155 protein-coding genes, 3 tRNA genes, 2 rRNA genes, 1 pseudogene and 1 riboswitch (1 of these 162 cut by a window edge) are annotated in these 167,500 nt (G+C 63.3%); of the genes and pseudogenes, 107 read left to right on the top strand and 54 right to left on the bottom strand.

Going from position 1 to position 167,500, the window contains the following annotated elements; genetic code table 11:
- Nucleotides 1–54 precede the first annotated feature (54 nt).
- Genes IVB13_RS25610 through IVB13_RS25620 form a run of 3 tightly spaced genes read left to right on the top strand, consistent with a single transcriptional unit; the run spans nt 55 to nt 3,362 of the window.
- The gene (locus IVB13_RS25610; protein ID WP_018453127.1) at nt 55–2,166 is read left to right on the top strand and encodes a TRAP transporter permease; all 2,112 of its coding nucleotides are present in this window, start codon (nt 55–57) and stop codon (nt 2,164–2,166) included.
- A complete protein-coding gene (locus IVB13_RS25615) occupies nt 2,163–2,540 on the top strand; it encodes a DUF1850 domain-containing protein (RefSeq protein ID WP_198293337.1) in 378 nt (125 codons plus the stop codon). The genes IVB13_RS25610 and IVB13_RS25615 overlap by 4 nt, the downstream gene beginning before the upstream one ends.
- 15 nt (nt 2,541–2,555) lie before the next feature.
- The gene (locus IVB13_RS25620; RefSeq protein ID WP_204512522.1) at nt 2,556–3,362 is read left to right on the top strand and encodes a glucose 1-dehydrogenase; all 807 of its coding nucleotides are present in this window, start codon (nt 2,556–2,558) and stop codon (nt 3,360–3,362) included.
- 159 nt (nt 3,363–3,521) lie between these two features.
- On the opposite strand, the gene IVB13_RS25625 is transcribed toward IVB13_RS25620, so the two are convergent.
- Both IVB13_RS25625 and IVB13_RS25630 read right to left on the bottom strand, forming a co-directional pair.
- Nucleotides 3,522–4,292: a hypothetical protein gene (locus IVB13_RS25625; RefSeq protein WP_018453130.1), complete on the bottom strand. Its 771-nt coding sequence runs from the start codon at nt 4,290–4,292 to the stop codon at nt 3,522–3,524.
- A 78-nt stretch (nt 4,293–4,370) separates the two neighbouring features.
- Nucleotides 4,371–5,948 (bottom strand): sodium:proton antiporter, encoded by a 1,578-nt coding sequence (locus IVB13_RS25630; protein ID WP_018453131.1) that lies wholly within the window; start codon nt 5,946–5,948, stop codon nt 4,371–4,373.
- A gap of 95 nt (nt 5,949–6,043) precedes the next feature.
- On the opposite strand from IVB13_RS25630, the gene IVB13_RS25635 reads away from it, so the two are divergent.
- The 4 genes from IVB13_RS25635 (at nt 6,044) to IVB13_RS25650 (ending at nt 10,812) form a co-directional block, all read left to right on the top strand.
- Complete coding sequence (locus tag IVB13_RS25635) at nt 6,044–6,802, top strand: tetratricopeptide repeat protein (RefSeq protein ID WP_018453132.1); 759 nt, start codon at nt 6,044–6,046, stop codon at nt 6,800–6,802.
- 133 nt (nt 6,803–6,935) lie between these two features.
- Nucleotides 6,936–8,321, top strand: a complete 1,386-nt coding sequence (locus IVB13_RS25640; RefSeq protein WP_018453133.1) for a tetratricopeptide repeat protein — start codon at nt 6,936–6,938, stop codon at nt 8,319–8,321.
- A gap of 143 nt (nt 8,322–8,464) precedes the next feature.
- Complete coding sequence (locus IVB13_RS25645; protein ID WP_018453134.1) at nt 8,465–10,387, top strand: propionyl-CoA synthetase; 1,923 nt, start codon at nt 8,465–8,467, stop codon at nt 10,385–10,387.
- Between the two features lie 164 nt (nt 10,388–10,551).
- On the top strand, nt 10,552–10,812 hold the full coding sequence (locus IVB13_RS25650) for a hypothetical protein (RefSeq protein WP_018453135.1): 261 nt from the start codon (nt 10,552–10,554) through the stop codon (nt 10,810–10,812).
- Nucleotides 10,813–10,931: 119 nt separating this feature from the next.
- On the opposite strand, the gene IVB13_RS25655 is transcribed toward IVB13_RS25650, so the two are convergent.
- Nucleotides 10,932–11,627 carry a cell cycle transcriptional regulator TrcR gene (locus tag IVB13_RS25655; protein ID WP_007597507.1) on the bottom strand — a complete coding sequence of 232 codons (696 nt, stop codon included), beginning with the start codon at nt 11,625–11,627 and terminating at the stop codon, nt 10,932–10,934.
- A 253-nt stretch (nt 11,628–11,880) separates the two neighbouring features.
- On the opposite strand from IVB13_RS25655, the gene ispH reads away from it, so the two are divergent.
- From ispH to rnhA, 3 genes are read left to right on the top strand one after another with little or no spacing between them, the layout of a single operon-like run.
- The gene (gene ispH, locus IVB13_RS25660) at nt 11,881–12,849 is read left to right on the top strand and encodes a 4-hydroxy-3-methylbut-2-enyl diphosphate reductase (RefSeq protein WP_007597506.1); all 969 of its coding nucleotides are present in this window, start codon (nt 11,881–11,883) and stop codon (nt 12,847–12,849) included.
- Nucleotides 12,850–12,855: 6 nt separating this feature from the next.
- A complete protein-coding gene (locus tag IVB13_RS25665; protein WP_018453137.1) occupies nt 12,856–13,839 on the top strand; it encodes a homoserine kinase in 984 nt (327 codons plus the stop codon).
- The gene (gene rnhA, locus IVB13_RS25670) at nt 13,836–14,300 is read left to right on the top strand and encodes a ribonuclease HI (RefSeq protein ID WP_018453138.1); all 465 of its coding nucleotides are present in this window, start codon (nt 13,836–13,838) and stop codon (nt 14,298–14,300) included. Before IVB13_RS25665 ends, rnhA begins: the two co-directional genes overlap by 4 nt.
- Before the next feature lie 169 nt (nt 14,301–14,469).
- Here the strand turns inward: rnhA and IVB13_RS25675 are convergent, their stop codons facing one another.
- The 6 genes from IVB13_RS25675 to IVB13_RS25700 form a co-directional block, all read right to left on the bottom strand.
- Nucleotides 14,470–14,955, bottom strand: coding sequence for a peroxiredoxin (locus IVB13_RS25675; RefSeq protein WP_018453139.1), 486 nt, complete (start codon nt 14,953–14,955; stop codon nt 14,470–14,472).
- Nucleotides 14,956–15,062: 107 nt separating this feature from the next.
- Nucleotides 15,063–15,617, bottom strand: coding sequence for a DUF924 family protein (locus IVB13_RS25680; RefSeq protein ID WP_018453140.1), 555 nt, complete (start codon nt 15,615–15,617; stop codon nt 15,063–15,065).
- Nucleotides 15,618–15,632: 15 nt separating this feature from the next.
- On the bottom strand, nt 15,633–17,318 hold the full coding sequence (locus IVB13_RS25685; RefSeq protein WP_018453141.1) for a long-chain fatty acid--CoA ligase: 1,686 nt from the start codon (nt 17,316–17,318) through the stop codon (nt 15,633–15,635).
- Nucleotides 17,319–17,508: 190 nt separating this feature from the next.
- A complete protein-coding gene (locus tag IVB13_RS25690; RefSeq protein ID WP_085361117.1) occupies nt 17,509–18,954 on the bottom strand; it encodes a D-alanyl-D-alanine carboxypeptidase family protein in 1,446 nt (481 codons plus the stop codon).
- 202 nt (nt 18,955–19,156) lie between these two features.
- Nucleotides 19,157–20,953: a glucan ABC transporter ATP-binding protein/ permease gene (locus IVB13_RS25695; RefSeq protein WP_018453143.1), complete on the bottom strand. Its 1,797-nt coding sequence runs from the start codon at nt 20,951–20,953 to the stop codon at nt 19,157–19,159.
- Between the two features lie 89 nt (nt 20,954–21,042).
- Nucleotides 21,043–22,089 carry an ABC transporter substrate-binding protein gene (locus IVB13_RS25700; RefSeq protein ID WP_018453144.1) on the bottom strand — a complete coding sequence of 349 codons (1,047 nt, stop codon included), beginning with the start codon at nt 22,087–22,089 and terminating at the stop codon, nt 21,043–21,045.
- 227 nt (nt 22,090–22,316) lie between these two features.
- On the opposite strand from IVB13_RS25700, the gene IVB13_RS25705 reads away from it, so the two are divergent.
- The 7 genes from IVB13_RS25705 to IVB13_RS25735 all read left to right on the top strand — a co-directional run bounded on the left by IVB13_RS25705 (nt 22,317) and on the right by IVB13_RS25735 (nt 27,826).
- Nucleotides 22,317–22,688, top strand: coding sequence for a hypothetical protein (locus IVB13_RS25705; RefSeq protein ID WP_018453145.1), 372 nt, complete (start codon nt 22,317–22,319; stop codon nt 22,686–22,688).
- A 121-nt stretch (nt 22,689–22,809) separates the two neighbouring features.
- A complete protein-coding gene (gene hisE, locus IVB13_RS25710) occupies nt 22,810–23,214 on the top strand; it encodes a phosphoribosyl-ATP diphosphatase (protein WP_007597487.1) in 405 nt (134 codons plus the stop codon).
- A gap of 45 nt (nt 23,215–23,259) precedes the next feature.
- A complete protein-coding gene (locus tag IVB13_RS25715; protein ID WP_085385485.1) occupies nt 23,260–23,862 on the top strand; it encodes a YqaA family protein in 603 nt (200 codons plus the stop codon).
- Nucleotides 23,863–23,910: 48 nt separating this feature from the next.
- Nucleotides 23,911–24,447, top strand: coding sequence for a hypothetical protein (locus IVB13_RS25720; protein ID WP_018453147.1), 537 nt, complete (start codon nt 23,911–23,913; stop codon nt 24,445–24,447).
- Nucleotides 24,448–24,477: 30 nt separating this feature from the next.
- Nucleotides 24,478–25,878 (top strand): aspartate ammonia-lyase, encoded by a 1,401-nt coding sequence (locus IVB13_RS25725; protein WP_018453148.1) that lies wholly within the window; start codon nt 24,478–24,480, stop codon nt 25,876–25,878.
- A gap of 150 nt (nt 25,879–26,028) precedes the next feature.
- A complete protein-coding gene (locus IVB13_RS25730; RefSeq protein WP_018453149.1) occupies nt 26,029–26,997 on the top strand; it encodes a nitronate monooxygenase family protein in 969 nt (322 codons plus the stop codon).
- A 55-nt stretch (nt 26,998–27,052) separates the two neighbouring features.
- Nucleotides 27,053–27,826: a thioesterase family protein gene (locus IVB13_RS25735; protein WP_247299252.1), complete on the top strand. Its 774-nt coding sequence runs from the start codon at nt 27,053–27,055 to the stop codon at nt 27,824–27,826.
- Between the two features lie 10 nt (nt 27,827–27,836).
- On the opposite strand, the gene IVB13_RS25740 is transcribed toward IVB13_RS25735, so the two are convergent.
- Entirely contained in the window at nt 27,837–29,399 is a 1,563-nt protein-coding gene (locus IVB13_RS25740; protein ID WP_018453150.1) for an AMP-binding protein, read from the bottom strand.
- Between the two features lie 108 nt (nt 29,400–29,507).
- Between IVB13_RS25740 and IVB13_RS25745 the strand changes: the two genes are divergently transcribed.
- The 4 genes from IVB13_RS25745 to IVB13_RS25760 all read left to right on the top strand — a co-directional run bounded on the left by IVB13_RS25745 (nt 29,508) and on the right by IVB13_RS25760 (nt 32,511).
- The gene (locus tag IVB13_RS25745) at nt 29,508–30,482 is read left to right on the top strand and encodes a nitronate monooxygenase (protein ID WP_018453151.1); all 975 of its coding nucleotides are present in this window, start codon (nt 29,508–29,510) and stop codon (nt 30,480–30,482) included.
- Nucleotides 30,483–30,619: 137 nt separating this feature from the next.
- Nucleotides 30,620–30,868 carry a hypothetical protein gene (locus IVB13_RS25750; protein WP_018453152.1) on the top strand — a complete coding sequence of 83 codons (249 nt, stop codon included), beginning with the start codon at nt 30,620–30,622 and terminating at the stop codon, nt 30,866–30,868.
- A 132-nt stretch (nt 30,869–31,000) separates the two neighbouring features.
- Nucleotides 31,001–31,711: a hypothetical protein gene (locus IVB13_RS25755; RefSeq protein ID WP_018453153.1), complete on the top strand. Its 711-nt coding sequence runs from the start codon at nt 31,001–31,003 to the stop codon at nt 31,709–31,711.
- Nucleotides 31,712–31,797: 86 nt separating this feature from the next.
- A complete protein-coding gene (locus IVB13_RS25760; RefSeq protein ID WP_018453154.1) occupies nt 31,798–32,511 on the top strand; it encodes a hypothetical protein in 714 nt (237 codons plus the stop codon).
- Nucleotides 32,512–32,617: 106 nt separating this feature from the next.
- Here the strand turns inward: IVB13_RS25760 and IVB13_RS25765 are convergent, their stop codons facing one another.
- Nucleotides 32,618–33,007: a hypothetical protein gene (locus IVB13_RS25765; RefSeq protein WP_247490877.1), complete on the bottom strand. Its 390-nt coding sequence runs from the start codon at nt 33,005–33,007 to the stop codon at nt 32,618–32,620.
- A gap of 69 nt (nt 33,008–33,076) precedes the next feature.
- Here IVB13_RS25765 and IVB13_RS25770 point away from each other — a divergent pair, with 69 nt between their 5' ends.
- On the top strand, nt 33,077–33,358 hold the full coding sequence (locus IVB13_RS25770) for a hypothetical protein (RefSeq protein ID WP_026232471.1): 282 nt from the start codon (nt 33,077–33,079) through the stop codon (nt 33,356–33,358).
- A 116-nt stretch (nt 33,359–33,474) separates the two neighbouring features.
- Here the strand turns inward: IVB13_RS25770 and IVB13_RS25775 are convergent, their stop codons facing one another.
- Together IVB13_RS25775 and IVB13_RS25780 are read right to left on the bottom strand one after the other, a co-directional pair.
- Nucleotides 33,475–35,412 carry an ATP-binding protein gene (locus IVB13_RS25775; protein WP_247299254.1) on the bottom strand — a complete coding sequence of 646 codons (1,938 nt, stop codon included), beginning with the start codon at nt 35,410–35,412 and terminating at the stop codon, nt 33,475–33,477.
- Nucleotides 35,409–36,092 carry a response regulator transcription factor gene (locus IVB13_RS25780; RefSeq protein ID WP_018453158.1) on the bottom strand — a complete coding sequence of 228 codons (684 nt, stop codon included), beginning with the start codon at nt 36,090–36,092 and terminating at the stop codon, nt 35,409–35,411. The genes IVB13_RS25775 and IVB13_RS25780 overlap by 4 nt, the downstream gene beginning before the upstream one ends.
- Nucleotides 36,093–36,496: 404 nt before the next feature.
- Between IVB13_RS25780 and IVB13_RS25785 the strand changes: the two genes are divergently transcribed.
- Nucleotides 36,497–37,735 carry a caspase family protein gene (locus IVB13_RS25785; RefSeq protein ID WP_247490879.1) on the top strand — a complete coding sequence of 413 codons (1,239 nt, stop codon included), beginning with the start codon at nt 36,497–36,499 and terminating at the stop codon, nt 37,733–37,735.
- Complete coding sequence (locus IVB13_RS25790) at nt 37,732–38,325, top strand: hypothetical protein (protein WP_247490881.1); 594 nt, start codon at nt 37,732–37,734, stop codon at nt 38,323–38,325. Before IVB13_RS25785 ends, IVB13_RS25790 begins: the two co-directional genes overlap by 4 nt.
- A 65-nt stretch (nt 38,326–38,390) precedes the next feature.
- On the opposite strand, the gene IVB13_RS25795 is transcribed toward IVB13_RS25790, so the two are convergent.
- Nucleotides 38,391–38,624 (bottom strand): hypothetical protein, encoded by a 234-nt coding sequence (locus tag IVB13_RS25795; protein ID WP_026232472.1) that lies wholly within the window; start codon nt 38,622–38,624, stop codon nt 38,391–38,393.
- A 236-nt stretch (nt 38,625–38,860) separates the two neighbouring features.
- Between IVB13_RS25795 and IVB13_RS25800 the strand changes: the two genes are divergently transcribed.
- The 5 genes from IVB13_RS25800 (at nt 38,861) to IVB13_RS25820 (ending at nt 44,562) form a co-directional block, all read left to right on the top strand.
- The gene (locus tag IVB13_RS25800) at nt 38,861–39,526 is read left to right on the top strand and encodes a response regulator transcription factor (protein ID WP_018453161.1); all 666 of its coding nucleotides are present in this window, start codon (nt 38,861–38,863) and stop codon (nt 39,524–39,526) included.
- Nucleotides 39,523–40,944 carry a sensor histidine kinase gene (locus tag IVB13_RS25805; RefSeq protein WP_018453162.1) on the top strand — a complete coding sequence of 474 codons (1,422 nt, stop codon included), beginning with the start codon at nt 39,523–39,525 and terminating at the stop codon, nt 40,942–40,944. Before IVB13_RS25800 ends, IVB13_RS25805 begins: the two co-directional genes overlap by 4 nt.
- Before the next feature lie 87 nt (nt 40,945–41,031).
- On the top strand, nt 41,032–42,108 hold the full coding sequence (locus IVB13_RS25810) for an ABC transporter substrate-binding protein (protein WP_085350789.1): 1,077 nt from the start codon (nt 41,032–41,034) through the stop codon (nt 42,106–42,108).
- Nucleotides 42,109–42,379: 271 nt separating this feature from the next.
- Nucleotides 42,380–43,687, top strand: a complete 1,308-nt coding sequence (locus IVB13_RS25815; protein WP_018453164.1) for an MFS transporter — start codon at nt 42,380–42,382, stop codon at nt 43,685–43,687.
- Between the two features lie 77 nt (nt 43,688–43,764).
- Complete coding sequence (locus tag IVB13_RS25820) at nt 43,765–44,562, top strand: substrate-binding domain-containing protein (RefSeq protein ID WP_018453165.1); 798 nt, start codon at nt 43,765–43,767, stop codon at nt 44,560–44,562.
- 120 nt (nt 44,563–44,682) lie between these two features.
- Here the strand turns inward: IVB13_RS25820 and IVB13_RS25825 are convergent, their stop codons facing one another.
- Nucleotides 44,683–44,862 carry a hypothetical protein gene (locus tag IVB13_RS25825; protein WP_143273402.1) on the bottom strand — a complete coding sequence of 60 codons (180 nt, stop codon included), beginning with the start codon at nt 44,860–44,862 and terminating at the stop codon, nt 44,683–44,685.
- Nucleotides 44,863–44,898: 36 nt separating this feature from the next.
- Here IVB13_RS25825 and IVB13_RS25830 point away from each other — a divergent pair, with 36 nt between their 5' ends.
- The 14 genes from IVB13_RS25830 to gabD all read left to right on the top strand — a co-directional run bounded on the left by IVB13_RS25830 (nt 44,899) and on the right by gabD (nt 61,454).
- Complete coding sequence (locus IVB13_RS25830) at nt 44,899–46,218, top strand: MFS transporter (protein WP_026232474.1); 1,320 nt, start codon at nt 44,899–44,901, stop codon at nt 46,216–46,218.
- Between the two features lie 62 nt (nt 46,219–46,280).
- Nucleotides 46,281–47,318, top strand: a complete 1,038-nt coding sequence (locus tag IVB13_RS25835; protein WP_018453168.1) for an isocitrate/isopropylmalate family dehydrogenase — start codon at nt 46,281–46,283, stop codon at nt 47,316–47,318.
- 4 nt (nt 47,319–47,322) lie between these two features.
- Nucleotides 47,323–48,645: an MFS family transporter gene (locus tag IVB13_RS25840; protein WP_018453169.1), complete on the top strand. Its 1,323-nt coding sequence runs from the start codon at nt 47,323–47,325 to the stop codon at nt 48,643–48,645.
- Between the two features lie 75 nt (nt 48,646–48,720).
- Complete coding sequence (locus IVB13_RS25845; RefSeq protein WP_018453170.1) at nt 48,721–50,379, top strand: acetolactate synthase large subunit; 1,659 nt, start codon at nt 48,721–48,723, stop codon at nt 50,377–50,379.
- Nucleotides 50,380–50,452: 73 nt separating this feature from the next.
- Nucleotides 50,453–50,821 carry a phasin family protein gene (locus IVB13_RS25850; protein WP_143273907.1) on the top strand — a complete coding sequence of 123 codons (369 nt, stop codon included), beginning with the start codon at nt 50,453–50,455 and terminating at the stop codon, nt 50,819–50,821.
- Nucleotides 50,822–50,862: 41 nt separating this feature from the next.
- Nucleotides 50,863–52,917 carry an acetate--CoA ligase gene (gene acs / locus IVB13_RS25855; protein WP_240543312.1) on the top strand — a complete coding sequence of 685 codons (2,055 nt, stop codon included), beginning with the start codon at nt 50,863–50,865 and terminating at the stop codon, nt 52,915–52,917.
- A complete protein-coding gene (gene ppa / locus IVB13_RS25860; protein ID WP_018453173.1) occupies nt 52,914–53,441 on the top strand; it encodes an inorganic diphosphatase in 528 nt (175 codons plus the stop codon). The genes acs and ppa overlap by 4 nt, the downstream gene beginning before the upstream one ends.
- A gap of 21 nt (nt 53,442–53,462) precedes the next feature.
- Nucleotides 53,463–54,077, top strand: a complete 615-nt coding sequence (locus tag IVB13_RS25865) for an adenylate kinase (protein ID WP_026232477.1) — start codon at nt 53,463–53,465, stop codon at nt 54,075–54,077.
- Nucleotides 54,074–55,246 carry an iron-containing alcohol dehydrogenase gene (locus tag IVB13_RS25870; protein ID WP_018453175.1) on the top strand — a complete coding sequence of 391 codons (1,173 nt, stop codon included), beginning with the start codon at nt 54,074–54,076 and terminating at the stop codon, nt 55,244–55,246. Before IVB13_RS25865 ends, IVB13_RS25870 begins: the two co-directional genes overlap by 4 nt.
- 21 nt (nt 55,247–55,267) lie before the next feature.
- Nucleotides 55,268–55,942 (top strand): poly(R)-hydroxyalkanoic acid synthase subunit PhaE, encoded by a 675-nt coding sequence (locus IVB13_RS25875; protein ID WP_039798611.1) that lies wholly within the window; start codon nt 55,268–55,270, stop codon nt 55,940–55,942.
- Entirely contained in the window at nt 55,939–57,060 is a 1,122-nt protein-coding gene (phaC, locus tag IVB13_RS25880) for a class III poly(R)-hydroxyalkanoic acid synthase subunit PhaC (protein WP_247490884.1), read from the top strand. Before IVB13_RS25875 ends, phaC begins: the two co-directional genes overlap by 4 nt.
- Nucleotides 57,060–58,982 carry a CoA-transferase gene (locus IVB13_RS25885; RefSeq protein ID WP_085361112.1) on the top strand — a complete coding sequence of 641 codons (1,923 nt, stop codon included), beginning with the start codon at nt 57,060–57,062 and terminating at the stop codon, nt 58,980–58,982. The genes phaC and IVB13_RS25885 overlap by 1 nt, the downstream gene beginning before the upstream one ends.
- 4 nt (nt 58,983–58,986) lie before the next feature.
- The gene (locus IVB13_RS25890; RefSeq protein WP_085361111.1) at nt 58,987–59,913 is read left to right on the top strand and encodes an alpha/beta hydrolase; all 927 of its coding nucleotides are present in this window, start codon (nt 58,987–58,989) and stop codon (nt 59,911–59,913) included.
- A 62-nt stretch (nt 59,914–59,975) separates the two neighbouring features.
- The gene (gene gabD / locus IVB13_RS25895) at nt 59,976–61,454 is read left to right on the top strand and encodes an NADP-dependent succinate-semialdehyde dehydrogenase (RefSeq protein WP_018453180.1); all 1,479 of its coding nucleotides are present in this window, start codon (nt 59,976–59,978) and stop codon (nt 61,452–61,454) included.
- Nucleotides 61,455–61,693: 239 nt separating this feature from the next.
- Here the strand turns inward: gabD and IVB13_RS25900 are convergent, their stop codons facing one another.
- Complete coding sequence (locus IVB13_RS25900; protein WP_018453181.1) at nt 61,694–62,572, bottom strand: GNAT family N-acetyltransferase; 879 nt, start codon at nt 62,570–62,572, stop codon at nt 61,694–61,696.
- A 271-nt stretch (nt 62,573–62,843) separates the two neighbouring features.
- On the opposite strand from IVB13_RS25900, the gene IVB13_RS25905 reads away from it, so the two are divergent.
- From IVB13_RS25905 to IVB13_RS25915, 3 genes are all read left to right on the top strand, one after another.
- A complete protein-coding gene (locus tag IVB13_RS25905; protein ID WP_018453183.1) occupies nt 62,844–63,767 on the top strand; it encodes a glyoxylate/hydroxypyruvate reductase A in 924 nt (307 codons plus the stop codon).
- Between the two features lie 14 nt (nt 63,768–63,781).
- Nucleotides 63,782–64,138 carry a cupin domain-containing protein gene (locus IVB13_RS25910; protein WP_018453184.1) on the top strand — a complete coding sequence of 119 codons (357 nt, stop codon included), beginning with the start codon at nt 63,782–63,784 and terminating at the stop codon, nt 64,136–64,138.
- Between the two features lie 242 nt (nt 64,139–64,380).
- The gene (locus IVB13_RS25915) at nt 64,381–65,838 is read left to right on the top strand and encodes an NAD-dependent succinate-semialdehyde dehydrogenase (RefSeq protein ID WP_018453185.1); all 1,458 of its coding nucleotides are present in this window, start codon (nt 64,381–64,383) and stop codon (nt 65,836–65,838) included.
- Nucleotides 65,839–66,076: 238 nt separating this feature from the next.
- Here IVB13_RS25915 and IVB13_RS25920 read toward each other — a convergent pair whose 3' ends face one another.
- Nucleotides 66,077–66,766 (bottom strand): haloacid dehalogenase type II, encoded by a 690-nt coding sequence (locus tag IVB13_RS25920; protein ID WP_018453186.1) that lies wholly within the window; start codon nt 66,764–66,766, stop codon nt 66,077–66,079.
- A gap of 316 nt (nt 66,767–67,082) precedes the next feature.
- Between IVB13_RS25920 and IVB13_RS25925 the strand changes: the two genes are divergently transcribed.
- The gene (locus IVB13_RS25925) at nt 67,083–68,459 is read left to right on the top strand and encodes an aspartate aminotransferase family protein (RefSeq protein WP_026232478.1); all 1,377 of its coding nucleotides are present in this window, start codon (nt 67,083–67,085) and stop codon (nt 68,457–68,459) included.
- A gap of 93 nt (nt 68,460–68,552) precedes the next feature.
- Here IVB13_RS25925 and IVB13_RS25930 read toward each other — a convergent pair whose 3' ends face one another.
- Both IVB13_RS25930 and IVB13_RS25935 read right to left on the bottom strand, forming a co-directional pair.
- Entirely contained in the window at nt 68,553–69,029 is a 477-nt protein-coding gene (locus IVB13_RS25930; protein ID WP_018453188.1) for an Lrp/AsnC family transcriptional regulator, read from the bottom strand.
- A gap of 115 nt (nt 69,030–69,144) precedes the next feature.
- Nucleotides 69,145–70,470, bottom strand: coding sequence for an FAD-binding oxidoreductase (locus IVB13_RS25935; RefSeq protein ID WP_247299260.1), 1,326 nt, complete (start codon nt 70,468–70,470; stop codon nt 69,145–69,147).
- Between the two features lie 386 nt (nt 70,471–70,856).
- Here IVB13_RS25935 and IVB13_RS25940 point away from each other — a divergent pair, with 386 nt between their 5' ends.
- From IVB13_RS25940 to IVB13_RS25985, 10 genes are all read left to right on the top strand, one after another.
- Complete coding sequence (locus IVB13_RS25940) at nt 70,857–71,045, top strand: hypothetical protein (RefSeq protein WP_018453189.1); 189 nt, start codon at nt 70,857–70,859, stop codon at nt 71,043–71,045.
- 103 nt (nt 71,046–71,148) lie between these two features.
- The gene (locus IVB13_RS25945) at nt 71,149–72,852 is read left to right on the top strand and encodes an ABC transporter ATP-binding protein (protein ID WP_039798616.1); all 1,704 of its coding nucleotides are present in this window, start codon (nt 71,149–71,151) and stop codon (nt 72,850–72,852) included.
- Nucleotides 72,849–74,513, top strand: a complete 1,665-nt coding sequence (locus IVB13_RS25950) for a peptide ABC transporter substrate-binding protein (RefSeq protein WP_085361104.1) — start codon at nt 72,849–72,851, stop codon at nt 74,511–74,513. Before IVB13_RS25945 ends, IVB13_RS25950 begins: the two co-directional genes overlap by 4 nt.
- A 72-nt stretch (nt 74,514–74,585) precedes the next feature.
- Nucleotides 74,586–75,536: an ABC transporter permease gene (locus IVB13_RS25955; RefSeq protein ID WP_018453192.1), complete on the top strand. Its 951-nt coding sequence runs from the start codon at nt 74,586–74,588 to the stop codon at nt 75,534–75,536.
- 37 nt (nt 75,537–75,573) lie between these two features.
- Nucleotides 75,574–76,452: an ABC transporter permease gene (locus IVB13_RS25960; protein WP_026232479.1), complete on the top strand. Its 879-nt coding sequence runs from the start codon at nt 75,574–75,576 to the stop codon at nt 76,450–76,452.
- A 153-nt stretch (nt 76,453–76,605) separates the two neighbouring features.
- Nucleotides 76,606–77,916 carry an FAD-binding oxidoreductase gene (locus tag IVB13_RS25965; protein WP_026232480.1) on the top strand — a complete coding sequence of 437 codons (1,311 nt, stop codon included), beginning with the start codon at nt 76,606–76,608 and terminating at the stop codon, nt 77,914–77,916.
- A gap of 87 nt (nt 77,917–78,003) precedes the next feature.
- Nucleotides 78,004–79,431, top strand: coding sequence for a threonine synthase (thrC, locus tag IVB13_RS25970; protein WP_247360895.1), 1,428 nt, complete (start codon nt 78,004–78,006; stop codon nt 79,429–79,431).
- 450 nt (nt 79,432–79,881) lie between these two features.
- Nucleotides 79,882–80,667, top strand: coding sequence for a GNAT family N-acetyltransferase (locus IVB13_RS25975; RefSeq protein ID WP_018453197.1), 786 nt, complete (start codon nt 79,882–79,884; stop codon nt 80,665–80,667).
- An 11-nt stretch (nt 80,668–80,678) separates the two neighbouring features.
- Nucleotides 80,679–81,872 (top strand): alanine racemase, encoded by a 1,194-nt coding sequence (locus IVB13_RS25980; protein WP_198293338.1) that lies wholly within the window; start codon nt 80,679–80,681, stop codon nt 81,870–81,872.
- A gap of 83 nt (nt 81,873–81,955) precedes the next feature.
- Entirely contained in the window at nt 81,956–83,413 is a 1,458-nt protein-coding gene (locus IVB13_RS25985) for an aldehyde dehydrogenase family protein (RefSeq protein WP_018453200.1), read from the top strand.
- Between the two features lie 146 nt (nt 83,414–83,559).
- Here IVB13_RS25985 and IVB13_RS25990 read toward each other — a convergent pair whose 3' ends face one another.
- Nucleotides 83,560–84,531, bottom strand: a complete 972-nt coding sequence (locus tag IVB13_RS25990) for a LysR family transcriptional regulator (protein WP_240543311.1) — start codon at nt 84,529–84,531, stop codon at nt 83,560–83,562.
- Between IVB13_RS25990 and IVB13_RS25995 the strand changes: the two genes are divergently transcribed.
- From IVB13_RS25995 to IVB13_RS26020, 5 genes and pseudogenes are all read left to right on the top strand, one after another.
- On the top strand, nt 84,507–85,574 hold the full coding sequence (locus IVB13_RS25995) for a four-carbon acid sugar kinase family protein (protein ID WP_026232484.1): 1,068 nt from the start codon (nt 84,507–84,509) through the stop codon (nt 85,572–85,574). The two genes, IVB13_RS25990 and IVB13_RS25995, sit on opposite strands and share 25 nt — an antisense overlap.
- The gene (pdxA, locus tag IVB13_RS26000) at nt 85,571–86,575 is read left to right on the top strand and encodes a 4-hydroxythreonine-4-phosphate dehydrogenase PdxA (protein ID WP_026232485.1); all 1,005 of its coding nucleotides are present in this window, start codon (nt 85,571–85,573) and stop codon (nt 86,573–86,575) included. The genes IVB13_RS25995 and pdxA overlap by 4 nt, the downstream gene beginning before the upstream one ends.
- The gene (locus IVB13_RS40495) at nt 86,575–87,609 is read left to right on the top strand and encodes a cupin domain-containing protein (RefSeq protein ID WP_345946341.1); all 1,035 of its coding nucleotides are present in this window, start codon (nt 86,575–86,577) and stop codon (nt 87,607–87,609) included. The genes pdxA and IVB13_RS40495 overlap by 1 nt, the downstream gene beginning before the upstream one ends.
- A gap of 73 nt (nt 87,610–87,682) precedes the next feature.
- Nucleotides 87,683–87,922, top strand: a pseudogene (locus IVB13_RS26015) (cupin domain-containing protein); the annotation flags it as partial.
- Nucleotides 87,923–88,267: 345 nt separating this feature from the next.
- Entirely contained in the window at nt 88,268–89,590 is a 1,323-nt protein-coding gene (locus tag IVB13_RS26020; RefSeq protein WP_018453207.1) for an FAD-binding oxidoreductase, read from the top strand.
- Between the two features lie 101 nt (nt 89,591–89,691).
- On the opposite strand, the gene IVB13_RS26025 is transcribed toward IVB13_RS26020, so the two are convergent.
- Nucleotides 89,692–89,776: transfer RNA gene (locus IVB13_RS26025), tRNA-Leu, on the bottom strand.
- Between the two features lie 154 nt (nt 89,777–89,930).
- On the opposite strand from IVB13_RS26025, the gene IVB13_RS26030 reads away from it, so the two are divergent.
- Nucleotides 89,931–90,470, top strand: coding sequence for a disulfide bond formation protein B (locus IVB13_RS26030; protein WP_018453208.1), 540 nt, complete (start codon nt 89,931–89,933; stop codon nt 90,468–90,470).
- A 3-nt stretch (nt 90,471–90,473) separates the two neighbouring features.
- Here the strand turns inward: IVB13_RS26030 and IVB13_RS26035 are convergent, their stop codons facing one another.
- Entirely contained in the window at nt 90,474–91,559 is a 1,086-nt protein-coding gene (locus IVB13_RS26035) for an AbrB family transcriptional regulator (RefSeq protein WP_247490886.1), read from the bottom strand.
- A gap of 98 nt (nt 91,560–91,657) precedes the next feature.
- On the bottom strand, nt 91,658–91,942 hold the full coding sequence (locus tag IVB13_RS26040) for a PsiF family protein (RefSeq protein ID WP_018453210.1): 285 nt from the start codon (nt 91,940–91,942) through the stop codon (nt 91,658–91,660).
- A gap of 202 nt (nt 91,943–92,144) precedes the next feature.
- On the opposite strand from IVB13_RS26040, the gene IVB13_RS26045 reads away from it, so the two are divergent.
- Entirely contained in the window at nt 92,145–92,636 is a 492-nt protein-coding gene (locus IVB13_RS26045; protein WP_085361101.1) for a hypothetical protein, read from the top strand.
- A 47-nt stretch (nt 92,637–92,683) separates the two neighbouring features.
- Here IVB13_RS26045 and IVB13_RS26050 read toward each other — a convergent pair whose 3' ends face one another.
- A complete protein-coding gene (locus tag IVB13_RS26050; protein WP_018453212.1) occupies nt 92,684–93,232 on the bottom strand; it encodes a TetR/AcrR family transcriptional regulator in 549 nt (182 codons plus the stop codon).
- A gap of 109 nt (nt 93,233–93,341) precedes the next feature.
- Here IVB13_RS26050 and IVB13_RS26055 point away from each other — a divergent pair, with 109 nt between their 5' ends.
- From IVB13_RS26055 to IVB13_RS26065, 3 genes are all read left to right on the top strand, one after another.
- On the top strand, nt 93,342–93,770 hold the full coding sequence (locus IVB13_RS26055; RefSeq protein ID WP_018453213.1) for an acyl-CoA thioesterase: 429 nt from the start codon (nt 93,342–93,344) through the stop codon (nt 93,768–93,770).
- A gap of 3 nt (nt 93,771–93,773) precedes the next feature.
- Nucleotides 93,774–94,250 (top strand): PaaI family thioesterase, encoded by a 477-nt coding sequence (locus IVB13_RS26060; RefSeq protein ID WP_018453214.1) that lies wholly within the window; start codon nt 93,774–93,776, stop codon nt 94,248–94,250.
- 98 nt (nt 94,251–94,348) lie between these two features.
- Nucleotides 94,349–95,008 carry a DsbA family protein gene (locus IVB13_RS26065; RefSeq protein WP_026232486.1) on the top strand — a complete coding sequence of 220 codons (660 nt, stop codon included), beginning with the start codon at nt 94,349–94,351 and terminating at the stop codon, nt 95,006–95,008.
- Nucleotides 95,009–95,085: 77 nt separating this feature from the next.
- Here the strand turns inward: IVB13_RS26065 and IVB13_RS26070 are convergent, their stop codons facing one another.
- The 3 genes from IVB13_RS26070 to IVB13_RS26080 form a co-directional block, all read right to left on the bottom strand.
- Entirely contained in the window at nt 95,086–95,292 is a 207-nt protein-coding gene (locus tag IVB13_RS26070; protein ID WP_018453216.1) for a hypothetical protein, read from the bottom strand.
- A gap of 82 nt (nt 95,293–95,374) precedes the next feature.
- Nucleotides 95,375–96,445, bottom strand: a complete 1,071-nt coding sequence (locus IVB13_RS26075) for a phospholipase (RefSeq protein ID WP_018453217.1) — start codon at nt 96,443–96,445, stop codon at nt 95,375–95,377.
- A gap of 28 nt (nt 96,446–96,473) precedes the next feature.
- Nucleotides 96,474–97,445 carry a S1C family serine protease gene (locus IVB13_RS26080; protein ID WP_018453218.1) on the bottom strand — a complete coding sequence of 324 codons (972 nt, stop codon included), beginning with the start codon at nt 97,443–97,445 and terminating at the stop codon, nt 96,474–96,476.
- Nucleotides 97,446–97,728: 283 nt separating this feature from the next.
- Between IVB13_RS26080 and IVB13_RS26085 the strand changes: the two genes are divergently transcribed.
- The 6 genes from IVB13_RS26085 to IVB13_RS26110 all read left to right on the top strand — a co-directional run bounded on the left by IVB13_RS26085 (nt 97,729) and on the right by IVB13_RS26110 (nt 105,030).
- Nucleotides 97,729–99,147 (top strand): M20 family metallopeptidase, encoded by a 1,419-nt coding sequence (locus IVB13_RS26085; RefSeq protein WP_018453219.1) that lies wholly within the window; start codon nt 97,729–97,731, stop codon nt 99,145–99,147.
- Between the two features lie 261 nt (nt 99,148–99,408).
- Nucleotides 99,409–101,199, top strand: coding sequence for a peptide ABC transporter substrate-binding protein (locus IVB13_RS26090; protein ID WP_026232487.1), 1,791 nt, complete (start codon nt 99,409–99,411; stop codon nt 101,197–101,199).
- Between the two features lie 28 nt (nt 101,200–101,227).
- Entirely contained in the window at nt 101,228–102,187 is a 960-nt protein-coding gene (locus IVB13_RS26095) for an ABC transporter permease (RefSeq protein ID WP_007597394.1), read from the top strand.
- Nucleotides 102,153–103,070 (top strand): ABC transporter permease subunit, encoded by a 918-nt coding sequence (locus IVB13_RS26100; protein WP_007597392.1) that lies wholly within the window; start codon nt 102,153–102,155, stop codon nt 103,068–103,070. Before IVB13_RS26095 ends, IVB13_RS26100 begins: the two co-directional genes overlap by 35 nt.
- On the top strand, nt 103,070–104,065 hold the full coding sequence (locus IVB13_RS26105; protein ID WP_085350758.1) for an ABC transporter ATP-binding protein: 996 nt from the start codon (nt 103,070–103,072) through the stop codon (nt 104,063–104,065). Before IVB13_RS26100 ends, IVB13_RS26105 begins: the two co-directional genes overlap by 1 nt.
- Entirely contained in the window at nt 104,062–105,030 is a 969-nt protein-coding gene (locus IVB13_RS26110; RefSeq protein WP_007597389.1) for a dipeptide ABC transporter ATP-binding protein, read from the top strand. The genes IVB13_RS26105 and IVB13_RS26110 overlap by 4 nt, the downstream gene beginning before the upstream one ends.
- A gap of 24 nt (nt 105,031–105,054) precedes the next feature.
- Here the strand turns inward: IVB13_RS26110 and IVB13_RS26115 are convergent, their stop codons facing one another.
- The 3 genes from IVB13_RS26115 to IVB13_RS26125 form a co-directional block, all read right to left on the bottom strand.
- Nucleotides 105,055–105,702, bottom strand: a complete 648-nt coding sequence (locus IVB13_RS26115) for an HAD family phosphatase (protein ID WP_026232488.1) — start codon at nt 105,700–105,702, stop codon at nt 105,055–105,057.
- A gap of 65 nt (nt 105,703–105,767) precedes the next feature.
- A complete protein-coding gene (locus IVB13_RS26120) occupies nt 105,768–107,672 on the bottom strand; it encodes a diguanylate cyclase (protein ID WP_018453223.1) in 1,905 nt (634 codons plus the stop codon).
- 158 nt (nt 107,673–107,830) lie between these two features.
- Nucleotides 107,831–108,052 (bottom strand): dodecin, encoded by a 222-nt coding sequence (locus tag IVB13_RS26125; protein ID WP_018453224.1) that lies wholly within the window; start codon nt 108,050–108,052, stop codon nt 107,831–107,833.
- A gap of 302 nt (nt 108,053–108,354) precedes the next feature.
- Between IVB13_RS26125 and IVB13_RS26130 the strand changes: the two genes are divergently transcribed.
- Nucleotides 108,355–109,356 (top strand): glycoside hydrolase family 16 protein, encoded by a 1,002-nt coding sequence (locus IVB13_RS26130; RefSeq protein WP_018453225.1) that lies wholly within the window; start codon nt 108,355–108,357, stop codon nt 109,354–109,356.
- A gap of 72 nt (nt 109,357–109,428) precedes the next feature.
- Here the strand turns inward: IVB13_RS26130 and IVB13_RS26135 are convergent, their stop codons facing one another.
- From IVB13_RS26135 to IVB13_RS26170, 8 genes are all read right to left on the bottom strand, one after another.
- Nucleotides 109,429–109,986 (bottom strand): HNH endonuclease, encoded by a 558-nt coding sequence (locus tag IVB13_RS26135; protein ID WP_007597381.1) that lies wholly within the window; start codon nt 109,984–109,986, stop codon nt 109,429–109,431.
- A 214-nt stretch (nt 109,987–110,200) separates the two neighbouring features.
- On the bottom strand, nt 110,201–111,178 hold the full coding sequence (locus tag IVB13_RS26140; RefSeq protein WP_018453226.1) for a peptidyl-alpha-hydroxyglycine alpha-amidating lyase family protein: 978 nt from the start codon (nt 111,176–111,178) through the stop codon (nt 110,201–110,203).
- 52 nt (nt 111,179–111,230) lie between these two features.
- Complete coding sequence (locus tag IVB13_RS26145) at nt 111,231–113,018, bottom strand: NAD(P)/FAD-dependent oxidoreductase (RefSeq protein ID WP_247490888.1); 1,788 nt, start codon at nt 113,016–113,018, stop codon at nt 111,231–111,233.
- Nucleotides 113,019–113,271: 253 nt separating this feature from the next.
- The gene (locus tag IVB13_RS26150) at nt 113,272–113,901 is read right to left on the bottom strand and encodes a general stress protein (RefSeq protein WP_018453227.1); all 630 of its coding nucleotides are present in this window, start codon (nt 113,899–113,901) and stop codon (nt 113,272–113,274) included.
- A 12-nt stretch (nt 113,902–113,913) separates the two neighbouring features.
- Nucleotides 113,914–114,234 (bottom strand): hypothetical protein, encoded by a 321-nt coding sequence (locus tag IVB13_RS26155; RefSeq protein WP_026232489.1) that lies wholly within the window; start codon nt 114,232–114,234, stop codon nt 113,914–113,916.
- Between the two features lie 179 nt (nt 114,235–114,413).
- Nucleotides 114,414–115,922 carry an acyl-CoA synthetase gene (locus IVB13_RS26160; protein WP_018453229.1) on the bottom strand — a complete coding sequence of 503 codons (1,509 nt, stop codon included), beginning with the start codon at nt 115,920–115,922 and terminating at the stop codon, nt 114,414–114,416.
- 22 nt (nt 115,923–115,944) lie between these two features.
- On the bottom strand, nt 115,945–117,129 hold the full coding sequence (locus IVB13_RS26165) for an ABC transporter substrate-binding protein (RefSeq protein ID WP_018453230.1): 1,185 nt from the start codon (nt 117,127–117,129) through the stop codon (nt 115,945–115,947).
- A gap of 33 nt (nt 117,130–117,162) precedes the next feature.
- Nucleotides 117,163–118,137 (bottom strand): nitronate monooxygenase family protein, encoded by a 975-nt coding sequence (locus IVB13_RS26170; RefSeq protein WP_018453231.1) that lies wholly within the window; start codon nt 118,135–118,137, stop codon nt 117,163–117,165.
- Nucleotides 118,138–118,314: 177 nt separating this feature from the next.
- Between IVB13_RS26170 and IVB13_RS26175 the strand changes: the two genes are divergently transcribed.
- Nucleotides 118,315–119,202, top strand: coding sequence for a LysR family transcriptional regulator (locus IVB13_RS26175; protein ID WP_018453232.1), 888 nt, complete (start codon nt 118,315–118,317; stop codon nt 119,200–119,202).
- 98 nt (nt 119,203–119,300) lie between these two features.
- Here IVB13_RS26175 and IVB13_RS26180 read toward each other — a convergent pair whose 3' ends face one another.
- Nucleotides 119,301–119,954 carry a DNA-3-methyladenine glycosylase gene (locus IVB13_RS26180; protein ID WP_085361089.1) on the bottom strand — a complete coding sequence of 218 codons (654 nt, stop codon included), beginning with the start codon at nt 119,952–119,954 and terminating at the stop codon, nt 119,301–119,303.
- A 221-nt stretch (nt 119,955–120,175) separates the two neighbouring features.
- Here IVB13_RS26180 and gluQRS point away from each other — a divergent pair, with 221 nt between their 5' ends.
- Nucleotides 120,176–121,048, top strand: coding sequence for a tRNA glutamyl-Q(34) synthetase GluQRS (gene gluQRS / locus IVB13_RS26185; RefSeq protein ID WP_026232490.1), 873 nt, complete (start codon nt 120,176–120,178; stop codon nt 121,046–121,048).
- 104 nt (nt 121,049–121,152) lie between these two features.
- Nucleotides 121,153–122,454 (top strand): ATP-binding protein, encoded by a 1,302-nt coding sequence (locus IVB13_RS26190; RefSeq protein WP_026232491.1) that lies wholly within the window; start codon nt 121,153–121,155, stop codon nt 122,452–122,454.
- Here IVB13_RS26190 and IVB13_RS26195 read toward each other — a convergent pair.
- Complete coding sequence (locus IVB13_RS26195) at nt 122,381–123,274, bottom strand: YihY/virulence factor BrkB family protein (RefSeq protein WP_026232492.1); 894 nt, start codon at nt 123,272–123,274, stop codon at nt 122,381–122,383. The genes IVB13_RS26190 and IVB13_RS26195 overlap by 74 nt on opposite strands.
- A 204-nt stretch (nt 123,275–123,478) precedes the next feature.
- On the opposite strand from IVB13_RS26195, the gene IVB13_RS26200 reads away from it, so the two are divergent.
- The 6 genes from IVB13_RS26200 to IVB13_RS26225 all read left to right on the top strand — a co-directional run bounded on the left by IVB13_RS26200 (nt 123,479) and on the right by IVB13_RS26225 (nt 127,482).
- Nucleotides 123,479–123,673 (top strand): twin transmembrane helix small protein, encoded by a 195-nt coding sequence (locus IVB13_RS26200; RefSeq protein ID WP_018453237.1) that lies wholly within the window; start codon nt 123,479–123,481, stop codon nt 123,671–123,673.
- A 1-nt stretch (nt 123,674) separates the two neighbouring features.
- Nucleotides 123,675–124,247, top strand: coding sequence for a cob(I)yrinic acid a,c-diamide adenosyltransferase (locus IVB13_RS26205; protein WP_018453238.1), 573 nt, complete (start codon nt 123,675–123,677; stop codon nt 124,245–124,247).
- A 124-nt stretch (nt 124,248–124,371) separates the two neighbouring features.
- Nucleotides 124,372–125,121, top strand: a complete 750-nt coding sequence (locus tag IVB13_RS26210) for an electron transfer flavoprotein subunit beta/FixA family protein (RefSeq protein WP_018453239.1) — start codon at nt 124,372–124,374, stop codon at nt 125,119–125,121.
- On the top strand, nt 125,121–126,065 hold the full coding sequence (locus tag IVB13_RS26215) for an FAD-binding protein (RefSeq protein ID WP_018453240.1): 945 nt from the start codon (nt 125,121–125,123) through the stop codon (nt 126,063–126,065). The genes IVB13_RS26210 and IVB13_RS26215 overlap by 1 nt, the downstream gene beginning before the upstream one ends.
- A 192-nt stretch (nt 126,066–126,257) precedes the next feature.
- Complete coding sequence (locus tag IVB13_RS26220; protein ID WP_018453241.1) at nt 126,258–127,139, top strand: 3-hydroxybutyryl-CoA dehydrogenase; 882 nt, start codon at nt 126,258–126,260, stop codon at nt 127,137–127,139.
- Nucleotides 127,140–127,287: 148 nt separating this feature from the next.
- Entirely contained in the window at nt 127,288–127,482 is a 195-nt protein-coding gene (locus IVB13_RS26225; RefSeq protein ID WP_007615312.1) for a hypothetical protein, read from the top strand.
- An 11-nt stretch (nt 127,483–127,493) separates the two neighbouring features.
- On the opposite strand, the gene IVB13_RS26230 is transcribed toward IVB13_RS26225, so the two are convergent.
- Nucleotides 127,494–128,183 (bottom strand): TlpA disulfide reductase family protein, encoded by a 690-nt coding sequence (locus tag IVB13_RS26230; protein ID WP_026232493.1) that lies wholly within the window; start codon nt 128,181–128,183, stop codon nt 127,494–127,496.
- A 106-nt stretch (nt 128,184–128,289) separates the two neighbouring features.
- On the opposite strand from IVB13_RS26230, the gene argH reads away from it, so the two are divergent.
- The 3 genes from argH (at nt 128,290) to lysA (ending at nt 131,361) form a co-directional block, all read left to right on the top strand.
- Nucleotides 128,290–129,687 (top strand): argininosuccinate lyase, encoded by a 1,398-nt coding sequence (gene argH, locus IVB13_RS26235; protein ID WP_018453243.1) that lies wholly within the window; start codon nt 128,290–128,292, stop codon nt 129,685–129,687.
- A 94-nt stretch (nt 129,688–129,781) separates the two neighbouring features.
- On the top strand, nt 129,782–130,072 hold the full coding sequence (locus IVB13_RS26240) for a lipoprotein (protein ID WP_007615309.1): 291 nt from the start codon (nt 129,782–129,784) through the stop codon (nt 130,070–130,072).
- 23 nt (nt 130,073–130,095) lie between these two features.
- The gene (gene lysA / locus IVB13_RS26245; protein WP_018453245.1) at nt 130,096–131,361 is read left to right on the top strand and encodes a diaminopimelate decarboxylase; all 1,266 of its coding nucleotides are present in this window, start codon (nt 130,096–130,098) and stop codon (nt 131,359–131,361) included.
- 56 nt (nt 131,362–131,417) lie between these two features.
- Here lysA and IVB13_RS26250 read toward each other — a convergent pair whose 3' ends face one another.
- Complete coding sequence (locus IVB13_RS26250) at nt 131,418–131,936, bottom strand: SRPBCC family protein (protein ID WP_026232494.1); 519 nt, start codon at nt 131,934–131,936, stop codon at nt 131,418–131,420.
- A gap of 182 nt (nt 131,937–132,118) precedes the next feature.
- Between IVB13_RS26250 and IVB13_RS26255 the strand changes: the two genes are divergently transcribed.
- Nucleotides 132,119–132,817, top strand: a complete 699-nt coding sequence (locus IVB13_RS26255) for a helix-turn-helix domain-containing protein (protein WP_018453247.1) — start codon at nt 132,119–132,121, stop codon at nt 132,815–132,817.
- Between the two features lie 131 nt (nt 132,818–132,948).
- Nucleotides 132,949–133,275 (top strand): DUF1330 domain-containing protein, encoded by a 327-nt coding sequence (locus IVB13_RS26260; protein WP_018453248.1) that lies wholly within the window; start codon nt 132,949–132,951, stop codon nt 133,273–133,275.
- A gap of 400 nt (nt 133,276–133,675) precedes the next feature.
- Here IVB13_RS26260 and IVB13_RS26265 read toward each other — a convergent pair whose 3' ends face one another.
- Nucleotides 133,676–134,572, bottom strand: coding sequence for an NAD(P)-dependent oxidoreductase (locus tag IVB13_RS26265; RefSeq protein ID WP_018453250.1), 897 nt, complete (start codon nt 134,570–134,572; stop codon nt 133,676–133,678).
- Between the two features lie 217 nt (nt 134,573–134,789).
- Nucleotides 134,790–135,173: a carboxymuconolactone decarboxylase family protein gene (locus tag IVB13_RS26270; protein ID WP_007597318.1), complete on the bottom strand. Its 384-nt coding sequence runs from the start codon at nt 135,171–135,173 to the stop codon at nt 134,790–134,792.
- Between the two features lie 166 nt (nt 135,174–135,339).
- On the opposite strand from IVB13_RS26270, the gene IVB13_RS26275 reads away from it, so the two are divergent.
- Both IVB13_RS26275 and IVB13_RS26280 read left to right on the top strand, forming a co-directional pair.
- Nucleotides 135,340–137,286: a TIGR02302 family protein gene (locus IVB13_RS26275; RefSeq protein WP_018453251.1), complete on the top strand. Its 1,947-nt coding sequence runs from the start codon at nt 135,340–135,342 to the stop codon at nt 137,284–137,286.
- On the top strand, nt 137,274–138,437 hold the full coding sequence (locus IVB13_RS26280) for a DUF4175 family protein (protein ID WP_085350740.1): 1,164 nt from the start codon (nt 137,274–137,276) through the stop codon (nt 138,435–138,437). The genes IVB13_RS26275 and IVB13_RS26280 overlap by 13 nt, the downstream gene beginning before the upstream one ends.
- A gap of 135 nt (nt 138,438–138,572) precedes the next feature.
- Here IVB13_RS26280 and IVB13_RS26285 read toward each other — a convergent pair whose 3' ends face one another.
- A complete protein-coding gene (locus IVB13_RS26285; RefSeq protein WP_018453253.1) occupies nt 138,573–138,947 on the bottom strand; it encodes a response regulator in 375 nt (124 codons plus the stop codon).
- Nucleotides 138,948–139,006: 59 nt separating this feature from the next.
- On the bottom strand, nt 139,007–139,879 hold the full coding sequence (locus IVB13_RS26290; RefSeq protein WP_026232495.1) for an MJ0042-type zinc finger domain-containing protein: 873 nt from the start codon (nt 139,877–139,879) through the stop codon (nt 139,007–139,009).
- Between the two features lie 191 nt (nt 139,880–140,070).
- Here IVB13_RS26290 and ftsE point away from each other — a divergent pair, with 191 nt between their 5' ends.
- The 4 genes from ftsE to IVB13_RS26310 all read left to right on the top strand — a co-directional run bounded on the left by ftsE (nt 140,071) and on the right by IVB13_RS26310 (nt 143,480).
- Nucleotides 140,071–140,730 (top strand): cell division ATP-binding protein FtsE, encoded by a 660-nt coding sequence (gene ftsE / locus IVB13_RS26295; RefSeq protein WP_008135325.1) that lies wholly within the window; start codon nt 140,071–140,073, stop codon nt 140,728–140,730.
- A complete protein-coding gene (locus IVB13_RS26300) occupies nt 140,723–141,691 on the top strand; it encodes an ABC transporter permease (protein ID WP_007597308.1) in 969 nt (322 codons plus the stop codon). The genes ftsE and IVB13_RS26300 overlap by 8 nt, the downstream gene beginning before the upstream one ends.
- 277 nt (nt 141,692–141,968) lie before the next feature.
- Nucleotides 141,969–142,673: a YdcF family protein gene (locus IVB13_RS26305; RefSeq protein WP_018453256.1), complete on the top strand. Its 705-nt coding sequence runs from the start codon at nt 141,969–141,971 to the stop codon at nt 142,671–142,673.
- 33 nt (nt 142,674–142,706) lie between these two features.
- Nucleotides 142,707–143,480: a lysophospholipid acyltransferase family protein gene (locus tag IVB13_RS26310; protein WP_247490890.1), complete on the top strand. Its 774-nt coding sequence runs from the start codon at nt 142,707–142,709 to the stop codon at nt 143,478–143,480.
- Here IVB13_RS26310 and IVB13_RS26315 read toward each other — a convergent pair.
- Nucleotides 143,477–144,088: a gamma-glutamylcyclotransferase gene (locus tag IVB13_RS26315; RefSeq protein WP_018453258.1), complete on the bottom strand. Its 612-nt coding sequence runs from the start codon at nt 144,086–144,088 to the stop codon at nt 143,477–143,479. The genes IVB13_RS26310 and IVB13_RS26315 overlap by 4 nt on opposite strands.
- A gap of 110 nt (nt 144,089–144,198) precedes the next feature.
- On the opposite strand from IVB13_RS26315, the gene IVB13_RS26320 reads away from it, so the two are divergent.
- The 5 genes from IVB13_RS26320 to IVB13_RS26340 all read left to right on the top strand — a co-directional run bounded on the left by IVB13_RS26320 (nt 144,199) and on the right by IVB13_RS26340 (nt 149,041).
- Entirely contained in the window at nt 144,199–145,383 is a 1,185-nt protein-coding gene (locus IVB13_RS26320; RefSeq protein ID WP_018453259.1) for a DUF2125 domain-containing protein, read from the top strand.
- Nucleotides 145,384–145,625: 242 nt separating this feature from the next.
- Entirely contained in the window at nt 145,626–146,969 is a 1,344-nt protein-coding gene (locus IVB13_RS26325; protein ID WP_247299294.1) for a GDSL-type esterase/lipase family protein, read from the top strand.
- 190 nt (nt 146,970–147,159) lie between these two features.
- The gene (locus tag IVB13_RS26330; RefSeq protein WP_018453261.1) at nt 147,160–147,387 is read left to right on the top strand and encodes a hypothetical protein; all 228 of its coding nucleotides are present in this window, start codon (nt 147,160–147,162) and stop codon (nt 147,385–147,387) included.
- 299 nt (nt 147,388–147,686) lie between these two features.
- The gene (locus tag IVB13_RS26335; RefSeq protein ID WP_240543318.1) at nt 147,687–148,382 is read left to right on the top strand and encodes a hypothetical protein; all 696 of its coding nucleotides are present in this window, start codon (nt 147,687–147,689) and stop codon (nt 148,380–148,382) included.
- 5 nt (nt 148,383–148,387) lie between these two features.
- Nucleotides 148,388–149,041 (top strand): hypothetical protein, encoded by a 654-nt coding sequence (locus IVB13_RS26340; protein ID WP_245288367.1) that lies wholly within the window; start codon nt 148,388–148,390, stop codon nt 149,039–149,041.
- Between the two features lie 114 nt (nt 149,042–149,155).
- Here IVB13_RS26340 and IVB13_RS26345 read toward each other — a convergent pair whose 3' ends face one another.
- From IVB13_RS26345 to IVB13_RS26355, 3 genes are read right to left on the bottom strand one after another with little or no spacing between them, the layout of a single operon-like run.
- Nucleotides 149,156–150,094: a prephenate/arogenate dehydrogenase family protein gene (locus IVB13_RS26345; protein ID WP_018453262.1), complete on the bottom strand. Its 939-nt coding sequence runs from the start codon at nt 150,092–150,094 to the stop codon at nt 149,156–149,158.
- Nucleotides 150,091–151,185: a histidinol-phosphate transaminase gene (locus tag IVB13_RS26350; protein ID WP_026232497.1), complete on the bottom strand. Its 1,095-nt coding sequence runs from the start codon at nt 151,183–151,185 to the stop codon at nt 150,091–150,093. The genes IVB13_RS26345 and IVB13_RS26350 overlap by 4 nt, the downstream gene beginning before the upstream one ends.
- Nucleotides 151,186–151,220: 35 nt before the next feature.
- Nucleotides 151,221–152,069, bottom strand: a complete 849-nt coding sequence (locus IVB13_RS26355) for a chorismate mutase (protein WP_026232498.1) — start codon at nt 152,067–152,069, stop codon at nt 151,221–151,223.
- A 204-nt stretch (nt 152,070–152,273) separates the two neighbouring features.
- Nucleotides 152,274–152,353: riboswitch (SAM riboswitch) on the top strand.
- 90 nt (nt 152,354–152,443) lie between these two features.
- On the opposite strand from IVB13_RS26355, the gene IVB13_RS26360 reads away from it, so the two are divergent.
- Complete coding sequence (locus tag IVB13_RS26360) at nt 152,444–153,646, top strand: homoserine O-acetyltransferase (RefSeq protein WP_018453265.1); 1,203 nt, start codon at nt 152,444–152,446, stop codon at nt 153,644–153,646.
- Between the two features lie 12 nt (nt 153,647–153,658).
- Entirely contained in the window at nt 153,659–154,321 is a 663-nt protein-coding gene (metW, locus tag IVB13_RS26365) for a methionine biosynthesis protein MetW (RefSeq protein ID WP_018453266.1), read from the top strand.
- 51 nt (nt 154,322–154,372) lie between these two features.
- Here metW and IVB13_RS26370 read toward each other — a convergent pair whose 3' ends face one another.
- Nucleotides 154,373–155,236, bottom strand: coding sequence for an alpha/beta hydrolase (locus IVB13_RS26370; RefSeq protein ID WP_018453267.1), 864 nt, complete (start codon nt 155,234–155,236; stop codon nt 154,373–154,375).
- Nucleotides 155,237–155,435: 199 nt separating this feature from the next.
- Between IVB13_RS26370 and IVB13_RS26375 the strand changes: the two genes are divergently transcribed.
- The gene (locus tag IVB13_RS26375; protein WP_018453268.1) at nt 155,436–156,275 is read left to right on the top strand and encodes a TIGR02594 family protein; all 840 of its coding nucleotides are present in this window, start codon (nt 155,436–155,438) and stop codon (nt 156,273–156,275) included.
- 112 nt (nt 156,276–156,387) lie between these two features.
- Here IVB13_RS26375 and IVB13_RS26380 read toward each other — a convergent pair whose 3' ends face one another.
- Nucleotides 156,388–157,176 carry an MOSC domain-containing protein gene (locus IVB13_RS26380; RefSeq protein WP_018453269.1) on the bottom strand — a complete coding sequence of 263 codons (789 nt, stop codon included), beginning with the start codon at nt 157,174–157,176 and terminating at the stop codon, nt 156,388–156,390.
- A 257-nt stretch (nt 157,177–157,433) separates the two neighbouring features.
- Between IVB13_RS26380 and clpB the strand changes: the two genes are divergently transcribed.
- Entirely contained in the window at nt 157,434–160,073 is a 2,640-nt protein-coding gene (gene clpB, locus IVB13_RS26385; protein ID WP_247490892.1) for an ATP-dependent chaperone ClpB, read from the top strand.
- Nucleotides 160,074–160,173: 100 nt separating this feature from the next.
- Here clpB and IVB13_RS26390 read toward each other — a convergent pair whose 3' ends face one another.
- Together IVB13_RS26390 and IVB13_RS26395 are read right to left on the bottom strand one after the other, a co-directional pair.
- Complete coding sequence (locus tag IVB13_RS26390; protein WP_085350725.1) at nt 160,174–161,793, bottom strand: SMP-30/gluconolactonase/LRE family protein; 1,620 nt, start codon at nt 161,791–161,793, stop codon at nt 160,174–160,176.
- 158 nt (nt 161,794–161,951) lie between these two features.
- A complete protein-coding gene (locus IVB13_RS26395; protein WP_018453272.1) occupies nt 161,952–164,015 on the bottom strand; it encodes a M23 family metallopeptidase in 2,064 nt (687 codons plus the stop codon).
- A gap of 1,030 nt (nt 164,016–165,045) precedes the next feature.
- Here IVB13_RS26395 and IVB13_RS26400 point away from each other — a divergent pair.
- The 4 genes from IVB13_RS26400 to IVB13_RS26415 all read left to right on the top strand — a co-directional run.
- Nucleotides 165,046–166,534, top strand: a 16S ribosomal RNA gene (locus IVB13_RS26400).
- A 188-nt stretch (nt 166,535–166,722) separates the two neighbouring features.
- A tRNA-Ile gene (locus IVB13_RS26405) sits at nt 166,723–166,799 on the top strand.
- Between the two features lie 33 nt (nt 166,800–166,832).
- Nucleotides 166,833–166,908 (top strand) — tRNA-Ala (locus IVB13_RS26410).
- 405 nt (nt 166,909–167,313) lie between these two features.
- A 23S ribosomal RNA gene (locus IVB13_RS26415) occupies nt 167,314–167,500 on the top strand (it continues 2,686 nt past the right edge of the window).
- Together the 16S and 23S rRNA genes with 2 tRNA genes alongside form the textbook arrangement of a ribosomal RNA operon.

Raw genomic sequence — 167,500 nt, forward strand, 5'->3', positions numbered from 1 at the left:
CGCGGATGGACCGTGCCAATGCTATAAGCGCTCGACGATTGGGGATGGGTTGAAATGCTGGAGAAGGCAGAGGGCGCTCAAGAGCCCATCAAGGTCGAGTTCGACAATTTCGAGCACGGTTTTCCGGAAGGCTTTGGCCCGGGCTGGTGGGGCACGCTCGCCTACTGGATCGGCATCGCCTTCGCGATCTTCCAGCTTTATGTCGCGGCCTTCAATTATCTGCCGAGCCAGGTGGTGCGCGGCGTCCATGTCGGCTTCCTCATTCTCCTCACCTTCGGCCTGATCGGCAACTTCACCGCCAAAAGCGATTTCGGCCGCGCGATCGGCTGGCTGATCGGCGGCATGGGCTTTCTGTGCGGGCTCTATCAATGGATCTTCTATGCGGATCTGATCGCACGTGACGGCGATCCGACGCGCCTCGATCTGGTGGTCGGCACGCTGCTCGCCGTCCTGATCTTCGAGGGCACGCGGCGGCTGATGGGCGCAGCGCTCCCGCTGATGTGCGGCGCCTGTCTCGTCTACTGGTTCTTCGGCCAGTATCTGCCGTCACCGCTCAACCATCGCGGCTATGATTTCGACCAGATCGTCACGCATCTGTCGTTCGGCACCGAAGGTTTTTACGGCGTGCCGATCTACGTCTCGGCGACCTACATCTTCCTGTTCATCCTGTTCGGCTCGTTCCTGGAGCGCGCCGGCATGATCCAGCTCTTCACCGACGTTTCTCTTGGGTTATTCGGCAGGACCCGCGGCGGCCCGGCCAAGGTCGCGGTGTTCGCCTCGGGCATGATGGGCACGATCTCCGGCTCCGGCGTCGCCAACGTCGTCACCGTCGGCCAGTTCACGATTCCGCTGATGATCAGGTTCGGCTATCGCCGCGCGTTCGCGGCCGGCGTCGAAGCGACAGCGTCGATGGGTGGGCAGATCATGCCGCCGGTGATGGGCGCGGTCGCCTTCATCATGGCAGAGACGCTCGGCGTCCAATATTCTGAGATCGTGAAGGCGGCCGCGATTCCCGCGATGCTCTATTTCGCCTCCGCCTTCTGGATGGTGCATCTGGAGGCCGGCAAGCACGGGCTCACCGGCATGAAGCGCTCGGAGATTCCGAGCGCCTGGAAGGCCCTGGTGACGCGCTGGTATCTCGTGCTGCCGCTCGCGGCGCTGGTCTACATGCTGTTCGAAGGTTTTACGCCGCTCTATGCCGGCAGCATGGGCCTCGCGCTCACAGTGGCGCTGATCCTTGGCACCGCCATCACGACAGGCGCGTCTTCGATGGCGATCCGCTATGTCTTCTGGATCGGGCTCGCGCTCGTCGTCGCGGCGCTCTCGCGCGACGGCCTTCAGATCGTGCCGGTCGCAGGCGTCGTCGTCGCGCTGATCGTGATCACTGCGTTCGTGCGTGGCGGATTTTCCGCCCTGCGCGCCTGCCGCGATGCCTTGGCTGAAAGCGCCAAATCCGCGATCACCGTCGGCATGGCCTGCGCCATCGTCGGGGTCATCATCGGCATGATGTCGCAGACCGGCGTCGGCACCATCTTCGGCGGCTGGGTGATCGGTCTCGGCGAGAAGAGCCTGTTCCTGGCGCTGATCATGACCATGCTGCTGTCGATCCTGCTCGGCACCGGCATCCCGACCATCCCGACCTACATCATCACGGCAGCGCTCGCGGCGCCCGCGTTGGCCAAACTGGGTGTGCCCCTGATCGCAAGCCACATGTTCGCGTTCTATTACGGCATCATGGCGGACCTCTCGCCGCCGGTGGCGCTGGCCGCGCTTGCCGCAGCACCGATCGCGAAGGAGAATCCGGACAAGATCGGCTGGGAGGCGATGCGCATCGCGCTCGCCGGCTACGTCATCCCCTTCATCTTCGTCTATTCGCCGGCGCTGATGCTGCAGGGCGGCGATCCCATGGCGGCCAAGCTCGGCTTCTACGGCGCGGTGGCATTGGCGACTGTCAAGGCGCTGGTGGCGATCGCGCTGTTCGGCATGGTCGCGATCGGATTCCTGTTCACGCGCCTGACGTTCCTCGAACGTTTGGTCGCGCTCGGTGCCGCGCTGTGCCTGCTCGGCGACTTCCCGTTCAGCGACACCGCGGGCTTCCTGCTCGCCGCTGCGATCGTGCTGTGGCAGTGGCGGCGGCGGCCGCCGGCGCCGGTCGAGGCGGTGTGAGCCTCTGCCTCGTCACAGCCTCAGGCCTGAAGGCGCTGGCGCTGTCCGCGTTCACACTGGTGTGGACGCATTCGATCGCGAAGGTCGACTGGCAGGAAGACTGGCGCGTCACCCCCGCCGGGCTCGAACTGGTGCAGGCACGCGTGAAGGGCACCGGCCCCGGCATGGAGCCGCCGCCCGAGGCGCGCCTCGTCGACGGCTGGTTTCAATGGAGGCCCGCGCGCGCGCCGATGCCGGAGGTCGTGCTGGGCAATTCGGACGCGGCTGGCGAATGGCGGCTATGCCATGACGGCAAGTGCCGGACGTTGTCCGAGATTGTCGGTCATCCCATTGGTGCTAACGTCACAAAGATGATCGTCTGCAAAGAACAATAATAAGGGAGACACGCGATGGGTCGGCTCAAGGGCAAGGTTGCGATGGTGGTGGGTGCCGGCTCGATCGGGCCTGGTTGGGGCAACGGCAAGGCCACCGCGGTCACCTTTGCCCGCCAGGGTGCGCAGGTGTTTTGCGTCGATCGCAACGGCGCGGCCGCCGAGGAGACCGCGAAGATCATCGCGGACGAAGGCGGCCAGGCGAGCGCGTTCACGGCCGACGTCTCGCATGCGCGCGAGGTCGAGGCGATGGTCGCGGCATGCCTCAAGGCCTACGGCCGCATCGACGTGCTCGACAACAATGTCGGCATCGCCGAGATGGGCAGCGTGGTCGAAGTGACCGAGGAAAGCTGGGACCGGGTCTTCAGCGTCAACCTCAAGAGCGCCTATTTCGCCATGAAGCACGTCATCCCCGTGATGGTGAAACAGGGCGGTGGCTCGATCATCAACATCTCCTCGATCGCTTCGATCCGCCACATGGGCATCTCCTACGTCACGTACGGCACCTCGAAGGCGGCGATGAACCAGATGACCCGCACCACCGCGATCGAGTTCGCGCGCCACCATGTCCGCGTCAACGCGATCCTGCCCGGCCTGATGAAGACGCCGATGGTGGAACATTCCGCAGGTCTTGCGAACAGCTATGCCAAGGGCGATGTTGAAGCGATGTGGCGGGCGCGCGATGCGCAAGTGCCGATGGGCCACATGGGCGACGCTTTCGACGTCGCCAACGCCGCGCTGTTCCTGGCCTCGGACGAAGCGAAATATGTGACGGGCATCGAGCTCGTGGTGGACGGCGGGATCACGTGCAAGGCGGGGGCCTAGGCGTCGTTCCGTGTTCGCCGTCGTCCTGGACAAGCGAGCGTAACGAGCGCTGATCTAGGACCCATAACCCCAGGGAGAAGTTTGACGAAGGCTGGCGGCTCCGGCTACTTCAACATTCGGCATTCGGGGTAATGGGTCCTGGCTTTCGCCAGGACGACATCATTGCGCCAGCGCCAGAATCCCGCCGGCGAATGAATGCCATGCCGCCGTTTCGCTGATCGGCCAGTTCAGCACCTTCACCGCCAGCAGCGCGAGCGTGCCGGTGATGTAGACTGGATGCACTCGGCCCGCGGTGCGCCAGTCGCGTACCATGGCGACGACGAGCAGCAGCGAAGCGACCATCGCGGGCGCGATGGTGACGGGCACCGGCGGCGGCCCTGGCGGTCCCGAAGGCGCGAGGAAAGTGAGAAACCAGCGCGCGATCGCGGCATCGAGGATGGAGACCGCCGCGAGCAGCATCAGGCGTTTGTGAATCTCCGGCTTTCGCGTGTTCATGATCGCGAGCACGAATACACCAGCGAAGAACGCGATCCCGCTCATCGGCACGATCGAGAAGGCGATGCCGGCCTCTTTCTGGCCGAGCGCCGCGGAATGCTGCATCACATGGACGGAGGCGAGGAAGCCGAAGATCGTCATCGCGGTCGCGAGCGAAACGCCGGCTATGCCGAGCGCACGGTGATTGACCATGCGGCCTGAGGCGGCGAGCCACGTCTGGATCACGAAATAGAGAGACCAGGTGAAGAACAACAGGCCGTGGAAATGAATGACGGGGCTTGCGGACAATGTCCGGTTCGCGAGCGGCACAAAATAGGTCGGTGCGAAGCCGAGAAAGGCGGTGGCCGCGCAGGCCAGTGCCATGTGGAGATAGAAATATCGTGCGGGCGACGCATCTCGCGCGCGCACACGACGGTCGTCGATCAGGGTCGTCATGAGGGATGAGTCTGGAGAGGCGGCGTTTGGTTCAAACCCCTAGCCACCTGTGCAGGGCGCTTGTCGGGATGACGAAATCTAACCCCCCGCGCTCAGTTCCGCGCGATCGAGCTCCTCCTCGATCCTGTGAAACGCGTCGTCACCGATCACCTCGGTGGCCCGGAGGTCGAAGATCGATTTTCGCGCGGCTTCGATGGCGCGGCGGCGCAGCGGATCGGCGGGCAATTCGCCGTTGGTGATGCCACCATGGGGATCGTCGTCGGCCTGCATCAGGATGGCACGATATTCGAGCCGCAGGATTTCGGCTTCCTCGGACGGATCGTCCTCGATCGCGTCGAGCGCCGCGCGATAGGCGACGGCGCGGGCGCGCGCGACCTCGATGCCGACGGGATTGTCGTCCTTGAGGCCGAACGCCAGGATCAGCGGCCGCAAGGTCAGGCCCTGCACGACCAGCGTGCCGAGCACGACCGCAAACGCCGAGAAGACGATGAAGTCACGATGCGGAAAGTTTTCCGGCAAGGCAAAGGCGGTGGCGAGCGTGACGAGGCCGCGCATGCCACACCAGGAGATGATGAGGCCGCCCTTGGCGGAGGCGACCTGCTTCGGATCCTTGGGGTGATAGATCCCGTGCGCCACCAGCGTGCGCAGCGTCGTGCGGTAGAGCGTGACCCAGGCCAACCGGACCAGGACCACGGTGAGCAGGATCCAGGCGGCGGCCAGGCAATAGTCCCAGCGCACGTCCGCGTCCAGCCGCGTCCAGATCGGTCGCATCTGCATGCCGATCAGCATGAACGCGAGCACGTTGAGCACGAACACCATCGTATCCCACACCGCGTAGGACGGCACCCGCAACCGCGCCGGCATGCGAGCGGGTGCAGCGCGTGCCATCGTGATGGCGTACACGACGATGGTGAGGATGCCGGAGAGGCCGAGATGTTCAGCGCCGATCCAGACCATGAAGGTAGTGGCGAATTGCATGATGATCGAACTGGGAGCCTCCGTGATCCGCACGATCACCAGTGGCATGACTCGCGCGGCGAGATAGCCGGCAACGACGCTGCCGACCAGGGCCAGAGCCATGGTTGGCGCGACCTGGCTCCATGCCAGATGCTCGGTGGCGGTCGCTCCGACGGCGATGCGATAGATCAAGAGCGCGGTCGCGTCGTTGAGCAGGCTCTCGCCTTCCAGGACCTTCACCATGCGGTGAGGCAGCTTCACCTGGCTCAGGATCGCGACCGCGGCGGCCGCGTCCGGCGGGGCCACGATGGCGCCGAGCGCAACCGCGGCGGCCCAGGGCATATCAGGCATCAGCCGGTGCGCGACGTAGGCCACAGCGGCCGTGGTCAAGCCGACCGCGGCGACGACGAGGGTGGAGACCGGAACCCAATTGTTGCGGAGATCGCGCAGCGAGGTGTCGAAGGCGGCATCGAGCAGGACCGGTGCGACAAAAAGAGCCAACGCCAGGTCGGGCTCCAGCGTCCAGGACGGGCTCGACGGCACAAAGGCGATCAGTGCGCCCCCGATTGCGAGAAAGGTCGGGTAGGGGACCTTGATCCGCCGCGCCAGCGCCGATAATGCAACGGCGCCGAGCAGAAGCACGATGATCCATTCGAATGTCGACACGTTGATCCCCGAACCCGATTTGAGCGGCGCCACAAGCTAGCACCAATCCGGTCGTATGATGGATGGTGCAGCCCCAAGGCAAGACCTCAAGGCGGACCTTAACTCAAGACTTTCCAACTGTGGCGAGCATGCGTTTTCTCATTCAATGGTCCGGCGCCGGGTTGCTCTTTGCGCTCTCGTTCGTTGCGGCTCATGCTGCGACCGGCGGCGAGCCGGCCGCGGTGCCGCAGGTCGACATCGCGCCGTGCCTCGCGGCTGCCGCAGCCGACGACATCGACAAGGCCGCCACGGCCTGCGCCGCCGTGATCGACAACGAGAAGACGGCGAAAGGGGACCTGATCAAGGCGCTGATCGCGCGCGGCGGGCTTTATGCGCGGCACGACCAAGTCGACCGCGCGATCGCCGACGACAGCCGCGCGCTGGAGCTCGATTCCGGTCTCGCCGATATCTTCAACGCGCGGGGCGAACTCTGGCTAAGGAAGGGCGACAAGCCCAAGGCGGTGCAGGATTTCGGTGCGGCGTTGAAAATCGATCCGAACCACGAGAAGGCCAAGCCCAATCACAAGGCGATGGCGCGCGAGATCGAGCGGATCGGCGCGCAGATGGCAGTCGCGGGCAAGCCCAGTTTCATTTGCAAGGGTGTGCGCCGTCCCGTCGAGAAGGCGATCTGCGCCAACCGCGAGCTCGCAGATCTCGACCGCGAGATCTTTGCCGCCAACGCGCGCGTGTTGCGCGAAGCCCGCAATGCAGGCGAAGCGAAGGCGCTTCAACGCGAGCAGGACGATTTCATCGCCGGCCGCAACGCCGGGTTCGGCCGGCCGGGGTACGATTTGAAGAAGGCGATGCAGGAGCGGCTGCAGCGGCTCAACGGGGTGGACGGGTATTGAGGCTCCTCGTCTCGCTCGTAAGAGCGGGACGAAGGAGGGAAGGGATCGGTGCGCCGCTGGCACGCCTCGATTTGAACCGATTCTTTGGCTGCCGCGACAATGGTGAAAGCCTGATGTCCCGGAGCCCTATGCCATGTGCGGCACGCATCCTTCCGCGCAAATGCTCTCGTTTGCAAAAATCTCGTTTCGCTCGCTCCTGCTCAGCGCGGCAATGAGCGTCGTTCTCGTCGCCCCTGCTTCGGCCGGCGTCGATTGCGTAATCGGGAGCAAGGCCGCTCCGGCTGAGCTGATCCCGGCCTGCAGCGCCATCATCGACCAGGCCTCGAATCCATCCCTCGATCGCGCCGCGGCATTGCTGGTGCGCGCCGACGCCAATGCGCGAACCTCGGGCGCCCTCACGCAGGCGCTGCGAGATATCGATCGCGCCATCGCACTCGATGGCAAGAACGCAAAAGCCTGGCGCCTGCGCGGTGATCTCCTGCGCGAGGCCGGCGGCGATCTCAACCGCGCCGCGGCGGACCTCAGCAAGGCCATCGAGCTCGATCCGCAGGATTCGGAATCTTACGAGCTGCGCGGCGTCGTCTACACCAACCAGCACCGGCTCGACCGCGCGCTTGCCGATTACGACCAGGCGATCAGGCTGAAGCCTGACAATGCACAGGCCTGGTCCGACCGCGGCGTGACCTATTATCTCGGCGGCGACAACGAGAAGGCGATCCGCGATCTCAGCGAGGCGTTGCGCCTCGATCCGAACCGGCCGCGCAGCTACACCAATCGTGGCGCCGCCTACAAGAAGCTCGGCCAGCTCGACAAGTCGGTTGCCGACGACGGCGAGGCGATCCGGCTCGATCCGAAAGTGCCCGAATATTACGACAATCGCGGGCTGGCGCTGGCCGCGATGGGGGAGTACGACAAGGCGATTGCCGATTACGATCAGGCGCTCCGGCTGGCACCGCGGCCGAATTTCTTCACAAACCGCGGCGATTCCTACCACCTGAAGGGCGAGCTTGGCGCGGCGCTGAGCGATTACGAGGCCGCGCTGAAACTCGATCCGAATTTCGCGCTGACCTACAACAACCGCGCCGTGCTCTACAAGAAGATGGGCGAGCGCAAGAAGGCGCTGGCCGACTACGAGACCGCGCTGCGGCTCGATCCCGGCAACGACAATGCGGCCGGCGGCCGCCGAACCATGATCGCGGAGATCGCGAAATTCGGCGGCGAGCCGCTGCGGCCGCTCGCGGCGAATTCCGGCAATGGCCCGTCGTTCGATTGTGCCACCGCGAAGCGCGAGGTCGAGAAGGTGATTTGTGCCGATCCGCAGCTGGGGGTGCTCGATCGCCAGATCGCCGAGACCTACGAGCGCGTGCTGAAATCGGCCGGGTCCCGCTTCGCCGGCGGCCTCCGTCGCACCCAGCGCGATTTCCTCACCACCCGCAATACGAGCTTCGGCCGCCCCGGCTATGATCTCAGGAAGGTCATGCAGGAGCGGCTGCAGCGGCTGAATGCGATGGATAGCTGAGCATTGTTCTTTTCAGCTTGAACCGCGGCCCGTTCCCGGGAAAATACCCCTCAAACAAGGCCGGTACTTGATCCCTGTCATGGCGGGACGTCTGTCCTGCAACAAGGTCAAGGCCAGGCGAATAAGGGAACGGGAGCGCGGGAATGAACGTCCGAGGAAACATCGACGGAAAAAGTCTCTATCACGAGGTTTATGCGCGCTCGCTGGCTGACCCCAAGGGCTTTTGGGCCGAGGTGGCCAAGGAGATCGACTGGATCGAGCCACCGAAAAAGATCTTCGATCCCTCGCAAGGCGTCTACGGCCGCTGGTTCAGCGGTGGCGTCGTCAACACCTGCTACAACGCGCTTGACCGTCAGGTCGAACGCGGCCGCGCCGACCAGGTCGCGCTGATCCATGATTCGCCGCTGGCAAATAGCGTCACCAAATTCACCTACGCCGAACTGCTGGCCGAAGTGCAGGCGCTTGCCGCCATCATGCAGGATTTTGGTGTCGCCAAGGGCGATCGCGTCATCCTGTATATGCCGATGGTCCCCGAGGCCGTCGTCGCGATGCTCGCCTGCGCGCGCATTGGCGCGGTGCACTCCGTGGTGTTCGGTGGCTTTGCCGCGAAAGAGCTCGCCACCCGCATCGACGATGCGCAGCCAAAGTTGATTCTGTCGGCGAGTTGCGGCATCGAGCCCGGCCGGATCGTGCAGTACAAGCCGCTGCTCGACGAGGCGATCAGGCTTGCGGGGGCAAAGCCGAAGGCCTGCATCGTGCTGCAACGTCCGCAGCTCGTCTGCGCCCTCACGCCCGGCCGCGACTATGATTGGGCGGGCCTGCGCCGCAAGGCGATGAACGACGGCAAGAAGGCGCCTTGTGTGCCCGTCGCCGCTACCGATCCGCTCTACATCCTCTATACGTCAGGCACGACCGGCATTCCCAAGGGTGTCGTGCGCGACAATGGCGGCCATCTCGTCGCGGTGAAATGGTCCATGTTCAACCTTTATGGCGTCAAGCCGGGCGAGGTCTGGTGGTGCGGCTCCGACATCGGCTGGGTGGTCGGCCACAGCTACATCGTCTACGGCCCGCTGCTGCATGGCGCGACCTCGATCATGTATGAGGGCAAGCCGGTCGGCACGCCCGATGCCGGCGCGTTCTGGCGCGTGATCAGCGAGCACAAGGCCGTCGCCTTCTTTACTGCGCCGACCGCGTTCCGCGCGATCCGGAAAGAAGATCCGGAAGGAAAATTCATCCGGCAATACGACCTCTCGACGTTCCGCACGCTGTTCCTGGCCGGCGAGCGCGCCGATCCGCCGACGGTGGAATGGGCGGAGCAGCAGTTGAAAGTGCCTGTGATCGACCATTGGTGGCAGACCGAAACCGGCTGGTGCATCGCCGGCAATCCGGTTGGCTTAGGTCAGCTGCCGGTGAAGCACGGGTCGCCGACGGTGCCGATGCCGGGCTATCAGGTCGACGTGGTCGACGAAGCGGCAAAGCCGGTCGGTCCGAACACCATGGGTTCGATCGTCATCAAGCTTCCGATGCCGCCGGGCTGTCTGCCGACGCTGTGGAATCAGGACGAACGGTTCAAGGAAGCCTATCTCACCGAATTCCCCGGCTACTACAAAACGTCGGATGCCGGCTACAAGGACGACGACGGCTATGTCTTCGTCATGGGCCGCACCGACGACATCATCAACGTCGCCGGCCATCGGCTCTCCACCGGCGGCATGGAGGAGATCCTGGCTTCGCATCCCGATGTCGCTGAATGCGCCGTGCTCGGCGTCAAGGACGCGATCAAGGGCGAGGTGCCCTGCGGCTTCCTGGTGCTCAAGGCGGGTGTGAAACGGGCCCCGGCCGAGATCGAGAAGGAGATCGTCGCGCTGGTGCGCGACAAGCTCGGTCCCGTTGCCGCGTTCAAGCTCGCCATCACCGTCGGCCGCCTGCCCAAGACGCGATCCGGAAAGATCTTGCGCGGCACGATCAAGAAGATCGCAGATGGTGAAGCTTGGACCATGCCGGCGACGATCGAGGACCCCAAGGTGCTGGACGAGATCGGCGATGCGCTGAAGGGGCGGGTGTGAGGTTTGCAATGGGGCTTGAATAGGCCGCATTTTTCCGCTCAATCCTCATCCTGAGGACCTGGCGCGCGTCTCGAAGGATGAAAGGCCCCGCTGCGGCAGCTTGGCCTGCATGGTTCGAGACGCCCGCTGCGCGGGCTCCTCACCATGAGGATGAAGGGCCTGCCATGAATTCGAAGCCGTTTCTAGCGATTGCATTTGCGGGCCTCATTCTCTCCGCCTGCTCCGCGCGCTACCAGACGCCGGTGGCGATGGGCGGCGATGATGACGACGCGGTCTGCCAGAGCCGCGGCTATGCGGCCGGATCGCCCGAATACGTGGCGTGCCGCAAGGACCGCGACGTCCAGCGCAGTTCCGCGACCACCCGCGCCGACCGCCGCCAGCGCGACCTCGGCGAATACATGCTGAACCATCCGGACCGGCCATAAAGGCTGCGCTGCGCCGCTGCGCTCGCAATGACGAGGTTGCTGAAGCTTCTTGCGTCAGACTAAAAACGCGGCGAGTTTCCCCGCCGCGTTTGCATTCGATGACGACTGAAGTGGAAGGATTACTCCTCCTCCTGGTCCTGCTTCTTGCCGCCGAGCGTCTTCAGCTTGGCGAACACAGCATCGACGTTGAGATCGTCGCTGGACCTCTCCGCGGGTTCGTACTCGTCCTTCTTGGTGGTTTCTGAGGCCGGCAGCAAAGTGGCGCCGCCATAGGCTGCGTCGATCGGCTTTTCCTTCGCCGCGCGCGCGACCTCGAAATCGAGCTCGATCTGCGAGCAGAGGCCGAGGGTGACGGGATCGATCGGCGTCAGCTGGGAGGTGTTCCAGTGGGTGCGATCGCGGACACTCGCGATCGTACTCTTGGTCGTGCCGACCAGGCGCATGATCTGGGCGTCCTTGAGCTCGGGATGGTTGCGCAGCAGCCAGAGGATGGCGCTCGGGCGTTCGTGGCGGCGCGAGACCGGGGTGTAGCGCGGGCCCTTGCGCTTGGGCTGCGGCGGCAGCACCACCTTGCTCTCCTGGAGGCGGAGCCGGTAGTCCGGGTTGTTCTCGCCCTTCTCGATTTCCTCGCGGGTCAGCTGGCCATTGGAAAGGGGATCCATGCCCTTGATGCCCTGGGCGGCGTCGCCATCGGCGATCGCGCGCACCTCGAGGGGGTGCATTTTGGTGAAATCGGCGACCTGATCGAAGGTCAGCGCGGTATTGTCGAGCAGCCAGACGGCGGTCGCCTTGGGCATCAGAGGTGCGTTGCTCATGGCAAATCTCCTTTGTGCTTCGCCCACCCCTTTGGAGGCGAAACCGGTGGTCATCAGCGATGACTGGGAATTCGCGCTATATAAGCCCGGAGGGGCTAGCCACGCAATGGTTCTGCTATAGATAGTGCCTTGACAGCGCCCGAAAGGGGGCCCAATTCCCTCTGAAGTCTCTGTAAGACCGTACCCAAGCCCTGTTCATCCATCGACCGCTTCCCGCCCATTTGGCGAGGTGATTCGGTCCCGAGATCGCTCAATGTCAGCCAAACCAGACCTCAAGATCGTGCTTTGTTCTCCCCGTGGCTTCTGCGCCGGGGTGGTCCGGGCGATCGACACCGTGGAACGGGCGCTCGATAAATACGGCGCCCCCGTCTATGTTCGCCACGAGATTGTGCACAATAAATACGTCGTCGATGGGTTGAAGAAGAAGGGCGCGATCTTCGTCGAGGAACTCGCCGAGATCCCGGAAAACACCACCGCGCCGGTGGTGTTCTCGGCCCATGGCGTGCCGAAATCGGTCCCGGCCGACGCCACCTCCCGCAATTTGTTCTCGCTGGATGCGACCTGCCCCCTGGTCACCAAGGTGCACCGCGAGGCCGCGATCCATTTCAAGCGCGGCCGCGAGATCTTCCTGATCGGGCATTCCCATCATCCGGAGGTGGTGGGCACGCTCGGCCAGCTCCCGACCGGCGCCGTGACCCTGATCGAGACTGCCGAGGACGCCAAGACCATCGCCCCGAAGGACCCGAACAACCTCGCCTTCGTGACCCAGACCACGTTGTCGATCGACGACACCGCGGAGATCGTGGCGCTCCTGAAGGAACGCTTCCCGAACATCAACGGGCCGCACAAGGAAGACATCTGCTACGCCACCACCAACCGCCAGCTCGCGGTGAAGAAGGTGGCGCCGGTGGTCGACGCCCTGATCGTGGTCGGTGCGCCGAACTCGTCGAACTCGCAGCGCCTGCGCGAAGTCGCCGAACGCGAGGGTTGCCCGATCGCCGTGCTGGCGCAGCGCGCCACCGAAATCGACTGGAAGCGGTTCGAGAACATCACCAGCCTCGGCATCACCGCGGGTGCCTCGGCACCGGAAGTGATCGTCGAGGAGATCATGGACGCGTTCGCCGAGCGCTTCACGCTGCATGTGGAGACGGTCTCGGCCGCGGAAGAGAACGAGTTCTTCCCGCTGCCGCGCCAGGTGCGCCCCGAAGCCGCCGCCGAGTAGACGTTCATGGCGGTCTACACCGACGTTGCCGCCGACGAGCTTGCGGACTTCCTCAACCAATACGATCTCGGCGAGTTGCTCTCCTACAAGGGCATCGCCGAGGGCGTCGAAAATTCCAACTTCCTGCTGCATACGACCAAGGGGTCGTTCATCCTCACGCTCTATGAGAAGCGCGTGGCGAAGAACGATCTGCCGTTCTTCCTCGCGCTGATGACGCATCTTGCCGAGCACGGCGTCAACTGCCCGCTGCCGGTGAAGGGAACGGACGGCGAGGCGTTGCGCGAGCTGTCGGGCCGGTCGGCCGCGATCATCACCTTTCTCGAAGGCGTCTGGCCGCGCAAGCCGAACGCGGTCCATTGCGCCGGCGTTGGCGAGGGGCTCGCCAGGATGCATCTGGCCGGCGCGAATTTCGCGATCAGGCGTGCGAACGCGCTGTCGGTCCCGGGCTGGCGGCCGCTGTTCGATGCCGCATCACACCGGGCCGACGAGGTGCAGCCCGGCCTGCGCGCGTTCCTGAGCCAAGAGCTCGACTACCTCGAGAGCGGGGTCTGGCCGACGCTTCTGCCCGAAGGCGTGATCCACGCCGACCTCTTCAACGACAACGTCTTCTTTCTCGGCGACAAGTTGTCAGGGATCATCGACTTCACTTTCGCCTGCAATGACTGGCTCGCCTATGATGTCGCGATCTGCCTCAACGCCTGGTGCTTCGAGCCGGATCATTCCTTCAACGTCACCAAGGCGCGGGCCTTCCTCAATGCCTATGGCCGCGTGCGAAAGCTGTCCGAGCCGGAAGAGGCAGCGCTGCCGCTGCTCGCGCGCGGCGCTGCGATGCGCTTCCTGCTGACGCGGCTGGTCGACTGGCTCAACGTTCCGCCCGGCGCGCTGGTTCGGCCGAAGGATCCGCTGGAATATGTCCGCAAGCTGCGCTTCCACCAGAGCGTTTCCAGCGTGCGCGACTACGGGCTGATGCCGTCGGGGCTGGTGGCGTGAGCGAGCTTCCGATTGTCACGATCTACACCGACGGCGCCTGCTCGGGAAATCCGGGGCCCGGCGGCTGGGGCGCGATCCTGAAGTTCGGCGACAAGGAAAAAGAACTGAACGGTGGTGAGCGCCACACCACCAATAACCAGATGGAATTGATGGCGGCGATCTCCGCGTTGGAAGCGCTGAAGAAGCCGTGCACGGTCGATCTCTATACCGACAGCCAATATGTCCGTCAGGGCATTACCGGCTGGATCCACGGCTGGAAGCGCAACGGCTGGCGCACCGCCGACAAGAAGCCGGTGAAGAATGTCGAGCTATGGCAGCGCCTGGATGCCGCGCTGAAGGCCCATGACGTGCGGTGGCACTGGGTCAAAGGTCACGCAGGCCATCCCGAGAACGAACGCGCCGACCAGCTCGCGCGCGACGGGATCGTGAAGGCGCGGTTGCAGCAGAGGCTGGCGGAGTAGGCGCGCGGTCGGCGCTCCTTCCTCATGCTCCGCCGTCATCGCCCGGCTTGACCGGGCGATCCAGTACGCAGCGGCCTCTCGATTCAACAACAACTGCTCTGGAATACTGAATGCCCCGCTTTCGCGGGGCATGACAGAGTCGTTTGTGGCTGAAAGCGGCGTCTAAAGCTTACAGCTGCCCGAGCAGCGTATCGCCGCCGGACACCTCGACCTTGCCGGGCATCGCCTCGAGGTTCAGCTTCTTGACCACGCCGTCCTCGACCAGCATCGAATAGCGCTTGGAGCGGATGCCGAGACCGTTGCCGGAGGCGTCGAGCTCCATGCCGATCGCCTTGGTGAAGTCGGCATTGCCGTCGGCGAGGAAGATGGCCTCGTCGCGCTGGTCGGTATCGCGCTTCCAGGCGTTCATGACGAAGGCGTCGTTGACGGAGACGATGGCGATGGTGTCGACGCCCTTGTCCTTCAGGGCGTAGGCGTTGAGGAAAATGCTCGGCAGATGCATCTTGTGGCAGGTGCCCGTATAGGCGCCGGGCACCGCGAACAGCGCCACTTTCTTGCCCTTGAAGATGTCGTCGGTGGTCTTCACCTGCGGGCCTTCGGCCGTCATCACGCGGAATTTCGCCTCGGGCAGTTTGTCGCCAGTCTGGATCGCCATCGTCAGTCTCCCTGAAAATCGGTCCCGCTTTTTAGACCGTGCGGCGGCGCTGCACAATGTTGCCGGTAGGGCAGGCGGTGAGGGCGGGACCCTTCACCGTTATGTCATCAGCCGGCGAACCCGCCGCCGTCGAGGAAGGCCTGCTCGTCCGGGGTGGTGTCGCGGCCGAGCAGATGGTTGCGGTGGGGGAAGCGGCCAAACCGCCGGATGATGTCGGCGTGCTCACGCGCGTATTTCAGATTTTCGGCATTGTCGGTGTTTTGAAACAGCGCGACGCAGTGCAATTGGTCGGGCAGGTGCTCGGAATGCATGAAGGGCAAATAGAGGAATTCGAGCAGGACCGGATCGATCCTTTGATCTGCGCCCCGCGCAATGGCGCGGCGGGCGACGTCGCGCGCCAGCGCATCGCTGGCAAAGGCCTGCGACGTGCCGCGAAACATGTTGCGCGGAAACTGGTCGAGCACGATGACGAGCGCGAGTGCGCCCTCATCGGTCGCCTCCCATGACGAGAGTTCGCCGGCGACCGCCTTCTGCCACAGCGCGAGAAAGCGGCGCCTGATCTCCGCGTCGAATGCGTCGTTGCGCTCGTACCAGGCATCGCGGCCGGCCTCGCGCCAGAAGGCGAGGATGCCGGCCGGACTGATGTTGCCGTCGTCGGTCATGAACGAAAGAGGCGCTTACGCCGCCTCCGCCTTCTTCTCGTCGCGCAGCTGCCGCCGCAGGATCTTGCCGACATTGGTCTTCGGCAGGTCGGTGCGGAATTCGATGTGCTTGGGCACCTTGTAGCCCGTCAGCTGCTCCTGGCAGAACTTGACCAGGGCCTCCGCCGTGAGGTTCGGGTCCTTCTTGACCACGAACGCCTTCACCGCCTCCCCCGACTTGGAATCGGGAATGCCGATGACGGCGCATTCGAGCACCCCGGGGTTGCTCGCGATCACTTCCTCGATCTCGTTCGGATAGACGTTGAAGCCGGAGACCAGGATCATGTCCTTCTTGCGGTCCACGATCTTGGTGTAGCCCTTCTCGTCCATGATGCCGATGTCGCCGGTGCGGAAATAGCCGTCCGCGGTCATCACCTTGGCCGTCTCCTCCGGCCTGTTCCAGTAGCCCGACATCACCTGCGGGCCCTTGGCGCAGATCTCGCCGGGCTGGCCGAGCGGCATCTCGTTGCCGTCGTCGTCGCGGATCGAGATCCAGGTCGAGGGCACGGGGATGCCGATAGTGCCGTTGAACTCCGGATTGGTCGTGGTGTTGCAGGTCAGCGTCGGAGATGTCTCCGACAGGCCGTAGCCTTCGGCGATGGAGCAGCCCGTGATGGCCTTCCACTGCTCGGCGACGGGGCGCTGCACCGCCATGCCGCCACCGTTCGAGATCTTCAGCTTGGAGAAGTCGAGCTTTTTGAAGTCGGGATGATGCATCAGGCCGTTGTAGAGCGTGTTCACGGCAGGGAAGTTGTTGACCTGGTACTTCGCCAATTCCTTGATGAAGCCCGGGATGTCGCGCGGATTGGGGATCAGGAGATTGCAGCCGCCGGCGCGCACCGCGAGAAGGTAGCAGGCTGTCAGCGCGAAGATGTGATAGAGCGGCAGCGCGCAAACGACCATGAGTTGATCGACATGCGGCGGCGCGGCCATCGCCGGCTGCAGCCAGGCGTCGTTCTGCAGGACGTTGGCGACGATGTTGCGATGAAGCAGGGTGGCGCCCTTGGACACGCCGGTGGTGCCGCCGGTATATTGCAGGAAGGCGACGTCGCCGGGTGACAGCTTCGGCTTGTTGAAGGCCAGAGAGCGGCCGGCGGAGATCGCGTCGTTGAAGGACACCGCGCCCGGCAGCGACCATGCCGGCACCATCTTCTTGACGCGGCGGACGACCAGATTGACGATCACTCCCTTGAAGCCGAGCAGGTCGCCCATGCTGCCGACGATGACGTGCTTGACTTGCGTCTTGGCGATCACCTGCTCGACGGTGTGGGCGAAGTTCTCGAGCACGATGATGGCTTCGGCGCCGGAATCCTTGAGCTGGTGCTCGAGCTCGCGCGGCGTGTAGAGCGGATTGACATTGACCACCGCGAAACCGGCGCGCAGCACGGCTGCGGTCGCGACCGGATATTGCAGCACGTTCGGCATCATGATCGCGACGCGGGCGCCGCGTTGCAGGCCGCGCCCTTGCAGATAGGACGCCATCGCCAGCGACATCTGGTCGAGGTCGCGATAGCTGATCGACTTGTCCATGCAGATGAACGCCTTGCGGTCGGCGAACTTGGCGAAGCTCTCCTCCAGGAGGTCGACCAGCGATGAATATTGCGTCGGCTCGATATCGGCGGGGACGCCGGGCGGATATTGCTTAAGCCAGATGCGCTCCATGGAAACTCCCCTCATTGACCAGAGCCCGTTGTGTCTCGGGCTTGCCTCGTTGCCGTCAGTATCGAGCCTGCCGGAACGGGTGGCAAGCGGTCGAGGCTTAGGACAAACGTCAGGGAGTGGCTACCGGAATCCTTGCAAATGGCGCTGCCGCAACTGCGAAGTGCGGCGCGGTCTCGCCTCGCGTCGGCTGTTAACTGTTGTTGGCGGGCTTGGCGGGCTTGGTCGCGGCCTTGGGCTTGGCGGGCTTGGCCGCCTCGCCGCTCACCGCAGGCTTTGCCACCGCATCGGGCTTGGCTGCGGCATGCTTGGTACCGGCCGGCTTAGCTGCGGACTTGCCGTCGGCCGGCTTTGCGGCCGCCGCCGTCTTGGCATCGGGCTTCGCCGCCGCCGTCTTGGCATCCTTCGGCTTGTCTGCCGCGTCGGGCTTTTTGGCGACGCGCGACTTCTTGCCACGCGGCTTTGGCGTGGCCTGCTGGTCGGCATCGGCCGCGACCGCCGCGATCAGGGCGGTCCCGGTGCGGGTCGGACCGGTATACACCAGCACGGGCTCGGCCGCCGCCGGGGCCGAGGCCATCAGCTCGGAGGCCTTCATCAGAGGCGGCTGAAGCCCGGCCGTGAAGAAGGTGACTTGGGCTTCGCCGCCGGTGGCCGAGGCGGACCCGGACGTGCCGCCATTGGCCGCGATCAGCGCGTCGTCATCGTCGCTGGCCGGCCGCTTGCGATGGCCGCCGCACATGTCGTCACGCAGGTTCGGCGGCGAGGCGTCGACCGGGACCAGCTTGTCAACGGTGCCGAGCGAGGGGCGGAGCCAGGTGAGATTATCTTGCGAGAAGCCGCGCTCCAGCAGCTGCGCCGCCTTCACCGCGCGCGCGGTCCCGGAGTTGGCGCCCAGCACGACGGCGATCAGCCGGCGGCCGTTGCGGGTGGCCGACGCGACGAGATTGTAGCCGGAGGCGCAGATGAAGCCGGTCTTGAAACCGTCGGCGCCGGGATAGCGGCCGATCAGCTTGTTGAAATTGCCGGTGACGCGCTTGCCGAAGCGGATTGCCGGAATGTGCACGAAGTACTCGTACTCGGGCAGGTCGCGCAGGAACGAGCGCGCGAGAATGCCAAGATCCCGCGCGGAGGTGATCTGTCCGTCGGCGGGCAGGCCGTTCGGATTGACGTAGCTCGTCTGCGTCATGCCGAGCTTCTGCGCCGTGTCGTTCATCAGCGCCGAGAAACCATCGATCGAACCGCCAACGCCTTCGGCGAGCACGACGGCCATGTCGTTCGCCGATTTCACCATCATCATCTTGAGCGCGTTGTCGACGGTAAGCTGCGTTCCCGGGCGAAAGCCCATCTTCGAGGGCGACTGCGAGGCTGCCGTCGGCGAAACCGTGAGCAGTGTGTCGAGTGTGAGCTTGCCGTCCTTGACCGCCTTCAGCGTCACATAGGCGGTCATGATCTTGGTGACGGAAGCCGGATACCAGGGAATGGTCGCGTTCTCCGCCTGCAGCACCTTGCCGCTATCGGCCTCGATCAGGAGCAGCGCTTCGGCGCTCGCCGCGCGCGGCGCGAGCAACGCGGCACACGCGAGTGCCGCGGCGAACAGGTTGAACAGGGATTGACGAAGCAGCGGGCGAAGAGCGTGCACTATCCGATTCCGGTCCTTGGAGACCCGCCGGTTCCGGTCGGCTCTCGTGATCTGATGTTCGGTTCTGAAATCCAGCGCCGCCGCTTGCGGCGCCGCAAACCTATACCGGCTGGTGCGTCGGGAATAGGGGCATCAGCCGGGTATTCCGCAATGAAATGGGCCGAATTTCGACGATACGATGGGGAATTGCCAAGGCGGCTTGTTAAGGCGACTTGGCGGCCGTCGCGGCAGCCTCAGCCGCTGTCACGCTGGCCCGTGCGTTCTCCTGAACCATGAATTGAGCCCTGGCGAGGTCGGCGAAATGGCCGCCTTTGGCCACGAGTTCATCGAAAGTTCCGCTTTCGATCACGCGCCCGTTCTCGAACACCAGGATACGCGTGGCATTGCGGATGGTGGAGAGACGGTGGGCGATCACGAAGGTGGTGCGGCCCTTCATCACTTCGTCGAGAGCGGTATTCACCTTGGCCTCGGTGACGGCGTCGAGTGCGCTCGTCGCCTCGTCCAGGATCAGGATCGGCGGATCCTTCAGCAGTGCACGTGCGATCGACAGCCGCTGGCGCTCACCACCCGACAGCATCCGGCCCCGCTCGCCGGCATTGGTCTCGAAGCCGCCGCTGCGCTCGATGAATTCGAGCGCCTGCGCGCGCTCCGCCGCCTTGCGCATCTCGGCCTCGGTGGCGTCCGGCTTGCCGACGCGCAAATTCTCCGCGATCGAGCGGTTGAACAGCAGCGCCTCCTGAAAGACCACGCCGATGTTCCGCCGCAGCGATGTCAGCGTCACCCCGCGCACGTCCATGCCGTCGATCCTGATGAAGCCGGACTGCGGATCGAAGGCGCGATGCAGCAGCGCAATCGCCGTCGACTTGCCGGCGCCCGTCGCGCCGACCAGTGCGATGGTCTGGCTGGGAAGCGCGGTGAAGGAGAGGTCCTCGACCGCCGGCCGCTTGCCGTCATAGGAGAAGGTGACGTCGTTGAATTCGACGAGGCCGGAGAGCCGACCCGCATCGATCGCGTCGTGCCGGTCGTGCACCGCAGGAACCGCATCGAGCACGTTGAAGAACTCGCGCAGGCGCGGGGCTTCCATGAACACGTTGTTGATGAAGCTCACGACCTGCTCCAGCTTCTGGATCAGAAGCGTCGCGAAGCTCACGAACATGACGATCTCGCCGACAGAGGTCAGCCCCTGGTCGTGCAGCGCGATGCCGAAAGTGAAGATCGCGAGCACGGTGATCGTGGTGGAGGCGCGCGTGATGACGGTGACGAGTGCCCACCACGACAGCACCGGCATTTGCGCCGCTAGCAACTCGTCGGCGACGGAGCGCAGGCCCTTCACCTCGGATTCGACGCGGACGAAACTCTGCACCAGCGCGACGTTGCCAAGGGCGTCGGACGCGCGCGCGGAGAGCTCGCTGTAGTGCTCCTCCACCTCCATCTGCATGCCGAAGGTTCTGCGCACCACGAAGGTGGTCAGCGCGGTGAAGACGATGCAGAGCACGAACAGCAGGATTGCAAGCCGCCAGTTCAGGTAGAGCGATAGCGGCAGCAGCACCACGACCGAGAGGATCGCGGCAAAATGCTCTCGAAAGAAGCCGACCCATAACCGCCACAGCGCATCTGTGCCGTTCAGCATCACCTTCATCAACCGGCCCGAATGGGTGCCCGAATGGAAGGTCAGAGGCAGCTGCAGGATGTGCTCGAAATAGTCCGTCAGGACCGCCTGCCGCTGGCGGTGGGAGAGCCGGTCGGCCTGCAACGCTACGACCGCGCTGCAGACGATGGTGAACAGTCCGAACGCGACCCATGCAACCAGGAACGGCCAGGCCGAGTTGGAGCCTGCGACCGTCTTGCCGGAGAGCACATCGACGATCCGGCCGAACAGCACCGGTTCGGCGAATTGCGAGCCCGCAAGCAGGAGATTGACGACCGCAAGCAGCCAGCCCAGCCGTGCCTCCTTACCGAGCAGCTCGAGAACGCGGGTGTAGAGGCGGAGAATGGGCATGGGCGAGGAGCTCGGGCGGCTGGAACGGAGTGAGCGCATACTCTAATCAGGGATCGCCCGTGAGATATAGCGGAAGCTGTCGGTTTTGCTCAGTTGATCAACCGCCCTGCAACTGGCGGCAAGAACCCGCTGTCGAAGATGTCGCCCGCCGCCGGCCGGTTGCGGAATTTGAAATCCTGCCCGATCTGGTCGATCGCGCGATCCATGCGCGCCGGGTCGATGTCGCCGAGGCCGTTGCGACGGACCTCGTCCGTCAGGATGTTGTCGACGAGGACGGTGCGCAGCCGCTCCAGCTCAAGATCGCGATCGCCGCCGTCGATGCGGCTCGCGGCTTCGTCCGCCGCACGCGCCGGGTCCTTGACGGTCGCGTTGATGCCGGCGATCAATGCGCGGACGAATCCCTTCACGGTGTCCGGCTTGGCCGCGGCGAAAGCCGGGTTGACCACGACGGCAAAGCCATAGGCCTCGCAACCATAATCGGCATAGCGAAGCGCGACGAGATCGCCGCCTGGCACGCCGCGGTCGCGCAGGTTCACTGCCGAGAGATAGCTGAAGCCGGCGACGGCATCGACCTGTCCCGCGGAGAGGATCGGCTCGCGCACCGCGGCGCTGATCTTGTGGAATTTCACGTGAGCCGTGTCGATGCCGTTCTGCTGCGCCAGCGCCGGCCACAGCCGCATCGACAGATCGCTATCGGCAACGCCGACGGTTTTGCCGTCCAGGTCGGGCAGGAGGTGGATGCCGCGGCTCCTGCGGGCGACGATCGCGTAGGGCGCGCGGTTGAACAGCACGAATACCGCCTTGACCGGGGTCGCATCCTTGTCGCGGAAGCGGATCAGCTCGTTGATGTCGACGAGCGCGAGCTCGCTGTTGCCCTTGGCGACGCGCGCAAGCGCCTCCGGCGATCCGGCCGCGCTGCTGAAGGAGACGTTGAGACGTTCGGCGCCGAAGCTGCCGTCCTTGGCGGCAAGAAAGAACGGCGCCATGCTCGCATCGATCGGGCGGTCGAAGGTGAAGTGGATCGCAATGGAGGGCACGACGGTCTCGGCCGCGGTAGCATCGCGCGCAGTCAGCACCGCAAGCGAGATTGCAGCGGCCAGCAGACCGCGAAGAGCAATTGTCGTGAATTCGAACATCAGTCGCGCCGGTCCGGTGTTGTTATGGCTTGGTGACGCTCGGAGCGCCGGCTGGCGACAAGCTTGTTCGCGCCAACATGAACGGCGGATGAGCGGCGGTTGCGTCACGATCACGCAACCCCGTTCAGCTTGTGTTGGGGTTGGGGAACCCAACATGGGATGCGGGTGTTTGAGAGACACGAGCCTGTCATCAGGCACCATTCGAGGTCCCAAGGAGGGTCCAGGACATGTTTGACAGATTTTCAGGATTTGCCGGCCGTAAGGCCGTTCTCGCTACCGCCGCGGTGCTGGCGCTGACCGCAATAACCCCGACCGCTTCCTACGCGGGCGGCCGTCATTGGCATGGTGGCGGCGGTGGCGCGGCGGCTGCTGCAGCGTTTGCCGGCATCGTCGGCACCGGTCTTGCGATCGCCGCGACCCGCAACGCCTACGCCTATGACGATGGCCCCTATTATGGCGGCCCCGCCTATTACAGCGGCCCTGCCTATTACGGCGACGGCCCGTATTACGGACCCGGCCCGAACTACCAGTATCAGCGTTACGGCGGCACGGCTCCGTCGGAGCTCTGCGGCCAGGGCCACCGCACCAACTGCTACTAGTTTTGGCCACAACAAAAGGTTGACCACAAACGGGCCGTCGTGCTTGCCGCGGCGGCCCCTTTTTGGGCTCTACTATCGCGCGTTAACGCGCTGGCCATGGGTTTAGAGTAGCGTCGCGTACATGAGTGATTCGCTTGAGCGGCTATATCTGGCTGTGCTCGCGGCCAGGGACCTTGATCCGGCAACATCGCGCACAGCGCGGCTGTTTCAGCGCGGCCCGTCAAAAATGGCGAAGAAGCTGGCTGAAGAGGCCATCGAGGTCGTCATCGACGCGGTCAACGGCGATAGCGAAGCCGTGATCCGGGAAAGCGCAGATCTACTCTACAATCTGACCGTGCTCTGGGCCTCGGCCGGCGTGCGCCCCGAGGACGTCTGGCGCGAGATGACGCGGCGTGAAGACATGCTCGGCATCGCCGAGAAACTGCCGAAGTCGGCTATGAAACTGCCCAAAGTTGCGTCACCGCGTGTCGCCGCCAGGCGGCCAATCGTCGCGCTCGAAGGCCGCACCGCGCGCAAGCGCCACTAGTATTGGCACAAATCGGTCCCATCTCGGCATGGACAAATCCGTCCCATGGTGCTTCATCGCGGCGCCATGCTGAAACGTATTTACGACTGGTGCATCGACGCCGCTCACAAGCCTTACGCGCTCTGGATCATGGGCGCCGTGGCTTTCGCTGAAAGCTCCTTCTTTCCCGTCCCGCCGGACGTGATGCTGATCCCGATGTCACTGGCGCGCCCGCAACGCGCCTGGGTCTATGCGGCGATCTGCACTGCGACGTCGGTGCTGGGTGGCCTTCTGGGCTACGCTATCGGTGCGCTGCTCTTCGACTCGGTCGGCCATTGGCTGATCGAAGTCTATGGCCTCGGCGGCAAGGTCGACGCCTTCCGCGCCTCCTATGCCGAATGGGGCGCCGTGATCATCCTGCTCAAGGGCCTCACGCCGATCCCCTACAAGCTCGTGACCATCACGTCCGGCTTTGCCGGCTACAATCTCGGGCTCTTCATCCTGTGCTCGATCGTGGCGCGTGGCGGGCGCTTCTTTATCGTGGCGATCCTGCTAAACCGCTACGGCGACTGGATCCGGATCAAGATCGAGAAGCATCTCGGATTGGTGGTGGCAATCGGCGCCGCGGTGCTCGTGCTCGGCTTTGTCGTCGCAATCAAATTGATCTAACGCCCAAGGCGCTTTGCCACCGCGCCTCGTTCGGCTACGGTTGCCGCCATGATGCTTCGATCCGGCAATCCGGTCCTGCGACTGGGCACGCTGACATTTGCGGCGCTTTCGGTCCTGCTCGCTGCCGGCGGTACCGGATGGCCGCAATCCGCACCGCCGGCGCTCGGCTTGCAGGAGCAAGGACCGCAGGCCGCACCGGCGCCCTCGACAGCTCCTTCGTCGCCGCCGGCGCACGAGGAAAACCCCGGGCTGATCAACGAAATGGGCAAGCTGTTCGAAAAGCTGCCCTCGATCCTGCCGCCGATCAAAAGCCCGAGCGAGACCATGAACGATTTGTCGCGCCTGGCGAAGCCGTCGACCATGGTGTCGGGACGCGTGGCCTGTCCGGCCTCGTCGAACGGCGCGCCCGACTGCAAGCTCGCCGCCGACAAACTCTGCCAGAGCAAGGGCTACACGGAAGGCAAGAGCCTGAATGCCGACTCCGCGGAAAAGTGCTCGGCCAAGGTTCTGATCCCGGGCAGGCAACGCAAACCGGATGACTGCCGCACTGATACCTTCGTCACCAGCGCGCTGTGCCAGAACTGAGGACGTCGCGCGAGCAAGCAAGGAGCGCCCATGAGCCGCACGGAGCAGGACTTCCTCGGACAGCGTGAGATCGCCGACGACATCTATTACGGCGTCCAGACCATCCGCGGGAAGGAGAACTTCCACATCACCGGCATTCCGATGAACCAGGAGCCTTACTTCGTGAAGGCGCTTGGTTACGTCAAGAAGGCCGCCGCCATGGCCAACCGCGATCTCGGCGCGGTGGACACCAAAGTCGCGGAAGCCATCATCGTGGGCTGCGATCGCGTCATCGCCGGCGATATGATGGACCAGTTCGTCACCGACTTCATCCAGGGCGGGGCCGGCACCTCCACCAACATGAACGCCAACGAGGTGATCGCCAATCTCGCGCTGGAATCGCTCGGCTTTGCCAAGGGCGACTACCAGCACGTCAGCCCCAACGATCACGTCAATTACGGCCAGTCCACCAACGACACCTATCCGACCGCCTTTCGGCTGGCGCTGATCCTGCGGCTCGAGAGCTACATGACGGCGCTGCGTCAGCTCCAGGAGGCGTTCTTCGCCAAGGGCAGGGAGTTCGAGCGCGTGCTGAAGATGGGCCGCACCCATTTGCAGGACGCGGTGCCGATGTCGCTCGGCGCCGAATTCCGCGGCTGGGGCACCACCATGGGCGAGGAGGTCGATCGAATCTCCGAGGCCCGCGCGCTGCTGCGCGAGATCAATCTCGGCGCCACCGCGATCGGCACCTCCGTCACCGCGGCGCACGGCTATCCCAAGCTCGCGGTCCGGCATCTGAGCGCGCTCACCGGCGTCGACTTCATCCTAGCAGGCGATCTCGTGGAGGCGACGTCGGATACAGGCGCCTATGTGCAGCTCTCCGGCGTGCTCAAGCGCACCGCGAGCAAGCTGACCAAGATCTGCAACGACATCCGCCTGCTCGCCTCGGGCCCGCGTGCCGGCTTCAACGAGATCAACCTGCCGCAGCTTCAGCCGGGCTCCTCGATCATGCCCGGCAAGGTCAATCCTGTCATCCCCGAGGTCGTCAACCAGACTAGCTTCCTCGTGATCGGGCTCGACACCACCGTGACGCTCGCGGCGTCCGCGGGTCAGCTCCAGCTCAATGTGATGGAGCCGGTGATCTCGTTCGCGCTGTTCTTCTCGATCCGCACCATGGAGCGCGCGGTCAACAGCCTGCGTGAGAATTGCGTCGTCGGCATCACTGCCAACGAGGAGCACACCCGCAACATGGTGCTGAATTCGCTCGGTATCGTCACGGTGCTGAAGCCGCTGCTCGGCTACAAGGAATGCGCCGAGATCGCGCGCGAGGGCTACAAGAGCGGCAAGTCGCTGCATCAGATCGTCGTCGTCGAGCGCAAGCTGCTGACCCAGGAGAAATGGGACGAGATGTTCTCGTTCGAGCGGCTGATCAATCCGGATTTGCTTGCGTGATGTCGTCGGTCCGCGCTGAATTCCGCGGCTTGGAATTGCGGTAACGGCGTCCCTCCACGGCGCTAAAACGCAATACTTGACAGTGGAAAGATTGCCTTGTTGGTATGGCTCCCAACTTCGATGTGACCGCCAACAGAGGATCGTCTCGCAATGTCCATGCCTGCCTTGTTCAAGGGACGCCTGTCGATCCCCGTGATCGGTTCGCCGCTCTTCATCATCTCGGTGCCCGATCTCGTGATCGCGCAGTGCAAGGCGGGCGTGGTCGGCTCGTTTCCGTCGCTGAACGCGCGGCCGCCGGAGCTGCTTGACGAGTGGCTGGCGCGCATCACCGAAGAGCTCGCGGCCTATGATCGCGCGCATCCCGACAAGCCGTCGGCGCCGTTTGCGGTCAACCAGATCGTGCACAAGTCGAACAACCGGCTCGATCACGACATGCAGCTTTGCGCCAAGTACAAGGTGCCGATGATTATCTCCTCGCTCGGCGCACGCGAGGAGCTCAATCAGGCCGTGCACGGCTGGGGCGGCATCGTCTTCCACGATGTGATCAACCAGAAGTTTGCGCACAAGGCGATCGAGAAGGGCGCCGACGGCCTGATCCTGGTCGCCGCGGGCGCCGGCGGCCATGCCGGCACGATCTCGCCATTGGCGTTCGTCGCCGAGACGCGAAAATGGTTCGACGGCCCGATCGCGCTGTCGGGCGCGATCGGCAACGGCAAGGCGATCCGCGCCGCGCGCATACTTGGCGCCGACTTTGCCTATATCGGCTCGGCCTTCATCGCCACCAAGGAAGCCAATGCCGTCGACAAATACAAGGAGATGATCGCGGGCGCGACGGCTGACGACATCGTCTATTCCAACCTGTTCACCGGCGTGCACGGCAACTATCTGAAGCCGTCGATTCTCGCCGCCGGTATGGATCCGGAGAACCTGCCGACGTCAGATCCCTCCAAGATGAACTTCGGCACCGACGCCTCCGGCGAGCGCGCCAAGCCAAAAGCCTGGAAGGAAATCTGGGGTTCGGGCCAGGGCGTCGGCAGCATCGACGGCATCGTGCCAGCCGCCGAAATGATCGCGCGCTTCAAGAAGGAATACGACGAGGCGGTCGATCCGCCGTTGTGAACTTCGCCGGGACGACAGCTTTTGCTCAGCACCGAATGTGCATCACGGAGAAACGATGCCTCCCATCTACCGCATCGACGGCGACAGCGTCGTCACCAGCCCGGATGCCGCGGGCCCGTGGGACCGGCGTATGCAGCACGGTTCGGCGCCGGCCGCGCTGGTGACGTGGGCGGCTGAGCGCATTCCGACGCCAGTTGCAATGGACATCGCGCGCGTCACCATCGACCTGATGCGCCCGGTGCCGGTGGCACCACTCACGATCGCGACCGAGATCTTGCGCGAGGGCCGCAAGATCCAGCTCTGCGGAGTCAAGCTGCTCGCCGACGGCGTCCAGGTGGTCGGCGCCACCGTGCTCAAGATCAAGCGCCAGGCGCTGACGCTGCCCGAGCACGTCAAGGCGCTGCCGGTTACGCTGCCGTCGCCGGAGGACTCGCTGCTCGAGGACGGTCATGCCGCTACCAGCCCGTTCGTACGTTCAGTCTCGATGCGCGCTGCGCGCGGCCGCTTCGGGCAAGCCGGCGCCGGCGCGATCTGGTTTCGCGTCGACCATCCCCTGATCGCGGGCGAACCGCTCTCCCAGGCGACGCGCGCCGTGGTCGCGGCCGATTTTTCCAACGGCACCGCCTCGTCGCTCGATTTCCGCGCCTGGACCTACATCAACGCTGACCTCACCGTGAGCTTTGCGCGCCAGCCGGTCGGCGAATGGATCCTGCTCGACGGTGATTCCTGGATCGGCCCCGATGGTGCCGGGCTTGCGATGTCGCGGCTCGCCGACCGGCAGGGCTATTTCGGCCGAGCCGTGCAAAGCCTGGTGATCGAGAAGCGGTGAGGCACCTTATCTATCCCACCATCCGGCCCCGCCCGCTCCAAAAGCTCGCGCGCAGCATCTTCTTGTCGACCTTGCCGACGCCGGTCATCGGGAGTTGCTTGACGAACTGGATCTGCTTCGGTGCATGAGCCGAGCCTTTTCGCGTCTTCACCAGATTGATCAGTTCATCGGCGTCAGGTTTTGCGCCTTCGCGCAGGACGACGACAGCGGTCACGGCCTCGCCCCATTTCTCGTCGGGGATGCCGACGACCGCAACCATGGCCACATCGGCGTGCTGTGACAGCACGTCTTCGATTTCCCGCGGAAAGATGTTGAAGCCGCCGGAGACGATCATGTCCTTCTTGCGGTCGAGGATGAACATGTAGCCGCGATCGTCCTTACGAGCGATGTCGCCGGTGTGCACCCAGCCGTTCTTGAGCGTCTCGGCGGTGGTGTCGGGCCGCTTCCAGTACTCCGCCATCGCATGCGGAGCGCGCACGCAGATTTCGCCGGCCTCGCCCGTCTTCACCTCCTGGTCGTTGTCGTCGAGGATCTTGACCTCGCACGCCGCGATCGGGAAGCCACAGGACAGGAACAGTTCGGGCGTTTTGGGATCGTGATCCGCCTTGCGCAGCACCGAGATTGGGTAGCATTCGGTCTGGCCGTAGAGCTGCGAGAACACCGGCCCGATCCGTTCGATGCCCTCGACCAGCCGGCTCGGCGACATCGCGGAGGCGCCGTAGAGCACCAGCTCGAGCGAGGAGAGGTCGGTCCTGCTCAATGCGGGATGATCGAGCAGCACATAGACCATGGTCGGCACGAACAGCGTGAAGTTGATGCGCTCGCGTGCGATAGTCCCCAGCACCGCCTCGGGATCGAAACCCTTCAGCATGTGCACGGTGCCGCCCCGCATCAAGGTCGGTAGCACTTTCGTGCCGGCGACATGGCTGATCGGTGCCACCGCGAGGTAGCGCGCGCCATCGGGAATCTCGAAGTCGGCGAGGATCGCGGCCGCGGCTCCGGCATTTTCGCGGTGGTAGCGCAACGCGCCCTTGGATTTGCCGGTGGTGCCACCGGTGTAATTCAGCGTGGAGAGGTCGTCGGGTCGGGCGAGGCAATGCGCGCTGGCATGGCCTTCGATCTCGATCGCCTGCAAGAGATCGACGCCATAGTTGGCCGGTCCCGTGGTGAACACCGCCTTGAGCCAGGTCGCCTGCGCGGCGAGCTCGCCGCCGCGATCGTGGAAGGCGGCCGCATCGACCACCAGCACCTCGGCCTCGGAATCCTCGAGCTGGAACATCTGGTCTCCCGGCGATCCCAAAGGATGCAGCCAGGTGACGCAGAGCCGCGACAATTGCGCGGCAACGCCGGCGCACCAGGTGTCGGCGCGGTTCGCGGTGAGGAAGGCGACCCGCGCGCCGGGCTGCAATCCAAGCCGCATGAACACGCCCTGGATGCGCCCGATCAGGTCGATGGTGCCCTGATAGCTCAGCGATCCGCCGGGCCACGCGAACGCGGTTCGGCCCGGATAGCGCGACAGCGCCCGCAGCGCCTGCGCGCAAGTCGGGGACGATGCATGGAGCGGATCGGACATATGTTTCCTCGCTGCTTTGTTATCGGCTTCCGGCGTGCCAATGTTTACCGCGACGCTAGCACAGGGAATGCGGGATGGAACGACTAAGCCCGCGCGAGGGAGGCACGCGTGACGTCAGATCGGCTGCAACATTTCCACGGTCGTCTCGCCCTGCCGCTGATTGCCGCGCCGATGTTTCTGGTGTCGGGCGTCGAGCTCATGGTCGCGGCCTGCCGCAACGGCGTGATCGGCAGCTTCCCCACCGCGAATTGCCGTAGCACCGAACAACTCGATGAATGGCTCACCGACATCGAAGCGCGGCTGCGGCGGCATGAAGATCAAACCGGCCGAAAGGCCGCGCCGCTTTGCCCAAACCTGATCGTGCACCGCTCCAATGCACGGCTGGAGCAGGATCTCGCCGTGTTGCTGCACCACAGGCCGGAGATCGTCATCACCTCGGTCGGCTCGCCCACGACGGTGCTCAAGCCGCTGCACGACGTCGGCGCATTGGTGCTTGCGGATGTTGCCTCGATCCGCCACGCCGAACGCGCGGCGGAAGCAGGTGCCGACGGGCTCGTGCTGCTTACCGCCGGCGCGGGCGGGCAAACCGGCTGGCTCAACCCGTTCGCCTTCGTCCGCGCGGTGCGTGCGTTCTACGATGGCATCATCGTGCTCGCGGGGGGCATCAGCGACGGCCACGCATTGCGCGCGGCCGAAGTGCTCGGCTGCGATCTCGGCTACATGGGTACGAAGTTCATCGGGACGCGGGAGAGCATGGCGGATGAGCGTCACAAGCAAATGCTGGTCGACGGCAGCGCGGACGACATCTTGCTGACCACCGCGTTCACGGGCCTGCAGACCAGCATGCTCAAGCCGTCGATCCTGGCAGCCGGTCTCGACCCCGACGATCTGCCGGCGCGCGGTGCAATCGACGTCGGCAAGGACATCGAAGTCAACGCGCGCGAGAGCCGCCCCGAGCGCTGGCGCGATATCTGGAGCGGCGGGCATTCGATATCGGGTGTAACCGAAGTGATGGAGGCCAACGATCTCGTCGCGCGGACGGTCGCGGAGTATCGAGAGGCGGGTGGCCGCCTCTCCCCGTAAAAACCGGAGACCGACAGGGCCCGTCCCCTCCATCACAGTTAGTCGAGCGCTCCTTAGAAGCGGTCACTTAACGGCAGATTAACCATCGATCGCCCAGAATCCCCTCAGGCGCCAATCAGGACCGAGAGGGACAGGCGATGGACTTCGACTTTCTCAACGCCAAGACGGCGGCTTCGCTGGACGAAATTCGCGTTCGCGTGGCCCATGCGCTGGCCCGCCACCCGCTGTGCCGCAATGTTCGCTTCGACATCGTCAGCGTCCCCCGCACCCGCCGGGGCGGCAATTGGACGGTGGCGCTGCAATCGGTCGAGCCGCGTGGAGTCTGGGAGGCCTCGGAGATCGTGGCCGACATCCAGGACGCTTACGATCTGGCGCTAGCTGCTTGATTTTGTTGACCTTTCCAGATCATGTCGCCGCAGTCCGCGCGATTGCCGCCGCGATGGCACGGTTAAGCCTTAATTTTCGCCCAGTTTGCGGGCAGTGATCACGTGGACTTGAAGCCGGTTGCGGAGAGACGTTTGTCGAAAGCCATCACCATCGTCGTGCTGACCTGCTTCCTCGTCCTCGGCGCCGCCACCACCGCCATTCTCGGCCGCGATAGCGTGCCCAGCGTCAGCGCCGAAATGATCACGCAGGCGCCGGCGCCCAAGCTGCTTGCAACCAATCGGGCCGCCAAGGCCGACCGTCTGGTTCCGACGCTGGCGCTAGCCTCGGCCGCCATCGACCCGGTTCAGGTTCCGGCGGACAAGCTCTCGCAAATGCCCGTGCTGACCGAGCCGCTGCGTCAGGCGTTTGCCGCCGCCACGCCATCCGATTTCCCGATGCCCAAGGCGAGCGTGAACGAGGCTCCGGCCGCTGCAGAGATTCCTGCCGTCGAAGTCCCGGCCAAGCCGAAGGTCGTCGCCAAGCCGCAGCCGCAGAAATCCTATTCGCTGTTGTCCGACGTACAGATTGCGGGCATCAGGGACCGTCTGAAGTTGTCGTCGTCGCAGGAATATTACTGGCCGTCGGTCGAGACCGCGCTGCGCAACGTTGTCCGCAAGATCTCGGCAAACAAGCTGTCCAATCCGAACGTGCAGGGCGTGCCGATCGATCCCAATTGCGACGAGGTCCAGCAGTTGAAGTCGGCCGCGATGCCGCTGCTGTTCCAGCTGCGTGACGACCAGAAAGAGGAAGTGCGCAAGCTCGCCCGCATCATTGGGCTCGAGAAGGTGGCGCAGCAGATCTGACGCGCAAGTTCCTTCCGGAACTGCGGCTATATCGGGAACATCCTGCAATTGACAAGCGTTGCCCGCTCCAAAGAGGGAGTGGACCAATGCGCGCCTCGACAGCCTATTTCGTCGGTGCAGGAACCATCGTCGCAGCCATCGCCATTGGTCTCGGCGGCGGCATTGTCGCCGGCAATATCATGAATCCGGTCTCGCCCAAGCAGGGGCCTGATACCAGCAAGATCGCGCAGCGCGCTGACGCCAAGCCCGCCACGACGGAAGCGCCATCCGAGCGCCTGCAATATCTCACCGGCTCGCAAGCCTTCGGCGCCATGGTCGCCGCGCCAGCGCAGGCCGAAGCCAAATCCGACGCCAAGGCCGAGTCCAAGCCTGAGGCAAAGTCCGAAGCGGTGAAGCCCGACACGCAGACCACTCAAGCCAACGCTGAACAGCCAGCGCAACAGCCTTCGCAGGCGGCAGCGGTGGAGCCCCCGAAACCGCCACCGGCGTCGCCTCCGCAAGTCGCAAAGCCTGCCGAGCGGCAAGCATCGACAGAGCCGTCATCCTCATCCGACAACGCCTATGCCAAGGCCAGGGATTCTGACGTCAAGCGCGCCACGTCTGAACGGCGCCGGACGGAGCGCCGTGAGCGCTGGGCCGAGCGCCGCCACTACGATTTCCGCGATCCGCGTGGGATGCGCGACCGCACCGATTGGGACGACGTCGCGCGCAACATCCGCGAAGATGCCGATGCGCGCGAGGTCCCGAGCAGGCCGCGCGGCGGCTTTCCGCAGATCAGGCTATTCGGCGACGACGATTAGCGTCCATCCTCGCCGTCGTGCGCGCGCCCGACCTATGACCGGCGCATCGACGTCTATGGCCTGACGGCTTTGACGCCGCCGAGATTTGTGTTGTGGACGCGAGCACTCACCCGCCGTGTGACTCCACGACCTTGCGGCAGCCGTCCGAAAGCTTCGACTTGTTCTCGCGCAGGCAGGCATTCATCTGTGGCGGCTTGCCATATGTTCGGCGCAGAATTTGTTCGCGTCGCTTCGGCAGGTCATCTGCTCCTGCGGCGTCGGACCGGATTGCGCAGCGGCGGTCTGGGCGGTAGCGGCGAGCAGCAGCACGGCAAGAACCGAGATCTTCATAAAACACCTCCTTGGGAATGTCGTTGGTCCCGCCTGGGATCAAGCGGGCCGGACCATCTCGCGAGCGCCGGGCGCAGGTCCATGCCATGTTCATGGCATCGGCCAGCCCCTCCCGCCGCCGTACCCCCATTTTCATGGCATGTATCAGCGCGCCGTCTTTTGTCATTCAGGCTGCACGTCGGCCGCGAGACCCGGTGATTGCATCGGGACGCCGAACGGGAAGCAGGAGAGCAAGATGTCGAAAAGAGCGGGAGCGCTGAGCGCCGGGCTGACAATTTTGGCGCTGGCAGGTGCGGCGACGGTCTCGCTGGGCACGAGCCCGGCGCAGGCGGTGGTCTATTGCAAGACGGTCGGCATACCCAAGGGCTGCGTGGTGCGGCCGAGAGCGGCAGTGGTCGCTGCGCCGGCCGCCGCAGTCGCGGTTGCGACACCCGGGGTCGGTGCGCCCGGTGTCGGCGTGCGCGCGGGCACGCCGATGAATCGCGGTGGTCCGGTCAATCGCGTCGGCGTGCGCTGAGAAAGACGAAAGAGTTCGGGCGAAGGAGCATTGCGGACGAACCCCCGTCTTCCGCAGGCAAATCATCCGGCCCGTCCCTCTCTCCGCGCGTCCCACACGTTCGGAGAGGGGGCTTTTCAGCCGACGGCGGCACCGCTGTCGGGGAAAATCTGCGGCAATTGCAGCCGCACGCGCGTGCCTGAGGAATCCGAGCTCAGATCGAGCATCGCCCCGCAGCGCGCGGCACGGCTCCTCATGTTGCGAAGCCCCCGCGCGGTCTGGCCCGCGTCGGTGGCTCTGCCGCTGCCGACCGGCGCAGAACCGTTCGCAAAGCCCTTGCCATCATCCGCGACCTTGATCACACCGAACGGCCCCTGACCTTCGTCGACCGTCTCGATGGTGACCGCGATGCGGCGGGCCTGTGCGTGCTTGACCGCATTGGTCACGGCCTCGTCGAGGATGCGCACGATCTGGATGACATGCCATGGCCTGAGCTCGGGATGCAGCGGCAGCCCCTGCGGCGTGGCCACGTGCCAGTCGAGCGCGATGTCGTGCGGTCGCAATTGCGCGGTCGCTCGCTCGCGCCAGGAGCCGAGTGCGAGCATCAGGTCGCCGCCGATGTCGTCCATGGAGTCGATGACGAGGCGGAGGTCCTTCAGCGCCGCACGGGCAGCGTCGGTGATGGTCGCGCCCTCGTGCCCGCGCTCGGACAGTGCCACGATGCTGATGAGCTGGCCGCCGAGGCCGTCATGCAGGTCGCGCATCAGCCGCGTGCGCTCATTGGCGAGCGCGGCTGCCCTTGCGCGCTCCTCCTCGCGGGCAAAGCTCGCCTTCAGCCGCTCCTCGGCCTCACGTACGCGCGTCACGAGCTGGTCGGCAAAGCTGTCGACCTGGTTCAGCGCGCGCGCGAACCGCCAGGTCAAGCCGGCGCCGATCGCGACCAGCATCGCCGAGTAGGACAGGCGCGAGAGGAAGATGCGCTCGTCGGTCACGATCTCGAACACCGACAGCATGTCGTGGACCCAGCAGATCAGCACGATGGTCACCGCGCAGCCGAGCGTGAAGCTTGCCGCGTCCTGCCGCCGCACCACCGCGGCAGCGGTGACGCAGGCCATCAGGAGCAGGCAGAGACCGACGGTAGGAATGCCAAGCAGGAGAAACAGAATGCGCGGCAGCGGCGGGCCGGCGATCAGTCCGACGCCGAACACGACGAGCCCCGGCGCGAACAGCAGCATGCCGTAGCGCGGCCAGCGCCAGCCGAAGAACAGCACGCCGAAGACGACGACCAGGGCGCTCTCGATCGGTGCGGACGCGAGCAATACCGCGGCGAGCCGGGACGTGTTGAGGGGGGGCACCGGTGGCGGCGCAAAGGCCTGCACTACGCCGAGTACCATCGCCACGGCCAGCACGCCGTAAACCGGCTCGCGGCGGCGCATCAGCCACATGATCGCCAGGATGACGGCGAGGATCGACTGCCAGGCGGAGAACACCACGGGCAACGTGACGAACATCAGCGTGCGTGTCTCGTAGGCCGGCCGCAAGGCCGCATCCAGCCCGACATAGACGGTGTCGAGAAAGCCCTTGAGCGGTCCCCAAACCAACAGCCGTACCGCGATCTCGTTCGTGCCCTCGCGCAGCAGCGAGGACGGGATCGCCCCGATTTGCGGAGTGTTGCGGTCGGGTCGGTTGGCGTTGGCATCGCGTCGGGAATCCAGGATGACGACGCCGTTGATTGAGACTTCCACCGCGTTGCTGAAGCGCGGCAGGAATACCGACCATCCCGACGCGACATCGCCGCGGCGGAACGTGAAGGCGCCGGTGTAGAGCGGCGGGTCGGCCAGGGAATAGCGTGACGACGTGAAATGCGGCAGCGTCACGGGACGTGCCACGCCGTCCTCGCGCAGCGAGAATTCGCTCAGCGCAAAGTCGTCGGGGTCGCTGGGCTGGAGCAGCCGCAGCCCGAGGACGGTCGCGACCACTATCAGCGCCTGCAGCAGCAGATAGGGCACGAGACGCGAGACCAGCAGCCGGCGCCGCCCGGGTTTGACCGGTGCCTTGGCCACGATCTCGCTCACAGCTTGATCAGGCCCTGCTGCACCGCTTCGAACACCGCTTCGCTGCGGGTGTGCACTTCGAGCTTGCGATAGATGTTCTTGATGTGGCCGGGCACGGTCTGCCGGGACAGGCCGAGATGGCTTGCGATCTCGGCGTAGCTGAAACCTTTGGCAATGCCCCAGAGGATGTCGATCTCGCGTGGGGTGAGCCTTGCGGTGTTGAGCGCGGGGCCCGGCGGAGGCTCGGCCGCATTCTGCGCGGAACCTTGCGTCCTGCGCACGATGAAGCGGGCGATCGAGGCCGAGATCGGCGAATGGCCGGCGACAAGATCGCGCACGGTGGTGGCGATATCAGTGGGGAACGCATCCTTCAGGAGATAGCCGGTGGCGCCAACCGTGATCGCGGAGATCACACTTTCTTCGTCGCCGAGCGCCGAGATCACCATGATCTCGGTGTCGGGAAAGCGTTGCCTTGTCTCGCGGATCAGCTCGACGCCGTGGCCGTCGGGCAGCCGCAGATCGGTGAGCAGCACGCGCGGCACAGCCGCGCTCAGCGCCGAACGAGCCTCTCCCAGCGTACCGGCGCTTCGCACCTCGTAGCCGGCCTTGACCAGCGCGTCCTGGAGCCGCCAGCAGGTCGGCGCGTCGTCCTCGACGAGGAGGATGGTGATGGCTTCACCCGTCTCGCCCTGTTCGGTCATGATCATCGTCGTCCTGCACCGCGTGTCCCCCGCGGCGCAGGGCCAAGTTTAGCCGCGGTGCGGGCGCCGCGACACCCATAATCATGGGGGCGCAAGGCATCGGTCTGGCGTTCCCGACGCGATGCCTACTGCTTCGTCGCACTGGCTCGTCCGGCGGCATGGGCGGGCCCGGCAGTCGCTGCACCAGATGCGCGGTACCGGCATTGTTCTTGTAGAACTGCTGATACGGCTCCTTGATCAGGTCGAGCTTCGTCGGCCGCAGTCATGCCGCCGGAGGTTTGGCCTGACGCCCACGGCGGCACCGGGAAGTGAGATAGGCCACAGACGGGTTGACTTACGGGAGGAGACCCTCGAAATCATCCCGGAGCCAGCCTAGGGCTCCTTGACGGAATGAAGCCTGCACCATGGTCGGATTGATCCTCCCGGCTCCGATGTCACGCCTGCAGCGTCTGGCCGGCCGTGTTGCGCTGGCGATTGCTCTGATGCTGGCAGCGGCGACGACCGCGCAGGCCGACAAGCGAGTGGCGCTGGTCCTTGGTGTGTCCAACTACCAGAGCGTCGCGCGGCTGGCCAATCCCGACAACGACGCCGCCGCCATCAGCGACGTGTTCAAGCGGATGGGGTTCGATATCGTGGAGCTTCGCCGCGATCTCGGCGTCATCGAGATGCGGCGGGCGGTGCGCGATTTTGCTGCGGTTGCCGCGGATTCCGACATGGCCGTGGTCTATTACGCCGGTCACGGCATCGAGGTGAACGGCGCGAACTTCCTGATTCCGGCAGATGCCAGGCTGCAGAGCGATTTCGACGTCGAGGACGAGGCGGTCCCGCTGGACCGGATTCTCCAGGCGATAAATCCGGCGAAGCGGCTGCGGCTCGTCATCCTCGATGCCTGCCGCGACAATCCGTTTGCAGAGCGGATGACACGCAGTGTCGCCACGCGTTCGATGGGCCGCGGCCTCGCCAAGATCGAGCCCGCCACGGCGGATACGCTGATTGCGTTCGCCGCCAAGGCCGGCGCGGTCGCCGGCGACGGCGACGGTGCGCACAGCCCGTTTGCGACCGCGCTCCTCAATCATTTGGCGACACCGGGCCTCGACCTTCGCCTGACGCTTGGCCGGGTTCGCGACGAGGTGCTCAAGAGCACGGGGCGGCGGCAGGAGCCCTTCGTCTACGGATCGCTCGGCGGCGACACCGTGGCGCTGGTGCCGCCGGTTGCACCGCCGATCGATCCGAACGCGGGAGCCCGGCGGGATTATGAGCTTGCGGCGCAGGCCGGCACCAAGCAGGCCTGGCTTTCCTTTCTCGCCGTTCATGCCACCGGCATCTATGCCAACTTTGCGCATGCGGCGCTCGACAAGCTCGAGGCCGCAGAAAAAATCAGCGAAAACGCCGATGCCGTACAGCGGCAGGCCGAGCAGCAGGTCCGGCAGAAGAGCGACGATTTCAGGAAACAGATCGAGGAGCAGGCGGCGCGTGAGACGGAACGGGCCACGCAGCAGATCTCCGAGCAGGCCCGGCGCGATCTGGAGAAGGAGCGCCAACGCATCGCCGAGCAGGCCAAGCGCGAGCTCGACGATGCCCGGCGGCAGGTTGCGGAGGCGCGCCGGCAGGCGGAGGACGCGGCCCTTCAGGTCAGGCGATGAAGCAGGCCGCGCTGGAGGCGCAGCAACAGATCGAGGCGGCGAAGCGCGAGGCAGACCGGCGCGAGAAGGAGCGCCAGGCTACGCTTGCCGCTCTGACCCCGCCCGCCGCGCCCGCTGCTGCTCTCGCCGTGGCGCCGACTAGCGTGCCAGCGATGGATCCTGCGGACATCGCCCGCTTGCTCCAGGCGCACCTGAAGCGTGTCGGTTGCGATCCCGGTGCGGCCGATGGCGCCTGGACTGCACCGTCGCAAAAGGCGCTCGACAGCTTCAACAGATATGCCGGTACGAAATTCGACGTGAAGGTCGCAAGCCTCGACGCGCTCGATGCGGTGCGCGCCCGGCCCGATCGCATCTGCCCGCTGGTTTGTGCGAGGGGGCAAAAGGCGGTTGGCGACCGCTGCGTCCAGATCGTCTGTGACAACAAATTCGTGCTGGACGCCCAGGGCGTGTGCCAGCGGCGTCCCGATCCGTCGCCCCAGAAACCAAAGGCGGTGTCCCGCCACGAACCGAGCCCGCGCGCGCCGTCTGCTCCGGCCAGCAGCGAGGGCGGCAAATGTCATACCTATGGCGGAAAACAGTACTGCCAGTGATGCGGCGTTGCTCGCCCTGGGTTGACGGGGTGGCGAGATCCTCGCGTCCGTCCAGGATGGCCCCTCTACGAAGCCTCTGCCCGCGGCGGCGGATATCGCCGGGCCAGCGCCGACAACGGCAAGTGTCGCTCGCCCTCAGGTAGCTCGAGATAGGCGAGCACGAGCGGCCGTTTCCAGTCACCGACGCCGAAATCCATCGCCATCCATTTCTGCGGTTCGGGGCCCTCAAGACCGCGCACCCAGACGAAATAGCGGGGGAGATCGTCGGCTTCCGTTTCCGTCACGCGTCTCCTGGCCATCAAAGCTGCTCGCTGTATCGTTACGTGTTGCCACACGATATGGGGACTGGCCTGGCAAAGTCGAACCGTCGAGGGAGGGGATGCCGGGAAGCACGCGGCCCTCTCCTGGCGAAGTGTCCGAAGGATGCGAGCCGTACATCCGCGAGGAAGCTCCGATTTGATCTTTCGATACTGTCCTTCTAGCCTCACGGTGACGTCTCCCGCGCACGGGTGGTGCGAACGCAAGGGTTTGTTCAGTGAGGATTCTGATTGTCGAGGACGATGCCGCCATGGCGCGCGGCCTTGCCGAGCGGCTCAAGCTGTCCGGGTTCGCCGTCGATATCGAGTCTGACGGGGCTTCGGCGGCGCAGACCGCCTTGCTGGAACCCTACAGCCTCATCATTCTGGACATCAACTTGCCGAACGTGTCGGGTTTCGGCGTCCTGCACAAGATACGGCAAGCCGGGTCGACCGTTCCGGTCATGATTCTGACTGCCCGTTACGCGACCGGCGATAAGGTCAGCGGGCTCGATCTCGGCGCCGACGATTATCTCTCCAAGCCATTTGATATCGCCGAATTTGATGCCCGCGTTCGCGCGCTCGTGAGAAGGGGACAGGGGCTTCCAAATCCAACCTTGATCTGTGGCCCGCTCGCGTTCGACCGCGCCGCGGGCACGATTACACTGAGCGGCCGGCCGCTTGAATTGCGACGGCGCGAGTTTGCCGTGCTGGAAGTGCTGATGACCCGCGCCGGCAAAGTCGTCTCCAAGGAGCGCCTGATCGCGGAGGTATTTGGCTTCGACGAGGCGGTAGCGCCGAACGCGGCGGAACTCTATGTTGGTCGCGTTCGCCAGAAACTCGGTCCTGACGGGCCGCGGATCCGAACCGTCCGCGGGCTAGGCTATCTGCTGGAGGTACAGTGATCGCCACCTGGCGGCCGTCGTTGAGGCGAACGCTCCTCACCAATCTGGTGGCGCCCGCCATTGTATTGGCGATGGTGCTTGGAATCGGCGGTATGTTGCTGATCCAGCGCGTTGTGCAGACAGTTCATGACCGGTTGCTCGATGGGTCGGTTCTCGCCATCGCCGAACGCGTCGGCGTGGAAGATGGCGAACTGACGGTCGACTTGCCGCAGGTTGCGCTCGGCATGCTGGAAAGCCAGTCGCACGACAGCATCTATTACAGCGTGACTTACCTCGGCGAATTGATCACCGGTTACAAGGATCTTCCACTATCCGGCTTCGATCGATTGAAGGCTGGCGAAACCGGCCATCGCGATGGCGCGTATCGCGGCAAAACGGTTCGTATCGGCGCGCAGGCGCGGCAGGTCTACGGCAGGCCGGAGCTGGTCCTCGTCGCAGTGGCCGAAACGGTGCAGGCGCGCCGCGTCGTCGAACGTGAAATGCTGATCGGACTGGCGATGCTCGAGGCCGGGTTGATTAGCCTCATCGCTTGCCTCGGCTGGTACGCCGTCGATCGAGGCCTGAGGCCGCTTGGCGAACTCAAGCAAGAAATCGACGCGCGCGGTATTCAGGGCGGTCCAAATCTCAGTCCGCTCGACCTTTCCCGGGTGCCGCAGGAAGCTTTAGCACCGGCGCTCGCGGTAAATTCCCTGCTACAGCGGCTGGATCTGGCCATCGGACTGGTGCGCCGATTCACAGCCGATGCCTCGCATCAGATGCGAACCCCATTGGCGATACTGCGGACGCATCTCGATCTGGTGCGACGCCTGGGGTCGGAAACGCCGGCGGGCCAATCTGCCCTCGACGAGGTCGATAACGCCATCAACCGCCTTGAACGGCTGCTCGGGCAGCTCGTGACACTGGCACGGGCCGACGAGCAGAACATTGCGCAACCGGCCGCGGAGAACGTTGACCTGAATGAGGTCGCCTTCAATGTCCTGTCGGAGCGTGCCCCACAGGCTTTCGCGAACGACATCGACGTCCAGTTCGATCGATCCGACTGTCCCGCGGTCATCGCCGGCAATACGGTCCTGATTGGCGAATTGCTGGCAAACCTGATCGACAATGCGATCCGCTACAACCGCCCCGGGGGGATGGTCCTGGTTCGCGCGGTTGTTGACGCCACGACCGCGCGAATTGAAGTCGAGGATACCGGTCCGGGAATTCCGGAGGCCCATCGGGCCCGCGTTTTCGAGCGTTTTTATCGGATTCCGATGGCGAACGGCCCTGCAGGCAGTGGTCTTGGACTAGCCATCGTGAAAGCCTTGTCGGACCGTCTCGGGGCCCAAATCGTGCTTGCACCTGGCCCGGAAGGCCGGGGTCTGCGGGTTTCCGTGAGCTTTCCTCTTGCCAAGCGTGATGGTGAAAGCTCAAGTTGAGGCCGGATTGTGCGCTGCCGTACGAATGGCTGCGGTCCTGAACAAACTGAAGTCCGCAAAGCGGCTCATGGACGAGGAAACGTCACGATGGCGGCTGCCAAAGCCTTGGCCTTGTGCGTTGGGATCTTGCTGACGTGGCCTGCCATGTCGGAGCAGGCGCAGCTCGGCCCTCTCAAAGGGCAAGCATCCGCTATCGCCGGAGCTCGAGAGCAGCTCAACATCGTATCGACGACCCAGGACGCGGACGTCGCCGACTTGCTTGCCGATTTCCGGGCAAGTCATCCGGACATCGAGATCGTCCATACAAAGATCAACTCGAACGATATCTACAATCAAGTCGTGGATCCCTCGACCTCCAGCGCAGCACCCGGAGACATTGTCTGGAGCTCCGCGATGGATCTGCAGATCAAGCTCGTCAATGACGGCTATGCTCAACCCTATGTCTCGAAGGAAATTGCGCATATCCCGGATTGGGCCATCTGGAAAGACGAAGCCTATGCCATCACGGCGGAGCCGATTGTCATTGTTTATAACAAGAACCTCGTTGCGGAGTCCGATGTACCCCGAACCCGCACTGACCTGAAGAGCCTTCTAAGCCGAAAGCCTGACATCTATCGAGGTAAGATCGCAACCTATGACCCGGAGCAGAGCGGGACCGGTTTCCTGTTCATCACGCGCGATGCCGGAATCACCAGGACAACGTGGGATTTGGTCCGTGCGTTTGGCAGCGCCGGTATCAAGCTCTATTCGACCACCGGAACGGTGCTTGATCGGATTTCATCCGGCGAACATCTGCTCGCCTACAATATGATAGGGTCTTACGCGATCGAACGGGCCAAGGAAGATGCCTCTATCGGAATCGTGTTTCCTGCCGACTACATCACCTTGATGTCGCGAATAGCCTTTATACCCGTCACCGCGCCCCACCCGGAATCCGCGAAATTGTTTCTTGATTACCTGCTTTCAGAACGCGGCCAGAAATTTCTCCTGGCCCGGTCAGTCGGTCCTGTGCGCCTCGGTCTCGGCGCGGAAGGCGTGATACCTGCGGATCGCAGCGGCGCAGTCAAGCCGATCCATATTGGTGCAGAATTGCTCACCTATCTCGATCAATCGAAACGAGCGAGCTTCCTCAAAGAGTGGCGCCGCGCGTTGCAGGATCGATAGAAATCCAGGGATCTGGATTTCAGACGGAATAACATCCGAGAGAAGCCCCCCATATCTGCCGGCTCATCAAGCGCGTCGTCTTCAAACCGATTTTCTTGCGGAGTGCGGCAGCGACAGGTTGGTGACAGGCAGCTGATATACGATGAGGCAGCAATCGTAGCTTGAACGATCGCTCCTCGCGTATCGGTCAATCCGGCCGCGATCAAGTTTGCAACACCTGCAAGACGGGTGAACAAGACAAAAAAACATAAACGATAAAAGGGAGGACGGCATGACGGTTACCACCGGACAGTCGAAGCTTGGCATGGTGCTCCGCGTCACCAGTGGCAACTTTCTTGAGATGTTCGACTTCTTTCTGTCGGGCGTCTACGCGTCGTACATCGCCAAGGCATTCTTCCCACTCGAAAATGAATACGCGTCACTGCTGCTGACCTTCGTTGCGTTTGGCGCAGGCTTTCTGATGCGCCCGCTCGGCGCCATCATCCTCGGCGCCTACGTGGATCGGATCGGCCGGCGCCAAGGCCTGATCGTTACACTGTCGATCATGGCTGCCGGCACGGTGCTCATCGCGTTCGTGCCAAGTTACGCAACCATTGGCATATTGGCCCCGATCCTCGTCTTGATCGGACGCCTGCTGCAAGGCTTCTCGGCTGGCGTCGAGCTTGGTGGGGTTTCCGTCTATCTCTCGGAAATGGCCACACCGGGAAAGAAGGGTTTTTACGCCAGCTGGCAATCGGCAAGTCAACAGGTCGCGATCATCGTCTCGGCCTCGCTGGGTTTCGCTCTCAATGCATGGCTTGCACCGGCGCAGCTTGACGATTGGGGCTGGCGTATTCCGTTCTTCATCGGCTGCCTGATCGTTCCTTTCGTATTCTTCATTCGACGCTCGCTGCAGGAAACCGATGAATTCCTGGCGCGGAAGCATCATCCGACACCCCGCGAGATCTATCGCTCCATCCTCGCAAACTGGAGCATTGTGCTTGCCGGGATGATGATGGTGATCATGACCACGGTGTCGTTCTACCTCATTACCGTCTACACGCCGACATTCGGCAAATCGGTCCTCAAGCTGACCGCGGCCGATGGCCTGATCGTGACGATTTGCGTGGGAATATCGAACTTCATCTGGCTTCCCATCATGGGCTCGTTGTCCGATCGGATTGGTCGTCGGCCGATCCTCATCGCCTTTTCGACTTTGGCATTTCTGACTGCATATCCCGCGCTTTCCTGGTTGGCCGCAGGCCCGACGTTCCCGAAGATGCTGACGGTCCTACTTTGGTTGTCTTTCATCTACGCCAGCTACAACGGCGCGATGATCGTCGCATTGACCGAAGTCATGCCGGTGGGTGTGCGAACGTCGGGATTCTCCCTCGCATATAGTCTGGCAACGACGTTCGGCGGGTTTACGGCAGCGATCTGCACCTGGCTGATCGCTGCCACTGGTGACAATGCGTCGCCGGGATATTGGATGAGCGCGGCAGCGCTCTGTGGTCTGGCCGGGACGTACCTCGTTTACAGGCCGCAACAACGACGCGCGCTATCCGGCGCCAATTCGGTCGAGACGGTGATAGGGACGTGACCACCAAAGTGCTCGATGACGTCGACCGTCATCGAGCAAGCACAGTCCTCGAATAATTGCATCGAAGGAAATTGCCGATGAGCGTGACGATCGTCGTGCGCAGGCGAGTTGCGCTAAGCTTGCTGATTGTCTTGGCGGCCGCGGCTGGAATCGCCAAGGCGTCCGAAGTCAGGGTCATGATCTCGGGAGGCTTGGCGACGCCTTATAAGGAGCTCGTACCGCAATTTGAACGCGCGACGGGAAATACGGTCGTCACGGCCTATGGCCCCTCGATGGGAACGACGGAGAACGCCATCCCCGTGCGACTGGCACGCGGCGAGGCGGCGGACGTGCTCATCATGGTCGGCGACGCGCTTGGCGAGATGATCGAGCAGGGCAGGGCGGTCAGAACCAGCCGCGTCGACCTGGTACGCTCGCCGATCGGGATCGCGGTACGCGCCGGAACGCCAAAGCCTGATATCGGTACTCCTGACGCATTGAAGCAGGCACTGTTGAACGCGAAGTCAGTTGCATACTCCGACAGCGCCAGCGGCGTCTATGTGGGCACCGAGCTGTTCAAGCGTCTCGGGATCGCCGCCGAGATGAAGGACAAGGCCAAAATGATTCCGGCGGAGCCGGTCGCGAGTGTTGTTGCACGCGGTGACGCCGAACTCGGCTTTCAACAGATCAGTGAACTTCTGCCGATCGCTGGAGCCGACCTTGTCGGGCCGCTCCCGCCAGACGTCCAGAAAATCACGATCTTTTCTGCAGGCATAACCTCCGGTGCCAGTCAGCCGGAAGCCGGACGGGCTCTGATTGCCTTCCTCGCTTCCGCTGCTGCTGCTCCGGCCCTGAAAAAAGCGGGTCTCGATCCCTTTGCAGCATCGGAGAAATAGACCGCTTCAGATCTGCGCGAGGCGGACGATTCCAGCGAAGGGGGACTTGATAATGAAGCAGTATCTCAACAGCTTCGGCGCACGCCAGACACTTGTCGTCGGTGCAAAGAGCTACGCCTACTATTCGCTTGCCGCAGCGGAAAAGAATGGCCTTCCCAGCATCTCCAGAAGCTCGCGATCGAGATCCGCGAGTCCGATGGTGCGAATAAGGCCATCATACCCTTGACCTGCCGCATCGATACGCTCGACGAGCTCGAATATTTCCGCAACGGCGGAATTTTTCAATACGTCCTGCGCCAACTCGCTGCCTGACCGTCAACCCGAAACGAGGACGCCATGCCAACGAATTCCGCGCCGCTACCGAGGATCGAAGCGGAAACCATGCGCCGCATTACATGGCGCCTGCTTCCGTTTTTCATGGTGTGCTATTTCATTTCATACGTTGACCGCGTCAATGCCGGGTTTGCGGCCCTGCAAATGAACAAGGATCTGGGCCTGACGCAGGCTGCCTTCGGGGCGGGCGGGGCGCTGTTCTATATCGCCTACATTCTTTTCGAGGTCCCCAGTAATCTGGCGATGCAGAAAGTTGGCGCGCGGATCTGGATCGCGCGCATTATGATCACATGGGGGATAGTCGGTATTCTCTCCGCTTTTGCGGTAGGGCCGATTACTTTTTATCTGAGCCGCTTCTTGTTGGGTGCAGCGGAGGCCGGGTTCTTTCCTGGTGTGATCCTGTATCTGACCTTCTGGTTTCCGGCGGCCTATCGCGCACGGATCGTTGCGGTTTTCATGGTGGCGATACCGCTATCGAGCTTTTTGGGATCGCCAATATCCGGCGCTTTGCTGGCGATGGATGGCGTGCTCGGCCTTCGTGGTTGGCAATGGCTTTTCATCGTTGAAGCCATTCCGGCCGTCCTGCTCGGCCTGGTCTCGTTCTTCGGGCTTCCGAACAAACCCGCTGATGCAAAATGGCTCGAGCCGGAGGCGCGCAATTGGCTCGACGCGCGCCTGCAGTCGGAACGATCGATGGCGAAGCAGGTCGGCCACATGTCGCTGTGGCAAATTCTGACCAACAAATATGTGCTCATCCTCGGTTTGATCTATGCGGGAAGCTCGGCCACGAGCAACGCGTTGTCGCTGTGGCAGCCTCAGATCGTGAAATCGTTCGGGATGTCCAACATGGAGACCGGCTTCCTGAATGCCATCCCATTTGGCATCGCCTCCGTTGCGATGATCTTTTGGGGAAGATATTCGGACAGGTCGAACGCCCATGCCCAAAACACCGCAATACCACTTGCGTTATGCGCAACGGCGCTGCTTGCGACCATGCTCACGAGCTCATTACCCGTGACGCTTGCTATTCTGAGCGTGGTCTTGATCGGTAATTATTCGATCAAGGGACCATTCTGGGCCCTGGCGACTGGGACACTCTCTCCGGCAACTGCTGCGGCCGGAATTGCCGGCATCAATACCCTGTCGCACATCGGCACTTCTGGCGCGGTGTGGCTGCTCGGCGTCATTAAGGAGGCGACGGGTAGCTTCCCCATGGCCTTGATACCGCTGGCTTTGCTTCAAATCGCCGGGATCATCGCGGTGCTTTGGATCAGCAAGCAGGAAACGCTACCCGCCACCTCCGCCGCAAGCCCCGTACATTGAGTGCAAGGCAGCATGTCTGACATTCACAAAACCCCGCGGCTCTCATCTTCGAGGACATAGTAATGCCTGCTCAATCCAAAACGAAGCGGCCCGCTACGCTCATTCCAGGCGATGGTATCGGCCCCGAGATCGTGAAATCGGCCGTCGACATTCTCGAAGCGCTCGGCTCTCCATTCGAATGGGACATCCAGCAGGGTGGCCTGGCCGCGATCGAGGAAAGCCGTGATCCGCTGCCGCAGGCGACGCTGGACAGCATCCGACGTACGCGGCTCGCCCTGAAGGGCCCGCTAACGACGCCGGTGGGGGGAGGATTCCGCTCGATCAATGTTCGTCTGCGCGAAGAATTCGGCCTTTACGCCAATTTGCGGCCGGTTCGAAGCATGGTTCCCGGAGGACGATTCGACGAAATCGATATCGTGCTGGTGCGCGAGAACCTCGGCGGGCTCTATGTCGCTTTCGAACACTATATTCCAATTGGGGAAGATCCGCACGCGGTCGCCATTTCGACCGGGGTCAATACGCGTGAAGGATCGCGCAAGATCATCGAATTCGCATTCGACTACGCGCTCAAGAACGGTCGCAAGAAGGTGACCGTCGTGCACAAGGCCAACGTGCTGAAGGCGCTGACCGGCATCTTTCTCGAGGTCGGTCACGAGGTTGCAAAGAAGTACGAGGGCAGGGTCAAGATGGACGATCGCATCGTCGATGCCACGGCGATGCAGCTCGTCATGAATCCCTGGCAGTTCGACGTCATCGTCACTACCAATTTGTTCGGTGACATCCTGTCGGATCAGCTCGCCGGTCTGGTCGGCGGCCTCGGCATGGCGCCCGGCGCCAACATCGGTCCGGATGCGGCGATCTTCGAGGCCGTGCACGGCTCGGCACCGGATATTGCCGGCAAGGGAATCGCCAATCCGCTCGCTTTATTGCTGGCGGTCGGGCTGATGCTGGAGCACATTGATCAGCCTGATCTCGCAAACCGTCTTAGAACGGCAATTGATCAGGTCTTGCGCGAGGACGGCGTTCGCACGCCCGATCTGGGCGGCAAAGCGTCCACTGGCGACTTCACTCAAAGCATCATCCGTCGATTGGGAGGGTAAGCAAATGACCGCTGTTGCTGCATCGCACCCGGCAATCCCCGCTGACAGCACGGCGCAAAAGCTGTCGCGTATCAAGGCGATTGTGGCTGCGTCGTCCGGAAATCTGGTCGAGTGGTACGACTTCTATGCTTACGCATTTACCTCGATCTATTTCGCGGCGGCGTTCTTCCCGTCTGGCGACCAGACCAGCCAGTTGCTGGCGACGGCCGGCATTTTCGCCGTAGGGTTCTTCATGCGGCCGCTCGGTGGCTGGCTGTTCGGCTGGATCGCCGATGCGCATGGCCGCAAGAATTCGATGGTGCTGTCGGTGCTGCTGATGTGCGCGGGATCGCTGATGATCGGAATGCTCCCCACGTACCAAACAATCGGCGCCGCGGCGCCGGCGCTCCTACTGTTTGCGCGCATGGCACAAGGCCTGTCGGTCGGCGGGGAATATGGAACGGCGGCAACTTATATGAGCGAGATTGCCGGCAAGGGCAACCGCGGGTTCTATTCGTCATTCCAGTATGTCACGCTCATCGGCGGGCAACTTCTCGCACTCCTCGTTGTCGTGGTTCTGCAGCAAACCTTGTCGCTCGACGAGCTGAAGGAATGGGGATGGCGGGTGCCTTTCCTGTTCGGCGCCGTCGCGGCCGTTGTGGCGTTGTATCTCCGCCGCTCGTTGCAGGAGACGGCCTCGGCGGAGACCATGCACCGCAAGGAGGCAGGTTCTCTCTCCGGCCTCTGGCATCATAAGCGCGCGCTGCTGATCGTTCTCGCATTCACGATCGGCGGATCGCTATTTTTCTATACGTTTACGACCTACATGCAGAAATTCCTGGTCAACAGCGTGAAGCTGGATGCCAAGACGGTCAGCTCGATCATGACCGCTGCCCTGATCGCCTTCATGCTGCTGCAACCGGTGTTCGGGGCGCTATCGGACAGGATCGGCCGGCGCAACAACATGATCCTGTTCAGCGCATGCGCTACCCTCGCTGCGGTGCCGCTATTGATGGCATTGTCCAGCACCACCAACGTCTACGCCGTTTTTGGCCTGATCATGATCGGTCTTGTGATTGCGTGCTTCTATACCTCGATCAGTGGCGTCGTGAAGGCCGAACTGTTTCCGCCCGAGGTGCGCGCCCTAGGCGTCGGACTTCCCTACGCGATTGCCAATGCGATGTTCGGCGGAACGGCGGAATATGTTGCATTGTCGCTGAAATCGTCCGGATACGAAACCCTGTTCTTCTGGTACGTCGCGGCGATGGCGCTGGTCGCCCTGGTCGCGTCGCTCTGGATGCCGGATACGCGGACGCGAGGCTATCTCGACGGCGATGGCCGGATCTGAACTGAAACACGACGGCCCCGTCATGCCTGCGACGGCGTCCGGAGAGCATTGAATTCGAATGGGAGAGACGCGCTGATGGCCAAGGGATCAGATTTGTTGGTTGCCGCACTCGAGAACGAGGGCGTCGACCGAATTTTCGGCGTTCCCGGCGAGGAGAACCTCGATGTCGTGGAAAGCTTGCGCAACTCGTCGATCAAGCTGATCCTGACACGCCACGAGCAGGGCGCGGCCTTCATGGCCGCGACTTATGGACGGCTGACCGGCAAGCCCGGCGTGTGCATCACCACGCTTGGCCCTGGCGCATTGAACCTGACGACTGGCGCCGCCTACGCGCTGCTCGGCGCCATGCCCATGATCATGCTCACGGGCCAGAAGGGCATCATGAGCAGCCGACAGGCCAAATTCCAGATCGTCGATGTGGTTAGCGCTTTCAAACCGTTGACCAAGCTGTCGCTCCAGATCGTCAGCACAAGCGGCATTCCGACAATCGTTCGCGATGCCTTCCGGATCGCCATGGAAGAGCGTCCGGGTCCGGTTCTTCTGGAACTGCCCGAGGACATCGCGGGCGAGGAATCCGAAGACGTCGCGATGGTGGCGCCGCATCCGATCGAGATCCCGGTCGCCCATCGTGCCTCGCTGGATCGCGCTGCCGACATGATCCTCAAGGCCAAGCGGCCCTTGATCATGCTCGGCGCCGCCGCGTCCCGGCCGCGCAGCACGGCCGGCATCGGCGGCTTCGTCCGCCGCACGAAAATTCCGTTCTTCACCACACAAATGGGCAAGGGAACGGTACCCGGCGGCAGCAACCTCTACATGGGGACGGCTGCACTCAGCGAGCGCGATTACGTTCATGAAGCGGTCGACCGAGCCGATCTGATTATTGCCATAGGTCACGACACCATCGAAAAGCCGCCCTTCATCATGGGCCCCAAAGGTCCTCAAGTCATCCACGTCAGCTACACGCCGGCCAACGTGGAGCGGGTCTACTTTCCGCAGTGCGAAGTGGTCGGCGATGTTGGACCGAGCCTGGAGTTGCTGGCCGATCGTCTCGAGGGGCGGCTGCATCATGCCGGCGCGCTGTTAAGCCTTCGCGAAAGTATCCTGGCCCGGATCGGCGATCGCGCGACCGAGGACCGTTGGCCCCCGACGCCGCAACGCATCGTGCACGATGTGCGAAAGGTCATCCCTGAAGACGGCGTCGTCGCGCTGGATAACGGGATGTACAAGATCTGGTTCGCCCGCAACTACCGCACCTATGTGGCGAACACGCTGCTGCTGGACAATGCCCTCGCGACAATGGGCGCCGGGCTGCCATCCGCCATGATGGCGGCGATGCTGCATCCGGAACGCCGCGTGCTCGCGGTCTGCGGCGACGGCGGCTTCATGATGAATTCGCAGGAGATGGAAACCGCGGTTCGCCTTAAATTGAATCTCGTCGTGCTGATCCTGGAAGATTCGGCCTATGGCATGATCCGCTGGAAACAGGCGGTCGATAGTTTCCCGGACTTTGGCCTCACGTTCGGGAATCCGGATTTCGTCAAATACGCCGAGAGCTACGGCGCGAAAGGCTCGCGGGTCGAAAGCACGGATTCGTTGATTCCGACGCTCGAAAACGCTTTCAAAGGTGGCGGTGTGCACCTCGTCGTCGTGCCGATCGACTACAGCGAAAATACCCGCGTGCTCGTGGATGAACTTCGCGAGAAGCTGAAGCAGGTTATTGAGCCGACCGTGTGAGCCGTCGGCGAGGGCCGATTGATGAGCTGAGCTGAAATTGGCGTGGTCGCAAGCGCCGGCAATGGAGAGTGCAATGAGTGAGCAGATCAACGAGCAGGCTGAGAAGATGCGGGAAATGGCGCAGACCACGCTGGACAAGGCGAAAGAGGCTGTGTCGAAATACATAACCGAATCCCAGAAGTTGAGAGAGAAGGCCGATTCCAGCGTTCGCTCAACCTATTCGGCGGCGAAGGAGATGAACGAAAGAGCCGTCGCGTTCGCCGAGGAAAATGTGGCTTCGGGCTTCGAGCTTGCGCAACGGCTGTTGCATGCCAAGGACCCGCAGGAAATGGGTGCAGTTTATCAGAGCCATCTCAAGGAGCAGATGGAAAAAATGAACGCGCAGTTTCGCGAGCTTGCAAGTGCAATGAACCAGCCGTCGACTGTTGACCTGAATAAGTAGCGCCGGTCGCCTCAGAGCGAAATCAAATCGCTGATCACAGGATGTTGCCTGCACGCGTTCCGAGCGCGGACGATGCATCATCCGATCAAGACAATCGCATCGCAGTGCGTCGGGGAGGCTCCAAGGTGGGCACGGAAAAGTCAGATACGCTGATCCATGACGTGCCGGCCGGCTGGGCACGGCGGGCTCATGCTGACGCTGCGAAATACAGCAGCATGTATGCTTCGTCGGTGTCGACGCCGGATGCTTTCTGGGCGGAGCATGGCAAGCGGATCGACTGGATCAAACCGTTCACGAAGGTGAAGAATACCTCCTTTGCGCCCGGCAAGGTCTCGATCAAGTGGTTCGAGGACGGCACCACGAATGTGGCGATGAACTGCATCGACCGGCATCTTGCCCGGCGTGCCGGTCAGGTCGCGATCATCTGGGAGGGCGACGATCCCGCCGAATCCAGGCACATCACCTACGCGGAGTTGCACGATCAGGTCTGTCGTTTCGCGAATGTCCTGAAAAGTCACGGTGTGAAGAAAGGCGACACCGTCACGATCTACCTGCCCATGATTCCGGAAGCCGCCTATGCCATGCTCGCCTGCGCGCGAATCGGGGCGGTCCATTCCATCGTGTTCGGCGGGTTCTCGCCGGATGCCCTGGCCGGACGTATCGAGGGCTGCCAGTCCAAAGTCCTGGTCACCGCCGATGAGGGGCTGCGCGGCGGGCGCAAGGTACCGCTGAAGGTCAATGCCGACGATGCGCTGAAGAAGGTGGCCGGCATCGTGAAGACGATGATCGTGGTCAAGCGCACCGGCGGTGGCATCGACTGGGTCGACGGCCGCGACGTCTGGTACGCGGACGAGGTGGCAAAGGCCTCGGCCGACTGCGCGCCGGTCGAAATGAACGCGGAGGATCCGCTATTCCTTCTTTACACGTCGGGTTCAACCGGTGCTCCAAAGGGCGTCGTTCACAGCACGGGTGGCTATCTCGTTTTTGCGTCGATGACGCACCAGTATGTGTTCGACTATCACGACGGCGACATCTACTGGTGCACCGCCGATGTCGGCTGGGTCACCGGCCACAGCTACATCGTCTATGGGCCGCTGGCCAACGGCGCGACCACGCTGATGTTCGAGGGGATCCCGAACTATCCCTCAACATCGCGCTTTTGGCAGGTCGTCGACAAACACAAGGTCAACATCTTCTACACCGCGCCGACCGCGATCCGTTCGTTGATGGGTGCGGGGGAAGAGCCGGTCAAACAGACCAGCCGTGCGTCGCTGCGCTTGCTCGGCTCGGTGGGCGAGCCGATCAATCCGGAAGCGTGGGATTGGTATCACCGCGTGGTCGGCGATGGACGTTGTCCGATCGTCGATACCTGGTGGCAGACCGAGACAGGCGGCATCTTGATCTCGCCGCTTCCCGGCGCGACGGCTTTGAAGCCCGGTTCGGCAACCCTGCCGTTTTTCGGAGTGATGCCGGAAGTGGTGGACGCAAGTGGTGCCGTGCTGACCGGCGCATGCGAAGGCAATCTCGTCATTGCCGATTCCTGGCCAGGCCAGATGCGCACGGTCTACGGCGACCACGAGCGCTTCATGCAGACCTACTTCGCGACCTATCCGGGCAAGTATTTCACCGGCGATGGCTGCCGGCGCGACGCCGACGGCTACTACTGGATCACCGGCCGCGTCGACGACGTCATCAACGTATCCGGTCATCGCATGGGGACAGCCGAAGTCGAAAGCGCGCTCGTCGCACATCAGAAGGTTTCCGAAGCCGCTGTTGTCGGTTTTCCGCACGACATCAAGGGGCAGGGCATCTACGCCTACGTCACCTTGATGTCGGATGCGGAGCCCTCCGGAGAGTTGCGCAAGGAACTAGTGGCCTGGGTCCGCAAGGAGATCGGACCGATCGCCGCACCCGATGTCATTCAGTTTGCGCCGGGCCTGCCCAAGACCCGCTCTGGAAAGATCATGCGTCGTATTCTGCGCAAAATCGCCGAGGACGAAGTCGGCGCGCTCGGGGACACCTCAACCCTGGCGGATCCGGCGGTGGTCGATGATCTCATCAAAAACCGCCATAGCCAAAAGGCGGCGCGGAAATGAATATCGACGCGATTTCGATCGGCGACAATCCCCCGGAGGACGTCAATGTCATCATCGAGGTTCCGATCGGCGGTGAACCGATCAAATACGAAATGAACAAGGCGGCGGGCGCGCTGTTCGTCGACCGCTTCCTGTATACGCCGATGCGCTATCCCGGAAATTACGGCTTCGTTCCGCACACGCTTTCGGACGATGGGGATCCGATCGACGTGCTCGTGGCCAATTCGCGGCCGATCGCTCCTGGCGCCATAATCAATGTGCGGCCGATCGGCGTGCTCAAGATGGATGACGAGGGCGGCGGCGACGAGAAGATCATCGCCGTGCCGATGCCGAAACTGACGATGCGCTACGCACACGTCAACGGGATCGCCGACATGCCGCAGATCGCGATCGAGCAGATCCAGCACTTCTTTGAACACTACAAGGATCTGGAGCCGGGGAAGTGGGTGAAGGTGATCGGATGGGGCGACAGTGCCGAAGCGCGCCGGCTGATCGTCGAGGCCATCGCGCGGGCAAAGAGCTGAAACCGAGATATGGGCAATGATATGAGACTGGTTCTGTTGGGGCCGCCAGGCGCAGGTAAGGGCACGCAGGCGACGAGGATCGTCACTCGATTTGCGATCCCGCAATTGTCGACCGGCGACATGCTGCGCCAGGCGGTTGCGGAAGGCACGGCTGCGGGATTGCGCGTCAAGCACATCATGGATCGGGGTGAACTTGTGCCCGACGACGTCGTGGTATCGGTGATCGCTAATCGTATCGACCATTCCGATGCGGTAAGCGGCTTTATCCTTGACGGCTTCCCGCGCACGGTCGCGCAGGCCGAAGCGCTCGATCAGGAACTCGCCACCCGGGGCATCAAGCTCGATGCGGTGCTTGAGCTCGAGGTCGACGAAGATGCGCTGCTCGACCGCATCAAAGGGCGCGCCGACGATGCGGCAAGCCGAGGCGAGCCGGTGCGCCGCGACGATAATCCCGAGGTCTTCAAGACCCGGCTCGGCGTTTATCGCGAGCAAACCGCGCCGGTCACGGAATACTACCGGTCGCAGGGACTGCTCAACGTCGTCGACGGTTTGCAGCCGATTGACGCCGTGACCGAACAGCTCGCCGCGGCGCTTGCGGCAGTAACGTCCGATCAGATCAGGAGTGATGTCAGATGAAAGCGTTTACCTTCCAGGCACCCCCCAACATCCTGTTCGAGGCAGGCGCATCGAAAAAGCTGGCGGAGTTGGTCGCTGGATACGGGGCAAAACGTGTTCTGCTGGTCACGGATAAGGGCGTACGCAATGCAGGCCTGACCAGAAACGCCGAGGCTGGCCTGGTTGCCGGCGGCTGCGAACTGACGATATTCGAAGATGTGGAGGCGGATCCGCCGTCGCATATCATCGAGCGGGCGGTCGCACTGTGTCGTGACAAGGACATCGAGCTGGTTGCCTCAATCGGCGGCGGCAGCGCGCTCGATACCGCGAAGTTGGTGGCCTATCTGGCCAAAACGCCTGATCGCCTCGAAGATATCTACGGCGTCGGCCTTGCCAAGGGCGAACGCCTTCCGCTGCTGCTGGTGCCGACAACGGCCGGAACGGGCTCGGAGGTGACCCCGATTGCGATCGTCACCACGCCGACGACCGAGAAAAAGGGCGTCGTTGCGCCCCGCCTGCTCCCGGACTGGGCGATCCTCGATCCGGAGCTGACGCTCGGCCTGCCGCCGCATGTCACCGCGGCGACCGGCATCGACGCCATGGTCCATGCGATCGAAGCCTATACCAGCAAGCACCGGAAGAATCCGATGTCGGACCAGTTGGCACGGCAGGCTCTCGCCCTGCTGTCGGCGAATGTCCGGACGGTCTGTGCGGACGGATCTAATCTCGAAGCGCGGTCGCAAATGCTGCTGGGTTCGATGCTGGCCGGCATGGCGTTCGCCAATTCCCCGGTCGCCGCCGTGCACGCGCTGGCCTATCCGATCGGCGCGCTGTTCCACGTGCCGCATGGCCTGTCGAATGCCTTGGTGCTGACCCAGGTGCTGCGGTTCAATTTGCCGGAGGCGGAAGGCCTCTACGCCGAACTGGCGCCGATCGTCGATCCCAAATCGGAAGGAATGAGCGTCAGCCAGCGGGCACGGCTGTTCGTCGATGCGATCGCGGCGATCTGCCGGGATTGCAACGTGCCGGCCTCGCTGGCCGATGTCGGCATTGCGAGGGGCGACCTGAAGAAGCTCGCCGAGGATGCGATGAAGCAGACGCGGCTTCTCGTGAACAATCCGCGGGAATTGAGCTTCGACGATGCGCTGGCGATCTACACCGAGGCGTTCGGCAACCGCGCGGCGGCCTGAGCGGCACAAAGAGTGAGCAGCATGAGCGAGAACGACAAATCGGCTTCCGCTGATTCCGATCCCGGCCTCGAATGGGCGAAGCTGTGGCAGACGATGGCCGAATCCTCGAACCGCATGGTCGAGGCGTGGTCGGGGTCGATGGCACCGTTCATGCTGGCGCGTCTGTCGGAAAAGCCGGGTGGTTTTGGCGACGGCAACGAACTGTCGGCAGCGATCGAGCGGATGGCGCAGGGGCCGCGGCTGGCCGACGTCTGGGACATCGACCGGAAAATGGCGTTGGCCTTTGGGGCCTGGATCGAGATGCGCCAGCGGCTTGCGAGCTACAATGCGGTTGCTGCCGCTCCATGGCCTGAAGCGTCGAAGCGGTTTTACGAGACGATGTCCGCCACCGGTAGCGATGGCTCCCCGCATCCGGAGTGGCGCGAGGCGTTCGCCAAATGGAGCGAAATCTCCAACGAGGAACTGATCCGGAATCAGCGCACCGACGGCTTCTTGCAAGCTCAGAAGGAACTGCTGCAGGCGGGATTGAAGTTACGGAGCCGGCAGGATGATGTCGCTGAGGCCGCGTCAGCCATGTTGGGGCTGCCGACCCGCAAGGATTTCGACGACGTGACGCAGCAATTGACCGAACTCCGCCGAGAAGTCCGTACGCTCGCCCGCCAGATCCGCGACCAGAAGAGCGAAGCCGCACGATGAGCGATCAGGAGAACCAAACCTCGCGCTTCGCCCGGGACATGGCGGCCAACGCCGAGAAGATGTTCAAGGCGACACAGTTGATCGCCAATACGCGGGATGAAGACGTCGCCATCGGCACGACACCGAAGCATCTCATGATGCGCCGCGACAAGGTCGAGCTGTTCCATTATGAGCCGATGGCGGAAGCGACGGCGAAGACGCCCGTCCTTTTGGCCTACGGCCTGATCGGGCGGTATACCATGGCTGATTTACAGCCTGACCGCTCGCTGGTGCGCAGCCTTCTCTCAAAAGGGCTCGATCTCTGGCTGATCGACTGGGGCCAGCCGGGCCGAACCGAGCGATGGCTGAAAATTGATGATTACGTCGATGACTACATCGATGCCGCAGTCGACCGCATCGCGCAGGAAACCGGCCATGACAAGATCACGCTGCTCGGCATCTGCGAAGGCGGCGTCTTTACGACGTGCTACACCGCTCTGCATCCGGAAAAGGTCAAAAATCTCGTCATCACCATTACCCCAATCGACTTCCATGCCGATGTCAAGGACAAGGCCGCGCACCACGGCTTCCTCAACCTTTGGACCCGCAGCCTCGATCCTGATGACATCGACAAGCTGGTCGATTCTTACGGCGTGCTGCCGGGCGAGTTCATGAGCTCGGTGTTCTCGATGATGACGCCGATGCGCTCACTGACGAAATACAATGTCGATCTCATCGACGTCGTCGATGACGAGGCCAAGTTCATGAATTTCCTCCGCATGGAAAAGTGGCTCGCGGACCGTCCGCATCATCCTGGCGGAGCGGCGAAGCAGTGGCTGAAGGATCTCTACCAGGAGAACCGCCTGGTCGATGGCAGCTTTGAACTGTCCGGCCGTCGGGTCGATCTGAAGTCTATCACGGCTCCCGTGCTGAATGTTTTTGCGTTGGATGACCATATCATTCCGCCGGACTGCTCGCGCGCGCTCGGAGCGAAGATAGGCAGCACGGATTACACCGAAATTCCGCTGCCCGGCGGCCATGTCGGCCTGTTCGTCTCCAGCAAATCGCAGGGCAAGCTGAGCCAGAGCATTGCCGACTGGCTGGTCGCCCGCGACGCCAATCCCGGAAGTGAAGCCTGATGCGCAACAAGATCGTCGACGCCGCCGAGGCGGTTGCCATCATCCGTTCCGGTGACACCGTCGCCTCGTCCGGCTTCGTCGGCGTGGGAACGCCCGATGAAATCATCAAGGCGCTGGAGCGGCGTTTCGTGCAGACCGGAGAGCCGCGGGACCTTTCGCTGGTGTTCGCGGCGGCGCCGGGAGACGGCGCCGATCGCGGCCTCAACCGCCTGGCGCATCCCGGCCTGATCAAACGCCTGGTCGGCGGACATTTCGGCCTGGTTCCGAAGCTCGCCCGGATGGCGGTCGACAATCACGTCGAGGCCTATAACTTGCCGCTCGGATGCGTATCGCATCTGTTTCGTGAAATTGCGGGGCGCAAGGCCGGGCTTCTCTCCAAGGTCGGGCTCGGCACCTTCGTCGATCCGGCCAATGGTGGCGGAAAGCTGAATGCGCGCACCACCGAAGAGCTGGTGCGGATGATCGAAATCGACGGCGAACAATGGCTGTTCTACAAGGCATTTCCCATCAACGTTGCGATCATCAGAGGTACCACCGCCGACCACAACGGCAACATCTCGATGGAAAAAGAGGCGTTGACCCTCGACAATCTGGCGCTGGCAACGGCCGCCAAGAACTGCAAGGGATTCGTCATCGCGCAGGTGGAGCGCATCGCCGCCTCCGGCTCGCTCAATCCGCGTCACGTCAAAATTCCGAGCGTCTTGATCGACTGCGTCGTCGTTGCGCAGCCCGAAAACCATGTCCAGACCTATGCCACGGGTTACAACGGAGCATTTTCGGGCGAATTGCGCGCGCCGGCCGATCGCAATGTTCCGATGGCGCTGGATAACCGCAAGATCATTGCGCGCCGCTGCGCCCTGGAATTGCCGATGGGCGGCGTGGTCAATCTCGGCATCGGCATGCCGGAGGGAGTCGCCTCGGTTGCCGCCGAAGAAAAGCTGTTCGACTTTGTGACGCTGACTGCCGAGCCCGGCATCATCGGCGGTATTCCGCAAGGCGGTCTCGATTTCGGTGCTTCGATCAATGCAGAATCGATCATCGACCAGAACCAGATGTTCGATTTCTACGACGGCGGCGGGCTCGATCTGGCCTGTCTCGGCATGGCTCAGGTCAATGGCCGCGGCGACGTCAACGTCAGCCTGTTCAATGGCCGTCTGGCCGGCGCCGGCGGCTTCATCAACATATCCCAGAATGCGCGCCGGCTGATCTTCGCAGGCACCTTCACCACCGGTGGGCTCAAGACGTCGGTCGTGGATGGTCAGCTCAAGATCCTCAGCGAAGGCAAGTCCTCGAAATTCATCGACAAGGTGGATCAGATCACGTTTTCGGGCCAGCTTGCCGCAACCAACAGGCAGCCCGTTCTCTATGTGACGGAGCGATGCGTGTTCCGCCTCACTCCCGAGGGTCTCGAACTGATCGAGATCGCGCCGGGTATCGATATGGAGCGCGACATTCTCGCGCTCATGGGCTTTCGGCCCATCATCCGCGCGCCGAAATCCATGGATGTTTCGCTGTTCAGCGAGGCCCTGATGCAGCTCGACGACCGGCTGCTCAATCGGCCGCTGGCGGAGCGGCTGTCGTACGATGCCGATCGCAACACGCTTTTTCTCGGACTTGACGGCTATCGGGTCCATAGAGATGCCGACGTCGAGGTAATCCGGGCGTCGATCCTCGAACTCTTCCATCGTGTCGGACGCCGGTTTTCCGCAGTCGTCAACTACGATTCGTCTTACATCGCTCCCGACATGACGGAGAAATGGTTTTCAATGGCCGCCGAGGTCGAGCGGACCTGCTACGATCATGCCTCGCGCTACACCACCAGCGCATTCATGCGCCTGAAGCTCGGCGACGCGCTGGCCCGCCGCGACGTCGCGCCGCATATCTTCGAAACCTCGGCCGACGCCCACCGGTTTGTCGAATAGACCGATGGGGCTGAAATCCACCGAGTTGCGCCCCACGGACTGGCCTGAAGGACGGCAGAGGGCGCCCGACCGCACCGGATCGGTGCGCGGGCTGACCCGGCGCAGCTTCCATCGTATCGCATTCACGGATTGGGGGCCCGCGCCCGCGGTGCGGCCGGTGCTCTGCGTCCATGGCTTGACCAGAAACGGCCGGGACTTCGATCACCTCGCCGCAGTTCTCGCAATGGCAGGGCGGCAGGTCGTCTGCCCGGACTTGCCGGGCCGCGGACAAAGCGAACGGCTGCACGACAGCAGCGACTATGCCTTGCCGCAATATTGCAGCGACATGACCGTGTTGATGGCAGCTCTTGGTGCAACGGAGATCGATTGGGTTGGAACGTCGCTGGGCGGCTTGATCGGGATGGTGCTGGCTGCCCTTCCGGGCAGTCCGATCCGTCGCATCGTCATCAACGACATCGGACCCTATCTGCCCTGGACCGGATTGCTTCGTCTCGGTGCCAATCTCAACGAGGCGCCCAAATCGTTTGAGACGATCGAACAGGCCGAAGGCTACTACCGGCGGGTTCTGGCGCCTTTCGGGCGATTGGAGGATGTGCACTGGCGGCATCTGACAACGCATAGCGTGGCCTGGAGCGTGGAGGGGCGCTGCTTCAAGCCGCTGTGCGATGCGAACATCGCTCAGGCCTTTCGAAACCCTTGGCACTACAGCGTCGATCTCTGGAAATACTGGGATGCGATCGATGTCCCCATTCTGGTCATACGCGGGCAGCAATCGGATTTGCTTTCCGAAGGCGTCCTCAAGGACATGATGCGGCGCAATCGCAATGTCCGCGTTCACACCGTCGCGGACTGCGGGCATGCGCCGGCCCTGATCGCTGACGAACAGATCGAGGTCGTGACGCAGTTTCTGAGCGGCCACGACTCCACTTAGCGCTGAATGCTTCATGCCGAACTGCATTATAACGTGTTAATTCCAACCTGGCTGTCTTCATCATGGCTTCGAAACTCACGCTCAAAGATCCGACCCTGTTGCGCGATGCCTGTCCGGTGGCAGGTGCGTGGGTAGCCGCCGATAACGGCGCCACCATCACGGTCGATAATCCCTCGACCGGCGCCGTGGTCGGACATGTCCCCAACATGGGGATGGCCGAGACCCGGCGGGCGATCGAATTCGCCAACGCTGCGCTACCGGCGTGGCGAGCCCGTACCGCGAAAGAGCGCGCCGTGATCCTGCGACGCTGGTTCGATCTGATGATGGCGAACCAGGACGATCTCGGTGCGATCATGACGGCGGAGCAGGGCAAGCCGCTTGCTGAAGCCAAGGGCGAGATCGCCTATGCCGCAAGCTTCGTCGAGTGGTTCGGCGAGGAAGCAAAACGCGTCTATGGCGATACGATCCCGGGGTTCACGGCCGACCGACGCATCATCGTGCTAAAGCAGCCGATCGGCGTTTGTGCCGCAATCACCCCGTGGAATTTTCCGGCCGCGATGATCACGCGCAAGGCGGGCCCGGCCCTGGCGGCGGGTTGCACCATGGTCGTCAAGCCGGCAAGCCAGACACCACTGTCCGCGCTGGCGCTTGCGCTGCTGGCGGAGCGGGCAGGCGTCCCTCAAGGTGTGCTGTCCGTCATCACAGGTTCGGCGTCGGCGATCGGCGGCGAAATGACCTCCAATCCGATCGTACGCAAGGTGACATTCACGGGTTCGACCGAAATCGGCAAGAAGCTGATGGCGCAGAGCGCGTCGACGGTGAAGCGGACATCGATGGAGCTCGGCGGCAACGCGCCGTTCATCGTCTTCGACGATGCGGACATCGATGCCGCGGTCAAGGGCGCGATGGCTTCGAAATACCGCAATGCCGGCCAGACCTGTGTTTGCGTCAATCGCTTCCTTGCGCAGGACAAGATCTACGATTTGTTTGTCTCGCGTCTGGCTGAGGCGGTTAGTGCGTTCAAGATCGGTGACGGGTTCGAGCCCGGCGTCGCGATTGGTCCGCTGATCGACATCGCCGCCGTGGAGAAAGTCGAAGAGCATGTTTCCGATGCGGTTTCCAAGGGAGCGCGCGTCGCCATCGGTGGGAAGCGCCATGCGCTTGGCCGCACGTTCTTTGAACCGACGGTATTGGCGGACGCCACGCCGGACATGTTGATCTTCCGGGAGGAAACTTTTGGCCCGGTCGCGCCCGTATTCCGCTTCAAGACTGAAGAGGAAGCGATCCGCCTTGCGAACGATACCGAGTTCGGACTTGCGGCCTATTTCTACGGCCGCGATATCGGACGGGTCTGGCGCGTTGCCGAAGCGCTCGAGTACGGCATCGTCGGTATCAACGAAGGCCTGATCTCGACCGAGGTTGCACCGTTCGGCGGCGTCAAGGAGAGCGGCAACGGCCGTGAGGGTTCGAAATACGGCATCGAGGACTATCTGGAAATCAAATACCTCTGCATGGGTATCATCCAGAGTTCGGCCACTTGAGCGGCTGCCGGCATCGCGGAACAACGCATGGGCGGAAACCGTTTCGGGCCGTAGCTTGAATGGGGAGGGAGCGGCCACGTAGGGAATAGTCGCAACATTCAGCGGTTTAGTTTTGTTGCTCGGAATATCGAAATTCGCCGCGAAAATTTTTCTGACACTCCGGAATCGAAGTTGCCGAATAAGTGGTCGTTATCATTTATATTCGTGGGACAGGCGCCACTAACAATTCGCTTCACAGCTCAGCTCAACGCGTGAGCGGCCAATCCGTAGACCCACGGCTCGTTTTCCTTTCGGTTGAGGAATCGCCGCCCCTTGGACATGGTTGTGACCGTCTCGCTGATCGCGAGGCGGCTCTGCTGAAGATAGTCAGCAAACAGGCCCGTTTGCTCCCGGGTATCGACGCGGGCGAAACGGCCGGTGAGATCCTTAAGATGCACGGCCGTGAGATGGATCGCGTCATAATCATTGCTGGCGACAATGGGACCGATCACGTGACCACGCCCGAATTCGCGCTTCATGGAGTAGCCGACGGTCTTGCCGTCGCGGCGCAGTACACAGATTGACGCACCTTCCGAAAGCAGAGCAAGCAGCTCCCGGCGGCTCGTGCCGAATGCGCGCTCATCCAGCGCCGCAATCTCATTGAGAGTTTCGGCTGACGCCGACCTCAATTCGCCATCCAGAACTGATGTCGGTGGAAGGGGTGATACGATCTCTCCCTGCCACTGATACACGACCGCTTCCTTGGTGAAGCCCAGCGACAGATAAAGATGATAGGCAGCATCGGTCGAGTTCAGGGCAAGACTCCGATCCTCGCACCGTTCGAACACCTGTTCCATCAGCCATCGGCCGGTACCTTGTGCTTGGGTGCGCGGCGATGTGAGTACCAGGCCGATGGTGGCGAATTCGTGTCCGTGGGGGAACCACATCGCACTTCCGAAAACGCGCCCGATGCCGTCAACAGCGACGATGCCCTGACCGGCGCGGCGCAGGAAATCCCAGTCCTTTGGCCGATGCGGCCAGCCGACGGCAATCGAGAGCGCGTGGAGCAGCTTCACATCAACGTCTCGAATGTCGCGCGCGACCAATTCGAAGGACTTCAGGCGTACGGATCGTCCCATCTCAGTTCATTCCTTCGCGGAATGCCAACGTCTATGGCTTGTCGTGCTTTAGCTGCCCAGTTGCGACAGCAGACGTGTTTGCCGCAGCATTGCACGGAAAGCCAGCAGGTTTCACCTGTTTTGGTGCAAGTGTTCGAAATGTTCGGCATATAGCGCACCGATATTCGGCAGAGAAAGCTTCTGCTTGCCGCTAGGCTGTAGATGCCCGGCGAGCTCGCTGCGCGCCAACAAGTCATCGAGCATCTCGCCGCGTGACACGAAGGGTCCCTAGATGGGGTTTCTTTTCAATTCCGATGCCGCTCGGGGCGCAATTTTCCGCCAGATATTTGCGCGCGAGCTCCCCGATCTTGAATTCTACCAGGGTAGGAAAAGCATCGACCCGGAAAAGGTGCGGTATCTGCTGACCTGGAACGTGCCGGACGACGTCTCGCGTTATCGCAATTTGGAGGTGCTCTTTTCGATCGGTGCCGGAGTCGACCAGTTCGTGCCCGAGATCATACCCGATCATGTGATGCTGGTGCGTATGGTCGAGGATGGCATCATACGCATGATGCAGGAATACGTCGTGCTTGGCGTGCTGGCGCTCCATCGCGAGATGCTCGCATATCGGGAGCAGCAGAGAAGGGGCGAGTGGCAAGATATTGTCACTCCACAGGCGACCGAACGCCGCGTGGGTTTCCTGGGCGTTGGGATGCTGGCGCAAGCGGCAATCGATCGCCTCAAGCCCTTTGGATTTTCTCTTGCCGCATGGAGCCGCAGCAAAAAGGTAGTCGAGGGCGTCACCTGCTTTCATGGCGACGATCGGCTAGGCAGTTTCCTGAGAGGAACGGATATTCTCGTCTGTCTTCTGCCCCTGACGGAGCAAACCCGCGGCCTCCTGAACGCAAAACTCTTCTCGCTTTTGCCGATGGGAGCGCGACTGCTGCATCTCGGCCGCGGCCCGCAGCTCGATCAGGCCGCACTCATCGAGGCGCTCGACAGCGGCCGCCTCGCGGCAGCTATGCTCGATGTCACTGACCCCGAGCCGCTGCCGGAAGGCCATGCGCTCTGGGCACATCCGAAGGTCATGATAACGCCGCACATCGCATCCGTGACGCAACCGCATACGGCGGCACAATCCGTCGTAGAAAACATCAGGCGCCACCGCGCGGGAAAAAATCCGATCGGGCTTGTCGATCGAACACTCGGCTATTAACCAGGGATAATGCCATGTCACTTCTGATTACTATCGATACCAATCCGGACTTCGCACCAAAGAACACCTTGCCTGCTCCGGAACGACTCATTTCGGGCAATCCATCCTTCAAGACCTGGGCGCAGGACGCCTCCAAAGCCGAGAAGGTGCTGACCGGCGTCTGGGAAGCAACGCCCGGCGAGACCCATTCCATCAAAGGCACCACTTACGAGTTCTGCCACATCATCTCGGGTCTCATCGAAATTGAGGAAAAGGGTGGTGAGACCAGGACTTACCGCGGCGGCGACAGCTTCGTGATGAAACCGGGCTTTGTCGGCGTCTGGCGCACGATCGAGACCGTGCGAAAGATCTACGTCAGCGCTTATGACTGAGCGCAATGCTCAGAGCGGTCGAAATCTGGCTTGGCAGAACAATCGACTTTCAAAGTCGCGCCTGACCGGCTTCAGCGCCGTCAGGCAATTCTCGATGAAAAAATGCGGTGTGCGGCCTTTATTGCTCAAATGAGCCGGCTTTGCTCGCCAGTCGCAAATCCAAGAGCGTTCTCGTAGTGCAGACCTGCTCGGTTGGCAAGCAGGAATGGCGGAGTTGGGCCCGAAGGCAAAGGAACATGTAGATGATTGCATTGAAGGACAAGGATCTGTTTCGCCAGCAAGGGCTGATCGGCGGCAATTGGCGAGATGCGAGCGCGAAAGCCACTGCCAATGTCATTGATCCTGCCAGCCAGAACGTCCTTGGTACCATCCCCGATATGGGGCGTAACGAGACTGCGGCTGCAATCAACGCTGCGGCTGATGCGTTCAAAGCTTGGAAGAAGACTACTCATGCAGAACGCGCGGCACTTTTGGAGCGTTGGTATGAGCTGATGCGGCAGCATGAGCAGGATCTGGCGCTCTTGCTGACTCTGGAACAGGGTAAGCCGCTTGCTGAATCGCTCGGAGAAATCCGCTATGGGGCATCCTTCGTAAAATGGTTTGCGGAAGAGACACGCCGGATCAACGGATCGACCATCCCTTCACCCACTGCCGATCGCCGCATTCTGGTGCTGAAAGAGCCGGTAGGCGTCTGCGGGATCATCACCCCCTGGAACTTTCCTAACGCCATGATCACGCGCAAGGTGGCACCTGCGCTTGCTGCGGGCTGCACCGTGGTCATCAAGCCATCTGAATTTACGCCATTTTCGGCGCTCGCGATCGGCGTTCTTGCGCAGCGGGCAGGGATCCCGGCGGGCGTGATTAATATCGTGACGGGCATGCCCGCGGAAATCGGCCAGGAACTGATGGACAATGAAACTGTCCGCAAGATCTCGTTTACCGGGTCGACTCGCGTCGGCGCATTGCTGATGAAAGGCGCCGCCGCCAACATCAAGAAGCTCAGCCTCGAGCTCGGCGGCAACGCGCCGTTCATCGTCTTTGATGATGCCGATGTTGACCGGGCCGTCGAGGGCGCGATTGCGTCGAAGTTTCGTAATGGCGGACAGACCTGCGTTTGCTCCAATCGCATTCTGGTGCAATCCGGCGTTTACGATGCCTTTGCGAAAAGGCTCGCCAGCCGGGTCGCAAAAATGAAGGTCGGTGCCGGCACCGAAGAAGGTGTCGAAATCGGACCAATGATCAATGGCGCGGCGATAGAAAAGATCAAGCGGCACGTCACAGACGCCCTGGACAAAGGCGCGAAGATCATCTCGCAGAGCGAACGTATGCCGGAAGGTCGGCAGTATGCGCGCCCCGTCGTGCTCGGTGAGGCAACGACTGACATGCTCTTGGCCTCAGAAGAGACGTTCGGACCAGTCGCGCCGCTTTTCCGCTTCGAGACGGAGGACGAAGCGATCGCGATCGCGAACGGCACGCCCTTCGGCCTTGCCGCCTACTTCTACACTGAAAACCTCAAGCGCTCGTGGCGCGTTGCCGAGGCGCTGGAATTCGGCATGGTGGGCCTGAACACCGGCCTGATCTCGACCGAGGTCGCGCCGTTCGGCGGTGTAAAGCAGTCCGGGCTGGGGCGCGAAGGATCCCAGCTCGGGATAGATGAATATCTTGAGATCAAAACGCTTCATGTCGGCGGATTGGAATAAGGGGGCGATTCCTGGTTTCAGGAGAGGAATCGAAGGGTTCTCCGATTTTGCGGCGGACCGCATCCGCGCGACAACACCATGATGCCTCGACAGCGAAGTAACACAATTCTGTCGGATGAGTAGTTCGAACACAGAAAAAGGGAGCGGTTGAACCGCCCCCTTTATTCATCACGCAACAGTCTCTACTGAAATTTTCGAAGGTCTACGTGCCGCGAAAGAGCCCGAAAAGGATACGCCTTCACGCACTTCTTCGAAGGGGCTCCAAGCCGACTGCGGCGGCGAGCCCGCCGATGTCAGCGACCTCAGTGTATTCATAGAAGGGATTCGCGGGCTCATGACCGCGGTTCACCCACACCTTGCTCTTGATGCCCAGGTCGTAGGCTGTCATCAGGTCGTAGCGGAAGGAGGATGAGACGTGGGTGATATCTTCCGGACCGCAGCCAAGCTTGTCCAGCATGTATTCAAAGCCTTTCATGTGCGGCTTGTAGGCGCCGGTTTCCTCGGCCGTGATGACCGTGTGGAAGGGCGCGCCGAGCTTCTCGACGTTCGACATGATGAGGTTCTTCATGGAATTCGACAGGATGACCAGCGGAATCTCCCTGGCAACTTTGGCCAGACCCGCCGGGACGTCGGGGTGTGGACCCCATGTGTGGATCTCTTCATTGATGCGCTGGGCATCCTCCGGCCGAAATACGACACCGTTGCGCTTGCACGCGCGCTCTACCGAATTATGCACGACCTCGAAGTATGGCTTCCACGCGCCAAGAACTTCGTCCAGGCGATAGGCGGCGAAATCCTTGATGAAACTTGCCATCGTCGTGGCAGAAAGCTGGGAGCCGTAGACTCGCCTTGCCGCACCGGCCATGTCGAAATTCGTCAGCGTGCCGTAGCAATCGAAAGTGATATATTTCGGTCGGAACTCGGTCATGTCGTGGTATCCTCCAATCCTCTCGGCACCGCGTGCCAGTACGACAAGCATCATAATGAGCATCGCGTAAGATAAAGCGCCGCTTTCGCTGGAGCCGGAAGCAGATTGTGTCGTATCGGCTCGAAGCCTTGGCAGAGAGTTGCGCCAAGCAACCTTTCGAGTTGAACAGCACCGCCACGCGGCGGACGCCGCCGCGGTATAAGATGCGGCGTCGATCAAAAACGAAAGTCAAAACTCCTTTGGCTCAGGCGCAGCTTGGGAGGAACTGCTGTCGTCGATATCCTACTTTGCGTTTCGGGTTGATATGGAGGCCGAAATGTTGAGCAATTCGCTGATCGAGCTGGACCGCGCACATCTGGTTCACCCGGTCTCATCCTATCGCGGTCACGAGGCCTTGGGTGTGCGGGTGTTAAGATCAGCGAAGGGCGCGACCCTGACCGATGCATCGGGACATCAATTGCTCGACGGGTTTGCTGGTCTGTGGTGTGTCAACGTCGGGTACGGACAAGAGAGCATCGTTGAAGCTGCCACGAAGCAGTTGCGCGAGCTGCCTTACGCGACGGGCTATTTCGGGTTGGGCTCCGATCCGGCCATCCGGCTGGCCGCCAGGTTGGCCGAATTGGCGCCTGGCGATCTGAACCATGTTTACTTCACGCTAGGTGGCTCCGATGCCGTCGACAGCACAATCCGATTTATTCGGTACTATTATCATGCCAAGGGTACGCCGCAGAAGGATCAGTTCATTTCCGTCGAGCATGGCTACCACGGATCGTCGACGGCAGGGTCCGGCTTGACCGCGATCCCCGCCTTTCATGCGGGCTTTGGGGTACCTTATAGCTGGCAGCACAAAATTCCGTCGCACTATACCTATCGTAATCCTGTCGGTTCCCATCCTCAGGCTATCATTGCTGCGTCGGTCGCGGCCCTGCGAGCCAAGATCGCCGAACTTGGCGCAGATCGCATTGCGGCTTTTTACGTCGAGCCAATTCAGGGATCAGGGGGTGTCCTCGTGCCACCGCCATCTTGGTTGAAAGCCATGCACGCCGTTTGCAAGGAGAACGATATTTTGTTCGTAGTCGATGAGGTCATCACTGGCTTTGGTCGTGTCGGCCCATTTTTCGCCTGCGAAGAAGACGACGTCGTGCCGGATTTCATGACCACCGCAAAGGGTCTGACGTCGGGCTATGTGCCGATGGGAGCCGTTTTCATGTCCGACCGCGTCTACAACACGATTGCGGACGGAGCCGGCAAGACGGCCGTCGGCCACGGCTACACCTATTCCGCGCATCCCGTCAGTGCAGCGGTCGGGCTCGCGTGCCTGGATCTTTACGAAAATGGCTTGTTGGCAAACGGCCGAAAGGCGGGGCACCGCCTGATGGAAGGCCTTCGCGCGCTTGCCGATCATCCACTTGTCGGCGATGTCCGTGGTCGCGGCATGCTGGCCGCAATCGAGCTCGTCACGGACAAGGAGCGCAAGACGCCCCTGCCGGCGGAAGCTGACGCCGCGCGCCGCATATTCGACCGCGCATGGGACAACGGTCTCGTCATCCGCGCCTTTGCCCAGGGCGTGCTGGGTCTTGCGCCCCCGCTCTGCTGCACGGATGCGGACATCGACGGCATCATCGAACGAACTCGCATGACGCTCGACCAAACCCTCGAAGACAGGGACGTCCGCGCGGCGATGAAAGGATAATCACTGCGCCTGTCATTCCGAGGCCAGAAAAAGCCTGAGCCGTAGCGCCGGCCCGGCGATCTGCCCATGCTCCCCGGGGTGGAGGATTGTTCTTCAGCTATTGAATATGCTTTCGAGAGGCAGATGGGATTTCACGATCGGGGACTTCAGCACGACAAAACTGAAGTATTTGTCGATTCCGATATCCATCTCGACGAGACGTTCCATCAGCGCTTGATATTCGCTGATTCCCGCTGTGATAAACTTCACCAGGTAGTCATATCCGCCCGAAACCAGATGACATTCGACGACCGAATCTATCTTTTCGATGGTCGTGAGAAAGCGCGCGAAATCGATCTGGCGATGATTTTTGAGCGTGATCTCGGCGAACACAGTCAGAGTTTGTCCGAGCTTGGAGACGTCGATCTGGGCGGAATAGCCGGTGATGAAGCCCTCCGTCTGGAGCCTCTTGACGCGCATCAGGCACGGGCTCGGGGAAAGGTTTATCAGCTCTGCGAGCTCGACGTTGGAAGTCCGCCCGTTCTTCTGCAGTTCGCATAAAATCCTGATGTCGATCTTATCGAGCTTCATAGGCAATGCCATGAGATGGGAGCCATAGCGGCGTCAAGGCTTTGAGGCTTCAGCGTCATACGCACTGTCATAGCACCAACCAGCATCCTTTCCCACCGGGCGGAGAGATTGCTTTTCAGAACTCGGCGACCTTGCCCCAGGCACCCGTTTTCAGCCGCTCCGGCCTGTATGGACGCGGGTCGACGATCGGTGCAGTACCAGTAATGATGTCCGCCATCAGGTGCCCTGCGCCGGGACCAATCCCGAAACCGTGTCCGCTGAACCCGGCCGCAAGGATAAAGCCCGGAATCGCCCCCACCTCACCGATGGCGGGAACGCCATCCGGTGTGCTGTCAATATAGCCGGCCCAGACATTGGAGATTGCGACGCGACGGAGTTCAGGCAGCAATTCGCAAGCTCTTTTATGTGTCAGCCGAATCTGCCGCATGTCGGGACGGGGATTAAGTGTCCGGTTCAGCTCCATCGGGGTCGTCTCATCGAGCGCCCACTTCGCCAAGGATTCATGACCTTGGCGCATGCCCTCGAATGCTCCAGGGGCGAGACTGCGCCAGCGGCGAGCAAACATCGGCACGAATTCGCGGGCGAACCTGAATTGCTGCGGCGTTGGATCGACTCGCGCGCGCCCGCTTATCGCCAGCGTGTACCCGCCGCTGCTACGCCGCGTGAGCGACACGACTGCAGTGTGCAGGGCGTCGGGCAGACCCGCCGCGCCAGGAGCCACGGCGAGAATGGACTGGCGCACGGACGCCTGTGGGAAGCGAATGCCGAGCTGGTTGCAGAACGAAGAGGCCCAGGCCCCTCCTGCCATGACCACCGTGTTGGTCCGGATTGTGCCCATTTCGGTCACTACGCCGTTCACCCGGCCGGCACGGAGCTCTATGCCGCGAGCGGCGCAGTGCTGGTGCACCGTGCCGCCCGCCGTCATCATCGCACGCGCGACCACGGGCACAGCCTTCGAAGGGTCTGCCGTTCCGTCGGTTGGAGAGGAGACGCCGCCTTTCCATTTGCGGCCCGTCGCTTTGCCTCTCTCGCTAGCTTCGTTCGTGCTCAACATGTGTGTCGTAACGCCGACCGTCTTTGCAAAATCGCGCCATTTCGCCCAGCAGGTCAGCTCATTCTCGTCATTCGACAGATAGAGAAGCCCGCAGCGGCGGAAGCCCGTGTCTTCCCCGGTCTCCTGTGCTACTCTCTCCCAAAGATCGAGACTCTTGGTGGCGATCGGTAGCTCGCGTGCGTCGCGATTCTGTTGACGGCACCATCCCCAATTGCGACTGGACTGCTCGGCGGCGACACGCCCCTTCTCTAGCAAGGCGACCTTAACGCCGCGGCGGGCGAGATAGTAAGCCGTGAACACGCCCACCACGCCGCCGCCAATGACGACGACGTCAGCCTCTTGAGGCAGAGACGGGCTTGATTCAATATGGATGAGCGGCGCACTCATGAAGCGAGGACTCCCGGCGTTTGACCTATCGTAGCTGAGCATTCGCGGCAGGTGCTCTGCGGGAATTTGTGATTAGACGGAATATTCTGCGGTTTGCCGACTACTGTTCAAGCTATTATTGCGAGAACACGTTGCTCGCGCCCACCTCATTCGCCAAAGCACCAGGGCATCAGGCGTTGAGCGCGTGCAGCCGTGCCGTGCACAAGGCAGGCCGCCTGAGAGTTCTCTCGTCGCGGCGCAGACTGAAATGCCAGATGGCACTTCGTTTTCAGAACTTCCTGCTGCCCATACGGCGCGTTTCGGCGACTCTGGGGTGATTGAAGCAGTCAAACTCGCGAATGCCGGGTCAATGTCGATCAGTGGCAGAAGTTCTAAAGGGACGCTGGATGAGCCTTGTCCAGGAACAGACCTCCACAAGAGCAATCAAGCTGGATGGGACTGTTAGCTCCACGAACTTCGATTCAGTGATCGAGTTGGCCGCTCGTCCGATGTTTTGGCTTGAGCGACAGCTTTTTCCTGTCGAGCACCAAGCTTTGAATCATGTCGCACTCTCCGAACAGGGAATGGCAAAATGAGCGGCGAATTTTCGACCTGTCCGATCGTCGCGGCGGCAACAATGGCCGAAGAGCCAATCCGCAGCAGAATGACCCAACGCCGTTGAAAGGGGAGACTGTTCAAATGGCCTCTGCCTCTCAGGCTGTAGCTTCGGAAGATGTGGCACTCTCGGTGCGCGAACTGACCGTGAGCCTGCCGGCCGGGATGGAGCGGGCTCACGCCGTCGAGAACGTCTCCTTTGATCTGAAGCGGGGTCAGATACTGTGCATCATTGGAGAGTCCGGATCGGGCAAGTCGGTCACAGCCAATGCGATCATGGGGCTTCTGCCCAAGGCGATACGTGTTGCCTCGGGTTCGATCGACCTGAATGGGACCGACATCGTAGCCATCTCGCCCGATAAGCTCCGCAACCTTCGCGGCCGCGTCGTCTCGATGATCTTTCAAGATCCGCTCTCAGCGCTCAATCCGCTGATGACCGTGGGCGCGCAGATCGAGGAAGTGATGGCAGCGCACGACGTTGGGACCGCGAAATCCCGTCGCAGCCGCGCCATAGACTTGTTGGTTGAGGTCGGCCTTCCCGATCCGCAACTCATGTATCACCAGTATCCATTCCGGCTTTCGGGCGGGCAACGGCAGCGGGTGATGATCGCCATGGCTCTGGCTCTTGAGCCCGCGATCCTGATTGCGGACGAGCCGACGACCGCCCTCGACGTGACGACGCAGGCGCAGATCCTCAAACTGATCCGCGACATTCAGCGCCGCAAGGGAATGAGCGTGATGTTCATCACCCATGACTTTGGAGTCGTGGCGGAGATTGCCGATTCCGTTGTGGTGATGGAGAAGGGTCATTGCGTGGAGCAAGGCAGTGCCGAGCAGGTGCTCAAGTCGCCCAGTCACCTCTATACGCGCCGCCTGATCGCGGCCGTGCCGCACCTGACCGGCAAGGACCGCAATCCCTTGGAAGCCGCCGACAGGGCGTCAATCCTGAAGGTCGAGTGTCTGGTCAAGACCTATCGTAGCGGCAGTGCGCTTTTCCGTACGCAGCGCATCGTGCCTGCGGTCAATGGTGTCTCGTTCGATCTCACGCAGGGCCGCACGCTAGGCGTTGTCGGAGAAAGCGGTTCGGGCAAATCGTCGCTCGGGCGGCTGCTGATCAAGCTCATGGAGAGCGACGGTGGCTCGATTTTCTTCGAAGGCCGCGACGTCGCCCGGCTTACCGAGGCCGAGTTTAGGCCGCTAAGGCCAAAAATCCAGATGATCTTCCAGGATCCTTTTGCGTCGCTCAACCCGCGCTCGACGGTCGGGCAAATTCTCACAGTCGGGCCGGTCGCGCATGGCGTGCCGCACAGAGAGGCTGGTGAGCGGGCGCGGGAGCTTCTGTCCCATGTCGGCCTGGATTCAGGCGCCTTCGACCGCTATCCGCACGAATTTTCCGGCGGTCAGCGCCAGCGCGTCGGCATCGCCCGTGCGCTGATGTTCAAACCACAACTGCTGATCGCCGACGAAGCCGTCTCCGCGCTTGATGTCTCGATCCAGGCCCAAATCCTGAAGCTGCTGGATCAGATTCAGCGGGAGACCGGCGTCTCGATGATCTTCATCACGCATGATTTGCGCGTTGCCAGCCAGATTTGCGATGAGATCGCCGTCATGCATCGAGGACAGATCATCGAACGCGGACCGCCGTCGCAGATCTTCCTGGACCCGAAATCCGCCTACACGCGCGAGCTCGTCGCTGCCATCCCCGGCGAGCAGCCAAGGGGCGCTCGCGCGCTCGCGGGAGTCAATGAATACCGGCGGGACACAGCCAAGAACGAGGAGAGGTCATGACGGAAGCCTATTTTGACTCGAGCTATTCACGGCGCAATGCACTTCGATTGATGGTGGCCGGGGCTGCCGGCCTCGCTGCACCAGGCCTGTTGGGTACGCCCGCCTTCGCTCAGAAGGCCCCCGCCAAACCGAGCGGTCGCATCGTCGTCGGACTTGGACAAGAGCCGACCGTCTTCAATCCGCTGATGGCGCACATTGAAGTCGATGATGGTGTGCATTTCTCGGTTTTCGACGCGCTCTTCCGGATCGACCCAAAGGGTGAGATTGAGCCCAACCTTGCCGTCGAAGTACCGAACCAGAAGAACGGCGGCATTTCGGAGGACGGCCTCAAATGGCGCATCCGTCTGCGTGACGGTGTGCGCTGGCACGACGGCAAACCCTTCACGGCCGAGGATGTGAAATTCACCCTCGAACTGATCACCAATCCCGCCTTCCGGAGTTGGCGCACAGCTGGCCATGCCCTCGTGCGCGACATCACGGTGATCTCGCCCACGGAGATCTCGTGGCGAATGGAACAGGTTTTTGCGCCTTATCTTTCGTTCCTGACCGAAACCTTCATCGTGCCCAAGCACATCCTCGAGAAGGAGGCCAATCCAAACAACGCCGCCTTCAACCAGGCGCCGGTCGGCACCGGCGCATTCAAATGGGGTAAGCGGGTTGCAGGCGATCATCTCGAACTCGTGGCTAACCCCGAATATTTCGGAGAAGGCCCACACATCGAGAAGCTGATCTTCAAATACATTCCCGATCTCACCGTCCTCTACACTCAGTTCAAGAGCGGTGATGTGGACCTGATGGGGCAGCCGTACATCACAGCTGATCATTACGAGGAAGCCAAGGCGCTGGCGAACCGAGTGGTGACACTGGTCCCAAAGGCTTCATTCGAGTCCTTTTACCTGAATTTGGAGCGTCCACAGTTCAAGGAACTTGCAGTCCGTGAGGCGCTCTACGCAGCCATCGACAAGGAATCGATCATCCAGGGGCTCTATTACGGCGTGCCGACTCCGACGGAGACCTTCATGCCGAGGCAGTCCACCTACTATAACCCCAATCTTCCGGCACACGCATACAATCTGGACCGCGCGCGCCAGATCCTCGACCAAGCCGGCTGGGCGCCCGGGCGGGATGGCGTTCGTGCCAAAAGCGGCGTCCGTCTGTCCTTTGCCAGCTCGACCACGTCAGGCGATCCGCTTCGCGAGCAGGTGCAGCAGTTCTTGCAGCAGACATTTGCTCAGTTGGGCGTCGAGATGAAGATATCGAACTTGCCCGCCGCGGTGATGTGGGGCGAGTTCTGGCAGCAATCGCAATTCGATTCCGTGATCGTCGGCAGCACGTATCTGATCGGCGCCGACCCGGACGTGACCAATCGCTTGCACTCGCGTGCGATTGCAGCGAAGGGCGGGCGTGGTTCGAATAATGCGCAGTATTCAAATCCAGAGGTCGATGCCTTGCTCGACCAAGGCGCTCGCAGCTTCGATCCGGACGCGCGGCGCTCGATCTACCGTCGCGTACAAGAGCTCGTTCGCCGCGACCTGCCCTTCCTGCCGCTGTACCAGACCAATTCGGTCCAGGGTAACAAGAAGGGCATTTCCGGCGTCGTGCCGAACGTCAACACGCGCACCGAATCCTGGAACGCGCTGGCTTGGTCTTGGGCGAGTTGACGTATCGCCGCCCGAGGCCCGTATAGGCGCAGGGCGGCGCCTAGGCGCTGTCAAGCTAACATGGAGACTCGAATGCCCGGGTTCCTGCTTAATCGCTTTTCGCAAAGCATCGTGCTGTTGGTGATCGTCTCGATCATCGGCTTCACGGTGCTCAACTTCATGCCGGGCGGTCCTCTCGCGCAGTTCGGGCTGGATCCCGGCATGACCCAGAAGGACATTGAGCGACTGGCAGAGCAGCTCGGGCTGAACCGGCCGTTGTGGATTCAGTATTTTGATTGGGCCTGGCGGTTGGTTCAGGGCGACTGGGGTCACTCTTTCCGCGACGGAACGCCGGTGCTGGCGGTGATTGGGCGTCACCTCTTCGCTACGCTGCTGCTGATGGGGACTTCCACGGCACTGGCCATCGCCCTTGGTTCCTGGATCGGGATCCGCGGTGCCACCCACCGCTATTCCCTGTTCGATTATTGCGCGACGATTGGCGCCATGGTCGCGCTGTCGGTCCCGACCTTCTGGTTCGGCCTCGTCGGCATCTATATCTTCACGTTGAAGCTCGGTTGGGTGCCTGCAGGGAACATGTACACGATCGGCGACGGATCGGTGCTGGACTACTTGCATCACCTGATCTTGCCAAGCTTGGTGTTGTCGCTGGTCCATGTCGCGGTCTGGAGCCGCTACATGCGCACCGCGACCCTTGATGCGCTGAGCCAGGATTTCGTCAAGACGGCTCGTGCCAAGGGCCTAAGTGAGCGCCGCATCCTGCTGAAGCATGTCGTCGGCAATGCGCTGTTGCCGATGATCACCCTGGCTGGGGTGCAGTTGCCGAGCATTCTGACCGGCGCGTTGGTCACTGAGACCATCTTTACCTGGCCGGGAATGGGGCGGCTGTTTCTCGACAGCCTCGGCTACAGTGACTATCCGATGGTCATGGGGCTGTTGATATTCTCAGCCATCCTTGTCGTGCTGGGCAATCTCGTCGCAGACATCCTTGTCGCACTCGTCGATCCGCGCATTCGTCTCAGCTGAAGACGCCGGTTCGTGCCGTCAACAGGAGTCCCCCGTTATGACTGACATCTCCGCCCACCTCCCTCCAATTCGCTGGTGGCACAGCCGCGGGGTGCGCCGGTTCATGCGACACCATCTGGCGCTGCTCGGGTTCGCGATGATCGCCCTGCTCGTGTTGGCGTGCGTCGTGGGCCCCTACGCCTTGCCTTACGATTCGCTCTATATAGATCTGCGCGCCCGCTTTGCTCCTCCCTTGAGCGGTCATCATTATTTCGGCACCGACCCGTTGGGGCGAGACTTGGCCGTGCGACTCTTGATGGCCGGGCGTGTCTCGCTACTGGTGGGATTCTCCGCGATGTTGTTGTCAACGCTGATCGGAACGCTCGTCGGCGTGACCGCAGGCTATCGCGGGGGCTGGATCGGAGCCGCGCTGATGCGCACGGTGGATGGCTTTCTTTCCTTCCCCTCGATTTTCCTCGTGCTGGCGTTGGCCGCGACGCTCCGGCCCAGCCCGATGATGATCACTGTCATCATTGCTGTCACGAGCTGGATGGAGGTTGCCAGGATCGTCGAAGCCGAGGTCCGTTCGCTGCGCGAGCGCGAGTTTGTCCAGGCCGCGCGCATGGTCGGTCTGAGCGGCAGGCACATCATGCTTCGCGAAATTCTGCCCAATGCCACGGGTCCGATCATCGTGGCCGCAAGCCTCACCGTCGCCCGTGCGATTCTTCTGGAGGCCTATATCAGTTTCCTTGGTTACGGCATCCAACCACCGCTGCCCAGCTGGGGCAATCTGCTCAACGGCGCCCAGCAATATCTGGCCAGCGCTCCCTGGCTTGCCATCATTCCAGGCGCTGCGATTACGATCGCAGTGACCAGCTTCAACTTCATCGGCGACGGGCTGCGCGATGCGCTTGACGTTAGAGATGACCACATTTGACGGCTTGAGCCCAGGTGGCAGGCAGCGGACAGCGTTGAAGGCTATCCAGCAGAACCTCTTGATAGCGTAGACGTCGCAAGCATCGCGTTGGCTGATCAGAATCCGTCTTGTCAGTAATCCAAGGCCACTTTTAACACACGAGAAGTCAGCGACATGCACGAGCCCAGAGCCGCAGAGAAGGACACGCCCTATTGGTGGGAAGCCGCACCACTTAGGTCGCTGCCTCAACAGACTCTTCCCAAGAAACTTGACGTGCTGATCGTGGGCGCTGGCTATGCCTCTCTTTCGGCCGGGCTGGTGCTGGCGCGCGAGGGACGCTCGGTTGCGGCCTTTGACGCGATGAGTCCGGGCGAGGGAGCCTCGACGCGCAACGGTGGAATAACCAGCGCGAGCATACGGCCGGATTACGCCGCGATCTCCCGACGCTTCGGCGCAGACAAGGCGCTGGCAATCGAGGCGGAAGGCAAGATCGCCCGCGAGTTCCTTTACGATTTCATCAAGACCGAGGGGCTTGCCTGCGATTTCCAGCTGGTCGGGCAGTTCAAGGGCGCGTTCGGATATGAGCAGTACGACACGATGGCGCGTAGCGCGGAAGTATTAGCGAAGAGGCTGCGGATCGAGTCTCACGCCGTACCTTATGCCGAGCAGCACAGCTACATCGGCACCGATGTCTACCGGGGTGGAACAGTCCGGATGGATATCGGAGGGCTACAACCGGCGAAGTTTCACGCTGAACTGCTTCGCGTGGCGCTCGCTTCGGGCGTCGCGGTTCATGCGGATACGCCCGTCATCTCCATCGAGAGAGATGGTTCCGGATTCCGTATCGTGACCTCGGCCGGTTCGGTGCAGGCGCGTCAGGTGCTGGTTTGCACGAATGGCTATACTGATAGCGCCGTTCCCTTCCTGCGCCGCAGGCTGGTCCCGGTTCGCAGCCGGATCATTGCAACCGAGGAGCTCGCACCTGACGTCATGGCGCGGCTGATGCCCAAACGCATGATGATGACCGAGAACCGCCAGGTCGGGTTCTATTACCGCCCATCGCCCGACGGCAAACGTATCCTGTTAGGGGGGCGCGACAGCTCTCGTGTCGGTAACCCGGTGGCTCCAAAGCTCCTGCTGCGCAAGGGGTTGGTGAACCTTTTCCCCGAACTCGAGAATGTTCACCTTTCGCACAGCTGGTTCGGCAATGTGGCGATGAATCGCGACATGCTCCCGCGCATCTTCGAAGAGGACGGTGTGGTTTATGCCACTGGCTTCTGCGGTTCAGGCGTCGTCTGGGCGCCTTGGATCGGGATGCACGCGGCCCACAAGCTGATCGGAAACCACGAACGGGCGCGCACCGCCTTTGACTTCCGTCCGCCGGACTCCATCCCGCTCTATCGTGGCGATCCCTGGTTCATGCCCGCCATGATCTGGGGATATCGGATGCAGGATCGTTTTGCGCTGTGGCGCGACCGCCGCTGACGGCTGGAAACTCCATCGGGCATTCCCAAAGGTACAACTCAGGTCATGGAGCTGGCGGCACTGCCGCCTCTCGAAAGAAGAGCATCGATGCACTACGTATCCACGCGCGGACATTCAGGTCGCAGACAGTTCTGCGAAACATTGCTTGAAGGCCTCGCCGAGGATGGCGGGCTGTACGTACCTGAGACCTACCCGCGTGTGGACGCCGCTACATTGGATGCGTGGCGTGCCTTGTCCTATCCCAGCCTGGCCTTCGAGGTCCTGTCGCTCTACGTCAGCGATATTCCGCCCGCTGACCTGAAGGCAATCTGCGAAAAGACCTACACGCCCGAGATCTTTGGAACCTCGAGCATCGTTCCGCTTCGAAAGCTCGAGACGCGGCTTTACCTCCAGGAATTGTCGAACGGTCCTACGCTGGCGTTCAAGGACGTGGCCATGCAGTTGCTCGGCAATCTGCTCGAGTACGAACTGGCACGGCGGCACGACGAATTGAACATTCTTGGGGCGACCAGTGGCGACACCGGGAGCGCTGCGGAATACGCAATGCGCGGCAAGAAAGGGGTGCGGGTCTTCATGATGTCGCCCCTCGGACGGATGAGCTCCTTTCAGCAAGCTCAGATGTTCAGCCTGCAGGACGACAACATCCACAACATCGCCATAGATGGCGTGTTCGACGACTGCCAAGACATCGTCAAATGTGTGTCCAGCGATCTGGAATTCAAACGACGATATAAGATAGGTGCGGTGAATTCGATCAACTGGGCCCGACTGGTCGCGCAGGTCGTCTATTACTTCTCCGGCTATTTTCAAGTCTCCGAAGGGAGGTCAGCAGGCGTTGACTTTTCCGTGCCTTCAGGAAACTTCGGAAACATCTGCGCTGGTCATGTTGCGCGCATGATGGGACTTCCAATATCCCGTCTCGTCCTTGCGACCAACGAAAACGACGTGCTCGACGAGTTTTTCCGCAGCGGCATTTATCGCGTCAGAAGCCGAGCTGACACGCTTGAAACATCGAGTCCTTCCATGGACATCTCCAAGGCGTCAAATCTCGAGCGTTTCGTGTTCGACTTGCTCGGTCGCGACGCCCGTCGGACGAAATCGCTGTTTGAGAACCAACTTTGGGAATGCGGTTCGTTTGACCTCAGCGGTGATCCCAGCTTCGTAACGGCGGCGGCGCGTTTCGGATTCCGCAGCGGCAGGAGCACTCATGCCGATCGACTGGCGACGATCCGTGACACGTGGGAGCGCTACAACACAATGATCGATCCTCACACTGCGGATGGTGTGACGGTCGGGCGCATGCATGCGAGCCCCGAGACGCCGATGCTTGTGCTCGAAACTGCACAGCCAATCAAATTCGCTACGACGATCAAGGAAGCGTTAGGCCGGCAACCAGATCGTCCGCAACGGTTCGATGGACTAGAAGGGCTGCCGAGGCGAGTCAAAGTCCTTCCCCCGAATGCACAAGCTATAAAGAACTACATTGCGGACATCACGCAGGGTGCAACCTGTTGAAGGGTCGATTCCGGATCGAAGAGTGTTTCAGCCGTGGCTGTATTTACGGTGCTGTCACCCGACGAGGTCGCAGCGTTCGTTCAAGCGCGCTATCGGAGCGATCCGCGGTTGATGCCCGGTATCGTTCCGGGCCATCGGATGCCGGAACGGGATCGCGCTGCGGCGTGGCGAGACGCTGACAGCACATCGTCCCTTCTATCGGATCATCAATGCAATTCCCTGCCGAACTCTGCGTCAGCCTGATCGCGTAATGCTGTCGCAGCCAAGATACGCTGCAATTCGCGGGAACATCGTCAGATGGACCTCGCCGTGTCAGGCACTGACGATTAGTCCGCTAACCCAAGCATGAGACGTCGACGCATCATGGCAACCGAAGCTACCCAAGCCGGAGAACGCGAGATTGAAGACGTGGCCCTAGTCCCTTTCGCGAGAGCGCATCTGAAAGGTGCCTTGAAGCTCTCGCAGGAGATGTCTTGGCCGTATCTGCTCAAGGATTGGGAATTTGCGCTGCAGCTTGGCCGCGGTTTCGTGGTGACGAGTGCGGGTGCTGTGGTGGGGACCGCGCTGTGGTGGCCTTACGGCGACACCCATGCTTCCGCCGGAATGGTCATCGTCTCGAAAGCCGTTCAGGGACGGGGGTACGGGGCCCGGCTGATGGACGCGCTGCTCGCGGCGGCACGACCACGAATCGTCACGCTGAATTCGACCGCCGAAGGCCTTGCGCTTTACGCACGCCGCGGCTTCGCCAGCATCGGCATGCTGCACCAGCATCATGGCGTTCCTGGCCAGGGCCGCGACATGCCGCCGGTCGGAAACGTCAGAGCGATGGTTCCGTCGGACTTCGAGGCCATAGTCGGTCTCGATCACGAGGCCACCGGCTGGATGAGGCGCGAGATGCTGAACCGGCTGATCGAGGTCGGTTGCGGCTATGTCCTGCTGCGTGACGGCATACCCCGCGGCTACGCCATTTCCCGTCTCTTCGGCCGCGGGCATGTCATCGGCCCTGTGATCGCCGAAAGCCCGACCGATGCGCGCGCATTGATCGAGGCCGCGCTCGCGCCCCTCGGGAGTGTTTTCGTCCGGATCGACACCTCCGCCTCCTCGCAACTCGGTGACTGGCTTGGAAACATCGGCCTGCAGAAGGTCAGCGACGCCACCACCATGGTCTTGGGGACGCAGATGCCATGGACCGGGCCGGCGCGCACGTTCGCGGTCGCCAACCAGTCGTTCGGCTAGGAGACCTTGAGATGCAACGCCCCGATATGCGCCGGACGGATAGCCAGAACGCCGCGCCACGCGAGATAACCGCGACGGTCGGCGCACTGGCGACGCCGGCCCTCCTGCTCGACAAAGACCGGCTGGATCGCAATCTCGCCCGTCTGTCCTCTCGTATGGCCGCGGCTGGCGTCGTGCTGCGCCCCCATATGAAAACCGCGAAATCCATCGAGGTTGCCCAGCGCGCCTATCCCTCCGGGCCGGGGCCGATCACGGTCTCCACCTTGGCGGAGGCTGAGTACTTCGCGCAGTACGGTTTCCGTGACGTGACATATGCCGTCGGCGTGGCACCGCACACCGCTGAAAGGGCGATGCGTCTCCGCAAAGCCGGCGTTGACCTTAAGGTGCTGCTCGATTCGCCTGAACAGGCGGCGATGTTGGGCACGGCAGCGCGTGCCGCCGGCGTGACGCCCTCCGCCTTCATCGAGATCGACTGCGACGGCCATCGCGGCGGGCTGACCGCCACCGATCCCAAGCTCATCGCCGTCGCGGCGGCCCTGGCCGAGGCCGGCGTCACGCTCGCCGGCATTCTCACCCATGCCGGCGAATCCTACAGCCTTTGCTCGTCCGATGCCCTCGTCGCGGCCGCAGAGAACGAAAGGGCCGTGGCCGTGGCGGCCGCGGAGACATTGCGGGCGGCGGGGCATGAATGCCCGGTCGTAAGTGTCGGTTCGACGCCGACCGCCCATTTCGCCGAAGGCCTGACCGGCGTCACGGAGATGCGGGCCGGCGTCTACATGTTCTTCGATCTGGTGATGCACGGCGTCGGTGTCTGCACGACCGACGACATCGCGATCTCGGTTCTCGCCACCGTCATCGGCACGAAGCCGGAGAAGGGATGGATTTTGGTCGATGCGGGCTGGATGGCACTGTCACGTGATCGCGGCACCGCGGCGCAGCGGGTCGACCAAGGTTACGGTCTCGTCTGCGATCTGTCCGGCCAACTCTATCCGAATCTGATCGTCGCGCAGGCGAGCCAGGAGCACGGCATCCTCGCCATAAGGTCCAGATCGGCTGCAGCCCTCCCGCATATCCCGATCGGCGCGAAGGTCAGGATTCTGCCCAATCATGCCTGCGCGACGGCGTCACAGCACGAACTTTACAATGTCATCTCGGCGGGAAGTGACGCAATCGAAGCTCAGTGGCCGCGGATGCGCGGCTGGTAGATCTGAAACAGAATCGGGCGGCGATTTGCGCATGCCCAGCTTCCGCTGGTCGGCGTCTATTACCGGATCAAGGATCGCTTCCAATGACCTCGGCCGTTCGACACCTGACGGAAGCCGGCTTCCTCGGCAAATTTTACATCGACGGAGAATGGCGGAAGCCGACAGGGTTGGCGACGGCGATCGTCGTCAATCCGGCGATCGAGCAGCCGGTCGCAGAAATCGCGCTCGGCGATGACGAGGATGTAGACTGCGCGGTCGTAGCCGCGAGAAAAGCCTTTACCGGCTGGTCCCGTAAGCCGGCTGCCGAGCGGGCGGCGCTGCTCGACCGGGTTCACGGTTTGCTTCTCGATAGACTGGAGCTGTTTGCGCAGGCCATCACGTGCGAGATGGGGGCCGCCATCACTTACGCGCGCCGCGCCCAGGTGCCGCTCGCTGCCGAACATATCCGCGTCGCGCGTGACAATCTCGCGACCTATCCGTTCATCGCCACGCGCGGCAGCACCGCGATTATGCGCGAGGCAATCGGCGTCTGTGGTCTTATCACCCCCTGGAATTGGCCCCTCTACCAGATTACGGCCAAGGTCGCTCCGGCGCTGGCAGCTGGCTGCACGGTGGTGTTGAAGCCGAGCGAACTTTCGCCGCTGAGTGCCCTGTTGTTCGCCAAGGTGATGGACGATGCCGGCTGTCCGCCCGGCGTCTTCAACCTCGTCAACGGGACAGGTCCAGTCGTGGGGACCGGTCTGGCGTCGCATCCGCAAGTCGACATGATCTCGATCACCGGCTCGACGCGGGCAGGCGTTCTCGTCGCGCAAGCAGCGGCGCCCACCGTCAAGCGCGTCGCACAGGAGCTCGGCGGCAAGTCACCGAACATCATCTTGCCGGATGCGGATTTGAGCCGGGCTGTTCCGCTCGGTGTCGCCGCCGCCTTCCGCAATCTCGGCCAATCCTGCAGCGCACCGACGCGTATGCTTGTGTCCCGCTCACAGATGGCAAAGGTCGAGATCCTGGCGGCGGCGGCCGCTTCTGAATTGGTGGTCGGCGATCCGCTTGCGGAAAGCACGACCCATGGTCCGATCGCCAACCCGCCGCAGTTCGAGCGTATCCAGGCCATGATCGGCATCGGCCTGGAGGAAGGCGCCAAGCTTGTCATTGGCGGGCCGGGGCGGCCCAACGACCTTCAGGTCGGCCTCTATGCGCGGCCGACCATCTTCTCGAACGTCAATCGCGACATGAGAATTGCGCAGGAGGAGATCTTCGGCCCGGTGCTGTCGATCATTCCCTACGATAGGGTCGACGAGGCGGTCGAGATTGCCAACGATACCGTCTACGGCCTCGGCGCGCATGTGCAGGGCACGGATATTGAAACGATGCAGGCGGTCGCCGGGCAGATCCGGTCTGGTCAAGTTCATCTCAACTATCCCGACTGGGACCCGAACGCACCTTTTGGCGGATACAAGCGTTCCGGAAACGGCAGGGAATACGGCCGCGAGGGCATGGAAGAATATCTCGAGACCAAGGCCGTTCTCGGATTCTATCGATGAAATTCATCTCGGAAAGCGAATCGGCTTCCGCTGACGCGGAAGTGTTTCCGGCGGTGATCGCACACGCGTCGAATCGACGAACACCTTCTCAAGTCGGGTTCAACGCCTGATAGCGCCGAGCCCTTGAGGAGCGCGAAGTTGAATCATTAGATCAGATTGCACTGTTCCTGCAGCCATGAAGCAAGATAGTTCGCTTTCCCAGACAGTTCAGTTTCTCCCGCCCAGATGAGGCCATAGTGGCTTTCGTCCGGATCGAAACCGGCAGGTGCGATGAGCCGCCCTCTATCTACGTCGTCCGTTGCAAGGACCCGCGGGCTGAGGGCAACGCCCAATCCCGCCAATGCTGCTTCGACGATGAGGAAGTGGTGATCGTAGAAGCGTATCTCCGCGGGGCGCCGCACCGACGGGTGGGTGGAAAGCCATCGCGACCAAGCGTCCGCCCGAGTCTTCGAACCTAGGGCGATGTAGTTTCCTGAGGCAAACACCGCTGCGAGCTGAGGGCTCATGACCGGTCCTACCCTTTCAGGAAAAAGGCGCCGGACGTGCCACGCCTCTGGGAGCGCAAAGTCGAGCCGACGTATAGCCAGATCGATCCGATCGCGGCGAAACTCGACGGGGCCGCCGGCGACTGACAGATGTAGAGCGATGTCGGGATGGACGGCCTGAAAGCTTGCAAGCCGTGGAATAAGCCAGCGCATAGCGACTGAAGGCTCGCATGAGAGAACGAGGGAGTTCTGCTGTGCGTTGGCAGCACGCAAGCTCTCAACGGTTGTCGCCAGCTCGGTGAAGAAACGGCCGAGTGTGAGGTTGAGCACTTCTCCAGAGGCAGTGAGACTCAAGCCACGTCCGCTTTTTTCGAAGAGTTTGAAGCCAAGGTCTTCCGACAGTTTGGTGATACGGCGACTCACAGCCCCATGGGTCAAGGCAAGGCTGTTCGCGGCAAGCCGAACCGACCCCAGCCGCGCAGCGGTCTCGAACGCACGCAAGTCGTCCAATGAAGGTATTTCTGATCGCCTCATTGGTGATCTCATATCACCAATGTAGCGCAAAAAATATCGCTTTTTATGTTGAATTTGCTTAGCATAATTGATCCATGCGAACCAATGGCGAATACACAATCGGTATCCTAGCCGACGACCTGACCAGCGCCGCCGATGGGGCCGGTCCGTTTGTCGAGCGCGGTTTGCGAGCCGTTGTCGGCCGACGCCGGCTGCCGCACCAGGAGGCCACGATTGTCGCCGTTGATAGCGGATCTAGATCAGTGCCGGTTTCGCAAGCGGCGCGGCGGCAGTCAGAACTTGCCGAGCAGCTCGCTTCGCGGGTTGTCCTCTACAAGACCGTCGACTCGACTCTTCGCGGGCACGTGACGGCCGAGATGGAAGCGGCCTTCACCGTAAGCGGCCGCAAGATGCTGGTCTTTGCACCTGCGTTCCCTGGCGCTGGGCGTACAACCGTCGACGGCGTTCAGCTTGTGGACGGCATTCCTGTAACGGAGACCGAATACGGTCGCGACCCCGTCCATCCGGCGCGACATTCTCGGCTGGCTGAGCTCGTTCCGGCCTCCATCGGAAGCGTCGTCATCCTTGATGCTGCAACACAGGCCGATCTCGACAAACAAGTTGCGGCCCTGCCGGATCCGGAGTCGATCCTATGGGTGGGCTCTCCGGGCATGGCCCTTGCCCTGGCGAAGCGTCTTGCGCCGCTTGCGGTTGCGTCGGACGTGACCGCCGCGGTTAGTGGCGACATTCTTGTTGCGATCGGCAGCGCCAATCCGCGCAGCCATCGTCAGGCCGACTGCATCGCAATGGAGCCTGGAATCGCTCTGCTGCAGGCTCCGATCGAACGGATGAATGATCCCGGATCCGTCCTGCGCGACATTGCTCAAAATGCGGCTCGACGGCTGGCCGACGAGCGTTTCGATATGGTGATCGCCACAGGCGGGGACACCATGGAGGCGATTCTGGACGGCCTGGACATTTATGAGTTCGAGATCCTGCAAGAGCTCGAGCCAGGCTTTCCGCTTGGCCGCACGTCCCTCGGAGATGGACGAGAGCTGCTGATCGCCATGAAGGCAGGCGGCTTTGGCGACGACGATACGCTGCGTCGTGCGATCACGCGGCTCCGCCTTGGCACCTCGGTATCAGAACTGGTTGTATCATGACCCAATCCGCTCCCCTCGCCGTCACAATGGGCGATGCCTCCGGCATCGGCCCGGAGATCGTGGCGAAGACATTGGCCAAAGCCGGCGAAGGCACGGTCGTATTCGGCAGCTACGTCGTGATGGAGAATATCGTCCATCGTCTGGGTCTCGAGCTGACGGTCAGGCGTATCGCCCGACCTGAAGAGGCGCGCTCTGAGCCGCGGTCCATCGAAGTCGTCGAGGCGACGCAAATCATCGCGCCGCCTCCGCTCGGGAGCGTCAGCGCCATGTCCGGCCAAGCTTCCTTCGATGCCATCGTCGCCGCCGTCGCGGCAGCCAAGGCCGGCAAGGTCAGCGGCATCGTCACCGCACCGATCAACAAGGAAGCGATGGCAAGCGCGGGCATTCGCTATCCCGGGCACACCGAAATCCTCGCCGACTATGGTGGTGCGGAGCGCGTTGCGATGATGCTGGCCAACGATGATATCCGCACGGTTCTCGTCACCATCCACATGTCGCTGCGCAAAGCCATCGACCAAGCGGATTTCGATGCCCAGATGTCGGCGATCCGGCTCGCAAATGAGGGCGGCAAGGCCCTCGGGATCGCGGCGCCGCGCATTGCAGTGGCAGGGCTCAACCCCCATGCCGGCGAAGGTGGTCTCTTCGGCGACGAAGAAATCCAGATCATCCGGCCTGCGATCGAAGCGGCCCGCGCCGAGGGCATCGACGCCAGTGGCCCCTGGCCCGGGGACACTGTCTACATGCAGGCCCGCAAGGGCCGCTTCGATGTGGTCGTGGCCCAATATCACGATCAGGGCCTAATTCCGGTGAAATATCTCGGCCTCGAAAAGGGTGTGAACATCACGCTCGGCCTGCCGTTCGTCCGTACAAGCCCTGATCACGGCACGGCATTCGACATTGCGGGTCGAGGCATCGCCGACACCGGCAGTCTCGAGACCGCGCTGGCTTACGCGCGAAGGCTCGTCGCCGCGCAAATTAAGACCAAAGAAGGGGTAGTCTAATGGGCCTTCGCTTTATCTTCATGCTCACGCGCAACGATCGCACCGTCGGGGACGCCTCTGAACAACTCAAGACCGCCCTGAGGCTTGGCGTTCGCCACATCGGTTTCAAGGACATCGGCCTGCCGATTGATCGACTCAAAGTTCTCAACCGGGTCATCAAGGCAGACGGCGCCACCTCCTATCTCGAAGTCGTCTCACTCGACCGGCAAAGTGAGATCGTTTCGGCGAAAGCGGCGGTTGAAATCGGCGTCAACGTCTTGCTCGGCGGCACACATGTTGACGACGTGTTGCCGATCCTTGCTGGCACCGGCATTCAATACTGCCCCTTCCCGGGTCGCATCACCGGTCATCCGAGCGTGCTCGAAGGGAGCATCGAGGAGATCGTTGAGAGCGCCCAGGCGCTCGCCGTGCGGGAGGGCGTGTATGGCCTCGACCTGCTCGCCTATCGCTCCAAGGAAGACGTCCCGGCCCTCATCAAGGCGGTGTGCGCGGCGGTGCCCAAGCCCGTCTATGTGGCCGGCTCGATTGATACGCCTGAGCGGATCGCCATCCTGAAGGACGCAGGAGCCGCCGGCTTCACTATCGGCACGGCCGCGTTGGACGGCAAGTATCCGGCCGACGACAAGGACGTCGCTCGCCAGCTTGGGGCCATCATCCGTGACGTGGCCGCTCTGAACCGGCATCTCTCGCCGCTCCACAAGAAGAACCTGGCCAGCTCGTTCGGGCAGCTCAAGGAGACTTGGTCTCCGAAGATCGCGGGTCAGATTAACGACATGCAGATCAAGCTCGCCAAGTTCGCGGGCGAGTTCGCCTGGCGCTTTCACAGGAGCGGTGACGAACTCTTCCTGGTGCACAAAGGCCGCCTGCTGATGAAGTTTCGTGATCGGGACGAGATCATCGAGCAAGGCGAGTTCATCGTGGTCCCGCATGGGGTAGAGCATTGCCCTGTCGCGCTGGACGACGTCTGCGAGGTCGTGCTGCTCGAACCCGGCACATCCATGGATGCCGGCACCGCTCACGACCTCGAAGGCTAGACCGTCTGCCTGCGATCGGAGCAAACGCTTGACGCCGTCGACCGGCCTTCGCCGGTCCGGCCTCGATGACCTCAGGACCTGGGAGCAGGACTCCTCCCGCGCCGACTCGGTGAAGACCGGAGTCTGGGAAGCCACGCCTGGCGAGAACCGCTCGATCAAGGGCGAGACCTTTGAGTACTGCCACATCCTTTCCGGCGTGGTGGAGCTGACCGAGGAAGGCAAGGAGCCTCGCATTTTCCGCGCCGGCGACAGCTTTGTGATGAAACCCGGCTATGTCGGCGTATGGAAGACGATCGAGACAGTGCGGAAGATGACTTCGGGCGCCGAAATGGGCTTTGCCGCCGCGCTGGTGCCTTCTCGACGCTCGTGGTTCAGGACATCACTCGTCCCGGTGTCGCCGAGCCAATCGCGACGGTCTGGGTCCATTTTTCTGGGGCATCGAAAAGCGGTCCAGTCTCCGTGGACAAGCAGGTCGCGCCGCCGTTGCGCCGAACTGGGACGATCGCGCTTGAGCAGCTCGTATCGCTCAAGCGCTCAAAAACCCGAACATCTTGCGAAGTCCTAGATGATTTCAGCACATTCTATCGGGCGCCTGATGCGATGAAGGGTTGATCGGAATTTTGCTTCCGCGTTCTTGGCAGCCGAGGTTCGTTGGAACATGTCGCCCCATGTCGAGCGCATTCACAGCGATGAGCGTCTCCCGGCCGAGGCCGATGTCGTCATAGTCGGCGGCGGTATCCTCGGCGCTACGGCCGCCTATTACCTGGCGAAGCGCGGCCTCTCTGTGGCGCTCCTCGAGAAGGGTCACGTCGCCTGTGAACAATCGAGCCGAAACTGGGGTTGGTGCCGGCAGCAGAACCGCGATCGCCGCGAACTGCCACTCTCGGTGATCTCTATGCGGCTGTGGGACGAGCTCACGCGCGATATCAATCGGGACCTCGGATTTCGGCGCTGCGGACTCGTCTATGCGACCCACGACGAGGCTGTGCTCGCCGGCTGGGAAAGGTGGCGCGAGGTCGCCAGGGAGTACGACGTCGACACCCGCGTGCTGAGCCGGGCGGAGGTGGCCGAGCGCGTCCCCGAAGCGCGCGACAAATGGGTCGGCGGGACCTATTCGGCTCGGGACGGCAAGGCCGAACCTGCGCTCGCCGCGCCGGCTATCGCCGAAGGGGCCAGAATTCTGGGCGCCACGATCCACCAGGGATGCGCCGCGCGGGCGCTCGACTTGGCCAATGGCAAGATTGCAGGCGTGCACACGGAGAAGGGCTATATCAGAACCAGCGCGGTGCTTTGCGCCGCCGGCGCCTGGTCCTCGCGCTTCCTTCGGCCGCTCGGGATCAGTTTTCCCCAAGCGAGCATCCGTCAGACCGCGCTGCGTTCCACCCCGACAATCAACATAGGCGAGGCGGTCTCCACACCCTACTGCACGATCACGCGTCGACTGGACGGCAGCTATACGCTTGCGATCAGCGGCAAGGCGAACCTCGAAATCACGCCCCAGGCTATCCGGTACAGCCGGGAATTCATGCCGCAGTTCTTGCGTCGCCTGAAGAACGTCAGGATTGGCGTCGGCCAATCGTTCGTTTCGGGGCCGGATTCAATGACGGCGCTGCTGACCAACGACGATCGGATCTTCGAACAGAATCGCGTGCTGGATCCTCCGCCCTTGAAATGGCTGGTGAGCCAAGTGGTGGCGAGTGTCCGGAAAACCTTCCCCCAACTCGGCGAAATAAAGCTCGGTAGCGCTTGGGGCGGCTTCGTCGATTGCACGCCGGATGCAGTGCCTGTCGTGTCGAAGGTGGACCGGGTGGAAGGCCTCGTCCTCGCAGCGGGCTGCTCGGGTCACGGCTTCGGTTTGGGCCCGGGCCTTGGCTATCTGGCCGCACAGCTTCTCGTCAACGACACTCCTTGCGTCGATCCCGCACCGTTCCGGCTGTCGCGTCTGACCGATGGCTCGAAGCTGGACATCTCGGCCATCTGAAGATCGAGCCGGAAGTCGGGCCTGACGCGTACCGAGCAACGCCAGGTTTGGAGTACTGCGGATGGTTGCGGACGATTTAGAACGGGCTTGAACAGCCTAGTTGGTGCCCCTGGCCGGAATCGAACCAGCACTCCTTGCGGAACTCGATTTTGAGTCGAGCGCGTCTACCAGTTCCGCCACAGGGGCCCTCGGTCGGCCCTAGGCGGGCGTCGCGAAGCCGGCGGACTATAGCCATGGACCAAGCGGGGTCAACCCGCGCCAAAGTGATCCGGGCCGTTCTCGACAGCCGCATGAGCCGGGGTTACAGCCTTGGAAAGCGACCCATCGAAAGGAGGCTGCCGTGACAACCCAGAGTGCCGCAATACCTGCGTTCAAACCGGCGGCCACGACCCCTGCGCTGGCCGCTTCGCTCGCGGTCGCGCTGACGGCAGCCGCGACCATCGCGGGCGCCTGGTTCTTCCAGCTGGTGCTCGGGATTGTGCCCTGTCCGCTCTGCCTGGAGCAGCGCTACGCCTATTACCTCGTGATCCCGCTCGGCCTGCTCATCGCACTCGCGGCGCGGGGCGGTGCGCCGAGACCGCTGCTGCTCGCGGGCCTGGCGATCCTTGCGCTCGCGAGCATCGCCAATGCCGGGCTCGGCACCTATCATTCCGGCGTCGAATGGGGCTTTTGGAAGGGACCGACCGACTGCTCCGGTCCCGTCGTCAATCTCGGCAGCGCCACCGACCTGCTGTCGCGGCTCGACACCGTGAAGGTGGTCCGCTGCGACGAGGTGCAGTGGCGCTTCCTCGGCCTCTCGCTTGCCGGCTACAACGTGCTGATCTCGCTCTTGATGGCTGCGATCGCCGCGTGGGGATTCGTTGCGACGGTGAAGCGCTGAGGCTCAATCATCCACATCGTCCTGCGTCCGGCCGAACAGGTGCACAATGCCCGGCGTCGCGATCGTCACGAAGACGAAGCGCGAGAGGTGATGTGCGCCGACGAAGATCGGATCGATGTGCAGCGTCAGGGCCAGCGCCAGCATGGCGTCCATCGCGCCCGGTGCGTAGGCGACCACGACGTCGGAGAATTTCACCTGCGTGGTGAGCGCCACGATGCCGACGAAGATCGCGGAAACGGCGATGGCGATGGCAAACGAGCCCAGTGCCGCGTTGATGTGGCCGGCGAGCGTCTTGATCCTCATCCGCGCGAAGCGGCTGCCGATCAGGGCGCCGATGCCGACCAGCGCCACGCCGCGTACCCAGTCCGGCAGGCCGCCCTCGACCCAACCGGCGCCATGCAGCACGCTTGAGCCGATCATCGCACCGAACATCCAGCTCGCCGGAAACCTGATCAGCCGCAGGAGGAGTGCCGCGGCCAGCGAGGCCGCGACCAGCTCGACGAGGTCGAGCGGCGAGGCGATCGTCGTCGTCAGCGATGGCGCGACGGAGGGCGCGACGCCGGCGAACGCCAGCACCATCGGCAGGGCCGCGGTGAGGATGATGACGCGCATGGTCTGCACCACCGCGATGCCCGGCAGGTCGGCGCCGCGCTCGACCGCCAAAATCGTGATCTGCGACAGCGCGCCGGGGCTGCCGGCGAGGAAGGCCGAGGTGCGGTCCCAGCCGTGAATGCGCTGGAGATAATAACTGGAGCCGAAGGTCGAGCAGAAGGTCGGGAGCGCGAGCAGCCCGATGGTGAGCGGATAGGCACTGACCTGTTGAAGCAGGTGGCGAGAGACGACTGATCCTAACGAAATGCCGAGCAGCACCAGCACCGTCTGGGTCAGGATCGGCGGCAGCGTCAGCTGGCGACCGGCGATCGCGGCGATCCCTACCGCGATCATGGAGCCCGAGATCAATCCCCCCGGAAGGCCCGCGAGCAGAAACACGAGGCCCCCGGCGGTGCCAATGACGAGCGTTTCCACCGTGCTCAACATCTTGGCACGGCTCGGCCATTCGAACGGCAGGGAGGCGGTGATTTGCTTCACACCACCTTATCGCAAATCAACAAGAGGCGCACAATTGCGGCCACGTCATACCGCAATGCGCGCGCCTCTCGCCGAAGCCGCGAGCAGGGGGGAAGGATTTACTTCTTCTCCGCAGCCGGCGCGGCCATGCCGGCCTTGGCGGTCTTGATGCATTCGGAGCGGAATTTCTTGCGCTCCTTGCCGTGCAGGCCCTTGGCGTCGGCCTGCTTGGAGCATTCGAGCGACTCGGCCGAGTGCTCCTTCGGTGCCTTCTTGTCCATGGGGGCGGCGGTTGTGGTTTTGGTGTCGGTCTTTGCTGCCGGCGCGGCGGTCTGCGCGAAGGCGGTGCCGGTGGCGAGCAGGGAGGCGAGAGCGACGACGGCGAGGCGAGATGTGAGGGTCATGGTGCTGCACTCTTCTTGCGGGAATTGCGAAGGGCGCGAAAGTCGGCTGGCGTTGCTGAACGCGACATGAATAATTGGAACGTGGAGGATCACTATATTTTGGCGGCAGCAGCCATCGCTTCCTTGTCGCGGGCGGGCGGCACGCTAGGATAGCAATCCTCGGTTCACTTCCCTCGGGGGAAGATCAAGGAGGAGACCAAGGATGACCATTCAATCAAAGTTGCTATGTGCAGTTGCGCTGTCGGGCTTTGCCGCGCTGGTGGCAAGTGCGCCGGCGCAGGCGCTGACCTCGCAGGAGTGCAGCGCGAAATACCAGGCCGCCAAGAAGGACGGGTCGCTCGGCACCACGAAGTGGAATGACTTCCGCAAGGCCCAGTGCGGCGCGGACGCGACGCCAGCGGCTGCGCCGACCGCGGCCGCTCCTGCTGCGCCCGCCGCTCCCGCCGAGCCGAAGCAGGCGAAGAAGGAGGCCGCCCCGGCTGCTGCCCCGACCCTGCCGGCCGGCCCCGCGATCTATCCGAACGCGGTCGATCCGAAATACGCCAAGGAGACCCCCGGCAAGGGGCGCCTGCACACCTGCGTCGACCAGTACAACGCCAACAAGGCCACCAACGGCAATGGCGGCATGAAGTGGATCGAGAAGGGCGGCGGCTATTACAGCGAATGCAACAAGAAGCTGAAGGGCGCCGCCTGACGCTTCAAGACGACGCAGAGGCCGGAGCCAAGCTCCGGCCTCTTGCTTTAATCCAGGAGCTTCTCGGCCGATTTTGCCACGAGCTGCGATCGCTTGCGCGGGCCGCGCTCGACGAACAGCAGGCTCTGGCCGAAGATGAAGCAGTAGAACAGGAAGGCCTGCGCTTCGGCTGCCTCGGTATCGAGGCCGGTCGCGCGATAGAGTTCGGCGACGTGCTTCAGCCGCGCGGCGTCCACGTTCGCCACCGCTGCCGCGGCGCCCTCGTCCGAGCGAGCCCATTGCCGGATCGCAAGCTCGATTGCCATCCCGTCCGGATTGAGCCGCTCCGAATAGAGCTGGATCACCGCCCGCAGCCGTTCACGGGGCTCTTGGCCATCGAGACTCGTTTGCTGCGCGATCGCCGTTGAGCGCCCCTCGCGCCAGCGTTCCAGCATGGCACCGAGCAGTGCGGCACGGTCGGCGAAGCGGCGGTAGAAGCCGCCCTTGGTGACGCCCAGATTCTTGGCGAGCACCTCGACCCGAACCCCCTCGACTCCCGATCGGGCGAGCTCGGTGAGCCCTGCCTCGACCCAGACATCGCCTTTGCCGTCACTCATGCAGGCAGCCTCGCCGATTCTTGATACGGTGCCGTATTGCTAACGCGGGAGGAGGTTGATACGCTACCGTATCGACAATCAAAGGCAGAAAAGGCCAGGGAGAATTGCGATGGAGCAGGAGGCGACCTATCGCGGCACGGTCTATCCATGGCAGTGCGATCACGTCGGCCATATGAACATCATGTGGTATGTCGGCAAATTCGACGAGGCCAACTGGAATCTGTTCGCTCGCCTCGGGCTGACGCCGAGCTATCTGCGCGGCTCCGGCCGCGGCATGGCCGCCGTGCAGCAGAACATCACCTATAAGCGCGAGCTGCGCGCCGGCGACATCGTCGAGATCCGCAGCCATCTGCTTGAGATCCGCGACAAATCGATCCGCTTCCGGCACGACATGACCAATGCCGAGACCGGCGAGATCGCCGCGTTCTGCGAGATCACGGGCGTGCACATGGACCGGAGCCAGCGCAAATCGGTGCCGTTCACGGATGCCATCCGCGAGGTGGCCTTGAGGCACCTCGCCGAGAAGGCGGAGGCCTGAGCCATGGCTGCATATGAGCCGAAGAACCCGGGCTATCGCGCGGCTGGCATCGCCATGTTCGACGGCCAGCCGGCGATGCACACGCTCGGTATCGTGATCGTCCGCCTTGCGCCGGGCGAGGCTGAATTAGCCATGCTGCATTCGCCGGCCCTCACACAGCAGAACGGCTTTGTCCACGCCGGCATCATTACCGCAGGCCTCGACAATGCCTGTGGTGTCGCCGCCTTCACCCTGATGCCGCGCGAGGCCGATATCCTCACCGTCGAGTTCAAGACTACGCTGCTCGCGCCGGCACGGGGCGAGCGTTTCGTCTTCAAGGCAGAGGTGGTCAAGCCCGGCCGCACGCTGACCTTTTGCGAGGCCAGGGCGTTTGCCGAGCACGAGGGCAAGGTCACGTTGATCGCCACGATGACCGGCACGCTGATGGCAATGCTGCCCCGCGTTGCCGCTTCCCAAGCGCCGGCCCCGATACCGGCATAGCGTGGCGATGACATCGGCGCCGCGACACTCTATATGACCTGTAACAATTCCCAGTCTCGGACCGTATCCACGGAAATGGGACCGAAATGGAACGAGATATGGCTGGATTCAGGAATAAGAGCCTTGTGCCGACGCGGCGCGCGGCGCTGACGCTGATTGGAGCGGGCGCCCTTGTCGCCGGTGGGATCACCGCGGCGCGGGCGGCAACCGACGAAGACGAGGTGCTGACCGAAGCCAAGGTGCTGCGCGATCCCGACGTTCCCGTGGCCGGCAATCCCGACGGGAATATCAGCATCATCGAATGGTCCGACTATAACTGCCCCTATTGCCGCAAGCTCGAGCCCGAGTTGCGTCAGGTCATCCAGGACGACGGCAAGGTCCGGCTGGTGATGAAGGACTGGCCGATTCTCGGTCCGGTTTCGGTCACGGCCGCGCGGACCGCGCTGGCGGCGAAATTCCAGGACAAATACCACCAGGCCCATGACGCCATGATGGGCGTCAGCTCGCGCCTGACGGAGCCGCGCATCAACGAACTGCTCGCGGCGGCCGGCGTCGACATGGATCGGTTGAAGCGCGATCTCGCCGATCACGCCAAGGACATCGACGCCGTGCTCAAGCGCAACAACGAGCAGGCCGAAGCCTTCGGTTTCCGCGGCACGCCGTCCTTCATCGTCGGCAAATACCGCGTGCCCGGCGTGCTCAGCATGAACGAGTTCGAGCAGGTCATCGCCGACGCCCGCAAGGCCAAGATGAACTGAGCCGAGCGATATTCACCGCGCAATACGAAGGCGCCGCCGCGGACCCGCGACGGCGCCTCATTCATGATACCACATCGTTACTTGGAGGAGATGCGGACCCAGTCCTTGTGCGCGCGATCGCGCAGCGCGTCCCAATCGGCTTTGGCGACATCCCAGTTTACGATGGTGCGATTGGTCGTCGCGACCTCGCCATGAGCAACCGACGACGTCTGCATGGAGTCATAGACATACACGCCGCAGGCAAGCAGCAGCGCGCCCAAAATCATTCCAAGAAACATCCGCATGGCGAAACCTCCGATGACGGGCGATAACGTCGGCCCGGATCGATTGTTCCGCGGCAGTAGGGCGCAGGGAAGGAGAGGTTGTTCATTCTCCATTCAGCCACTGCACCAGCTCCGCGTTGATCTCGCGAGGATAGGTGTGGCTGAGGTCGTCGATCTCGCGATAGGTGACGTCGGCGCCGGCGGCGGCGAGGGCCGCCTGCGTCTGCCGCGCGGTCTGCACCGGAAACATCCAGTCGAGCTTGCCGTGCGCGATGAAGATCGGCAGGCGCTGCAGACGCGCAGCGTCAGCCATTTCGACCCTCAGCGGATGGAAGGTCGCCGACACCGGCGCGAGATGCGTGAAGGGCGAGGCGCCGTCGAGGCCGGTGACATAGCAGAAGGTGCCGCCGTCGCTCATGCCGGTGAGCAGCATGCGCGAGGCGTCGATGGTCCAGCGGCTGCGCACGGTTTCGAGAATGCGCATGAGGTTGGGCGTGTCGGAATCGTCACCCATCAGCGCCCAGGTTGGGCCGGTCGCGGTCGGCGCCACCAGGATCGCACCAAGACTGCGGGCATCGCGCAGCCAGCTCCACAGGAAACCGCGGCCGTTGCCGCTGCCGCCGTGCAACGCCATCACCAGCGGCATGGCGCGATCGGGCGTATAATATTCGGGCACGTAGACCGAAAAGCCACCGCGGCTGCCGGGCTCGTTGTGATCGTGGATGATGCCGGTGTGCGCGTCCGCGCCGGCTTCGAGCCGCGACAACAGGTCGGCATTCTCGCGATTCGCGGCGTTGAGGAAGAAACTGCTGACCGGCGGAAACCGCACGGCCAGCGGATAGAGTGCCTCCTGCGCGCGCGGCACATGACGTAGTGCGCGGAAGACCGCGACGAGGTCGCCATTGCCACGTTCGACCTCGCGCAGGCCGGCAAAGGCGGCGAGCGTCTCGTCGCAGGCACGATCGAGCCGCTCGCGCAGTCCGGTGAACTCCTCCGGCCATTCTCGGATTGCCGCGCGCGCCGTTTGCAACGCCTCGTCGGGAGCGCCAATCGCATTCATCACGGAGCCGAAGGCCGGCGGGTGCAGGTTGCGCTGAAAAAAGGCGAGCGCCTCCAGCGCATTGAGCAGCGGCGGCAGCACGGCCACGATATCGTCAACGACGGCCTCGCTCATCGTCGCTTCCTTGCGTCAGTTCTGATCGTCAGTGCAGCTTCGGCGCCTTCAAGAGCTTGTAGCGATCGGTCGAGGTCACCGTGACGTCGAAGGTGACGCCTTCATGATGTACCGTCAGCGGCACGTCGACGCCGGCAGCGCCGAGGCCCCACAGCTTCTTGTAGAAGCCGGTTTGGCTCGTGACCTTCTCGCCGTCGACCGCGAGGATGACGTCGCCGGTCTTGAGCTCGGCACGGGCGGCGGGACCATTGGCGGAGATCCCGATCACAACCACGCGGTTGTCGATCTCGGTCGAAAACAGTCCGAGCCACGGCCGTGCCGGCTTGTTGACGCGGCCGAATTTGCGCAGATCGTCCAGGATCGGTTTCAACAGGTCGATCGGCACGATCATGTTGACGTGCTCGGCCTTGGCCTCGCGCTCGCGTTCGAGCTGCAGCGAGCCGATGCCGATCAGCTCGCCGCGCTCGTTGAGGAGCGCCGTGCCGCCCCAATTCGGGTGCGCGGGATGGGTGAAGATGGCCTCGTCCAGCAGATATTCCCAGTAGCCGGCGAATTCCTGCTTGGCCACGATCTGGCTCGCGACCGAACGCGTGCGTCCGCCGGCGCCGCCGACCACGACGCGGTCGCCGAGCCGGGTCTCGGCCGAGATCCCGAGCGGCAAGGGGGCGACATCGAGCTGGCCGAGCGCCTGCACCAGGCCAAAGCCGGTGACGGCATCGAAGCCGAGCACATGTCCCTCCACTACGCGCCCGTCTCCGACATGCAGCCACACCGACTCTGCTTCGGTGATGAGGTAGCCGATGGTGAGCACCAGCCCGTCGTCGATCACGACGCCGTTGCCGGCGCGTTCAGTCCCCAGTGTCTCGGCGCTGAAGGCGTCCGGCGGGATGATGGCATGCAGGCCGACGACGGAGGCGAGCGCGCGGTCGAGATCGAAACCGTAATCGCTCGCACGCGGCTGATTGGCCGGTGGCACTCTCCATTCGGTCAGGGCGGGCATGGAGTTCTCCTGGCTGAGAGCATCGCTCCGCCGATTAGCGGAACGACGCGCGAAGCACGGATAATTTAGGCCGGAGGAGGCCGTCTTGAAAGCCTCGTTCCCCAACTATTCCCGAGGCACCGGATGAAATCTTTGAAAGGCGCGGGAAGGCTTGATGCACGGTCGGTCGAGCGGGCCTCCGGCATTGGCCGCATGGCTGCTGTCCGGCGAGGTGCTAGGCGCGGTACAATGAAGCTGCTAACCATTGCCGCTTCGTTTGACCGAGGGATCACGGGGCCGAAGCATGGACAACCGCAGCGACATCTGGCGTGGCATCGACACGATCAAGGCACGTTTCATCGACCTCAGCGACAAGGTCTGGGGCATGCCCGAAGTCTGCTACACCGAGGCGCGATCCGCCGCCGAGCATCTCGCCGAGTTGCGTCATCAGGGTTTCCGCATCACCGAGCAGGTCGCGGGCATTCCGACCGCGGTGATGGGCGAATGGGGCGAGGGCGGACCGGTCATTGCCTTCATGGGGGAATATGACGCGCTCCCGGGCCTGAGCCAGGAGGCCGGCGTCGCGGAGCATCGTCCGGTCGAGACTGGCGGCCACGGCCATGGCTGCGGTCACAATCTGCTGGGTTCCGCAGCTCTCCTCGCCGCGACGGCGGTGAAGGACTGGCTTGCCGAGAACAAGGTGCCGGGCCGCGTGCGCTATTACGGCTGCCCCGCGGAGGAGGGCGGCGCGGCAAAAGCCTTCATGGTGCGCTCCGGTGCATTCGAAGACGCCGACATCGCCATCACCTGGCATCCGCACAGCTTCTGGGAAGTCGCGGTGACGCCGTCACTCGCCAACACCCGCGCCGATTTCATCTTCACCGGCCGTACCTCGCATGCGGCGGCCTCGCCGCATCTCGGCCGCTCCGCGCTCGACGCCGTGGAGCTGATGAATGTCGGCGTGAACTATATGCGCGAGCACATGCCGAGCGACGCGCGCGTGCACTACGCGCTGCTCGACACCGGCGGCATCGCCCCGAACGTGGTGCAGGCGCATGCGCGCGTGCGCTATTCGATCCGCGCCCGTGATCTGCCCGGCATGAACGAGCTGGTCGGACGCGTGAGCAAGATCGCGGACGGCGCGGCGCTGATGACCGAGACCAAGGTCGAGATGAAGATCATCTCCGCGGTCTCCAACATCCTGCCGAACACGCCGCTGGAGCAGGCGCTGCATCGGGTCATGGAAGAGCTCGGACCGCCGCATTTCGACGACGTAGACAAGGGCTTTGCCACGGAGATCCGCGCAACGCTGAGCGACAAGGACATCGAGTCGGTCTATTACGCGATCGGCATGGAGCCGACCGACCGGCCGCTGGCTGACTTCCTGGTGCCACTGGATGCCAAGCGCAATCCGCTGGTCGGCTCGACCGACGTCGGCGACGTGAGCTGGGTGGTGCCGACCGTGCAGGTCCACGCACCCACGGTTGCAATCGGTACGCCCTTCCACACCTGGCAGGTGGTCGCGCAGGGCAAGAGCGCGCATGCGCACAAGGCCATGGTGCAGGCCGCCAAGGCGATGGCCGGCATCGGTATCAAGGCGCTGACGGACCCGGAGCTGATCAAGGCTGCCACGGCTGACCTCCAGAAGCGGACAGCCAAGACGCCTTACGTCTGTCCGCTGCCAGACCACGTCGCGCCGCCGCTCGACATGTCCGTGGCGTAGAATTTCGCCTCGATACTTCGTCTGATGCGGCGATCAAATTTTCTGCAGTGCAGCGCGGAATTCAGCGTGTTTTGATGCTGGATTGCCGATCGGATGGGCTGCGGAATATGGTTTTGCCCAACAGACAGTCAGAAGACCGTTTGCATACACACGGTCGCAGTTGACGCGCACCCCATTCGGTGTGCCATCTACCGCCAGCCAAGCCCGGTGGTCGCCTCGCGCGACCGCCTGCATCCATACGGGAACCAGACGGGGACAACCATGCTGGATAAACAACTGCGTTCGATGATCGGTGACGTGAAGGACGGGCGGATGGATCGCCGCGGCTTCATTCAGCGTCTTGCCGCCGTGGGTCTCACCGCGCCTTTGGCCAACCAGATTCTCGCCCTTGGCGGCGTCGCCATGGCCGAGGGCGCCTCGACCTACAAGCCGACCAAGCGCGGCGGCGGTGGCGCGCTCAAGCTGCTGTGGTGGCAGGGGCCGACCCTGCTCAATCCGCATTTCGCCACCGGCACCAAGGACCAGGACGGCGCGCGTCTGTTCTACGAGCCGCTCGCCTGTTGGGATCCCGACGGCAACATGAAGCTGGTCCTGGCCGCCGAAATTCCCTCGATCCAGAACGGTGGCCTCGCCGCCGACGGCAAGTCGGTGACCTGGAAACTCAAGCCCGGCGTCAAATGGCATGACGGCACGCCGTTCACGGCCGACGACGTCGTCTTCAACTGGGAATATGCCAAGGATCCGGCGACCTCCGCACTGACCATCGCGACGCTCCGCGACATCACCGTCGAGAAGGTGGACGACCTCACGGTCCGCATCCTGTTCAACAAGCCGACGCCGTTCTGGGCCGACGCTTTTGTCGGGGCTCCCAATACCATCATCCCGAAACATCTGTTCAAGGACTATATGGGGTCCAAGTCGCGGGAGGCGCCGACCAACCTCTCGCCGGTCGGTACCGGCCCCTACAAGTTCGTCGAGTTCAAGCCGGGCGATCTTGTCCGCGGCGTGATCAATCCCGATTATCACATGGCCAACCGCCCCTATTTCGATTCGATCGAGATGAAGGGCGGCGGCGACGCCGTCTCTGCCGCGCGCGCGGTGATCCAGACTGGCGAATATGATTTCGGCTGGAACATTCAGGTCGAGGACGACGTGCTGCTGCGCCTGGAGAAGGGCGGCAAGGGAAAAACCGTCTACGCCGTCGGCGGCGACACCGAATTCATCGCGCTGAACTTCACCGATCCCAACACCGAGGTCGATGGCGAACGCTCCTCGATAAAGACCAAGCACCCGCTGTTTTCTGATCCAGCGGTGCGCAAGGCGCTCTCGCTGCTGATCGATCGCGAATCGGTCAAGAAGGCCATCTACGGCCGCGCCGGCCGCACCACCGCCAACTTCCTCAACGGGCCCGAAAAATTCGTGTCCAAGAACACCTCGTGGGAGTTCAGCGTCGAGAAGGCCTCGAAGATCCTCGACGACGCCGGCTGGAAGCCGGGCGCCGACGGCATCCGCGAGAAGGACGGCAAGAAGCTGAAGCTCCTCTACCAGACCGCGATCAACGGGCCGCGCCAGAAGACGCAGGCCATCGTCAAGCAGGCCTGCCAGAAGGCGGGTATCGACGTCGAGCTGAAATCGGTCGTCGCCTCCGTGTTCTTCTCCTCCGACGTCGGCAATCCCGACACCTATTCCAAGTTCTACGCCGACATGGAGATGTTCCAGATCCCGCTGAGCCAGCCCGATCCGTCGCAGCACATGCGTCGTTACCTTTCGAACCTCGTCGCCACCAAGGAGAACAAGTGGCAGGGCACCAACTTCCCGCGCTGGGTCAACAAGGAGTACGACGCGACCATCCTGGCCGCCGACGGCGAAATGGATCCGGTCAAGCGCGCGGCGCTCTACATCAAGGCCAATGATCTCATGTACCACGACATCGTTTTCATCCCGGTGCAGCACCGTCTGAAGGTCGAGGCGGCCGCCAACAATCTGCGCCCGGTCGTTTCCGGCTGGGCCAACGAGACCGACAATTTGTTCGACTGGTACCGCGAAGAATGATCACGCACGCCTAGAGCGGTCCTTCTTCATGAGCCAGTATGTCCTGCGTCGCCTCCTGATCGCGATTCCGAGCCTGCTCGGAATTTCGCTCGTGCTGTTCGTCGTGCTCGCACTCGCCCCGGGCGATCCCTTCTCCGAGCTAGCGACCAATCCGAACGTGCCGCCCGAAGTCGCTCTCGCGCTTCGGGCGAAGTTCGGCCTCGACGATCCGATCTACCTTCGTTACCTGCACTGGCTCAACGCCATGCTGCACGGCGACTGGGGTTTCTCCTTCGTCAGCCGGATGAACGTGGACACGCTCATTCTCCAGCGACTGCCAACGACGCTGTACGTGATCGGCTCGGCGCAGATCCTTGCGCTCCTGATCGCGATCCCGGTCGGGGTCTACGCCGCGACGAAACCTTATTCGCTGTTCGACCAGGTCGCCAACACGCTCGCCTTTGTCGGCTTCTCGCTGCCGACCTTCTTCACCGGCATCCTGTTCATCCTGATCTTCTCGGTCACGCTGGACTGGCTGCCTTTCGTCTACACGACCGACATCAAGGGCACGGGGATTCACTGGGTGCTGGAGATGATCCGTCAGGCGATCATGCCGGTGGCGGTGCTCGGCCTGTTCCAGGCTGCGTCGATGACGCGTTTCGTGCGCTCGGCGATGCTCGACGTGATCCGGCTCGACTACGTCACCACCGCGCGCGCCAAGGGCATCGGCCAGAGGCGGGTGATCATCAAGCATGTGATGCGCAACGCGATGATCCCGGTCGTCACGTTGATTGCGTTGCAAATCCCGGCGGTGTTCGGCGGCGCCATCGTCACCGAGCAGATCTTCCGCATCCCCGGCATCGGCTCGCTGCTGATCTCCTCCATCCTTTCCAACGACACGCCGGTGGTGATGGCCGTCACCTTCGTCTTTGCGTGCCTGGTCGTGCTGTTCAATCTCATCGCGGACGTTCTTTATGGCTGGCTTGACCCTCGCATCTCCCTCCGCTGAGCGGCGCGTCTACTCGCCCTGGCGCGAGACGTGGCGGCGCTATAGCCGCCACAAGCTTGCCGTGGTCAGCGCGTTCCTGCTCCTCGTTCTGATCCTGGCGGTGGTGGTCGGCCCCTTTATCTGGCGGGTCAAGATCGACGACATCGACATCGTGGCGGGCATGCAGGGGCCGTCGCTGGCCCATCCCTTTGGCACCGACGATCTCGGGCAGGATATCCTCGCCCGCATGATCTATGGCGGGCGCATCTCGCTCGCGGTCGGTCTCGCCGCGATGCTGGTCTCGGTCTTTGTCGGTGTGCTGATCGGCGCGCTCGCCGGCATGTCGCGCGGCGCGCTCGGCCATGGGCTGATGTGGCTCACCGATCTCTTTTTGTCGCTGCCGCAATTGCCCCTGCTGCTGCTGCTGATCTATCTCTTCCGCGACGGGCTGAAGGCAGCGTTCGGCCCCGAGGGCGGCATTTTCATCCTGATCGTGCTCGTGATCGGTGGCTTGCGCTGGATGCCGGTCGCCCGCCTCGTTCGCGCCCAGTTCCTGTCGATCCGCGAGAAGGAATTCGTCGAAGCCGCGCGCGCTCTCGGAGCCAGCCCGGTACGGCAGGTGGTGCGCCATATCCTGCCCAATGCGCTCGGTCCGGTGATCATCGCCGGCACCATCGACGTGGCCGCAGCCATCATCGCGGAATCGACGCTGTCCTTCCTCGGCCTCGGCTTCCCGCCGGATACGCCGACCTGGGGCCGGCTGCTTTATGACGCGAAAGACTTTCTCGACATCGGCCCGCACTGGGCGCTGTTCCCGGGCGGCGCGATCTTCATCGCAGTGGTCGCCATCAATTTTATCGGCGACGGCCTGCGTGACGCGCTCGATGCGCGGCGGGTGATCTGATGGCGCCGCTGCTCGAGATCAAGGGACTGAAAACCCACTTCTCCACCGACGACGGCATCCTCCAGGCGGTCGACGGTGTCGACATCTCCATCAACCGCGGCGAGACGCTCTGCGTCGTCGGCGAATCCGGTTGCGGCAAGACCGTCACCGCGATGTCGATCCTGAAGCTGATCGCGATGCCGCCGGGCCGCATCGCGGCAGGCGAGATCATCTTCGAGGGCCGCGATCTCGTGCCGCTGACGAGCAGTCAGCTCGACGAGATCCGCGCCAAGGAGATCGGCTTCATCTTCCAGGAGCCGATGACCTCGCTCAATCCGGTGCTGACCATCGGCGAGCAGATCGCCGAAAGCCTGCGCCGCCATGAGAATGTCACCAGGAAACAGGCGCTCGATCGCACCATCGAGATGCTCAAGCTGGTGCAGATTCCCAACGCCGAAGGCCGCGTGCACAACTATCCGCATCAGTTCTCCGGCGGCATGCGCCAGCGTGTGATGATCGCGATGGCTCTCGCCTGCAAGCCGAAACTGATCATCGCCGACGAGCCCACCACGGCCCTCGACGTCACTATTCAGGCGCAGATCCTCGACCTGCTCCAGGACATGAAGGAACGCTTCGGCATGGCGGTGATGCTGATCACCCATGCCATGGGCGTCGTCGCCGAGACCGCGCAACGCGTCGTCGTGATGTATGCCGGCAAGGTGGTGGAGGAGGCGCCCGTCGACGACCTCTTTGGCAATCCCGGCCATCCCTATACCCAGGGACTGATCCGCTCGATCCCGCGCATCGATCTCGCCAGCGAGCACAAGGTGCGGCTGGAGGCGATCGGCGGCTCGGTGCCGATCCTGATCAATCCGCCGGTCGGCTGCCGCTTCGCTCCGCGCTGCCGCCACGCCATGAGCGTCTGCACCGAGAGGGAGCCGCTGCTGCGCGAGATCGCGCCCGGCCACCGTATGGCCTGTCATCTGGGAGATACGCAGTTGGGAGGCGCAGCATGACCGAGCCCCTGCTCCGCGTCAGCGGCCTGAAGAAATATTTTCCCGTGCATGGCGGCCTGTTGTCGCGCCAGGTCGGCAGCGTTTATGCCGTCGATGGGGTCTCGTTCTCGGTCAACCGCGGCGAGACGCTCGGCCTCGTCGGCGAATCCGGCTGCGGAAAGTCGACGACGGGACGCTGCGTGCTGCGCCTGATCGAACCGACCGACGGCGAGGTCGTGTTCGACGGTCAGGATGTCCGCCAGCTCGGCGGCAACGATTTGCGCGCGATGCGGCGGAACATGCAGCTTGTGTTCCAGGACCCGTTCGCCTCCCTCAATCCGCGCATGACGGTCGGCGCCATCCTCGGCGAAGCCCTCGTCATCCATAAGCTCGGCTCATCCGCCAAGGAGCGTGAGGATCGCGTCGCGAGCCTGCTGGTGAAGGTCGGGCTCAAGGCCGAGCACATGCGCCGCTATCCGCATGAATTCTCCGGCGGTCAGCGCCAGCGCATCGTGATCGCGCGTGCGCTCGCGGTCGAGCCGAAACTGATCGTCTGCGACGAACCGGTGTCTGCGCTCGACGTCTCGATCCAGGCGCAGGTCATCAACTTGCTGGAAGATCTCCAGGCGGAGCTGAACCTCACCTATCTCTTCGTTGCGCACGATTTGTCGGTGGTCGAGCACATCTCCGACCGGGTCGCGGTGATGTATCTTGGCCGTATCGTCGAGCTCGCCAAGGCCAGCGACCTCTACCGCAATCCGCAGCATCCCTACACGAGGGCGCTGTTATCGGCGGTGCCGGTGCCCGATCCCAAGCTCAAGCGCGAGCGCATCCGCCTCAAGGGCGACGTTCCGAGCCCGATGAAGCCGCCGTCGGGCTGCCACTTCCACACCCGCTGTCCTATCGCCCAGCCGCGTTGCGCGGAAAGCGCACCGGAGCTGAAGGAGGGAGCAGGCGGGCACTTTGTGGCGTGCCATCTCGCCTGACGCCGGGAAAAGCGGATCGCGCATTCATGCGTGAAGCAGGCCGTGCTCCGACAGGGCCCGCCTGAAAGCCTCAACCGAGGTGTGGTGATGCGCGAACAGGCCCGCCTCTCGCGCACCGGCGACATTGGCCATGAGATCGTCGACGAACAGGACGTTCTCCGGTTTGACGTCGAGCTCCGACAGACAGAGGCGGAAGCAGCGCGGGTCCGGCTTCGCCGTCTTGAACCGGGCCGAGGCGTAGATTCGCGAGCCGAACAGCGGTGGCAATTCCGGCAGCAGCGCTGCGATATGGTCGGCGACCAGCGTCGTGTTGTTGGTCAGGACGGCAATGTCGACGGTTTGACGCAAGCTGCCGACAATCTCCAGCATGGCACGATCGGCCTGCATTGAACGGCGTCGCGCCTCGATCCACTCGTCCAGTGACAGCGGATAGCCGATGCGGTCGCCGAAACCCCGCAAATAGTCCGCGGCATCGAGTGTGCAGGAATCGCCGAGCAGCTCGAAGCCGCTGTCCCAGATCGCCTTGTGGACGGATTCGCTCGTGGTCCCCGCAACCTTCGCCAGCCATGCGACACGCTTTGCCGTGTCGTAGTCGCAGAGGACATTGTCCATGTCGAAGAGGACGAGTTTGATTTGACCGGTCACCGCAGCACTCTCGGATTGGCCGAACATCCGGCCGTGATCCAAGCCATACCGCGCTGGAGCGCAGGCAACAAATCGGGCCAGCGGTCGATCCGTCACGCGCTCCTGGCGGGCCAGGGAACGACCTGTCCCGACATCACCAGCCGGTCACGGCCGTTGTCCTTGGCGGCGTAGAGCGCGCGGTCGGCGGCGCCGACCAGCGTGCTGCAGTCCGCCGTGGTTTGGGACGGCAGACTCGTCGCGCCGCCAACGCTTGCGGTCACCAGGCGCGAGGGGGGACTTTGCGCATGCGGCATGGCGAGATCGTGCAGAGCCTTGCGAATCCCTTCGCCGACCTCGGCGCAGCCCTCGGGACCGGTGTTCGGCAACAGCACGGCGAATTCTTCGCCACCGTAGCGCGCCGCGACGTCGGCCTGGCGCTTGGTGTGGGTTGATAGGATCCGGCCCAGCGCGCGCAGGCATCCGTCGCCCGCCAGATGCCCGTATTGGTCGTTGAACTTCTTGAAATGATCGACATCGATCAGCAGGAGCGAGAGCTGCGTGCCATCGCGCCGGGCCCGGGCCCATTCCTCGGCGAGGCGCTCGTCGAACGCGCGCCGGTTGACGAGTCCGGTGAGGCCGTCGGTCGTTGCAAGCGAGGCGAGCTTGTCCTGAAGATCCTTCTGCTCGGTGATGTCGCGCACCACCGCGACGACGCCGTCGATCTCACCGCTGTCCGACGCCAGGGTCACGTGCAACGCCGCCTCCGCCCAAATCTCGCCCTTGTCGCGATGACGGTGGCGATAGACGAACCGCGTCTCCTCGGCCTCGCCATTCTTAAGCGCGGCGATAGCCTGCTCGACCCGCTCCATGTCGTCGGCGTGAATGCCGGCCAGGGCCGAGGTGGATAGCAGCTCGTCGGAGGACCAGCCCGTGATGCGTACGCACGAGGGGGAAACGTAGAGCAGCCGGTTGTCCAGCCCGATCCGGGTCACCATGTCGCTGGATTGCTCGGCCAACAGGCGGAAGTTTGCTTCGTTGACGACGAGGGCCTGGGCCGTGCGCTGCCGCTGTACGAGCTGACGGACCAGGTAGAAGCCGATCACCGCGATCAGCAGCACAAGGCCGAGGACGAAGGTGGTGCGCGCAGCCGCGGCTTGCCGCCACGGCGCCAGCACGTCGTCCCGCGACTTGCTCGCCAGCACCATTAGGGGATAGCGGCTGCTGCGTTGGTAATAGCTCAGCCGCTGGACGCCATCGAGCGGCGACTTGAAATAGTAGACTGCTGCGGCGGGGCGACTTTCCCATCCCTTGAACAAGGGCGCATTGGACAGGTCGCGTCCGACAAAGGCGCCACTGTCGTCGCGGCTGCGCGCCAGCATGATGCCGCTATCGTTGAGCAGCGATGCCGAGCCGTTCGTACCGATGTCGAACCGCTCGTAGAACTTGACGAAATAGCCGACGTCGATCGTGAGCAGGGCAACGCCGGCGAAGCCGCCGTCGGCATCGTTGATCCGGCGGGACGCGGTGACGACCCATTGGCCCCCGGCTCGACTCTTCACGGGCGGTCCGATCAGCGTGCCCATCTCCGGCGAGTGCCGATGACGCTGGAAATATTCGCGGTCGCTGTTGTTGAGCTTGGAGAAGTCGAGCCGCTCGGTCGTGGCAAGCCACTGCCCGCTCGCGTCATAAACGAAGATGCCGCGGATCCGGTCCGATGATTTTCGTGTCGGCAGATAGGCCTGAAGCTTGGTGATCGTGTCCGGACCCGTCCCGTCGATTTCGAGCCGGTGGACCAGGCCTACGAGGATTGTATCAACGAGTTCGAAGGTGTCGTCCGCGTGCTGGATCAGCGAATGCGCCAGATTGGCGACGTCGATCTCGGCGTTCTTGAGATCGGCATTGCGTGTTTCCCATTCACGCCAGGCGCTCAAGCCGAGGATGGCGAAGCAGGTCAGGATGACGAAACCCGCTGCCCAGAGCGGAAGGCGCGTCTTTCCGAGTTCGCGGCCCGTGGTCATCAGGCTTGCTCCATTTCGGCGCAAACCTCTCACTTTGGCCTTAACGGGCTGTTGCAACTTCCGTGCGGATTGTGCGCTTCCGGTCGGAACAATCCTCGACAATTGACGGGCTATCGTCGAGCTAACCAGGCTGACCCCGCGCGCCGGGCCTTTCTGCCTCACTCATCCAGCGTGAAGCCGACCCGCAGCGTCACCTGGTAGTGGCGCACGGCACCGTTCTCGATATGGCCGCGCGTTTGCACCACCTCGAACCATTTCATCTCGCGAACGGTCTTTGCGGCCCGGCTGACCGCGTTCTTGATCGCATCCTCGATCGACGTCTCGGACGATCCGACCAGTTCCAGGATCTTGTAGACGTGATCCGTCTCGCTTGTGGCCATGACTATTCTCCCCTCGTGCTGTGGCGGGACCGGATATGTCTGTCGCGGACAACTGGCGCCCGCGCGACATCCGGCCTCGACTCTGAACGGATGCCGGCGCCCCGAGTTCCGTCCCGGCAGGAGCCTGCCGCTCGCCTTCCGAGCGCTGCCTAGGCGTCCCAATTTTTCTAAGTGCACGAAAATCTGGATCGCGTGTGCAAGCGGCGCTCCTGAATTGGCGCGCGGTCGCCGGCCCGCTCTTGCTGGTTCCGATATGAGTAAGCTAACCTTGGCCTTTCCTCTGGCGTCTTCGAAGTGCGGTGATGATCGAGCGTTGGACGAGGGGCGCTCTGGCTGCGATCGGTCTCTGCGTTGTGCCCGCGCCGGCCATCGCGCAGGACGATCTCGACGGTGCCCCGATGAGCATGTCGCTGCAGGTCACGACCGATCCCTCCACCATCGAGTGCCGTCGGCTGGAGAAGGTCAATCCGGCCTCGCTGGTCTTCTTGCCGCTACGCCGGACCTTCAACGAGGATTTTGACGAGCATCCGCTGGCAAACGGACGCTGGGTGCCGCATTACGCCGGCGGCGCGGCCTGGCCGGAGGCGCGTTACTGGGGCGGCGACGGCTCCGACTTCAAGCGCAAGACCAGCGCCAATGGCGAGCAACAGATCTATGTCGATCCGCGCTATGCGGGGCGCAACGCGGCGCCGCTCGGGCTCGATCCGTTCAAGGTCAAGGACGGCGTGCTGTCGATCGTCGCCAGCCGTACCCCGCCGGGGTTGAAGCCGGTGCTGTTCGACAACGAGTACATCTCCGGGATACTGACGACCCAGGGCACGTTCGCGCAGAAGCACGGCTATTTCGAGATCCGCGCCAAGGTGCCGGTCGGGCACGCAGTGTGGCCGGCGTTCTGGATGCTGGCGGATGACGGTGGCTGGCCGCCGGAGGTGGACGTGCTGGAAGGCCGCGGCGAAAAGCCGGGCGATCTCGTGATGACGACGCATTGGCGGATTCCCTCGACCCAGAAGATTCAGTCCTGCGGCTTCGACTTCGCGGTCGGCGACGCGTCGAGCGCATTCCACACTTACGGTGTGCTGTGGGAGGAGGATCGCCTGGTCTATTTCATCGACCGCAGACCGGTGTCCGACATCAAGGTGCCGATCGGTTTCGACGATCCCATGTACATGATCGTCAATCTCGCGATCGGATCCAAATTCTTTCTCGGCGTCGGTCCGGTCGACGCGGAGTCGCCGCCTACCGTCGCATTCGAGATCGACCGGATTTCCGTCTATCAGATCGATCTGGAGCAGGCGCGCAGATAGAAGCTCGCTGATCTCTCCCGGCGTTGGGCGGCGCGAGTCAACGATGGATTGCCGAGGGCCTGCACGCCGACGTTACGGATCCAGCTCCGTATCCCAGTAGAGATAATCCAGCCAACTGTCGTGCAGATAGTTCGGCGGGAACAGGCGGCCGTTACGGTGGAGCTGGTGCACGGTCGGCGCGAAGGCGTGCTGGCGTGGAAACATCTTGGCCTGCACCGGCGTCAGATTGCCCTTGCGCAAATTGCAGGGGGAGCACGCCGCGACCACGTTCTCCCAGGTGGTCTGGCCGCCTTTGCTGCGCGGGATGATGTGGTCGAAGGTGAGGTCTTCGGGCGAGCCGCAATATTGGCAGGCGAAACGATCGCGCAGGAAGACGTTAAATCGGGTGAAGGCAGGGTGGGTGGTCGGCTTGACGAAGGATTTGAGCGAGACGACGCTCGGCAGCTGCATTTGCAGCGTGGGGCTATGGACCGCCTGATCGTAATGCGCGACGATGTTGACGCGGTCGAGGAATACCGCCTTGATCGCGTCCTGCCACGACCACAAAGACAGTGGGTAGTAACTCAGCGGCCGGAAGTCCGCATTCAGCACCAACACCGGCCAATGGCCTTGCGAGACATGTGCGTTCAAGTAACGCTCCTGGCCTCCAATGTACGCTGCGAAGCAGCACGTAACTGACATACTACATGCAGCGTGACGGGATTGTGAAGCCCGTTGAGCGACTTATTCCGGCACAAGCAATGCGGCCGGGGGGTGGCAAAGCGCGCAAAACGCTGTGATTTCCAAGTCCGAGGCCGTTGAGGCAGCGTCATCCTGACAGCGCGACGTGGATGTGCCGAGGCAGCTACTCCCGCACGCGCTCCAGCTTCTGCAAACATCGCGTCGCGCGCACCACGGCCGGCATCTCCTCGTCCGGAAAGCTGGTCTTCCAGTCGGTGACGCCGACCTCGCCGACATAGATGTCGCCCCTGGAATCCAGTGCGATGCCGTGCGGCGCCAGGAACTTGCCGCTCGCAACGCCCGGGCCTTCCTCGCCACCGAGCCGCGCGATGCGGTTGCCCTTGGCGTCCACGATCGAGAGCCGCGGGCCGAGATTGGGCACCTTGCGGTTGACGGCCAGGCCAGGGCCGAGTTCCCCGATGACGAAGGTCGGGCTCTTAGCCCCACCGCAACAGCATAGCGCACAAGGGCGGTGCAGATTGTTCCACTGCGTCTCGTACTTGCCGTTGCCGTCGAACACCTGCACGCGGTGGTTCTCGCGGTCGGCGACATAGACAAAGCCGTCGGCGTCGGTGGCGATGTTGTGCACGATGTTGAACTGGCCGGGATCGGTGCCGGGTTCGCCCCAGCTTGTCATCAGCTTGCCGCCGGGCGTGAATTTGTGCACGCGCGCATTGCCATAGCCGTCGGAGACGTAGATTTCACCCTTCGGCGACAGCGCGGTGTGGGTGCAGCGGTGGAAGGGATCGCCGCTCATGAACGGCGACGGTTTCTCGGGGATGCCGATCGTCAGCAGCACCTTGCCGTCGGTGGTGCACTTGCGCACGGTGTGGTCGCCGTCATCGGTGCAATAGAGATTGTCGTCGGCATCGATGTGCAGGCCGTGGGCGCGCGAGAACAGGCCTTCGCCCCAACTTCGCAAGAAATTGCCCTCGCGGTCCAGCACGACCATCGGATGGGCCCCGCGGTTGAAGACGTAGACGCGGTCCTTGCTGTCGACCGCGACCGAGGCGACGTCGGTGAGCTGCCATCCGTCCGGCAGCTTTGCGAAGTTTTCAACGACGCGGTAGCGGTGCTCGCCGGTGCCGAGAATGGCTGGCATGAATTCTCCTCTTGTTCGTTATCGTGGTGCGACACTGCTTCTACGGTGTTGTTCAAGCGGTGCTCGCCGCTGCCGCTCCAGCCTGCCCCAAAATCCCTTCCTCGATCGCCTTGATCTGCAGCGCCAGATATTTCGAGTTGATCCGGCATTGCGCGAGGCTGCCGGCGATGAACCAGAGGCCGGGCTGCCTGGTGCGCGTATACATGTTACGCAGCTCGAGGCCGTCGCCAAAGCCCCAGATCGGGCCGACCCGGTCGGCGACGGCGTCGCCGAACAGTTTCTGCACCAGATATTCCTGTGTCTTGTAACCGGTCGAGAGCACGATCAGGTCGGCCGAAAGGGTTGTGCCGTCCTTCATGCGAACGCCCTCGGTGACGAAGCTCTCGATGTCGGAAAACTGCCTGAGCTTGATCGCGCCCTCGATGATGAGGTTGGAGCAGCCGACATTGAAATAATAGCCGCCGCCACGGGTGAGATATTTGAACTGCCAGCCGGTGCCGGCCTCGCCGAAATCGAGCTTGAAGCCGACGCGCCGCAACCCGTCGAGCAGTTCCTTGTCGAGCTCCTTCGACTGCTCCGTCAGCATCACATGGGTCTTTTTCGCGAGCGGTGTCGGCATCGAGGTCGCGATCAGATCGTTGTCCTCGAGCGTGCCCTCATTGTAGGTCGCATAAGCGAGTTGGGCCGACGGCTCGATATTGGTGACGAGCGTAGGTGAACGCTGCACCAGCGTCACTTCGGCACCACTGGAGTGAAGATCCTGCGCGATGTCGTGGCCGCTATTGCCGGTGCCGATGACGATGGCGCGTTTTCCTGTCCAGGTCTCGCCGTCCTCGTAGCGGCTCGAATGCAGCAGCGTGCCCTTGAAGTTATCCAGGGTCGGAATGACAGGCACATTGGCGATGCCGCTGACGCCGGTCGCCATCACCACATGGCGCGGGTGCATGATACGCTCACTGCCGTCGGTGTGCCGCAGTGTGACGGTCCAGTGGTCTTTCGCATCGTCGTAGGCGCCGCCCTCGAATTCGGTTCCGGTCCAGAAGTTCAGCTCCATCGCGCCGACGTAAGCTTCGAACCAGTTGGCGAGCTTGTCCTTGGGGATATAGGTCGGCCAGCTCGGCGGAAACGGCATGTAGGGCAAATGATTGACCTGCACCTGGTTATGCAGGGTCAGCGCGTGGTAGCGCTTGCGCCAATTGTCCCCGATCCGTGCCTCGCGATCGACGATCAGGGTGTCGATGTTCAACTGTTTCAGCCGCGCCGCGATCGCGAGCCCGGCCTGGCCGCCGCCGACCACCAGCACGGCGGGATCGCGATCGGCGTAGTCGCGCGAGCCGTTGCGCAAGTCCAGCCAGTTCGGTCCACGGAAGTCGCGCGAATAGGCCTGGCCGCGCGGCCGCGAGGTGCCGAGCTGCTCCTCGAAGCCCTTGAGCTCGTCGAGCGCGGTGAGGAGCGTCCACGCTTTCAGGCGGTCGCCGTCGGTGGCGTCGGGCACAAGCCTGACGATGCCGCTGCCGCGCCCCAGTGCGGTTTCGAAATTGAAGATCACCTCGATAGTGTTGGTCCCGGCACGCGTCACCCAGCGCGGTGGCGCTCGGTTCGGCGCAATCTTGAAGCTGCCCGGCGCAGCCTTTGCCGCGAGCGTTGTCAGCTCCCGCTTGATCGAGTCGCCGCCGCCGATCGTTTGCAGGTTCCAGCTTAGTGCCAGCACATCGCGCCAATAGCTGTCGGCGAGGAAAAGACGATCCAGCGCAGCGCTATCGGCTGCGCCCAGCGTTAGCTCGACCTCATCGAGCCAGGCTTGCGCGGATGCGACAATGTCCTTGGTCCTGTCCAGCATGCGCGACCTCGTGCCGTCTCCGCGGCGTTTCCTCTACGGTCGAAAGCTATACTGTTTCGCAGACGGCCAATAGCCGATTACCCGAGCAGTGAGAACATGTGGCCCTGCTTCAGCGGAATGCGCTCGTTGAGAGAGACCTGCGGCACCCTCGTGGTGTTCGAGGAGGGGCACGCGAAAAAGGCTCCACCTTGGTGGAGCCTCCCTCGCGCTCTTGGGATTCACTGCCGCTGGCGTGGCGGCGAGCGGAACATCCCTACCTCACCCGCGTGCCGGCGCCGTACAGCTCACGCTCACGGCCGACATCGTCGGGTGACAACGGCGGGCTTGCGGCATCGAAGCCGTTCCAGCCGGATTTTTGCCAGGCGGCGCTCCGTTCCTGCAGGTTCACGGCCTTCTCGTGCAGAAGGGCATCGAGACGTGTGCTGTCCTGGTCGGGTACCCGCGCCGATACCAGCGTTCCGCCGCGACGGACGCCCTCCGCGTAGCGCGACGCATCATCCTTGGAGACGCCGGCTTCGGTCAGCGCGCCAACGATGCCGCCCGTCGCGGCGCCGGCCGCGGCACCAACTGCGGTCGAAGCCAGCCATCCGGCGGCAACCACCGGTCCGAGTCCCGGAATGGCCAGCAGGCCGAGTCCGGCAAGCAGGCCGGCCGCGCTTCCGAGGCCTGCGCCGATGCCGGCACCCGTGCCGGCACCTTCGGCGCGATCGTCGACGCCGTCGCGATCACGGTCAACCTTGCCGGTGGAGGAGCCGTACCAGTTATCGGAATTGTTCGCGACGATGCTGATGTCGGAGTGCGGCACGCCCGCGGCCTCCAGACGCCTGACCGCACGTTCCGCATCCGAATAGGTGTCATAGAGTCGAGAAATAGTGGTCGTCATGTTTCATCCTCCTTACTTGGCGGGGTTCACGTTGCCCTGGAAATCGACGCTCACGTCCGCCTTGGTCCCGGCCTTGTCGGCCTTGCCGCGCCAGACGCCGTTGTCGTCCTTTTGCAGTCCGGAAACATTGGAATAACCCGCGCCCTCGATCTTCGACTTCGCCTGGCCCTCGGTGAAGCTGTTGCGGCCCGCGACCGGTGCGTTGGAGTTGTTGTGATCAGAGCTGTTGACGGCGTTGTTGCCCGGCCCGCTCTGCGCAGGCTGTGACTGTGCACTGACAGGCGCTGATCCGAGCAGCAGCAGAGCTGCGGCGAGCATGGTGAGACGAGACATTTTTTATTCTCCGGCTGTTGATTGTGCCGGTCGACAACAGGCGAGATTCGAATTGGTTGCTCTTCCATTTGCGACGGAAGCGCGCGTCTTCAATCTGCCGAATATTGGAGAGGCGCAGGAACGATTGCCACTCGTTCCCGTTTATGCGGTCCCGCACTCTCGGACGGCGTTGCCTGTCCTCACATCGTCCAATAGGGCTCCCGCAGCTTGCGCTTGAGAATCTTTCCCGTGGCCTCGCGCGGCAGCGCGTCACGGAATTCGACGTCCTTTGGCACCTTGAAATTGGCAAGCCGCCCGCGCAGGAACGATCGGACGGCGTCGGCCGAGAGCTCGGCATCCGATTCAGGCTCGACAAAGGCGCACAGCCGTTCGCCGAATTCCGCGTCGGGGATGCCGAACACGGCACAGTCGCGCACGCCGGGCATTCCGATCAGCACGTTCTCGATCTCGGCGGGATAGATGTTGACGCCGCCGGAGATCACCATGTCGCGCTTGCGATCGCACAGGAACAGATAGCCGTCCGCGTCGAGATAACCGACGTCGCCGACGCTGACCAGGCCGTCACGGCCGGCTTCGGCCCTTGCCTGCGACCTGCCGTGATAGTCGAAATCGGGCACTGACGTCTGGCGCATGTAGATTTCGCCGACTTCGTTTGCACCGCACGGGCTGCCGTCATCGCGGAAGATCCTGACGATGCCGCCTTCGATGGGGCGGCCGACCGTGCCAGGCTTCTTCAGTGCTTCCTCGGCCGAGTGCCACACCGGGATCCCGGTCTCGGTGGAGCCGAAATATTCGTTGATGACCGGTCCCCACCAGTCGATCATGGCGCGCTTGACGTCCGGCGGGCAGGGGGCGGCGCCGTGCACGACGAAACGCAGCGACGACAGGTCGTAGCGCTGCCTGACCGCTTCGGGCAACCGCAGCAGCCGGACGAACATGGTCGGTACCATGTGAATGTGCGTGACGCGGTGGCGCTCGATCAGCGCCAGCAGCTCCTCGGCATCGAACCGCGCCTGGAGGATGATGGTGCAAGCGCTGCGGAACGCCAGCATGCCGTAGGAATGCGGCGCCGAGTGATACATCGGGCCGTTGATCAGCACGATTTGGTCTTCCCGCGGCTTGATGCCATAGGCGATCCCGCCCACGCGTTCGGAGGCGGCCGCCTGTTCGGGCTGCATCGGCATGCGCCGCACGCCCTTCGGCATGCCCGTGGTGCCGGATGTATAAATCATCGCTGCGGCCCGCCGCGGCGGCTCCTGCGCTTGCGGATGGTCGTCGCGCCAGCGGTCCCAATCGGTCAGTCCCACCGGGATCTCGGTCAGTTCCCCAGGGATCGAAAAGGTCGCTGCGAGTTCGGGCGGCGTCGCGACGACCAGGAGAAGGACATCCGCCGGTACGCCGTCGCGGATCTGCGGCAGCAAATCCGCGTGGCAGACCAGGATCTTCGCCCCGCTGTCGGCCAGGATGTAACGGACCTCCTCGGCCTTCAAATGCCAGTTGATCGGCACCACCGGACTGCCCAGCGCGGCCGAGGCCGCAACCACCTCGAACAGAGCGAAATCGTTGCGCAGCATCATCGCGACCGGCGCGGCCTCGGCAAGCCCCAGGGCGCGGAAGCCGCTCATCGCCCGCCTGATCCGAGCCCGGATGTCGTCATAGCTGATCTGGCGTTCGCCGCTGATGATCATGGCGTCTCCTCATCCCGCTCGTCTAGCGATCATCCAGCACGTCGCCGAAGCCGACCCAGCTCTTGCCATTGAAGCGCCGGAGCTGAAGCTGCTGGAACGGCAGATAGTCGTCGGGGCCGGTCGTAACCGCCATTCCCGGCAGCAGCAGCGGCAGCTTCACATCCTTCAACGAGGCCGCCTGGCGCATGATGTTGTCGCGGCTGATATCATCCTTGCACCCCTTCAGCACCGTCATCAGCAGCGTGGCATAGTGATAGCCCGCGGCGTAGTTGGAGTTGGAGAGGTCCGCGGCCGGCATGTAGCGCTTCATGAAGGCGAAGTATTCCTTCACGCCGGGATCGTCGACCCATTGCGGGTCCATCGTGTCCTTCTGATTGCTCGACGAGATCAGGCCGACCGCGTTGTCGAGCCCTGCCGGTTCCAGGAAAGAGATCGACGACGCCGAGGTCGGCACGAAGAACAGCTCCGGCTTCCAGCCGATCTCGGCCACGCCCTTGACCATTTGCGAGGTGAACTTGCCGAGCACGACGCCGAACAGCACGTTGGCGCCCGAGGCCTTCAAGGTCGAGAGTTGCGAGCTGATCGTCGGCGCGCTGGTCTCGTAGCTCGCTTCCGCGATGATCATGCTTGCGGCCTTAGGCCCGAGCGCTCGCTTGAAGCCGGCGACATAGTCGCGGCCGAAATCGTCGTTCTGCGAGAGGATCGCGATCCTGGCGTTGGGCTTGGCCTGCAAAATGTATTTGGCATAGACCACGCCCTCGGATTCGTAGGCCGCCATGCCCGGCATGGTCCACGGGTTCTTCTGCGGATCGGCCCATTTGGTGGCGCCGGAGAGCACGAACAGCTGCGGCACTTTCTTGGCGTTGAGATAGCGCTGCACGGCGCTGTTGGTGGCGGTGCCGAGCGAGCCGAACATCATCAGCACCTCTTCTTGCTCCACCAGCTTGCGGGTCTGCTCGACGGTCTTCGGCGGCGAATAGGCGTCGTCCAGCGTGATGAACTTGACCTTGCGGCCGTTGATGCCGCCTTCGGCATTGACCTTCTCGAAGAACGCTTCCTGCGTCCGTCCGATCGCGCCGAAGCCGGAGGCCGGGCCGCTGTAGGGCAGGGTCTGCCCGATGCGGATCTCGTCGCTGCCTTCGGCATGGGCGCTGCCGCCGGCGAGCATCAGCAACGACATCCCGATCAGTGCGGCTGCCAGCTTCATGGTGTCCTCCCGTTTTATTGTCGGTCCGAGACGTCAGGCGCTGACGCGCATCAGGAAATCCTGTCGGGCCTGGTCGAATTCCCGTTTCATCCGGTCGACGAGCTCGGCGACCGGCGGCGCGTCGGCGATCTGGCCGATACCCTGGCCCGAGCCCCAGATGTCGCGCCACGCCTTGGACTTCATGTTGCCGCCGGAGCCGAAATTCATCTTCGTCTTGTCGGCCGCCGGCAGATTGTCCGGATCGAGCCCGGCCGCGGCGATCGAAGGCCCGAGATAGTTGCCGTGCACGCCGGTGAAGAGGTTGGTGTAGACGATGTCATGCGCGGTGTGCTGCGTCAGCGCCGACTTGTAGGCTTCGTCAGCGTTGGCTTCCTTCGTCGCGATGAAGCGCGTGCCCATATAGGCGAGGTCGGCGCCCAGCGTCAGCGCGGAGGCGATCGCGAAGCCGTCGCTGATTGCGCCCGACAGCAGGATCGCACCGTCGAACCATTGTTTGACCTCGCGTACCAGTGCGAAAGGCGAGAGCGTTCCTGCATGTCCTCCAGCGCCGGCGCAGACCAGGATCAGACCGTCGACGCCCTGCTCGGCGGCCTTGCGCGCGTGCTTGACGTTGATGACGTCGTGGAACACGAGGCCGCCGTACGAGTGTGCGGCCTCGACGAGCTCGGCGGGCGGTCGCAGCGAGGTGATGATGATGGGCGCCCTGTGCTTCACACAGGTCTCCATGTCCTTCATCAGCCGGTCGTTGGAGGCGTGGCAGATCTGGTTGACGGCGTAGGGTGCGACCTTCTTGCCGGGATTGCGCGACTTGTATTCGCCGAGTTCGTCCTCGATGCGGCTCAGCCATTCGTCGAGCTTTTCCACCGGACGGGCATTGAGTGCCGGAAACGAGCCGACCACGCCGGCCTTGCACTGGGCGATCACCAGCTCAGGGCCGGAGACGAGGAAGAGCGGCGAGCCGACCACGGGCAGCTCGAGCGAATCCTTCAAGAGAGCGGGCAGCGCCATGATGTCCTCCCGGAAACGCAGCCCGCCGGCAGGCGGATGACGAGGCGTTTCCTTCTTTGATTGTCGCGGGCGAGTTGCCGCCCATGTTTCATTTGACGTCATTATAGGGGTTGGAGTGGGGCCTCTTATCGTTCAATATTGAACGGACGACTTTTCAGATTTGAACAGAGGCCGCTCATGGACTGGGACCTTTGCAAGACCTTCCTCGCGGTCGCCGATACCGGCAGCTTCACCGGCGCGGCGCGCCGGCTGCACAGCAGCCATCCCACCGTCAGCCGCAAGATTGCGGCGCTGGAAGCCCAGCTCGGCACCAGGCTGGTGGCGCGTGCCGCCGACGGCCTTGCGCTGACGGCGGATGGACGGACGCTGCGCGAGCACGCCGAGGTAATGGCGGCGGCCGCGCTGCGGGCGGAGACGGCAGTCTCGGCCGGAGGGCATAAGGCGCGCGGGACCGTCAAGCTATCGATCGGCGCAACGCTGGCCTCGCATTGGCTGATGCCGCGCCTGCCTGCGTTCCTGCGCGCGCACGATCACGTCCAGCTCGAGATCATCACCCATCCGTTTCCGGCGAGCGTGCGCCGGCGCGAGGCGGACGTGGTGTTGCGGCCCTTCGACAGCGGCGAGGAAAATCTGGTCGGCCGCAAGATCGGCCGTCTCGGCACGGGATTCTACGCCTCGCGCGGCTACGCCGGCGGGCGGTCCTTGCCGGAACGGCGCGGCGAGTGGAAGGGGCACAGCGTCATCGGTTTCGCCGATCAGACCTCCAATCTCCAGCTTGCGCGCTGGAGCGACGTCGTCACGCGTCAGGCCTGGGTGGTGATGCGCTGCTCGTCCCAGGGCGACATGCTGGCGGCGGTCCGCGCCGGACTCGGAATCTCCGCCCTGTCGTGCTTTGTCGCCGAAAGCTATCCCGATCTTGTGCGTGTCGCGCCGCAGAAGCTCGCCAGCGTGGCGGACCTGTGGCTGCTCGCCCATCCCGACCTCGTCGAACTGCCGGCGGTGCGGGCCGTCATCGACTTCGTCGCCGATTGCGCCCGGACCGATCGCGTCGGGCTGCGGGGCTAGAGCGTGTTCGAGCGAAGTGGACACCGGTTCGCGTCAAGAAAACGCGTCAAAACAAAACACTAGAGCCCCGTTCCGATTCCATCGGAACGGAACTAGCTCTAGGTTGATCCCGCGATGACGCCTTCGCGTTTTTTCACCGCGCGATAATAGCTCCACCACAGATGTGCCGCCGCTCCGCGCAGGGGGCGCCAGGGTTCGGCGAGCGGCGCCATCTGCTTCTCCGTTGGCCGCGCCTGCAAGCCGAGCCCGATGCGGATGCCTTCCTGCACGGCGAGGTCGCCGGCCGGCCAGGCGTCGCCATGGCCGAGGCAGAACAGCAGATAGACGTCCGCGGTCCAGGGTCCGATGCCGGGCAGTGCGATCAACGTGTGATGCGCGGCATCAGCGTCTTCTTCCGCGAGCACGTCGAGGTTCAGCCGTTCTGCGGTGATCTCGCGCGCGAGATGTTTCAGCGTCTTGATCTTGGCGGCGGACAGGCCGAGCCGCCCCAGCCGGTCGGTGCGGGCGCGGCGGACAGCCTCGTGGTCGAACGGATCGAACGCGGCGGACAACCGTCCCCAGATCGCCGCGGCGCTCGCAGTCGAGAGCTGTTGCCCGCAGACGATGTGGGCAAGCCCCGCAAAACCCGGCTCGCGCCGCCGCAACGCCGGCATGCCGGCAGTCGCCAGCACTGGCTTCAGGCGCGGATCGCGCTTGACCAGCGCGTGGACGGCCTCTTCGAGATCGGATTGGGTTTCGAGGTGGATGGTCATGGCAATCGTCAACTCTCTCCGGCGTCATGGCCGGGCTTCCACCCGGCCATCCACGTCTTTCCAACGTGCATCATTGTTAGCACGGCTGGTGATCATCGCATTCTCGGGGACCTTGACACGCGGTGCGCCGCTCCGAAGAACGTGGATGGCCGGGACACAGGCGAGCGGAAGCGACGCCATCCGTCTAGACGGCTATGCCCGGCCATGATGAGTTCCGAAGCATGTCGCCACCCGTTTTCCGATTTGCCCCCAGCCCGAATGGCTACCTGCATCTCGGCCACGCTTATTCCGCGCTGCTCAATTCCGACCGCGCGCGCGAGACCGGTGGGCGGCTGTTGCTGCGGATCGAGGACATCGACGCGACGCGTTGCCGGCCGGAATATGAGACAGCGATCTACGAAGACCTCGCCTGGCTCGGCATCGCCTGGGAGACGCCGGTGCGGCGGCAGTCGGAGCATCTCGATGCGTATCGGACGGCGCTGGACAGGCTCTTGGCGCTCGGCCTGGTCTATCCAGCCTTCGAAAGCCGCGCCGAGATCGCAAGGCTGGTTAAGGCGCGTGAAGCGGATGGGCCGTGGCCGCGCGATCCCGACGGCGTGCCGCTCTATCCCGGCGCCGCCAGATCGCTGTCCGCGGACGAGCGCGACCGCCTCATCGACACCGGTGCGCCTTACGCGCTTCGGCTCGACATGGCAGCCGCCTGCCGCCGCGCTGTGGGCCTGAGCTGGAACGAACTGGGCGAGGGGCCGGATGGTGAGCGTGGCGTCGTCCCGGCGCGGCCAGAAGCCTGGGGCGACGTCATTGTGGCCCGCAAGAAGACGCCGACGAGCTACCATCTGTCCGTTGTTGTCGACGATGCGCTCCAGGACATCAGCGAGATCGTGCGGGGCCAGGACCTGTTCCACGCCACTTCGGTCCACCGTCTGCTTCAGGTTCTGCTCCACCTGCCCGAACCCGTCTACCGCCACCACGGGCTACTTCGCGACGAGCGCGGCCGGAAGCTGTCGAAATCAACCAGCTCGACCGGCCTTCGTGAACTGCGCGCCGGCGGCGCCACGCCGGCCGGTATCCGCCGGTTGGTGGGATTAGGTTAAGTTTCTCTGGGGGTTAGCCAAACGGCGCCGTGACTCCGGGTGTTCCGCCGTGCCATGCTCGCCTGACAGCGCGGGGTTCGAAGGGGATACTTCGAAGGGGAGTTATGGCGGCGAAAACGCGCGCAGCGCGCACTACGGGGACGTCCAAGCGAGTGGCTCGGAAGCGCTCCGGGCCGACTGCCCGGTTGCGCAAGCGCAGCACCAAGCGGGTCGAGCTGGACGTCGTCCAAGCCGCGCTTGCCGCCTTTGCCCATGAGGTCCGCACCCCCCTGACCGGCATTCTCGCGATCAGCGACCTGCTCGCGACTTCGGATCTCGGGGAACGGGAAAGACGCTGGGCCGACACGATCAAGGCCGGGGCCGAGCATCTGGCGAACCTTGCCACCCTGTTCGTCGATGCCGCCCGAAGTGGCAAGGGGACCGGGAAGGGGGTCGGGGGTGGAAGCTCGCTGCGGCAGGATTTGTTCGACCTGCGGACGCTCGCCCGCAACGCCGGCGATTCGCTGGCCGGTCGCGCCGCGGCCAAGGGTCTCCAGGCTGAGGTCGATATCTCGGAGAAGCTGCCGGGGCTGGTGGTCGGTGATCCCGTCCGCCTGCGCGCCGCGCTCGAGAACCTGATCGACAATGCCGTGAAATTCACCGAGCACGGCGGCGTGGCGCTCACGGTCGCGCCTTGGCGTTCCGTCAAGAGCAAGGACAAGACCAAGAGCAAAGGCAAAGCAAAGGGCAAAGGCAGCGTCGGTGTCGCCTTCGCGGTGTCCGACAGCGGCATCGGCCTCACCATGGCCGAGATCAAACGGCTGTTCCGGCCGTTTACCCAAGCCAATGTCACCATTGCCTCGCGCTTCGGCGGCGCCGGACTGGGCCTGTCGTCGGTGAAGCAACTGGCGCGCGCGATGGGCGGCGACATCACGGTCGCGCCTCGGCCCGGCGGTGGCGCCACCTTCACATTGACGGTGTCGGTGTGTGCCACGGGATCGGGCAAGTCCCGCAAGTCGAAGGGCGAAGCCGAGATGGATGCGGTTCCGGCGCTGCGCTTGCTCAGCGTCGAGGACAATCCGTTCGGCCGCGTTGTGCTCAACACCATCCTGACCGAACTCGGTCATCATGCCGAGTTCATCGGGCGCGGCGAGGACGCGGTGAACCGGCTCGCGCAGGGCGCCTTCGACGCGGTGCTGATGGATATGGTGCTGCCGGGCATCAATGGCGTCGAGGCGATCAGGCGGATCCGCACCATGGCGACGCCGCTGGCTCAGATCCCCATCATCGGGGTGTCAGGTCGGGGCGAAGATGAAGTCGCCTCACGCGAGGCCGGCGCCGACGCCTTTCTGGTCAAGCCTGTGTCTCCGCGGGCGCTAGCGACTGCGCTGCTTGCAGCGACACGCCGTGAGGAAGCCGCGACTTGATGATCGCGGCGTTGAGCTCGCCGCCGTAAACGAAGATCGCGGCGATGAAATACAGGAACACCAGCGCGATGATCACCGAGGCGAGCCCCGCATACATCGTCACGTAATTATTGGCGAAGCGCGCCAGATATTGCCCGAACACGATGCCCGAGATCAGCGACGCCACGATGGTGAAGACGATGCCGGGCAGGATCTGGAGGAACCGGCGCCGTCCCGCCGGCAGCCAGGTATGCAGGATCATCAGCGCCACCACCAACGCGCCAACGGTGATGCCGTAGCGCAGCCAGGTGAGGATCCTCTCGTTGGATTCAACGAACAGCGGGATGTGCGCACGCGCGGCCTCGATGAGCAGCGGCCCGAGCACGATCAGGAATGCCATGGCGAGCGCGGTGAAGGCCGCAATCAGCGTGTAGGCGATCGATTCCAGCCGTAGCCAGTACCAGGGCCGCATCTCCACGACCGCATAGGCGCGGTTCAGTGCGACCCGCAGCGCCTCGACGCCGTTGGAGGCGAAGTAGACCGACAGCACCGCGCCGATGGTGAATAGGCCGGTGCGGGTCGTGGTCAGCACGTCGTGGACTTCCCCCGAGATCGAATCCGCGACCTGCTTGGGCCAGACCTGGAGCATGAGGCTCGCAGCCTGATCGGCGAGTTCCTTGGAGCCGAAGAAGCCGGCGAGCGATGTCAGGACGATCAGGAACGGGAATAGCGCCATCAGCGTCGACAGCGCGATGTGGCTCGCGATCGCCCAGCCGTCATCGGCGAGGAACGTGTAGAACGCGTCCATTACGACAAGGTAGATGGTGCGGATTGCCTTCACGCACCACCTGCACTGCTGTTGCTGCTTCCGCTTCCCGCGCGCGGGAAACGCATTCCGACCTCTCCCCGCAGGCGGGGATAGGTCAAGAGGATAGGCAATTGGCGCAAATCCAGATTCATCCAGCTAGCTTCTGATATTATTGGCTTAAAAGCCAGATCGGGAACGCCATGGCGGACCGGCGCGGAGGGTGTTATTTACCCTCGAATGGCATCTCTCCTGAGTACTTTCATCCTGCCGATTGCGGTCGGCGCCGTGGCGTTGGTGCTGCTGCTCGGTCTCATCAACATGATGCGCGGCGGCTCGCCCAACACCTCGCAGAAGCTGATGCGCTGGCGCGTGCTGCTTCAGTTCGTGGCGATCGTCATCGCGATGGCCGCCGTGTGGGCGATGGGGCGTTAACATGGTCGTGCTCAACCGCATCTATACGAAAACCGGTGACGACGGCACGACAGCGCTCGGCTCGGGCGAGCGCCGGCCGAAATACGATCTGCGCATCGAGGCCTATGGGACTGTCGACGAGACCAATGCTGCGATCGGCGTGGTCCGGCTTCACACCGGGGATGCGCCCGAGCTCGACGCGATGCTTGGCCGCATCCAGAACGATCTGTTCGACCTCGGCGCGGACCTCGCGGTGCCCGAACGTGAGGGCAAGGCGGAGCGGCTGCGGGTGGTGGCAAGCCAGGTCGAGCGGCTCGAGCGCGACATCGACGCGCTCAACGACAAGCTGGCACCTCTGACCTCCTTCGTGCTGCCGGGCGGCACGCCAGCCGCCGCCTACCTCCATGTCGCCCGTACGATTTGCCGCAGGGCGGAACGCGTGATGGTGGAACTGGCGGCCCGGCCGGAAGAACCTGTTGGTGCCGCTGGCATCCAGTATATGAACCGCCTGTCGGACTTCCTGTTCGTGGCCAGCCGCGCGGTCAACGAAGACGGCGCCGGCGACGTGCTCTGGGTTCCGGGCCAGAATCGCTGACCCATTGGGCCGCGCATTTCTGGGCGCCAAAATTAGACCCCTTCGCGCGTTGACCGGGCCGGATCAGGCCTTTAGGTTCCGCGCCAGTTGATAACCCCCTCCCAGATTGAGTGAAAGAGGATCGATGAAGGTCTTGGTGCCGGTAAAGCGGGTGGTCGATTACAACGTCAAGGTCCGCGTCAAGAGCGATGGATCGGGTGTTGAACTCGCCAACGTCAAAATGTCGATGAACCCGTTCGACGAAATTGCGGTCGAAGAAGCGCTGCGCCTGAAGGAAGCCGGCAAGGCGACCGAAGTCGTGGTGGTCTCGATCGGACCGGCGCAGGCGTCGGAAACGATCCGCACCGGTCTCGCCATGGGCGCCGATCGCGGCATCCTGGTGAAGGCCGAGGGTGCGGTCGAGCCGCTCGCGGTCGCCAAGATCCTGAAGAAGATTGCGGACGAAGAGCAGCCGGGCCTCATCATTCTCGGCAAGCAGGCGATCGACGACGACAGCAATCAGACCGGCCAGATGCTGGCCGCGCTGCTCGGCTGGTCGCAGGCGACCTTCGCCTCGAAGCTCGAGGTCGAAGGCAGCGACTTCAAGGTCACCCGCGAAGTCGACGGCGGCTTGCAGACCGTGAAGCTGAAGGGACCGGCGATCGTCACCACCGATCTCCGTCTCAACGAGCCGCGCTACGCCTCGCTGCCGAACATCATGAAGGCCAAAAAGAAGCCGATTGCGGACAAGACTGCCGCCGATTATGGCGTCGATCTCACCGCGCGCCTCGAGGTTCTCAAGACGACCGAGCCGGCGGGCCGCAAGGCGGGCGTCAAGGTCAAGGACGTCGCCGAGCTGGTGTCGAAACTCAAGAACGAAGCCGGGGTGCTCTGATGACGACGCTTCTGATTGCCGAACACGACAATGCGTCGCTCAAGGATGCGACCAACAAGGCCCTGACCGCGGCGGCCGCGCTCGGCGCGGACGTCGAGGTTCTGGTGGCCGGCGAGAACGCCAAGGCCGCGGCGGACGCCGCCGCAAAGCTCGCCGGTGTGAAGAAGGTGCTGCTCGCCGACGGCGCGCTTTACGCGCACGATCTGGCCGAGCCACTGGCCGCGCTGATCGTCTCGCTGGCGCCGTCCTATGACGCCATCGTCGCGCCCGCGACCTCGCGCTTCAAGAACGTGATGCCGCGCGTCGCGGCCCTGCTCGACGTCATGCAGGTCTCGGAGATCACCAAGGTGATCGCCCCCGACACCTATGAGCGCCCGATCTACGCCGGCAACGCCGTCCAGACGGTGAAGTCGAAGGACGCCAAGAAGGTCATCACGGTGCGCACCTCCACCTTCGCCGCAGCGGGTGAAGGCGGCAGCGCGTCGGTCGAGAGCGTCGCGGCGGCGGCCGATCCGGGCCTGTCGTCCTTTGTCGGCGAGGAGGTCGCGAAGAGTGACCGTCCCGAGCTGACCTCGGCCAAGATCATCGTCTCCGGTGGCCGCGCCATGCAGAGCCGCGAGAACTTCGCAAAGTACATCGAGCCGCTCGCCGATAAACTTGGCGCCGGTGTCGGCGCTTCGCGTGCGGCGGTGGATGCGGGCTATGCGCCGAACGACTGGCAGGTCGGCCAGACCGGCAAGGTCGTGGCCCCCGAGCTCTATGTCGCGGTCGGCATTTCCGGCGCGATCCAGCATCTGGCCGGCATGAAGGACTCCAAAGTGATCGTCGCGATCAACAAGGACGAGGACGCGCCGATCTTCCAGGTCGCTGATTACGGCCTGGTCGCCGACCTCTACCAAGCGGTTCCGGAGCTGACGGCCGAACTCGGCAAGCTCGGCAAGTAAAACGCGCTAAACACCGGCCGGAGCTATAAACTCCGGCCGGTGTTGCTTTTTGAGGCGTTTTCTTTGGCGCGGGACACGCCTTCGAAGCGATCCAATCTAGGTTTCGAGGCCGGGTTCTGATTAAATCAGACCTCCCGGCTCAGGGGGATAGGCAGGCGCGGTTGATAGCGCGCCGTTCCGGTGGATGACATTATGGCGGCAGTAATCAAGAAGGTCGGCGTGATCGGCGCGGGGCAGATGGGCAATGGCATCGCGCATGTCGCTGCGTTGGCCGGCTTCGACGTGGTGCTCAACGATATTTCGACCGACCGCCTCAAGTCAGGCATGGCCACGATCAACGGCAATTTGACGCGCCAGGTCTCCAAGAAGGCCGTCAGCGAGGACGACAAAGCCAAGGCGATGGCGCGTATCGTAGCCGGCGAGAAGCTGGACGATCTCGCGGACTGCGATCTCGTGATCGAGACCGCCGTCGAGAAGGAAGAGGTCAAGCGCAAGATTTTTCACGATCTCTGCGCTGTGTTGAAGCCCGAGGCGATCGTCGCTTCCGATACTTCCTCGATCTCGATCACGCGGCTGGCCGCCGCCACTGACCGGCCCGAACGCTTCATCGGCATTCACTTTATGAATCCGGTGCCGTTGATGGAACTGGTGGAGTTGATCCGCGGCATCGCCACCGACGACCAGACCTTCGAGGCGTCAAAGGAATTCGTAGGCAAGCTCGGCAAACAGGTCGCGGTCTCCGAGGATTTCCCGGCCTTCATCGTCAACCGCATCCTGCTGCCGATGATCAACGAGGCGATTTACACGCTGTACGAAGGCGTGGGCAACGTCGAGGCGATCGACGCGGCGATGAAGCTCGGCGCGCACCATCCGATGGGCCCGCTGGAGCTCGCTGATTTCATCGGCCTCGATACCTGCCTGTCGATCATGCAGGTGCTGCATGAGGGCCTCGCCGACTCCAAGTACCGCCCGTGCCCGCTGCTGGTGAAATACGTCGAGGCGGGCTGGCTCGGTCGCAAGACCCAGCGCGGTTTTTACGACTACCGCGGCGCCAAGCCGATTCCGACGAGATAAGGGGTTTCGTGCCGGGACATTGCGCAGCGCGTTAGCGATACGCAGCAGAGCCGGGAGACGGAGAAAGCCTACCTTACGGCGACTCGCGACAATTCATGTCCCGTTAACCGCCCGCCTCTAGGTTACCGCCGGTACGAGGGTTTGCGTAATGGACATGATGGCGATGGTCAGCAGCATGCTGGCCTCTCAGCAAGGCGCGCTGCAGTCGAATATCTCGGCGACGCTGATGAAGCAGAACGCGGATGCGGAGAAATCCACCGTCCTGACGCTGCTCGGCGCCGGACAGCCCTCGCTTGCCAATGTCGGCGCTGGCGTCGGCAGCAACCTCAACGTCACCGCCTAAAACATCATCGCTTAGAACGACGCTGCGGCTTTGCCCGTCGCAGCCCGGATCAGCTTGAGCGCATCCTCGCTCGCCCATTCCGCCGGCCCCGCGATCGTCGCGATCTCGCAGCCTTGAGGATCGACCAGCACCGAGGTGGGCATGCCCAAGGCCCGGCCTATCGCCTTAAGATCCTGAAAAACCTTGGCTTTCTGATCGCTGAAATAGCCGAGCCTGATGAGATTGGCCTCTTTCAGAAACGTCTTGGGCTTCTCGGGGTCGCGGGTGTCGATATTGATCGCCACCACCTCGAAATTCGGGCCCGAAAGTTTGCCCTGGAGCTCGTCCAACGCCGGCATTTCCTTGCGGCAGGGCACGCACCAGGTGGCCCAGAGGTTCACCAGCAGCGTCTTGCCGCGGAAATCCGACAGCTTCTTCGGCCTGCCGTCGGCGTCCTCGAAGGCCAGGTCCGGCAGCTTTAGCGGTGCGGTCGCCATGGTCAGCGCCGCCACCTCGCCATGGGCAAGCGGCGCGATCTTCTGTGCGGTGTTCACCGCGGCCCGGCAGGCGGGATCGCCGGAGGGGGCCCGGCCCAGGCCCAGCCCGTACAGCGCGGCAAAGCCAGCCAGGCCCCCGACCACCACGGTGGCGATGACCACGGGGATACGGCGCGTGGCCGACCGTGCTGTCCTTTGGTCGAGCCTGTCGTTGGGGTCGAGCATATCGTTTGTCATCCGGTCGCAGATATGGCTATCAGAGGCCTCTTAATACGGCTGGCAGCCGTCAGCAAACGTGCGGCGGCCACAGGCAAGGCGTGAGCAGGGGATCATGAGCAACAAGATGTGGGGCGGCCGGTTCTCGGAACGTCCCGACGAGATCATGGAAGAGATCAACGTCTCCATCGACGTCGATCGTCACCTCTTTGCCCAGGACATTGCCGCGTCCAAGGCCCACGCCGCGATGCTGGCCGCGCAGGGCATCATCACGGACTCTGATGCGAAAAATATCGGCAAGGGTCTAGACACGATTTTGTCAGAGATCGGCAAGGGCGCCTTCGAATTCAAGCGCGCGCTCGAGGACATTCACATGAATGTCGAGAGCCGCCTGTCCGAGCTGATCGGCCCTGCCGCCGGCCGCTTGCACACCGCGCGCTCGCGTAACGACCAGGTCGCGACCGATTTCCGTCTCTATGTCCGCGATGTCCTCGATGAGACCGACGCCTCGCTCGCCGCGTTCCAGCAGGCGCTGGTCGAGCGCGCGCTGGAGCACGCCGGAACGGTCATGCCGGGCTTCACGCATCTGCAGACCGCGCAGCCGGTGACCTTCGGCCACCATCTGCTCGCCTATGTCGAGATGGCCGCGCGCGATCGCGGCCGTTTCCAGGACGCGCGCAAGCGGCTGAATGAGTCCCCGCTCGGAGCTGCAGCGCTCGCCGGTACCTCGTTCCCGATCGACCGTCACGCCACGGCGAAGGCGCTCGGTTTTGACCGTCCGATGGCGAACTCGCTCGATGCGGTCTCCGATCGCGACTTCGTGCTGGAGACGCTGTCGGCGGCCTCGATCTGCGCCGTGCACATGTCGCGCTTTGCCGAGGAGATCGTGATCTGGACCTCGCCGCTGGTCGGCATGATCCGCCTCAGCGACAAGTTCACCACGGGATCCTCGATCATGCCGCAGAAGCGCAATCCTGACGCCGCCGAGCTGGTGCGCGCCAAGACCGGCCGCGTCATCGGCGCGCTCAATGGGCTGCTGATCGTCATGAAGGGCCTGCCGCTCGCCTATCAAAAGGACATGCAAGAGGACAAGCAGGGCGCCATGGAAGGCTTCGCCGCGCTGTCGCTCGCGATCCGCGCCATGACCGGCATGGTCCGAGATCTCGTGCCTGATGAAGCGAAGATGAAGCTTGCTGCAGGCGAGGGCTACGCCACCGCGACCGATCTTGCCGACTGGCTGGTGCGGACGCTGAAGATGCCGTTCCGCGAGGCCCATCACGTCACCGGCCGCATCGTCGCGAAAGCCGCCGAGGGCGGCGTGGCGCTGCACGAGCTGCCGCTGAGGGAGATGCAGGCAATCGAAGCGAAGATCACGAAAGACGTGCTTGGCGTGCTCTCGGTCGAATCGTCGGTGAAGAGCCGGACCAGTTTCGGCGGTACCGCGCCGAAGAACGTGGCATCGCAGGCCAAGGCCTGGCTGAAGCGGCTGGAAAAAGAGCGAAAATTGGGTTGAGGAGCAAAATTTCGCTTATGTTTCATGGTCATCCGGGTCTCGCCAGAGCGCGCCAATCTCTGTATGGTGCGCCGCGCGTAGTGGGGATTTCGTCGTGACGTCAAAGTTTCGCCCGGCCGGCTCGGGGTGGGCCATCATTGTCTTGAGCCTGACGGCGCTCGCGCTTGCCGGCTGTGGCCGCAAGGGCCCGCTGGATCTGCCGCCGACCGCCTCCAGCGCGTCAACGGCCAACGTCGCGCCGCCGACCGATACCGAGACCGAAGCCCAGAAGACGCCGAGCGTGTTCAACCCCACCTATGGCGCGGACGCCGCACCGGCGGCGACCAAGGGCAGGAAGAAACCGTTTATCCTCGACCCGCTCCTGGACGAAAGACCCAGCCGATAGGCTGGGGCAACTGAGCCAACGCCATGAATCATTTTGACTATCGCAACGGCGTGCTGCACGCCGAGGCGGTGAACCTGTCCGAGCTGGCTGCAACCGTCGGCACGCCGTTCTATTGCTATTCGACCGCGACGCTCGAGCGGCACTATCGCGTTTTCACCGACGCCTTCGCGGGCGAGAAGGTGCTGGTCTGCTACGCCATGAAGGCAAATTCCAACCAGTCGGTGCTGCGCACGCTGGCCAGGCTCGGCGCCGGCGCGGACGTGGTGTCCGGCGGCGAATTGAAGCGCGCGCTGGCCGCCGGCATTCCAGCAAGCAAGATCCTGTTCTCCGGCGTCGGCAAGACGGAAGCCGAGCTGCGCGCTGCGCTGGCGGCCGACATCCTCTGCCTCAATGTCGAATCCGAGCCCGAGCTCGAGCTGCTGTCGCGCCTTGCGACCGAGACCGGGAAGACCGCGCGGATCTCGATCCGTGTCAATCCTGACGTCGATGCCGGCACGCATGCGAAGATTTCGACCGGCAAGTCCGAGAACAAGTTCGGCATCCCGATCGCGCATGCCCGCGAGGTCTATGCCCGCGCCGCGAAGCTGCCGGGCATCGAGGTCACAGGCACCGACGTGCATATCGGCAGCCAGATCACCGACCTCTCCAAGATGGAGATCGCGTTCCGCATCCTCTCCGAATTCGTGCAGACGCTGCGTGCCGACGGCCACAACATCTCGCATGTCGATTTCGGCGGCGGTCTCGGCATTCCCTATTACATGGACCGCGAGGCGCCGCCGGCGCCCGACGCCTATGCCGCGATGGTCAAGCGCGTCAGCCACAATCTCGGCTGCACGCTGATGTTCGAACCGGGCCGCATGATCGTCGGCAATGCCGGCATCCTGGTCGCCAAGGTGATCTATGTGAAGCACGGTGACGGCAAGAATTTCGTCATCATCGACGCCGCCATGAACGATCTGATCCGCCCGACGCTGTACGAGGCCCATCACGACATTCTGCCGGTGACGCAGCCTGCGACGGGGGCCGCGACCATCATGGCCGACGTCGTCGGCCCGGTCTGCGAGACCGGCGACTATCTCGCACTCGATCGCACGCTACCGACGCCAAAGCCCGGCGACCTCATCGCCATCATGACCGCCGGCGCCTACGGCGCAGTGCAGGCCGGCACCTACAATACGCGGCCGCTGGTGCCCGAAGTGCTGGTGAAGGGCGACCAGTACGCGGTCGTGCGTCCGCGCATCGAGGTCGAGCAATTGATCGCGATGGATACGCCGGCGCCGTGGCTATGAGGCTGTGATTGTCCACGATGAGCGCAGCTAGCGCTGCGCCCATCGCTGCATTGACCCTACTTCTTGAACCGGTCCCTGATTGCGGCGAGGCCGGAATCATAGACGCCGCCGAGGGCATCGACCGCTTCCTTCTCCCGCCCCGGGTCGGGCGTGTAGATGCCGGTCCATGTCACCACCGATGCGCCTTCACCCTTTGCCGTGACCTTGATGGTCGACTTGTACTGGCTCACCGGCAGTGGGCTCGACAGGAACGCGTAGGAATAGCTGTAGTCTTTGTCGTTCCGCGCAGTCTGCGTCTCCACGAACGAGGCCTTGCCGTCCCTGGTGACGAGCGTCCGGGTTGGCGGCGACTTGCCGTCCGCAATGCACTGCCCCACCGGCGGCAGCCAATCCTTGATCGCGCAGAACGGCCCGATGACGGACCACACCTCGGCCGCAGCACTGCTGACCTCGATGCTCCTCGTCAGATTGGCTGCGGACGCCGGCATGACGCCGACGCCCAGGCCGAGGGTGCAAATCGCGGCGCTGCGAACCGAAACGAGCAATCTGGAAGCCGTTGAATCGTATTTCTTCATGGTAATCTCCTGTGTCCGGCGGGCCGCGATTGCGGCGGCCGGCTTGCCAATGCCGGTCGAATAGACGCTCACCACGGTCCGCGGCCAGTTCAGAGAATGAATCGCTGCTGATACAGAAACTGAACTAGGAAGCCGCGCGCCGCGGCCCTAAGGTTGCGCCTTCGCTTGTCACGGAGGCCCGCATGACCATCGGCAGCTACAGGCAGTTCTGTCCGGTCGCGATGGCGGCCGAGATATTGTGCACGCGCTGGACCGTCGTGCTGCTACGTGAACTCGTCGCCGGCTCGACCCGGTTCAACGAGTTGCGCCGCGGCGTTCCCCGCATGTCGCCTGCGCTGCTTTCCCAGCGCCTCAAGGAACTCGAAGCTGCAGGCATCATCATCCGCCAGCCGTCGGCTTCCGAGCGCGGCGTGATCGAGTATCAGCTGACCGCTTCCGGACGCGAACTCGGCCCCATCGTCGAGGCGTTCGGCATCTGGGGCCAGCGCCGCATCGAGTCGGATCTGTCGCTTCAGCATCTCGATGTCCAGCTGTTGATGTGGGACATGCGGCGGAATTTGAACACGACGCCGATGCCGACCCGCCGCAGCGTGCTGCAGTTCGCGTATCCGGAATTACCTTCGACGCAGCGATTGTGGTGGCTGATCGTCGATCCCGACGACAGTGTCGACCTCTGCTCGATTGATCCCGGTTTCGACGTTGACCTTTACGTGTCGGTTGATCTGCGCACCATGACGGCGATCTGGATGGGACTCGATTCCGTGCGGGCGGCCGCCGCAAGCCGGCGGATGCTGCTCACCGGCGATCGGCAGCTTGCCGCGGCCATGCAAAGTTGGCTCGGCCTTAGCCCGTTCGCCAAGGAACGCAAGCTGGCGAGCTGATCCAGGGCGGCGCAATTCAGTATTTGTATCGCCCCGCTACAGTTCCCGTACTGGCAAGTCCGCGCCGTGTTCTGGCACCAAGTGATGCCCGCCCTTCAACGCGGAGCTGAACTCGAGCCAGGAGACACGACATGACAGCGTATCTGATCGCGGACATCAAAGTGACTGACGGAAAGTGGGTGCCGGACTACGCCGCGTCCGTCCACGAGCTGGTGCACAAGCATGGCGGCAAGTATCTTTCCCGCAGCGGCAATGTGAAAACTCTTGAAGGTGCCCCTCTCGACACATCGCTGATCGCGATCATGTCTTTTCCCACGGCGAAAGCGGCGGAGTCCTTCGTTACTGATCCCGCCTACGGCCGATTCGCGGCAGCGCGCAGGGGCGGCAGCGAGAGCCGCTTCCAGTTGATCGACGATACGGACTTGGCCGGCACGATCCCCTATCTCGCCAAGGCTTGAACTGCGTCTTCGTCAAAAACCCGGCCGCAGGCGCAGACGTGCCCGGCCAACACAGGAGATCGAATGAACGATTCACTCGCCGGCGCCGGCCTGCTTCGCATGCTTTTCGTAGCTTGCAGCGTGGCCTTCGTGCTCGGACTCTCCGGCGTCGCGTCGGCCCGGGTCACACGGTGCGACATTACGTGGGTCAGCTGCAACAATACCTCTGCGAAATGCTCGAGCGAGAGACGGTGCATGCGCAGGTGCGACGAGAAGTATATCAAATGCAGCGGGGGCTCGGCCTCCCTGCAACTGGAGCAGCCGATCGACCTTCCGGAACTTGGCAGACGCCGCTCGTAGCAGATCGATCCAAGGAGGACAGCGCAGCGCCGGTCGTCGGCGCTGCGCTGTCGTGTTGGCGCTAGCCGGGTGGCCTGCCGCCCACCACAACGCCCGCCCTCTTCTCGATCGGCTTGATCGCCGCGGTGAAATCGGACTCGGCGCCTTCCGTGCTGATGACCGTCTCCCACAACCGGCAGACCGCCTCCGCGACCTCCATCGACAGGCCGAGCTGCTTCATCTCCTCCAGCGCCAGCCGCACGTCCTTCACCATCAATCCCGTGGCGAAGCCGAAGTCGAAGCTGCGCGGCAGCACCGAGCGCGGAAACTTGTCGCGGCTCGCGGTGTTCATGCCGGAGCCGGCATTGATGACGTCGATCATCACGGCGGGATCGAGCCCCGCCTTGACGCCCATCACCACCGCTTCCGAGGTCGCCACGATCGCGGTGGCCGACAAGAAGTTGTTGGCGAGCTTCATGGTCTGCGCCGCGCCGGGCTTCTCGCCAATGAAGAACACTTTCCCGATGACGTCGAGCGCGGGCTTGAGCAGCTCGAACTCGGTCTTCGGCCCCGAGACCATTACCGCGAGAGTGCCTTTCTCGGCGCCGCCGACGCCGCCGGAAACTGGGCAATCGATCTGCACGATGTCATGCTTGGCGAGCAGGCCGTGAATCTTCACCGCCATCGCTGAGCCGACGGTGGAGAGATCGACGAAGCGTTTGACGCGGCTTCCCTCGATCACGCCGTTCGGCCCCGTCGCAACCGCGAGCGAAGCCTGCAGCGAAGGCAGGCTCGCCATGACGGTCTCGACCTGGTCGGCGACGTCCTTCGGCGACGTCGCCGCAGTGGCGCCGCGCGCCACCAGCTTGTCGACGACCTCCTGGCGCGTGTCGAATACGACGAGCCGGTGGCCGGCCTCGATCAGCCGCCGTGCCATCGGGAAACCCATATTTCCGAGGCCGATGAATCCGATGTCCATGGTGTTTCCTTGTGGTGATTATTCGTTGTTGTTGATCGGCCCGTATCCATCCTCGGTGTCTTCCTGGCGAAAGCCAGGACCCATTACCCCAGGGAGACGTTTTGGCGCGAAGTGGCAACTCCGAGTGCCCGTAACCACACCTGCCAGTGGCTATGGGTCCGGCTTTCGCCAGGACGACATGGGGACGTCGCGTCCCCGTCCTTCACGCCGGCACCCCTCACGCCTTGCCGTCGATCTCCGCGAACACCTCGCGCGCGATTCGAAAACTGTCAACCGCGGCCGGCATGCCGCCATAGATTGCGACCTGCATCAGGATCTCGCGGATCTCGTCGCGGCTGACGCCGTTGGTGAGTGCACCCTTCAGATGCGCGCGGAATTCGTGCTGACGATTGAGGATCGCGATCATCGCGATGTTGAGCATGCTGCGGGTCTTGCGCGGCAGCTCCTCGCGGCCCCACACCGTGCCCCAGCAATATTCGTTGAGCATCTCCTGGAACGGACGGTTGAAGTCGTCGACGGTCTTCAGGGCGTTGTTGACATAGGCCTCGCCCAACACTGCTTTGCGGACTTCCAGGCCCTTGTCGTGCATCTTCTTGTCCATGGTGTTTCCTTTGTTTTCCTTGGCTGTCGGCGCGGAAATTACGGGGTTGCGGCGGGCCAGTCACGTCCTCGTGTTATGCGGGAAAAGGGGTGTCTCCCGTACAGGAACGGATGCCTCAGTGCTGCCGTTGTGGTACGCTTCTCTACCGGGCAACCTGGAGAGTTGATTGAACGGCGTCACCCCCGACCCGTCAGACCCGATCCGCGATGGCGACGCTCTGTCGCGGCTGAAGCTGGCGCAAGCCCTGCAGCGGGCCACTTATGCCATCGCGTGGGAGCGTGCCTGGCCAAATTTGGCGCGGCTTCTCACCGTCGTCGGTCTGTTCCTGGTGGTGTCCTGGGCCGGCCTCTGGCTGGCGCTGCCGTCCATTGCCCGCGCCATCGGTCTCGTCGTTTTCGCCGGCGTCGCGATTGTCACCCTGTTCCCGTTGAGTCGCTTCCGCTGGCCGAGCCGCGAGGAGGCGCTGGCCCGACTCGACCGCGGCTCCGGCATCCGTCACCGGCCGGCCACCACGCTGACGGACACGCTGAGCTCGCAGGACCCGGTTGCGCAGGCCTTGTGGCGGGCGCAGCGTGAGCGCACGCTGGCTTCGATCAAGCGCATCCGCGCCGGTCTGCCGAAGCCCCGGCTCGCTCTGCATGATCCCTGGGCGCTGCGCGCGCTGGTCATGGTGATGCTGGTTGCGACCTTCTTCGCTGCCGGCGACGAGCGTGCGATGCGGCTCGGGGCCGCCTTCCACTGGAACGGCGTGCTGGCCCCGACGAATGTTCGCGTCGATGCCTGGGTCACGCCGCCGCTCTACACCGGCAAGCCGCCGGTCATTCTGTCGGCCGCGAACAAGGAGGCCGCCGCGCTGCCGGCCAGCGGTCCGCTTGCCGTTCCCGCCGGCTCGACCCTGATCGTTCGCTCCTCCGGCGGCAGCCTTGATGTTGTCGTCTCCGGCGGCCTCAAGGAAGTAGCGCCCACCGAAGCCGCGCCCAAGGGCACCAACGAGAAGCATTTTGCCATCAGCGGCGACGGCACCGCGCATGTCCGCGCGCCCTCCGGCCAGCCGCAATGGGCGTTTGCGGCAACGCCGGACCGCGCGCCGACGATCGCGCTGGCCAAGGATCCCGAGCGCCAGGCCCGTGGCGGACTCCAGCTCACCTACAAGATCGAGGACGATTACGGCGTCACCGGCGCCGATGCGCAAATCGGCCTGCGTGCCGCCGATACCAAAGATGGTGTCAAGGATGGCAGCAAGGAGGCCGACACCAAGGCCGCCGCGCGGCCGCTATTCCAGCCGCCGCAATTCCCGCTCGTGCTGCCGAATGCGCGCACCCGCAACGGCGTCGGTCAGACGGTGAAGGACCTCAGCGAGGATCCCTATGCCGGTGCCGATGTCACGCTGACCCTCACCGCCAAGGACGAGGCCGGCAACGAGGCCAAGAGCGAGCCCTTCAACATGCGCCTGCCCGAGCGGCTGTTCACCAACTTGCTCGCGCGCGCGCTGGTCGAGCAGCGCCGCATCCTGGCGCTCGACGCCAACAAGAATTCGGATGTCTACGCCGCCCTCGACGCGCTGATGATCGCACCCGAATTGTTCACGCCGGATGCGGGCTGCTATCTCGGCCTGCGCAGTCTGGCGCTGCAGCTGGAAGCCGCCCGCACCGACGACGCGCTGCGCGATGTAGTGGGAAGCATGTGGGCGTTCGCGGTCACCATCGAGGACGACGGTGTCGCCGGCAGCGTCAACGCCGCGCTGCGCTCGGCTCAGGACGCGCTCAAGCGGGCGCTGGAACGCGGCGCCAGCGAGGACGAGATCAAAGCGCTGACGCAAAAGCTTCGCGAGGCGATGGCCGGCAAGGTGCGCGATCTCGCCCGGCGCGCCGAGCAGAATCCGCTTGGACCCCGGCAGCCTTTCCCGGCAGAGGTTCAGCTCATCCTCGACAAGGCGGTCGAGCTGCGACAGAAGACCCAGCATGCCAAGCCCGAGCAGCTCGAAGAGCTGGCGCAGCAGCAGGACGTCTTGCGCCAGCAGCTGCAGGCCTATCGGAAGTCGGCGAACAGCCGGGCGAAGGGGGGCGAGGACGGCGCCAATCAGTTTACGCGGGACCGGAAATGCGGAAGCTAGCGCGCGTGCCAGTCGTGAAGGCGATCTCGATCGCCTGTCTTGCCCTCCTCCTGGGAGGCTTCCCCGCTGCCGTCTCGGCCCAGCAGGACCAGGATCCCGATGCGCTGCTCGATAGCGCGGAAAAGGCGATGCAGGAGTCCGGCGACAGCCTCAGGCAAAAGGAGTCCGGACGGAGCCTGAACAATCAATCCGATGCGATTCAGAAGCTCGAGGACTACAAGCGCGCGACGGAAAAGAGCCAATCCTCCAATCGCGATCGTTCCGTCATCACGCAGCGCGATCTCGACGAGCTGTTGAAGCAGATCGAGAAGGCCGCGAAGGAAGGCAATCGCGAGGCGGCCCAGCGCCTGCTCGAGCAGCTCGCGCAGATCATGGAAAACCTCCAGATGGCGCAGCCCGGGCAATCCGGCGACAGCGACATGGAGCAGGCGCTCAACGAGCTCAGCGACATGATCCGCAAGCAGCAGCAATTGCGCGACAAGACTTTCAAGCAGGGGCAGGATTCCCGGCGTGAGCGCTCGCGCGGCAAGCAGCAGGGCGACCAGTCGATGTCGGATCTCCAGCAGGATCAGCAGTCGCTGCGCGACCGCCTGAAGAAGCTGCAGGACGAGCTCGCCAAGCGCGGCCTCACGCAGAAGGGGCAAAAGGGCCAGAAGAGCCAGGGCCAGAAGGGGCAAAAGGGTCAGCAGGGCGAGCAGGGACAGCCGGGCCAGGATGGCGATCAGGACGGTGACCAGGGCGATGACGACGGCAGTCTGGACGCCGCCGACGGGGCCATGGGCGATGCCGGCTCGCAGCTCGGCGAAGGCAATTCGGATGGTGCCGTGGACTCGCAGGGGAAAGCTCTCGAGGCCTTGCGCAAGGGCGCGCAGAAGATGGCCGAGGCGATGCAGCAGGGCGATGGCGACGGGCAGGGCGATGGCCCCGGCAACCGGCCCGGTCGTCAGCAGAGCGGCGGCAATCAGACCGATCCGCTCGGTCGCCCACTTCACGGCCGCGATCTGAGCGACGACTACACGGTCAAGATCCCCGGCGAGATCGACGCCCAGCGCGTCCGCCGCATCCTCGAGGAGCTCCGCCGCCGCTTGGGGGACAGCTCGCGCCCGCAGATCGAGCTCGATTACATCGAGCGGCTGCTGAAGGATTTTTGAGTTCTCTGTCATTGCCCGGCTTGACCGGGCGATCCAGTACTCCGACACGGTTGTGATTCAATCGAGAGGCTGCGGCTACTGGATGCCCCGGTCAAGCCGGGGCATGACAGCGGAATACGTGGCGCCCCGACGCCGCTACCCCTTCTTCGCCGCCAGCGCGTCCGCCACCGCCGTGCGGATGTCGGCGACCGAGAACGGCTTGGTCACGACGTCATGCACCAGCGCATTGAGGTTCGAGGCGCGCTCGCGCTGGTCGGCAAAGCCGGTCATCAGCAGAATGGTCAAATCGGGGAAATCGCGTGCGACGGAAAGCGCCAGCGCGATGCCGTCCATCACCGGCATCTGGATGTCGGTGAGCAGCAGGTCGAACCTGCCGTCCGCGCGCGTGAGGATCTCCAGCGCCTCGGCGCCGTCTTGCGCGGTGACGATCTCGTGGCCGTCCATGGCGATGGCGCGCGCCACCAGCTGGCGCATCGAATCCTCGTCGTCGGCGATCAGGATCTTGGACATGAGACCAACCTTGGGATCAATCTCGCCACCAACTTTGCCTGCGAGACCTGCGAAATCGATTATACGCTGCCGCCGGCGATGTCGCGCCGGTTGAAGAAGCGAACGTCGATATTGCGGCCCTCCGGCGGCGGCGAGGCCAGGCGCGAGCGGAAGAAGGCGCGCTCGCCGGGCTGTAATACGGTCTGTTCCAGAACGGCGTTCCAGGCGTAGATTTCCGCGCCTTGCGCGTCGCGCACTGCGAAGCGCAAGCGGGGAATGTCGAGCGGCTTCTTGCCCTGTCCCACGATCACGCCCTCGATCACCAGCACCTGCTTACCGTCTACTGTCTCGCTGGAGAGCTTGACGTCCTTGAAGGCGAGTGCGCGCAGGTTAACTTCGAGGCCGACCATCCTGTAGAAGGCTGCCGTCTGCGGCAGCAGCCGCACCATGTCTCCGCGCCAGATCACCAGCGCCAGGACCAGCGCGCCCATGGCGGCGCAGGCGGTCGGCAGGCCGAAATGGGATTTTCGCGGGGCCGCCGGACGGCGCACTCGCGCGCCGCGGCGACGGCCGAACAGGCCACGGAACCAGGACTGGTGCTGTTCGCCGCCGACTTCCTCCTCAACGGATCGGGCGGCCGCGGACCATTCGTCCTCGGTGTCGGCGGCTTCCTGGTCCGGCCAGTCGCTGGCGATCGAGGGGCTGTCAACGACAGGCGCGTCAGCGGCTCCGTCGTCCTGGGCATAGGAGTTCCATTGCTCGGCGAGATCGGCCTGGTCGTCGGCCCGGCTGGCCGCGGCCATGGCCGGCACAGATGCCTCCTCGATGGCATCCTCGGCATGGGCGACCCACGTTTCCTTGCAACGGGAACAGCGCACGGTCCGGCCGTTCGCCCCAAGGCTCGCGGGCTTGATGGCGTAGGATGTCGTACAATGAGGGCAGACGATATGCATGGACGAGCCTTGATGCATGGACAAGTCTTGATCGTGACACGGTCGTGGAGAACCGAGACGGAAAGATGCTACCAATTATGCTACAGGACGACCGTTAACGAACCGGAAACCATAACGGCCGCAAAACCCGCGGATCGCGTGTGGCGGAGCACAGCCGTGCGGCCCGCGGCCTCTCTCGAACGGAGCTGAGCTTGGTTCGGTTCGAAAATGTCGGATTGCGTTACGGCCTGGGGCCCGAGGTCCTGCGCGACCTCAACTTCCAGATCCCGGCGCATTCCTTCCAGTTCCTCACCGGCCCGTCCGGCGCCGGCAAGACCTCGTTGCTGCGCCTGTTGTTCCTCTCGCATCGCCCGACGCGGGGGCTCGTCAACTTGTTCGGTCACGACATCTCGCAGCTCGGCAAGGACGAGATCGCAGACTTGCGCAAGCGCATCGGCATCGTGCTCCAGGATTTCCGCCTGCTCGATCACATGACGACCTATGAAAACGTGGCGCTGCCGTTCCGCGTGATGGGCCGCAGCGAATCGAGCTACCGCAAGGAGGTCATCGATCTCCTGAAATGGGTTGGGCTCGGCGAGCGCATGGACGCGCTGCCGCCGATCCTGTCCGGCGGCGAAAAGCAGCGCGCGGCAATCGCGCGCGCCGTGATCTCGCGGCCGCAGCTGCTGCTGGCCGACGAGCCAACCGGCAGCGTCGATCCGACGCTCGGCCGCCGCCTGCTGCGGCTGTTCATCGAGCTCAACAAGTCAGGCACCGCCGTCATCATCGCCACCCACGATATCGCCCTGATGGACCAGTACGAGGCGCGACGCTTCGTGCTGCACCAGGGACGGCTGCACGTCTATGAATAGGCCCGACGAGCGCGGCGTGCTGGTCGATCTCGGGCAGGAGGGGCCGCCGCTTCCGGCCCGGGCGCGCAATATGTCGCCGATCGTGCCGCGCGCCTCGATCCACGGCCGCGCGCTGGTCGCCGTTGTCGCCATCATGACCTTCCTGGCCTCGATGACGACCGGCACGGTGCTGCTGGTGAGCGCCTCCGCCGCCGAATGGCAGTCGGATGTCGCGAGCGAGATCACCATTCAGGTCCGGCCGCAGACGGGCCGCGATCTCGAACGCGACACCGCGGCGGTGACCGAGGCCATGCGCGCGCAAGCCGGCATCGTCGAGGTCAAGCCGTTCACGAAGGACGAGAGCGGCAAGCTACTCGAGCCCTGGCTCGGCACCGGGCTGTCGATGGACGATCTGCCGGTCCCGCGCATGATCATCGCGCGCGTGCAGCCCGGCACGGCGCTCGATCTCGGCGCCTTGCGCGCCCGCGTGACCCAGGTGGCGCCAAGCGCCAGCGTCGACGATCACCGCGCCTGGATCGAGCGCATGCGCTCGATGACCAACGCCACCGTGCTCGCCGGTCTCGGCATCCTCGCGCTCGTCATCGTCGCCACCATCATCTCGGTGTCGTTCGCAACCCGCGGCGCCATGGCGGCGAACCGTCCGATCGTCGAGGTGCTGCATTTCGTCGGCGCCGGCGACCGCTACATCGCCAACCGCTTCCTGCGTCATTTCCTCAGGCTGGGGCTGGAGGGCGGCGTGATCGGCGGCGGCGCCGCCATGCTGGTGTTCGGCTTCTCCGAGTCGATTGCAGGCTGGTTTTCGGGCACTCCCGTCGGCGACCAGTTCGCCGCGCTGCTCGGCACCTTCTCGCTGCGGCCATCCGGCTACATCGTGCTCGCGGTGCAGGCCGTGCTGATCGGCGCCATCACCGCGGTCGCCTCGCGCCAGACGCTGTTCGCGACGCTGAATGATGTCGATTGAGATGGTTTTCTTCCTTCTCCCCTTGTGGGAGAAGGTGGCGCGAAGCGCCGGATGAGGGGTTCTATCCACGTGCACGAACGTCGAGGCGAGTTCGCGGAGACATACCCCTCACCCGTCTCGCCGCTATCGCGGCGAGCCACCCTCTCCCACAAGGGGAGAGGGGAAAGCTGGTTCGCGGCCCCAGCGCTTCGCCACATAGTTTGAGGCCGACAAACCGGACTCCACTTCGCCTCAAAACGTCCTAAAATCACCTCTGGGAAGGGATCACCGACATCGCATGAGCGCGCCGACCGCCGATCGATCGCCGAAACTGCCGCGCGGGTGGCTGCGCGCGGCCGTGATGTCGACGATTGCGCTCGCCTTCGTCGGCGCGGCGGCGGGCTTTATTGCGTTTCTGTCGCAATTGCGCGGCGCCGAGATCGCGCCGGACCGCAAGGCGGACGGCATCGTGGTGCTCACCGGCGGCTCCTCGCGGGTGTCGGATGCGATGGAGCTGCTCGCTGCCGGCTACGGCAGGAGGCTCCTGATCTCCGGCGTACACCCGACCTCGACGGCGAGCGACATCTCCCGGACGCTGCCGGAGAACCAGTCTTTCATGCGTTGCTGCGTCGATCTCGACCGCACCGCGGTCTCGACCCGCGGCAATGCCGCGGAAGCGCGGCGCTGGGCCGCGGGACGCGGCTTCAAATCGCTGATCGTGGTCACCTCGAACTATCATATGCCGCGCGCGCTGGTGGAATTCTCGCATGCGATGCCGGAGGCGACACTGATCCCGTTCGTGGTGGTCGGCGACAAATGGCGCGACGAGCCGTGGTGGACCTCGGCGTCCACTTTGCGGCTGCTGCTGTCGGAATATGTCAAGTATATCGCGGCGGAGGTCAGGGTGCGGCTGGAGGATTTCGGGATTGACCTTTCGCCCGAGATGTCGGAGCAGCCTTCCGGGCTGCAGGCGAAGCGGCCCGCCACCGCACAGGCCAATTGATCGGCAACTGATCGGCAATTGATCGGATCCTCGATGTTCTTGATTTTCCTGCGATCGCTCGTGTTCAACGTGCTGTTCTACACCATGCTGGTGTGCCTCGCGATCGTGGCGCTGCCGACCTTCGCATTGCCGCCGCGCGCCATGCTCACGGTCGCGCAATGGTGGGCAAAGGCGACGCTGTTTCTGATGCGGGCTGTCTGCAACATCAAGGTGGAATTCCGCGGCCTCGAAAAGATCCCGAGGGGACCATTGGTCGTTGTGGCGAAGCACCAGTCGTTCTGGGAGACGTTCGTCTTGCCGGGCTTCTTCGACCGTCCGATTTTCATCCTCAAGCGTCAGCTCATGCAGATCCCGGTGTTCGGCCAGTTCCTGGTCAAGACCGGGATGATCGCGATCGACCGCAATGCCGGCGTCAAGGCGCTGCTGGACATGACGCGGCGGGCGCGGGAGGCGGTGCGCAGCGGCGGGCAGCTCGTGATCTTTCCCGAAGGCACGCGCCGCGCCCCGGGCGCGCCACCGGACTACAAGAGCGGCTTCGCGCAGATCTATTCGTCCTGCGGCGCGCCGTGCCTGCCGATCGCGCTCAATTCCGGCCTGTTCTGGCCGCGCCGCACCTTCATGCGCTATCCCGGCACGCTGGTGGTGGAATTCCTCGATCCGCTGCCGCCGGGCTTGCCCAAGGACGAGTATCTCTCCCGTGTGCAAACGGTGATCGAAGACGCGACCGGTCGCCTCGTCGAAGCGGGCCGCAAGGAGCAGGAGCAGCTGATCGGCTCGGCGCCGAGCTATGCGCCGTTGGAGAGCTAGCGGTTTTCCCGATCGTCCGCCGGAGCCGGCGCGTGCGGAGAATGCGCATCACCATGCAGCATCATGGCAAGCTGATGCAGCTGCGCATCGCGAAAGCCTTCGGCCTCGATCGCCTTCACCGTCGCAGTCACGTAGTCGCGGTTGGCGCCGGACTGGCCGTGGCCCTGGAGCACGTGGCGATGCTGGTCGGTGAGCGACAGCCGACCGGCATATTGCACATGGCCGCGGTCGACGACATAGGCGAGCGCGGAGACGCGCTGCCGCGCATCGTTCTCCAGCCACACCGAGCGCATGACTTCGCGATAGACCGACGTCACCTGCTCGCGCGCGCGCAGATAGGCGACGACGTCGGCGCGGTTCTTTTCGGCGACGCGGAAGGCGATGCCGCGGCAGGCGCCGCCGCGGTCGAGGCCGAGCACCAGACCCGGCTTCTCCGGCGTGCCACGGTGGACGAAGGAATAGACACAGAGCGCGCGGTGCTCGCCGACCAGCCGCGCGGGGACGCGCTCCTCGAATTCGAAACCCGGCCGCCACATCAGCGAGCCGTAGCCGAACACCCAGAGGTCGCCTTTGGCTGTGGTGACGGAGGGGAGGGTGATTTCCGACATTTCGGGCACGGCTACCAGAACCGCGCTCCCAAGCGAAGCGAATTCTCCGCCTTTCGGAGCACGCCAACCTCGCTTACATTTGACAAAATCAGGGGTCAAAGGGTCGCCGCATGTCCGATATGACCGTTGCCGCACGCCGGCGCTCCCGCTGGGGCCTTTTCATCGCCCCTGTCATCCTCCTGATCCTCGCGGTGGCGTGGAGCTGCTTCTGGTTCTATGCGGCGTCGCAGGCCGAAATCGCCGCCGATGCCTGGCGCGCGCAGGAGGCCAAATCCGGCCGCGTCTATGATTGCGCCAAGCGCTCGATCGCGGGCTTCCCCTTCCGCTTCGAGGTCCGGTGTTCGGGCGCCAGCGTCGCCCTGGTGTCGCAGAACGCCAGCAAGACGCCGTTCACGGCGAAGCTCGACAACATCCTGGTCGTCGCCCAAGTCTACGATCCCAAGCGCGTCATCGCCGAATTTACCGCACCCGCGACGCTCACTGACGGCGTCACGCAGAGCACCTTCGTGGTGAACTGGAGCAAGGGTCGCAGCAGTGTGGTCGGCCTGCCCGCCGTGCCGGAGCGCGCTTCCATCGTGTTCGAGGAGCCGACCGTCAATCGTGTCGACGGCAGCATGCAGGTGCCGCTCGCGCGCGCAAAACAGGTCGAGCTGCATGGACGCCTTGCGGATGGATCTCCGTCCGATCATCCCGTGATCGAGACCGTGCTCCAGATCGCGCAGGGCAGCGTCCAGGGCGTTCATCCGCTGCTCGCCGAGCCGTTCGAGGCCGACACGCGGGCGAAGATCACCGGACTGTCCGATCTCACGCCAAAGCCGTGGCCGCAGCGCTTCCGCGAGATCCAGGCCGCCGGCGGCCATATCGAGATCGTGCAGTCCCGCATCCAGCAGGGCGAGATGATCGCGGTTGCGGCCGGCACGCTCGGGCTCTCGGCAAACGGCCGCCTCGATGGCGAATTGCAGATGACCGTGACGGGCCTGGAGCGCGTGATCCCCGCGCTCGGCATCGAGAAGATGCTGCAGGAGGGGGTGCCGCAGGCGACCCTCGATCGCGTCGCGCCCGGCGTGAAGTCGCAGGACCTCAACAATCTGTTCGGTGCGCTCGACCGTGCCGTTCCCGGCCTCGGCAAGGTCATCAAGCAGAACGCCAATGCAGGCGTTGCCGCCGGCATCAATTCGATCGGCACCGAGAGCACGCTGGAAGGCAAGAAGGCTCGCAGCTTCCCGCTGAAGTTCGTCGACGGCGCCGTGCTGCTCGGCCCGGTCAAGGTCGGCCAGATCCCGCCGCTGTATTAGGTCGTGAATTCATAAACCTGCCGGGCGGACAGCTCGGTCCGTCTGATGCGTTCGAAACTGTGAACAGATCGTTTCTGCGAAGAGCTTCTTGTCGGCGCCGGTGACGCAACCTGCGAGGTCCTCTCCTGCGTCGGGCGAGGAGTGCGACAGTGCGTCTGGACAGGTAGCGTTCTGCCGCCCTATTGAAGACCAACTGACGGCTCTAAGGCCGCGCCCAAATTATCTGGGGTTCGGGGGAAACAATGCGCGCGTTGAATTGTCTCGTGGCAGCATCGCTGCTCGTTGCCTCGCTTCAGACCGCAACCGCAAAGGATAGCGAACATTGGGTGGTGTCCTGGACGGGCGCGGTTCAGGGCCCATACCCCGTCGGCAATCCGTCAGCCCAGCCCGAACAGAAATTCGCGTTTCCCGAGCCTGCGGCCGGTGCGCGGGACCAGACCTTTCGCCTGATCGTGCGGCCGGATATCTGGGGCCGTCAGGCCCGCATCCGGCTCAGCAACGCCTTCGGCACCAAACCCGTCACGTTTGACGGCGTTTACGTCGGCCTGCAGTCGGGCAGTGCCGCGTTGATCCGCGGCTCCAACATTCCGGTTACGTTCGCCGGCACGGCTTCCGTTACGGTGTCGCCGGGGAATTCGGTCTGGAGCGATGCGATCGCGCTGCCGTTTGCAAAGCGGCCCGATGACCTCGCCGGCCGCCGGCTTGCGGTCAGTTTTCATGTCGCCGGCCAGAGCGGCCCGATGACCTGGCACGCCAAAGCGCTGACCACCTCCTATGTCAGTGCGCCCGGCGCCGGCGCGAAGGGCGCCCTGGAAGACGAGGCTTCCTTCCCCTATGCGACTGCGTCATGGTTCTTCCTCGATGCGATCGAGATGACTGCGCCTGCCGATGCCTTCGCCATCATGGCGTTTGGGGATTCGATTACCGACGGGACCGCCTCAACCATGAATGGCGACGATCGCTGGCCCAACGTGCTGTCGCGTCGCCTGAAGGCAGTCTACGGCAACAAGGTTGCCGTAGTGAATGGCGGCATCGGTGGCAACCAAATCGCAGGCCCGGCCGAATATGGTCCCGACAAACCGTACGCGGGCGGCCCCGCTTCGGGCCAGCGGCTCGAGCGTGACGTGCTGTCGCTGTCCGGCATATCGAGCCTGATCTGGCTGGAAGGTATCAACGATTTCAGCAAGAACGGCAATTTTACCGCCGACCAAGTCATCGCCGCGATGAAGGATCGTGTCGCGAGGCTACGTGCGAAATGGCCGCAAGCCCGGATCATCGGCGCCACCGTCGTTTCGGCATTGGGTAGCACCAGCGCGGCACATGGTTTTCCCGAGCAGGATGACAAGCGCAAGGCGCTCAACGCATTCATCCGTAGCTCGGGGACATTCGACGGTGTAATCGATTTTGATCGGGCGACGCTCGATCCGGCCTCGGGTGGCCTCAAGCCGGAGTTCGTTCCCGAAAGCACGACTGGTGGCGCCGGCGACAAGCTTCATCCCAACCGCACCGGATATCTGGCGATGGGACAGGCCATCGACCTCGAGCTGTTCAAGCCGGGAAAGATTAGCCGTAGCGCGAAGCAGTAGGATGGATTCAGAGTCTCCTCTCTCCATTCATCGCCCTCAGCTGTCGTAACTCCCTCCATGCGGGTTACGAGCTGAACTCACGGCCGCTTCGCCGGATCGTGATGACCGGCCGGGAATGCCGAGCCGCAAACTCCGCTCTCTCTCCATGTCGGCCGCACGATGATGCGGTCGCCCAGGCAGGAGAGATATCATGACCAAGTCCAGGCTGTTCATTGCCGGTATCGCCATCTCGACCACGCTCGCGACGCCCGCGTTTGCGCAGTGGCAATGGCAGTTGCAGGAGCCGGCAGCATACGCCTCGATGTATCCGAACGGTGATCGCAACGTCTCGAATCCGACGACGCGGGAGACGATGGCCTTCGTCCCCTCGCCGAAATCACCGCGCCCAATGGTGATGCGCGCGACCAAGGGCAAATAGCCGCCATCCACCACTTGCCCGTCGCGAACTGGGCCCGGTCATGTCCCGGCCGGGCCCAATGCGCGTTGCCTTGAACGAGGCCTCGAAAAGTTGCCTTGGACAATCGCGACAGTCGCGCGTGCGGATCGACAGCCAACGAAAATATTCCGAACAGGATCGTCAGGAAAACGTGATGCACAAGATGCACGGCGCCGCGAATAACCGCAGCCGCATTCAAATCACTCCACACCAGGGAAGCATGCATGCGCCGGAGATGGCGCGCGGAATCCAATCCGCTTCCCAAATGGAGGAAGCTTCAAATGCGGATCATCAATTGCGGACTGATGCTGGGTATTCTCGCTGCCTGTTCAGGGCAGGCGCATGCCGACGACAATGTCACAACCGAAATCCACTCGCTGAAGGCGAAGCTGAAGGAGCTCCAGCAGCGCGTGGACTCCGAGGCGCGCAAGACGCGACAGGGTGAAGCGCAGGCGAAGGCCGTTCAGTTACCAGCAAGTTACAAGGCGCTCGCCGCCGATCCATGTGCGGCCGGCAAGGTCTGCTACAAGGGCGTGACGTTGACCTTCGGTGGCTGGGTCGATCTCACCGGCGTCTACCGCTCGCGGAATCTCGCTTCCGATACCGGCTCGGTCTACAACTTCATCCCCTATCAGCAGAGCCGCAACTTCAACATCCCGGAAACGCGCTTCTCGGCACGCCAGAGCAGGTTCTCGGTGCTGGCCGAGGGCAATGCCGATGCCGACACGCACCTCGCGGGTTATGGCGAGATCGATTTCGAAGGTGCGGCTCAGACGGCGAGCTCGGTTGCGACCAACTCGTTCAATCCGCGCATGCGGCAGCTCAGCCTGGAACTGGACCGCAGCGATCTCGGTCTTCACTTCCTCGCCGGGCAATCCTGGTCGCTGAACGCGCCGACCAAGTCCGGCATCGATCCTCGTGGCGTCGATGCGCCCGGCGTGATCGACTTCGAATCCGTTCCGGGATTTCTTGCCTGAATCAGGTGCCCGACGTCACGGTCAAGGCCGCCTGGGACCCAAGGCTCGGGCCCTATAAGTTGCATGTCGAGGGGTGGGCGCTCTACCGCCAGCTGTTCGACCGTTTCAACAACGCCAACCACCCCTACGACACCGGAAGCTTCGGCGGACACATCTTCGTCGAGCTGATTCCGAAAACCCTCGATCTTCAGCTCTATGGCTCGCACGGCGTGCTGGGCCGCTTCACGGCAACACCGTTCGCCGACGCGGCGGTGGCGCAGGACGGCACCCTCCTCCCGCTGACGATCACGGCGGCCGCCGTCGGCCTGATCTGGCACGCGACGCCCAGCCTCGATGTCTACTCCTATGCAGGCCTCGAAAAGGCCAAGGCGAATTTCGCCAATGTTGGAACGGTGCCGTTCGGCTACGGCAATCCGCTCTACAACAACACCGGCTGCTTCACCGAAAACTCGGCGGGCGCGACCTGCAACGGCAACACCAGGGAGGTTCGGCAGATCACGGCCGGGATCTACGACACCATCTACCAAGGCAATTTCGGCACGCTCAAAGCCGGCCTGCAATATTCCTACACGCAACGGTTCGCGTTCGCCGGCGTGGGCGGCGCGCCGAAGACCGACGACAACGTCGTCATGACGCAGATCCGGTACTACCCATTCTAGTCACGGAGCCACGCAGGCTCGTAGCCCGGATGGAGAGAAGCGCGATCCGGGAATCCTGCCTCAAGCGACGGAAGTCCCGGATTACGCCTGCGCTCCATCCGGGCCACTTCGGTGCTACGGCTTGTTGCCGAGCTGCGCATGCGGCCGGCCGAAATCGGGCGCGGCCGAATCCTGGCCGATTTCGACAATGCCGCGGCGGATGGCGCGGGTGCGGGTGAAGTGGTCGAACAGCGCCTCGCCATCGCCGCGGCGGATTGCGCGGGTGAGCTTTGCCAGATCCTCAGTGAAGGTGCCGAGCATCTCCAGCACGGCTTCCTTGTTGGCGAGGAAGACGTCGCGCCACATCGTCGGATCGGAGGCGGCGATGCGCGTGAAGTCGCGAAAGCCGCCGGCGGAGAACTTGATGACCTCTGACTCCGTCACCTGCGCCAGCTCGTCGGCGGTGCCGACGATGGTGTAGGCGATCAGATGCGGCAGATGGCTGGTGATCGCGAGCACGAGATCATGATGATCCGGCGTCATGATCTCGACCTTGGCACCCATCGCCGCCCAGAACGCGCGCAGGCGATCGGTGGCAGCCGCATCAACGCCCTCCGGCGGGGTGAGGATGCACCAGCGGTTGATGAAGAGCTCGGCGAAGCCGGAATCGGGACCCGAATGCTCGGTGCCTGCGACGGGATGCGCCGGCACGAAATGGACGCCTTCCGGCAGGTGCGGCGCCATATCCCTGACGATGGCGCCCTTGACCGAGCCGACGTCGGAGATGATCGCGCCGGGTTTGAGATGCGCGGAGATCTCCTGCGCCACCGGGCCGCAGGCGCCGACGGGAATGCAGAGGATGACGAGATCGGCGTCCTTCACGGCTTCCGCATTGGTCGCGACGACCTGATCGACGATGCCGAGCTCCATCACGCGTGCGCGCGTCTTCTCCGAGCGCGCGGTGGTGACGATCTCGGAAGCCAGACCCTGGAGCTTCGCGGCGCGTGCGATCGAGCCCCCGATCAGGCCGAAGCCGATCAGCGCGACGCGCTGGAAGTGCGGGGTCGCGCTCATCGTCCGGCCATGAAGTCGCGCAGGCCCTCGACGACGAGGCGGTTGGCCTCCTCGGTGCCGATGGTCATGCGCAGCGAATGCGGCAGGCCGTAGTTCTTCAAGCCGCGCAGCACCAGCCCGCGCTTGGTGAGGAAGGCGTCGGCTGCGTCCGAGGTCTTGCCCTCGGTCGGGAAGTGGATCAGCACGAAATTGGCGACGCTCGGCGTCACCTTCAGCCCGAGCTTGCCGATCTCCTCGGCGAGCCAGTTGCGCCAGGTCTCGGTGAAATGCTTCGACATGGCCTGGTGCGCTGTGTCCTCGATCGCGGCAACGGCGGCGTACATGGCCGGCGTCGACACGTTGAAGGGACCCCGGATGCGGTTGACCGCGTCGATGATGTGCTCGGGGCCGAACATCCAGCCGATGCGCAGCGCCGCAAGACCATGGATCTTGGAGAAGGTGTGGGTCACCACCGTGTTTTCGGTGGTCGCGACCAGCTCGATCCCCATCTCGTAATCGTTGCGCGAGACGTAGTCGCAATAGGCTGCGTCCAGCACCAGCAGCACGTGCGAGGGCAGGCCGGCGCGCAGGCGCTTGACCTCGTCGAACGGCACATAGGTGCCGGTCGGATTGTTGGGGTTGGCGAGCCAGACCAGCTTTGTCTTCGGCGTCACCGCCTTGAGGATGGCGTCGACATCGCAGGTGAGGTTCTTCTCGGCCGCGATGACATTCTTCGCGCCGACCGCCATGGTCGCGATCGGATAGACCAGAAAGCCGTGCGTGGTCGAGATCGCCTCGTCACCGTGGCTGAGATAGGTGTGGGCGAGCAGGTTGAGGATCTCGTCCGAGCCGGCGCCGCAGATGACGCGGTTGGGATCGAGCCCGAAGGTGCGCCCGATTGCTTCGCGCAGCACGCGCGAGGTTCCTTCCGGATAGTCTTCCAGATGATCCGCCACCTGCTTGAACGCCTCGATCGCCTTCGGCGAGGGCCCGAACGGCGTCTCGTTGGCCGAGAGCTTGAACACCTTGCGGCCAGGCTCTGCCACCGGGGTCTTGCCGGGCGTGTAGGGCGCAATATCGAGAATGCCGGGATTCGGCACGGGGCGGGACATCTTCAACTCCGGAGTGGGCTTAAGCGGTTCGCGACTTACGATTTCGACCCGGTCGGGGGCACCGTATAGCGCGTTGCGTGGCTGCCGACGAGGGCCGTGGAGCGCACCGAGGCCCCCGCTTCGATCAGGGCAGCCTTGATCTTGTCGATGCTGCTTGTCGCGGTGACCGAGACCAGCAGCGCGGCGCCGTCGAAGGCGGTGTCGGGCACCGCCACGATCTCGGCGAGCGGCGACAGGGCGCGCGCGACCTCCGCATTCCACCCAGAGACGCGTACGCTGAAGGTCTCGACCTCCGTCACCAGCGCGCTGTCGGCGACGCGCGAGACCGCGAACACGGGCAACGCCGCCGGATGGTCGGCGCGCTCGACGAAGGGCAGCCGCGCGATGATCTTTGGCGCGCCAGCTTCTTCCAGCGACAGCCACCACGGCGTGCGGCTCGAGGTCGCCGAGACCAGCGCCAGATCGCCCTTGGACTTCGCGACGGCCTCGACCGCCGCCTGCGCGCTGAAATGCGCGACGTAAGGCACGGTGAAGCCGAAATGGAATCGCGCGGAATCGCGCATGGCCGGCTCGCTCGCCGAGATGTCGGCGTGGACCGAGAACGGGGCCTGGACATAGGTGAAGGTCGCGATGATGACGCGCCAGATGCTCTCGACCGTGTCGAGCGGCAGGATGCCGCGATGACGCTGCACGAGGTCGCGCATCATGGAGGCCTCGCGTGCCGGGCGGAACGCCGAGCCGACCTCCTGGGTCTGCTTCACCTGGATCAGGCGGTCGATGATGTCGCCGCGTTGCATCAGCAGGCGATGCATGCCTTCGTCGATCGCGTCGATCTCCTTACGCAATTCCTGGAGTGATGGTGGCGCGGGCGGACGTTGGGACATGTCTGACAGGTGCTGCTGAGAGGCTTTCCAATGCGGATCAGTCGAGCCGTCACCGCTGTGATGGATATCCTGATTAGGCAGTCGGGGCTGCGAAAGCAAAGAGAAATGCAAAGAGAAATCGGGCCCTTTCCGCCCGTGGCGCGACAGGCGAATTTGGCTGATCCGGGCCGTGACTTGACGAAAACCGTCCAAGACGGTAGTTTTTACCCGTTCCGTGGTCATTTGAGCCGGCCGGCTTGCAGCCACGTTAAAAAACTCGCTAAACAGGCCGGGGACGCTTTCGATCCCGGCCGAACCTATCGTTCAGGCCGGGTTTTTCATGGCCTGATGTCAATGCGGTCACTTCTACGATCGCAAACGAGGTCGATGGTCAGATGGTTGGCGTCCAGTCCATTCCGAGTCCCGCGATCACCGCCGACGAGCGGTCGCACGAGGTGGATCATCCGAGTTCGCACGTCGCGCAGTTCGGCTCGGAGCAGCCGCTGCGGCTCGACTGCGGGGTCGATCTCAGCCCGTTCCAGATCGCCTACCAGACCTACGGCGAGCTGAATGCCGATCGCTCCAACGCGATCCTGATCTGCCATGCGCTGACCGGCGACCAGCACGTCGCCAACGTGCACCCTGTCACCGGCAAGCCCGGCTGGTGGGAGACCTTGGTCGGCCCCGGCCGGCCGCTCGATCCCAACGAATATTTTATCATCTGCTCCAACGTGATCGGCGGCTGCATGGGCTCGACCGGCCCGGCCTCGATCAATCCCGCGACCGGCAAGGTTTGGGGGCTCGATTTCCCCGTCATCACCATCCCCGACATGGTGCGCGCGCAGGCGATGCTGATCGACCGGCTCGGCATCGACACGCTGTTCGCGGTCGTCGGCGGCTCGATGGGCGGCATGCAAGTGCTGCAATGGACTGCGGCGTATCCGAGTCGCGTGTTCTCCGCGCTGGCGATTGCCTGCTCGACACGACACTCGGCGCAGAACATCGCGTTCCACGAGCTTGGCCGTCAGGCGGTGATGGCCGACCCCGACTGGCACCATGGCGGCTATGCCGATCGAGGTATCCATCCGCATCGTGGCCTCGCTGTCGCCCGGATGGCGGCGCACATCACCTATCTCTCCGACGCCGCGCTGCATCGAAAATTCGGGCGGCGCATGCAGGACCGCGAGCTGCCGACTTTCTCTTTCGACGCCGACTTCCAGGTTGAGTCCTATCTGCGCTACCAGGGCTCGTCCTTCGTCGAGCGCTTCGACGCCAACTCCTATCTCTATCTGACCCGCGCGATGGACTATTTCGACATCGCCGCCGACCACGGCGGTGTGCTGGCGAAGGCGTTCGCGGGAATCCAGACCCGCTTCTGCGTGGTCTCCTTCACCAGCGACTGGCTGTTCCCGACCTCGGAATCGCGCGCGCTGGTGCACGCGCTGAATGCGTCGAGCGCGCGGGTGTCGTTCGCCGAAATCGAGACCGATCGCGGTCACGACGCCTTCCTGCTCGACGTGCCCGAATTCCTTGATATCTCCCGCGCCTTCCTGCAATCGGCAGGCAAGGCGCGCGGGCTCACCGCCAATAATGCTTAAGGACGGCTAGTCATGTCTGTACAGGAAGCGTTGCCGCTGGGCGGCCTTGCGACCGGGCAGCCCGGTGATTTTCGCGCGGACCATGTGCTGGTGGCCAACATGGTCAAGCCGGGCTCGAAGGTGCTCGACGTCGGCTGCGGCGAGGGCGACCTGCTCCAACTGCTGGAAACCCGCGGCGTCGACGGCCGCGGCATCGAGCTGTCGCGCGAGGGCGTCAACCGCTGCGTCGCCAAGGGTCTTGCGGTGGTGCAGGGCGATGCCGACACCGACCTCGTGAATTATCCGGATGACGCCTTCGACTACGTGATCCTGTCGCAGACGTTGCAGGCGACGCGGCAGCCGAAAGTGGTGCTGGAGAATTTGCTGCGCATCGGCCGCCGCGCCATCGTGTCGTTCCCGAATTTCGGCTTCTGGAAGATGCGGCTCCAGCTCCTGATCGGCGGCCACATGCCGCGCACGGAGAACCTGCCGGCAAGCTGGTATGACACCGCCAACATCCATTTCTGCACCATCAAGGATTTCGTCGAGCTCTGCGACGCGATCGACGTCAAGATGGAACGTGCCGAGGCGCTCGACCTCTACGGCCGTCCGCTGCGGCTGCGGATGCCTTGGTGGGTGTGGAATCTGTTCGGCGAGCAGGGCGTGTTTCTGCTGACGCGGGGCGGCAGGAAGTAGGCCGGCCCGTTACCCCATCTACGCGACCCAGTACCTGGTGACGCCTTCGCGCTAATGCGCCGCCAGTGACCTCGGGTCGCGCACCGGCCATCTTCCCGCTTCCACCAGCGTGACGAACCGTTCCACCGTTTCGTTGAACAGCGCTGGCTCTTCGAGATTGAGGACGTGGCCGGACTTTGGAAACATGGCGAGCCCTGCCGCCGGCAGATGCTTCTTCAGAAACAGGCTTGCGCCCACGCACGGATCGTCCTCGTCGCCGCAGATGATGAGTGCCGGCGTCGTGGCCGCTCTGATCGCGTCCGTCATCGTAAAGATCGAGGGACGGCCGGCCTGGAAGCCGCGCATCGTCCGCGCTGATCCCTTGGCGTCGTGCCGCGCCAGGGCGGCATAGAAATCGGCGTGACCGCGCGGGTCCTTCACCAGGAAGGGAATCCGGCTCGGCGCCTCGCGCGTGACTTTTGCGACTTCGGCTGAGCCGAGCATCTCGAATTGCTCCGCGTTGGCGCGGCACTGCTGGCGCCAAGCGTCAAGGTTCTCGATCTCCGAGCCCGAGCCGACGCCGGCGAGCGTCATCGACAGCGCACGTTGGGGCGCGTTGAGCCCGATCTGGAGCGACGAATAGGCGCCCATCGAGAGGCCGACGAAGTGCGCGCGATCGATCTTCAGATGATCGAGCACCGCGAGCGCATCGGTGTAGAAATGCGTGTAGCGGTAGACCTCGCCATCAGGCACGTCCGATGGCGTGTAGCCGCGTGCGGAATAGGTGATGCAGCGATGGCCGCGCGAGAAGTAGCGCATCTGCGGCTCCCAATTGGTGTAGTCGGCCGCGAATTCGTGCAGAAAAATAATCGGCGTGCCCGTGCCCGCTTCTTCGAAATAGAGTCGACAATTGTCCTTCGTGAGGGCGTGAGGCATCCGGTTTTCTCCCTGAGGTGGCTGCGGCTTTGGAATGCCGTCCTGCGGTCAGCGCATACGATGGTAGCACTTATTAATCATCGTCCAAATTCTTAGGGGCCGCGTCTTGTTCTCGCCACATCAGGATACTGATACAGCCCGCGGATGTCGGCCACCGCACGGGCCGACGGGGAAGTGGGGTGTCAACGAAGGATGAAGAATGTTCGAGTTGTTTGCGTCTCGCCTGTCGCGCTGTGTCGTTGCGCTGGCTGTTTTCTTCGCGGCGTTCGCCGCCTTCACTTCTCCGGCGTCAGCACGACCTCATCGTCATAGCGCAGAGCGGCACGCTTACGCGCATCACGCCAGCAGACATCATCATTACCGGCATGCACGCGGCTCGCGCTTCGAGCGCGGCGCGGCGCAATTGCAGGCGAACGGCTTCGGCAACACCTTCGCCAGCTATGATCCGAACGCCAATAGCGGCGGCATCGCCATAAGCGGCAGCGCTGGAACGGCTATGAGCGGCAGTGGTGGAATGGCCATGAGCGGCAGCCGTGGAATGGCCATGAGCGGCAACGCTGGAATGGTTACCAGCGGTGAGATGACCACGCGCGCCAGCCGTCGAATTATGAGGCGTGGAGGTGGGATAGCCACTAACGCGAATGACGGCGGCATGGCCAATAGCGCGACGAGCGGCGGCGGCTTCGGCGGTGGGTCGGGCCTCGTGTCCGAGGCACGCCGCTATGTCGGCGGCAATCCGACCGGTCGCGGTAGCCTGTGGTGCGCGCGCTTCATGAACATGGTGCTCGAAAAGACCGGTCATCGTGGCACCGGCTCCGACATGGCGAATTCGTTCGCGCATTACGGCACGCGCGTGTCCGGTCCGCAGGTCGGCGCCATCGCAGTGATGTCGCGTGGTGGCCGGGGCGGTCATGTCGGCATCATCACCGGTGTCGACGCGCAGGGCAATCCGATCATGATCTCCGGCAACAACGGCAACCGCGTTCGCGAAGCACCGGTCTCGCGCGGCCGGATCTATGCGTATGTGATGCCGAACTGACGGCCGTCATTGCGAGGAGCGAAGCGACGAAGCAATCCAGACTGTCTCCGCGGGCGCATTCCTGGATTGCTTCGCTTCGCTCGCAATGGCGGAGCGGGGCCAGCGCGCAGCGTCACACCAGCTTCGGCTGTTCCAATGCAACCGCGTCGCCCACGCCGATGTCGCCTTCAGCGATCACCTCGGCATAGATGCCGCAGTCCATGTGGCCGAGATTGCTCGAGAGCGTGGCGGGGATTTCGAGATCGCGCTTGGCGGTATCAGGGTCGACATTGGTGGCCGGGCAGCGCTTGATGCGCTTGACCACTTGCAGCCGGGCCTGTCCGATCGCGAGCGTCTGGCCGACGAGGTCGAGCTCGGACCAGGCCGGCCAGCCCTTCACGTAGAGATTGGCGCGGAAGCGTAGCGGGTGGACGGCGGCGCCGCCGAGCATGGTCTCGAGCGCGCGGACGCTGTCGAGATTGATGATGGACACGACCTTGCGGGCGACGTCTGAAAAGCTGTGGTCGCGGCCGGACAGGATCTTGGGCGGGCCCTTCAGCTCCGGCTGAAAATTTTCCCTGAAATAGTCCTCGATGGCGGCGCGCCCGGCGGCGGTCTCGAGATCGCCGCTGGCGACGATCTGGCCGTCCTTGCGGATGGTCAGGCAATTGGTCGCGTCCTCGAACCGGCTGTCGAGCGAAGCTAGCCGCTCATTCCGCGCCAGCATCAGGAACTGGATCTTCGGCTTCCACTGCGGTGCTTCCGGATCGAAGCCGCTCGGGCCGTTCTCGATGGCGTAGCGGCGGTCGGCGGGCAGGGTCTGGCCGGCTCGCAGGGAGACGCGGGGCAGGGCCTCCGGCGTCAGGCCCTTGATCGGGTAGCGGTAGAGCCCGGTGATCTCGGCGGTCTGGCTGATTGTCATTGCGCTGGGTGTCATGCCGCTACTTAGGGGATTCGGCCCACCGGCGCCAAGCGGGCGGATCCGCGCACGAAATTGTGAACTCGCCTCTTCCGGTCCGAGGCCTCGCTTCCCACATCTGGGTCAGGCCGGCGCCAGCGCCGGCTGATAACGACCGTTGCCGGTTGAGAAACGTCAATGCGGTAATCGGAAACCCAATGAAGATGCCGTTTGGAGTGCCTTTGAGGGCTCCAGGGGCAGGCCGAGGGAAAGACCACGAAATGAACATCGAAAAATATACCGAACGCTCCAGAGGCTTCGTCCAGTCCGCGCAGTCGCTTGCGGTGCGCGAAGGGCACCAGCAGTTTTCGACCCTGCACGTCCTGAAGGTGCTGCTGGACGACAATGAAGGCCTCGCTGCCGGCCTGATCGACCGCGCCGGCGGCAATTCCCGCGCAATCCTGAAGGCGACCGAGGACGCCCTGAACAAGGTGCCGAAGGTCTCTGGCGGCGGAGCCGGCCAGATCTATCTGGCGCCCGAACTCGCGCGCACCTTCGACGCCGCCGAAAAGGCTGGCGAGAAGGCCGGCGACAGCTTTGTCACCGTCGAGCGGCTGCTGCTCGGCCTGGCGCTGGAGAAGACCAGCGAGGCGGGCGCGATCCTGGCCAAGGGCGGCGTCACCCCGCAAAACCTCAACGCGGCGATCGAAGCGCTGCGCAAGGGCCGAACGGCGGACTCCGCCACGGCCGAGAACGCGTATGACGCGCTGAAGAAATATGCCCGCGACCTCACTCAGGCGGCGCGCGACGGCAAGCTCGACCCGGTCATCGGCCGCGACGAGGAGATCCGCCGCACGATCCAGGTGCTGTCGCGCCGGACCAAGAACAATCCCGTCCTGATCGGCGAACCCGGCGTCGGCAAGACCGCCATCGCCGAGGGCTTGGCGCTGCGCATCGTCAACGGTGACGTGCCGGAGAGCCTGAAGGACAAGAAGCTGCTGTCGCTCGACCTCGGCTCGCTGATTGCAGGTGCAAAATATCGCGGCGAGTTCGAGGAGCGGCTGAAGGCCGTGCTGCAGGAGGTGACCGGGAGCGATGGTAATTTCGTCCTGTTCATCGACGAGATGCACACGCTGATCGGCGCTGGTAAGGGCGATGGCGCGATGGACGCGTCCAATTTGCTCAAGCCTGCGCTCGCCCGCGGCGAGCTGCACTGCATCGGCGCCACCACGCTCGACGAGTACCAGAAGCACGTCGAAAAGGACGCGGCGCTGGCGCGGCGATTCCAGCCGATCTTCGTCAGCGAGCCCTCGGTCGAGGATACGATCTCCATTCTGCGCGGGCTGAAGGACAAATACGAGCAGCACCACGGCGTGCGGATCACCGATTCCGCGCTGGTCGCCGCCACGACCCTGTCCAACCGCTACATCACCGACCGCTTCCTGCCGGACAAGGCCATCGACCTCATGGACGAGGCGGCCGCGCGGCTCAAGATGCAGGTCGATTCCAAGCCGGAAGAGCTGGATTCGATGGATCGGGAAATCATCCGGCTGAAGATCGAACAGGAAGCGTTGAAGAAAGAAAGCGATGCCGGGTCGAAGAGCCGCCTGCAGACGCTGGAGAAGGAGCTGGCCGATCTCGAGGAGAAGTCCGCGGCGCTCACCGCACGCTGGAGCGCGGAGAAGAACAAGCTCTCCGACGCTCAGAAACTGAAGGCCGAGCTCGACGGCTTGCGGGTTGAACTTGCCAACGCACAACGGCGCGGTGAATTCCAGAAGGCCGGCGAGCTGGCCTATGGCCGGATCCCCGAATTGGAAAAGCAGCTTGCGGAGATCGAGGCCAAGGAGAACTCCGGCGAGATGATGGAGGAGGCGGTCACCGCCAACCACATCGCGCAGGTGGTCTCGCGCTGGACCGGCGTGCCCGTCGACAAGATGCTCGAAGGCGAGAAAGACAAGCTCCTGCGGATGGAGGACTCGCTCGGCAAGCGCGTCGTCGGCCAGGCCGAGGCCGTGCGTGCGGTCGCGACCGCCGTTCGCCGTGCGCGCGCGGGGCTGCAGGACCCGAACCGGCCGACCGGCTCGTTCATGTTCCTCGGGCCCACCGGCGTCGGCAAGACCGAGCTGACGAAAGCGCTCGCCGAGTATCTGTTCAACGACGAGACCGCGATGGTCCGCCTCGACATGTCCGAGTACATGGAGAAGCACTCGGTCTCGCGGCTGATCGGCGCGCCTCCGGGCTATGTCGGTTATGACGAGGGCGGTGCGCTCACCGAAGCGGTGCGGCGCCGGCCCTACCAGGTCGTGCTGTTCGACGAGATCGAGAAGGCGCATCCCGACGTGTTCAACGTGCTGTTGCAGGTGCTCGACGACGGCCGCCTCACCGACGGCCAGGGCCGCACCGTCGACTTCCGCAACACGCTGATCATCATGACCTCGAACCTCGGTTCGGAGTTTCTGGTGAACCAGCCGGAGGGCGAGGATACCTCGGCCGTGCGCGAGCAGGTGATGGGCATGGTGCGGGCGCACTTCAGGCCAGAGTTCTTGAACCGCGTCGATGAGATCATCCTGTTCCATCGCTTGCAGAGGAGCGAGATGGGCCGGATCGTCGAGATCCAGTTCGCACGGCTGCAAAAGCTTTTGATCGATCGCAAGATCGTGCTGACGCTCGACGCTGCGGGCCGCGACTGGCTCGCCGCCAAGGGCTGGGATCCCGCCTACGGCGCACGGCCGCTGAAGCGCGTGATCCAGCGTCACGTCCAGGATCCGCTCGCCGAGATGATCCTGGCCGGCGACGTCAAGGACGGCGACAACGTTGCGATCTCCTCCGAAGGCAACGTGCTGACCTTCAACGGCAAGGCGCCGCAGACCGCGGAGATCGCCCAGTTCGAGGCGCCGGTGTCGAAGCGGAAGCTGAACTGATCGTCGGCATTCGAAGCCTGAAGCAACAAGCCGCCCCGGAGATGTCAACCTCTCCGGGGCGGTTTGTTTTGCGGGTTGTTGGCGAACTTACTGCGGCGACCTATTTCTTCGTGAGCTTGTAGATCGCGTTCTCGATGTCAGAAGAGAAATAGATCGTGCCGGATTCCCCGATGCCGACGCCTGTCGGAATGTGCGTCGGCAGTCCTCCGGGTGCACCCACGAGGCCGATTGGAAGATTGGCCGCGATCTCGGTAACCGTGCCGGTCTCCGGCACGATTTCGATCAACCGTTTGGCGCCGACCTCCGCTACGATCAGCTTGCCGTCTCTGGCGCGGGCGATGCCTTCGGGCATTTTCAGGTCCTTGGCGACGACTGTCTTTTCGCCGTTGCTCTCGATCATCGAGATCACGCCGGAAAAGGCTTCGGTGAGATAGACCTCGCCACGCGATCCAGCGACGAGCCCGACCGGGCCCTCGAGGCCGCCGATCAGTGTGGTGCGATCCTTGCCGTGCTCGCCGCTGACGCGGACCAGCGATTTGGTGCCGAACTCGGCCACCAGGATGCTGCCGTCCGCGAGCACGAGCGCGTCGTGCGGCGCCTTGAAGCCGTGCAGCATGTCGCGGGTGGCCCCCGTCTTGCCGTCGATCACCTGCACCGTGCCGGTGAACCAGCTCGATAGGACCACATCGTTGCCCTTCGCCGTTGCGCTCATCGGATATTCGAGCGTGACGCCGGCGGCGTGCATGCGCGCCTTCTCGGTGACCTCGCCGGTCGCGCCGTCCACCGTGCGATAGGCGAACACGTCGGCGACGTGGATCGTATCCTTGCCGTTCTCTGACGTGACGCCGATGCCGCCGGGCAAGGCGAGCTTGCCGATGATCACCTGCCGCGCCTGGCCGGTCGCCGGATCGACCTCCTGGATGCCGTTATCGGCCATGTTGGAGACGTAGATTCGGTCCTTGTCGTCGATCGCGAGATTGTCCAGCGACGGCTTCAATTGTGCGACCATGGTCTTGGCGCCCGACTTGGGATCGACCCGAACGAGCTGGCCGAGCGCGGTGTCGACTACCCAGAGATCGCCCTTGGAATCGAAGTTCACCGCGGCCGGGACCTTGAAGCCGTCCGCGACGACGGTCAGCTCGGCCTTGTCGACGTCGACCTTTGCGACCTGTCCCTTGAACCAGAGCGGACCGTAGAGCTTGTCGTCGGGACCGAACTCGAAGCCGTTGAGGCCGCCCATCTTCTCCATGATCTGGCGCGGCGGTTTGACGCCCTCGACGTCGATCTCATAGAGCGTGTCGCCGAGGAAGACGGTGGTGGCGTACAGCCTGCCGTCCTTGCGGAAGGCGAGCGAGTTGATGCCGGGAAGGCCTGAAGCGAGTTTCTTGATCGGGCCGTCGCCCTTGCGCGAATAAAGATCGCCGGCCAGGAATCCGGTCCAGGCCATGGTGCCGTCGGGGGCGAATGCGATGTCGTCGGCCATTCCGATCGGGGCGGGGATTGCAACCTTCGCGCTACCGCCGGGGATGTCGACCTCGTAGAGCGCCGCGCCCGCGACGCTGCCGGCAAACAGATGGCCGGCCTTGTCGATCGCAAGCCCGTGCACGCCGTGGAACGCCGAGCCCGGAACGAGCTTGGTGACCTCCCAGTTTTCGGCCGAAACACTGGTAGCGGAGACGACCGCAGCGACGAAGGCTGCGCAGGCGAGCCTGTTCTTCATGGCGAGACCTCCCGTTTTTTGGAAAGTATTCGCTCCTCATGCCGCTTTGGCAAACGAAACTTGACGTTGTGATGCGGCCAAGCCGGGCCCCGCGCGACGTCGTCAAATCCGGCTCGTGCTTGAATATGTCCGGCCGATCTCGGCCCGGTTCGCCGGCTTTACCTGTTGGTGACCTGCAACGGACCGCCGGTGGCGTCCGACATCCGGGCGATGGCACCGGCGCGGCCGCTCATCATGCCGTCGAGCCGGTCGCGCTCCTTCTCGAAGCCGGCCAGCATCGGGCCTTCCAACGAGCGGCCGCGCGGCAGTTTCACACGCAGCGGATCGACGAAGCGGCCGTTGACCAGGATTTCGTAGTGGACGTGCGGGCCGGTCGACGCGCCGGTCGAACCGACGAAGCCGATCACCTGGCCCTGCCGCACCTTCTTGCCGGGCTCCATGCCCTTGGCGAAGGCCGACATATGGCCATAAGCGGTCTCGTAGCCGTTGTTGTGCTTGATGCGGATGTATTTGCCGTAGCCGCCCTCGGGGCCGGCCTTCTCGATCACGCCATTGCCGGAGGCGAAGATCGGCGTGCCGTAGGAGGTGGCCCAGTCGACGCCGGTATGCATCTTCACATAGCCGAGGATGGGGTGACGGCGGCCGCCGAAGCCGGAGCGCATGATGGCGTTGTTGACGGGCTTGCGCACCAGGAACTTCTTCGCGCTCTTGCCGGTCTCGTCATAGTAATCGACGACGCCGTCATCGGGGCTCTGGTAGCGGTAGTATTTCTTGGTCTCGCCGCCGAGCGTCAGCGAAGCGAACAGCACGTCGTTCTTTTCGCTCGCGGTCACGCCTTCGTCTTCGCCGGCGTAGAACACGTCGAATGAATCGCCCGGCGCCACCTTGCGCTGGAAATCGACGTCGTAGGAATAGATCTTGATCATGTCGTCGATGACGGGCATCGGCACTTTGTTGCGCATCGCGGTCTCGTAGATGCTCTGGTAGAGCCGCACGCCCGTGCCGTCATCCTCGTCATCGTCGTCGCTGTTGGCGTTCGCCGCCGCGTCGGCGACGGTGTTCATGCTGGAGACGTCGACCGCGACGTATTTGCCGAGATCGGACAGCGCCGCGATCGCCTCGACCATGGTCTCGTTGGCGATGACGACGCGGTAGGGCTGCAGGCGGGCGCCGGGGCTTGCGGGCGCCATCAGGATCCGCAGCTTCTCGCCTTCCTTCAGGCCGCCGTCGCGGCCGCGCGGCCCAAGCGTCGCGGTGATCGCCTTGATCTCCTCGGCCGTGGCGCCGAGATCGCGCAGCACGCCGGCGACGCTGTCGCCCTTCTTGACCACGTGGACGCGTTCGCCGTTGGGATTGCCGCCGGTGATCTGCTCTTTGGTCTTCGGCAGCAGCGTGACGTTTTCCGGCACCACGCGCGTCTCGAAGCCGGCATAGGGATCGGACGGCGACACTTCGGTGGCGTAGGCGCTTCTGATATCGGACGGGCCGGTCGCGCCGGAGACGTCGGCCGCAGCATTGGAGAGCGCGGCGTAGCGCACCCCGCCATTGCCGCGCCAGTTGGCGGCATCGCGGACCCGCATCAGGATGTCGTCGAGCGCCACCACTGCGGAAATCTTGGCTTTCGGCAGCACCTGGGAGAGGTCCTTGGTGACGAACGAGACCTCGGCGTCGGGTTCGACGGCTTCCGGATTGTTGGGATCCTCGGATGCCGCCTTCGGATCGGATCCGACATCGGTGAGAAGGCGCTGGGCGTTGAATGGCGGGATCTTCGCCGACAGATCGCTCGTCGTCATCGACAGATTGCCGGCAATCCGGATGAAGGGACGCACCCGCATCACGTCGCGGTTGCCGACGCGGGCGACGGTCGAGACGCGCACGATGTTGCGCGAGGCCGTGGATTCGCTCGGCGGCGGCAGGCGGTCGCTCTTGTGCAGCGTGGCGGTGCGGTCGGCTGCGCCGAATGCGCCGCGCAGCGCGCCTTCGACGCGCTCCGGCACCTTGGCGAAGGTCATCTCGCCGTCGAGCGAAGCGAAAACGGCGCCGCCGATCAGGGCTGCGCCGCAAAGTCCGGTTAGAATCGTCCCGCTGAACCATTGCACCGAGACGCGGCGGCGATCGATGACGGCGGCTTCCGAACCATCGACGGACAGCGGCGGCTCGTGGCCGAGATCGATGATCCCGGTCTCACGCCCGTAAGCGCCGCGTGACGTCCTATGGTTCAACCCAAGTCCCCCAATCAACGATCCGAGAGCCCGATTTCGAGCAGCCCCGTTTCGAGCAACCCTGTTTCGAGCCCCTCCTTGAGCCGCCCTCTTCGGGGCGTCTCTGGAAAAGGCAAGCCGCATAGGCGTCCGCGGTCAGAAGGCCCAGATGTCGGACCGGCCGAATTTACGAACAGCTAAGCGGAAAAAGATCTCTCGATGTGTCTCGAATGTCTGAAGAAGGCCGCTTCATCGTATGATCGCCTTCCTCTGACCCCACACAAACCGCCGGCAGCCCCCACTGGCATCCCTGCGATTCAAGCTTTGTCTGTACCAGAACGCCGGGGGATTGTGGCTCAAGTACGGCGCCTAATATGGAAAAGTTTCGCGAACGGCCGGGCGTCAGGGGCCTTCCAGGGACGAGCGATCCAAGTCGCGTCCAAGTCGCCTCATGCCGCCTCCGGAGCCCTCTCGAGCCCAAACTTTTTTTGAGTTTTTTCTCCGCGCCGGCGCGATCCAGCCGCTCACCGACTTTCTAACCTGCTGTAATCGCGTGGATTTTTCGAACAATCCACCGTGCGACGATTTTCTGACAATGGTCGTTGACAACCCCGATGGGCGGGGCCTATAACCCGACCACTGAGCGCGGCGCCGCCGGGTCACTGACCAAGGCGAGCGAACGCGCCACTGATGCTCCTCACCTTGTTGAGTGACACAACAGTCGACGTAAGTCGATTGGAGTTCATCCATCGTCGGTAAGGGTGTCGGAACCCTTCCTCTCTGGAAGGTTGGGACCTCCTGGTCCCGGGCTGTTTGACAAGTGAAGATGAAGAAAGAGAAACGTGGACGGCGGAGTCCTTGCGCCTCTCGGATACTGAAGAGCTTCGGCTTTTGAGTTCTGAGAGGGGACGAAAGACTTCGGCGGTACACGTTTTAAGGTTACACCATCGTTGCCAGCGATGTGAATCGCGGGCAGCTCATCGACTTCGGTCGATGAAAAATGGTGGGACCTCGTCAAAACGTTGTGATCAGCCGGTTCAAAGTTCAAGTCCAACTTGAGAGTTTGATCCTGGCTCAGAGCGAACGCTGGCGGCAGGCTTAACACATGCAAGTCGAGCGGGCGTAGCAATACGTCAGCGGCAGACGGGTGAGTAACGCGTGGGAACATACCTTTTGGTTCGGAACAACACAGGGAAACTTGTGCTAATACCGGATAAGCCCTTACGGGGAAAGATTTATCGCCGAAAGATTGGCCCGCGTCTGATTAGCTAGTTGGTGAGGTAATGGCTCACCAAGGCGACGATCAGTAGCTGGTCTGAGAGGATGATCAGCCACATTGGGACTGAGACACGGCCCAAACTCCTACGGGAGGCAGCAGTGGGGAATATTGGACAATGGGCGCAAGCCTGATCCAGCCATGCCGCGTGAGTGATGAAGGCCCTAGGGTTGTAAAGCTCTTTTGTGCGGGAAGATAATGACGGTACCGCAAGAATAAGCCCCGGCTAACTTCGTGCCAGCAGCCGCGGTAATACGAAGGGGGCTAGCGTTGCTCGGAATCACTGGGCGTAAAGGGTGCGTAGGCGGGTCTTTAAGTCAGGGGTGAAATCCTGGAGCTCAACTCCAGAACTGCCTTTGATACTGAGGATCTTGAGTTCGGGAGAGGTGAGTGGAACTGCGAGTGTAGAGGTGAAATTCGTAGATATTCGCAAGAACACCAGTGGCGAAGGCGGCTCACTGGCCCGATACTGACGCTGAGGCACGAAAGCGTGGGGAGCAAACAGGATTAGATACCCTGGTAGTCCACGCCGTAAACGATGAATGCCAGCCGTTAGTGGGTTTACTCACTAGTGGCGCAGCTAACGCTTTAAGCATTCCGCCTGGGGAGTACGGTCGCAAGATTAAAACTCAAAGGAATTGACGGGGGCCCGCACAAGCGGTGGAGCATGTGGTTTAATTCGACGCAACGCGCAGAACCTTACCAGCCCTTGACATGTCCAGGACCGGTCGCAGAGATGTGACCTTCTCTTCGGAGCCTGGAACACAGGTGCTGCATGGCTGTCGTCAGCTCGTGTCGTGAGATGTTGGGTTAAGTCCCGCAACGAGCGCAACCCCCGTCCTTAGTTGCTACCATTTAGTTGAGCACTCTAAGGAGACTGCCGGTGATAAGCCGCGAGGAAGGTGGGGATGACGTCAAGTCCTCATGGCCCTTACGGGCTGGGCTACACACGTGCTACAATGGCGGTGACAATGGGACGCTAAGGGGCAACCCTTCGCAAATCTCAAAAAGCCGTCTCAGTTCGGATTGGGCTCTGCAACTCGAGCCCATGAAGTTGGAATCGCTAGTAATCGTGGATCAGCACGCCACGGTGAATACGTTCCCGGGCCTTGTACACACCGCCCGTCACACCATGGGAGTTGGTTTTACCTGAAGACGGTGCGCTAACCCGCAAGGGAGGCAGCCGGCCACGGTAGGGTCAGCGACTGGGGTGAAGTCGTAACAAGGTAGCCGTAGGGGAACCTGCGGCTGGATCACCTCCTTTCTAAGGATGGTTCTTCAGAAGCTTGCTTCTATCGAACCGTTTTAGAAACATCAGTGGCCAACGGTCGTCAGGATCGTTGAGCTGCATTGGCGGGATTTCGCCGTCTTCGTTTCTCTTTCTTCGCGGACGAACACGCGCTGGGGCTGCAACCTTGCAGAATCCCTGGTCCTTGACTGGATATGCGTTAGGGGCTTGTAGCTCAGTTGGTTAGAGCGCGCGCTTGATAAGCGTGAGGTCGGAAGTTCAAGTCTTCCCAGGCCCACCACACTCATCGAGTGAGCATTCGTCTTCTGGTTACGGGGCCATAGCTCAGCTGGGAGAGCGCGTGCTTTGCAAGCATGAGGTCGTCGGTTCGATCCCGTCTGGCTCCACCAGATGGTTTGATCACCGGCTGCTCATACCGTCGTCCGCGAAACATCACTTCGCACTTACTAGTCCGGATGGACAGTAAGCTGCGTGATTTCTGACATCGTAAAGAGGAGATCGATCCGAGTTGGATCGGGCAACAAGTAATTGTTGCGCGATACTTCATTATCTCCGGATCATTTCGGCGCTCGTGCGTCTTCCATTGTAGCTCACAAGGCTGCTTTGAAAGACAAGCGAGTTGTAAATGATCCTTTTAGCGAAGCTTGACCGCCTCGCTATCGGAACGATCTTACGAAGCAAGCTGGTCTTTCTAATCATTGTCCGGCTGCAGATAGCGTTCATCGAGGGCGCGTGCCGCAAGGTAGTTCTGCAGACAACATTCTGCCGAGTGTGTGGACATTGATAATGAGAGCAATCAAGTGCCTTAAGGGTGTTCGGTGGATGCCTTGGCGCTGAGAGGCGATGAAGGACGTGCTACGCTGCGATAAGCCGTGGGGAGCTGCGAAGAAGCTTTGATCCATGGATTTCCGAATGGGGAAACCCACCTTCGATAGCCGGAACTCCAAGACCTCAGTCGAAAGACTGTGGTGTGGGGTTCGA

It is taken from the genome of Bradyrhizobium sp. 17, from assembly GCF_023073515.1.
Classification (GTDB): domain Bacteria; phylum Pseudomonadota; class Alphaproteobacteria; order Rhizobiales; family Xanthobacteraceae; genus Bradyrhizobium; species Bradyrhizobium canariense_D.

Excerpts from the sequence above, each read along its gene's own strand:
- IVB13_RS25910 (WP_018453184.1), top strand. The coding sequence starts at position 63,782 with ATGTCACTTCTGATTACTATCGATACCAATCCGGACTTCGCACCAAAG.
- IVB13_RS25750 (WP_018453152.1), top strand. The coding sequence starts at position 30,620 with ATGGACTTCGACTTTCTCAACGCCAAGACGGCGGCTTCGCTGGACGAA.
- IVB13_RS26280 (WP_085350740.1), top strand. The coding sequence starts at position 137,274 with ATGCGGAAGCTAGCGCGCGTGCCAGTCGTGAAGGCGATCTCGATCGCC.
- IVB13_RS25865 (WP_026232477.1), top strand. The coding sequence starts at position 53,463 with ATGAGACTGGTTCTGTTGGGGCCGCCAGGCGCAGGTAAGGGCACGCAG.
- IVB13_RS26175 (WP_018453232.1), top strand. The coding sequence starts at position 118,315 with ATGGACTGGGACCTTTGCAAGACCTTCCTCGCGGTCGCCGATACCGGC.
- IVB13_RS40495 (WP_345946341.1), top strand. The coding sequence starts at position 86,575 with ATGGGCCTTCGCTTTATCTTCATGCTCACGCGCAACGATCGCACCGTC.
- IVB13_RS25650 (WP_018453135.1), top strand. The coding sequence starts at position 10,552 with ATGAATTCGAAGCCGTTTCTAGCGATTGCATTTGCGGGCCTCATTCTC.
- IVB13_RS26210 (WP_018453239.1), top strand. The coding sequence starts at position 124,372 with ATGAAGGTCTTGGTGCCGGTAAAGCGGGTGGTCGATTACAACGTCAAG.
- IVB13_RS26055 (WP_018453213.1), top strand. The coding sequence starts at position 93,342 with ATGGAGCAGGAGGCGACCTATCGCGGCACGGTCTATCCATGGCAGTGC.
- IVB13_RS25645 (WP_018453134.1), top strand. The coding sequence starts at position 8,465 with ATGAACGTCCGAGGAAACATCGACGGAAAAAGTCTCTATCACGAGGTT.
- IVB13_RS26040 (WP_018453210.1), bottom strand. The coding sequence starts at position 91,942 with ATGACCCTCACATCTCGCCTCGCCGTCGTCGCTCTCGCCTCCCTGCTC.
- IVB13_RS25980 (WP_198293338.1), top strand. The coding sequence starts at position 80,679 with ATGCAACGCCCCGATATGCGCCGGACGGATAGCCAGAACGCCGCGCCA.
- IVB13_RS26170 (WP_018453231.1), bottom strand. The coding sequence starts at position 118,137 with ATGGCGCTGCCCGCTCTCTTGAAGGATTCGCTCGAGCTGCCCGTGGTC.
- IVB13_RS25635 (WP_018453132.1), top strand. The coding sequence starts at position 6,044 with ATGCGTTTTCTCATTCAATGGTCCGGCGCCGGGTTGCTCTTTGCGCTC.
- IVB13_RS25700 (WP_018453144.1), bottom strand. The coding sequence starts at position 22,089 with ATGTTCGAATTCACGACAATTGCTCTTCGCGGTCTGCTGGCCGCTGCA.
- IVB13_RS26355 (WP_026232498.1), bottom strand. The coding sequence starts at position 152,069 with ATGTCCCAACGTCCGCCCGCGCCACCATCACTCCAGGAATTGCGTAAG.
- IVB13_RS26085 (WP_018453219.1), top strand. The coding sequence starts at position 97,729 with ATGGACAACCGCAGCGACATCTGGCGTGGCATCGACACGATCAAGGCA.
- IVB13_RS25730 (WP_018453149.1), top strand. The coding sequence starts at position 26,029 with ATGTCCATGCCTGCCTTGTTCAAGGGACGCCTGTCGATCCCCGTGATC.
- IVB13_RS26150 (WP_018453227.1), bottom strand. The coding sequence starts at position 113,901 with ATGACGACCACTATTTCTCGACTCTATGACACCTATTCGGATGCGGAA.
- IVB13_RS25715 (WP_085385485.1), top strand. The coding sequence starts at position 23,260 with ATGGTGCTTCATCGCGGCGCCATGCTGAAACGTATTTACGACTGGTGC.
- IVB13_RS26285 (WP_018453253.1), bottom strand. The coding sequence starts at position 138,947 with ATGTCCAAGATCCTGATCGCCGACGACGAGGATTCGATGCGCCAGCTG.
- IVB13_RS26205 (WP_018453238.1), top strand. The coding sequence starts at position 123,675 with ATGGTCGTGCTCAACCGCATCTATACGAAAACCGGTGACGACGGCACG.
- IVB13_RS25945 (WP_039798616.1), top strand. The coding sequence starts at position 71,149 with ATGGCCTCTGCCTCTCAGGCTGTAGCTTCGGAAGATGTGGCACTCTCG.
- IVB13_RS26230 (WP_026232493.1), bottom strand. The coding sequence starts at position 128,183 with ATGCTCGACCCCAACGACAGGCTCGACCAAAGGACAGCACGGTCGGCC.
- IVB13_RS26310 (WP_247490890.1), top strand. The coding sequence starts at position 142,707 with ATGTTCTTGATTTTCCTGCGATCGCTCGTGTTCAACGTGCTGTTCTAC.
- IVB13_RS26220 (WP_018453241.1), top strand. The coding sequence starts at position 126,258 with ATGGCGGCAGTAATCAAGAAGGTCGGCGTGATCGGCGCGGGGCAGATG.
- IVB13_RS25640 (WP_018453133.1), top strand. The coding sequence starts at position 6,936 with ATGTGCGGCACGCATCCTTCCGCGCAAATGCTCTCGTTTGCAAAAATC.
- IVB13_RS26105 (WP_085350758.1), top strand. The coding sequence starts at position 103,070 with ATGGCGCCGCTGCTCGAGATCAAGGGACTGAAAACCCACTTCTCCACC.
- IVB13_RS25920 (WP_018453186.1), bottom strand. The coding sequence starts at position 66,766 with ATGACCGAGTTCCGACCGAAATATATCACTTTCGATTGCTACGGCACG.
- IVB13_RS26155 (WP_026232489.1), bottom strand. The coding sequence starts at position 114,234 with ATGTCTCGTCTCACCATGCTCGCCGCAGCTCTGCTGCTGCTCGGATCA.
- IVB13_RS25665 (WP_018453137.1), top strand. The coding sequence starts at position 12,856 with ATGGCGGTCTACACCGACGTTGCCGCCGACGAGCTTGCGGACTTCCTC.
- IVB13_RS25765 (WP_247490877.1), bottom strand. The coding sequence starts at position 33,007 with ATGACAAAAGACGGCGCGCTGATACATGCCATGAAAATGGGGGTACGG.
- IVB13_RS26080 (WP_018453218.1), bottom strand. The coding sequence starts at position 97,445 with ATGCCCGCCCTGACCGAATGGAGAGTGCCACCGGCCAATCAGCCGCGT.
- IVB13_RS26050 (WP_018453212.1), bottom strand. The coding sequence starts at position 93,232 with ATGAGTGACGGCAAAGGCGATGTCTGGGTCGAGGCAGGGCTCACCGAG.
- IVB13_RS26370 (WP_018453267.1), bottom strand. The coding sequence starts at position 155,236 with ATGCCTCACGCCCTCACGAAGGACAATTGTCGACTCTATTTCGAAGAA.
- IVB13_RS25885 (WP_085361112.1), top strand. The coding sequence starts at position 57,060 with ATGCGCAACAAGATCGTCGACGCCGCCGAGGCGGTTGCCATCATCCGT.
- IVB13_RS26265 (WP_018453250.1), bottom strand. The coding sequence starts at position 134,572 with ATGGACATCGGATTCATCGGCCTCGGAAATATGGGTTTCCCGATGGCA.
- IVB13_RS26065 (WP_026232486.1), top strand. The coding sequence starts at position 94,349 with ATGGCTGGATTCAGGAATAAGAGCCTTGTGCCGACGCGGCGCGCGGCG.
- IVB13_RS26215 (WP_018453240.1), top strand. The coding sequence starts at position 125,121 with ATGACGACGCTTCTGATTGCCGAACACGACAATGCGTCGCTCAAGGAT.
- IVB13_RS25850 (WP_143273907.1), top strand. The coding sequence starts at position 50,453 with ATGAGTGAGCAGATCAACGAGCAGGCTGAGAAGATGCGGGAAATGGCG.
- IVB13_RS25930 (WP_018453188.1), bottom strand. The coding sequence starts at position 69,029 with ATGAAGCTCGATAAGATCGACATCAGGATTTTATGCGAACTGCAGAAG.
- IVB13_RS26375 (WP_018453268.1), top strand. The coding sequence starts at position 155,436 with ATGTTCGAGTTGTTTGCGTCTCGCCTGTCGCGCTGTGTCGTTGCGCTG.
- IVB13_RS26335 (WP_240543318.1), top strand. The coding sequence starts at position 147,687 with ATGCGGATCATCAATTGCGGACTGATGCTGGGTATTCTCGCTGCCTGT.
- IVB13_RS26345 (WP_018453262.1), bottom strand. The coding sequence starts at position 150,094 with ATGAGCGCGACCCCGCACTTCCAGCGCGTCGCGCTGATCGGCTTCGGC.
- IVB13_RS25620 (WP_204512522.1), top strand. The coding sequence starts at position 2,556 with ATGGGTCGGCTCAAGGGCAAGGTTGCGATGGTGGTGGGTGCCGGCTCG.
- IVB13_RS26305 (WP_018453256.1), top strand. The coding sequence starts at position 141,969 with ATGAGCGCGCCGACCGCCGATCGATCGCCGAAACTGCCGCGCGGGTGG.
- IVB13_RS26110 (WP_007597389.1), top strand. The coding sequence starts at position 104,062 with ATGACCGAGCCCCTGCTCCGCGTCAGCGGCCTGAAGAAATATTTTCCC.
- IVB13_RS26095 (WP_007597394.1), top strand. The coding sequence starts at position 101,228 with ATGAGCCAGTATGTCCTGCGTCGCCTCCTGATCGCGATTCCGAGCCTG.
- IVB13_RS26115 (WP_026232488.1), bottom strand. The coding sequence starts at position 105,702 with ATGTTCGGCCAATCCGAGAGTGCTGCGGTGACCGGTCAAATCAAACTC.
- IVB13_RS26120 (WP_018453223.1), bottom strand. The coding sequence starts at position 107,672 with ATGACCACGGGCCGCGAACTCGGAAAGACGCGCCTTCCGCTCTGGGCA.
- IVB13_RS25965 (WP_026232480.1), top strand. The coding sequence starts at position 76,606 with ATGCACGAGCCCAGAGCCGCAGAGAAGGACACGCCCTATTGGTGGGAA.
- lysA (WP_018453245.1), top strand. The coding sequence starts at position 130,096 with ATGAATCATTTTGACTATCGCAACGGCGTGCTGCACGCCGAGGCGGTG.
- IVB13_RS26130 (WP_018453225.1), top strand. The coding sequence starts at position 108,355 with ATGATCGAGCGTTGGACGAGGGGCGCTCTGGCTGCGATCGGTCTCTGC.
- IVB13_RS25935 (WP_247299260.1), bottom strand. The coding sequence starts at position 70,470 with ATGAGTGCGCCGCTCATCCATATTGAATCAAGCCCGTCTCTGCCTCAA.
- IVB13_RS25955 (WP_018453192.1), top strand. The coding sequence starts at position 74,586 with ATGCCCGGGTTCCTGCTTAATCGCTTTTCGCAAAGCATCGTGCTGTTG.
- IVB13_RS26075 (WP_018453217.1), bottom strand. The coding sequence starts at position 96,445 with ATGAGCGAGGCCGTCGTTGACGATATCGTGGCCGTGCTGCCGCCGCTG.
- phaC (WP_247490884.1), top strand. The coding sequence starts at position 55,939 with ATGAGCGATCAGGAGAACCAAACCTCGCGCTTCGCCCGGGACATGGCG.
- IVB13_RS26160 (WP_018453229.1), bottom strand. The coding sequence starts at position 115,922 with ATGATCATCAGCGGCGAACGCCAGATCAGCTATGACGACATCCGGGCT.
- IVB13_RS25985 (WP_018453200.1), top strand. The coding sequence starts at position 81,956 with ATGACCTCGGCCGTTCGACACCTGACGGAAGCCGGCTTCCTCGGCAAA.
- IVB13_RS26330 (WP_018453261.1), top strand. The coding sequence starts at position 147,160 with ATGACCAAGTCCAGGCTGTTCATTGCCGGTATCGCCATCTCGACCACG.
- IVB13_RS25940 (WP_018453189.1), top strand. The coding sequence starts at position 70,857 with ATGAGCCTTGTCCAGGAACAGACCTCCACAAGAGCAATCAAGCTGGAT.
- IVB13_RS25735 (WP_247299252.1), top strand. The coding sequence starts at position 27,053 with ATGCCTCCCATCTACCGCATCGACGGCGACAGCGTCGTCACCAGCCCG.
- IVB13_RS25820 (WP_018453165.1), top strand. The coding sequence starts at position 43,765 with ATGAGCGTGACGATCGTCGTGCGCAGGCGAGTTGCGCTAAGCTTGCTG.
- IVB13_RS25770 (WP_026232471.1), top strand. The coding sequence starts at position 33,077 with ATGTCGAAAAGAGCGGGAGCGCTGAGCGCCGGGCTGACAATTTTGGCG.
- IVB13_RS25760 (WP_018453154.1), top strand. The coding sequence starts at position 31,798 with ATGCGCGCCTCGACAGCCTATTTCGTCGGTGCAGGAACCATCGTCGCA.
- IVB13_RS26200 (WP_018453237.1), top strand. The coding sequence starts at position 123,479 with ATGGCATCTCTCCTGAGTACTTTCATCCTGCCGATTGCGGTCGGCGCC.
- IVB13_RS25870 (WP_018453175.1), top strand. The coding sequence starts at position 54,074 with ATGAAAGCGTTTACCTTCCAGGCACCCCCCAACATCCTGTTCGAGGCA.
- IVB13_RS25725 (WP_018453148.1), top strand. The coding sequence starts at position 24,478 with ATGAGCCGCACGGAGCAGGACTTCCTCGGACAGCGTGAGATCGCCGAC.
- pdxA (WP_026232485.1), top strand. The coding sequence starts at position 85,571 with ATGACCCAATCCGCTCCCCTCGCCGTCACAATGGGCGATGCCTCCGGC.
- ppa (WP_018453173.1), top strand. The coding sequence starts at position 52,914 with ATGAATATCGACGCGATTTCGATCGGCGACAATCCCCCGGAGGACGTC.
- acs (WP_240543312.1), top strand. The coding sequence starts at position 50,863 with ATGTTGCCTGCACGCGTTCCGAGCGCGGACGATGCATCATCCGATCAA.
- IVB13_RS25740 (WP_018453150.1), bottom strand. The coding sequence starts at position 29,399 with ATGTCCGATCCGCTCCATGCATCGTCCCCGACTTGCGCGCAGGCGCTG.
- IVB13_RS26140 (WP_018453226.1), bottom strand. The coding sequence starts at position 111,178 with ATGCCAGCCATTCTCGGCACCGGCGAGCACCGCTACCGCGTCGTTGAA.
- IVB13_RS25625 (WP_018453130.1), bottom strand. The coding sequence starts at position 4,292 with ATGACGACCCTGATCGACGACCGTCGTGTGCGCGCGCGAGATGCGTCG.
- metW (WP_018453266.1), top strand. The coding sequence starts at position 153,659 with ATGTCTGTACAGGAAGCGTTGCCGCTGGGCGGCCTTGCGACCGGGCAG.
- IVB13_RS26180 (WP_085361089.1), bottom strand. The coding sequence starts at position 119,954 with ATGACCATCCACCTCGAAACCCAATCCGATCTCGAAGAGGCCGTCCAC.
- IVB13_RS25695 (WP_018453143.1), bottom strand. The coding sequence starts at position 20,953 with ATGCCCATTCTCCGCCTCTACACCCGCGTTCTCGAGCTGCTCGGTAAG.
- IVB13_RS25790 (WP_247490881.1), top strand. The coding sequence starts at position 37,732 with ATGAAGCAGGCCGCGCTGGAGGCGCAGCAACAGATCGAGGCGGCGAAG.
- IVB13_RS25890 (WP_085361111.1), top strand. The coding sequence starts at position 58,987 with ATGGGGCTGAAATCCACCGAGTTGCGCCCCACGGACTGGCCTGAAGGA.
- IVB13_RS25915 (WP_018453185.1), top strand. The coding sequence starts at position 64,381 with ATGATTGCATTGAAGGACAAGGATCTGTTTCGCCAGCAAGGGCTGATC.
- IVB13_RS26090 (WP_026232487.1), top strand. The coding sequence starts at position 99,409 with ATGCTGGATAAACAACTGCGTTCGATGATCGGTGACGTGAAGGACGGG.
- IVB13_RS26390 (WP_085350725.1), bottom strand. The coding sequence starts at position 161,793 with ATGAAGAACAGGCTCGCCTGCGCAGCCTTCGTCGCTGCGGTCGTCTCC.
- IVB13_RS25840 (WP_018453169.1), top strand. The coding sequence starts at position 47,323 with ATGACCGCTGTTGCTGCATCGCACCCGGCAATCCCCGCTGACAGCACG.
- IVB13_RS26290 (WP_026232495.1), bottom strand. The coding sequence starts at position 139,879 with ATGCATATCGTCTGCCCTCATTGTACGACATCCTACGCCATCAAGCCC.
- IVB13_RS26300 (WP_007597308.1), top strand. The coding sequence starts at position 140,723 with ATGAATAGGCCCGACGAGCGCGGCGTGCTGGTCGATCTCGGGCAGGAG.
- IVB13_RS25810 (WP_085350789.1), top strand. The coding sequence starts at position 41,032 with ATGGCGGCTGCCAAAGCCTTGGCCTTGTGCGTTGGGATCTTGCTGACG.
- IVB13_RS26315 (WP_018453258.1), bottom strand. The coding sequence starts at position 144,088 with ATGTCGGAAATCACCCTCCCCTCCGTCACCACAGCCAAAGGCGACCTC.
- IVB13_RS25720 (WP_018453147.1), top strand. The coding sequence starts at position 23,911 with ATGATGCTTCGATCCGGCAATCCGGTCCTGCGACTGGGCACGCTGACA.
- IVB13_RS26325 (WP_247299294.1), top strand. The coding sequence starts at position 145,626 with ATGCGCGCGTTGAATTGTCTCGTGGCAGCATCGCTGCTCGTTGCCTCG.
- thrC (WP_247360895.1), top strand. The coding sequence starts at position 78,004 with ATGCACTACGTATCCACGCGCGGACATTCAGGTCGCAGACAGTTCTGC.
- IVB13_RS25685 (WP_018453141.1), bottom strand. The coding sequence starts at position 17,318 with ATGGAGCGCATCTGGCTTAAGCAATATCCGCCCGGCGTCCCCGCCGAT.
- IVB13_RS26260 (WP_018453248.1), top strand. The coding sequence starts at position 132,949 with ATGACAGCGTATCTGATCGCGGACATCAAAGTGACTGACGGAAAGTGG.
- ispH (WP_007597506.1), top strand. The coding sequence starts at position 11,881 with ATGTCAGCCAAACCAGACCTCAAGATCGTGCTTTGTTCTCCCCGTGGC.
- IVB13_RS25900 (WP_018453181.1), bottom strand. The coding sequence starts at position 62,572 with ATGGGACGATCCGTACGCCTGAAGTCCTTCGAATTGGTCGCGCGCGAC.
- IVB13_RS25835 (WP_018453168.1), top strand. The coding sequence starts at position 46,281 with ATGCCTGCTCAATCCAAAACGAAGCGGCCCGCTACGCTCATTCCAGGC.
- IVB13_RS26190 (WP_026232491.1), top strand. The coding sequence starts at position 121,153 with ATGGCGGCGAAAACGCGCGCAGCGCGCACTACGGGGACGTCCAAGCGA.
- IVB13_RS25815 (WP_018453164.1), top strand. The coding sequence starts at position 42,380 with ATGACGGTTACCACCGGACAGTCGAAGCTTGGCATGGTGCTCCGCGTC.
- IVB13_RS26270 (WP_007597318.1), bottom strand. The coding sequence starts at position 135,173 with ATGGACAAGAAGATGCACGACAAGGGCCTGGAAGTCCGCAAAGCAGTG.
- IVB13_RS25875 (WP_039798611.1), top strand. The coding sequence starts at position 55,268 with ATGAGCGAGAACGACAAATCGGCTTCCGCTGATTCCGATCCCGGCCTC.
- IVB13_RS25795 (WP_026232472.1), bottom strand. The coding sequence starts at position 38,624 with ATGGCCAGGAGACGCGTGACGGAAACGGAAGCCGACGATCTCCCCCGC.
- IVB13_RS25960 (WP_026232479.1), top strand. The coding sequence starts at position 75,574 with ATGACTGACATCTCCGCCCACCTCCCTCCAATTCGCTGGTGGCACAGC.
- IVB13_RS26045 (WP_085361101.1), top strand. The coding sequence starts at position 92,145 with ATGACCATTCAATCAAAGTTGCTATGTGCAGTTGCGCTGTCGGGCTTT.
- gabD (WP_018453180.1), top strand. The coding sequence starts at position 59,976 with ATGGCTTCGAAACTCACGCTCAAAGATCCGACCCTGTTGCGCGATGCC.
- IVB13_RS25705 (WP_018453145.1), top strand. The coding sequence starts at position 22,317 with ATGTTTGACAGATTTTCAGGATTTGCCGGCCGTAAGGCCGTTCTCGCT.
- IVB13_RS25610 (WP_018453127.1), top strand. The coding sequence starts at position 55 with ATGCTGGAGAAGGCAGAGGGCGCTCAAGAGCCCATCAAGGTCGAGTTC.
- IVB13_RS25830 (WP_026232474.1), top strand. The coding sequence starts at position 44,899 with ATGCCAACGAATTCCGCGCCGCTACCGAGGATCGAAGCGGAAACCATG.
- IVB13_RS25950 (WP_085361104.1), top strand. The coding sequence starts at position 72,849 with ATGACGGAAGCCTATTTTGACTCGAGCTATTCACGGCGCAATGCACTT.
- argH (WP_018453243.1), top strand. The coding sequence starts at position 128,290 with ATGAGCAACAAGATGTGGGGCGGCCGGTTCTCGGAACGTCCCGACGAG.
- IVB13_RS25785 (WP_247490879.1), top strand. The coding sequence starts at position 36,497 with ATGGTCGGATTGATCCTCCCGGCTCCGATGTCACGCCTGCAGCGTCTG.
- IVB13_RS25780 (WP_018453158.1), bottom strand. The coding sequence starts at position 36,092 with ATGACCGAACAGGGCGAGACGGGTGAAGCCATCACCATCCTCCTCGTC.
- IVB13_RS26125 (WP_018453224.1), bottom strand. The coding sequence starts at position 108,052 with ATGGCCACAAGCGAGACGGATCACGTCTACAAGATCCTGGAACTGGTC.
- gluQRS (WP_026232490.1), top strand. The coding sequence starts at position 120,176 with ATGTCGCCACCCGTTTTCCGATTTGCCCCCAGCCCGAATGGCTACCTG.
- IVB13_RS25845 (WP_018453170.1), top strand. The coding sequence starts at position 48,721 with ATGGCCAAGGGATCAGATTTGTTGGTTGCCGCACTCGAGAACGAGGGC.
- IVB13_RS26225 (WP_007615312.1), top strand. The coding sequence starts at position 127,288 with ATGGACATGATGGCGATGGTCAGCAGCATGCTGGCCTCTCAGCAAGGC.
- IVB13_RS26100 (WP_007597392.1), top strand. The coding sequence starts at position 102,153 with ATGGCTGGCTTGACCCTCGCATCTCCCTCCGCTGAGCGGCGCGTCTAC.
- IVB13_RS25675 (WP_018453139.1), bottom strand. The coding sequence starts at position 14,955 with ATGGCGATCCAGACTGGCGACAAACTGCCCGAGGCGAAATTCCGCGTG.
- IVB13_RS26250 (WP_026232494.1), bottom strand. The coding sequence starts at position 131,936 with ATGAAGAAATACGATTCAACGGCTTCCAGATTGCTCGTTTCGGTTCGC.
- IVB13_RS25655 (WP_007597507.1), bottom strand. The coding sequence starts at position 11,627 with ATGAGCAACGCACCTCTGATGCCCAAGGCGACCGCCGTCTGGCTGCTC.
- IVB13_RS26070 (WP_018453216.1), bottom strand. The coding sequence starts at position 95,292 with ATGCGGATGTTTCTTGGAATGATTTTGGGCGCGCTGCTGCTTGCCTGC.
- hisE (WP_007597487.1), top strand. The coding sequence starts at position 22,810 with ATGAGTGATTCGCTTGAGCGGCTATATCTGGCTGTGCTCGCGGCCAGG.
- IVB13_RS26380 (WP_018453269.1), bottom strand. The coding sequence starts at position 157,176 with ATGACAATCAGCCAGACCGCCGAGATCACCGGGCTCTACCGCTACCCG.
- IVB13_RS25905 (WP_018453183.1), top strand. The coding sequence starts at position 62,844 with ATGGGGTTTCTTTTCAATTCCGATGCCGCTCGGGGCGCAATTTTCCGC.
- IVB13_RS25995 (WP_026232484.1), top strand. The coding sequence starts at position 84,507 with ATGCGAACCAATGGCGAATACACAATCGGTATCCTAGCCGACGACCTG.
- IVB13_RS26350 (WP_026232497.1), bottom strand. The coding sequence starts at position 151,185 with ATGTCCCGCCCCGTGCCGAATCCCGGCATTCTCGATATTGCGCCCTAC.
- IVB13_RS26165 (WP_018453230.1), bottom strand. The coding sequence starts at position 117,129 with ATGAAGCTGGCAGCCGCACTGATCGGGATGTCGTTGCTGATGCTCGCC.
- IVB13_RS26020 (WP_018453207.1), top strand. The coding sequence starts at position 88,268 with ATGTCGCCCCATGTCGAGCGCATTCACAGCGATGAGCGTCTCCCGGCC.
- IVB13_RS26060 (WP_018453214.1), top strand. The coding sequence starts at position 93,774 with ATGGCTGCATATGAGCCGAAGAACCCGGGCTATCGCGCGGCTGGCATC.
- IVB13_RS25680 (WP_018453140.1), bottom strand. The coding sequence starts at position 15,617 with ATGACCGACGACGGCAACATCAGTCCGGCCGGCATCCTCGCCTTCTGG.
- IVB13_RS25925 (WP_026232478.1), top strand. The coding sequence starts at position 67,083 with ATGTTGAGCAATTCGCTGATCGAGCTGGACCGCGCACATCTGGTTCAC.
- IVB13_RS26320 (WP_018453259.1), top strand. The coding sequence starts at position 144,199 with ATGTCCGATATGACCGTTGCCGCACGCCGGCGCTCCCGCTGGGGCCTT.
- clpB (WP_247490892.1), top strand. The coding sequence starts at position 157,434 with ATGAACATCGAAAAATATACCGAACGCTCCAGAGGCTTCGTCCAGTCC.
- IVB13_RS26145 (WP_247490888.1), bottom strand. The coding sequence starts at position 113,018 with ATGCTGGACAGGACCAAGGACATTGTCGCATCCGCGCAAGCCTGGCTC.
- IVB13_RS26255 (WP_018453247.1), top strand. The coding sequence starts at position 132,119 with ATGACCATCGGCAGCTACAGGCAGTTCTGTCCGGTCGCGATGGCGGCC.
- IVB13_RS26360 (WP_018453265.1), top strand. The coding sequence starts at position 152,444 with ATGGTTGGCGTCCAGTCCATTCCGAGTCCCGCGATCACCGCCGACGAG.